At 61.5% G+C, this 230,686-nt stretch carries 199 protein-coding genes, 1 pseudogene and 2 riboswitches (2 of these 202 running past the window's edge); of the genes and pseudogenes, 119 read left to right on the forward strand and 81 right to left on the reverse strand.

All coding sequences use genetic code 11. The features are described from left to right. The 3 genes in view from HMPREF9695_RS04150 to HMPREF9695_RS04160 are tightly spaced (at most 14 nt apart) and all read left to right on the forward strand, a layout consistent with a single transcriptional unit that may run on beyond the window. Nucleotides 1-400 carry the end of an AtzE family amidohydrolase gene (locus HMPREF9695_RS04150; protein WP_006019546.1) on the forward strand. The gene continues 1,016 nt to the left of window position 1, outside the view, so the window shows 400 of its 1,416 coding nt (coding positions 1,017-1,416); the start codon falls outside the window, past its left edge; its stop codon occupies nt 398-400. Nucleotides 401-402: 2 nt separating this feature from the next. Beyond that, nucleotides 403-804 carry an oxalurate catabolism protein HpxZ gene (gene hpxZ / locus HMPREF9695_RS04155; protein WP_006019547.1) on the forward strand — a complete coding sequence of 134 codons (402 nt, stop codon included), beginning with the start codon at nt 403-405 and terminating at the stop codon, nt 802-804. Between the two features lie 14 nt (nt 805-818). Next, nucleotides 819-1,505 carry a GntR family transcriptional regulator gene (locus tag HMPREF9695_RS04160; RefSeq protein WP_051054993.1) on the forward strand — a complete coding sequence of 229 codons (687 nt, stop codon included), beginning with the start codon at nt 819-821 and terminating at the stop codon, nt 1,503-1,505. Nucleotides 1,506-1,533: 28 nt separating this feature from the next. Here the strand turns inward: HMPREF9695_RS04160 and HMPREF9695_RS04165 are convergent, their stop codons facing one another. The 4 genes from HMPREF9695_RS04165 to HMPREF9695_RS04180 form a co-directional block, all read right to left on the reverse strand. Next, nucleotides 1,534-1,773 carry a DUF6489 family protein gene (locus HMPREF9695_RS04165; RefSeq protein WP_006019549.1) on the reverse strand — a complete coding sequence of 80 codons (240 nt, stop codon included), beginning with the start codon at nt 1,771-1,773 and terminating at the stop codon, nt 1,534-1,536. Between the two features lie 101 nt (nt 1,774-1,874). Next, entirely contained in the window at nt 1,875-3,179 is a 1,305-nt protein-coding gene (pncB, locus tag HMPREF9695_RS04170) for a nicotinate phosphoribosyltransferase (RefSeq protein WP_006019550.1), read from the reverse strand. 51 nt (nt 3,180-3,230) lie between these two features. Beyond that, the gene (locus tag HMPREF9695_RS04175; RefSeq protein ID WP_006019551.1) at nt 3,231-6,803 is read right to left on the reverse strand and encodes a molybdopterin cofactor-binding domain-containing protein; all 3,573 of its coding nucleotides are present in this window, start codon (nt 6,801-6,803) and stop codon (nt 3,231-3,233) included. Continuing rightward, nucleotides 6,803-7,291 carry a (2Fe-2S)-binding protein gene (locus HMPREF9695_RS04180; RefSeq protein WP_006019552.1) on the reverse strand — a complete coding sequence of 163 codons (489 nt, stop codon included), beginning with the start codon at nt 7,289-7,291 and terminating at the stop codon, nt 6,803-6,805. The genes HMPREF9695_RS04175 and HMPREF9695_RS04180 overlap by 1 nt, the downstream gene beginning before the upstream one ends. Nucleotides 7,292-7,622: 331 nt before the next feature. Here HMPREF9695_RS04180 and HMPREF9695_RS04185 point away from each other — a divergent pair, with 331 nt between their 5' ends. The 9 genes from HMPREF9695_RS04185 to HMPREF9695_RS04225 all read left to right on the forward strand — a co-directional run bounded on the left by HMPREF9695_RS04185 (nt 7,623) and on the right by HMPREF9695_RS04225 (nt 16,478). Next, entirely contained in the window at nt 7,623-9,089 is a 1,467-nt protein-coding gene (locus tag HMPREF9695_RS04185; protein ID WP_006019553.1) for a hypothetical protein, read from the forward strand. Further along, the gene (locus HMPREF9695_RS04190) at nt 9,086-10,006 is read left to right on the forward strand and encodes a UPF0280 family protein (RefSeq protein ID WP_006019554.1); all 921 of its coding nucleotides are present in this window, start codon (nt 9,086-9,088) and stop codon (nt 10,004-10,006) included. The genes HMPREF9695_RS04185 and HMPREF9695_RS04190 overlap by 4 nt, the downstream gene beginning before the upstream one ends. Further along, nucleotides 9,999-10,583, forward strand: coding sequence for an amino acid synthesis family protein (locus tag HMPREF9695_RS04195; RefSeq protein ID WP_006019555.1), 585 nt, complete (start codon nt 9,999-10,001; stop codon nt 10,581-10,583). The genes HMPREF9695_RS04190 and HMPREF9695_RS04195 overlap by 8 nt, the downstream gene beginning before the upstream one ends. Then, nucleotides 10,580-11,164, forward strand: a complete 585-nt coding sequence (locus HMPREF9695_RS04200; protein ID WP_006019556.1) for an amino acid synthesis family protein — start codon at nt 10,580-10,582, stop codon at nt 11,162-11,164. The genes HMPREF9695_RS04195 and HMPREF9695_RS04200 overlap by 4 nt, the downstream gene beginning before the upstream one ends. A 109-nt stretch (nt 11,165-11,273) precedes the next feature. Then, nucleotides 11,274-12,506 carry an ABC transporter substrate-binding protein gene (locus tag HMPREF9695_RS04205; protein ID WP_006019557.1) on the forward strand — a complete coding sequence of 411 codons (1,233 nt, stop codon included), beginning with the start codon at nt 11,274-11,276 and terminating at the stop codon, nt 12,504-12,506. A gap of 57 nt (nt 12,507-12,563) precedes the next feature. Next, nucleotides 12,564-14,450, forward strand: a complete 1,887-nt coding sequence (locus HMPREF9695_RS04210; protein ID WP_006019558.1) for an ABC transporter permease — start codon at nt 12,564-12,566, stop codon at nt 14,448-14,450. Beyond that, a complete protein-coding gene (locus tag HMPREF9695_RS04215) occupies nt 14,447-15,238 on the forward strand; it encodes an ABC transporter ATP-binding protein (RefSeq protein ID WP_006019559.1) in 792 nt (263 codons plus the stop codon). The genes HMPREF9695_RS04210 and HMPREF9695_RS04215 overlap by 4 nt, the downstream gene beginning before the upstream one ends. Then, nucleotides 15,235-15,939, forward strand: coding sequence for an ABC transporter ATP-binding protein (locus HMPREF9695_RS04220; RefSeq protein ID WP_006019560.1), 705 nt, complete (start codon nt 15,235-15,237; stop codon nt 15,937-15,939). Before HMPREF9695_RS04215 ends, HMPREF9695_RS04220 begins: the two co-directional genes overlap by 4 nt. Nucleotides 15,940-15,995: 56 nt before the next feature. Beyond that, on the forward strand, nt 15,996-16,478 hold the full coding sequence (locus HMPREF9695_RS04225) for a MarR family winged helix-turn-helix transcriptional regulator (RefSeq protein WP_006019561.1): 483 nt from the start codon (nt 15,996-15,998) through the stop codon (nt 16,476-16,478). Between the two features lie 11 nt (nt 16,479-16,489). Here HMPREF9695_RS04225 and HMPREF9695_RS04230 read toward each other — a convergent pair whose 3' ends face one another. Continuing rightward, on the reverse strand, nt 16,490-17,689 hold the full coding sequence (locus tag HMPREF9695_RS04230) for an amidohydrolase family protein (RefSeq protein ID WP_006019562.1): 1,200 nt from the start codon (nt 17,687-17,689) through the stop codon (nt 16,490-16,492). A gap of 171 nt (nt 17,690-17,860) precedes the next feature. Between HMPREF9695_RS04230 and HMPREF9695_RS04235 the strand changes: the two genes are divergently transcribed. The 3 genes from HMPREF9695_RS04235 to HMPREF9695_RS04245 all read left to right on the forward strand — a co-directional run bounded on the left by HMPREF9695_RS04235 (nt 17,861) and on the right by HMPREF9695_RS04245 (nt 21,954). Further along, nucleotides 17,861-18,634 (forward strand): ferredoxin--NADP reductase, encoded by a 774-nt coding sequence (locus HMPREF9695_RS04235; RefSeq protein ID WP_006019563.1) that lies wholly within the window; start codon nt 17,861-17,863, stop codon nt 18,632-18,634. Nucleotides 18,635-18,737: 103 nt separating this feature from the next. Next, a complete protein-coding gene (locus tag HMPREF9695_RS04240) occupies nt 18,738-20,126 on the forward strand; it encodes a GumC family protein (protein ID WP_006019564.1) in 1,389 nt (462 codons plus the stop codon). A gap of 199 nt (nt 20,127-20,325) precedes the next feature. Further along, nucleotides 20,326-21,954, forward strand: coding sequence for an inorganic phosphate transporter (locus tag HMPREF9695_RS04245; protein ID WP_006019565.1), 1,629 nt, complete (start codon nt 20,326-20,328; stop codon nt 21,952-21,954). Between the two features lie 106 nt (nt 21,955-22,060). On the opposite strand, the gene HMPREF9695_RS04250 is transcribed toward HMPREF9695_RS04245, so the two are convergent. Beyond that, the gene (locus HMPREF9695_RS04250; RefSeq protein ID WP_006019566.1) at nt 22,061-23,221 is read right to left on the reverse strand and encodes a patatin-like phospholipase family protein; all 1,161 of its coding nucleotides are present in this window, start codon (nt 23,219-23,221) and stop codon (nt 22,061-22,063) included. A gap of 279 nt (nt 23,222-23,500) precedes the next feature. Here HMPREF9695_RS04250 and HMPREF9695_RS04255 point away from each other — a divergent pair, with 279 nt between their 5' ends. From HMPREF9695_RS04255 to HMPREF9695_RS04270, 4 genes are all read left to right on the forward strand, one after another. Then, a complete protein-coding gene (locus tag HMPREF9695_RS04255; RefSeq protein WP_041711250.1) occupies nt 23,501-24,283 on the forward strand; it encodes a 3-hydroxybutyrate dehydrogenase in 783 nt (260 codons plus the stop codon). Between the two features lie 14 nt (nt 24,284-24,297). Continuing rightward, on the forward strand, nt 24,298-25,071 hold the full coding sequence (locus HMPREF9695_RS04260; protein WP_006019568.1) for an acetoacetate decarboxylase: 774 nt from the start codon (nt 24,298-24,300) through the stop codon (nt 25,069-25,071). A 127-nt stretch (nt 25,072-25,198) separates the two neighbouring features. Beyond that, complete coding sequence (locus HMPREF9695_RS04265; RefSeq protein WP_041711866.1) at nt 25,199-26,218, forward strand: CorA family divalent cation transporter; 1,020 nt, start codon at nt 25,199-25,201, stop codon at nt 26,216-26,218. Between the two features lie 66 nt (nt 26,219-26,284). Beyond that, entirely contained in the window at nt 26,285-27,589 is a 1,305-nt protein-coding gene (locus HMPREF9695_RS04270) for a carbohydrate porin (RefSeq protein ID WP_245258713.1), read from the forward strand. Here HMPREF9695_RS04270 and HMPREF9695_RS04275 read toward each other — a convergent pair whose 3' ends face one another. From HMPREF9695_RS04275 to HMPREF9695_RS04285, 3 genes are read right to left on the reverse strand one after another with little or no spacing between them, the layout of a single operon-like run. Continuing rightward, entirely contained in the window at nt 27,590-28,375 is a 786-nt protein-coding gene (locus tag HMPREF9695_RS04275; protein WP_006019571.1) for an enoyl-CoA hydratase/isomerase family protein, read from the reverse strand. A 26-nt stretch (nt 28,376-28,401) separates the two neighbouring features. Next, nucleotides 28,402-29,562, reverse strand: a complete 1,161-nt coding sequence (locus HMPREF9695_RS04280) for an acyl-CoA dehydrogenase family protein (RefSeq protein ID WP_006019572.1) — start codon at nt 29,560-29,562, stop codon at nt 28,402-28,404. 14 nt (nt 29,563-29,576) lie between these two features. Next, a complete protein-coding gene (locus HMPREF9695_RS04285; RefSeq protein WP_006019573.1) occupies nt 29,577-30,635 on the reverse strand; it encodes an acyl-CoA dehydrogenase family protein in 1,059 nt (352 codons plus the stop codon). 442 nt (nt 30,636-31,077) lie between these two features. Between HMPREF9695_RS04285 and HMPREF9695_RS04290 the strand changes: the two genes are divergently transcribed. Together HMPREF9695_RS04290 and HMPREF9695_RS04295 are read left to right on the forward strand one after the other, a co-directional pair. Then, entirely contained in the window at nt 31,078-32,508 is a 1,431-nt protein-coding gene (locus tag HMPREF9695_RS04290) for an aldehyde dehydrogenase family protein (protein ID WP_006019574.1), read from the forward strand. Nucleotides 32,509-32,591: 83 nt separating this feature from the next. Next, a complete protein-coding gene (locus HMPREF9695_RS04295; RefSeq protein ID WP_006019575.1) occupies nt 32,592-33,482 on the forward strand; it encodes an NAD(P)-dependent oxidoreductase in 891 nt (296 codons plus the stop codon). 15 nt (nt 33,483-33,497) lie between these two features. Here HMPREF9695_RS04295 and HMPREF9695_RS04300 read toward each other — a convergent pair whose 3' ends face one another. Continuing rightward, nucleotides 33,498-36,332 (reverse strand): bifunctional transaldolase/phosoglucose isomerase, encoded by a 2,835-nt coding sequence (locus HMPREF9695_RS04300; RefSeq protein ID WP_006019576.1) that lies wholly within the window; start codon nt 36,330-36,332, stop codon nt 33,498-33,500. A gap of 327 nt (nt 36,333-36,659) precedes the next feature. On the opposite strand from HMPREF9695_RS04300, the gene HMPREF9695_RS04305 reads away from it, so the two are divergent. Both HMPREF9695_RS04305 and HMPREF9695_RS04310 read left to right on the forward strand, forming a co-directional pair. Further along, a complete protein-coding gene (locus HMPREF9695_RS04305; protein ID WP_006019577.1) occupies nt 36,660-37,709 on the forward strand; it encodes a YeeE/YedE family protein in 1,050 nt (349 codons plus the stop codon). A gap of 93 nt (nt 37,710-37,802) precedes the next feature. Next, nucleotides 37,803-38,267 carry a DsrE family protein gene (locus HMPREF9695_RS04310; protein ID WP_006019578.1) on the forward strand — a complete coding sequence of 155 codons (465 nt, stop codon included), beginning with the start codon at nt 37,803-37,805 and terminating at the stop codon, nt 38,265-38,267. Nucleotides 38,268-38,270: 3 nt separating this feature from the next. Here the strand turns inward: HMPREF9695_RS04310 and HMPREF9695_RS04315 are convergent, their stop codons facing one another. From HMPREF9695_RS04315 to HMPREF9695_RS04325, 3 genes are all read right to left on the reverse strand, one after another. Next, nucleotides 38,271-39,380, reverse strand: coding sequence for a YeeE/YedE family protein (locus HMPREF9695_RS04315; RefSeq protein ID WP_006019579.1), 1,110 nt, complete (start codon nt 39,378-39,380; stop codon nt 38,271-38,273). A gap of 72 nt (nt 39,381-39,452) precedes the next feature. After that, nucleotides 39,453-39,830, reverse strand: a complete 378-nt coding sequence (locus HMPREF9695_RS04320; protein ID WP_006019580.1) for an ArsR/SmtB family transcription factor — start codon at nt 39,828-39,830, stop codon at nt 39,453-39,455. A gap of 23 nt (nt 39,831-39,853) precedes the next feature. Then, nucleotides 39,854-40,309 (reverse strand): thioredoxin fold domain-containing protein, encoded by a 456-nt coding sequence (locus HMPREF9695_RS04325; RefSeq protein ID WP_041711259.1) that lies wholly within the window; start codon nt 40,307-40,309, stop codon nt 39,854-39,856. Between HMPREF9695_RS04325 and HMPREF9695_RS04330 the strand changes: the two genes are divergently transcribed. Continuing rightward, nucleotides 40,296-41,036, forward strand: a complete 741-nt coding sequence (locus HMPREF9695_RS04330; protein WP_006019582.1) for a cytochrome c biogenesis CcdA family protein — start codon at nt 40,296-40,298, stop codon at nt 41,034-41,036. The genes HMPREF9695_RS04325 and HMPREF9695_RS04330 overlap by 14 nt on opposite strands. 20 nt (nt 41,037-41,056) lie before the next feature. Then, nucleotides 41,057-41,644, forward strand: coding sequence for a SoxW family protein (locus HMPREF9695_RS04335; RefSeq protein ID WP_006019583.1), 588 nt, complete (start codon nt 41,057-41,059; stop codon nt 41,642-41,644). Nucleotides 41,645-41,667: 23 nt separating this feature from the next. Here HMPREF9695_RS04335 and HMPREF9695_RS26270 read toward each other — a convergent pair whose 3' ends face one another. The 4 genes from HMPREF9695_RS26270 to soxA form a co-directional block, all read right to left on the reverse strand. Next, nucleotides 41,668-41,838: a hypothetical protein gene (locus HMPREF9695_RS26270; protein WP_157223906.1), complete on the reverse strand. Its 171-nt coding sequence runs from the start codon at nt 41,836-41,838 to the stop codon at nt 41,668-41,670. A gap of 729 nt (nt 41,839-42,567) precedes the next feature. Further along, nucleotides 42,568-43,065: a GlcG/HbpS family heme-binding protein gene (locus HMPREF9695_RS04340; protein WP_006019584.1), complete on the reverse strand. Its 498-nt coding sequence runs from the start codon at nt 43,063-43,065 to the stop codon at nt 42,568-42,570. Nucleotides 43,066-43,095: 30 nt separating this feature from the next. Then, complete coding sequence (soxX, locus tag HMPREF9695_RS04345; RefSeq protein WP_006019585.1) at nt 43,096-43,740, reverse strand: sulfur oxidation c-type cytochrome SoxX; 645 nt, start codon at nt 43,738-43,740, stop codon at nt 43,096-43,098. Between the two features lie 14 nt (nt 43,741-43,754). Continuing rightward, nucleotides 43,755-44,579, reverse strand: a complete 825-nt coding sequence (soxA, locus tag HMPREF9695_RS04350; RefSeq protein WP_006019586.1) for a sulfur oxidation c-type cytochrome SoxA — start codon at nt 44,577-44,579, stop codon at nt 43,755-43,757. 222 nt (nt 44,580-44,801) lie between these two features. Between soxA and soxY the strand changes: the two genes are divergently transcribed. The 9 genes from soxY to HMPREF9695_RS04395 all read left to right on the forward strand — a co-directional run bounded on the left by soxY (nt 44,802) and on the right by HMPREF9695_RS04395 (nt 52,137). After that, nucleotides 44,802-45,266 carry a thiosulfate oxidation carrier protein SoxY gene (gene soxY, locus HMPREF9695_RS04355; protein WP_006019587.1) on the forward strand — a complete coding sequence of 155 codons (465 nt, stop codon included), beginning with the start codon at nt 44,802-44,804 and terminating at the stop codon, nt 45,264-45,266. Between the two features lie 39 nt (nt 45,267-45,305). Then, entirely contained in the window at nt 45,306-45,635 is a 330-nt protein-coding gene (gene soxZ, locus HMPREF9695_RS04360; protein ID WP_006019588.1) for a thiosulfate oxidation carrier complex protein SoxZ, read from the forward strand. A gap of 109 nt (nt 45,636-45,744) precedes the next feature. Further along, nucleotides 45,745-47,442 (forward strand): thiosulfohydrolase SoxB, encoded by a 1,698-nt coding sequence (gene soxB / locus HMPREF9695_RS04365; RefSeq protein WP_006019589.1) that lies wholly within the window; start codon nt 45,745-45,747, stop codon nt 47,440-47,442. Between the two features lie 69 nt (nt 47,443-47,511). Continuing rightward, the gene (gene soxC / locus HMPREF9695_RS04370) at nt 47,512-48,789 is read left to right on the forward strand and encodes a sulfite dehydrogenase (RefSeq protein WP_006019590.1); all 1,278 of its coding nucleotides are present in this window, start codon (nt 47,512-47,514) and stop codon (nt 48,787-48,789) included. Beyond that, a complete protein-coding gene (locus tag HMPREF9695_RS04375; protein WP_006019591.1) occupies nt 48,773-49,477 on the forward strand; it encodes a c-type cytochrome in 705 nt (234 codons plus the stop codon). The genes soxC and HMPREF9695_RS04375 overlap by 17 nt, the downstream gene beginning before the upstream one ends. Continuing rightward, nucleotides 49,477-49,782 carry a c-type cytochrome gene (locus HMPREF9695_RS04380; RefSeq protein WP_006019592.1) on the forward strand — a complete coding sequence of 102 codons (306 nt, stop codon included), beginning with the start codon at nt 49,477-49,479 and terminating at the stop codon, nt 49,780-49,782. The genes HMPREF9695_RS04375 and HMPREF9695_RS04380 overlap by 1 nt, the downstream gene beginning before the upstream one ends. Before the next feature lie 27 nt (nt 49,783-49,809). After that, complete coding sequence (locus HMPREF9695_RS04385; protein WP_006019593.1) at nt 49,810-50,331, forward strand: DsrE family protein; 522 nt, start codon at nt 49,810-49,812, stop codon at nt 50,329-50,331. A 49-nt stretch (nt 50,332-50,380) separates the two neighbouring features. After that, nucleotides 50,381-51,655, forward strand: coding sequence for an NAD(P)/FAD-dependent oxidoreductase (locus HMPREF9695_RS04390; RefSeq protein WP_006019594.1), 1,275 nt, complete (start codon nt 50,381-50,383; stop codon nt 51,653-51,655). An 86-nt stretch (nt 51,656-51,741) separates the two neighbouring features. Further along, nucleotides 51,742-52,137 (forward strand): c-type cytochrome, encoded by a 396-nt coding sequence (locus HMPREF9695_RS04395; RefSeq protein WP_006019595.1) that lies wholly within the window; start codon nt 51,742-51,744, stop codon nt 52,135-52,137. A gap of 111 nt (nt 52,138-52,248) precedes the next feature. Here the strand turns inward: HMPREF9695_RS04395 and metE are convergent, their stop codons facing one another. After that, nucleotides 52,249-54,600 carry a 5-methyltetrahydropteroyltriglutamate--homocysteine S-methyltransferase gene (gene metE, locus HMPREF9695_RS04400; protein ID WP_041711270.1) on the reverse strand — a complete coding sequence of 784 codons (2,352 nt, stop codon included), beginning with the start codon at nt 54,598-54,600 and terminating at the stop codon, nt 52,249-52,251. A 100-nt stretch (nt 54,601-54,700) separates the two neighbouring features. After that, a riboswitch (cobalamin riboswitch) is annotated at nt 54,701-54,914 on the reverse strand. A gap of 258 nt (nt 54,915-55,172) precedes the next feature. After that, nucleotides 55,173-55,391: riboswitch (cobalamin riboswitch) on the forward strand. Between the two features lie 108 nt (nt 55,392-55,499). On the opposite strand from metE, the gene HMPREF9695_RS04405 reads away from it, so the two are divergent. The 3 genes from HMPREF9695_RS04405 (at nt 55,500) to HMPREF9695_RS04415 (ending at nt 61,955) form a co-directional block, all read left to right on the forward strand. Continuing rightward, a complete protein-coding gene (locus tag HMPREF9695_RS04405; RefSeq protein ID WP_006019597.1) occupies nt 55,500-58,418 on the forward strand; it encodes a ribonucleoside-diphosphate reductase subunit alpha in 2,919 nt (972 codons plus the stop codon). 131 nt (nt 58,419-58,549) lie between these two features. Further along, a complete protein-coding gene (locus HMPREF9695_RS04410) occupies nt 58,550-59,692 on the forward strand; it encodes a ribonucleotide-diphosphate reductase subunit beta (protein ID WP_006019598.1) in 1,143 nt (380 codons plus the stop codon). Nucleotides 59,693-59,906: 214 nt separating this feature from the next. Next, nucleotides 59,907-61,955, forward strand: coding sequence for a methyl-accepting chemotaxis protein (locus HMPREF9695_RS04415; protein ID WP_006019599.1), 2,049 nt, complete (start codon nt 59,907-59,909; stop codon nt 61,953-61,955). A gap of 116 nt (nt 61,956-62,071) precedes the next feature. Here the strand turns inward: HMPREF9695_RS04415 and HMPREF9695_RS04420 are convergent, their stop codons facing one another. Next, entirely contained in the window at nt 62,072-62,551 is a 480-nt protein-coding gene (locus tag HMPREF9695_RS04420; protein ID WP_006019600.1) for a MarR family winged helix-turn-helix transcriptional regulator, read from the reverse strand. Between the two features lie 162 nt (nt 62,552-62,713). Between HMPREF9695_RS04420 and HMPREF9695_RS04425 the strand changes: the two genes are divergently transcribed. The 6 genes from HMPREF9695_RS04425 (at nt 62,714) to fahA (ending at nt 69,126) form a co-directional block, all read left to right on the forward strand. Continuing rightward, nucleotides 62,714-64,324, forward strand: coding sequence for an FAD-dependent oxidoreductase (locus tag HMPREF9695_RS04425; protein WP_006019601.1), 1,611 nt, complete (start codon nt 62,714-62,716; stop codon nt 64,322-64,324). Nucleotides 64,325-64,331: 7 nt separating this feature from the next. Further along, a complete protein-coding gene (locus HMPREF9695_RS04430; protein ID WP_006019602.1) occupies nt 64,332-64,562 on the forward strand; it encodes a DUF2783 domain-containing protein in 231 nt (76 codons plus the stop codon). Further along, nucleotides 64,559-65,512 (forward strand): MBL fold metallo-hydrolase, encoded by a 954-nt coding sequence (locus tag HMPREF9695_RS04435; RefSeq protein WP_006019603.1) that lies wholly within the window; start codon nt 64,559-64,561, stop codon nt 65,510-65,512. The genes HMPREF9695_RS04430 and HMPREF9695_RS04435 overlap by 4 nt, the downstream gene beginning before the upstream one ends. Nucleotides 65,513-65,665: 153 nt before the next feature. Then, nucleotides 65,666-67,012 carry a homogentisate 1,2-dioxygenase gene (gene hmgA / locus HMPREF9695_RS04440; RefSeq protein ID WP_006019604.1) on the forward strand — a complete coding sequence of 449 codons (1,347 nt, stop codon included), beginning with the start codon at nt 65,666-65,668 and terminating at the stop codon, nt 67,010-67,012. A 191-nt stretch (nt 67,013-67,203) separates the two neighbouring features. Further along, nucleotides 67,204-67,842 (forward strand): maleylacetoacetate isomerase, encoded by a 639-nt coding sequence (gene maiA / locus HMPREF9695_RS04445; protein WP_006019605.1) that lies wholly within the window; start codon nt 67,204-67,206, stop codon nt 67,840-67,842. A gap of 12 nt (nt 67,843-67,854) precedes the next feature. After that, nucleotides 67,855-69,126: a fumarylacetoacetase gene (gene fahA / locus HMPREF9695_RS04450; protein WP_006019606.1), complete on the forward strand. Its 1,272-nt coding sequence runs from the start codon at nt 67,855-67,857 to the stop codon at nt 69,124-69,126. Between the two features lie 179 nt (nt 69,127-69,305). On the opposite strand, the gene HMPREF9695_RS04455 is transcribed toward fahA, so the two are convergent. Then, nucleotides 69,306-69,779: an Lrp/AsnC family transcriptional regulator gene (locus HMPREF9695_RS04455; RefSeq protein WP_006019607.1), complete on the reverse strand. Its 474-nt coding sequence runs from the start codon at nt 69,777-69,779 to the stop codon at nt 69,306-69,308. A gap of 126 nt (nt 69,780-69,905) precedes the next feature. Between HMPREF9695_RS04455 and hppD the strand changes: the two genes are divergently transcribed. Next, the gene (gene hppD, locus HMPREF9695_RS04460; protein WP_006019608.1) at nt 69,906-71,030 is read left to right on the forward strand and encodes a 4-hydroxyphenylpyruvate dioxygenase; all 1,125 of its coding nucleotides are present in this window, start codon (nt 69,906-69,908) and stop codon (nt 71,028-71,030) included. A gap of 94 nt (nt 71,031-71,124) precedes the next feature. Here hppD and HMPREF9695_RS04465 read toward each other — a convergent pair whose 3' ends face one another. Further along, nucleotides 71,125-72,003, reverse strand: a complete 879-nt coding sequence (locus HMPREF9695_RS04465) for a DMT family transporter (RefSeq protein ID WP_006019609.1) — start codon at nt 72,001-72,003, stop codon at nt 71,125-71,127. Nucleotides 72,004-72,205: 202 nt separating this feature from the next. Here HMPREF9695_RS04465 and HMPREF9695_RS04470 point away from each other — a divergent pair, with 202 nt between their 5' ends. Both HMPREF9695_RS04470 and HMPREF9695_RS04475 read left to right on the forward strand, forming a co-directional pair. Then, the gene (locus tag HMPREF9695_RS04470; protein WP_041711868.1) at nt 72,206-73,336 is read left to right on the forward strand and encodes a M20/M25/M40 family metallo-hydrolase; all 1,131 of its coding nucleotides are present in this window, start codon (nt 72,206-72,208) and stop codon (nt 73,334-73,336) included. A 66-nt stretch (nt 73,337-73,402) separates the two neighbouring features. Then, nucleotides 73,403-74,564, forward strand: a pseudogene (locus tag HMPREF9695_RS04475) (M20 aminoacylase family protein). Nucleotides 74,565-74,568: 4 nt separating this feature from the next. On the opposite strand, the gene HMPREF9695_RS04480 reads toward HMPREF9695_RS04475, so the two are convergent. The 3 genes from HMPREF9695_RS04480 to HMPREF9695_RS04490 form a co-directional block, all read right to left on the reverse strand. Beyond that, nucleotides 74,569-75,411 carry an alpha/beta hydrolase gene (locus tag HMPREF9695_RS04480; RefSeq protein ID WP_006019614.1) on the reverse strand — a complete coding sequence of 281 codons (843 nt, stop codon included), beginning with the start codon at nt 75,409-75,411 and terminating at the stop codon, nt 74,569-74,571. Nucleotides 75,412-75,471: 60 nt separating this feature from the next. Then, nucleotides 75,472-76,698 (reverse strand): MFS transporter, encoded by a 1,227-nt coding sequence (locus HMPREF9695_RS04485; RefSeq protein ID WP_006019616.1) that lies wholly within the window; start codon nt 76,696-76,698, stop codon nt 75,472-75,474. 107 nt (nt 76,699-76,805) lie between these two features. Further along, nucleotides 76,806-77,510, reverse strand: a complete 705-nt coding sequence (locus HMPREF9695_RS04490) for a GntR family transcriptional regulator (protein ID WP_006019617.1) — start codon at nt 77,508-77,510, stop codon at nt 76,806-76,808. Between the two features lie 193 nt (nt 77,511-77,703). Here HMPREF9695_RS04490 and HMPREF9695_RS04495 point away from each other — a divergent pair, with 193 nt between their 5' ends. The 3 genes from HMPREF9695_RS04495 (at nt 77,704) to HMPREF9695_RS04505 (ending at nt 80,374) form a co-directional block, all read left to right on the forward strand. Then, complete coding sequence (locus HMPREF9695_RS04495; RefSeq protein ID WP_041711276.1) at nt 77,704-78,786, forward strand: tartrate dehydrogenase; 1,083 nt, start codon at nt 77,704-77,706, stop codon at nt 78,784-78,786. A gap of 86 nt (nt 78,787-78,872) precedes the next feature. Further along, on the forward strand, nt 78,873-79,862 hold the full coding sequence (locus tag HMPREF9695_RS04500) for a tripartite tricarboxylate transporter substrate-binding protein (RefSeq protein WP_006019619.1): 990 nt from the start codon (nt 78,873-78,875) through the stop codon (nt 79,860-79,862). 116 nt (nt 79,863-79,978) lie between these two features. After that, the gene (locus tag HMPREF9695_RS04505; protein WP_006019621.1) at nt 79,979-80,374 is read left to right on the forward strand and encodes a carboxymuconolactone decarboxylase family protein; all 396 of its coding nucleotides are present in this window, start codon (nt 79,979-79,981) and stop codon (nt 80,372-80,374) included. A gap of 96 nt (nt 80,375-80,470) precedes the next feature. Here HMPREF9695_RS04505 and HMPREF9695_RS04510 read toward each other — a convergent pair whose 3' ends face one another. The 6 genes from HMPREF9695_RS04510 to HMPREF9695_RS04535 all read right to left on the reverse strand — a co-directional run bounded on the left by HMPREF9695_RS04510 (nt 80,471) and on the right by HMPREF9695_RS04535 (nt 86,654). After that, nucleotides 80,471-81,178: an ABC transporter ATP-binding protein gene (locus HMPREF9695_RS04510; protein WP_006019622.1), complete on the reverse strand. Its 708-nt coding sequence runs from the start codon at nt 81,176-81,178 to the stop codon at nt 80,471-80,473. Next, on the reverse strand, nt 81,165-81,908 hold the full coding sequence (locus tag HMPREF9695_RS04515; protein ID WP_006019623.1) for an ABC transporter ATP-binding protein: 744 nt from the start codon (nt 81,906-81,908) through the stop codon (nt 81,165-81,167). Before HMPREF9695_RS04515 ends, HMPREF9695_RS04510 begins: the two co-directional genes overlap by 14 nt. Then, the gene (locus HMPREF9695_RS04520) at nt 81,905-82,834 is read right to left on the reverse strand and encodes a branched-chain amino acid ABC transporter permease (protein WP_006019624.1); all 930 of its coding nucleotides are present in this window, start codon (nt 82,832-82,834) and stop codon (nt 81,905-81,907) included. Before HMPREF9695_RS04520 ends, HMPREF9695_RS04515 begins: the two co-directional genes overlap by 4 nt. Nucleotide 82,835: 1 nt before the next feature. Further along, nucleotides 82,836-83,690 carry a branched-chain amino acid ABC transporter permease gene (locus HMPREF9695_RS04525; RefSeq protein ID WP_006019625.1) on the reverse strand — a complete coding sequence of 285 codons (855 nt, stop codon included), beginning with the start codon at nt 83,688-83,690 and terminating at the stop codon, nt 82,836-82,838. Nucleotides 83,691-83,790: 100 nt separating this feature from the next. Beyond that, a complete protein-coding gene (locus HMPREF9695_RS04530) occupies nt 83,791-85,002 on the reverse strand; it encodes an ABC transporter substrate-binding protein (RefSeq protein WP_006019626.1) in 1,212 nt (403 codons plus the stop codon). 248 nt (nt 85,003-85,250) lie between these two features. Next, entirely contained in the window at nt 85,251-86,654 is a 1,404-nt protein-coding gene (locus HMPREF9695_RS04535) for an aminotransferase-like domain-containing protein (protein ID WP_051054957.1), read from the reverse strand. Nucleotides 86,655-86,776: 122 nt separating this feature from the next. Here HMPREF9695_RS04535 and HMPREF9695_RS04540 point away from each other — a divergent pair, with 122 nt between their 5' ends. The 3 genes from HMPREF9695_RS04540 (at nt 86,777) to HMPREF9695_RS04550 (ending at nt 90,453) form a co-directional block, all read left to right on the forward strand. Further along, a complete protein-coding gene (locus HMPREF9695_RS04540; RefSeq protein WP_006019629.1) occupies nt 86,777-88,060 on the forward strand; it encodes a hydroxymethylglutaryl-CoA reductase, degradative in 1,284 nt (427 codons plus the stop codon). A gap of 56 nt (nt 88,061-88,116) precedes the next feature. Beyond that, nucleotides 88,117-89,337, forward strand: a complete 1,221-nt coding sequence (locus HMPREF9695_RS04545) for an ABC transporter substrate-binding protein (protein ID WP_006019630.1) — start codon at nt 88,117-88,119, stop codon at nt 89,335-89,337. 342 nt (nt 89,338-89,679) lie between these two features. Beyond that, nucleotides 89,680-90,453 (forward strand): ferredoxin--NADP reductase, encoded by a 774-nt coding sequence (locus HMPREF9695_RS04550; protein WP_041711871.1) that lies wholly within the window; start codon nt 89,680-89,682, stop codon nt 90,451-90,453. A 150-nt stretch (nt 90,454-90,603) separates the two neighbouring features. Here the strand turns inward: HMPREF9695_RS04550 and HMPREF9695_RS04555 are convergent, their stop codons facing one another. Together HMPREF9695_RS04555 and HMPREF9695_RS04560 are read right to left on the reverse strand one after the other, a co-directional pair. Beyond that, nucleotides 90,604-93,747, reverse strand: a complete 3,144-nt coding sequence (locus HMPREF9695_RS04555; RefSeq protein WP_006019632.1) for a multidrug efflux RND transporter permease subunit — start codon at nt 93,745-93,747, stop codon at nt 90,604-90,606. 1 nt (nt 93,748) lies between these two features. Then, the gene (locus HMPREF9695_RS04560; RefSeq protein WP_041711281.1) at nt 93,749-94,900 is read right to left on the reverse strand and encodes an efflux RND transporter periplasmic adaptor subunit; all 1,152 of its coding nucleotides are present in this window, start codon (nt 94,898-94,900) and stop codon (nt 93,749-93,751) included. 98 nt (nt 94,901-94,998) lie between these two features. Between HMPREF9695_RS04560 and HMPREF9695_RS04565 the strand changes: the two genes are divergently transcribed. Further along, complete coding sequence (locus HMPREF9695_RS04565) at nt 94,999-95,502, forward strand: MarR family winged helix-turn-helix transcriptional regulator (protein WP_006019634.1); 504 nt, start codon at nt 94,999-95,001, stop codon at nt 95,500-95,502. A 66-nt stretch (nt 95,503-95,568) separates the two neighbouring features. Here HMPREF9695_RS04565 and HMPREF9695_RS04570 read toward each other — a convergent pair whose 3' ends face one another. From HMPREF9695_RS04570 to HMPREF9695_RS04620, 11 genes are all read right to left on the reverse strand, one after another. Then, nucleotides 95,569-97,164 carry a class I adenylate-forming enzyme family protein gene (locus tag HMPREF9695_RS04570; protein ID WP_006019635.1) on the reverse strand — a complete coding sequence of 532 codons (1,596 nt, stop codon included), beginning with the start codon at nt 97,162-97,164 and terminating at the stop codon, nt 95,569-95,571. A 30-nt stretch (nt 97,165-97,194) separates the two neighbouring features. Further along, complete coding sequence (locus HMPREF9695_RS04575) at nt 97,195-97,857, reverse strand: ATP-binding cassette domain-containing protein (protein ID WP_006019636.1); 663 nt, start codon at nt 97,855-97,857, stop codon at nt 97,195-97,197. Then, nucleotides 97,854-98,603, reverse strand: a complete 750-nt coding sequence (locus tag HMPREF9695_RS04580; RefSeq protein WP_006019637.1) for an ABC transporter ATP-binding protein — start codon at nt 98,601-98,603, stop codon at nt 97,854-97,856. Before HMPREF9695_RS04580 ends, HMPREF9695_RS04575 begins: the two co-directional genes overlap by 4 nt. Further along, nucleotides 98,600-99,589, reverse strand: a complete 990-nt coding sequence (locus HMPREF9695_RS04585) for a branched-chain amino acid ABC transporter permease (protein ID WP_006019638.1) — start codon at nt 99,587-99,589, stop codon at nt 98,600-98,602. The genes HMPREF9695_RS04580 and HMPREF9695_RS04585 overlap by 4 nt, the downstream gene beginning before the upstream one ends. Beyond that, nucleotides 99,589-100,485, reverse strand: coding sequence for a branched-chain amino acid ABC transporter permease (locus HMPREF9695_RS04590; protein ID WP_006019639.1), 897 nt, complete (start codon nt 100,483-100,485; stop codon nt 99,589-99,591). Before HMPREF9695_RS04590 ends, HMPREF9695_RS04585 begins: the two co-directional genes overlap by 1 nt. 90 nt (nt 100,486-100,575) lie before the next feature. Continuing rightward, nucleotides 100,576-101,877: an ABC transporter substrate-binding protein gene (locus HMPREF9695_RS04595; RefSeq protein WP_006019640.1), complete on the reverse strand. Its 1,302-nt coding sequence runs from the start codon at nt 101,875-101,877 to the stop codon at nt 100,576-100,578. A 292-nt stretch (nt 101,878-102,169) separates the two neighbouring features. Continuing rightward, nucleotides 102,170-102,976: a FadR/GntR family transcriptional regulator gene (locus HMPREF9695_RS04600; RefSeq protein WP_006019641.1), complete on the reverse strand. Its 807-nt coding sequence runs from the start codon at nt 102,974-102,976 to the stop codon at nt 102,170-102,172. A 220-nt stretch (nt 102,977-103,196) separates the two neighbouring features. Further along, entirely contained in the window at nt 103,197-103,991 is a 795-nt protein-coding gene (locus HMPREF9695_RS04605; protein WP_006019642.1) for a heme ABC transporter ATP-binding protein, read from the reverse strand. Beyond that, nucleotides 103,988-105,082 (reverse strand): FecCD family ABC transporter permease, encoded by a 1,095-nt coding sequence (locus HMPREF9695_RS04610; RefSeq protein ID WP_006019643.1) that lies wholly within the window; start codon nt 105,080-105,082, stop codon nt 103,988-103,990. The genes HMPREF9695_RS04605 and HMPREF9695_RS04610 overlap by 4 nt, the downstream gene beginning before the upstream one ends. Then, nucleotides 105,079-106,071 carry a heme/hemin ABC transporter substrate-binding protein gene (locus tag HMPREF9695_RS04615; RefSeq protein WP_006019644.1) on the reverse strand — a complete coding sequence of 331 codons (993 nt, stop codon included), beginning with the start codon at nt 106,069-106,071 and terminating at the stop codon, nt 105,079-105,081. The genes HMPREF9695_RS04610 and HMPREF9695_RS04615 overlap by 4 nt, the downstream gene beginning before the upstream one ends. Beyond that, a complete protein-coding gene (locus HMPREF9695_RS04620; protein ID WP_006019645.1) occupies nt 106,068-106,286 on the reverse strand; it encodes a hemin uptake protein HemP in 219 nt (72 codons plus the stop codon). The genes HMPREF9695_RS04615 and HMPREF9695_RS04620 overlap by 4 nt, the downstream gene beginning before the upstream one ends. Before the next feature lie 244 nt (nt 106,287-106,530). Between HMPREF9695_RS04620 and HMPREF9695_RS04625 the strand changes: the two genes are divergently transcribed. The 3 genes from HMPREF9695_RS04625 to hutX all read left to right on the forward strand — a co-directional run bounded on the left by HMPREF9695_RS04625 (nt 106,531) and on the right by hutX (nt 109,896). Beyond that, a complete protein-coding gene (locus HMPREF9695_RS04625) occupies nt 106,531-108,900 on the forward strand; it encodes a TonB-dependent hemoglobin/transferrin/lactoferrin family receptor (protein ID WP_006019646.1) in 2,370 nt (789 codons plus the stop codon). 156 nt (nt 108,901-109,056) lie between these two features. Beyond that, nucleotides 109,057-109,392, forward strand: coding sequence for a heme-degrading protein HmuQ (gene hmuQ, locus HMPREF9695_RS04630; RefSeq protein ID WP_006019647.1), 336 nt, complete (start codon nt 109,057-109,059; stop codon nt 109,390-109,392). 3 nt (nt 109,393-109,395) lie between these two features. After that, nucleotides 109,396-109,896, forward strand: a complete 501-nt coding sequence (hutX, locus tag HMPREF9695_RS04635) for a heme utilization cystosolic carrier protein HutX (protein ID WP_006019648.1) — start codon at nt 109,396-109,398, stop codon at nt 109,894-109,896. 228 nt (nt 109,897-110,124) lie between these two features. Here hutX and HMPREF9695_RS04640 read toward each other — a convergent pair whose 3' ends face one another. Continuing rightward, complete coding sequence (locus HMPREF9695_RS04640; protein WP_006019650.1) at nt 110,125-113,340, reverse strand: efflux RND transporter permease subunit; 3,216 nt, start codon at nt 113,338-113,340, stop codon at nt 110,125-110,127. A 151-nt stretch (nt 113,341-113,491) separates the two neighbouring features. After that, a complete protein-coding gene (locus HMPREF9695_RS04645; RefSeq protein WP_006019651.1) occupies nt 113,492-114,667 on the reverse strand; it encodes an efflux RND transporter periplasmic adaptor subunit in 1,176 nt (391 codons plus the stop codon). Nucleotides 114,668-114,891: 224 nt separating this feature from the next. On the opposite strand from HMPREF9695_RS04645, the gene HMPREF9695_RS04650 reads away from it, so the two are divergent. Next, nucleotides 114,892-115,488 (forward strand): TetR/AcrR family transcriptional regulator, encoded by a 597-nt coding sequence (locus HMPREF9695_RS04650; RefSeq protein WP_006019652.1) that lies wholly within the window; start codon nt 114,892-114,894, stop codon nt 115,486-115,488. Nucleotides 115,489-115,506: 18 nt separating this feature from the next. On the opposite strand, the gene HMPREF9695_RS04655 is transcribed toward HMPREF9695_RS04650, so the two are convergent. Beyond that, a complete protein-coding gene (locus HMPREF9695_RS04655) occupies nt 115,507-116,322 on the reverse strand; it encodes an HpcH/HpaI aldolase/citrate lyase family protein (RefSeq protein WP_006019653.1) in 816 nt (271 codons plus the stop codon). A 58-nt stretch (nt 116,323-116,380) separates the two neighbouring features. After that, nucleotides 116,381-117,880, reverse strand: a complete 1,500-nt coding sequence (locus HMPREF9695_RS04660; RefSeq protein WP_006019654.1) for an FAD/NAD(P)-binding protein — start codon at nt 117,878-117,880, stop codon at nt 116,381-116,383. Between the two features lie 152 nt (nt 117,881-118,032). Here HMPREF9695_RS04660 and hemC point away from each other — a divergent pair, with 152 nt between their 5' ends. Further along, the gene (gene hemC, locus HMPREF9695_RS04665) at nt 118,033-119,001 is read left to right on the forward strand and encodes a hydroxymethylbilane synthase (RefSeq protein WP_041711288.1); all 969 of its coding nucleotides are present in this window, start codon (nt 118,033-118,035) and stop codon (nt 118,999-119,001) included. Here the strand turns inward: hemC and hemE are convergent. Further along, nucleotides 118,998-120,044, reverse strand: coding sequence for a uroporphyrinogen decarboxylase (hemE, locus tag HMPREF9695_RS04670; protein ID WP_041711292.1), 1,047 nt, complete (start codon nt 120,042-120,044; stop codon nt 118,998-119,000). The genes hemC and hemE overlap by 4 nt on opposite strands. Before the next feature lie 246 nt (nt 120,045-120,290). Here hemE and HMPREF9695_RS04675 point away from each other — a divergent pair, with 246 nt between their 5' ends. Beyond that, a complete protein-coding gene (locus HMPREF9695_RS04675) occupies nt 120,291-121,304 on the forward strand; it encodes an NAD(P)H-dependent flavin oxidoreductase (RefSeq protein WP_006019657.1) in 1,014 nt (337 codons plus the stop codon). A gap of 127 nt (nt 121,305-121,431) precedes the next feature. Here the strand turns inward: HMPREF9695_RS04675 and HMPREF9695_RS04680 are convergent, their stop codons facing one another. Beyond that, on the reverse strand, nt 121,432-122,850 hold the full coding sequence (locus HMPREF9695_RS04680) for a protein adenylyltransferase SelO (protein ID WP_006019658.1): 1,419 nt from the start codon (nt 122,848-122,850) through the stop codon (nt 121,432-121,434). Between the two features lie 81 nt (nt 122,851-122,931). Between HMPREF9695_RS04680 and HMPREF9695_RS04685 the strand changes: the two genes are divergently transcribed. Beyond that, entirely contained in the window at nt 122,932-123,264 is a 333-nt protein-coding gene (locus tag HMPREF9695_RS04685) for a hypothetical protein (protein ID WP_006019659.1), read from the forward strand. Between the two features lie 153 nt (nt 123,265-123,417). Here HMPREF9695_RS04685 and HMPREF9695_RS04690 read toward each other — a convergent pair whose 3' ends face one another. Further along, a complete protein-coding gene (locus tag HMPREF9695_RS04690) occupies nt 123,418-124,131 on the reverse strand; it encodes an RraA family protein (protein ID WP_006019660.1) in 714 nt (237 codons plus the stop codon). Between the two features lie 186 nt (nt 124,132-124,317). Between HMPREF9695_RS04690 and HMPREF9695_RS04695 the strand changes: the two genes are divergently transcribed. Further along, the gene (locus HMPREF9695_RS04695; RefSeq protein ID WP_006019661.1) at nt 124,318-125,307 is read left to right on the forward strand and encodes a hydroxyacid dehydrogenase; all 990 of its coding nucleotides are present in this window, start codon (nt 124,318-124,320) and stop codon (nt 125,305-125,307) included. A 149-nt stretch (nt 125,308-125,456) separates the two neighbouring features. Then, nucleotides 125,457-126,062 (forward strand): hypothetical protein, encoded by a 606-nt coding sequence (locus HMPREF9695_RS04700; protein ID WP_006019662.1) that lies wholly within the window; start codon nt 125,457-125,459, stop codon nt 126,060-126,062. Here HMPREF9695_RS04700 and HMPREF9695_RS04705 read toward each other — a convergent pair. The 4 genes from HMPREF9695_RS04705 to nikR form a co-directional block, all read right to left on the reverse strand. Further along, on the reverse strand, nt 126,059-127,354 hold the full coding sequence (locus HMPREF9695_RS04705; protein ID WP_006019663.1) for an MFS transporter: 1,296 nt from the start codon (nt 127,352-127,354) through the stop codon (nt 126,059-126,061). The genes HMPREF9695_RS04700 and HMPREF9695_RS04705 overlap by 4 nt on opposite strands. 146 nt (nt 127,355-127,500) lie before the next feature. Then, the gene (locus HMPREF9695_RS04710) at nt 127,501-129,603 is read right to left on the reverse strand and encodes a S9 family peptidase (RefSeq protein ID WP_006019664.1); all 2,103 of its coding nucleotides are present in this window, start codon (nt 129,601-129,603) and stop codon (nt 127,501-127,503) included. Nucleotides 129,604-129,778: 175 nt separating this feature from the next. Then, nucleotides 129,779-131,047: a Zn-dependent hydrolase gene (locus tag HMPREF9695_RS04715; protein WP_006019665.1), complete on the reverse strand. Its 1,269-nt coding sequence runs from the start codon at nt 131,045-131,047 to the stop codon at nt 129,779-129,781. A gap of 51 nt (nt 131,048-131,098) precedes the next feature. Next, a complete protein-coding gene (nikR, locus tag HMPREF9695_RS04720; RefSeq protein WP_006019666.1) occupies nt 131,099-131,554 on the reverse strand; it encodes a nickel-responsive transcriptional regulator NikR in 456 nt (151 codons plus the stop codon). A 343-nt stretch (nt 131,555-131,897) separates the two neighbouring features. On the opposite strand from nikR, the gene HMPREF9695_RS04725 reads away from it, so the two are divergent. The 4 genes from HMPREF9695_RS04725 to HMPREF9695_RS04740 all read left to right on the forward strand — a co-directional run bounded on the left by HMPREF9695_RS04725 (nt 131,898) and on the right by HMPREF9695_RS04740 (nt 136,366). Beyond that, nucleotides 131,898-132,872 carry a tripartite tricarboxylate transporter substrate binding protein gene (locus HMPREF9695_RS04725; RefSeq protein ID WP_006019667.1) on the forward strand — a complete coding sequence of 325 codons (975 nt, stop codon included), beginning with the start codon at nt 131,898-131,900 and terminating at the stop codon, nt 132,870-132,872. A gap of 161 nt (nt 132,873-133,033) precedes the next feature. Continuing rightward, complete coding sequence (locus HMPREF9695_RS04730; RefSeq protein ID WP_041711884.1) at nt 133,034-133,519, forward strand: tripartite tricarboxylate transporter TctB family protein; 486 nt, start codon at nt 133,034-133,036, stop codon at nt 133,517-133,519. 12 nt (nt 133,520-133,531) lie between these two features. Beyond that, nucleotides 133,532-135,040: a tripartite tricarboxylate transporter permease gene (locus HMPREF9695_RS04735; RefSeq protein WP_006019669.1), complete on the forward strand. Its 1,509-nt coding sequence runs from the start codon at nt 133,532-133,534 to the stop codon at nt 135,038-135,040. Between the two features lie 78 nt (nt 135,041-135,118). After that, nucleotides 135,119-136,366, forward strand: a complete 1,248-nt coding sequence (locus tag HMPREF9695_RS04740; protein ID WP_041711886.1) for an NAD(P)/FAD-dependent oxidoreductase — start codon at nt 135,119-135,121, stop codon at nt 136,364-136,366. Between the two features lie 57 nt (nt 136,367-136,423). Here the strand turns inward: HMPREF9695_RS04740 and HMPREF9695_RS04745 are convergent, their stop codons facing one another. After that, entirely contained in the window at nt 136,424-137,389 is a 966-nt protein-coding gene (locus HMPREF9695_RS04745; RefSeq protein WP_006019671.1) for a TAXI family TRAP transporter solute-binding subunit, read from the reverse strand. A gap of 25 nt (nt 137,390-137,414) precedes the next feature. Next, a complete protein-coding gene (locus HMPREF9695_RS04750; protein WP_006019672.1) occupies nt 137,415-139,430 on the reverse strand; it encodes a TRAP transporter permease in 2,016 nt (671 codons plus the stop codon). A gap of 145 nt (nt 139,431-139,575) precedes the next feature. Between HMPREF9695_RS04750 and HMPREF9695_RS04755 the strand changes: the two genes are divergently transcribed. The 8 genes from HMPREF9695_RS04755 to HMPREF9695_RS04790 all read left to right on the forward strand — a co-directional run bounded on the left by HMPREF9695_RS04755 (nt 139,576) and on the right by HMPREF9695_RS04790 (nt 149,923). Further along, nucleotides 139,576-139,788: a hypothetical protein gene (locus tag HMPREF9695_RS04755; protein ID WP_041711300.1), complete on the forward strand. Its 213-nt coding sequence runs from the start codon at nt 139,576-139,578 to the stop codon at nt 139,786-139,788. A gap of 21 nt (nt 139,789-139,809) precedes the next feature. Further along, entirely contained in the window at nt 139,810-140,511 is a 702-nt protein-coding gene (locus HMPREF9695_RS04760; RefSeq protein ID WP_006019673.1) for a TetR/AcrR family transcriptional regulator, read from the forward strand. A gap of 74 nt (nt 140,512-140,585) precedes the next feature. Beyond that, a complete protein-coding gene (locus HMPREF9695_RS04765; protein WP_006019674.1) occupies nt 140,586-141,707 on the forward strand; it encodes an efflux RND transporter periplasmic adaptor subunit in 1,122 nt (373 codons plus the stop codon). A gap of 21 nt (nt 141,708-141,728) precedes the next feature. After that, a complete protein-coding gene (locus HMPREF9695_RS04770; RefSeq protein ID WP_006019675.1) occupies nt 141,729-144,812 on the forward strand; it encodes a MexW/MexI family multidrug efflux RND transporter permease subunit in 3,084 nt (1,027 codons plus the stop codon). Nucleotides 144,813-144,879: 67 nt separating this feature from the next. Then, the gene (locus HMPREF9695_RS04775; protein ID WP_208856391.1) at nt 144,880-145,533 is read left to right on the forward strand and encodes an ABC transporter ATP-binding protein; all 654 of its coding nucleotides are present in this window, start codon (nt 144,880-144,882) and stop codon (nt 145,531-145,533) included. Continuing rightward, entirely contained in the window at nt 145,530-147,992 is a 2,463-nt protein-coding gene (locus tag HMPREF9695_RS04780) for an ABC transporter permease (RefSeq protein ID WP_006019677.1), read from the forward strand. Before HMPREF9695_RS04775 ends, HMPREF9695_RS04780 begins: the two co-directional genes overlap by 4 nt. After that, nucleotides 147,982-149,070 (forward strand): lipocalin-like domain-containing protein, encoded by a 1,089-nt coding sequence (locus HMPREF9695_RS04785; protein WP_006019678.1) that lies wholly within the window; start codon nt 147,982-147,984, stop codon nt 149,068-149,070. Before HMPREF9695_RS04780 ends, HMPREF9695_RS04785 begins: the two co-directional genes overlap by 11 nt. A gap of 13 nt (nt 149,071-149,083) precedes the next feature. Further along, complete coding sequence (locus HMPREF9695_RS04790; RefSeq protein WP_006019679.1) at nt 149,084-149,923, forward strand: aldo/keto reductase; 840 nt, start codon at nt 149,084-149,086, stop codon at nt 149,921-149,923. A gap of 4 nt (nt 149,924-149,927) precedes the next feature. On the opposite strand, the gene HMPREF9695_RS04795 is transcribed toward HMPREF9695_RS04790, so the two are convergent. Beyond that, nucleotides 149,928-150,686: a sulfite exporter TauE/SafE family protein gene (locus HMPREF9695_RS04795; protein WP_006019680.1), complete on the reverse strand. Its 759-nt coding sequence runs from the start codon at nt 150,684-150,686 to the stop codon at nt 149,928-149,930. Nucleotides 150,687-150,809: 123 nt separating this feature from the next. On the opposite strand from HMPREF9695_RS04795, the gene HMPREF9695_RS04800 reads away from it, so the two are divergent. Further along, nucleotides 150,810-151,064, forward strand: a complete 255-nt coding sequence (locus tag HMPREF9695_RS04800; protein WP_024573833.1) for a DUF6894 family protein — start codon at nt 150,810-150,812, stop codon at nt 151,062-151,064. Here the strand turns inward: HMPREF9695_RS04800 and HMPREF9695_RS04805 are convergent. Continuing rightward, nucleotides 151,018-151,974, reverse strand: a complete 957-nt coding sequence (locus HMPREF9695_RS04805; protein ID WP_006019682.1) for a LysR family transcriptional regulator — start codon at nt 151,972-151,974, stop codon at nt 151,018-151,020. The two genes, HMPREF9695_RS04800 and HMPREF9695_RS04805, sit on opposite strands and share 47 nt — an antisense overlap. A gap of 114 nt (nt 151,975-152,088) precedes the next feature. Between HMPREF9695_RS04805 and HMPREF9695_RS04810 the strand changes: the two genes are divergently transcribed. The 6 genes from HMPREF9695_RS04810 (at nt 152,089) to HMPREF9695_RS04835 (ending at nt 157,650) form a co-directional block, all read left to right on the forward strand. Continuing rightward, entirely contained in the window at nt 152,089-152,913 is an 825-nt protein-coding gene (locus tag HMPREF9695_RS04810; protein WP_006019683.1) for a putative hydro-lyase, read from the forward strand. Nucleotides 152,914-152,974: 61 nt separating this feature from the next. Further along, entirely contained in the window at nt 152,975-154,228 is a 1,254-nt protein-coding gene (locus tag HMPREF9695_RS04815) for an ABC transporter substrate-binding protein (RefSeq protein WP_041711312.1), read from the forward strand. Nucleotides 154,229-154,336: 108 nt separating this feature from the next. Continuing rightward, a complete protein-coding gene (locus HMPREF9695_RS04820) occupies nt 154,337-155,215 on the forward strand; it encodes a branched-chain amino acid ABC transporter permease (protein WP_024920640.1) in 879 nt (292 codons plus the stop codon). Further along, nucleotides 155,215-156,222, forward strand: coding sequence for a branched-chain amino acid ABC transporter permease (locus tag HMPREF9695_RS04825; protein WP_006019686.1), 1,008 nt, complete (start codon nt 155,215-155,217; stop codon nt 156,220-156,222). The genes HMPREF9695_RS04820 and HMPREF9695_RS04825 overlap by 1 nt, the downstream gene beginning before the upstream one ends. Next, nucleotides 156,219-156,953 (forward strand): ABC transporter ATP-binding protein, encoded by a 735-nt coding sequence (locus HMPREF9695_RS04830; RefSeq protein WP_006019687.1) that lies wholly within the window; start codon nt 156,219-156,221, stop codon nt 156,951-156,953. The genes HMPREF9695_RS04825 and HMPREF9695_RS04830 overlap by 4 nt, the downstream gene beginning before the upstream one ends. Continuing rightward, complete coding sequence (locus HMPREF9695_RS04835; protein WP_006019688.1) at nt 156,943-157,650, forward strand: ABC transporter ATP-binding protein; 708 nt, start codon at nt 156,943-156,945, stop codon at nt 157,648-157,650. Before HMPREF9695_RS04830 ends, HMPREF9695_RS04835 begins: the two co-directional genes overlap by 11 nt. Here HMPREF9695_RS04835 and HMPREF9695_RS04840 read toward each other — a convergent pair. The 5 genes from HMPREF9695_RS04840 to HMPREF9695_RS04860 form a co-directional block, all read right to left on the reverse strand. Beyond that, nucleotides 157,639-158,430 carry an alpha/beta fold hydrolase gene (locus tag HMPREF9695_RS04840; RefSeq protein ID WP_006019689.1) on the reverse strand — a complete coding sequence of 264 codons (792 nt, stop codon included), beginning with the start codon at nt 158,428-158,430 and terminating at the stop codon, nt 157,639-157,641. The two genes, HMPREF9695_RS04835 and HMPREF9695_RS04840, sit on opposite strands and share 12 nt — an antisense overlap. A gap of 3 nt (nt 158,431-158,433) precedes the next feature. Then, a complete protein-coding gene (locus HMPREF9695_RS04845; protein ID WP_006019690.1) occupies nt 158,434-159,729 on the reverse strand; it encodes an O-acetylhomoserine aminocarboxypropyltransferase in 1,296 nt (431 codons plus the stop codon). 68 nt (nt 159,730-159,797) lie between these two features. Continuing rightward, a complete protein-coding gene (locus HMPREF9695_RS04850; RefSeq protein ID WP_006019691.1) occupies nt 159,798-161,222 on the reverse strand; it encodes an amidase in 1,425 nt (474 codons plus the stop codon). Between the two features lie 121 nt (nt 161,223-161,343). Further along, nucleotides 161,344-162,573: an ABC transporter substrate-binding protein gene (locus HMPREF9695_RS04855; RefSeq protein WP_006019692.1), complete on the reverse strand. Its 1,230-nt coding sequence runs from the start codon at nt 162,571-162,573 to the stop codon at nt 161,344-161,346. A gap of 44 nt (nt 162,574-162,617) precedes the next feature. After that, nucleotides 162,618-163,490, reverse strand: coding sequence for an SDR family oxidoreductase (locus HMPREF9695_RS04860; protein WP_006019693.1), 873 nt, complete (start codon nt 163,488-163,490; stop codon nt 162,618-162,620). Between the two features lie 107 nt (nt 163,491-163,597). Between HMPREF9695_RS04860 and HMPREF9695_RS04865 the strand changes: the two genes are divergently transcribed. The 4 genes from HMPREF9695_RS04865 to HMPREF9695_RS04880 all read left to right on the forward strand — a co-directional run bounded on the left by HMPREF9695_RS04865 (nt 163,598) and on the right by HMPREF9695_RS04880 (nt 169,757). Then, nucleotides 163,598-164,407 carry a crotonase/enoyl-CoA hydratase family protein gene (locus tag HMPREF9695_RS04865; RefSeq protein ID WP_006019694.1) on the forward strand — a complete coding sequence of 270 codons (810 nt, stop codon included), beginning with the start codon at nt 163,598-163,600 and terminating at the stop codon, nt 164,405-164,407. 11 nt (nt 164,408-164,418) lie between these two features. Further along, nucleotides 164,419-165,963, forward strand: coding sequence for an acyl-CoA synthetase (locus HMPREF9695_RS04870; RefSeq protein WP_006019695.1), 1,545 nt, complete (start codon nt 164,419-164,421; stop codon nt 165,961-165,963). Between the two features lie 167 nt (nt 165,964-166,130). Further along, a complete protein-coding gene (ppc, locus tag HMPREF9695_RS04875) occupies nt 166,131-168,944 on the forward strand; it encodes a phosphoenolpyruvate carboxylase (RefSeq protein WP_006019696.1) in 2,814 nt (937 codons plus the stop codon). Between the two features lie 24 nt (nt 168,945-168,968). Continuing rightward, complete coding sequence (locus tag HMPREF9695_RS04880; protein ID WP_006019697.1) at nt 168,969-169,757, forward strand: crotonase/enoyl-CoA hydratase family protein; 789 nt, start codon at nt 168,969-168,971, stop codon at nt 169,755-169,757. A gap of 18 nt (nt 169,758-169,775) precedes the next feature. Here HMPREF9695_RS04880 and HMPREF9695_RS04885 read toward each other — a convergent pair whose 3' ends face one another. The 4 genes from HMPREF9695_RS04885 to HMPREF9695_RS04900 form a co-directional block, all read right to left on the reverse strand. Further along, complete coding sequence (locus tag HMPREF9695_RS04885; protein WP_006019698.1) at nt 169,776-170,696, reverse strand: SDR family NAD(P)-dependent oxidoreductase; 921 nt, start codon at nt 170,694-170,696, stop codon at nt 169,776-169,778. Nucleotides 170,697-170,719: 23 nt separating this feature from the next. After that, on the reverse strand, nt 170,720-171,859 hold the full coding sequence (locus HMPREF9695_RS04890) for a thiolase C-terminal domain-containing protein (protein ID WP_006019699.1): 1,140 nt from the start codon (nt 171,857-171,859) through the stop codon (nt 170,720-170,722). A 4-nt stretch (nt 171,860-171,863) separates the two neighbouring features. Next, entirely contained in the window at nt 171,864-172,277 is a 414-nt protein-coding gene (locus tag HMPREF9695_RS04895) for a Zn-ribbon domain-containing OB-fold protein (protein WP_006019700.1), read from the reverse strand. A 130-nt stretch (nt 172,278-172,407) separates the two neighbouring features. Beyond that, entirely contained in the window at nt 172,408-173,577 is a 1,170-nt protein-coding gene (locus HMPREF9695_RS04900; protein WP_006019701.1) for a glycosyltransferase, read from the reverse strand. 232 nt (nt 173,578-173,809) lie between these two features. On the opposite strand from HMPREF9695_RS04900, the gene HMPREF9695_RS04905 reads away from it, so the two are divergent. The 3 genes from HMPREF9695_RS04905 (at nt 173,810) to HMPREF9695_RS04915 (ending at nt 177,860) form a co-directional block, all read left to right on the forward strand. Further along, on the forward strand, nt 173,810-175,447 hold the full coding sequence (locus tag HMPREF9695_RS04905) for a glycosyltransferase (RefSeq protein WP_245258714.1): 1,638 nt from the start codon (nt 173,810-173,812) through the stop codon (nt 175,445-175,447). 166 nt (nt 175,448-175,613) lie between these two features. Continuing rightward, on the forward strand, nt 175,614-176,936 hold the full coding sequence (locus HMPREF9695_RS04910; RefSeq protein ID WP_034460695.1) for a tetratricopeptide repeat protein: 1,323 nt from the start codon (nt 175,614-175,616) through the stop codon (nt 176,934-176,936). Nucleotides 176,937-176,948: 12 nt separating this feature from the next. Continuing rightward, the gene (locus HMPREF9695_RS04915; RefSeq protein WP_006019704.1) at nt 176,949-177,860 is read left to right on the forward strand and encodes a FecR family protein; all 912 of its coding nucleotides are present in this window, start codon (nt 176,949-176,951) and stop codon (nt 177,858-177,860) included. Nucleotides 177,861-177,884: 24 nt separating this feature from the next. Here HMPREF9695_RS04915 and HMPREF9695_RS04920 read toward each other — a convergent pair whose 3' ends face one another. Then, on the reverse strand, nt 177,885-178,793 hold the full coding sequence (locus HMPREF9695_RS04920; protein WP_006019705.1) for a LysR family transcriptional regulator: 909 nt from the start codon (nt 178,791-178,793) through the stop codon (nt 177,885-177,887). Between the two features lie 209 nt (nt 178,794-179,002). Between HMPREF9695_RS04920 and HMPREF9695_RS04925 the strand changes: the two genes are divergently transcribed. Then, on the forward strand, nt 179,003-180,058 hold the full coding sequence (locus HMPREF9695_RS04925) for an alcohol dehydrogenase (RefSeq protein WP_006019706.1): 1,056 nt from the start codon (nt 179,003-179,005) through the stop codon (nt 180,056-180,058). A gap of 6 nt (nt 180,059-180,064) precedes the next feature. On the opposite strand, the gene HMPREF9695_RS04930 is transcribed toward HMPREF9695_RS04925, so the two are convergent. After that, nucleotides 180,065-182,767, reverse strand: coding sequence for a bifunctional acetate--CoA ligase family protein/GNAT family N-acetyltransferase (locus HMPREF9695_RS04930; protein ID WP_006019707.1), 2,703 nt, complete (start codon nt 182,765-182,767; stop codon nt 180,065-180,067). A 280-nt stretch (nt 182,768-183,047) separates the two neighbouring features. Between HMPREF9695_RS04930 and HMPREF9695_RS04935 the strand changes: the two genes are divergently transcribed. The 4 genes from HMPREF9695_RS04935 to HMPREF9695_RS04950 all read left to right on the forward strand — a co-directional run bounded on the left by HMPREF9695_RS04935 (nt 183,048) and on the right by HMPREF9695_RS04950 (nt 189,881). Continuing rightward, entirely contained in the window at nt 183,048-183,854 is an 807-nt protein-coding gene (locus tag HMPREF9695_RS04935; RefSeq protein WP_006019708.1) for an esterase/lipase family protein, read from the forward strand. Between the two features lie 99 nt (nt 183,855-183,953). Further along, nucleotides 183,954-185,492 carry a WS/DGAT/MGAT family O-acyltransferase gene (locus tag HMPREF9695_RS04940; RefSeq protein ID WP_006019709.1) on the forward strand — a complete coding sequence of 513 codons (1,539 nt, stop codon included), beginning with the start codon at nt 183,954-183,956 and terminating at the stop codon, nt 185,490-185,492. 15 nt (nt 185,493-185,507) lie between these two features. After that, nucleotides 185,508-186,509, forward strand: coding sequence for an alpha/beta fold hydrolase (locus tag HMPREF9695_RS04945; protein WP_006019710.1), 1,002 nt, complete (start codon nt 185,508-185,510; stop codon nt 186,507-186,509). 132 nt (nt 186,510-186,641) lie between these two features. Further along, complete coding sequence (locus HMPREF9695_RS04950; protein ID WP_006019711.1) at nt 186,642-189,881, forward strand: bifunctional cytochrome P450/NADPH--P450 reductase; 3,240 nt, start codon at nt 186,642-186,644, stop codon at nt 189,879-189,881. Nucleotides 189,882-189,929: 48 nt separating this feature from the next. Here the strand turns inward: HMPREF9695_RS04950 and HMPREF9695_RS04955 are convergent, their stop codons facing one another. After that, nucleotides 189,930-190,844: an alpha/beta fold hydrolase gene (locus tag HMPREF9695_RS04955; protein ID WP_006019712.1), complete on the reverse strand. Its 915-nt coding sequence runs from the start codon at nt 190,842-190,844 to the stop codon at nt 189,930-189,932. A 188-nt stretch (nt 190,845-191,032) separates the two neighbouring features. On the opposite strand from HMPREF9695_RS04955, the gene HMPREF9695_RS04960 reads away from it, so the two are divergent. The 7 genes from HMPREF9695_RS04960 to HMPREF9695_RS04990 all read left to right on the forward strand — a co-directional run bounded on the left by HMPREF9695_RS04960 (nt 191,033) and on the right by HMPREF9695_RS04990 (nt 196,799). Further along, nucleotides 191,033-191,419: a hypothetical protein gene (locus tag HMPREF9695_RS04960; RefSeq protein WP_006019713.1), complete on the forward strand. Its 387-nt coding sequence runs from the start codon at nt 191,033-191,035 to the stop codon at nt 191,417-191,419. Beyond that, entirely contained in the window at nt 191,416-192,510 is a 1,095-nt protein-coding gene (locus tag HMPREF9695_RS04965; protein WP_006019714.1) for a PHA/PHB synthase family protein, read from the forward strand. Before HMPREF9695_RS04960 ends, HMPREF9695_RS04965 begins: the two co-directional genes overlap by 4 nt. Beyond that, entirely contained in the window at nt 192,507-193,103 is a 597-nt protein-coding gene (locus HMPREF9695_RS04970; protein ID WP_006019715.1) for a GNAT family N-acetyltransferase, read from the forward strand. The genes HMPREF9695_RS04965 and HMPREF9695_RS04970 overlap by 4 nt, the downstream gene beginning before the upstream one ends. A 162-nt stretch (nt 193,104-193,265) precedes the next feature. Further along, on the forward strand, nt 193,266-193,754 hold the full coding sequence (locus tag HMPREF9695_RS04975; protein WP_006019716.1) for a phasin: 489 nt from the start codon (nt 193,266-193,268) through the stop codon (nt 193,752-193,754). A gap of 130 nt (nt 193,755-193,884) precedes the next feature. After that, entirely contained in the window at nt 193,885-195,174 is a 1,290-nt protein-coding gene (locus HMPREF9695_RS04980; protein WP_006019717.1) for a DUF445 domain-containing protein, read from the forward strand. 201 nt (nt 195,175-195,375) lie between these two features. Next, on the forward strand, nt 195,376-196,149 hold the full coding sequence (locus HMPREF9695_RS04985) for an esterase/lipase family protein (protein WP_006019718.1): 774 nt from the start codon (nt 195,376-195,378) through the stop codon (nt 196,147-196,149). A 182-nt stretch (nt 196,150-196,331) separates the two neighbouring features. Beyond that, complete coding sequence (locus tag HMPREF9695_RS04990) at nt 196,332-196,799, forward strand: cupin domain-containing protein (RefSeq protein WP_006019719.1); 468 nt, start codon at nt 196,332-196,334, stop codon at nt 196,797-196,799. A 123-nt stretch (nt 196,800-196,922) separates the two neighbouring features. Here HMPREF9695_RS04990 and HMPREF9695_RS04995 read toward each other — a convergent pair whose 3' ends face one another. The 7 genes from HMPREF9695_RS04995 to trhO all read right to left on the reverse strand — a co-directional run bounded on the left by HMPREF9695_RS04995 (nt 196,923) and on the right by trhO (nt 203,086). Next, nucleotides 196,923-197,978 carry a branched-chain amino acid ABC transporter permease gene (locus HMPREF9695_RS04995; protein ID WP_006019720.1) on the reverse strand — a complete coding sequence of 352 codons (1,056 nt, stop codon included), beginning with the start codon at nt 197,976-197,978 and terminating at the stop codon, nt 196,923-196,925. After that, nucleotides 197,975-198,997, reverse strand: a complete 1,023-nt coding sequence (locus tag HMPREF9695_RS05000) for a branched-chain amino acid ABC transporter permease (RefSeq protein ID WP_006019721.1) — start codon at nt 198,995-198,997, stop codon at nt 197,975-197,977. Before HMPREF9695_RS05000 ends, HMPREF9695_RS04995 begins: the two co-directional genes overlap by 4 nt. After that, nucleotides 198,994-199,716 (reverse strand): ABC transporter ATP-binding protein, encoded by a 723-nt coding sequence (locus HMPREF9695_RS05005; RefSeq protein ID WP_006019722.1) that lies wholly within the window; start codon nt 199,714-199,716, stop codon nt 198,994-198,996. The genes HMPREF9695_RS05000 and HMPREF9695_RS05005 overlap by 4 nt, the downstream gene beginning before the upstream one ends. 181 nt (nt 199,717-199,897) lie before the next feature. Further along, a complete protein-coding gene (locus HMPREF9695_RS05010; protein WP_006019723.1) occupies nt 199,898-200,665 on the reverse strand; it encodes an ABC transporter ATP-binding protein in 768 nt (255 codons plus the stop codon). A gap of 103 nt (nt 200,666-200,768) precedes the next feature. Then, nucleotides 200,769-201,950, reverse strand: a complete 1,182-nt coding sequence (locus HMPREF9695_RS05015) for a substrate-binding domain-containing protein (RefSeq protein WP_006019724.1) — start codon at nt 201,948-201,950, stop codon at nt 200,769-200,771. A 124-nt stretch (nt 201,951-202,074) separates the two neighbouring features. Next, nucleotides 202,075-202,293 (reverse strand): SlyX family protein, encoded by a 219-nt coding sequence (locus tag HMPREF9695_RS05020; RefSeq protein ID WP_006019725.1) that lies wholly within the window; start codon nt 202,291-202,293, stop codon nt 202,075-202,077. Next, nucleotides 202,286-203,086 (reverse strand): oxygen-dependent tRNA uridine(34) hydroxylase TrhO, encoded by an 801-nt coding sequence (gene trhO, locus HMPREF9695_RS05025; RefSeq protein WP_006019726.1) that lies wholly within the window; start codon nt 203,084-203,086, stop codon nt 202,286-202,288. The genes HMPREF9695_RS05020 and trhO overlap by 8 nt, the downstream gene beginning before the upstream one ends. Before the next feature lie 260 nt (nt 203,087-203,346). Between trhO and HMPREF9695_RS05030 the strand changes: the two genes are divergently transcribed. After that, on the forward strand, nt 203,347-205,701 hold the full coding sequence (locus tag HMPREF9695_RS05030) for an efflux RND transporter permease subunit (protein WP_006019727.1): 2,355 nt from the start codon (nt 203,347-203,349) through the stop codon (nt 205,699-205,701). Nucleotides 205,702-205,777: 76 nt separating this feature from the next. Here HMPREF9695_RS05030 and HMPREF9695_RS05035 read toward each other — a convergent pair whose 3' ends face one another. After that, the gene (locus HMPREF9695_RS05035; RefSeq protein WP_006019728.1) at nt 205,778-206,281 is read right to left on the reverse strand and encodes a hypothetical protein; all 504 of its coding nucleotides are present in this window, start codon (nt 206,279-206,281) and stop codon (nt 205,778-205,780) included. Nucleotides 206,282-206,579: 298 nt separating this feature from the next. On the opposite strand from HMPREF9695_RS05035, the gene HMPREF9695_RS05040 reads away from it, so the two are divergent. From HMPREF9695_RS05040 to HMPREF9695_RS05090, 11 genes are all read left to right on the forward strand, one after another. Beyond that, nucleotides 206,580-207,725, forward strand: coding sequence for an ABC transporter substrate-binding protein (locus HMPREF9695_RS05040; protein ID WP_006019729.1), 1,146 nt, complete (start codon nt 206,580-206,582; stop codon nt 207,723-207,725). A gap of 131 nt (nt 207,726-207,856) precedes the next feature. Further along, nucleotides 207,857-208,732: a branched-chain amino acid ABC transporter permease gene (locus tag HMPREF9695_RS05045; RefSeq protein ID WP_006019730.1), complete on the forward strand. Its 876-nt coding sequence runs from the start codon at nt 207,857-207,859 to the stop codon at nt 208,730-208,732. Beyond that, nucleotides 208,729-210,507 (forward strand): branched-chain amino acid ABC transporter ATP-binding protein/permease, encoded by a 1,779-nt coding sequence (locus tag HMPREF9695_RS05050; protein WP_006019731.1) that lies wholly within the window; start codon nt 208,729-208,731, stop codon nt 210,505-210,507. The genes HMPREF9695_RS05045 and HMPREF9695_RS05050 overlap by 4 nt, the downstream gene beginning before the upstream one ends. A gap of 3 nt (nt 210,508-210,510) precedes the next feature. Then, nucleotides 210,511-211,239, forward strand: a complete 729-nt coding sequence (locus HMPREF9695_RS05055) for an ABC transporter ATP-binding protein (protein WP_006019732.1) — start codon at nt 210,511-210,513, stop codon at nt 211,237-211,239. Further along, a complete protein-coding gene (locus HMPREF9695_RS05060; protein ID WP_006019733.1) occupies nt 211,240-212,325 on the forward strand; it encodes a malate/lactate/ureidoglycolate dehydrogenase in 1,086 nt (361 codons plus the stop codon). Between the two features lie 92 nt (nt 212,326-212,417). Then, the gene (locus HMPREF9695_RS05065; RefSeq protein ID WP_041711320.1) at nt 212,418-213,194 is read left to right on the forward strand and encodes an HpcH/HpaI aldolase family protein; all 777 of its coding nucleotides are present in this window, start codon (nt 212,418-212,420) and stop codon (nt 213,192-213,194) included. Nucleotides 213,195-213,347: 153 nt separating this feature from the next. After that, nucleotides 213,348-214,871 (forward strand): UxaA family hydrolase, encoded by a 1,524-nt coding sequence (locus HMPREF9695_RS05070; RefSeq protein ID WP_006019735.1) that lies wholly within the window; start codon nt 213,348-213,350, stop codon nt 214,869-214,871. A gap of 24 nt (nt 214,872-214,895) precedes the next feature. Then, complete coding sequence (locus tag HMPREF9695_RS05075) at nt 214,896-215,876, forward strand: fatty acid desaturase family protein (protein ID WP_006019736.1); 981 nt, start codon at nt 214,896-214,898, stop codon at nt 215,874-215,876. Then, the gene (locus HMPREF9695_RS05080) at nt 215,873-216,838 is read left to right on the forward strand and encodes a Bug family tripartite tricarboxylate transporter substrate binding protein (protein ID WP_006019737.1); all 966 of its coding nucleotides are present in this window, start codon (nt 215,873-215,875) and stop codon (nt 216,836-216,838) included. Before HMPREF9695_RS05075 ends, HMPREF9695_RS05080 begins: the two co-directional genes overlap by 4 nt. Before the next feature lie 65 nt (nt 216,839-216,903). Next, on the forward strand, nt 216,904-218,616 hold the full coding sequence (locus HMPREF9695_RS05085) for an IlvD/Edd family dehydratase (protein WP_006019738.1): 1,713 nt from the start codon (nt 216,904-216,906) through the stop codon (nt 218,614-218,616). Between the two features lie 44 nt (nt 218,617-218,660). Then, nucleotides 218,661-219,977: an MFS family transporter gene (locus tag HMPREF9695_RS05090; RefSeq protein WP_006019739.1), complete on the forward strand. Its 1,317-nt coding sequence runs from the start codon at nt 218,661-218,663 to the stop codon at nt 219,975-219,977. Nucleotides 219,978-220,104: 127 nt separating this feature from the next. On the opposite strand, the gene HMPREF9695_RS05095 is transcribed toward HMPREF9695_RS05090, so the two are convergent. The 3 genes from HMPREF9695_RS05095 to HMPREF9695_RS05105 all read right to left on the reverse strand — a co-directional run bounded on the left by HMPREF9695_RS05095 (nt 220,105) and on the right by HMPREF9695_RS05105 (nt 223,684). After that, a complete protein-coding gene (locus HMPREF9695_RS05095) occupies nt 220,105-220,851 on the reverse strand; it encodes an SDR family NAD(P)-dependent oxidoreductase (protein ID WP_006019740.1) in 747 nt (248 codons plus the stop codon). 205 nt (nt 220,852-221,056) lie between these two features. Beyond that, nucleotides 221,057-221,791 carry an SDR family oxidoreductase gene (locus HMPREF9695_RS05100; RefSeq protein WP_006019741.1) on the reverse strand — a complete coding sequence of 245 codons (735 nt, stop codon included), beginning with the start codon at nt 221,789-221,791 and terminating at the stop codon, nt 221,057-221,059. Between the two features lie 15 nt (nt 221,792-221,806). Then, entirely contained in the window at nt 221,807-223,684 is a 1,878-nt protein-coding gene (locus HMPREF9695_RS05105; protein WP_245258715.1) for an IlvD/Edd family dehydratase, read from the reverse strand. Between the two features lie 206 nt (nt 223,685-223,890). Between HMPREF9695_RS05105 and HMPREF9695_RS05110 the strand changes: the two genes are divergently transcribed. The 7 genes from HMPREF9695_RS05110 to eda form a co-directional block, all read left to right on the forward strand. Continuing rightward, nucleotides 223,891-224,958 (forward strand): ABC transporter ATP-binding protein, encoded by a 1,068-nt coding sequence (locus HMPREF9695_RS05110; RefSeq protein WP_006019743.1) that lies wholly within the window; start codon nt 223,891-223,893, stop codon nt 224,956-224,958. A gap of 76 nt (nt 224,959-225,034) precedes the next feature. Further along, entirely contained in the window at nt 225,035-226,360 is a 1,326-nt protein-coding gene (locus HMPREF9695_RS05115) for an ABC transporter substrate-binding protein (protein ID WP_006019744.1), read from the forward strand. A 120-nt stretch (nt 226,361-226,480) separates the two neighbouring features. Then, nucleotides 226,481-227,437 (forward strand): carbohydrate ABC transporter permease, encoded by a 957-nt coding sequence (locus HMPREF9695_RS05120; RefSeq protein WP_006019745.1) that lies wholly within the window; start codon nt 226,481-226,483, stop codon nt 227,435-227,437. An 87-nt stretch (nt 227,438-227,524) separates the two neighbouring features. Next, nucleotides 227,525-228,436, forward strand: a complete 912-nt coding sequence (locus HMPREF9695_RS05125) for a carbohydrate ABC transporter permease (RefSeq protein ID WP_006019746.1) — start codon at nt 227,525-227,527, stop codon at nt 228,434-228,436. A gap of 41 nt (nt 228,437-228,477) precedes the next feature. Further along, the gene (gene denD, locus HMPREF9695_RS05130; RefSeq protein ID WP_006019747.1) at nt 228,478-229,461 is read left to right on the forward strand and encodes a D-erythronate dehydrogenase; all 984 of its coding nucleotides are present in this window, start codon (nt 228,478-228,480) and stop codon (nt 229,459-229,461) included. An 18-nt stretch (nt 229,462-229,479) separates the two neighbouring features. After that, nucleotides 229,480-230,418, forward strand: a complete 939-nt coding sequence (locus tag HMPREF9695_RS05135; protein ID WP_006019748.1) for a sugar kinase — start codon at nt 229,480-229,482, stop codon at nt 230,416-230,418. Next, nucleotides 230,415-230,686, forward strand: the start of a protein-coding gene (eda, locus tag HMPREF9695_RS05140; RefSeq protein ID WP_006019750.1) for a bifunctional 4-hydroxy-2-oxoglutarate aldolase/2-dehydro-3-deoxy-phosphogluconate aldolase. It continues 388 nt past the right edge of the window; the window shows 272 of its 660 coding nt (coding positions 1-272); the start codon lies at nt 230,415-230,417; its stop codon lies beyond the right edge, outside the window. The genes HMPREF9695_RS05135 and eda overlap by 4 nt, the downstream gene beginning before the upstream one ends.

The following is a 230,686-nucleotide window of genomic DNA, read 5'->3' on the forward strand; positions in this document are numbered from 1 at the left end:
AGCGGTCCGGGACAGGCTTTTCGCGGGGGCAATGATTCCGTCAGCATACGTGGATCGCGCGCAGAAATTTCGCCGTTGGTACCGGACAAAAGTCATGGAATTGTTCGAGATGGTCGATGTGATTCTGGCGCCGTCGACGCCGTGCGTTGCGCCAAAGCTTGGTCAAACGACTTTCGTTCTGGATGGAGTCGAGATGCTGGTTCGGCCTAACATTGGCATTCACACCCAGCCAATTTCGTTCATCGGGCTCCCGGTCGCCGCCGTGCCGGTCCCACTCAACCCGATGCCGATCGGTGTCCAGATCATTGCTGCGCCCTGGCGAGAGGATGTGGTCCTGCGCGTATCATATGCCCTCGAACAGGCCGGGGTGGTCCGTGCGCCACGTCCAAAGGAATTTTGAGAATGGCAATCGAGGTCAACTTGCCGGACGTCGTTGCCGAGGTGACAGAGGCCTTCGCGCGCTACGAGAAAGCGCTGACGTCCAACGATGTTACAACGCTCGACGCGCTATTCCGCAAGGACCCAAATACCATTCGCTACGGCATTGGCGAGAATCTCTACGGCTATGAGGCAATTGCCGCATTTCGTGCGGCACGCAATCCGGCAGGTCTGATGCGAGAGCTGTCGAAAACAGTCATCACCGCCTATGGCCGCGATACTGCGGTCGCTTCCACGCTATTCAGTCGGACATCTGCGCCTGGCAGAGTGGGGCGGCAGATGCAGACATGGGTGCGTTTCGCGGACGGCTGGCGGATCGTGGCTGCCCATGTAAGCCTGATCGACACACCGAATGAAAAGCCATGATCATTGAACCGGAAATGTCGGCAGGTGAAGCACGGGCAGCACGCGGAACTGCGGCTACAGGCAAGCGCACGCTCGCGGAAGAATTACGGTTGCAACTGGCCGACGATATTGTCCGCGGGGCACTGGAGCCGGGATCCTCGCTTGACGAATCCGAGATTGCGAGGCGTTTCAATGTTTCGCGCACACCGGTTCGTGAAGCGCTTCGGCAGTTGGTGGCTAGTGGTCTGGTAAATTCGCGCGCCCACCGCGGCGCGGTGGTGGCGAGACCGACCATCGAGCAGCTCAACAGCATGTTCGAGGCGATGGCTGAACTTGAAGCTTTATGTGCGGGCCTTGCCGCCGAACGGATGCCAATTGTTCAACGGAGCGAACTGGAGGTGCTCCATGAGCGGCTGCGGTTCTTGAGTTATGATGGCAATCCGCAGTTATTTCATGAAGCCAACGAGGCATTCCATAACGCAATCTATGCTGGCTCCCAGAATGGGTATGTCGCTGAAATGGCTTTAGCGACACGGGTTCGTGTGCAGCCGTTCAGGCGAGCGCAGTTCCGTAATCTCGGCCGTCTTGCGAAATCCTACGTTGAGCACGACAGGGTCGTTGTGGCCATCATGCGCGGCGACAAGACGGGAGCTGCGAACGCCATGCGCGATCACATTGAAACCGTTCGCGAGGAATACGAAGTTTACGCGGTGTCGCTGTAGAGTTCGAATCTGCGGATCGCGGTACGTTCTACTTTTTGGTCCCTGCGCCGGCCAGTCCGCCGAACATCTTGAACATGTCGCCGATCTGTTCGGGGTTGAACGACATCCAGTTGCGCAGGATCGCGTCGGGCGACATGCTGGCAACACCGGCAAGAAGCCTTTCCTCGATCTGTTTCATGGCTTTTTCCTGCATCGGCTGGATGTTCGGAAGACCAAGGAACTCGCGGGCTTCCTGCGGTGTGCAGTCAATGTTGACCGTTATTTTCATGAGTTCGCCCCTCAACGGTGACCACGTGTCATAGGATCGTGGCCTTGTGCGTAAACTATACGCGATGAATCTCAAATGGAAATTGGTCCCGAACCGCGCAGCTACACGTGAACCGCGCTTCGGACGCGGCCTGCGTTGCCGAACACGCGCAAATAGCGGGCAATCTCGGAAGGATTGCCGGTCGCCTTTTCAGGATTGTCAGAAAGCTTGACGGCCGGCCGTCCGTTGACGGCAGTCACCTTGCAAACCAGCGAAATCGGATCGAGATCGGCAGTGCCGTCCGGCGCGCATCCGACGAAGTCGTTGGTGAGGTTTGTGCCCCAGCCAAAGCTCGTTCTGACGCGCCCCGCAAAATATCGATGCGTTTCCTCGATCGATCCGACATCCATCCCGTCGGAGAAGATCAGAAGTTTTTCTTTCGGATCGCGGCCCTTCTCCTTCCACCATTTGATGATTTCTTCGCCCGCCGCGATCGGCGGCGCGCTGTCGGGCCGAAAGCCGGTCCAGTCCGCCACCCAATCCGGAGCGTCGCGCAGAAATGCTTTTGTGCCGAACGCATCGGGCAAGGCGATAAGAAGGTTTCCATCGTAGGTGTGGCGCCATTGATCGAGGATGAGGTAGGGCGCCCAGCGAAGTTCGTCGTCGTCCTTCGCCAGGGCAGCCGCTACCATCGGTAGTTCATGTGCGTTCGTGCCGATAGCTTCGAGGTCATTGTCCATCGCGAGCAATACATTCGATGTGCCGGTGAACGCCGGCCCCAATCCTTCCTTGACGGCTTCCACACACCAGCGCTGCCAGAGAAAGCCGTGCCGCCGCCGCGTTCCGAAATCCGAGAGCCGCAAGCCTTCCAGTTTGCGCAGCCGCTCGACCTTGGACCAGAGTTTCGCCTTGGCGCGTGCATAGAGCACGTCGAGAACGAAGCGCCCCTGGCCCTTCATCGCTTGCCGCGACCGCAGTTCATTGATGATTGCAAGAGCGGGAATTTCCCACATCGTGGTGTGGGTCCACGGTCCGTGGAAATGCAGTTCGTATTGGCCGTCGACTGTATGGAGCTCGTATTCCGGAAGCTGGAAGGTCGCGAGCCAGTTGATGAAATCCGGCGAGAACATCTGGGTCTTGCCGTAGAAGGTGTTACCCGCGAGCCAGATCAGTTCTTTCTTGGCGAAGCGTACTGTACGGGCATGATCCAACTGCGCGCGAAGTTCTCCCTCGTCGATCACCTCGCCAAGGCGGACGTGATGGGTGCGGTTGATCACCGAAAACGTCACATGCTCGTCCGGATAGAATTCCCGGATCATCTGAAGCATCAGGAGCTTGTAGAAATCGGTGTCGAGCAGGCTGCGGACGATCGGATCCAGCCGCCAGCCGTGATTGTAGGTTCGTGAAGCGATATCTGTAATAGCCATGCGGGGATCATATCCGGCTCCCTTGCGGGCAGCCAGTCACCGGGGGCTATTTTATGGCCTGCCTGCACGGCGTGCCCGGCCTATCGCCGCGGCCACGTCGACCCACGGCGCCTTATCGGGGGCGAACTGCTGTCTCAGGTATGAGACGAGCTCCATGATCTGCTGGTCATTAAGACTGTTTTTGAATGCGGGCATGTAGCCGAGATCGCTGGAGACCGGCTGTTCGATGCCGTGCAGAATGACCTGAACGAGGTTGTCAGGGGAGGCACTGTGAACGTTGCTGTTCAGCGCCAGTGAGGGTTTGCTGCCGAACAGCACGGGACCACCCACTTGATGGCACACGGCGCAGGCGCCGTCATAGATGCGCGCGCCAGCTGACGATGCGGAAGCTGATTTCACGCCTGTCGACGCTTCCAGCCGTGCTGCCAAGGCTTCCTGAGCCGACGGGGTGAGCGCCGTGTCGTTGAAGGAGGCAAGATAGACCGCCATGGCGCGGATATCGCTGTCGGGCACGGATGCAAGATCCCTGACGATCGGCGCCATCGGCCCGGCAGCAACGCCATGGAAACGGGATATCCCTGTTCGCAAATAGGCAAAGAGCTCGTCCTCGCTCCAGGGGATCGGCGCATGCGACAGGCCGGTGAGCGGTGGCGCTTCCCAGCCTTCCGCCATTCCACCGGCCAGATAGGCCTTGGCGGTTCTCTCTGCGCCCAATGCGTTGCGCGGGGTATGGCAGGCGCCGCAATGACCCAGGCTTTCGACCAGATAGGCTCCGCGATTCCAGACCGGCGATTCCTTCGGGTCGGGCTCGAAGACGACTGGCTTGTGAAACAGTGCATTCCAGCCCGCCAGCAGAGGGCGGAGGTTAAAGGGGAACGTCAGCGCGTTTTCCCGGTTGGTCGCGCGCACTGGCGTCTGCGCCATCAGATAGGCGTAGAGCGCTTGCAAATCGGCATCAGTGGTTTTGGCAAAGTGATTGTAGGGAAACGCGGGATAGAGCTGCCGGCCATCGCGATGGATGCCTTCGCGCATCGACCGTTCGAAGGCTGGATAAGACCATGCGCCGATTCCGGTTTCGGGATCGGGGGTGATGTTGGTGCTGTAGATGACGCCGAATGGCGTCTCGAGCGCGCGGCCCCCTGCATTGACGACGCCGTTGGCCTCGGTGTGGCATACCGCGCAATTGCCGAGTGCGGCGAGCTGCCGTCCCCGAGCGATGGTCGCCACCGAATAGGTCGATGCGTCCGGCCGTGCAATTGGTGCGATTGAACGCCACGGCAGCACCGTAGCGGCGACGCCGACAACAGCGGTGCATGCTGCGAGGGCACCTGCAAATACGGTGCGGCGTTTGAGAAACGGGTCTCTTTGACGTCGCGTCGGCCGTTCTTGCTGCTTCAGCCGGGGTTCAGGCAAAGCACTTGGTTGTGCAGGCCCTTGACCGCGCAATCCGGCGAGGATGCGATCGGGAGTGAACGGCGGTTCGCGAAACCGAACGCCGGTTGCGTCGAAGATGGCGTTGGCAATGGCTGCTGCACTGGGGACGGAGGCCGACTCACCGACACCAAGAGGGGGCTGGTCTTGACGCGGCAGCATCAGCACGTCGATCTTCGGGACATCCGGGAACTTGATGATCGGATAGGCGCCCCATTCCCGGCTCGCCACCGTGGTCCGGTCAAACGAGACCTCCTCCATTAGCGCGCGGCTGGTGGACTGAATAACGTTGCCGTGGATTTGGTGGCGCACACCGTCCGGATTGATCATCAGCCCGGAATCCTGCCCCGCAACCACCCGCGTCACACTCACGTCGCCGGTCGATTTGTTGACCGCCACATCGGCGACCCAGGCCGACCATGCCGCGCCATATCCAGGGAACTTGCTGTGGACGTAAAGAGCATAGGCAAAGCCGCGTCCGCGGACCACGTCGCCTTCGGACTCGGGTTCTTTCCAGATCGGGCGGGGAGTCCAGCCGGCGCGTTCCGCGACGGCATGAACCAGATCGACTGCGCGCGGGTCCTTCAGATAGCGCAGCCGGTATTCGATCGGATCGACACCGGCTTCGGTGGCAAGTTCGTCAATGTAGGATTCGTGCGCGAAAGTATTAGGCAATGCCGATACGCCGCGAAACCATGATGCACGCACGATTGGCGGCATGTCGTGCGCGACAACGCGGATGGCATCGTAATCGTAGGGCGGGATCGCGGTCCTGTCGCCCATCTCAAAGACAGCGGGCACCGGAGCAACTGTCCCGGTCAGCAACAGCGCCAGCGTCGGCGCGCCGTTCGATGGATAACGCGTGGTAAAGTCGTAGGCCGCAACGCTCCCGTCCGCACGAAGGCCGCCGTTGACGTCCATCAGCTGCGCGGTGCCCTTCGGCTCCCAGGCATGCTCTTGCTCGCGTGTCAGTTGCACGCGCACCGGGCGGCCCACGGCCCGCGACAGCAGGACGGCGTCAGCGGACACGTCATCTGCGCAGTTGCGGCCATAACAACCCGCAGCTTCCATCCGGATCACATCGATCTGCGATTCGGGCAGCGACAGGAGCAATGCGAGATCGGACCGGAGAATGTGAGGATTCTGCGTGCCGGACCACACACGCACCATGCCGTCCTGTACGTCTGCGACCGAGCAGGACGGCCCGATCGACCCGTGCATCTGGTACGGCCAGACATAGGTTCGTTTGATAGGTTTTTCAGCGGATGCAATGGCGACATCGACGTCGCCTTTATCGAGCAACGTGCGCGGCGTGCCGGGATTGGCACGGAGCGCGGTTTCAATGTCCTGAAGATCGGGCAGCGTTGGTGTCGGCTTCCAGGTGACTTTGAGCTGGGCTGCCGCCTTGATTGCATTTTCTTCGCGCTCGGCAACGACCCCCACGAAATCACCGATCTGCACCACCGACACCATTCCGGGGATATCGCGGACTGACGATTCATCGATGGCGATGAGGCTGGTGCCGACAAAGCTTCCTGCATCGACCCCGGCATAGGGCGGGCGGACCACACGGCCATGCAGCATTCCCGGCACGCGCACGTCATGCACATAGACCAGTTCACCGGTTGCCTTGGCCGGGAGGTCTACTCGCGGTGTCGATTGCCCGACAATCCTGTAGGCATCCACCGGCTTGACCGAGACATCGTCGGCGAGTTCAAGCCGGATGCTTTCGTCCGCGATGAGTTCACCGTAGCTGACACTGCGGTTGTCGTGACCGCGAACCAAGCCGTCCTCTATCGACAAATCGCTGACCGGAAGATCGAGTTTCTCCGCAGCCCGCGCCATTAGAAAGTGACGTGCCTGCGCGGCCGCTTTGCGCAGCGGGACGGCCGTGATCTGAATGGTTTCGCTGGCGATGGTGGCGCCCTGATTGGGCACAACCGAGGTATCGCCCAGCACAACGACCACGCGCGCAAAAGAGACGTCGAGTTCTTCCGCGACGATTTGACCAAGGGCAGTCCGGATGCCGGTTCCGAGATCGACGTGGCCGTTGAAGGCCGTAACAGTCCCATTCGCCGCGATCTTGATAAAAGTCTCGAAGGCCGGTTCATCCGCACCCGAAGAAGCCGGGCGAACAACGGACAGCGTTCCCGAAAGCAGGGGCTGGCGGTCCATCTCCGAATCGACCGCCATTACTTGTGTCCCTCAGCGACTTGGCCGGCAGCGCGCATCACCGCGCGCAGGATTTCGACGTGCGCACCGCAACGGCAAAGGTTGTACTGCAATGTACTGAGCACTTCAGATTCGGAAGGATGTGGATTCTGCATCAGCAGCGCCTTCGTCGTCATGATCATGCCGTTGAGGCAGTAGCCGCATTGCGCGGCCTGCTCCTCGATGAACGCCTGTTGTACCGGATCGAGGTGATCGCGCGATCCAAGACCTTCGAGCGTGATGACGTCTCGGTGCACGCAGGCGCTGATTGGAATGACGCATGAACGCGCCGCCACACCGTCGATGATGACTGTGCACGCGCCGCATTCTCCAAGTCCGCAGCCGAACTTCGGCCCGTTCAATTCGAGATTGTTGCGCAGCACGTAGAGCAGGGCGGTGTCCGGCGCGGCATCGACATCATGAATTCTGCCGTTGACGGTCAGGCGGATCGTTGTTTGCGTTGTGCTCATCGTCGCGGCCCGCTCTGCTGCGCTGCAAACACCAGCAACGCGTTGTCCGACGATACCGTTTGTATACAAACGTGCAAGCCAAGCGATGGAACGGAAACGCTGCACTCCCTGCGGCATGATGCATTGCACGATTTGTGAACACGAACGGTAGGCAATTGAGTTTTTATTCGGCAGTCCAGAATTTCGCGCGCGGCGGCGCTTGACAGGTTTCGGGTCTGCGCGCAACATCGTTCGTGTACGAACAAAATGCCGGATGTGGACGGACGGAATTTTATCCTCGCGGCATTGGTGCCGCTCGTCAGTTCAGTTTGGCTCGGACTCGAGTTTGGTCATGCTGACTGAAACAAATGTCGCCACTGCCGGCAGCTCGGACAAGATCCGCTGCGATGCATGTCCGGTGATGTGTTACATCAAGCCGGGCGCCGCGGGCGCTTGTGACCGCTACGCCAACAACAATGGTGAACTTGTCCGTGTCGATCCGCATGTCGTGCTGGAGCGTACGGTCTCCCATGGCGGGCGACTCGTTCCGTTTCAGGCCGATGGCGATTGGGACGGCAAGATTGTCCACGAGCCGAGCGTCTTCGTGACCGCTATCGGCGCCGGCACGACCTATCCAGATTACAAGCCAGCGCCATTTATCGTTTCTTCCGAGGTCGACGGTGTCGATATGGTCACAGTGGTGACCGAGGGCATCTTCAGCTATTGCGGCGTCAAGGTGAAGATCGACACCGACCGCTATCTCGGTCCTGAAACCGCGACTGTACGTGTGCAGGGTGAGGCTGTGGGTCATGTCACCACCGGCGAGTATGGCTCGCAGATGCTGTCGCTCGGCGGCGTTCACCACCTGACGGGCGGCTCCAAGAAGGAGGGCCGTGTCACGTGCGACGCGCTGATGGATCTGTCCAACGGCAAGCCTGTTGAAATGACGGTCGACGGCGGGGTGACGGTCGTTGTGCAGGCTGGTCATCCGCCCATCGTCAACGGCGTGCTTGAAGAGCGGATGCGTGTCGGCTGCGGTTCGGCCACTATCGGTATGTTCGCCAAGCAATGGCATGGCAAGATAGATGAAGTCGTGGTGGTAGACGATCACATCACGGGTGTTCTCTCCGAACATCAGGCAGGCAAGCTGCTCGATATTCCGGACACCGGCATCAAGCTGAAGGGTCGGCGCTCAACACCTGGCCGATACTTTCAGGTCGCCGAACCTGGCATTGGCTGGGGCGGCACGAATATCTCCGATCCGTTGTCGGTGCTTGGTCCGTTCGATCCTAAAACAGCGCGGCCCGGTCTGCGGATGATGATGGTGAGTACGACCGGCGAGCATGCAGCGTATTTCGAGCTCGACGAGGCGCTGAAGCCGGTCGAGAAGGAAATGCCGGCCGATCTTAGGAAATCCGTCGAACGCATTCAGGAGAATTGCGAGCCCGCGCTCTGCACCGTGCTGTTTATGGGCGGCGCAGGCGGATCGCTTCGAGCTGGCGTCACCGATAATCCGGTGCGATTGACACGTTCGGTCAAGGAGGCATTGACGTCTGTAACCTGCGGTGGTGCGCCGGTTTATGTATGGCCGGGTGGTGGCATCACCTTCATGGTCGACGTGACCCAGGTGCCGGAAGGAGCCTTTGGTTATGTGCCGACGCCGGCGCTGGTCGCGCCAATCGAGTTTACCTTGCGGCTATCGGACTATGCAGCGCTGGGCGGGCACATGGATCACGTGCGTCCATTGGCGTCATTGAAGAACAACACAGAAATCCGTCAGTTGCCGAAACAACTTTTCGAGCCGAGATCGCGCAAATGAAACGCCTCCCGCAAATCGGATGGCTCGCGGACGGCAGGCGGATTCACCTGCATGACGGTCCGATCGATCTGATTGTGGAGGCGCGTGGATCTGCAGCGAATGTCCGTGCGGCATACGCTGCTGCCGTGGAGCGTTTCACCGGTCTACTCGATGAACTCTGCGTCGAATTGCCGGAACTGCGCAAACCGGCGCGGCCTGCCGTCTGTGTTCTGCAGGGGGGTGTCGCCCGCCGGATGCATGATGCGGTCGCTCCATTTGCCGCAAATCATTTCATCACACCGATGGCGGCCGTCGCCGGTGCCGTTGCCGAAGAAATTCTCGGCACGATGGTGCGGGCGGCCGATCTCAGGCGTGCTTACGTGAACAACGGTGGTGATATCGCCCTGCATCTTGCCGATGGTGAGTGTTTTACCGTGGGCCTGGTCGATCGTCCCGACAGGCCTGAGCTGATCGGAAAGACCGTGGTCGAATCGAACGATCTCACCCGCGGCATCGCAACCAGCGGATGGCGTGGCCGCAGCTTTTCGCTCGGGATAGCTGACGCAGTGACGGTTCTGGCGCGAACCGCCGCGCAGGCTGACGCCGCGGCGACCATTATCGCCAATGCGGTCGATTTGCCGGATCATCCTTCGGTAGTTCGCCGCCCGGCAAACGAAATTCAGCCGGATAACGATCTTGGCGCACGCCTGGTAACGCGCGAGGTCCGCGAATTGCCATTGAGCGACATCAAAATCGCGCTTGATTCAGGGGCTGACGTGGCGCGTTTGCTTCTTAGGTTCGGCTTGATCGACGGCGCAGCATTGCATCTGCAAGGCGAAACCCGCGTTGTCGCGTTGAAGAGCATCGATAGTGTTATGCTGCGGCCCCTGCCGCACGTCGTCGCCAGAATCGGTACCGAAAGTCTGTCGCATGTCTGAAATCGTGATCCGGAAACGCGTCACCCTGATTGAGGAGATTTTTCACGAAGGTGGAAAGCCGGCAGCGCAGCCGCTGCGCCGTGGCGCGATCCTGTGCGCGATCCGCAATCCATTCGCCGGACGTTATGTCGAGGATATTGCGGGATTCATGGACGATCTGAAGCCGCTCGGAGTGGCCATGGCGGGCGCGTTGCTGAAGGCTCTTGGCGGCGATCCGGGAGCAATACAGGGTTATGGCAAAGGCGCCGTGATCGGCGCGTCCGGTGAACTCGAGCACGGTGCGTTGTGGCATGTGCCCGGCGGCTACGCGATGCGCGAAATTCTCGGCGAGGCCAAAGCCATTGTGCCGTCCGCCAAAAAGGTCGGCGGACCGGGCGCGCGGCTGGATGTTCCAGTGACGCATATCAACGCGTCGTATGTACGGTCACATTTCGATGCCATGGAAGTCGGTATCCCCGACGCGCCACGTGCCGACGAGTTGCTTCTCGCGCTAGTCATGACCACGGGTTCGCGGATTCACGCCCGGGTTGGCGGCCTGAAGGCCAGCGAGATCAAGGGGGAGGATGGATTGCGATGAGTGCGGTCATTCGCAAGATCGTAGTGGTCGTCGAGGAGACGCTCATGGAGGGCGGGCGGAATGTTTCACCGCCGACCCGCCGCGCGGCGGCCATCGCTGTGATCGACAATCCGTTTGCCGGCAGGTTCGTCGACGATCTGTCGCCGCTGATTGCAATTGGCGAGGAGCTCGGTGAACTGCTTGCTTCGAAGGCGATTGCGGCGCTCGGCATCGAAGGCAGCAAGGCGCAGAGTTACGGGAAGGCGGCGGCGGTCGGTGAGAACGGCGAACTCGAGCACGCGGCAGCAATCCTGCATCCGAAAATGGGTGCGCCGGTGCGCAAGGTGCTGAGCAAGGGCGCGGCGCTGATCCCGTCTTCAAAAAAGCGCGGCGGATTGGGAACCGTGCTCGATATTCCGCTTGGCCACAAGGATGCGGCATTCGTGCGGAGTCATTTCGACGGAATGGAAGTGCAGATCAATGACGCACCGCGCGCGAACGAAATCATGGTAGCTGTTGCCGTGACTGACAGCGGGCGGCCACTCCCGCGCGTCGGCGGTCTGACAGTTGACGAGATCAAAGGAGAGGACGGACTGCGCTAGCGATCCGTTTGCGCTTGATGCGAAAGAAGAGCCGAACCGCTCCACCGGGATAAGGAACGGACGGGAATTGAACGGGGACGTGGGTCTCCCGATACAAATGGAGGTTGGGATGCAACGAAGGATACATCTTTTCGGCAGTCTATCCGGGCTTGCGCTTGCCGCGGGTTTTAGTCTGGCTGGCGCGGCCCTGGCGACAACTGCCACAGCGCAGGGTGGCGAAATCAAGATTGGTGAGATCAACAGCTATTCGTTGTTGCCGGCATTCACCGAGCCATATCGCAAGGGATGGCAACTGGCGGTCGAAGAGATCAACGCCGCAGGCGGCATCAACGGCAAGAAGCTGGTTGTTGTATCCAAGGACGACAGCGGCAAGCCTGCCGACGCGCAGACCGCGGCGAATGAATTGGTATCGAACGAGAACGTGGTCATGCTGACCGGCACGTTCCTGTCGAACATCGGTCTCGCGGTGAGCGACTTCGCAAAACAGAAAAAGGTGTTCTTCCTCGCGGCGGAGCCCCTGACCGACGCGATTACCTGGTCGAAGGGCAATCGCTACACATTCCGCCTGCGCCCGTCGAACTACATGCAGGCTGCGATGCTGGTGGAAGAAGCAGCGAAGCTGCCCGCCAAGCGCTGGGCGACCATCGCACCGAACTACGAGTATGGCCAGTCGGCGGTCGCGGTTTTCAAGAAGCTGCTGTCCGAGAAGCGGCCCGACATCCAGTGGGTGGATGAGCAATGGCCGCCGCAGGGCAAGATCGATGCAGGCCCGATCGTGCAGGCGCTCGCGAATTCCAATCCGGAAGCCATCCTCAATGTGACCTTCGGCGCGGATCTCGTGAAGTTCGTGCGTGAGGGTAACACACGCGGCCTGTTCAAGGATCGTGCGGTGGTGAGCTTCCTCACCGGTGAGCCAGAGTATCTCGATCCCCTGAAGGAAGAAACACCGTCGGGCTGGATCGTCACCGGCTATCCCTGGTACAGCATCAAGACACCCGAGCACGATGCGTTCCTGAAAGCCTATCAGGGCAAGTTCAATGACTATCCGCGGCTGGGCTCCATCGTTGGCTATCAGACGATCAAGGCGGCGGCCGAAATTCTCAAGAAGGCCAATTCCACCGATCCGGAAAAGATGATTGTCGCGGCGGAGGGCTTGTCGATGTCGTCTCCGTTCGGGCAGATCACGTTCCGCAAGAACGATCATCAATCGACGCTGGGCGCATTCGTCGGCAAGACCGCGCTCAAGGACGGCAAGGGCGTGATGGTCGACTCCGCCTATCGCAAGGGTGAGGACTTCCTTCCAAGCGATGCGGAAGTCGAGAAACTGCGTCCGAAAGACTGAGTTTGACGACCGCGGGCGCGCCATGCGCCCGCGGCATTCTCAAGCCGTGGATCGCATATGAGCTTCTACTTTGTTCAGTTCCTGACCGGTCTTGCGAGCGCGGCGTCGCTGTTTCTGGTTGCCTCGGGTTTGTCGATTATCTTTGGCGTCACCCGGATTGTGAATTTTGCGCACGGCGCGTTCTACATGCTGGGCGCTTACGTTGCGTTCACGCTGACAGAGCGCCTGTCCGGCGCGCTTGGCTTCTGGGGCGGCATTGTCGCTGCGGCGCTTATTGTTGCCGTTCTTGGCGTGCTGGTCGAAATGGTGTTGCTGCGGCGGATCTATAAGTCGCCGGAACTGTTTCAGCTCTTGGCCACCTTCGGCCTGGCGCTGATGGTTGAAGATCTCGTCGTCTTGATCTGGGGTCCGGACGATTTGGTCGGCCGGCGCGCTCCAGGATTTCGCGGCGCGGTCGACTTCTTCGGCCAGAATATTCCGTCCTATGATCTTTTTCTGATCGTGCTCGGTCCTGCGGTGCTCGGAGCGCTGTGGTTGCTGTTCCGCCGCACCCGTTGGGGCGTTCTGGTTCGCGCAGCGACGCAGGACCGGGATATGGTCGCGGCGCTGGGCGTCAATCAGAAGTGGCTTTTCACCAGTGTGTTCGCGGTCGGCGTGTTTCTCGCCGCGCTCGGCGGCGCGCTGCAAATTCCGCGTGATGCCGTTCATCACGCGATGGACCTTCGCATCATCGTCGACGTCTTTGTCGTGGTCGTGATTGGCGGTCTCGGCAGCATCACCGGCGCATTCGTCGCTGCCGTGCTGGTCTCCGAACTCAACGCATTCGGCATTCTGATATTTCCGAAAATCTCGATCATTCTTGTATTCCTCGTCATGGCCGCCGTGCTGATCGTTCGCCCGTGGGGGCTGTTCGGAAAGCCGGAGGCGGTCGCGCGGAAGACGCCAGGGCTGACCGTCCGTCCGTGGCGGCCGCTGACCCTGAACGAGCGCTTCGCGATGCTCGCTGTCGTGATCGTGGCGTCGACGCTACCGCTGTTCGGCGGCAATTACGCGCTTACCGTCGGTGCGGAGATCGCGATCTTCGTAATCTTCGCGGCAAGCCTGCACTTCCTGATGTCGGTCGGCGGGCTCGCATCATTCGGGCATGCAGCTTATTTCGGTCTCGGCGCCTATGGAGTCGCATTCTTCGCCAAGGCTGCGGGCCTGCCGATGATTGCGTGCCTGTTGCTGGGGCCGCTGCTTGGTTTGGTCGGCGCGGCCATTTTCGGATTTTTCGCTGTTCAGCTATCAGGCGTCTACTTCGCCATGCTGACGCTGGCTTTCGCCCAGATCGTCTGGTCGATCGCATTCCAGTGGGTCGGCGTGACAGGTGGCGATAACGGCATTCTTGGCGTATGGCCCGACGCGTGGGCAGCGGGGCCGGCTCATTTTTACTGGCTATCGCTCGGTATCGCGACGATCGCGGTGCTGCTGCTTCGCGTTATTGTGTTCTCGCCGTTCGGCTACGCGTTGCGCGCGACACGAGATTCTGCATTGCGAAGCGAAGCGATCGGCATTGACGGCAAGTGGATTCAATGGACCGCATTCGTGATCGCGGGCACCGTTGCGGGTGTGGCCGGGGCGCTGTTTGCGTATCTGAAGGGCAGTGTGTTTCCCGATAGCCTGGGCATCTCGCTGTCCGTCGATGCGCTGGTGATGGTGCTGCTGGGCGGTGTCGAGACGGTATCCGGCGCTGTTGTCGGTGCGATTGTCTTCAAGGCACTGAATATCTGGCTGGTCAGTCAGACGGATTGGTCCAAGCTGGTGCTCGGCGCGGTTATCGTACTGATCGTGGTCGCGTTTCCGAAGGGCATCGTCGGCATGCTGGAAACAATTCGTACCCGGCGTCATCCGGATACATCGAAACCTGCCATGCTGGCGTCACGGATCGAGAGCGCGGAATGAGTAGCGCACCCACACTTCTTTCAGTCGAAGGCTTGACCAAATCCTATGGCGGCGTCCACGCCGTGCGCGGCGTATCGTTCTCCCTGGTGGCCGGTGAAATTCTTGCGCTGATCGGTCCAAACGGCGCCGGCAAGAGCACATGTTTTGACATGCTCAATGGCCAGAATGTCCCGGACAGTGGCAGTATCAACCTGCTGGGCAAAGACACCGCCGGAAAGAAACCGCGCGCGATCTGGCGGCTCGGCGTCGGCCGCACATTCCAGATCACTGCGACATTTCCCACAATGACTGTGCGCGAGAACGTGCAGGTTCCATTGATTTCCTATAACGCGCAGCTTTTCAACATGTGGCGCTCGACACCAGGATTCGAGCGGGACGAAGCGAACCGGCTGCTCGATCTTGTCGGCATGAGCGGTTATGCCGAGCGCCCATGCGGCGAGCTTGCCTATGGCGATCTCAAGCGCCTCGAACTTGCGATAGCGCTGGCCAATCAGCCAAAACTTCTTTTGATGGATGAGCCGACCGCGGGCATGGCGCCGCGCGAGCGTGTCGAACTGATGCGCCTGACCGCGCGCATTGCCCGGGAAAAATCCATAGGTGTTCTTTTCACCGAACACGACATGGACGTAGTGTTCGAGCATGCTGATCGTATCCTCGTGCTCAATCGCGGCACGCTGATCGCTGAAGGAACACCCGATGAGGTTCGGCGAAATCCCCAGGTCCGCGCGATCTATCTCGGCGAAGGACTGGTTTATGATGCGCGTCACCGCGACGGAGCCCCGGCATGAAGCTCTCGGTTCAGGGACTCAACAGCTACTATGGTCCGGCTCACATCCTGTTCGATGTCGCACTTGAGGTCGGTGATGGAGAAGTCGTTGCGCTTCTCGGCCGTAACGGGGCGGGCAAGTCGACCACGTTCCGATCGATCGTGGGCCTGGTCGAACAGCGGGAAGGCCAGATCATATTCGAGGGGAAGGACGTTTCCGCTCAGCCGACCCATGCCATTGTGCGCGGTGGGCTCGGTTACGTGCCGGAGGAGCGGCGCATCTTTACCGATCTCACGGTGGAAGAGAATCTCGAAGTCGGCCGTCAGCCGCCGCGCCAAAACGCTCCGCAGTGGACACGCGAGAAGCTGTTCACCCTGTTTCCGAATCTCGGCGAAATGCGTGGCCGCATGGGCGGGCGCATGAGCGGTGGAGAGCAGCAGATGCTGACCATCGCCCGGACCTTGATGGGCAATCCCTCTCTGGTCTTGCTCGACGAACCCTCGGAAGGACTGTCGCCGAAAATTGTCGAGCAGATGGTGGGTGCCATTCTGGCGATGAAGAAGGAAGGCGTCAGCATCGTTGTGTCCGAGCAGAATCTTCACTTCGCGAATCTGATTTCGGACCGGGCCTATATCATCGAGCGCGGCCGCATCTGTTTCAGCGGCACGATGAGCGAGCTTGAGGCGCGTCCCGACATTCGCGACGCTCATCTGGCGGTGTGACGATCGCATCGATTACGAAGTCCACCAGATGAAGGCAAGATATTAGGGGATTGGGAATGGCCAAGGTCGCTCAGAACAAGATCGCCGCGCTGACCAAGGGTGCTCCTCCGAGGAGAAGTCCAAAAAAGCAGCCCTATGTGCTTGAGGACCAGATCGGTTTCGTGTTGCGTCAGGTCTGGCAGCGTCACGCGGCGATCTTCGCAAGGGAAATCGGCATCAACCTTACGCCGACGCAATGGGCGGCTTTGGCGAAGCTGACCGAGACCGGGCCGTGCTCGCAGAACCAGCTCGGCCGCCTTACCGCAATGGACGTTGCAACCATCAAGGGTGTGATCGATCGGCTGACTGCCCGGGGGCTAACGGAAACCAGCTCTGACCCGCAGGATGGCCGCCGGCTTCTTGTCAGCCTGACGCGGGCGGGACAGGCGATGGCGGAGAAAGCTGCTCCAAGCGCACTGGCGATCTCGAAAGAAACGCTCGCGCCGCTCGATGCCAAGGAGCGCGAAATCTTTGTCACGTTGCTGAACAAGCTGCGCTGATGTCCCGCTGACTAGTGCGCAACGATCTCCGGCACTTTTGTTGCAGGCGGTGTGTTGCGGCTGCGATGCGTGCGGACAATGCCGTCAATGATCGTCATGCCGATGCCGGGCAGATCGCCGAGCTGGACGCTGTCCAGAATGTTCTTGCCAGCCGAATGCTGCGCCTTGTCCATAATTACGAAGTCCGCGGCGCGCCCCACTTCAATCAGGCCGCAGTCGAGCGCGCGCATCCTTGCGGTGTTTCCGGTAGCGAAGCAGAACGCGATTTCCGCCGGAACATCTCCGAGCGACGACAGCAGCGATACCATTCGCAGAATGCCGAGCGGCTGAACGCCTGAGCCTGCCGGCGCATCAGTGCCGAGAATGACGCGGTTCAGCTCTTTCATCTCGCGGGCTATCCGCAGCGTATAGAGCGCCGAGCGTTCGTTACCGTTGTGAACCAGCTCCAGGCCGCGCTTGCAGCCTTCGCAAATGCAGCGGATCTGTCCATCGGGCAGGGCGGTATGGCCACCGTTGATGTGGCCGATGACGTCGGTGTCGGCTTCAAGCACCACGTCCGCGTCAATCAGGCCGGATCCGGGGATCGACGGACCACCGGTGTGGATCGTGCTTTGAATGCCGTATTTGCGTGCCCATGCCACCATCTTGCGCGCGGTCGGGCCATCCTTGACGCCACCAAGACCTACCTCGCCAAGCAGCCTGACGCCGGCTGCCGCCAGTTCCTTGAAATCCTCTTCTGTCATCCCGGGTTCGATCACCGGTGCCCCGGCATGAACCTTGACGCCGCCGGGGCGCAGATTGTCGAACGCTCGCTGGGCGAAAATCGCCATTGCCTTGACGCCGACTACGTCGCGCGGACGGCCGGGCATGTGAACCTCGCCGGCGGAAATCATGGTGGTGACGCCACCATTCAGAAAGCTGTCGATCCACCCGATCTGGTTCTGCCGCGGGGTCCAGTCGCCGGCAACCGGGTGAACGTGGCTGTCGATCAGGCCGGGGGTGACCGTCGTTCCGTTGGCGTCGATGACCGTGGTCGCGCCCTCGGCGTCGATGTCCTTGACCCGCCCGATAGCGGTGATCTTGCCGTTCTCCGCGACAATGGTGTCAGCATCCAGGATCGGCTGCTCCATGGCCCCGCTCAGGATCAGACCGATATTCCGGATCACCAGCTTGGTCGGACCGGTGGTGCCCTGGGGCGCATCGTGGGCCATGGATTTTTCCTTCCGTGCAATGCCTTTTCAGCGGGTCGGCTCCAACTTGAGCGCGGGTTGACCGCCGTATCAAGCTGGATTATTCATTAGTACACAAATGAATTGGCGAGGCAATCTGTCTCCGCGTTTCTGATTTTGCCCCGCGTTGGCCCTGCACACGGATCGAGCGAAATGAGCAATTTCAATCAGGAGAGCGTCCTCAGCGTTCATCACTGGACCGACACCCTGTTCAGTTTCACGACCACGCGCGATCCGTCATTCCGCTTCCGCAACGGCGAATTTACAATGATCGGCCTGAAGGTCGGCGAGAAGCCGCTGCTGCGCGCCTACAGCGTCGCGAGCGCCAATTACGAAGACCGGCTTGAATTCTTCTCTATCAAGGTGCCGGACGGTCCACTGACCTCCCGGCTTCAGCATTTGAAGGAAGGCGACGAGATTATCGTCGGGCGCAAGGCCACCGGCACTCTTGTCATCGACAATCTGAAGAACGGCCGGAATCTTTATCTGATCGGCACCGGGACCGGACTCGCGCCGTTCCTCAGCGTGATCAAGGACCCGGAAACCTATGACCGCTTCGAAAAGGTGGTGCTGCTGCACGGCTGCCGGCATGTCGCCGAACTCGCCTATGGCGAGATGATCAACGATCGCCTTCCGAAGGATGACCTGATCGGCGAATTGGTCCGCAACCAGTTGATCTACTATCCCACAGTGACGCGCGATCCGTTCCGCAATCGCGGCCGGATCACCGACCTCATGACGTCGGGCAAGCTGTTCAGCGATACGGATCTCGCTCCGCTGGAGGCTGCACACGACCGCGTCATGATCTGTGGTAGTCCGGCGTTGCTTCAGGACACGCGGACGCTGCTGCTCGACAAGGGATTTACCGAAGGTAACCACGGCGAACCAGGCGAGTTTGTCGTCGAAAAGGCGTTCGTCGAACGCTAGCAAATGGCCATTTTTTGCGCCGTTTAGACGAGCATTGGCCTCGCCACGGATGCCGATTTGTCGGATTATCCGGTCCCAGGACGCGCAGCGTAGGGACGTTGGCATGGCGATTTCCGACAACGACAGGCACGATGCGTACCTGTCCCGGATTCAGGCACCTGCCCTGGATGTGGAAGGTGTTGCAGCGGTATTGCGCCGCCGGGCGAGATTTATTGCTGCGGTCACCGTTATTTGCGTCGCGCTCAGCCTTGTCTGGATATTGTTGTGGGCTCCCAAGCATGTTGCATCCGGCCAGATTGTGCTCGATCTGCCCGCCCAGGCCGCAACCGATGCCGGCAAATCCGCCAATTCGGAAACAGTAGCGGTTGGCATCGACAACCAGATCAACGCCCTGACATCGCGCAGTGTCCTCGACAAGGTGATCGCAAGAGAAAAGCTCGGTACCGATCCGCTTTTTGGCGGCAAGTCGAAGGGGCTCCTCTTCACGCTTCTTGCAGGTGTCGGGCTTGTTCCGGCGTCCGAGCCACATGCCATGGCGTTGCGGCAACTGAACCGTGCGATCAGCATCGTTGGCAATCCCGGCTCCGACACCGTGAACGTCAATGTCGTCACGCCCGACAGAGAAACGTCGGTGCGCGTCGCCAACGCGGTGATGGACAGCTACGTGGAGGAGCAGAGGCTCGCTGGCGCTGACGCGGCACCTGGGGCTGCGGCGCCTCTCGGCGAACGGCTGGGAACACTCCAGACGCGCTTGCGGGAAGCCGAACAGCGATATGAGAAATATCGCACTGACAGCCTGGCGATGATGGCTGGTGGTCAATCCAGTGCCGAGAAACAAGCCAGTGAGATCTCCGAACAGATCGCCGCGGCCGAGGCCAGAGCCGGCGGCTTGCGTTCGACGCTGAATCAACTCCAGCGTGCCCGGAAAATCCTGGATGGCGGCGGAATTCCGGACCCTGTCCGGGGAGGAGCAATCGGGACATTCAGAAGCCGTTACGCCGCCGCACGGGAACTGGAAATTGATCTTTCCGAAACGCTCGGACCGCGTCACCCCGACCTCGTGATCGCCAGGATGCGGGCGACCGAAGCCAGACGGCTGCTGGAACAGGCGATTCAGGATGGGGTTCAGTCGGCTGCAGCCGATCTGGAACGTACCCGCGCAGTGGTGACTCAACTCAAGAACCGCCTTGAAGCGTCAAGGCAAAATTCCGTCAAAACCAGCGAAGCGAGTGCGCGGCTCAAGGAATTGGAGCGGGACGTCGAAGCCCACCGTGCTGCATACCAAGCTGTCCTCGCGCGATCTCAGCAACAGCGGCCGGACAACCCGGGCGCGCGGGTCTTGAGCCGTGCAGTGGTCCAGCCGGAAACCGGCCGAACGTTCCCCATCGGGACCTTGTTCATCAGCTTGTTGCTCGGTCTTGGTCTGGGTGTCAGCCTGGCCTGGCTGCTTCAATTGATGGATGAGAAAGAAAGAGCGGAAGTACTGCGTTAGGTCGCCGTGTTTCTCGAACCATTCCAAGATCTTGTCCCGGCGTTTTATCCGCAGGCTTCAAAAGCTGCGGAACCCATGAATATTCGCGGACACTGCTCATCTGAAACCGAAGCGCGTCGTCGGGCCGATGTGAAAGGTGTCATCCAACCTTCAAGTTAAACGGTCAAAAAGAACCCCTGAGTTTCATAAGGGGTGTGAGATGAGCGACATTACATTGAATTCCGGGGTTGCCGACGGGCAAACCATCGAGCCGGCTTCAAGGCCCAATCTCGATAAAGGTTTTAACCCACTGACCATGATCCTGTTTTTTGGCATCCTCGCCGCGGGTGCAATATTTGTTGCCTACAGCATTTACGTCGATATCGACGCCACCGGCACCAAGGTCACGACCTATCTTCCCTACATCCTGCTGTTTGTTGCGCTGCTGATTGCGCTCGGCTTCGAATTCGTCAACGGCTTCCACGACACCGCAAACGCCGTTGCGACGGTGATCTACACCCATTCGCTTCCGGCGGAATTTGCCGTGATGTGGTCGGGCTTCTTCAACTTTCTTGGCGTGTTGCTGTCGAGCGGCGCGGTTGCTTTCGGCATCGTCTCGCTGCTGCCGGTTGAGCTCATTCTTCAGGTCGGAAGCAGCGCCGGTTTCGCCATGGTGTTCGCGCTCTTGATCGCAGCCATCGTCTGGAATCTCGGCACCTGGTACTTCGGTCTTCCGGCGTCCAGCTCCCACACGCTGATCGGCTCGATCATCGGCGTCGGCATCGCCAACGCGGTCATGCGCGGACGCGATGGTACCTCGGGCGTTGACTGGACCAAGGCCACGGAAATCGGCTACGCGTTGTTGCTCTCGCCGTTGTTCGGCTTCTGCATGGCGGCACTTCTGTTGCTGGTGTTGAAGTTCGTTGTTCGCAATCCGGCGCTTTACGCTGCTCCGGAAGGCAACAAGCCACCGCCGCTGTGGATTCGCGGTATCCTGATCGCGACCTGCACCGGCGTCAGCTTCGCGCACGGATCAAACGACGGCCAGAAGGGCATGGGCCTGATCATGCTGATCCTGATCGGCACTGTGCCGACTGCCTACGCGCTGAACCGCGCCTTGCCGGAATCGCAGGTCATCAAGTTCCAGCAGACGTCAGAAGCGGCGTCAAAGGTGATCGCTGCGAAGGGCGCCGGCCATAGCATCATCGGCGATCCCCGTCCGGCAGTGACTCAGTATGTCTCGCTGCACAAGATCAACGAAGGCACTTATCCGTCGCTGGCGGTTCTCGTGAAGGACGTCGGCGATCAGGTGCAGAAGTATGGCACGCTGAGCAAGGTTCCTGCCGAAGCGGTGGGTAACACCCGCAACGATATGTACCTGACTTCGGAGGCGATCCGCTTCCTGATGAAGGACAAGGAAAACGACCTCAGTAAGGAAGATGTCGCGACGCTCAACGCTTACAAGGGTTCGCTCGACAGTGCCACGAAGTTCATCCCGACCTGGGTGAAAATCGCGGTCGCGATCGCGCTGGGTCTTGGCACCATGATCGGCTGGAAGCGCATTGTCATCACCGTCGGCGAGAAGATCGGAAAAACACACCTGACCTACGCGCAGGGTGCATCCGCTGAACTCGTGGCAGCAGGGACGATCGGAGCGGCTGACATCTTCGGCCTTCCAGTCTCGACCACCCACGTGCTGTCGTCCGGCGTCGCCGGGACCATGGCAGCCAACGGCTCGGGATTGCAGATGGCCACCATCCGCAACCTGCTGATGGCCTGGGTGCTGACCTTGCCGGCAGCGATCTGCCTCTCCGCGGGCCTCTACGTGCTGTTCTCGCACCTGTTCTGATCGACTGCCGCTACAGCGGCAATGACAACGAAGGTCCCGCGTTAAGAGCGCGGGCCCTTTCTGTTTCAACGCATCCGACCAACAGAGCGAGACGGGACCGAGAGGCTCAGTAATCCTTCTCGCGGTGCACGTCATGAACGACGATGCCCATACCGGCTTCCGGCATGGCCAGCCATTCCCGCCGCTTCAGCGTGCGGCGGGTGTCCTCAAGGCCGCTCAGCCAGTGCTCGCGCATCGAGGTGGCGGAGAACTCGTGGTCCTTGGAATCGCCCTCATAGGCCTTTTGCTGATAGATCATCTGCAGGATGGTGATTTCGGGCAGGTCCGCGAAGCGGTCGCGCAGCGCGCGCTCGTGATCGGTCAGCTTGTCTTCCGGAACCTTCAGCAGCGCCTTGTAGAAGTCGGTCTTCAGGTTGTTCATACGCTTGTAGACGTCGGTGTTGTAGCGCGTACGTGACGAATACATGATGTCCTTATGCCGGGCCATCACCTCCTGGATGTCACGCGGCAGGACACCCCGCGCGTTGAACAGGTCGACCTGGAACACCAGCGAGTTCATCTTGTCTTCCTGATCAAGCAGATGTTGTAGCGGCGTATTGGAAACGATGCCCCCGTCCCAGAAATGGTCGGTGCCGATCTTCACCATGGGCAGGGCAGGCGGCAGAGCGCCGCTGGCCATGACATGCTCGGGCTCGATGACTTCCTTCTTGTTGTCGAAATACAAGAAATTGCCGGTGAGGACGTTCACCGCGCCGACGGCGAAATGCATCTTGCGGGAATTGATCAAATCGAAATCGACAAGTTCCAGAAGCGACGCGCGCAGCGGTGCGGTGTCATAATAGCTGGTTGCCGTTCTGGCACCGGCCGGGCTGAACCATGGATTGATGTCATGCGGCTTGAAGAAGCCCGGCTGACCCATGGTGGTCGTCAGGAATGAACTCGTCAGGTTGCGGGCCTTGCGGTAAATGTCGCCGTCCGGCGTGTAGTGCCAGACCTTGCGGCTGGTGATGCGGTCCCAAAAGGTCCGCAGCCGTTCGAGCCGCCGCTCCGGCGGGTTACCCGCGATGATGGCAGAATTGATCGCGCCGATCGAAACGCCGCAAACCCAGTCGGGCTCCATACCGCTTTCGTGCAGGGCCTGATAGACGCCTGCCTGATAGGCACCCAGCGCCCCGCCGCCCTGGAGAACCAGCGCCACGCGGTCGCAGCGATCGGGCCGCCAGTGTTGAGACCCAACCGTTTCGGATTTCGGCGTACGCGCATCCATGACTTTGCCCCGTTGATTTTCTTGCCTCGAAAGTCCGGTGTGCAGATTTCAGATGAGCGGTGACGCTGTCGTGACAGGCTGCTCGTCTGATTGCGGAATCTGCTTCGTGGTTAGCAGATCGAAGCGGGCAAAGACGGGTGTCACCGGACTGAAGAAATTTCCTCACATCGATGTCAAGGACCGCCGTTAGCTATTGTGCATTGCAATTCCTACCGCACTTTAACCGTACTGCCGGTAACGACGCGGGCCTTTGTTTCGGCAGTTCAGATTGGCCACAGCATGCTGTCCGGAAAATCCGCCATCGTAACAGGCTCCACCAGCGGCATCGGCCTCGGCATCGCACGCGGTCTAGCCGCCAGCGGCGCCAACATCATGCTCAACGGCTTTGGCGATCCCGGCGAAATTGAAGCCATTCGTCAGGACATCGCAGGCGAACACAACATCAAGGTGTTGTTCAGTCCGGCGAACATGACGATCCCTCAGGAAATCGAGGAAATGATCGCGTTCGCCGAGGAAGAGTTCGGCAGCGTCGACATCATCGTTAACAATGCGGGCATTCAGCACGTCGCGCCGGTCGAGGACTTTCCGATCGAGAAGTGGGACGCCATCCTGGCGATCAATCTATCCAGCGCTTTCCACACAACGCGGCTGGCGGTTCCGGCGATGAAGAAGCAGTCGTGGGGCCGGATCGTCAACATCGCATCTGCACATGCGCTGGTGGCTTCTCCGTTCAAGTCGGCTTACGTCTCCGCCAAGCACGGCATTGCCGGTCTTACCAAGACGGTTGCACTCGAGGTTGCGGAGCACGGCATTACCGTGAATGCCGTCTGCCCCGGCTACGTCATGACGCCGCTGGTCGAAAAACAAATCCCCAAACAGGCCAAGGCGCGCGGCATCACTGAACAGCAAGTTATTTCCGACGTGCTGCTGGCCGCACAGCCAACCAAGCGCTTCGTCACGGTGGAAGAGCTAGCCGCGCTGGTGACATTTCTCTGCACCGACAATGCGAAATCGATCACCGGAACGACATTGCCTGTTGATGGCGGCTGGACCGCGCACTGAAAAGGAACGCTTCCATGCGCAGAGCGGATATTCTTAGATTGCCTTCGATGCCTGCCGCTGGTCCGAGTTATCCGGCCGGCCCATATCGCTTCATCGATCGCGAATTTCTCGTCATCACCTATGAAACCGATCCCGCTCTGATCCGTGCCGGGCTTCCTGAGCCACTGGAGCCGATCGACACTCCAGTCGTCCACTATGAGTGGATCAAAATGCCGGATTCTTCCGGCTTCGGCAGCTATACCGAGTCAGGGCTGGTCATTCCTGCGCGCCTGAACGGTGAAGAGGTCAACTTCGTCTCGCAGATGTATCTCGATGACGATCCGCCGATTGCAGCGGGGCGCGAGATCTGGGGATTTCCAAAGAAGTATGCGCACCCCAAGCTCGAGGTCGTGAAGGATACACTGACCGGCACGCTGGAATATTCCGGTCAGCAGGTGGCCATGGGCACCATGGGCTACAAGCACGAATCCATGACCGGCAACGGCGAAATCACGCGCGCGACGCTGTCCAAGACCCAGATCAATCTCAAACTGATCCCCGGGGTCGATGGCCGCGCCGAGGTCTGCCAGCTTGTTGCGATCAACCTGATCGACATCAATGTCAAAGGTTCATGGATTGGACCCGGACGGCTGCATCTCATTCCGCACGTCAATGCACCGGTAGCCGATTTCCCGGTCAGGCGCGTGATCGGGGCGCATCATTTTCTGGCCGATCTGACGCTGCCGTATGGTCGCGTCGTGCACGACTACAACAAGGAAGCGGACGATCTGGCGGAGGCGGCGGAGTAAACGGCGCTGCCATGCGCTTGTAACAAACCTGTCGTCATATCGGATCGGTATCCAGGTGGCTCGCTTTGGAGCCTCCGGTAGTGTTGTGAGCTTTGGGCGGTTGGGGCTTATCGTGCAAGCAGAAGCGTTGACGGCTGAGGGTATCGCGGCCAGGCATTCACCGCATGCGGCGCAGATTCCGGGTCTGGTATGGGCGTTCCGGATTCATGCCAATGGAAGTGCCGAACCGCTGAACGTAGATGAGCCGGTCGACCTGCGCGGTGACGGGTTGCTCTGGCTGCATTTCAACCTTGGCGATTTGCGCGCCGATCAATGGCTCGCATCGGCCGACCTCGACATTCCGGAGGCAGGCAAGGCGCTGCTGCTGTCACGAGATAATTTCCAGCAGATCCACGCTGCTGACGACAGTATCTATGGCGTCTTTTCCGATCTGGTGCGCGCCATTGACCGTGTCACCGAAGAAACCGGCTACCTTCATTTTGTCATGACCGAACGGTTGCTGGTCAGCGGCCGTCATCACGCACTATGTGCCGTCGATGCGACGCGGCGCGTTCTCGAAAGCGGCCAGCAGCGCATCAGCAGCGGAGCTGCTCTGCTCGAAACCATCGTCGAATACGTGGCGGAGACGATGGAGCGCGTTGCCGAGGAGGTCGGAGCAAAACTCGACAGCATCGAGGAGAAGATCCTGTCCGACGACTCGACCGATCTTCGCAGGGATCTGGGCCGGCTGCGTCGTACCTGTGTCCGCCTGCATCGCCAGTTGTCGGGCCTTCTGCTGATGTTCCGCCGCCTTGATCAGCAAGGGCCGGAGGCGCTCAAGCCGGCATTGCGGCTGCGCGCAGGCAAGCTCGCGCAGAGATTGGATGCGCTCGACCACGTGGTCGTGGAAATGCGCGAGCGGAGCCGGCTGCTTCAGGAAGAGCTGCACCTCAAGATCGAGGAGCAGACAAACAAAAGTATCCATCTGCTGTCGGTTCTGACGGCGCTGCTGCTGCCGCCGACGCTGGTGACCGGCGTTTTCGGCATGAACACCAAGGGATTGCCGCTGACCGACGTGGAGACCGGATTTCTGACGGCCAGCGTTCTGATCGTCTCGTCATCCGCGCTCGCCTATTTCATCATGAAGCGCTTCGGCATCCTGAGATAACTCGAGATCGCCGTGCAACATTCGTTGAAAACGCTGCGGACCGTCGCGACCGCGAGCATCATATGTGTGCTTTCACTTCATGGTGCCTGGGCGGCGGATGCAAAGGCGCCAGACAAATCCATAACGAAAAGCCCACGCGAGCTTCTGGCCGATTGGGGCATCCAGTTCAATGCGACGTATATATCGGAGGTGTTCGGCAATGCGTCGGGCGGCATGCGGCGCGGCTCGATCTATACAGGACGTCTCGATCTCGGCACGGACATTGATCTCGAAAAAGTCGTCGGCTGGACCGGCGCCAAGTTCCACGCCAACATGTTCCAGATTCACGGTCAGGGTCTGTCGCGCGATTATGTCGGCAACCTCATGCTGGTCAGCGGTGTCGAAGCGCTCAACGCGACGCGTTTGTATGAATTGTGGATTGAGCAATCGCTGTTCGGCGGCGCATTGCTGGTTCGTGTTGGACAGCAGGCATCCGATGTCGAATTTATCGACAGCAAGTATGACGACATTTTCACCAACTCGGCGCTTGGGTGGCCGGGTATCACCGGCATCAATCTGCTGAGCGGCGGCCCATCACCACCGCTGGCCGTACCGGGCGTTCGCATCAAGGCGCAACTGGCCGAAAATATCACGGCCTATGCCGCGATTTTCGACGGCGATGCCGCGCCGCCGGACAGGCTGGTTGATCCACAGATCGCAAATCCGCACGGATTGCTGTTTCGCGTCAATGATCCGGCATGGATCATCGGGCAGCTCAAATACGGCTTTGAACTTGGTGAAAGCAATTTGCCGGGCACGCTGACCGGCGGCGCCTGGAAGCATCTCGGCGATTTCGGCGACATGCGATACGCGGCGGATGGCCTTCTGCAGGCGGACCCTCTGAGCTCGGGTGTCCCGCTGAAACGCCGAGGGAATCAGGGGATCTTCGGGGTGTACGAGCAGATGCTGTCGCGCGCGACGCCGGGTTCTGACAAGGGGGTCGGCTTTTTCATCCGGACATCCATCAGTCCGTCGGATCGCAACCTTATCAGCTTTTACATCGACGGCGGTTTCCAGTTCTCAGGCTTCAGTGACGCGCGTCCCAACGACAAGTTCGGTGTTGCGATGACCTATGCGCGCATTTCCGATGCGGCGCGCGCAGCCGATCGCGACGCTCAGACGTTTACGGGGACACCGTATCCGGTGCGCGATTTTGAAGCTGTGTTCGAGATGACTTATCTGGCGGAGATTCAAACCGGCTGGACCGTTCAGCCGGTTTTCCAGTATGTCTTTCATCCGGGAGGGGGCGTGGTCGATCCCAACGACCCGACCCAGACAAGGCGCATCAAGGACGCTGCGGTGTTCGGTCTACGCAGTACCTTCAACTACTGATCATCGTCCCTTGAAATTTCCGGCGCGCCGCTCTGCGGTCGCCTTGATGCCTTCCTGAAAATCCTCGGTTTCGCGCAGCCAGGTCTGCTCAGCGAGTTCGTGGTCGGTTTGTGCCTTGACCCGATCCGCAAGGCCCGCCCGCATTGTCGCACGTGTCGACATCAATCCCAATGGCGAGTTTTCGGCAATCTCATGAGCGAGCTTGAATGCTTCGGCACGCACCTGATCCTGCGGGACCAGGATGTTGGCGAGGCCCATCTTGAATGCTTCCTCACCGGTCACGCGGCGGCTGGTGTAGAACATCAAGGCCGCGTTGTTTTTCCCGATCACCTCAGGCAGCGTCACGGTCAGCCCGAAGCCGGGATGGAATCCAAGCTTGGTAAAGTTTGCAGCGAAGCGTGCCTCGGGGCAGGCGACGCGGAAATCAGCCGATACCGCAAGTCCCAGGCCGCCGCCGATGGCTGCGCCCTGAACCGCGGCAACGATCGGCTTCTTGTTGCTGAAGATGCGGACGGCTTCGCGGTAAAGGTCGCCAGTGGTTCCGTCGCCTGACGCGGCATCGCCGTCAAAATCGGCCGGCCGATTGAAGTTTGCGCCGGCGCAAAAAGCTTTGCCCTGTGAGGCAAGCACCACGGCGCGGGCGTCCATATCGTTGTCAATCTGCCCGAGCGCGTCGGCGATCTGGCGGATCAGGGACAGATCGAAGAAATTCAGCGGCGGCCGGCGAATCTCGATCAGCGTGACGTGTCCGTGCTTTTCCACGCCGATGTCGGTAAAGCCGCTCATTGAGAAACCTCTCTCTTATTGTTGGTTTAGCGCAACCCAAGTCCACGCGCGATGATCCCGCGCAGCACTTCCGTCGTACCGCCCTGAATGGTCAGCTTCGGGGCAATCTTGGTGGCGAATGCCAGTTGATCTTCAAGCGTGCTGTGATTGGAGGCGTCGGTGTCGATAAAGGCTGCCAGATCGCGCACGCGATGCGGAAGCTGCTGTTCCCATATAGTGCCGATATCCTTGACAATCGATGCTTCCACGACCGGTTCTTTGCCGGCCTGGAGCATGCCTGCAACAGAGACAGACATGCGACGCATGGTGTGAAGCTGAGCTACCAGCCGGCCGATGCCTTCTGCACCGCGCGTATCGGGTTTCGATCCAAGCGCACGCACCAGTTCGGTCAGCACGTAATAGGTTTCCAGAAACCGCTCTGGCCCGCTGCGTTCATAGGCCAGTTCGCTGGTCGCCTGCTTCCATGCGCCGTCGATTTCGCCGAGGACATGATCGTCCGGCATGAAGGCGTCCTGAAACACGACTTCATTGAATTCCTTCAGACCGCTGATCTGCTCGATCGGATTGACGGTGATGCCGGGCGTCTTCATGTCGACCAGAAACTGCGTCAGGCCGTGGCGCCGGTTCTCCTTGGTCGGCGGAGAGGTGCGGAATATCGCCAGCATGTAGTCGGCCATATGCGCCGAGGTGGTCCAGATCTTGGTACCGTTGATCAGCCAGCCGCCGTCGGTTTTGGTTGCCTTGGTCTTGGCGGCGAACAGGTCGGAGCCGGAGTTCGGCTCGCTCATGCCAATGGCGAAACAGACTTCGCCGCGGCAGATGCGCGGCACGATGTCCATCTTGATCCGCTCGTTGGCGTATTTGAGCAGCACCGGGCCGCTCTGGCGATCGGCAACGAAGAAGCGGCGGGTGGGCGCGTTGGCGATACGCATTTCCTCGGTGACGACGTAACGCTCCAGGAACGTGCGCTCGTGTCCGCCATATTTCTTCGGCCAGGTCATGCCGATCCAGCCGCGTTCGCCCACCCGGCGGCTGAATTCCGGAACGTCGGTGTCTTCGCGCTGCGGCTCATGCGGATTGAAGGTACCGGCGGCGATTTCCTCGGCGAGAAAAGCGCGCACCTCATGCCGCAGTCTTTCGCATTCTTCCGGCAGACGAATTTGGTCAAAACGCAGCGCTGAGGTCATGATCAATTCCTTTGTCAGCGCGAAGCGACCAATGGCCACAGTTCATCCGCGCCCCGCGCGGCAACGAATTTACCGAGCTCGGTTGCCCAGTAACTTTCATGGCCGAAATCGTCGCGCCATCCCAGCGCACGAAGTGTGTAGCGGTGCAGAATGTGCTCCATCGAAAAGCCGATAGCGCCATGCACCTGATGCGCAATGGCCGTGCCTTTCTCGGCGGCTTCCGCGCAGCGGATCTTTGCCGAGGCCGCTTCCAGAAAAACCGCATCATCGAACGACGAACTGTTCGCGATAGCGTCGGCGGCGGAGCCAGCCGCGGCCACAGCGGCAGCGACTTCGCCAGCGAGTCGCGCGAGATTGTGCTGCACCGCCTGGAATTTCGAGATCTGCTTTTCGAATGCAACACGTTCGTTCGAATAGCGCACCGTCATGTCGAGCATGGTCTCGAGCGCGCCTGCGATCTGCAGGCTGCGCACAGTCGCGCCCATCAGCATCAGCGACGCCGGCGTCATGTCGGATGATGCCGGCTTGGACGAAAGAGGTTTAACGTTATCGAATGTCACGGTGTTTGACGCGTCGCTGCCGAGACTCTCGCCGGCCTCGATCCGGCAGGCGGAGGCTTCCACCAGCGCGATGGAATACCCCTTTGCGTCTTGTGCGATTACTGCGATATGCGCGGCATCCGACGCAAACGGCACACCGCGAACCCGTCCGCTGAGAGAGCCATCCGCGCTGATCGCGACGCGGTCCTGCGGCCGCGCCGGAGCTACTGTCATTTTACCGGCGGGCGAGGGAAGTCCTGCCTGCGACAGCAGCCAGCCTGCGAGCATTGTTTCGACTAGCGGAACAGGGACTGCAAATCGGCCCACCGAACTCGCAACGCTGAAGCCGTCTGCGAGACTGGCTCCCGAGCCATCGCAGTCCTCCGGCACCCATGTGAGCGGTAACCCCGCATCGGTGAGCGCAGCCCAGAGTGGTGTTTTCCAGCCGTCTTTTGTGGCGTTGTTGAGGTTCTGAGCGTCGGCGAGGTCGGAAAAGATCCGTTCGGCGGTTTCCGCAACGATGTTCTCGGTCACACTAGGATGCCCTTGCTGCCCGTTCTGAAGACCCGCGCAATTGACTGTCAGTCATCAAAGTCCCGCACTTTTTTGGTCCAGCCGTTGAGGCGGGACCGATTTTTTTTGCAACGCAACGAGCGTCGGATTGGAGTGCCAGCCAGCGGCTGAAAGCAATGAAATGGCACTGTCAGGAACGGTATCCTTTCGCTCCGAACGGTGTCAAATCAGATTGGGTTCTCGCAAATGCCACAGCCGGACAGGCTGGTCTTCATGGCGATATCCGCATGCCCCGCATGCACCAACCCCGCATCTCGGGTGATCGGGAAATGCGCCCTTTCGCTGCTGCCACAACAAAGATACGATTGAGGGATATCGGCGATAGCCGGTAGATGAATTCACCGATCGTATGATCGATTCCATCCATCCTTACGCAAGAACGCGGCAGTACAAGGGAAACGTCATGACCAATCGTATGCAGTTTTATATCGACGGAAGCTGGGTCGATCCCGCCGTCAAGAAGTCCATTCCCGTCGTCAATCCGGCGACGGAAGAAGCGATGTATGAAATTGCCGTTGGATCGAAAGCCGACGTCGACAAGGCTGTCGCTGCTGCCCGCCGCGCGTTCGAGACCTTCTCGCAGACCAGCCGCGAAGAGCGCGTCGCGCTGCTTGAAAAGATTATTGCGGTCTACAAGACCCGCATGAAGGACATCGGCGCTGCGGTGTCCGACGAAATGGGCGCGCCGCTGCCGATGGCCGAGAAGATGCAGGCCGGTGCCGGGCTCGGCCACCTCGCTTCGACGCTCGAAGTTCTGAAGAATTATCAGTTCGAGGAGCCGATCGGCTCAGCCGTCGTGGTTCGCGAACCGGTCGGTGTGATCGGCATGATCACGCCATGGAACTGGCCGCTCAACCAGATCGCCTGCAAGGTCGCGCCTGCGATCGCAGCCGGCTGCACCATGATCCTGAAGCCGTCGGAATATACGCCGTCGTCGGCGTTGATCTTCGCTGAAATCCTGCACGAAGCGGGTGTGCCGAAGGGTGTGTTCAATCTGATCAACGGCCTTGGTCCGGATGTCGGCGTTGCCATGAGCGAACATCCCGGGATCGACATGATCTCGTTCACGGGTTCAACCCGCGCCGGCATCGACGTCGCCAAGCGTGCAGCCAACACCGTGAAGCGCGTCAGCCAGGAACTGGGCGGCAAGTCGCCGAACATCATTCTCGACGACGCCGATTTCACCAAGGCTGTGACCGGCGGCGTGGCGCATATGTTCAACAACTCCGGCCAGTCCTGCAACGCGCCGTCGCGCATGATCGTGCCGCAGGCGAAGATCAAGGAGATCGCAGCGATCGCCAAGGCCGTCGCGGACAAGACCAAGGCGGGCGACCCGCGCGCCGAGGGCACCACGATCGGCCCCGTCGTCAACCGCATCCAGTGGGACAAGATTCAGGGTTTGATCCAGAAGGGCATCGACGAGGGTGCCACGCTGGTCGCCGGTGGTCCCGGTCTGCCGGAAGGCGTCAACAAGGGCTTCTACGTTCGCCCGACAATCTTCTCCGATGTCACCAGCGACATGACGATTGCCAACGAGGAAATCTTCGGGCCGGTTCTGGTGATCATGGGCGCGAAGGACGAGGCGGAGGCGGTGAAGATCGCCAACGATACGCCCTATGGTCTTGCAGGTTATGTCTCGGCGGGTACCGTCGAGCGCGCGCGCAAGGTCGGACGTCAGATTCGCGCCGGCAACGTCAACCTCAACGGCGTGCCGAATGAGCGCACCGCGCCATTTGGCGGCTACAAGCAGTCGGGCAACGGCCGCGAGTGGGGCAAGTTCGGCCTCGAGGAGTATCTCGAAGCCAAGGCGATCGCAGGCTTCAACGCAGCCTGAGATTGTCCGCTATGATTTTGCCGGCGCGGGATCGCTCGCGCCGGCATATTTTATTCTAAGGCCAATCTGGATCGGTAAGCACCATGGCGACACCCGACACCGTTGTCTTTGTAGGTCTGGGTCAGATGGGCCTGCCCATGGCGAAGCGCTGCATCGCTGCCGGTTTCAAGGTTCGTGGTGCCGATCCGTCAGGGCCTGCGCGCGATGCGCTTGCCGCGGCGGGCGGAGAAGTCTTTGCGGGCGGACGCGAAGCCGCCAAAGATGCGTCGATCCTGATTACCATGCTGCCGGACAGCCGAATCGTGCGCGAGGCTGTGCTCGGCGAGCAGGGCGTCGCCGATGTCCTTGCAAAGAATGCGCTGATCATCGACATGAGTTCATCGGTGCCTGTCGATACGCAGTCGCTTGGCAAGGATCTTGCCGCACGCGGGATTGCGCTGATCGATGCGCCGGTGTCCGGCGGCGTCAAGCGCGCCATCGACGGCACCCTGTCGATCATGGCTGGCGGTGATGCTGCGCTCGTGGAGCGGGCGAAGCCTGTGCTGCAAGCCATGGCGAAATCTGTCTTCGCGACCGGCCCGCTTGGCTCGGGCCACGCGATGAAGGCGCTGAACAACTACGTCTCTGCCGCAGGACTCGTCGCAGCCTGCGAAGCGCTGCTGGTCGGCCGACGCTTCGGCTTGCAACCGGACACGGTCATTGACGTCCTCAATGCATCGACCGGCAAGAACAACTCCACCGACGTCAAGATGAAGCAGTTCGTGATCTCGGAGACGTTCGCGTCAGGCTTCTCCCTGGCCTTGATGACCAAGGATCTGCGCATCGCCGCCGATCTGTCGAAGCTTGTCGGGCTGGATAACTCGAATGCGGAAACCATCGCCGCGTTTTGGGAGAACGCCAAGTCGTCGCTCGACAAGAACGCCGACCACACCGACATCTATCGATTCATTGCGTCAGCGATTCAGGACCGCTGACGCGCAGACCGATGCTTATTTCAAGGCGCTTTGAACCGCCGCATCGATGGCTGCAAGTCCTTTCGCCACATCGCCCGTGATGTGAAGCCGCAGCGCGCGCCGCCCGCGTTCCGCCAGCACACCGAAATCGCCGCGTGCCTGCGCTGCCTCGATGACACCGAAGCTGATCTTCTGGCCGGGTACGTCCAGATCGTCCGCGTTATCCGAAGTGATCTGCAAAAATATGCCGTTGTTCGGGCCGCCTTTGTAGGCCTGTCCGGTGGAATGCAGAAAGCGCGGCCCAAAGCCGACACAGGTTGCGGCCTGTTTACTGTCGCGGATCGTCTTGCGGATATTCTGTATCGCAGCGATGTTGGCGTCGTTGCGGTCGAGATAGGCGAGGGCGGCGATATAATCACCCGCCTTGATGCGTGCGAGGTGGGCCTTGAGCCACGATGCCAGATCGCCATCGGCCCCGGACTTTCGCAATGCGTCTGCATTCGCGGTATCAGTAAAGATTGCAATCGCGCCGTCGGTTGCGACAGCCGTCTCGGCCGGCAACGCGCCTGACGCCTCGAACGCGGACGTCAGCTCTCGCGTCTTCGCTTTTGCGGCTTCCACATCCGGCTGGTCGAACGGATTGACACCCATCACCGCCCCGGCCACTGCGGTGGCGATCTCGAAGCGGAAGAATTCCTGTCCGATATGCGCGGGGCTCGTCACGGTAATGCGGACGACGGGATTGCCGGCGGATTCCAGCGCAGCCAGCGCTGTTTCACGAGCGCTGTCGCTGTCGTCCTTCAGCCGCAGATCGATGAACACGCGATCCTTGCCGTAAATCTCTGGCTTACCGAGAGGCTCGCCTTCGAGCGGGATCAGCGCCTTGCCGTTCTTGCCGGTGGATTCGGCGATCAGTTGCTCGGCCCATGCGCCGAAATCCGCAATGCGCTTCGATCCTGTGAGCGTGAGCTTGTCGCGGCCGTGCTTGGCGGAGGCGGCGAGTGCGAGGCCAAGCTGAACGCCCGGGTTTTCCGCAGGTGGCACGTCGGGACCGCAGGAGCGCACCATCGCGCTCGCGAGACCGAGAAGCTCAGAAATATCGATTCCAGCCGCAGCCGCCGGAACAAGCCCGAACGGCGAGAGCACTGAATAACGGCCGCCGATTGTCGGCTCGCCGTGGAAGATCTGCGCAAAGCCGCGCGCGGTCGCCACCTTTTCAAGCGATGAACCGGGATCGGTCACCGCGACAAAACGCTCTGCGGCCTTTGCACCGGCGCGAACGAAGAAATACTCCATCAGCGCGTTGGGCTCTGTGGTGCCGCCGGATTTGCTCGACACGATGAACAGCGTCTTGTCGAGATTGATCGCGGCTTCGGTTCGGCGAACCTGTGCAGGGTCCGTCGAGTCCAGAATGCGCAGCTTCGGAAAGCCGTCGATCTGGCCATAAGTTTCGGCAAGCACTTCCGGCCCGAGACTGGAGCCGCCCATGCCGAGCACGACGATGTCGGTGAAATTCTTGCTCTTTACCCAGCCGGAGAATGCGACATAGCGTTCGACTTCGTTCTGCTCGCGCGCGACGACATCGAGCCAGCCGAGCCATTTGGCTTCGTCACCACCGGTCCACACCCTGGCATCGCGCTGCCACAGCGCGCGAATGGTGCCGTTTGCACGCCAGCGTTCCGACAGTGCCCTGGCGTCCTTCTCGATCTCTGCCGGCAACTTGATGGTCTGCGCGTCGATACGCGAAGCGAGGATTGCTGCCCGCTTCTGCGCGACGGCACCCAGCAGCTTGTCGAAGGCTTCGGCGAACAACTGAACGCCATCGTCGACCAGTGTGTCGGTAATGGCATCAAGCGAAATGCCGCTTTTCGCAAGGCCTGCCAGAACACGCTCGGCGTCAGGAATGTTCTGCTCAAGGCTGTCGCGCGGCTTGCCGTGATCGCGGAAGGCATCGAGGGTCGCGGGCGGCACGGTGTTCACCGTATCGCGTCCAATCAGCTCCTCGACATACAGCACGTCGCTGTAAGCCTTGTTCTTGGTGCCGGTCGAGGCCCAGAGCAGACGCTGAACCTGCGCGCCTTTCGCCGCAAGCTTCTTCCAGCGATCGCTACCGATCACTTTCAGGTAATGCTGATACGCCAGCTTGGCGTTGGCGATGGCAACCTTGCCCTTGAGCGCTTGGAGCCGGGCTTTTTCATCCCCGCTCGCCGCGGCGATCTTGCCATCGAGCTGATTGTCGACGGCGGTGTCGATGCGGCTGACGAAGAAGCTGGCCACGCTGGCGATGCGCCTGGGATCGCCGCCGCCAGCGACGAATTCCTCTAGGCCGGAGATATAGGCTTCGAGAACTTCCGCGTACATTTTCTGCGAGAACAGCAGCGTGACGTTGATGCTGATGCCTTGCGAGATCAGCGCACGGATCGCCGGAACGCCCTCCGGGGTGCCGGGCACCTTCACCATCAGATTGTCGCGGCCGACGCTGGTCCAGAGCCGCTGCGCCTCGGCGACGGTGCCTTCGGTATCGCGCGCGAGATATGGCGAGACTTCGAGACTGACGTAGCCGTCCGCGCCTTTCAGATCGTCATAGACCGAATGCAGCGCATCCGCCGCGCGCTGGATGTCTTCCACTGCGAGCGTTTCATAGAGATCACTCGCCGAACGGTCGCGCTCGCTCAGGAGGGCGGAAACCGCCTCGTCATATTCATTGCTGCCGCCGATCGCTTTCTCGAAGATCGAGGGATTGGACGTGACGCCGCGCACTCCGTCGCTGTCGACCAGCGCCTTGAGTTCGCCGTTGGCGATGAAACCGCGCGCGAGGAAATCGAGCCAGATCGCCTGGCCATGGGTCGTGAGAGCTTTAACTGGGTTCATACCGTCTCTGGGAATTGGCGGAGGGGAGGATGTTGTCGGCTGCAAGGCTTGCTGTTGTCAAAGAATCTCGCGTGCCGATGGTTTCATTCGTCGAGAATAGACCGCTCGTGCGGCGGTATTATAGAGAGTGCCGCTGACGGACCGATTTTTTACCCGGCCGCCGGAGAAGAATTTCCGCCTGCCGCTTCGAGGAGGGGAAGGACTCTCTCCATTTTCTGCCGTCAAGGCAACAATATCCTTAGTTTTTCAGCGATATGGACCATTTCGAGGGGTGCGAATAGATATTTATTCTACAAACGTCACCCTTGTGGTCAAGGAAGTTCCATCATGCCCGGTATCCCGGTCTCCGCTGGTTTTGCGATTGGTCTCGCGTTCGGCGTCGTCGGCCTTCTCAGCGGGTTCTGCCTGATGAGCAGCCTTCGCGACTGGTGGACCGCGAACGATGGCCGCAAGGTCCGCAGCTACGCGCTGGCGCTGGCTATTGCGATCCTGGGAACCCAGCTCGTCGCAGGCGTAGGCCTCGTCGATATCGCCAAGTCGATCTATCTGCAGCCGTCATTCTCCGCACCGCTGATTTTCGCGGGCGGCCTGCTGTTCGGCTTCGGCATGGTTCTGTCCAACGGTTGCGCTTCGCGTGCGCTCGTGCTCCTCGGCAAGGGCAATCTCCGTTCGCTGGTTGTGATTGCTATCATCGGTATTGCCGCGCAGATGACCCTGAAGGGGCTGATCGCGCCTGCGCGTCTCGCCTTGCTCCAGGCAACCCAGATCACGCCGGCCGCCGTTTCGGCGCCGGCGCTGCTTGCCACCGTGGGCATTGATGAATTTGTGGCCCGTATCGCCGTGACACTGATTGTGGTCGGCGGGCTGCTGATCTTCGCATTTTCCGACCGCCAGTTCCGCCGTGCTTATGGCCAGATCGCCGCCGGTCTTGCGGTGGGTCTTCTGGTCACCGCCGGATGGCTCGCGACCGGCTGGCTTGGTGCCGATGATTTCAATCCAATTCCGGTGACGTCGCTCTCGTTCGTCTCACCGATTGCCGACACCTTGCAGTACACGATGCTGTCGACCGGCCTGACGCTGAGCTTCGGCGTCGCGCTGGTGGTTGGCGTGCTCTCCGGCAGCGTCCTGACGGCAGTTCTGACCGGGCGCTTCAAGCTTGAGGGCTATACCTCTCCGAGCCACATGGTGCGTTCGATTTCCGGCGCAGCATTGATGGGCATCGGCGGTGCGATGGCTTACGGCTGCTCGATCGGCCAAGGTCTGACCGGCCTGTCGACGCTCGGCATGCCGTCGTTTATCGCGGTTGCGGGAATCGTGTCGGGCGCAGCGCTCGGCATTCGCGGTGCGGTCGTCATTCCGGCCCTTGCTACGCGCTAAGGAACGCACGTTCACCGGAACGTTCACGGCGAACAGCTTGTTCTCCCGGCATCGCTCCGGCATTCTCCGGTGCGTTGTCGCACGAGGCTCGTCATGAATCGCCGCAAACTGATCTACTCCGCTGCATGTGCCGCGCTGGCTTTGGCCATCTCGCATCCAGCCATTGCGCAGACGAAGGCCAAGCCTCCCGAGGACAAGCCCTTCGCGGAACATTTCATTGCGCTGCAACTGTCCGATTCCGATCCGAAAAAGCAGCGGCTGGTGCTGAGCGTCGCCAGCAATCTTCAGAAAGCCTACGGGCAGGACAAGATCGCGATCGAGGTCGTGGCGTTCGGCCCCGGCATCGATCTATTGCGCGACACCAGCGAGAACCGGCAACTGGTGGACAGCCTTGTCACGCAGGGCATTCGCTTCGATGTCTGCGGCAATACGCTCGACACCATCGAGCACGAGACCGGACAGCGCCCGAAAATCAATCCGCATGCGATTGAAGTGAAGGTCGGCGTTGGGCAATTGCTGACCTTGAGCGAGGGTGGCTACACCGTCATTCGTCCCTGATCTTTATTCCGCCGGATCGCTTTTGCCGAGCAGGCTGGCCCAGCGGCGCTGAATGATGTGGCGGGGCGAGCCGTCGACCAGAATGGCGATGCCAAGCCGCGCACCGACAATCATGCCACCAATGGCAAGTGGCGCGGACAGCGCGAGCATCGATCCTGCCGTCAGGCCCTGACCGATGGTGCAGCCGCCGGCAAGAATTCCGCCGACGCCCATCAGCACACCGCCACCGAGATGACGGCGCATTTCGTGATCGTCGTCGAATGCTTCCCAGCGCAGTTCGGCTGAACGCCATGCGGCGAACCAAGATCCGGCGACGACGCCGAACACGCTTCCAACACCGAAATCTGCGAAGTTCGTGACGCTCTGCAAGCCGGCGTAAAGCGCCTTGCCGACGGTGGAGACGAACGTCAGGCTCTGCGGCTTCGCCGGACCTGCGAATTCATCCACGACGCTTGTCGTCACTAACCACCCGGCCACGATCAGGATGCCGAGCACGATTCCTGCGGATAAAAGACGCGGCGCGCGGCGCAGCCGAGGATCGCGCAGCGCGAGCCAGCACAGGGCAGCTCCTGCGATCACGGCGAGACCTGCGCGGATATCGATCCCGAGAACCTGCGACGACAGCGATGCAATGTCGGCGCGGGCGCCATCAGGCATCGGCAGCGACAGCGATTCCAGAAACTCGATGCGGAAGCCGGCAAGGAGTCCGCGCAGCGTGGCGTAGGCCGCAGCGCCCAGGATCAGCACCACAACAAGACTGCGCAGATCGCCGGTGCCGAGCCGCACCAGCGAGCCGAAGCCGCAGGTGCCGACCATCGCCATGCCGACACCGAACATCACGCTGCCGATCAGGATTGCGACCAGCGGCAAGGCTGCGGGCGTGTAGGTCACAAGGGCAGGATCGAGCACGCCCCCAAGAACAAGCGCCTGGGTGCCGAGAATGGCGATGCCAAGCGCCAGCCCGAAAATGCGCAGCCGCCGGCTGTCACCGCCCATCAGCGCATCTTCGATCGCACCGAAGGTGCACAGCCGCGCATGGCGCACGGCAAAGCCTGCGGTCGCGCCGATGGCGAAGCCGCCGAGTGCTTGCATCCAGGCAGATATGTTCTGCATGGCGTTTCTCCCGGACCGGCGCGACGTGAAGCATTGCGGGCTGCGTCGCGTCCGCCTGCCATTGCGGCAGGTTTATTTCTTGTCTGCGGCCTCCACCGGCGCACAGAAAATATCGTAGACCACCGAGATAACCCGGCGGACATCCTCGTTGGCGAGGCTGTAGTAGATCGTCTTGCCGTCGCGGCGGGTATCGACCATACCGTCGTAGCGCAGCCGCGCGAGTTGCTGCGAGACTGCCGATTGGCGCAGCGACAGAATGTTCTCAAGCTCGGTGACCGACCGTTCGCGTTCGGCCAGCAGGCAGAGCAGCAGCAGCCGGTTCTCATGCGACAAGGCTTTGAGAAAGTTGCTGGCCTTGCGTGCCTTGCGCATCAACTGGTCGAGTTCGGGCGAATATTCCGCGCCGTCGCGAAGCTCGGTTTCCAGTTCGGATGAAAGGATCGATGTCATAGGCGTGGCTTTCAAGCGGTGGATCAGATTCGGTTCAGTTCGCGCGCCGCGGTCTGCAGCTTCGCCGCAAGCGCGTCGAGCAATCCCCAGAACGCATTGTCATTGCTGTAGCCGGTGATGCGGCCGATCTCACGGCCGTTGTCCACCACGATGAAGGTCGGCGTGAAGCGGACCGGCGAGGCGAGGGCGATGCCGCTCATCTTCTGTTGCTGGATATCGACGCGGCGGAGCGGAAGCGCTTTGGCTTCGTCAGTCTTTTCATAGAGCGCGCCGACATCGCGTTCCCAGCGCTGGCAATAGACGCAGCCAGCCTGCTCGAACATCACGAGTTCGGCGGCCTGCGCCATGCCACACCACAGCACCGTTGTTGAAAGTGCAGCGGCGGCGACGGTTTTTGCGAGCGTTTGTCCCGGCATATGATACATATACACGAATTCGCATGTATCTACCAGAGCCGGAAAATCCGTGGTTTCTTCCATTTCTATTGCCGGGGCGCTGGGGGCGGGGGTGCTGTCGTTCCTCTCTCCGTGCGTTTTGCCGCTGGTGCCGCCGTATCTGTGTTTTCTGGCGGGCATCAGCATCGATGACCTGACGCGCGAGGACAAACGTGGCTGGCGGCCGGACTGGCGCGTGGTCGCGCTGTCCTTCGCCTTCGTGCTCGGCTTCGCCACCGTGTTCGTCGCGCTCGGCGCATCGGCCTCGGCGCTCGGCAAAACCGTCACCGCCTACTTCGACACCCTCGCGATCGTCGCCGGTGTGATCATCATCATCCTCGGTTTGCATTTCCTCGGGCTGTTCAGAATCGGGCTTCTGTTCCGCGAAGCGCGCTTTCAGACCGTGGCCAGGCCGGCGGGATTTGTCGGCGCCTATATCGTCGGCCTTGCCTTCGCGTTCGGCTGGACCCCATGTGTGGGGCCGGTACTGGCTGCGATCCTTGTGGTCGCCGGTGTCGAGGGATCGGCGGCGCGTGGCGCATTGTTGCTCGGGGCCTACGCGCTCGGGATCGGCATTCCGTTCATGCTGGCGTCGCTGTTCTCGGGGCCGTTCATGCGGATGATGGCGCGGCTGCGCGGCCACATGGGGACTATCGAAAAGGTGATCGGCGGCGCTCTTGTGCTGACCGGCGTGCTGTTTTTGACTGGCGGCATGCCGCGCATCGCCGGTTGGCTGCTGGAAACATTTCCGGTGTTTGGATCGGTCGGTTGACGCGACAGAGGGAGGCTTACTTGCCCAATAACAAGACTCATCTCACCCGGCGCCGCGCCATCGCCGCGCTCGGCATCGGTGCCTTGAGCCTGCGTGCTGCGCCAGCCTTCGCAAAGGCGACGCTCGGCGACGATGGCATCTATCATATGGACTGGTATCTCGAGAGCTTCCTCGACGTGTCCGAAGATCTCACCGGCGCGACGGCGAAGGGCAAACGCTTTGCGATCATGTGGGGCCTCAAGGGCTGCCCGGCCTGCAAGCGGATGCATGAGGTGCATATGGTGGACCCGAAGATCGAGGGTTACATCCGCGACAATTTCGAGATCCTTCATCTCAATCATATCGGCGCGCGCGAAGTGACTGACTTCGACGGCCGCAAGCGCAGCGAGAAGGCGTTCGGCGAGGCCTACGGCATCCGCTTCACGCCGACCATCCAGTTTTTCCCCGAGAAGGCTGATGGACTCGCTGCGTTGAAGGGGCAGGCGCGGGAAGTGGCGCGTATGCCGGGCCTGTTGGAGCCCACCGAATTCCTCGCCATGTTTCGTTACGTGCGTGAAAAGGGTTACGAGTCGTCGCCGTTCCCGGAATGGCTCAAGCGCCAGGCGTGACTTTTTTCCATCGCACTCGATGTTCAGCGGACATCCCGCACCATTCTCAATTCGTCATGGCCGGGCTTGACCCGGCCATCCACGACTATCTCAAGGTTGGCAAGCAAGGCGTGGATCACCGGGTCAAGCCCGGTGATGACAATCGTAGGTGTTGCACTTGCGTACGTCACATCGCATTCCGATTCAATTTTCAAACAGCCACTTCTAAACAGCCACGCGTGATTACTCTCGCGCACCGCGCGAGTTGATCTGTGAAACTCGCCCCACAAACAACGAGGGGCATGGAGCGCCGCAAGGCGCACCTTTGTATCGTTTCGCTCCCGGCATCGCGTGCGAGGCGATGGTTTTCCGGAAGCGCATCGCCTTGCGGCGCTCCATTGCGGGACTTTGGGCGAGGGGACCGTACTTCCGGGTGCGGACGGGGGAGGTTACTCGACCCCTGATCCGGACGGCTTTCGCCGCCTTCGTCCGCTCCGCGTCCAGCCGGCGAACGGCAGAGCCACATAGTTGGCCCGGACGGTGACCCCAGCCTCCCGGACGCGTGTGTGCGAGACACGCGCGCAGGCGCCGCATCCTGCTCCGCTTCAAAGCGCCCTCGAGAAGCGCCCCTCACGAACAGGACACAGTGAACTTAAGCGCGCTTCAGAACACGGGGATGCGTATCCCCATCACGAAATGTTTCGAGCCGCGCGCCAGCAATACTCTCCGCCGTCATTCCGGGGCGCGCGTTTGCGCGAGCCCGGAATCCATCGCGGTGTTGGAGAAATGGATTCCGGGTTCGCGCGAAGAGGCGCGCCCCGGAATGACAGAAACAACAGCTGTATCGCTCTGCTTGATCGTGTCCCTGCATCACCACGATATGCGGTGGTTATGGGTCCCCGCTTTCGCGGGGACGACATCGAATGTTTGGTGAGTGCGTCGCCTTAAAAATCCAGCTTGTCGCTGATCGCCGCGATGCCGGCCTTGGCGCAGGCCTCGTCGGCATCGCCGCCCGGTGCACCCGACACGCCGATGCCGCCGAGCATCGTGCCGCCGGCTTCGATCACCACGCCGCCGCCGATCAGCACCACATTGGGAAGTTGGCGCAGGCCCTGCATCGCGGGCGCCTGTGTTGCGGCGACAAGATCGGTGGTGTTGCTCTTGAAGCTGACCGCGGTCCACGCCTTGCCGGTTGCCGTGGGCGGCGTGTGCGCACCCGCGAAGCGATCGCGCAGCATCACCTGCGGCGTGCCGGAACGATCGACCACCGCAACCGACACCTGGTAGCCGCGCTTGCGGCAATCGTTGAGCGCCGCCTTCGCCGCGTCGAGCGCGATCTCGGGGTTGAGCGACTTGGTGGCGACGGTCGCGTCCTGCGCACGCGACGGAGCCGAGGCGAGGGCGCAGACAGCCGCCATCGCCAGCAGAGTGTGTATCTTCATCCCGTTATCTCCGCCTGGCTTGCAGCCGGCCTACTTGTTGACCGGCGATTCCGGATCGAACAGCAGCGCGACAAGATCCTTGATCTGCTGCTCGCTCAGCACCTTGTTCGCGCCGAAGCGCGGCATGTTGGAGCATGCGAGCACGGCCTGCGAATCGTAGATCTTGGTGAAAGCGTTTTTGATCTCGTCCGGTGCGTATTTGCGGTCCTTGCCGTAGTTGGTCAGGCTTGGCCCGAGCGTGCCGAAGGAGACTTCGGACTTTTCCAGCTGATGGCAGGCGTAGCAGTTGCCGCCCGCGACCGTGTCCGGTGGATCGGAGAACTGCCCGCCCCGGCCGTTGTTGGCGACCTTGCGGCCTTCCTTCCAGTCGCCGAGGAATTTTCCGTCGGCGGGATAGACCACCTTGGCAAGCTCACGCTGCACGATCTTGTCGGCTTCCGCCGAGGGCACGTTGTTGTGATAGGCGTTGCAGGTCTTCAGCGTCTCGTCCGGAACGATGCGCTCCTGCCATTCCGGCGGCGCCTTGCCGAAGGTTGCCTTCACATAGGCATCGACGATGGCGGGATCGATGGTCTTAGGTGCGTCCTTGGGCGCGGTCTGCGCGGATGCGGAGAACGGCAGGGCGATAAAACCAGCGGCGAGAACCAGCGCGGTGATCTTGATTGTCTTTGTCATGATGCGCTCCTCTCTCAACGCTTGATCGACGGGACGTTGATTTCGCCGCCCGCGGCCTGTTTCTGCAGGAACACGGTCAGCGCGGTGAGGGCGTCGGAGGCATATTCAGGCACCGGCCAGCGCTGCTGCCGGTAACAGTCCCACAGCCGGTGCTGCATGGTGCGCAGCGCGCCCTGCGACACGCGATATGTCGGCCAGCTCGCCATGGTTTCCTGCGGCAGCTTGCCGGGCTTCGACAGGTCCGGCAGACCCTGAAGCCGGATGCGCTTGCCTTCCTCCGCATGGCAAGTCGAGCAGGAGAAATCGTTCACGCCGCCGCGCCGATAGAACAGCGCTTCGCCGACCGCAGCCATTTCCTGCTCTTTCGGATGGCTGAGCGGAATGTCGATCTTCATGCCGTTCGATTTGTTGGCGATGTAGGCGACGAGGTCTTCCATGTCGGAGGGCTTGCCCGGGCCGGAAAAGCGGCGCGCGATCACGTCCTTGGTGTCCAGACCCTGGATGTTGGTCATGCACCACAGCAGGCGCTGCTCAAGGTCCATCACCTTGTCGGCATCCTTGAAGTAGCGCGGCATCTTGGCGAAGGCGCCTTCCAGCTTGCCTGGGCCCTGACCGAGATCGCAGGTCTCAAGCGAGACGTCCTTGGTGCCGCGCTTCTGGCTCCAGAGCACTTCGCCGCGATCGACCGCGAGATAACCGGGGTTGGACATTGGATCGGAAATCATCGCGCGATAGCGCTCGATTTCCTTTTCGCTGGCGTCCTGCGCCAGAGCAGGGGCGCTCGATGCGCACATCAAAATCGCAAAGGCGATTGCCGACCGAATCGTGGTCCGTCTCATTCTGTGTCCCTCCCTCCGTCAGACCGTCTGCGCGGTCTTGTCGGTTCCCGGATTGCTCTGATGCACCAAGCCGATGCTGCTTTCGGATTGCCACACTAGAACATCTTTACATTCAAGAAAAAGAATATAATGATGTGAGCGGATCATGATAGATTAGGCTTGGCATCGTCAAGCGATACTATCGTCAAGGGATGCACAAGACTCCCGCAGGAGGAATCATTGATGAATTTGAAGTTCACTGAACCAACGCGCCGTGACGCGCTGACGCTCGCAGCGATCGCGGGTTTGACCGCTGTGCTCGCGCCGAAGATGGTGTTCGCGGATGAAGCGGCCGTCGCCGCCGAAATCAAGAAACTGTACGGCGACAAGAAACTCGACAGCGGCAAGATCAAGCTCGATGTGCCGGAGATCGCCGAGAACGGTCTCGTGGTACCGGTCAATGTCGAGGTCGAAAGCCCGATGACAGATTCGGATTACGTGAAGGCGGTGCATGTGTTCGCCGACGGCAATCCGCTGCCGGGCGTCGTGACCTACAAGTTCACGCCGGCCTGCGGCAAGGCTTCAGCCTCGACCCGCATGCGCCTCGCGCAGACGCAGAATATCGTGTGCGTCGCCGAGATGTCGAACGGCGCGCTCTACACCACAAAAGCCAATGTGAAAGTGACCATCGGCGGCTGCGGCGGCTAATCGGATCACTCAAGAAAAAATTCAGGCGAGGACATTTCCATGGCCAATGCACCCACACCGCGCGTTCGCGTTCCTGCCACTGCGAAGGCGGGCGAACTGATCGAAATCAAAACCCTCATTTCGCACGAAATGGAATCGGGCCAGCGCAAGGATTCGGCCGGCAAGGTCGTGCCGCGCAAGATCATCAACAAGTTCACCGCGACCTTCAACGGCAAGCCGGTATTCGAGGCGGACTGGAATCCGGCGATCTCGGCCAATCCGTATCAGTCGTTCTTCTACAAGGCGTCCGAGACCGGCGAGTTCACCTTCACCTGGAAGGATGACGACGGCTCGGAATACACCGCCAAGAACAAGCTGACGGTCGCCTGAGGCGGGACCGTCATTGCGAGGAGCGTGAGCGACGAAGCAATCCAGCTTCTCTCTCAAGAGTGGATTGCTTCGCTTCGCTCGCAATGACAGCTTTATTGTAGGTGGTCTGATGATATCGAGGCGGGAATTCCTGCAGGCGAGCGCGGCTGCGTCCGCGCTCACGATCGGCGGCGGACTGGGTCCGCTCGGGCGCGTCGCCGCGCAGCAGAAGCTGACGCAGGCGGACATTCTCAAGTTCGATCCGCTCGGCACGGTGACCATCCTCTATGTCGCGGACAATCACGCGCAGCTGATGCCGCTGTATTTCCGCGAGCCGTCGGTCAATCTCGGCGTCGGCGCGGACAAGGGCCTGCCGCCGCATCTCACCGACGAAGCGTTCCGCAAATACTTCAACATTGCTGCCGGCTCCGCCGATGCCTATGCGCTCACCGCGGATGATTTCGTATCGCTGGCGCGCAACTACGGCCGCATGGGCGGCATGGATCGTGTTGCGACCCTCATCAATGCGGTGCGCGCCGAGCGCGGCGAGGACAAGGTGCTGCTGTTAGACGGCGGCGACACCTGGCAAGGAAGCTGGACCTCGCTGCAGACCAAGGCGCAGGACATGATCGATGTCATGTCGGCGCTGAAAGTCGATGCCATGGTCGGCCACTGGGAATTCACCTATGGCGCAGAGCGCGTCAAAGAAATCGCCGACAAGGCGCCGTTCGCATTCCTTGCGCAGAACATCCGCGACAACGAATGGCAGGAGCCGGTGTTCGAGCCGCGCAAGATGTTCGAGAAGGGCGGTGCGAAGATCGCCGTGATCGGACAGGCATTGCCGCGCACGGCGGTGGCCAATCCGCGCTGGATGTTCCCGAAATGGGAGTTCGGCATCCGCGAAGAGGATATGCAGAAGCAGGTCGACGAGGCCCGCGCCGATGGCGCGCAGATCGTCGTGCTGCTCTCGCATAACGGCTTCGACGTCGACCGCAAGCTCGCAGGCCGCGTCAAGGGCCTCGACGTGATCCTGACCGCGCATACGCATGATGCGATGCCGGGTCTTTTGCGTGTCGGCGACACGGCGCTGGTCGCGACCGGGTCGCACGGCAAGTTCGTCTCGCGCCTCGACATTGAGGTGAAGGACAGGAAGGTCGCGGGCGTCCGCTTCAAGCTGATGCCGGTGTTCACCGATGCGATCAAACCGGATGCCGCGATGAGCGCGCTGGTGGAAAAGGTGAGGGCGCCGTTCGCCAAGGACCTGGCGAAGGTGATCGGCAAGACGGATTCGCTGCTCTATCGCCGCGGCAACTTCAACGGCACGTTCGACGATCTGATCTGCGATGCGATGCTGTCCGAGCGCGACGCCGAGATCGCGCTGTCGCCGGGCTTCCGCTGGGGCGGGACGCTGATCCCTGACAGCCCGATCACATGGGAAGACGTCACCAACGCCACCGCGATTACCTATCCGAACTGCTATCGCAACCAGATGACCGGCGCGCAGCTCAAGGAAATCCTTGAAGACGTCGCCGACAACATCTTCCACCCCGATCCCTATTTCCAGGGCGGCGGCGACATGGTCCGCATCGGCGGCATGGGTTACTCCATCGATGTGTCCAAGCCGATGGGCTCGCGCATTTCCGATCTCACGCATCTGAAATCCGGCAAGCCGATCGATGCGGCGAAGAGCTACAGCGTCGCGGGCTGGGCCAGCGTCAACGAAGGCACGCAGGGCCCGCCGATCTGGGATGTGGTGTCGGCGCATGTTTCGAAGCGCGGCACCGTGAAGGTCGAGCCGAACACCGCTGTCAAAGTCTCAGGCGCGTAAGTGAAGGCGCTCACATGCACGCTCGCGATCAACATATTCACGTATCGAGATAAATAGAAAGGATGCCGCATGAGTGACACATCATCTGCGGATATTCTCAGCCGCCGGAAATTCCTCGGTGCTGCAGGCGTCGTCGGCGCAGGCGCTGCGCTCGGCGCGAAGTCCGCGCTGGCGCAAGAGGCAAAACCCGATCCGCTGATCACCGAGATCCAGGACTGGAACCGCTATCTCGGCGATGGCGTGCAGAAGACGCCGTACGGCATGCCCTCGAAGTTCGAGAAGAATGTGATTCGCCGCGATGTGTCGTGGCTGACCGCGTCGCCGGAATCCTCGGTGAACTTCACGCCGCTGCACGAACTCGACGGCATCATCACGCCATCGGGCCTCTGTTTCGAGCGGCATCACTCGGGCGTCGCGGAGATCAATCCCGCCGATCATCGCCTGATGGTCAACGGCCTTGTGGACAAGCCGCTGGTGTTCACGATGGACGACATCAGGCGCATGCCGCGCGTGAATAAGATCTATTTCCTCGAATGCGCGGCGAATTCCGGCATGGAGTGGCGCGGCGCGCAGCTCAACGGCTGCCAGTTCACTCACGGCATGGTTCACAACGTCATGTACACCGGCGTTTCATTGAAGACCGTGCTGGATGAAGCGGGCCTCAAACCGAACGCGAAGTGGCTGATGCTGGAAGGCGCGGATGCCGCCGCCATGAACCGCTCGCTCCCCATTGAGAAGGCGCTGAACGATTGCCTGCTCGCCTTCGGCATGAACGGCGAGGCATTGCGGCCCGAACAAGGCTATCCGCTGCGCGCGGTGATCCCCGGCTGGGAAGGCAATCTCTGGGTGAAATGGATTCGCCGCATCGAGGCTGGCGACCAGCCGTGGCAGACCCGCGAGGAGACGTCGAAATACACGGACCTTTTGGCGGACGGACGTTCGCGCAAACATACTTTCGTCATGGATGCAAAGTCGGTGGTGACCAATCCGTCGCCGCAGGCACCGCTGAAATACAAGGGCCGCAATGTGCTGAGCGGCTTTGCCTGGTCCGGCCGCGGTACGGTCAAGCGCGTCGATGTGACCATGGACGGCGGACGCAACTGGCAGACCGCCCGCATCGACGGGCCGGTGTTCGACAAGTCGCTGGTGCGTTTCTATGTCGACTTCGACTGGAACGGGCAGGAGCTGATGATCCAGTCCCGCGCGATGGATTCGACGGGCTATGTGCAGCCGACCAAGGACGAACTGCGCAAGGTGCGCGGCGTCAATTCGATCTACCACAACAACGGCATTCAGACCTGGCTGGTGCGTTCAGGCGGGGAGACTGAAAATGTCGAGATCGGCTAAGGCCACGGCGTTCGCGTTGCTTGCTGGCGTGGCGCTCGTCGCCGCCACGCCGCAGGGCCATGCGCAGCAAATTGCCACACAGGCGACAACGAAGACCTCGTCTAAGCTTGGACTCGGACGTCCCGCGCTGCCGGAAGAAATCAAGGCGTGGGATACGGATGTGCGGCCGGACGGCAAGGGATTGCCACCGGGCAAGGGCACGGTGAAGCAGGGGGATGCGTTGTTTCAGGAGCGCTGCGCTTCGTGTCATGGCGAATTCGGCGAAGGCGCGGGCCGCTGGCCGGTCTTGGCAGGTGGCGCGGGAACGCTGAAGGCGGACCGTCCCGACAAGACCATCGGCTCGTTCTGGCCGGACCTGTCGACCGCGTTCGACTACATCAAGCGCGCGATGCCATACGGCAATGCACGTTCGCTGACCGACGATGACGTTTATGCCCTGACGGCGTACCTTCTCAGCATGAATGATATCGTCAAGGACGAGAATTTCGAACTCAGCGACAAGAACTTCACGTCGATCAAGATGCCGAATGCCGCGGCCTTCTATGACGACGACCGCGAGACAGCCGAAAAGCAGTTCTGGAAGAAGGACCCGTGCATGAAAGACTGCCGTGCTGCACCGAAAGTCACCGGCCGGGCGATCTCGGTGGACGTGACGCCCGACAGCAAGGCAGGACCGAAAGTCGATTGATGAAACGCCCGCCGGCACGTGCGATGCTTTTTGTTCTGGCGGCGGGGGCGGCGCTGGAAAATGCTGCTGCCGGAGACCGGGAACTTGGAGAGTATTTATCGACGGAATGTGTAACCTGTCACCGTGCTTCGGGCGCTGCTCAGGGCATTCCGAAAATCACGGGATGGCCGGAAGACCAGTTCATCGCCGTGATGAATGCCTACAAGGACAAGCAGCGCGACAATCCCGTGATGCAAACCATCGCAGGACGGCTCGAGGCAGGTGACATTGCGGCTCTGGCGGCTTATTTCAGAACCCAGAAGTAAATGGTTTCAAAAATTCCGGAGGGTGTCATGACAGACCAGAATGGCTCGGCAACGCGGCGCAGTCTCATTATCGGAGCTGCTGCGGGCGGTTTGGCCGCGGCAACGGCGCAGGCGGCACCGCAGTCCGTCGCCATGGCGGACCTGAAGAAGGAAGGCGATGTCGCGTGTCTTTATCACTGCGACTACGGCGACAACGCGCGCTTCGCCCAGACGCTGAACAACATCTCGAACCATTATTCGGCTTACGGCTCCGATCCGTTCGGCCTGCAACTGGTGATCGTCGCCCACAGCGTGTCGGTGAAGTATTTCCTGAGCACGCTGGAAGGAACGCCCTGGAAGGATGAGACCATCGATCCGGCGCTGTTCGAGCGTGTCACCGCGCTCGCCAAGAACGGCCTCAAGGTTCTTCTGTGCGAGATCACGTTCCAGCGGCTGAAGCTCGACAAGGCCAAGGTGAAGGACGCGCCGTTCATCAGTTTCGTGCCGTCGGGTGTTGCCACCGTCGCGGCGCTGCAATCGAAAGGCTTTGCCTATCTCAAGGTCGGCTGATCGGACCGGCCGGCTGAATCCGGTTTTTCAATAGAACATTGGGGGCATGATGAGCATCAATCGTCGGCAGTTGATTTCAGGATCGGCATCGTTCGCGGGCGTGATGTTGTTCGGCGGGCCCGCTGTGCTCGGGCAAGGCAAGCCGCGCGTGGTGGTGATCGGCGGCGGCGCGGGCGGCGCGACAGCCGCCAAATACCTCGCCAAGGACAGCGCGGGCGCGATTGCCGTCACGCTGGTCGAGCCGCTGGCCAAGTATCAGACCTGCTTCCACAGCAATCTCTATCTCGGGGGTTTCAGGGATTATCCCTCGATCACCCACGGCTACGGCGGATTGAAGAAACTCGGCGTCACGGTGGTCGCCGACCGCGCCGCCAAGATCGACCGTGACAAGAAGGAGGTCATTCTCGCGAACGGCAAGAAGCTGCCCTATGACCGGCTGGTCGTCTCGCCTGGCATCGACCTGAAATACGATTCCGTTCCGGGCTGGTCGCAGGCGGCGGAGGAAGCCATGCCGCACGCCTGGAAGCCGGGCGCGCAGACGCTGCTGCTCAAGAAAAAGCTCGATGCGGTGCCGAACGGCGGCGTCATCGTGATGATCGCGCCGCCCAATCCCTATCGATGCCCGCCCGGTCCTTATGAGCGCGTGTCGATGATGGCGCATGCGCTGAAAAAGGCGCGCAAGGATCGCTCCAAGATTTTTGTGATTGATCCCAAGGAAAGTTTCTCGAAACAGGCGCTTTTCCAGGAAGGCTGGGAAAAACACTACAAGGGCCTGGTCGAATGGCTCGGGCCCAAGGTGCATGACGGGTTGAAATCGGTCGATCCCAAGACGGGCACCGTTGTCACCGGGTTCGAGACCTACAAGAACGCAGCGCTGGTCAACGTCATCCCGGCGCAGATGGCGGGCGCCATCGCGCGGGATGCCGGCCTTGCCAACACGACCGGTTACTGCGCCATCGATCCGGCAAGCATGAAGTCGTTGGCCGATCCCAACATCTACGTGCTCGGCGATGCCTGCATCGCCGGCGACATGCCGAAATCCGCGTTCTCCGCCAACAGCCAGGCCAAGGTCGCGGCCATGATGATCCGGGGCGAACTGGTGTCGGCGCGCACGTTCCCCGCGCGCTACACCAACACCTGCTGGAGCCTGATCGACACCGACGACTGCGTGAAGATCGGCGGGGCCTATGAGCCGAAGGACGGTAAGATCGCGGCGTCATCCACCTTCGTGTCCAAGACTGGCGAGGATGCCGAACTGCGCAAACAAACCCAAGCCGAAAACATGGGCTGGTACGCCGGAATTACAGCCGATATGTTTGCGTGATATGTCCATCGCCGACGGAACCCGCCGCGACGCGGCGGGTTTCGGTGACGTCTCCTCCCGCCAGCCCGCTTCAAAGGTCAAAACATATGATTGCTCGTTCGTTTGCCGCTGCCCTCGCTTTTGCCGCCGCCGTCAGTTTCGCCGGCACCGCCAACGCTCAGGACGTCGCCGCGGGTGAGAAGTCCTTCAACAAGTGCCGCGCCTGCCATCAGGTTGGTGAAACGGCGAAAAACAGCGTCGGCCCCGAGTTGAACGGCCTGTTCGGCCGCAAGTCGGGCAGCGTCGCGGGTTACAACTATTCCGAAGCCAACAAGAATTCCGGCATCACCTGGGACGAGGCGGTGTTCGCCGAATACATCAAGGACCCGAAGGCGAAGATCCCCGGGACCAAGATGGCCTTCGCGGGCATCAAGAAGGACGACGAGATCAAGGATCTCACCGCCTATCTCAAGCAGTTCGGCGCCGACGGGAAGAAGAAGTAAGAGCCCGTCATTCCGGGGCGCGCTTTCGCGCGAGCCCGGAATCTTCATCAGTTGTCATCATGTCTGGATTACGGATCAGCCCGCAAAACGGGCTGTCCGGAATGACAGCTTCTAAGCCGCTCCACGCGCCTGCCGGGCCGCTTCGACCATGTTGGTCAGCGCCGACCTGACCTCCGGCCAGCCGCGGGTCTTGAGGCCGCAATCCGGATTGATCCAGATCTGGTCCGCCGTCAAATGGCTGCGGGCCTTCTCGATCAGACCGGTCATCTCCTCGACATCGGGCACGCGCGGCGAATGGATGTCGTAGACGCCCGGTCCGATTTCGTTCGGATACTTGTAGGTCACGAAGGCGTCGAGCAGTTCCATCTTCGACCGTGAGGTCTCGATCGAGATCACGTCGGCATCCATCGCGCCGATGGCGTCGATGATGTCGTTGAACTCCGAATAGCACATGTGGGTGTGGATCTGCGTTTCATCCGCGACGCCCGAGGCCGTGATGCGGAAGCTGCCCACCGCCCAGTCGAGATAGGTTTTCCACTCGGACCGCCGCAGCGGAAGACCTTCGCGAAGCGCCGCCTCGTCGATCTGGATCATGGTCGCGCCGGCCTTTTCGAGATCGGTCACCTCGTCGCGGATCGCGAGCGCGATCTGGCGGCATGACTTGCTGCGCGGAATGTCGTCGCGCACGAACGACCAGTTGAGGATGGTCACAGGACCTGTGAGCATGCCCTTCATCGGACGCTTTGTCAGCGACTGGGCATATTTCCACCATTCGACCGTCATCGGCTTCGGCCGCGAGACATCACCGAACAGGATCGGCGGGCGCACGCAGCGCGAGCCGTAGCTCTGCACCCACGCGCTCTTGGTGAAGGCGAAGCCTGAAAGCTGCTCGCCGAAATACTGCACCATGTCGTTGCGTTCGAATTCGCCGTGTACCAGCACGTCGAGACCGATCGTTTCCTGCCATTCCACGGTGCGTCTGGTTTCCTCGCGCAGAAACTCGTCGTATTGAGCCATAGTGATCGTGCCCTTGGCGAAGGCGGCGCGCGCCTTGCGCACGTCGCTGGTCTGCGGGAACGAGCCGATGGTCGTGGTCGGAAAGACCGGCAGCTTGAACCTCGCGCGCTGAATCTGCGCGCGCCGGGCAAAGGCACTGCGGCGGTTGGCCATGTCCGCCGTGATCGCGGCGACACGTTCGGCAACCGCCTTGTTGTGCACTTTCGGCGAGGCCTTGCGCGCGGCGGCGGCTGCGGCCGAGGCCGCAAGTTCGTCTTTCACCGTGTTGCGTCCGACGGCGAGCGCCCGTCCGAGCGCAGAAAGCTCGCTCATCTTCTGCAACGAGAAGGCGAGCCAGCTCTTGAGATCCGCATCGAGCGCGGTTTCCTGATCGAGGTCGATCGGCACATGCAGCAGCGAGCATGACGGGGCGATTTCGATCAAATGCGCGCCGCGCCCGGTAACGACTGGCTCGATGCGATCGAGAATGGCCGGCAGGTTCGCGCGCCAGATGTTGCGTCCGTCGATGACGCCGAGCGAAATCACGCGATCCGCAGGCATCTTGCTCAAGACCGTATCGATCTCACCCTTGCCGCGCACCAGATCGAGATGCACGCCCGCGACGGGCAGCTTGGCGACGAGATCGGCGTTGTCGCCGAGTTCACCGAAGTAGGTGGCCAGCATGATCTTGGTGCCGGGCACCTTGAGCGCGAGTTCGCTGTAGGCCGTCTTCAACGCAGCCTTTTCGTTCGCATCGAGATCGAGTACGAGGCACGGTTCGTCAAGCTGCACCCAGTCCGCGCCTTCTGTTGCGAGCTTGTTGAGCACTTCGATATAAACCGGCAACAGCCTGTCCAGCAGCGACAGGTTGCTGAACGAGGCGTCATGGCTCTTGCCGAGCTTGAGGAATGTCACCGGGCCGACCAGCACCGGCCGCGTCCGATAGCCGAGCGCCCTGGCTTCCCTGTATTCGTCGATCGGCTTGGTCGAGGACAGTGCGAAGGTCTGTTCCTTCGAGAATTCCGGCACCATGTAGTGATAGTTGGTGTCGAACCACTTGGTCATTTCCTGCGCGGGCGCGCCATGACCGTGGTGATGATGCACATGGCCGTGTTCACATGCAGCGTCTTCGCCCTGGGAGCCGCGCGCCATCGCAAAATAAGTTGCGAGCGAAACCTCGCCGCCTGTCCAGTTGTAGACATCCGGAATGGCGCCGACCATCACACTGGTGTCGAGCACCTGATCGTAGAAAGAGAAGTCGTTCGAGGGAATGACGGTCACGCCGCGCGCTTTCTGGCGCGCCCAGTTGTCGGCGCGAAGCTGCGCCGCCGTTTTGAGGAGCGAAGCCTCGTCGATCCTGCCGGACCAGTAGTTCTCCAGCGCGGTTTTCAGCTCGCGGCGCGGACCGATCCGTGGCGTGCCCAGCGTGGCGACGGGAATGGAAGTAACGGAAGACGAATTCGACATCGGAAACCCCGTGATGTTGGGGCAGGGGCCGGACATGCGCGAACAACAGAGACGGCGGCGCCGTTCTCTCGCAAGCGACACACCGGGGCACCCCGCCCGTGGACGTAATGTGATCGCGGCAGGTCTCCTGGCTCACGGTTCAACGCCTTACGTCCGGCCTTCCCGAGGCTTTCGCCTCAGTGGCATCGATGGACAGGCTCACCGTCTACAGTTGCGGGGGCAGCTCCGGACTTGCGCGATCCAAAACCGCGCGCACCGCATTCCCTCTTGGCTCCGGGCAACGTGCCCGCAGAACCGCGATGGTCACGTTATGTGAAGCGGCTCGCGCCGGGTCAAAGGGAAAGCTTCCCACTGCGGCGGCGTGGACCGCGTCCCCGTGGCCAGTGGGCAGCGATCCGGCGAGAATCGTGGAAGCAGATTTCCGTCGGCGCGATCTGCTGACCGGATTCCCGGCCGCTTTTTCCTCGCGCGCCGAAAAAAACTTTGGCGGTTTTCCTTGGGTATTTTGAGCAATCGCGATCTTTTGTCCCGCTATCCACATCCGCCTCGCTTGACTTGGCATCGCGAAGCACACCAGATGTGGGTGTCACGGTTCCGCCCGGTCGCAAGACTTGGTGGCGAAGATGGGAAGCCGGTGAGTTGCACTCCGACGCGACAAATCCGGCGCTGCCCCCGCAACTGTAAGCAGTGAGTTGAATCCGACCGATGTCACTGATGCGTTTTCGCATCGGGAAGACCGGATTCAGCGCCGAACTGCGAGCCAGGAGACCTGCCGCGACACCAAAGAACGTCCACGGGCGGGGTGTCCGGCGGTCGCGTGCTTCGGTGCGTTCGCGCGCCGTGACCATGCGCCTTCGGCCCAAGCCCCCAGAAAATTGCAACACGCACGGGGTCTGCCGATGTCACTCTCGATCGAACGCGAAGCCGCCAAATCCGCTCCTCTCATTCAGTTGCGTTCCGAGTCACTGGCTGTCCCTGCGGCGGAGCCGCCGCTCCAGATCATCCGGCGCAACGGCACGGTCTCGCCGTTCGATGCCAGCAAGATCTCGATCGCGATGACCAAGGCGTTCCTCGCCGTCGAGGGGCACACCGCGGCGGCGTCGCGCCGCATTCACGAGGTGATCGAGCAACTGACCAACGAAGTCGTCAGCGCGCTGACCCGCCGGATCGGCGAGGGCCGCACTTTCCACATCGAGGATGTTCAGGATCAGGTCGAACTGGCGCTGATGCGCAGCGAGCACCACAAGGTTGCCCGTGCCTACGTGCTCTATCGCGACGAACGTCAGCGTCAGCGCGCCGAAGCCGCCGCCGCCAAGCCAGTGAAGGCATCCTCCGAGCCGCAGTTGCATGTCACGCTCGGCAACGGCACGCGCGTGCCGCTCGATGTCGAGCGCCTGACCCTGATTATTCAGGAAGCGTGCGCCAATCTCGACGGCGTCGATGCCGCGCCAGTGCTCGCTGAAACAAAGCGCAATCTTTACGACGGCATCAGCCAGGACGAGCTTGCGCTGGCCGGCATCATGGCCGCGCGCACGCTGGTGGAGCAGGAACCGAACTACGCGTACGTCAGCGCGCGTCTGCTGCTCGACAAGCTGCGCACCGAGGTTCTCTCGTTCGTACATGCCGCGCAGATCAGCGCCACGCAGGCGGACATGGCGGCGCGCTACGTCGAGTACTTCCCGGTCTATGTCAAGAAAGGCATCGAAGCCGAACTGCTCGATCCTGAACTGGCGCGCTATGACCTGAAGCGGATCGCGGCGGCGCTGAAGCCGGAGCGCGATCTGTCGTTCCAGTTCCTCGGCTTGCAGACGCTGTACGATCGCTACTTCCTGCATCAGGACGGCAACCGCATCGAACTGCCGCAGGCGTTCTTCATGCGCGTGGCGATGGGCCTTGCGATTCGCGAGATCGACCGCGAGGCGCGCGCCATCGAGTTCTACAACCTGCTGTCGTCGTTCGACTTCATGGCGTCGACGCCGACGCTGTTCAACTCCGGTACGCTGCGGCCGCAGCTCTCGTCCTGCTTCCTGACCACGGTGGCCGACGATCTCGACGGCATCTTCAAGTCGGTGAAGGACAACGCGCTGCTGGCGAAATATTCCGGCGGTCTCGGCAACGACTGGACCCGCGTGCGCGGCCTCGGCGCGCACATCAAGGGCACCAACGGCGAAAGCCAGGGCGTGGTGCCGTTCCTGAAAGTCGCCAACGACACCGCGATCGCGGTCAATCAGGGCGGCAAGCGCAAGGGCGCGGTCTGCGCCTATCTCGAGACATGGCATGTCGACATCGAGGAATTCCTCGACCTGCGCAAGAACACTGGTGACGACCGCCGCCGCACCCACGACATGAACACCGCGAACTGGGTGCCGGATCTGTTCATGCAGCGCGTCGAGGCCGATGGCGAATGGACGCTGTTCTCGCCGGACGAGGCGCCGGACCTGCACGATCTTTACGGCAAGGCGTTCGCCGAGCGTTACGCTTTCTATGAAGCGAAGGCTGCGCGCGGCGAGATGCGCGTGTTCAAGACGCTGCGCGCCACGGATCTGTGGCGCCGCATGCTGACCATGCTGTTCGAGACCGGACATCCCTGGATCACCTTCAAGGACCCGTGCAATCTTCGTTCGCCGCAGCAGCATGTCGGCGTCATCCACTCGTCGAATCTCTGCACCGAAATCACGCTGAACACGTCGGACGACGAGGTGGCGGTGTGCAATCTCGGTTCGGTCAATCTGCTCAATCACGTGGGTGAGGGCGGCATCGATCACGCGCGGCTGAAGCGGACGATCTCGACCGCGATGCGGATGCTGGACAATGTCATCGACATCAATTTCTACACCATCCCGGAAGCGCGCCGCTCCAACCTGCAACATCGGCCGGTCGGTCTCGGCCTGATGGGCTTTCAGGATGCATTGCACGCGCTGCGAATCCCGATGGCGTCGGATGCGGCTGTCGCATTTGCGGACACCAGCATGGAAGCGATCTCCTTCCATGCGATCTCGGCGTCGGTCGATCTTGCCGCCGAACGCGGTCAGTATCCGTCGTTCAAGGGATCGCTGTGGAGCAGGGGCATCCTGCCGATCGATTCGATCGAGATTCTGGCCGATGCGCGCGGTGGTCTTGATGCTGACTGGTCGGCAACGCTGGACTGGACTGCGCTGCGGGCGCGGGTGCAGTCGGTCGGCATGCGCAACTCCAATGTGATGGCGATTGCGCCGACGGCGACCATTTCCAACATCTGCGGCGTGGCGCAGTCGATCGAGCCCGCCTACCAGAACCTCTATGTCAAATCGAACATGTCCGGCGATTTCACCGAAGTGAACGAGTTTCTGGTTCGCGATCTGAAAGCCCGCGGCCTTTGGGACGAGGTGATGGTGTCGGACCTCAAGTACTTCGACGGCAGTGTCGGCTCCATCGACCGTGTGCCGGACGATCTGAAACTGCTCTACGCAACGGCGTTCGAGATCGACAGCGCGTGGCTGATCGAGGCTGCGGCACGGCGGCAGAAATGGATCGATCAGGCGCAGTCGCTGAACCTCTACATCGCCAATCCGTCGGGCAAAAAACTGGACCAGCTTTATCGCCTCGCATGGACGCGCGGATTGAAGACCACCTACTACCTGCGCTCGCGCAGCGCCACGCATGTGGAGAAATCCACGCTCAAGGGCACCGACGGCAAGCTCAACGCGGTCTCGTCAACGCCTCTCGCGTCACTGCCGGTGAACAAGCCCATCGTCATATCGCAGGCCTCGACCGCGCCGGATCTGTCCGATGCGGTGGCGTGTTCGATCGACAATCCCGATTGCGAGGCGTGCCAGTAAGCAGCCTCGCCGTCATTGCGAGCGAAGCGAAGCAATCCACCTTTGAAAAGTCACGGATTGCTTCGTCGGCTTCGCCTCCTCGCAATGACGAAATTGGCAACATCCGACGTTAGACAAGAAAGACGATCTTCATGCTCGACTGGTCCGAACCCGCACCTGCTAAACCTGCTACCAACCTGCCGCCCATCCTGACCGGTAAGCCTGTCGTATCGGAGCAAGCCGATCCAACCGGCCTCGGCACCATCGACCGCAAGGGTGGCCGCGTCTCGGTCGACGACAAGGCGATGATCAACTGCCGCGCCGACGTCAATCAATTGCTGCCGCTCAAGTACAAATGGGCATGGGAGAAATATCTCGCCGGCTGCAACAATCACTGGATGCCGACGGAAGTGTCGATGCAGGCCGACATCGCGCTGTGGAAATCGCGCGACGGCCTCACCGACGACGAGCGCCGCGCCATCAAGCGCAACCTCGGATTCTTCGCGGCCTCCGAAAGCCTCGTCGCCAACAACATCGTGCTGGCGATCTATCGCCACCTGACCAATCCCGAGTGTCGCCAGTACCTGCTGCGTCAGGCCTTCGAGGAAGCGATCCACACCCACACCTTCCAGTACATCGTGGAAAGCCTCGGCCTCGATGAGGGCGAGCTGTTCAACATGTATCGCGAGGTGCCTTCGATCACCGACAAGGCGGCGTGGGCGCTCAAGCACACCCAGAATCTGGAAGACCCGGACTTCAAGACCGGCACGCCGGAAGCCGACCGGGCGCTGCTGCGCGACCTGATCACCTTCTATGTCTGCTTCGAGGGGATGTGGTTCTACACCGGCTTCGCGCAGATCCTGTCGCTCGGCCGCCGCAACAAGATGGTCGGCATCGCCGAGCAGTATCAGTACATCCTGCGCGACGAGAGCATCCATCTGAACTTCGGTATCGACGTGATCAACCAGATCAAGATCGAGAATCCGCATCTGTGGACCGGCGAATTCCAGGAGGAGGTCCGCGGAATGATCCGCGAAGCGGCCGAACTGGAAGCAGCCTATGGCCGCGATACCATGCCGCGCGGGTTCCTCGGCCTGAACGCAGCGCTGTGCGAGCAGTACATGCACTTCATCGCCAACCGCCGCTGCGCCCAGCTTGGACTGACCCGCGTGTTCGACGAGACCGACAATCCCTTCCCGTGGATGTCGGAGGCGATGGACCTGAAAAAGGAGAAGAACTTCTTCGAGACCCGCGTGATCGAGTACCAGAACGGCGGCGCGCTGAGCTGGGAATAAGGCGTTAATCTTTGGCGCCTCGCGGTGCCGGGATACGGTGCAAATCCCGCGATTGCACACGAACGTTGCAAGAAACGCCCGCTGAGCGGGCGTTTTTTGCTGCGTGAGGTAGCAATTTACGGGGTGTTATTCAATTTTGTTTACCTTGAGGCACTTTGCGCCGGTTGGCTGTCCGGCGGGTTTGGCATGCAAAAAGAATTTTTGGGGGTTGGGAATGGGCTGGTTCAAGAGCACTCCGGCAAAGCAGAAGGTCAACGTCAGCTTTCTTTCCAACCTGCGATTCCGAACCAAGATCATGCTCGGTTTCATCACCGTGCTGGGCATCTCCGCCATCAATATGGGTGTCGCCTATTTCGGCTTTGAGCGGATCGCCGAGGGCGTCCAGTCCTATCAGGGCATTGTCGCCGAGACCGACAGCGCGCGTGACATCGACCGCGAACTCGCGGCATATCAGCTTCTCGCGCGTTATTATGTGACGACCGGCCTTCCAGCCGACGAGGAGGCTGCACGCGCTGCGGAGACTGCCCTTGGTGCCGCCATCGAACGCGCTGCCCGGGTCGCCACCGCCGGCAACCGGAAGAGCGTTCTCAATCTTTCGGCCAGCTACAGCGAGTTCGCCGGACTATTCGGCGAGGTCATCAAGCTCAAGACCGATAACGCCGCGATCGCGTCGAACCAGTTGCTCCGGATGGGCAACGTCATCCGCTACAAGTTCGACGATCTGGCGGATACCGCGATCCTAGCGGGTCTGACGTCGATCCAGCAGAACGCCAAGGAACTGGCGACCCACTCCGCGTCCATTACCTCCAACATCAGCAACTACGTGCTGCGCCCCGACGCCGCCGTCGCCAACAGCGTCAATGCCCGCATGCAGCTTCTGAAGAACAGTTTCGGCACACTGACCGCCGACGATGCGAAACTCACATCGAAGATTGCGGAGATCACCCAGGAGCTCGATGCCTACAAGGCGGCATTCACCAAGTTTGTCGAGAACACCGCGAAGATCGCAGCGCTGTCCACAAAGATGAACGAGGCGGCGGCGAGCGTGACGCAGGAAGCGAAGACCATCAAGGACGGCTTGCTTGCACAGCAGACCCGGCTCGCGAAGGAATCCGCCGAGGCCGCGCACAGCACCGGCAAGTTCGTGACCATTCTCGGCGGCGGCGGCATCGCGTTTGGCGCGTTGCTCGCCTGGATGCTGGGCCGGGGAATTTCACGCCCGATGATCGGCATGTGCGATGCGATGCGTCAGCTTGCCAGTGGCAATTTCGATGTCGTCCTGCCGGGCCTTGGCCGCAAGGATGAAATCGGCGAGATGGCCGGCGCGGTTGAAGAGTTCAAGATGCGGGCTGTCGCCAAGGCGCAGAGCGAGGCGGCGGAACGCGAAGAGCAAGGCAAGTCCGCCAGCGCCGCGCGCAGCGCCGAGCTTCATCGTTTCGCGGACAATTTTGAAACCGCGGTCGGCGGGATCGTGTCGAGCGTATCGGCCTCGGCCAGCCAGCTTGAAGCGTCCGCGACGACCCTGACGCGAACCGTCGAGGCGACCCAGATGCTGTCGGGCAAGGTGGCCGGCGCATCCGAGGAAGCATCCTCCAACGTGCAATCGGTGGCGGCGGCGACGGAAGAGCTCTCGGCGTCGGTTGTCGAGATCGGCCGCCAGGTCCAGGAATCGAGCCGCATCGCCGCGGCGGCGGTGTCGCAGGCCGAAGCGACTGACGCACGCATCGCCAAGCTGTCGCGCGCGGCACAGGAAATCGGCGACGTGGTCAAGCTGATTACGGCGATTGCCGAGCAGACCAATCTGCTGGCGCTCAACGCCACCATCGAGGCGGCACGGGCGGGCGAGGCGGGACGCGGCTTTGCCGTTGTGGCGTCCGAGGTGAAATCGCTGGCGAGCCAGACCGCGAAGGCGACCGACGAGATTTCGTCGCACATCGCCGGGATGCAGAGCGCGACGCAGGAATCGGTTTTCGCCATCAAGGAAATCGGCCAGACCATCGGCCAGATCTCGAAGATCGCCGGCAACATTGCCGCTGCCATCGAGCAGCAGAGCAATGCGACCACCGAGATCGCCCGCAACGTTCAGAGCGCCGCCGGCGGCACGCAGGAGATCGCGGAAGGCATCTCCGAGGTCAACCGCGGCGCGAGCGAAACCGGCACGGCGTCGGGCGAGGTGCTGAATTCGGCCCAGACGCTGGCGGTCGAAAGCACGCGGCTGCGTCAGGAGCTCGATCGCTTCATGGCGAACATCCGCGCGGCGTGATGGCTTGCTGCAACCTCGCCCCGTTCTGACGTGGGAGAGGGAGCAGGTTTTGCTCCCTCTGCCGTTGCGTGTTGATGAACCGTCAAGCCCGGCGCTGACGGCTGTGTGAGTTACTCCTAGTACGCATCCTTTTTGGCGCGTGCGTCTTTCGCGGTCTGCACGAGATTGAGCTGCTGCTCGATCTTGCCGAGCGCGTTTGCGAATTCCTTTCGCTCCGCCGCCGTGAGGCATGACAGGATGTCCTGTTCCTTGCGGAGCAGGCGGGGAATAAGCTCCTCATAGAGCGCGTGTCCCTTGCGGGTGAGCTGCAACGCCAGCTCGCGGCGGTCATCCACGTTCTCGACGCGTTCGATCAACTGCTTATCCAGCAGATGGGCGACGGCCCGGCTGATGGTCGATTTATGCGTCCGCGTGCAATAGGCGATGTATTGCGCCGTGCAGGCGTCATCGCGGAAACCGAGCGTCGCCAGCACCCGCCATTCGGGAATATCGAGGCCGTAGCGCTCGCTATACTCGCTGGAGAGTTCCGCGCTGACCTCGGCGGCCAGCCGATTCAGCCGGAACGGCACGAATTTGAAAAGATCGAGCTTCGTCAAGGAAAACGTCCATTTTGGCCAGGGGCCAGCCCGGTCCAGTTGGTTGCAGTTGCAACGATCATAGCCTTGGTCTATCCTGATGGCCAGCGTCAAATGCAGACGTGCAAACCACCGCGTCAGAGGCCTCGATCAAGAGGCCCGTCAGTCAAGCAGGGACGAAACGTGCCGGTATCACGGATTATTCAGTTCGGCTATCGTCGCCATCCCGATCAGGACCGGACGGCGGCGGATGCCGCGCGCCACCGGGTCGTGGTGGTGGGCGCGGGCCCCGTCGGCCTGACGCTGGCGATCGATCTTGCGCAGCGCGGGCACAGCGTCGTCCTGCTGGATGACGCCGACCGGATCGGCGACGGCTCGCGGGCGATCTGTTTCTCCAAACGTTCGCTGGAACTGTGGGACCGTCTCGGGGTCGGCGAACGCATGGTGGAGAAGGGCGTCGTGTGGAAGGTCGGCAAGATCTTCCTGAACGATGACATGCTCTACCGCTTCGACCTGCTGCCGGAAGACGGCCACAAGATGCCGGCCTTCATCAATCTCCAGCAGTATTACGCCGAGGCCTTTCTCGTCGATCGCGCCAGCGAACTGCCGCAGGTCGATCTGCGCTGGCGCAACAAGGTCGTCGGCCTCGACCAGCGCAACGATCATGTTGTGCTCGCGATCGACACGCCGGATGGACGCTATCACCTCAAGGCGGATTACGTTGTCGCCTGCGACGGCGCGCGCTCGATGCTGCGCGGCTTTGTCGGTGCGGAATTTTCCGGAGAAGTGTTCGAGGATCAGTTCCTGATCGCGGACGTCAAGATGACCGCTGAGTTTCCGACCGAGCGCTGGTTCTGGTTCGATCCGCCGTTCCATTCAGGCCAGTCCGCGCTGCTGCATCGTCAGCCCGACGATGTCTGGCGTATCGACCTGCAACTTGGACCGGATGCCTATCCCGCCGTCGAGCGGTTGCCGGAAAATGTCCGGCCGCGGATCGAGCGCATGCTGGGTCATGCCAATTTCGATTTCGAATGGATTTCGATCTACAAGTTCCAGTGCCGCCGCATGCAGCGCTTTGTGCATGAGCGCGTGATCTTCGCCGGCGACTCGGCACATCAGGTCTCGCCGTTCGGTGCGCGGGGTGCGAATTCCGGACTTGAGGATGCAGAAAACGTTGCGTGGAAGCTGTCGCTGATCTTGCGCGGCGATGCGCCGGCCACGTTGCTCGACAGTTACGAGATCGAGCGCAGCGCGGCCGCGGATGAGAACATCCGTGCGTCGACCCGCTCGACTGATTTCATCGCGCCGCATTCGGCGCAGGAGCGGCGGATGCGGCAAGCGATACTGCGGCTTGCGAAGGAAGCCGAATTCGCCAAGCGCATGGTCAACGGCGGGCGGCTCTCGACGCCGTCGGTGTATGAGACGCCGCTGTCGACGCCGGACACCGACGTCTGGGCGGCGGGCCCGCGCCCCGGCGCGCAGATGATCGACGCACCGCTGGCGGCGGCGAACGGCGAGCCGGTCTATCTCACCGAGGCCTTCCGACAAGGCGGGGGCGGCTTCGTCCTGCTGCAAGCGGGGGCCAACGGCGGGGATCAACCGGGCTGTCATTCCATCCATATCGGCGAAACAGCTCCGCTGCGCGATGCCGCAGGACTGTTTGCGAAGCGGTACGATGTCTCCGAAGGCGCGGCTTATCTGCTGCGCCCTGACGGTTATGTCGCGGCGCGCTTCAGGAAGCCGACGCGCAAGACCGTCGAGGCCGCCATCGCCCGCGCAAGTGCACAAACGTGAGCTACGCATGACACTCTCGACACAATCGAATTTCGCCGATCCCGACGCCGCCTATCGGCTGGTGGTGGAAGCCCATCGCGGCCTGCGCGACGAGGACAGTGTATCGCTGGACACGGCGCTGGTTTTGATTCTGGCCAACCATATCGGCGATGTCGAGGTGCTGCGCGAAGCGATTGCGCTGGCGAAGCGGCAACTTGGCCAAAGCGGAAAGACCAATTCAGAAAAGGACGCAAAATGAGCGCAAAGGGTTTCGCATCGACCGGCGACATGACGGAAAAGAAGATCACCTTCTCCGAGATCGGCCCGGACATTTACGCTTTCACCGCGGAGGGCGATCCCAATACGGCGGTGATTGTCGGTGACGACGGCTGCATCGTGTTCGATGCGCAGGCAACGCCGGCGATGGCCAACAACGTAATCGAGCGCGTCAAGACCGTGACCGACAAGCCCATCAAGTATGTGGTGCTGTCGCATTATCACGCGGTACGTGTGCTCGGCGCGTCGGCCTACAAGGCACAGGGCATCGTTGCCTCGTCCGAAACCCAGCGGCTGATCGTGGAGCGCGGCAAGCAGGACTGGGATTCCGAATATGGCCGGTTTCCGCGCCTGTTCCGCGACGCCGAAAGCATTCCCGGCCTGACCTGGCCGACCATCACCTTCGACACCGGCATGACGCTTTATCTCGGCAAGCGCGAGGTGCAACTGATGCATCTCGGCGCGGGCCATACCTCCGGCGACATTGTCGCCTGGGTGCCCGATGCGCAGGTGATGTGTTCCGGCGATCTGATCGAATATCACTCGGCCTGCTATTGCGGCGACGCGTTGCTGCGCGAATGGCCGCTGACCCTGAACGAAATCCGCGAGTTTAATCCAAAGGCGGTCGCGCCGGGCCGTGGCGATGCCCTGAAGGGCGCTGCGACCGTGAACGAAGCTATCGCCATGACGCGCGACTTCGTCGGCTCGCTGTACGGCGCGGCGGAACTGTCGGTGGCGAAAGGGCGTTCGCTGAAGGAAACCATGGCCGCCACCCGCGAGGTGATGGACCCGAAGTTCTCCTCCTTCGCGATCTATGAGCATTGTCTGCCGTTCAACGTGTCCCGCGCATTCGATGAAGCATCCGGGATCGACGATCCGGTGATCTGGACCGACAAGCGCGACCGCGAAATGTGGGCTGCTTTGCAAGGATGAAGCAGGGCGAATGTATCTAGAGAAGTAGGTCCGTCATTGCGAGGAGCGAGAGCGACGAAGCAATCCATAGAGCGATTTAGAAAGAGTGGATTGCTTCGCTTCGCTCGCAATGACGTTTTCAGGAACTTGAATCTCGCGCTGATGGAGAGTGAGATGAACATCAACACTGCACCCAAGGTTATGAGTCATGGCTCGCATGGCGTCACGCCGGGTTATATGTCTGGTTTCGGCAACAGCTTCGAGACCGAAGCGCTGCCCGGCGCGCTGCCGATCGGGCGTAACTCGCCGCAGAATTGCGCCTACGGACTTTATGCCGAGCAGCTTTCAGGATCGCCATTCACTGCGCCGCGCGGCACCAATGAGCGCTCCTGGCTGTATCGCATCCGCCCGTCGGTGAAGCACTCGGGCCGCTTCACCAAGGTCGACGCGAAATACTGGCGCACCGCGCCGTGCACTGAATACGACATGCCGATCGCGCAGTTGCGCTGGGATCCGCTGCCGATGCCGAAGGAGGAGCAGACCTTTCTCCAAAGTGTCTACACCATGACCACGGCGGGCGATGCCAATACCCAGGCGGGCATGGCGGCGCACATCTACCTCATCACCAAATCGATGGTGGACCAGAATTTCTACAATGCCGACGGCGAACTGATGTTCGTTCCGCAGGACGGCAACATTCACCTCGTCACCGAGTTCGGCATCATCGACATCGAACCCGGCGAGATCGCGGTGATCCCGCGCGGCGTCAAGTTCCGCGTTGAAATTCCGGGCGGTCCGGCGCGCGGCTATCTCTGCGAGAATTACGGGGGCGCATTCACGCTGCCGGAGCGCGGGCCGATCGGCGCGAACTGTCTCGCCAACTCGCGCGATTTCCTGACCCCGGTGGCCGCCTATGAGGACAAGGAAACGCCGACCGAGCTTTATGTAAAGTGGGGCGGTTCGTTGTTCGTGACCAGGCTGCCGTATTCGCCCATCGATGTGGTGGCGTGGCACGGCAACTACGCGCCGTATAAATACGACCTGCGCACGTTCTCGCCGATCGGCGCCATCGGCTTCGATCATCCCGATCCTTCGATCTTCACCGTACTGACCTCGCCGTCGGAAACGGCGGGCACCGCGAATATCGACTTCGTGATCTTCCCGGAGCGCTGGATGGTGGCCGAGAACACCTTCCGTCCGCCGTGGTACCACATGAACATCATGTCGGAATTCATGGGACTGCTGTATGGCGCCTATGACGCCAAGCCGCATGGCTTCGTGCCAGGCGGCATCAGCCTGCACAACATGATGCTGCCGCATGGCCCGGACCGCGAGGCGTTCGATCACGCCAGCAATGGCGAACTGAAGCCCGTGAAGCTGACCGGCACCATGGCCTTCATGTTCGAGACGCGGTTTCCGCAGCGGGTCACGCAGTTTGCTGCGACCACGAGCGCGCTGCAGGATGATTACGCCGATTGCTGGCAGGGACTGGAGCGCCGCTTCGACCCGTCGAAGCCTTAACGTCGTTGAATTGATGAGCGGTATTGAAACGGCAGCAATGTCACTCCCTCTCCCCTGTGGGGAGAGGGTTGGGGTGAGGGGTTCTAGATTCATCGAGAGATTCTACGCCCTCACCCGGATCGCTTGCGCGATCCGACCTCTCCCCACGGGAGAGGTGGGCAGATCGCTGAAATCGAATTCGGAACACCAATATGACTGACGCTGTTCTCTACGGTTACTTTCGCTCGACCGCGGCCTATCGCGTGCGCATCGCGCTCAACCTGAAAGGACTGAGCGCGGATCATCGCTTCGTGCATCTGCGCAAGGGCGAGCAGACGCAGCCGGCCTACCGCAAGATCAATCCGGCGGGCCTCGTGCCGTACTGGATCGATGACGATCTCGAACTGGCGCAGTCGATTGCGATCATCGAATATCTCGACGAGACGCATCCGCAGCCGCCGCTGCTGCCGCCGGATGCGAAGGGAAGGGCGATCGCGCGCGAGATCGCGCTGGTGGTCGCCGCCGATATTCATCCCATCGGCAATCTGCGCGTGCTGAACCGGCTGATCGACATGGGTGTCGATGAGGCGACGCGCGGGGCGTGGTCGAAGCACTGGATCGAGACCGGCTTTGATGCCGTGGAAGCGCGGCTGGCGCATCTGCCGGGACCGTTTGCGCTCGGTGACAAGCCGACGCTGGCGGATATCTGCCTCGTGCCGCAGGTGTTCAACGCGCGGCGCTTCGGCGTGGACCTTGCGCCCTACAAGCGTATCGTGGCGCTGGATGCCGCCGCCGCGAAACTCGATGCCTTCGCCGCCGCCGAGCCGGGCCGCCAGCCCGACGCAGAATAACGGATGGATACGATGCACCCGAACGATCCCAAGCTGCGCTCTTTCATTGATGTCGATCCGTTGTCGGATTTTCCGATCCAGAACCTGCCGTATGGTGTGTTTTTCACGCCGGAACAGCCGGACCTTCGGGTCGGCGTGGCGATCGGCCATTTTGTTCTCGACCTGGCGGTGCTGGAAGCGGCGGGCTTGCTGCGCATTGATGGCGCAGCGAATGTTTTCGCCAAGCCATCGCTCAATGCCTTCATGGCGCTCGGCCCGAAGGTCTGGCGCAGGACCCGCGCGCGGATCAGCGAACTGCTGCGGCATGACAATCCGGAACTGCGCGACAATGCGGATCTGTGCAAGCGTGCGCTGGTTCCGCAGAATTTCGCGGACATGCACATGCCGATCGCCGTGCAGGGTTTCACCGATTTCTATTCGTCGAAGGAACACGCCACCAATGTGGGCATCATGTTCCGCGGCAAGGACAACGCCCTGATGCCGAACTGGCTGTCGATGCCCATCGGCTACAACGGCCGCGCATCGACCGTGGTGGTCAGCGGCACGCCGATCCGCCGCCCGCGCGGACAGCTCAAGCCGCCGACGGCGGACGCGCCGACCTTCGGCCCCTGCAAGCGGCTCGACTTCGAACTCGAAATGGGTGTCGTGATCGGGCAGGCGTCCGCCATGGGCGAGATGCTGACCGAGCAGGAGGCCGAGGAGATGATCTTCGGCTTCACGCTGCTCAACGACTGGAGCGCGCGCGACATACAGGCATGGGAATATGTGCCGCTCGGTCCGTTTCAGGCCAAGGCGTTCGGCACCTCGATCAGCCCGTGGGTGGTGACGCGCGAGGCGCTGGAGCCGTTCCGTATCAAGGGTCCGGCGCAGGACCCGGCACCGCTGCCGTATCTGCAGCAGAAGGGCGCGCAGAATTACGACGTTCAGCTTGCCGTCGATCTCAAGACCGAGACGATGAAGGACGCGGCGGGTATCTGCCGCACCAACTTCAAATACATGTACTGGTCCTCGGTGCAGCAGCTTGTGCATCATGCGTCAAGCGGCTGCGCGATGAATGTCGGCGACCTGCTAGGCTCCGGCACGATCAGCGGCCCTGAGAAAAGCGAACGGGGCAGCATGCTGGAGCTGAGCTGGGGCGGCACCGAGCCGCTCGATCTTGGCAACGGCGTGCAGCGCTCGTTCCTCGAGGACGGCGACTCGCTCACGATGCGCGGCTGGTGTCAGGGCGACGGCTATCGCATCGGTTTTGGCGAGGTTGAGGGGACGATTTTGCCGTCGGTTTGATACAGGGGTGTTTGCAAGGGCGTTATCGGCAGCGTGTCTATACCTCTCCCATGGGGAGAGGTCGACGCGCGAAGCGCGGCGGGTGAAGGGGTACGCTCTCTCGATGGATTCTACGCCCTCACCCCAACCCTCTCCCCACGGGAGAGGGGGCCGATCGCAGATGTGGAACGTCCTGCCTTTTAACCCAGTTTCTTCAACGGCAGCTTCCGCGTGGTTTTGAGCCGGTCCAGCACGATGGACGAGCGCACATGCGCAACGCTCTCGTGCGGCATCAGCACATTGTTGACGATGTCGGACAGGCTCTTGAGATCGCTCAGCACCACCTTCAGCAGATAATCCGCATCGCCGGTCAGCGAATAGGCTTCCTGAATTTCATCGACCCGCCGCATCAGGTCGCGAAACCGCTTGGCGTTGTTCGGTGAATGCGTCGCCAGCGTGATCTGGATGAAGGCCAGCACGTTGAAGCCGAGCGCCTCGCTGGCAAGGTCGGCGTGATAACCGGCGATCACTTTCTCGTCTTCCAGCCGCGTGCGGCGGCGCGAGCATTGCGACGCCGACAGGCCCGCGAGGTCGGCGAGTTGCTGATTGGTCAGGCGGCCGTCGTCCTGGAGCGCGGCGAGGATTTTGAGGTCGAAACCGTCCAGCGAAGTCATGCGCAAAAACCTTCTCGGATGCACGATATGTGCATGATATTGGCATATGGTGCCCTATTTTGCACGCCTGTTGCATCAAAAGCGGCGCACGATGCACTCCTGACAGAAGAATCAAGGGAGATCGCCATGGGTCCGTTTCCACACGATGCGCCGGCCGCCGTCATTTCCGAGCAGAACCCGATGGGTACCGACGGCTTCGAGTTCGTCGAGTATGCGCATCCCGAGCCGGAAAAGCTGCACGCGTTGTTCCGCCTGATGGGCTTCACCGCGGTCGCCCGTCACAAGACCAAGGCGATCACAGTCTATCGCCAGGGCGACGTGAACTATCTCGTCAACGAGCAGCCCGGCACTCATGGCCATGATTTCGTCGCGGCTCATGGCCCGTGTGCGCCGTCGATGGCGTTCCGCGTGGTCGATGCGAAGCATGCCTATGAACGCGCGCTGGCGCTCGGTGCGGAACCGGCGGAGGCGACGGCTGCGCAGAAAACACTCGACGTTCCCGCGATCAAGGGCATCGGCAGCAGCCTTCTTTATTTCGTCGATCGTTACGGCAAGAAGGGTTCGGCCTATGACGTCGAGTTCGATTGGCTCGGGCTAAAGGACATCCATCCCGAGGGCGCGGGGCTGTTCTACATCGACCACCTGACCCACAACGTGCATCGCGGCCGCATGGATGTGTGGACCGGCTTCTACGAGAAGCTGTTCAACTTCCGCCAGATCCGCTTCTTCGACATCGAGGGCAGGGCTTCAGGTCTCTTTTCGCGCGCACTGACCAGTCCCGACGGCAAGATCCGGATTCCGATCAACGAAGATGCGGGCGATTCCGGCCAGATCTCGGAATATCTCAACATTTATCGCGGCGAGGGCATCCAGCACATCGCCTGCGGCGTGAAGGACATCTATCACACCATCGAAAAGCTGCGCGCGGACGGCCTTCCTTTCATGCCGCCGCCGCCGGATACCTATTTCGAGAAGATCGACACGCGCCTGCCGAAGCATGTCGAGGACGTTGCGCGCCTTCGGAAGAACGGCATCCTGATCGACGGCGAGGGCGTGGTCGATGGCGGCCACACCAAGGTGCTGCTGCAAATCTTCTCGGCCAACGCGATCGGCCCGATCTTCTTCGAGTTTATCCAGCGCAAGGGCGACGACGGTTTCGGCGAAGGCAACTTCAAGGCACTGTTCGAGTCGATTGAAGAAGACCAGATCAGGCGCGGCGTGCTGTCGGTGGACAAGAAGAGCGCGGCTTAAACATTTTCGACGTCATTGCGAGCGAAGCGAAGCAATCCATTGAAGAGTGGATTGCTTCGTCGCTTTCGCTCCTCGCAATGACAAGAGGGCTCGTCTACGACCGCTTCAGGTTCAGCAAATTGCCGGTCAGGATCAGCGCCGCGCCGATAACGGTCGCGGCGTCGAGCCGCTCGGAATAGAGCAGCCAGCCGAGCGTCGCCGAAAGCGGCACGCGCAGAAAGTCCATCGGCACGACGACCGTGGCGTCGGCATAACGCATCGCCTGCGCGAAGCAGTAGTGCGAATACGTTCCGCAGAATGCGATCACGAGGATCCAAGGCCAGATGTGAGCCGATGGCCAGTGCCAGGTGTAGACCGCCGGGACCAGCCCGATGGCTGACTGGATCACCAGCATCCAGAAGATAATCACGAGGACCGTATCGGTGCGGGTAAGGGACTTCACCATGACGATGGCAGCGCCGAAACCCATCGCGGCCAGCACCATGATCAACTGACCCGGACTGATCTGCGCGACGCCGGGCTGCACGATGACGATCACGCCGATCAGCCCCAACACGATCGCCAGCACTTTCCAGACATTCAGGCGCTCACCGATGAAACTCACGGCGAGCAGCGCGGTCCAGATCGGCATGGTGAATTCGATGGCGACCACCTGCGCCAGCGGGATCAGCGTCAGCGCCAGAAACCAGCCATACTGCGCGGCGTAGTGGACGATGTTGCGGACGATATGCGTAAGCGGCCGCAAGGTTTTCATGCGCGCGAAGCCGCCGTTGGCGTGGATCAGCGGATAGAGCATCACGAGGCCGATGACCGACCGCATTTCCATGATCTGGAACACGTCGAGTTCACGGGTGGCTTCGCGCCCGGCGACCAGCAGCACCAGCATCAGGGTCAGCCAGCCGGCCATCCAGCCGGCGGCCTTCGCGTTGGAGGGCTGCATCGCAATGACCGATTGCGTCACTTGCGCCCCCATGCTGCACCGCAAATCATTGTTGCTAGCTCCCCACTTGATCGACGGCCTGCTTACGCAATCTGTTTTCAGCCTGCAATATCGCGAAACTCGCAGCAGGCCCGTCAAGTTTGCATTGTGAATCGGGTACCGAACCTGCGAGCATCGGAGCGAGCGGGGCGCCAGTTCCTGCCGTAAAACAAGCAAAACGAGAGGACACGCCTTGATCGATCCCGCCTCATTGCCGTTCGATACCGAGACCATGCTGACGGGCCTGCGCCCGTGGATTGAATGCGAGAGCCCGACCTGGGATGCTGAAGCGGTCAACCGCATGCTTGAACTTGCGGCGCGCGACATGGCGATCGGCGGCGCCACGATCGAGTACATAGCCGGACGGCAGGGCTTTGGCGGCTGCATCCGTGCGCGGTTTCCCCATCGCCAGCAAGGGCAGCCAGGCATTCTGATTGCGGGACATATGGACACCGTGCATCCGGTCGGCACGTTGCAAAAGCTGCCGTGGCGGCGCGAGGGAAGCAAATGCTACGGCCCGGGCATTCTCGACATGAAGGGCGGCAACTACGCCGCGCTGGAGGCGATCCGGCAGCTCGCCAAGGCGTCGGTTACGACGCCATTGCCGGTGACGGTGCTGTTCACGCCGGACGAGGAAGTCGGAACGCCGTCCACGCGCGACATCATCGAGGCGGAAGCCGCGCGCAACAAGTACGTGCTGGTGCCGGAGCCGGCGTTCAAGAATGCCGGCGTCATCACCGGCCGCTACGCGATTGCCCGGTTCAATCTGGAAGCGGAAGGCAAGCCGAGCCACGCGGGCGCGACGCTCGCCGCCGGGCGATCCGCGATCCGTGAGATGGCGCGGCAGATCATCGCCATAGACGGCATGACCGGCGACGACTGCACCTTCAGCGTCGGCGTCGTTCATGGCGGGCAGTGGGTGAACTGCGTGGCCTCATCCTGCCGCGGCGAAGCGCTCAGCATGGCGAAACGTCAGGCCGATCTCGACCGCGGTGTTGAGCGGATGCTGGCGCTGAACGGCACGGCGAACGACGTCACATTCAAGGTCACGCGCGGCGTGACGCGGCCGGTCTGGGAACCGAGTGCCGGCACCATGGCGCTGTATGAACAGGCACGTGCGGTCGGTGCGAAAATCGGCCTCGATCTGATCCAGGGCAGTTCGGGCGGAGGCTCGGATGGAAACTTCACCGGGGCGATGGGTCTGCCCACCCTTGACGGTCTCGGATTGCGCGGTGGCGACTACCACACGCTGAACGAGCATATCGAAGTCGATAGCCTGGTTGAGCGCGGAAGGTTGATGGCCGGTCTCTTGGCCAGCCTGCAATGATTTGCCAAGATGAGGCCGCGCGATCGGGCCTTGTCATAGTCACCATACGAAACGGGATAACGCCGCATGCCCAATATTGAGCTGATCGAAAGCTATACTGACGAACTCATTGCCATCCGCCGCGACCTTCATGCCCATCCCGAAATTGGTTTCGAGGAACATCGCACATCCGGCATCGTTGCGGAAAAGCTCGCCGGCTGGGGCATCGAGGTGCATCGAGGCCTCGGCGGCACCGGCGTCGTCGGTCTCCTGAAAGGCAAGGGCAACGGCACGAAGCGGATCGGCCTGCGCGCGGACATGGACGCGCTGCCGATGGAAGAGAAGACCAACCTGAGCTGGCGCTCGACGATTCCCGATCGCTTCCATGGCTGCGGCCATGACGGCCACACCACCATTCTGCTCGGCACCGCGCGCTATCTCGCCGAGACGCGCAATTTCGACGGCACGGTGGCTTTCATCTTTCAGCCCGCTGAGGAAGGGCTTGGCGGCGCGCGCGCGATGATCAAGGACGGCCTGTTCGAGAAATTTCCGCTCGATGAGGTCTATGGGCAACGCGCCGCAGCTCAATCCAGGTCAGGTCGCGATCTTTCCGGGGCCGAGCATGGCCTGCGCGGATTTCTTCGATATCACCATCACCGGCTACGGCAGCCACGGCGCGATGCCGGAAATGTCACGCGATCCTGTGGTGATTGCCATGACGCTGGGGCAGGCGCTGCAGACCATCGTCAGCCGCAATGTCGATCCGCTCAAATCCGCGGTGCTGTCGATCACGCAGATTCATTCCGGTTCGGCCTATAACGTCATCCCGGGCGAGGCGACGCTGGCCGGCACCGTGCGCACGTTTTCCGAAAAGGTGCGCGAACAGATCCGCGACCGGATGCGCACGATTGCGGCCGGCATGGCGACGGCGTTTCAGGTCGAGATCAAGGTCGAGATCCGCGATATCTTCTCGGTGCTAATCAACCACGAGGAGCAGGCGCATTTCGTCGCCGACGTGGCGCGGGACGTTGTCGGCAACAACAACGTGCTGACGACGCCGACGCCGAAAATGGGCAGCGAGGATTTCGCCGACATGCTGCTCAAGGTACCGGGCGCCTATTTCTGGCTCGGCCACGAGGGATCGGTGCCGCTGCACAATCCGGGCTTTATTCTGGACGACGGCATCCTGCCTGTCGGCGCGAGCCTGTTCTCGCGCATCATCGAGCAGCGGATGCCGCTGGTGGCGTGAGCAGCTACCGGGCGAACAACTGCCGCACCAGTGTCGTCAGCCGACCCGTGGGGGAAGCCAGTTCATCCATCATGGTGAAATGATTCGCTTTCGGGATTTCTTCGTAGATCACCGGCAATCCATGAGCCGCGCGGTGCGCGGCGTAGTCGGCGGACTGCTTGCGCAGCAACGGCAGTTCGCCGCTGCCCGCGACGATGACGAGCGGCTTGTTCACGCCGCCGGGATTGCGCATCGGCGAATTGCGCTGGATCGTTGCGTCGTCGAGATTGAGCTTGGCGTTCAGATAGCTGTGACTGATCGGTTCGAGATCGTAGATGCCGCTGATCAGAAGCCCGGCCTTGATGTGCGGATGACCGAGCGACATCGATGACAGATGTCCGCCGGCGGACCAGCCCGAGACGATCATCCTGTCCGGATCACCGCCCAGCGCGGGCAACTCGGTCACCAGATAGTCGATGCCGGTACGGACTTCGTCGACGATCTGGCCGAGGGTGGCATCGGGCGCGAGCGTATAGCCGATCAGCGCGACATTGATGCCGTGGGCCATCGGACCCGCAGCGCAGAAAGTGAAATTCTCCTTGGCGCGCGTCTGCCAGTAGCCACCGTGAATGAAGACCAGTGTCGGGCCGTCATCCCCGGCTTTCAGGAAATCGATCCGGTTGCGCTCGCGCGGCCCGTAGCGAAGATCGAGGGACTGGGGATGCCTGGCGCGCATCTCGGCGGAGAGGCGATCCCATTCCGCGACGATGGAGGGCGTCTCGGGCACATGGAGCGTGTTGTTGAAGCCGAGATCGAGCTGCTCCTGTGTCAGCTTGCGCCAATCCGGTGCATCGACAGGCGCGCTCATGAGATCATCTCCGGTTTCATTCGGGCAATGATCGCAATTGGATCGCGGTCACGCAACCCGTCATTGCCGCAGCGCAGGGACGACGAGAAACGGAATCATGCCGAGGATCACGCTGATGAGGGCAAACAGCAGCAGCGCGTCGTAACTTCCGGTCATGTCGTGGATCAGGCCGCCTGCCCAGGAGCCGAACGCGGAGCCGAGCCCGCTGCCGATGGTGATCGTCCCGTAAATCGTGCCGACCCGTTCGCCGCGAAAGATTTTCATCGCGGTCGCGGTGATCAGCGGACCGCGCGAGCCGATCATGCTGCCGAATGTCACGACGAACGCGGTGAGCAGCCAGACATTGGGATATGATTTCAGCAGCCAGAGCAGGCCAATGCCGATGATCGACATCGCGTAGCTGAACAGCACCGAGCGGCGGCGGCCGATCACGCCGTCGAGCCAGGTGACGCCGAGCATGCCGAACAGCAGCACAACGCCACTGAATCCCCACGCGGTGGCGGCCTGCAGCGGGGGAAAGCCGGCATCGACCAGATAGGCGACGATCTGTGCCGAGAGCGCGAACATGCCGACCGCGGTGAAGAAGAATGTCGAGAACAGCGCCCAGAAGGCATGATGACGCATGGCGCTGACCAGCGTCCAGCCTTCGTCGATCAGGCCGGTTGCCGCGCTCCGGGCGAGGGTCGCCGATCCCGACGCGAACAGCTTCCACGGCAGCAGCACCAGCGGCAGCAGCAGGACCAGCGCTGTGCCGCCGAAGATCTGATACGCGCCGCGCCAGCCGACACGGTCGATCAGGACCTGCGACAACGGCAGCAGGATGAGCACGCCGGCCCCGGCGGCGGAATAAACCACCGACATCGCGGCCGGCAGTTTCGGGCCGAACCACCGTCCCAGCATGATCGAGTTCGGAACATTGCCGATGCAGGCGATGCCGAATCCGGCGCAAAGGCCGAGGGTGAGCTGAAATTGCCAGAGCTGCTGCGCGAAGGCCGCGGCGAGGAAGGCTCCGCCCAGCAGCGCGAGCCCCAGCGTGTAGACCATGCGAGGGCCGGAGTGATCGAACAGGCGGCCGATCAGCGGAGCGGCGAGGCCGCCCGCCAGCGCGGCCAGCGAATAGATCGAGATGACCTCGGCGCGGTCCCAGCCAAAGCTCTGCGAGATCGGCAGCAGGAAGACGGTGAAGCTCTCACCGAGCCCGCGCCCGAGCACCGACAGGGCGAAACACAGCGCCAGCACATTGAGTGCGATATGCACCGGCTTCATGCCGGTTTTTACAGGCTTCATCGGGCAGGCCCGGAGAGCGGATCACTGTTCATGTCTCTATGAACCGCAATTCGGCGATCGGGAGCAGGTGCAGTTTCCGAATACGCCTATGCAATCGCGCCCGGCGGTCAGAGATGCTTCATTCCGAACTGGTCCAGCAGCGGCAGGAGTTCGCTGCGCGCGCGCCGCCGGTGGTTCTGGGCTTCGCTGCACGACAGCATCGCATCGCCGCTCTTGAGCGCAGCGATAAGCGCCTGATGCTCCTTGAGCGATTTTGTCGGCTTGGCCCGCAGGCGCAGCGTCATCATCCGGGCGCGGTGCGACTGGTCCATGATGGTGTTGGCGAGGCGGGCGAGGCGGGTATTGCCGCTGCCGTCGATCAGGGCGCGATGAAAGCGATCGTCCGCACGGGCCCAGGCGTCGAGTTCATCGCGCTGCAAGGCGGCTTTCATCTCGGCGTTGATGCTCTCCAGAGCCGTCACGATCGGGCGGCGGTCTTTCGGGCTCATGGCGGCGATCAGTTCGGCAGCCATGCCCTCAAGGGCGATGATCACGTCATAGACCTCGCGCATGTCGTCCGGCGACAGCGCCAGAACGGTGACACCGCGCTTGGGCAGAACCCGCACCAGGCCTTCTTCCTGAAGCCGGATCAGGGCCTCATGAACCGGGGTCCGGCTCATGCCGAGCCGGAGCGCGATTTCCTGCTCCGAGCCCTGGTAGCCGGGCGCGAAGGCGTTGTCGCGAATGGCGTTCTTCAGCGCCTGATAGGCGTCGGCGACGAGCGAGGGCGCCTTGGCAAGCGGCTCTGCGGCGGGCGTTTTGAGGCGACTCATGTCCGTTCCTGACTTCGAGTTCCTTATAGCGGCAAGCCGGCGGCCGGCGCGAGGTGTCTTGACATCCATACCATCTTCCATGGAAGGTAGCATCCACAGTGCGCTGCCGAGAGACAGGCGGCTGGTGGGCCAGCCCGCCCGCCCAGCCAAGGCGGCTCGCGCCCTGACGGTTCAACCAACAAGCGGATTCAGCGTGAAAACCTATCGAATTGCAGCCATCCCCGGCGACGGCATCGGCTCCGAAGTGATCTCCGCCGGTGTGGAAGCGTTGAATGCCTGCGCCAAGCGCGACGGCGGTTTCGCCTTCGCATTCGATCATTTCGACTGGGGATCGGAGCGCTTTAAGAAGACCGGCGCGTTCATGCCGGACAACGGACTGGACCTGATCAGGAAGCACGATGCGATCCTGTTCGGCTCTGCCGGTGCGCCTGATGTGCCCGATCACATCACGCTGTGGGGGCTGCGGCTCGCTATCTGTCAGCCGTTCGATCAATACGCCAATGTCCGTCCGACGCGCATCCTGCCGGGCATCGTCAGCCCTCTGCGCAATGTATCCGGCCCGGAACTCGACTGGGTGATCGTGCGCGAGAATTCCGAGGGCGAATATGCCGGCGTCGGCGGCCGCGTGCATCGCGGGCTGCCGGAGGAGGCCGCCACCGACGTTTCGATGTTCACGCGCGCGGGCGTTGCCCGCATCATGCGCTTTGCCTTCGCGCTGGCGCGTTCGCGGCCCCGGAAATTCCTGACGGTGGTCACGAAGTCCAACGCGCAGCGCCACGCCATGGTGATGTGGGACGAGATCGCCGCCGAGGTCGCGCGCGAATTCCCGGACGTGACATGGGACAAGATGCTGGTCGACGCCATGACCATGCGGATGACGCTCAAGCCGGAAACGCTGGACACCATTGTCGCCACCAACCTGCACGCCGACATTCTGTCGGATCTCGCCGCAGCGCTGGCGGGCTCGCTCGGCATCGCGCCGACGGCCAATCTCAATCCCGAGCGCACCTTCCCGTCGATGTTCGAGCCGATTCACGGCTCCGCTTTCGATATCATCGGCAAGGGAATCGCGAACCCGGTCGGCACGTTCTGGTCCAGCGTGATGATGCTGGAGCATCTCGGTGAACCGTCCGCCGCGGCGCGGCTGATGCGGGCGATTGAGAAGGTAACAGCCGACAAATCGCTGCACACGCCGGATCTCGGCGGAAAGGCAAGAACCGCCGATATCACCAGGGCGGTGTGCGATGCATTGGCCGGCGACAATCAGGCTAACTAGACAAGACTCAAACCTTGGCCGTAGAGCCGGGGACCACACCAAAATAAAAACAGAAGACAAGGAAACAAAGTCAGGGAGAGGCCGCCATGCGGAAGCTGTTTGTTGGGGTTGCAGGCCCGGTTGCCGTGATCCTGTTATCGATATCGGCGATGGGATCGGCCGCAGCACAAAGCTTTCCGTCGCGTCCGATCACCCTGATCGTTCCGGCCGCTGCGGGCGGGCCGACCGACGCGGTCTCCCGCCTTGTCGCGGAGTCGATGGGACGAACGCTGGGTCAGCAGATCGTGGTGGAGAATGTCGGCGGGGCCGGTGGCACCATCGGCATGACCCGCGTCGCGAAATCCCCCGCCGACGGCTACATGGTGACGGTCTGGCACATCGCGCAGGCGACCGCGCCGTCGCTCTACGACAACCTCCGCTATAACGTGATCGACGATTTCGATTCCATCGGCCGCATCGCGGACGTGCCGATGACGATCGTCGGCAAGAGCGGCCTTGAGCCGAAGACCGCCAAGGACCTGATCGACTGGATCAAGCAGAAGAAGGCCGCCGTGACCTATGCCCATGCCGGGATCGGTTCGGCATCGCATCTGTGCGCGATCATGTTCATGAGCGCGATCGACACCCAGATGACGGCCTTGTCCTATCGCGGAACGGGGCCCGCGATGTCGGATCTGCTCGGCGGCCATTTCGACATGATGTGCGACCAGACCACGACCACCACCGCGCAGATCAAGGACGCCAAGATCAAGGGCTATGCCGCAACGACAAAAGAGCGGCTGAAAATTCTTCCCGATCTTCCGACGCTCGACGAAGCCGGGCTGAAGAATTTCGAGGTCGCCGCATGGCATGCGATGTGGGCGCCGAAGGGATTACCGGCTGACGTCCAGAAGAAGCTGAGCGATGCTTTGCAGACCGCGCTGAAAGATCCAAAGGTCATCGAGCGTCTGGCGGCACTCGGCATCGAGCCGGTGAAGCCGGAGCAGGCGACGCCGGAGGCGCTGTCCGCCCACCTCAAGGCCGAAGTGGCGAAATGGTCGCCGGTCATCCAGGCGTCGGGCGCGAAAGCGAACTAGCTGACATCATCGCGTGGGTCATACCGGCGCGGCAGAACCGGCGATTGTCGGATCATTGCCCAACCGCTAAAGGCAGTTGGATTATCCCATCATCAATCGAAGTTTTGGAGAGCGTCATGAGCGGTGAAAGCGAACAATTCAAAAAAGGTCTGGCCGTCCGTCGCGACGTTCTGGGCAAGGATTATGTCGACGGCAGCATCGCCAAGGCCGATGACTTCATGATGGCTTTTCAGGAGATCACCACCGAATGGTGCTGGGGTTACGCCTGGACCCGGCCGGGCCTCGACCGCAAGACCCGCAGCATGCTCAACCTCGCCATGCTGACGGCGCTGAAGGCGCCGAACGAGATCAAGCTCCATGTCAAAGGCGCGCTGACCAACGGCGTGACCGTGGATGAGATCAAGGAAGTGCTGCTGCACGCCACCGTCTACAGCGGCATTCCGGCGGGCCTCGAGGCGTTCAAGGCGGCGCATGAAGTGCTGAAGGCCGAAGGCGCGCTGGAGAAGAAATAGTTCCTCTCGTCATTGCGAGCGAAGCGAAGCAATCCACAGCAGCAGGCAAAAGCTGGATTGCTTCGTCGCTGCGCTCCTCGCAATGACGGTAGTGCCTCACACGCCCAGATAAACCTGCTGGATGTACTTGTCGCCAGCGATTTCCTTGGCCGTGCCCTCGCGGATTGTGCGGCCGTGTTCGAGCACATAGACGCGGTCCGTGATCTTCAGCGTCGAGGTCGCGTCCTGCTCCACGATCAGGATGGCGGTGCCGTCTTTCCTGATCTGCTGGATCGAATCGAAGATCAGGCCTTTCAGCCGCGGTGCGATGCCGACCGACGGCTCATCGAGCAGCAGCAGTTCCGGCCGCCCCATCAGTGCGCGGCCGATGGCCACCATCTGCTGTTCGCCGCCGGAGAGCGTGCTGGATTGCTGCCACTGCCGCTCGCGCAGCACCGGAAACAGCGTGAAGACGCGTTCGAGGTCGGCGTTGATCTCGGCCTTGTTGCTTCGGAGATAGGCGCCGAGCTGAAGGTTCTTCAGCACCGACAGTTCCGAGAACAGCTTGCGGCCTTCGGGACAATGGCAGATGCCGCGCGCGACCACATCGTAAGGCGCGACGCCGTCGAGCGTCTGGTCCTTGAACTTCAGCGTACCTTGCGAGCCGATGGAGCGCGAGATCGCTTTCAGCAGCGTGGTCTTGCCGGCGCCGTTGGGGCCGAGCACGCCGACCAGTTCGCCCTTTTCGACCTTGATCGAGACGGATTCGATGGCAAGCGCCTTGCCGTAGCTGACGCGCAGGTCGGAGACTTCAAGCAGAGGCATGTGCGTCCTCCGTCTTGCCGATATACGCCTCGATGACTTTCGGGTTCTTCACGATGTCCTCGGGCGGCCCGACGGCGATGATCTCGCCGAAATTCATCGCGATGACGCGCGACACCAGCGCCATGAATTCGCGCAGCTTGTGCTCGATCAGCAGGATGGTCAGGTTCTCCTCGCGATGCAGACGCTTGATGAGTTGTGCCAGTGGCTCGATCTCGCTGGAGCCGAGGCCGGCGAACGGCTCGTCGAGCAGCAGCAGGTCCGGCCGGGTCGCCAGCGCGCGGGCGATTTCGAGCCGCCGCAGATCGCCGTAGGGAAGCGTCTCGACCGGCTCGAAGCCACGGCCGCCGAGACCGACCTGTTCGAGCAGGTGGCGCGCGCGCTCTTCCTTGTCATGGTCCTGATGCGCGCGCGGCGACATGCAGGCGACGAGAACATTCTCCAGCAGGTTCATGCCGACGAACGGACGGCAGAGCTGGAAGGTGCGCGCCATGCCGCTGTTGACCACCTTGTAGGGCGCAAGGCCACGCAGCGGTGCGCCGTTGAATGTCACGCTCCCGGAGGTCGGCGCCATAAAACCGGTGAGCATATTGAACAGCGTGGTCTTGCCCGCGCCATTCGGGCCGAGGATGCCGGTGAGTTCGCCCTTTTGCAGGGTGAAGGTCGCGCCCTTCACGGCGGTGAGGCCGCCGAACCGCTTGGTGACGTCGTTGACTTCGAGCAGCGCCGTCATCGGAAGCGCTCCGTCATCCGGCGCCACAGCGGCGCGACCAGGCCATTGGGGAGGAAGAACAGGATCAGCATCAGCGTGAGGGTATAGATCCACAGGCGATACTCGCCGAAGCCGCGCAGCATCTCGGTGAGCAGCGTGAGCAGGATCGCCGCCACCGCCGCGCCATAGATCGAGCCGATGCCGCCGACGTAACACATGATGATGACGGTGATCGACACCACGACCGAAAACAGGGGCGGGGAGACCTGAAGCTGGTAGTGCGCATAGAGCGCGCCGCCGAGCCCGGCAAAGGCGGCGCTGATGGCGAGCGACGCGATCTTGTAGAACGTCACATTGATGCCCGCCGCCTGACAGGTCGCTTCGTCGCCCCGAATGGCGCGGAGCAACAGGCCCCAGTGCGATTGCGCCAGCAGCACCAGCACGATCACGGTGACCACAAGGATCGCCAGCACGAGCCAGTAGTAGTGAAGCGGATTGCGCATCAGCGGTTCGAGGCCGTAAAGGCCTTCCTCGCCGCCGGTCTGCTCCCAGAAGATCAGACACAGGCGTTGCAGGATGGCGGAGGCCGACAGCATCGCCAGCGCGAAGTAGGGGCCGCGCAGGCGCAATGTCGGAAAGCCGACGATCAGGCTGAATGCGACCGCGATGACGACCGCCGCCGGCAGGCTGTACCATGGATTCGCAAACCAGATCGTCGCGAGGAAGCCCGCGGTATAGGCACCCGCGCCGATAAAGAGTGAGTGGCCGAAGTTCTCACGGCCGGTGAGGCCCGACATGAAATCCCAGCTCGAAGCCCAGATGCCGTAGATGACGCAGACGGTGAGCACGCCGGTGAGATAGTTGCTTGCCGCGAACACCGGGGCCAGCGCCAGAATGGCGACGACCACGATGCCGCCGGCGATATCGATCAGTGAAACCTGCCGCATGTCAGAACGCCGCCCGCCGTCCGAGAATGCCGGACGGTCTGATCATGAGGGTGATGACGACTGCGACCAGCGAGACCAGTTCGGTCCAGGATGTCGAAATCAGATAGGCCACGATAGTCTCCGAATAACCGAGGATCAGCGAGGCGATGATGCTGCCGGGGATCGAGCCGAGGCCGCCGACGATGACGATGGCGAAGGCTTTCACCATCGGCAGCAGGCCCATGGTCGGCTGCACCGTAAGGAACGGTGAGACCAGCACGCCGGCAAATGCGGCGGTGCCTGCGGAGATGGCCATCACGATGGAGAAGATGCGATTCGTGGGGATGCCCATGTATTGCGCGGCTTCCGGATCCTGCGACACCGCCAGAATGGCCGCGCCGAGCCGCGTGCGCTGAATGAACAGCCAGAGCAGCAGCAGCACCAGAACGCTCATGACCAGCGCGAGAAGCCGTTGTCCGCCGATGTCGACGCCGCCGATCGAAATCTTGTCGGCCACGAACGAGGGGACGTTGCGGTATTCGGATCCGAAGGTGATGAACAGCGCCTGTTCGACGGCCAGCGAGACCGCCAGCGTGATCATCAGCACGGCGAGCTGCGATGCGCGCAGCGGCCGGACCAGGAAGCGCTCCATCAGCACGCCGAAGCCTGCCACCAGCAGAACGGCCAGTGGCGCCGCGATGATCAGCGGGAAGTTCAGCAGCGATGTGAAGACGTAGGCTGCATAGGCGCCGAGCGCGTAAAACGAGCCGTGGGCCAGATTGAGGATGCGGGCGACGCCGAAGATGAGCGTGAAGCCCACCGCGAGCAGCGCATAGATTGCGCTGGACACAGCGCCGTAGATCAGGATTTCGAGCATAACCGCCTGCTGGTCTTATTCGTCAGAAGAAGGCAAACCTTCGGGGACAGCGGCCGGTAATATCGTTACCGGCTGCTGTTCTCACGACGTCAAGTGCAGTTCAGTTCATCCAGGGCGGCGGGATCATCTTTCCCGTTTCGGACGCCTTCGGCCACACGACGATGCGTGCGCCGTCCTTCTGCCATTGCGCGAACAGCAGGTTCTGCAGGCCGGGTCCGGTCTTCACATCATGGACCTCGTCGAACTGGATTTTGCCGGCGATGCCGACATAGTCCGTCTTTTCGAGTTCCTTGATCACCGCATTCGGCTCGACCGAGTTGGCGCGCTTTACCGCTTCCGCATAGACATAAATCGCGTCGTAAGCGCCGACGCCGGTATAGACCGGGGCGGTGCCGAAGCGTTTGACGAACTCATCCCAGAACGGGATCGTCTTCTCGGTCAGCGGGGCGCGGGTTGCGAACAGGCCGACGGTTTCGGACAGGGCCTTGCCGCTCACGCGGGTAAAGAAGTCCGCATCCTGGCTCTTCACATCGATGCCGCCGATCGGAATCGGCACCTGCGCGTCATGCCACTGCTTGACGAAGATGTCCGAGGAGGCGTGCGACAGAATTACAATCAGATACTGCGCACCGCTCGACTTGACCTTGGCAAACAGCGGCGAGAAGTCCGAGGTCGATGTGTCGAAGAATTCGGCCATCGGCACTTCGGTGCCGCCCTCGACCGCGCCCTTCTTCAGGATCGGCACGAGGTCCTGCACCCATTTGGCGTTCTCTCCGACGATGGCGACCTTCTTCAGGCCCATCTCGCCCTTGAGCTTGCCGTTGATGAAGTCAACCAGCGCGCGGGCCTGATGGCCGGCGTGGATCGGGGAGACACGGAAAATGTACTTGTAGTTCTCGTAATCGGTTTTCACCTTTGCCGTGATTGCAGGCGAGGCCGCACCGACGCCGAGATAGATCGTCTTTGCGTTCGAGATGTGAGGCAACTGGGCCAGCGTCACGCCGCTGGTGTAGCCGCCGATCAGCACGTCGACCTTTTCATCGGCGGTGAGCTTCTTGATCGCGGCAATGCCCTGTTCGGGGTTTTCGGTTTCGTCTGCGGCAACCATTTCAAGCTTGCGCCCGACGAGTCCGCCTTTGCTGTTGATATCCTCGATCGCCATCTTGATGGCGTTCTGTGTGTCGCGGCCGACCTGAAGCTGGACCGAAGTCGGGACGCCGATCTTGATGGTCTGCTGGGCCGAGGCCGGCGTGAGAAGGGCGCCGGTGCCGAGAATGCTCGCAGTTGCGAGCAGGCTGAGAAATGACTTCATGCGTTTCTCCCAAATGCATCTGAATTCGCGTTCGATGCTTTTTCTTTGCGGCGCTAGACTGCTGGCCGGACAAGTTCAAGTCAAGCAAAGATCGGATGTTTGCAGCGTGGGTCTGTTTGAAACGGATTTCGCTTCAGCGGCAGGAACATTGTTTGCCACGCGTTAATGTTGCGATGCCGAAATCGCGAGATGCCCACGAATTCATCGTGGCCTGTTTGATTTTTACGAGGCGGTTCGGCGGTAGATCGTTATGGATTGCGATGCTCGGCCATGAAGCTTTCAAACCGCGGATCGCCGACATGCGCGATATTGACGCGCATCGCGGGGGTGGCTGGGGTGGCGTCCGGATTGAAGGCCGAACCGGGCGCCAGCAGAATACTGCGTTCAGCGGCAACGCGTGACAACTGCGTGTCGTCGATATGCGGCGGCAGTTCGCACCACATGTAAAACCCGCCGCGCGGCTGTCCGAACACCGGCAGGCCGAGCCGCGCCAGGCTATCGTTCGCCTGACGGGTGGCGGCTTCGATGCGCCCACTGAGCCGTTTGAGATGTCCGCGATAGCGCCCGCTGGTGATCAGGTCGTAGATGATCTGCTCGATGTAACCTGAACTGTTCGCGCGCGTGATCATCTTGAGATCGGCCAGCCGCGCAACGGTATCGGCATTGGCGGCGATGTACCCCGACCGCAGGCTCGCAGAGAGCGTCTTGGCGAAGGTGCCGACATAGATCACGCGGTCGAGCTGATCGAGCGCGGCGAGACGGGGACTGTTGTTCGAGAGCACATCGGCGAAAGGATCGGAATCGACAACGCGCAGATTGTGGTCGGTCGCGGTGCGCAGCAGACGATAGGCGACCGGCAGCGTTATCGAGCAGCCCGTTGGGTTGTGCGCGAGCGACTGGGTGAAGAATATCCGTGCGCCGGTGCTGGCGGCCTTGGCGGCGAGATCGTCCGGGTCCGGCCCGTCCACGGTTCGCCGCACGCCGATCAGCCGCGCCTTCGCAAGCCGCAGTTTTCCGAACAGCGGATAGTAGCCGGGACTGTCGACAAGGACCGGATCGCCGGGTTCGACATACTGGCGCACGATCATGTCGAGGGCGTCGTTCGCGCCCTGTGTCAGCAAGACCTGCGTCGGCTCGGCGCCGATGGATCGCTCTGCGAGAAGACCGGCGATGCGCTGGCGCAGCGGCAGCAGGCCGTAGGGGCTGCCGTAACTCTCAGGGAGATTGCGTTGTCCGGGCCGGCTGACCGGCCGCAGATACGGACCGACTTCCGATCCTTCCATCCAGGCCGCAGGCGGACGGCCGTCACCGACACGGACCTCGTAACGCTTTTCCAGTTGCTCGCGCAGCAGCCAGACGCTGTCGACCGCTTCGACCTTCGCGGGCCCGGCGGTCTCCGCGCGCTTCGGGCGATGCAGCGAGACATAAAAGCCTGAGCCCGGTTTGCTCTCGATCTGGCCTGACGCCACGAGCCGCTCATACGCGTCGACAATGGTATTCTTGGACGCCCCGAACAGCTCCGATGCGCCGCGGATCGACGGCAGCCGTTCGCCGGGCCGGATTGCGCCGCGTTCGATCCGCGCAACGATTTCATTGGCGATGGTCTCGATACGGGATCGCGTAGCGCCACTGTTGGACTGAACTGTACCCATGGTTTGAATGGTACGGACCTTCCCGAAATTGTGCAAAGTGTTCCTTGTGGTGTACCCCCATCACCATACAGTTTCCGTAGCCGAAAATCCCCTCAAGAGGACCTCGGTTCGGGAGACGCTGAATGACTGTTGCAAGGCACGGGGCAAACCGCAGTTCGCGGATCGCCGGGTTTCACCGCAAGCCGCCGCAGGAGCGGCTTGATCTCGTCGCTTCGTTCGCCGGCCTCGATGCAGCGACCGCGGCCCATCTCGCCGACATGGGCAACCTGCCGCCGCAGCTCGCGGACAAGATGATCGAGAACGTCATCGCCACGATGAATGTGCCGATCGGCATCGCGACCAATATGAAGGTCGACGGCGAGGACGTGCTGATCCCGATGGCGACGGAAGAGTCGTCGGTGGTCGCCGCGGTGTGCAACGCGGCGCGCCAGACTTACGATGCGGGTTTCACCACATCTGTCTCCGGCACGCTGATGATCGCGCAGGTGCAGGCCGTCGAGGTGCCTGACCCTTATGCCGCGCGGCTTCGGCTTCTGGAGAAGCGCGACGAGATCAAGGCAATCTGTGATGCGTGCGATCCGCTGCTGGTCAAGCTCGGCGGCGGCTTCCGCGACGTCGAGGTACGCATTCTCGATACACTCGGCGGACCGATGGTCATCACGCATCTGATCGTCGATACACGCGATGCGATGGGTGCCAACGCCGTCAACACCATGGCCGAGAAGATCGCGCCGCATATCGCCACATGGAGTGGTGGGCGCGTGTTCCTGCGCATTCTCTCCAACCTTGCAGACCGGCGGCTGGCCCGGGCCCATGCGGTGTGGAGGCTGGAAGATATCGGCGGGGAGAGCGTGCGCGATGGCATCATCAGCGCCTATCAGTTCGCCGAGGCCGATCCATATCGCGCGGCCACCCACAACAAGGGCATCATGAACGGCATCAGCGCCGTCATTCTCGCCACCGGCAACGACACGCGCGCGGTGGAAGCCGGTGCCCATGCTTTCGCGGCACGTAGCGGACGTTACACCAGCCTGACGCGCTACGAGATCACCAAGGACGGTCATCTCTCCGGATCCATCGAACTGCCGCTCGCAGTCGGCCTGATCGGCGGTGCGACCAAGATTCATCCAACCGCGCAGGCGTGCCTGAAGATTCTCGGCGTCACCACGGCGGAGCGGCTGGCGCGCATCATTGCGGCGGTGGGGCTGGCGCAGAATTTCTCGGCGCTGAAGGCGCTCGCCACGGTGGGCATCCAGTCCGGGCACATGGCGCTTCATGCGCAGAACATCGCGATCATGGCTGGCGCTGTCGGCGACGAAGTCGAGGCTGTAGCGAAGGTGCTGGTCGAGCGTGCGACGGTGCGCATCGATATTGCGCAGGAGGTACTGGACATCATTCGGCGCTAGGACATTCCGGCGAAGGCCGGACAAGTTCATAAGAATCAAAACGGGAGAAAACAAGAATGCAAAGATCAAAATCGGCTCTTCTTGCTGGCGCGGCGATGCTGCTGGCTCTCATCGCTCCGGCACACGCGCAGATCGCCAACAACACCATCAAGCTCGGCGTGCTCACCGATCTCACCGGCATCGCCACCGACTCGACGGGCGTCGGATCGGTTGCGGCGGCGAAGCTTGCCATCGAGGACTTCAAGCTTGAGAAGCCCGACATCAAGGTCGAACTGCTTCAGGCCGACCACCAGAACAAGCCGGATATCGGCGGCGCGATTACGCGCCGCTGGATGGATCTCGACAAGGTCGATGCCGTGCTCGACGTGCCGTTCTCCTCGGTGGCATTGGCCGTGCAGGAAGCCACGCGCGGATCGAAAACCGCGTTCATCGCGTCCGGCCCCGGCTCGTCGCTGCTGACCGGCGAGAAGTGCTCGCCCAACACCGTGCACTGGACCTATGACACCTGGGCGCTGGCGCACGGCACCGCATTGGCGCTGTTGAAGGCGAAGAAGGACACATGGTTCTTCGTGACGGCGGACTACGCCTTCGGCCATTCGCTTGAGAAGGATGCGTCGGACGTTGTGAAGGAACAGAACGGCAAGATCCTCGGCAGCGTGCGGCATCCGCCGGGCGCATCGGACTTTTCGTCCTTCCTGCTGCAGGCGCAGGCCAGCAAGGCCAAGATCGTTGCGCTTGCCAACGCGGTGAACGACACCGTCAATTCCGTGAAGCAGGCGACCGAGTTTGGCATTCAGGCCGGCGGGCAAGAACTGGCGGCGCTGCTGATGCAGGTCACCGACGTCAATGCGATCGGACTTCAGGGCGCGAAGGGCCTCTATCTGACCGAAGGCTTCTATTGGGACTCTAACGACGGCACGCGCAAGTTTTCTGACCGCTTCACTGCGGCGGTTGGCGGCGGAAAGCGTCCGACCGCTATTCAGGCGGGCGTCTATGCCGGTACGCTGCACTATCTGCGCGCGGCGGCCGCGGCGAACACGACCGATGGACAGAAGGTTGTCGCCAAGATGAAGGAGATGCCGTCGAAGGATCCGTTGTTCGGTGAAGGCACGATCCGCGAGGACGGCCGTCACATCCACAACATGTATCTGTTCCAGGTGAAGACTCCCGCCGAGTCCAAGGCGCCATGGGACTTCTACAAGCTGGTGGAGACGATCCCGGCGAAGGACGCTTTCCGGCCGATCGCCGAGGGCAACTGCCCGATGGTGACGAAGTAAGGCCGGTTTCCAACGCCGCGCAGGTGCGCCGTGGTCATCGGGGCGTTTAGATCGAGTGTAAATTTCCTCCCGGCGGGCTCCGTACGGGAGGAAATTTCTCTCTTCGAACATGATCTTAGAATGCAACGCCGGTCTGCCCTCGGGGCATGACGCAGGCGCGGTATGTAATTGACCAAAAACGGAAATTCGGCTATTTCACCGGCGTCGTGAATGCTGCCGCCGTCTTCGCCTGCAAGGCAGGCCATCCAGCAAAATTCATCGGCGAGAAGTTCTGCGTGAGGCGTGACCGCCCGCAAGTCCGGCGATTGTGCGCTCACCGATTGCAAGAGCATGGGTCCGGTTATGAGCAACTTCAATCAGGAAACGGTTCTCAGCGTCCATCACTGGACCGACAACCTTTTCAGCTTCACGACCACGCGTGATTCCTCGTTCCGTTTCCGGAATGGCGAGTTCACCATGATCGGATTGAAGGTGAACGAGAAGCCGCTGCTGCGCGCGTACAGTGTCGCGAGCGCGAACTACGAAGAGAACCTCGAATTCTTCTCGATCAAGGTGGCTGACGGGCCGCTGACCTCGCGCCTCCAGCATCTGAAGGAGGGCGACCAGATCATCGTCAGCCGCAAGGCGACCGGAACGCTGGTGATCGACAACCTGACCGCCGGCCGCAATCTCTATCTGATCGGCACCGGCACTGGCCTCGCGCCGTTCCTCAGCGTCATCAAGGACCCCGAGACCTATGAGCGTTTCGAGAAGGTCGTGCTGCTGCACGGCTGCCGCCATGTCCGCGAACTGGCTTACGGCGAACTGATCACCGAGAAGCTGCCGCAGGACGAGATGATCGGCGAGATGGTGAGCAACCAGCTCATCTATTATCCGACCGTGACGCGCGATCCGTTCCGCAACCGCGGCCGTATCACCGACCTGATTACCTCCGGCAAGCTGTTTGAAGATATTTCACTGCCTGCGCTCGATGCGGCGAAGGATCGCGTCATGATGTGCGGCAGCCCGGCGCTGCTGGTCGACACCAAGAAGCTGCTCGAAGAGCGCGGGTTTGTCGAAGGCAACCATGGCGAGCCGGCGGACTTCGTGGTCGAGAAGGCGTTCGCCGAGCGCTGATCACACGGACCGCTTCAAATCAAAAAGCCGCTGGCTATGCCGGCGGCTTTTTTGTTTAGGAAGACTCGTTATTGCGAGGAGCTCTCGCGACGAAGCAATCCATTCTTCTCAAAAATGGATTGCTTCGCTTCGCTCGCAATGACGGAGGGATTACTCCGCAGCTTCTGAAACTTCGTCGGGTATACGCGGTGGCGAGGGTTGCTGTTTCGAGCGGCCGACCTGCGAGAACAGGTGCGCGAGCTTGTCGAGGTAGAGATAGACGATCGGCGTCGTGAACAGCGTCAGCGCCTGGCTGACCACCAGACCGCCGACCATGGCATAACCCAGCGGCTGTCTGATTTCGGAGCCCGTTCCGGTGCCGAGCATCAGCGGCACGCCTCCGAGCAGCGCCGCCATTGTGGTCATCATGATCGGGCGGAAGCGGATCAGGGCGGCCTTGCGGATCGCGTCTTCCGGCGACAGGCCCTCATCGCGCTCTGCGACGATGGCAAAGTCCACCAGCATGATGCCGTTCTTCTTCACGATGCCGATCAGCAGCACGATGCCGATCAGGCCGATCAGGCTGAAGTCAAACCCGAACAGCATCAGCATCGCCAGCGCGCCGACGCCGGCCGAGGGCAGGGTGGAGATGATCGTGAGAGGATGGATGTAGCTTTCGTAAAGAATGCCGAGGATCAGATAGACGACGATGAGCGCCGCAATGATCAGCAGCGGAACGGTGCCGAGCGATTGCTGGAACGCCTGCGCGGTGCCCTGGAAGCTGCCGTTGACGGTGGGCGGCACGCCAAGTTCCGCGACGGCGTTCTGGATTGCGTCGGTGGCCTGACCCAGCGCTGCGCCTTGTGCGAGGTTGAAGCTGATGGTGGTCGCCGGGAATTGCCCCTGGTGGCTGATCGAGAGCGGACGGACCGGGACTGTCGTCCATTTGACGAAAGCCGACAGCGGCACCTGGTCGCCCGTGGTCGGCGACTTGATGTAGATCTTGTCGAGCGTGTCCACCTTGCCTTGCAGTTCCGGCAGGATTTCCAGAATAACGTGGTAGCTGTTCACCTGCGTGAAGTATTGCGCGACCTGACGCTGACCGAAGGCATCGTTCAATGTGTCGTCGATCAGTTGCGGCTGGATGCCGTAGCGCGAGGCGGTGTCGCGGTCGATGGTCAGGGTCAGAGTGGTGCCGTTGGTCTGCTGATCCGTGGCGACGTCACGCAGTTGGGGGAGGGTCTTCAGTTTCTCGAGGATCTTGGGCGCCCAGGTATTCAGCTCGGCAAGATTGGGGTCCTGCAAGGTGTATTCGAACTGGGTGCGGGTGGCGCGGCCGCCAAGGCGGACGTCCTGCGCGGCCTGAAGAAAGACGCGAGCGCCTTCGAGTTTTTCAAATTGCGGCCGCAGCCGCGCGATGATCTGTTGCGCGCTCACGTCGCGCTCGTTGCGCGGCTTGAGCGTAATGAACATGCGTCCGTTGTTGAGGGCGCTGCCGCCGCCACCGACTGCCATGGCGATCGAGGCGACTGCGGGATCTTTCTGGACGATCCCGCCGATCTGGGCCTGAAGGCGGGACATTTCGGCGAAGGAGATGTCCTGGCCGCCTTCGGTGATGCCGGTGATCAGGCCAGTGTCCTGCTGCGGAAAAAAGCCCTTCGGAATGATGACGAACAGATAGACGGACAGGCCGACAGTCGCGAAGAACACACACAGCGTGGTGAAGCGCCAGCGCATCACGAGGTCGAGGCCCCATTCATATCCCCGGAGCATGGTGTCGAAAAAGCGCTCGCTGAGCTGGTAGAGCCTGCCGTGCTCGGTCTCGCGGCTATGCGGTTTGAGGAAGCGCGACGCCATCATCGGCGTCAGCGTCAACGAGACGACCAGCGACACGAAAATGGCCATCGCCAGCGTGACGGCGAATTCGCGGAACAGGCGACCAATGATGCCGCCCATCAGGAGCAGGGGTATCAGCACCGCGACCAGCGAGATGCTGATCGAAACGATCGTAAATCCGATTTCGCTGGCGCCTTTCAGGGCGGCGGCAAACGGGTCTTCACCCTGTTCGATATAGCGGCTGATGTTCTCGAGCATGACGATGGCGTCATCGACCACGAATCCGACCGAAATCGTAAGCGCCATCAGCGAGAGGTTGTCGAGCGAATAGCCGAACACCCACATCAGGGCGCAGGCGCCCAGCAAGGCAAGGGGAACCGTGATGCTCGGAATGACGGTCGCCCAGACATTTCGCAGGAAAACGAAGATCACCATCACAACAAGGGCGATCGTGAGCAGAAGGGTGAACTGCACATCCTCGACGGCGGCACGAATGGTTTGCGTGCGGTCGCTCAGGACCTCGACCTTGACCGTCGGCGGAATGGCCGCGATCAGCCGCGGCAACTGCGCCTTGATCTTGTCCACCGTGTCGATGACGTTGGCGCCGGGTTGCTTGAACACGACGAGGAAAACGCCGCGTTGGCCGTTCGCCCATGCGGCCTGTTTGGCGTCTTCGGGCCCGGACACGGCCTGGCCGATGTCGCGAATGCGCAACGGCCCGCCATTGCGGTAGGCGATGATGACGTCGTTCCAGTCCTTGGATTTCGGCAACTGGTCGTTGGCGTAGATGGTGTAGCTGCGCGTCTTTCCGTCGATATTGCCCTTCGGATTATCGACGGTTGTGATCGCGATCTGGCTGCGGACGTCCTCCAGTTGCACGCCCTTTGCGACCAGCTTTGCGGGATCGATCTGGATACGAATGGCCGGCTTCTGCTGACCGCCGATGGTGACCTGTGCGACGCCGGAAATCTGGCTCATCTGCTGGGCCAGTTGCGTATCGGCATAGTCGTTGACGTCGATCAGCGGCAGCGTCTCGGATGTTACCGACAGGATCATGATCGGCGAATCCGCCGGGTTTACCTTGCGATAGGTCGGCGGGCTCGGGAGCGTTTTCGGCAACTGGCCGCCAGCCGCGTTGATGGCGCCCTGAACGTCGTTGGCTGCGCCGTCGATGCTGCGGTTGAGATCGAACTGGATGGTGATGGACGTTGAACCCAGCGAACTGGTCGATGTCATCTGCGCGACGCCGGGAATCTGGGCGAACTGCCGTTCCAGCGGCTGCGCAACCGAGGATGCCATGGTTTCCGGGCTGGCGCCGGGCAGGCTCGCCGAAATCTGGATGGTCGGAAAGTCGACCTGCGGCAGCGGCGCGACCGGCAACAGCGGGTAAGCAACCAGACCGACAAAAAGAATGCCGGCCATCAGCAACGATGTTGCGATCGGATAGCGGATAAACGGACCGGAGATGCCGTCGCTCATGTCAATCCGCCTTCGCCGAAGTTTGGCCCGAGCTTGCGACGTTCACCGTCAAGGCCGAGCCCGGCTGGACGCGATACTGTCCGGCTGTGACGACCTGTTCGCCGGCTGTGACGCCGCTATCGACGAGCGTTTTGCCGTCAGTGGATGGCCCTATTTTGATCTTGCGCAGGCCGGCCTTGTTGCCGTCGGTCACGACATAAACGTAAAGGCCATCGTTGCCATGCTGAACGGCATCGTCCGGCATCACCGTCGCATCCTTGATCGTATTGACGAGAAGGCGTGTCGATACCGAAAGGCCGGGCCACAACGCATGATCCTTGTTATCGAACGTCGCCTTGAGCCGGATGGTGCCGCTGGTGCTGTCCACCTGGTTGTTCATCAGCGAGAGAACGCCTTGTGACAGAACCTTGCGTCCGTCGGTGGTCAGCGCGGTGACTTTCGTTTCGCCACGGCGAAGCGCACTTGCGATATCGGGAAGCTGTTCTTCTGGCGCGGTGAAGATCACCGAGATCGGCTCGACCTGCGCGATGGTGACGATGCCGGTCTGTGTCGCGGCGTTGACGATATTGCCGACATCGACCTGACGGATGCCGGTGATGCCGGAAATCGGTGCGCGGATGCTGGCGTAATCAAGCTGTGTCTGGGCGTTGAAGATCGCGGCCTGATCTGCGGCGATCTGCGCCTTGAGCTGTTCGACATTCGCGGTCTGCGTATCGACCGTTTGCTTGGTGGCGAATTCGCCCAGCTTGGTGGAGCGGGCAAGATCGCGCTGCGCGTTGGCGAGGTTGGCCTCGTCCTGGGTTTTCTTCGCGTTGGCCTGATCGAGCGCGGCCTGGAACGGACGGGGATCGATCTGTGCGATCAGATCGCCTTCCTTGACGAACTGTCCTTCCTTGAAGGCGATCTGATTGATCTGGCCATCGACGCGCGTCCGCACCGTCACGGTGTTGAAGCCCTGCACCGTTCCGAGCCCGGTAAGATAGACCGGAAAGTCTACTTTCGTGACGCTGGCGACGGTGACCGGAACCGATGGAGGCGCGGCGGGTTTTGCAACATTCACATTCTGCTGACGAGGCCAGCCGAACCAGACGCCTCCCATCAGCAGCAATGCTGCGAGAACATACGCCCACACAGGAATGCGACGCCTTGTCATATCAGATCCCGATTGCTTTTTGCGCCAGCCTGCCTCTATCATAACTAATAAGCCTGCACTTAGTATGCACGCGCATCATTAATTATTGGCAAGGTTCGATGTCGCGCTCCGTCCAGTGGCTCGATCTGAAGCGGCAACTGGTCTCGCAACTGATCGAGACCTCGCGCCTCCTGCGCAACCACATCGATCAGCGGGCGAAGGACCGTGGAACCACCCGTGCGCAGTGGATTGTGCTGTTCCGATTGCGGCAGCAGGAAGGACTGATGCAGGTCGATCTCGCAGATGTGCTTGAGCTTCAGCCGATTTCGCTTGTGCGGCTGCTGGACCGGCTGGTTGAGCAAAAATTGCTTGAACGCAGGGCCGATCCGAATGACCGCCGCGCCAACCGGCTGTTTTTGACTGCCAAGGGACGGCGGCTGGTGGACGATCTCGACAGCCTGCGGGACGACATCGCCACCGATGTGCTTCACGACATTCCGAAAACTGCCATTGAATCAACGCTGGAAACGCTGGTCGAGATGAAGGCGCGGATCAAGGAGACAGCCGGGGACACGGAGGCCACCGAGCCACCCAGGGCGAAGGGCGCCCGCGCAAGGTCCTAATTCCGCAAAAGGCGAAACGGCGGCAAACCCGGATACAAAAGGCGAAACCGTGTCTGGCGTTTTCGCTCAGGACTCAACCAGCGCGTCGCGCAGATTTTTCTTCATCACCTTGCCGTTGGCGTTACGTGGCAGCGGATCGGTGCTGATCGCGATAGTCTCGGGGACTTTGTAGTCAGACAGACGCTCGGCGCACCACGCACGCAGGGTCGGCTGGTCGATGTTCGAGCGCACGACCACGACGGCGTGAACGCGCTCGCCGAGCACCGGACACGGCCGCGCGACGATGGCGCTTTCCACCACGTCGGGATGACTGGCGAGAACCGACTCGACCTCGGCGGAATAGATCTTCAGGCCACCGCGGTTGATCATGTCTTTCTGCCGGTCGAACACGCGAACGAAATTCTCCTCGTCGATCGATCCGAGATCGCCCGAATGCCAGTAGCCGGCGGTGAAACTCTCCGCCGTTGCACGCGGGTTATTCCAGTAGCCCTTGATGACCGAGCCGCTATGAATCCAGATTTCGCCGATCTCGCCGCGCGGCAGTTCGCGTCCGGTCGCGTCGACAACGATAATGTGCGCGCCGGGACAGGGCAGGCCGACGCTGTCGCTGTGGCTCGCGGTGAATGCCGGCGGCATGATCGTCGACGGCGATGACGTTTCGGTCGAGCCGTAGGCGTTGACGAGGTTCAGTCCGGGAAGCTTTTGCGCCAGCTTCTCGATGGTCGCGACCGGCATCGGCGCGCCGCCATAGCCGCCGATGCGCCACGCGGAAAGGTCGTAGCTATCGAAGTCCGCCTGCAACAGGCAGAGATTGTACATCGCAGGCACCATCACGGTCTGCGTAACGCGCTCGCGCGCTGCGATCTTGAGGTACTCCGCCGCCTTGAACTCCGCGACGATGATGAGCGCACCCGCGCAGCGGGCCATGGCCATGATGTTGGCAGCAATGCCGGTGACATGCGCCAGCGGAACGGCGGCAATCGAACGGTCGGCGTGCGTCAGTTCGAGGCAGGCCTCGTAGATCATCGCCGAATGGATCAGATTGCAGTGGGCGAGCATCGCGCCCTTCGGCTTGCCCGTGGTGCCCGACGTATAGAGAATCATCGCGGTGTCTTGTTCGCCGACAGCCACCGGTACTTGCGACGTCTCGGTCGCGATCAGATCCTGAAACGCCAGCGAGCCGTCGGTTACGCCGATCGACACGCGGTGAAGCAGGGTCGGAATCTCGTTGGGATCGGGCAGCCGGTCCGCCATTCCGTCTTCATGGATAATCAGCGCCGCGCCGCAGTCTGCCAGAACATAGGCAATCTCGGGCTTCTGCTGCCGCGTGCTCAGCATCACACTGACGAGACCCAGATGCGCCGCGCCATAAAGCGCGAGCACGAACTCGATGCGGTTGCCGAGCAGGAGAGCGATACGGTCACCGGGCTTCAACCCCATCTCCTTGAAGCCGGCTGCGACCTGCGCGGATTTCTGCGCGACCTCGCGCCATGTCATCCGTTCATCGCCGCAGACCAGCGCTTCGCCATCCGGATTGCGCGCTGCGGCTTCAGCGACCATGTCCCAGATGTTCGCCGGGCGGCTCTCGAAGGCGGGCACGATACGGTCGCCGAAGCGGGTTTCCAGCCGCATTGCCGGAATCGGGTATTTCGACCAGTCCATGGATTTAAGCTACCTGTCCTGATCGGCGCGTCAGGTTGAAAAATTAGCCCCGCGCTCGATCACAAATTCTGCATCGAACAAACTATGCGAATGATTCAAATCGGATTGCGACATCAATACAGTTAAACCCTTGCCCTTGAGCGAGGCAAGCACGTCGGAGATTCTCTCGGACAGGGCAGGTGCGATTCCTTCGAATGGCTCGTCGAGCAGCAGGCACCTGGTTCCAATGCCCAGCGCGCGGCCCAGCGCGACCAGCTTCTGCTGCCCGCCGCTGAGCAGCAGCGCCTTGCGATCGCGCATGGCGACGAGCTCGCCGATCACCTCGTAGACGAAATCCAGCCGCGCCTTGCGGTCGACATCCTTCGCGACCCACAGCGGCAGAAGAATATTCTCCTCCACCGTCAGTTGCGGCACCAGACCGCGGTCTTCCGGCATGTAGCCGATGCCGAGACCGGCGCGGGCATGACGCGGCAGGGCCGCCAGATCCTCGCCGCCGAAACGGATCGTGCCGCGCTTCGGTGTGAGATGACCCATGATCGAGCGCATCAGGGTGGTCTTGCCGGCGCCGTTGCGGCCGACCAGGCTGACCATGCCGCCCTCGGTGAGATGCATGGTGAAGCCGCGCAGCGCCGGCATCGACTGGATTTCGACCGCGAGATTGTCGATCTCGAGCAGGGAGCGGGATACGGTCATTTTGCGCCTCCCGTCACATAACGGCGGACTTCATTGTCTTTCAGCACCGTTGACGGCTCGCCGTCGGCCAGGATGCGGCCGTTGTAGAAGGCGACGACCCGGTCGGCATATTTGCTGACGATATCCATGTCATGTTCGACGAAGACGATGGTGGCGGCCTCTTCCGAGACGGCGTTGATGACACGGTCCATGGTGGCGAATTTCTCTTCGGCCGAAACGCCGGAGGTCGGCTCGTCCAGCAGCAGCAGTTTCGGACGACGGGCCAGCGCCATGGCGATGTCGACCAGCTTGCGGACGCCCCCGGCCAGTTCGGACACCGGCCGATCGGCGTGACCCTTCAGACCGAAGCGATCGAGCAACGCCAGCGCTTTGTCATGCCGATCGCCGGCTTCCGCCGGAACCGTCAACGACAGCCGTCCGCCTGCGGCGCTGGAGACCGCGACAGTGAGGTTTTCGGCAGCAGTCAGTTCGATGAAAAGCTGCGGGATCTGGAACGAGCGCGAGATTCCGAGCCTGGCGACATCGCGCGGCGAACGCCGGCCGATCGGCGAGCCGTCGAGTTCGATCGCCCCGCTGTCGGGCTTCATGTAGCCCGTCACCATGTTGACGAAGGTGGTCTTGCCGGCGCCGTTCGCGCCGATCAGGCAGAGCTTTTGACCGGCGGGGATATCGATGCTGACATTGTCGGCGGCGACCACTGCGCCGAAACGCTTCTGGAGTCCGCGCACGGAGAGGACGGGCTTCATGACGCCGATCCTTTCTCGGCGATGGCCGCGTCCGGTCGCGGTTCGGAGGCTTTACGTTTTTTCCCGCTCCAGAGCGAGCCGATGCCCCGCGGCAGGAACAGGATGACCGCCAGCAGGAACACGCCAAGCACGAGCTGCCACGTGTTCGGAAGGTAGAGGTTCGAGAACGAGCGCACCAGTTCGAGGGCGAGCGCCGACACGAACACCGCCGCCACGCTCTGCGTTCCGGCAAGGACGGCGACGAAGACGAATTCGCCGGACGTGGTCCAGTAGGCAAACTCTGGATCGATGTGCCGCTGCGCCATCAGAGCGAGCGCGCCGCTGGCGCCTGCAAAGGTCGCGGCGATCACGAAGTTGATGGTGACGATGCGGTTCGCCGAGGTGCCGAGATACTCGACGCGAAGGTTGTTTTCGCGCACCGCAAGGCTTGTCAGCCCGAACTGCGAGCGGAACAGGATAGTCGCGAAGATGCCCGCAAGGCCGGTGGCGACGATCGACACCGCATAAAGCATGAAGTCTGCCTCGCGCGGATCGTTGAACACCGCGCCGAACAGGGTGGGGCGGCCGACATTGAAGCCGTCCGACCCGCCGAGAACGGTTGTCTTGACCAGCGCGCCGTAGAGCACCATCGACAGCGCCAGTGTCAGCATGCCGAAGAAGATGCCGGTGTAACGCGCAATCAGCGGGCCGATGATCAGGCCAAGCAGGCCCCCGAACACCGCGCCGATCAGCACCTGCGCGACGGCGTCTGTGACGCCGAAGGTGATGGCGATCAGCGCGACGCCATAGCCGCCGCCGGCATAGAACAGGCCCTGTCCGAACGAGACGTTGCCTGTCCGCGCAAGCACCACGATGCCGAGTGCGACAAGCGCCTTGGAGGCAGCGACGGTCGCGAGCGACAGCGTCCATGCCGGAATGATGCGGCCGAACAGCACGGCGAGAACGACAACGCCCAGAAGAGCGAGAGGGTGCGTGGCGTACTTCATCAGATGCGCCTCGCGACTTCACGGCGGAACAGACCTTCCGGCCTGAACATCAGCACGGCGGCCATGATAAGATAGATCATGAACAGCTCGGCCTGCGGCAGCAGGTGGACCGAGGCGGCCCGCGCCATGCCGACGAGGATGGCGCCGACGGCGGCGCCTTCGATGCTGCCGAGGCCGCCGATCACCACGATGGCGAAACTCAGGATGATGATCTCGGAGCTGAGGCCGGGCTGCACGGAAATTTTCGGCGCAGTCAGGCCGCCAGCCAGCGCCGCGAGCATGACGCCAAAGGCAAAGGCCAGCGCGTAGACGCGATTGATCTTCACGCCCATGCTCGCGCTCATTTCGGCGTTATGGATCACGGCGGTGACGATCTTTCCGGTGGTGGTGCGGTTGAGGGCGAACCACACCGCGAACCCGATCACAGCCGAAAACGGGATCAGCATGAGATCGTAGCCGACGTAGAACAACCCTGCGAACTCGGCATTGCCGAACAGTTCATAGGGCTGGTTCGCATAGATCGGATTGACGCCCCAGATCAGTTTGGTCGCGTCCTCAAAAATCAGAAATACCGCGTAGGTCACCAGCAGCAGCACGACTTCATCGCGGCCATAGAAGAGTTTGATCAGCCCGCGCTCCATCAGGAGGCCGATGACTGCGGCGATAGCGGCCACCGACACCAGCATCAGGACAAAGCCGAGCCCCGGCGGCACGTTGTGCGCCGCGGCCATCGTGACGACGGTCGCGGCGAGATAGGCGCCGAGCGCGTAGAAGCCGCCATGCGCGATGTTGAGAATCTTGAGCACGCCGAAAACGAGGGTCAGGCCCAGCGCCACAATAAAGAGCCATGATGCCTGGATCAGGCCGTCGAGGATGACCGTAAGAAACGTATTCATGAACGTGATTCAGGCCGGAGTTGCAGCGAAGAGATAGACGGCGCGAGATTCACATCGTCGCGCCGCCCGGTGGCCATCAAGCGCAGGAGATTACTTGCACTTGTCGTTCTTCATTCCGCCCTTGATCCAGTCGATCGCCTTCACACCCGGAGGCGGGTTGACGCATTCGGCTTCGAAGTTGACGATATCGACCAGATCGACGCGCTTCTTTTCGGCGTTGTACTTGGTGCGGCTGAACGAGATCGGCTGGATGGCCTGATGGCCGTCGCCGTTCTTCATCTGGATCAGGCCGCCTGGGCTCTCCCACTCGGAGCCGGTCATCGCAGCGACCAGTTCATCAGCGCTCGGCTTCTTGCCGCCGTTCTTCGCCATCGCCTTCTCGACCGCACTCTTCACGCCGAGGATCGACTGCGTGACGCGATAGGACGCTTGCACGGGATAGGTGCCGTGGGCCTTCTCATAGCCGTTGAAGAACCACTCGTTGAGCGGGGTCTTCGGCGACATCAGACCATAGGAACCGCGTGCGCCGATAATGACGCCATCTGGCATCTTGTCGCCGAGCGGCGGCAGGACGTGGTCGGCCGCGCTGAGGACGAGCTGGCTGCGCTTGGCGAGGCCGCGTGGCACCGACTGCAGAATGAAGGCCTGCAGGTCGCCGCCCCAAAGGCTGGAATAGACGACATCAGAGCCGGCGGACACCAGCGCCGAGATTTCGGTGCCGTACTGGCCGGCGCCGAACTTCGGCAGCAGATCGGCATTGAGCTTCGCATTTGGATAAAGCTGGGCCGCAGCCGCGACGAAGTCGGCCCGGCTGTCCTGGCCCCAGGCGTAATCCTGGTTGATGGCCGAGAACGTATCCATCTTGATGTTCTTCTGCTTCATGTAGCGGATCAGCCCGACGTTATCCTGGGTGGCGTGGGCAGCCGTGCGGAAGACGTAGTTGTATTTCGCTTCCTCGAAGATGCGCGGCGTTCCGCAGTCGAACAGGAACAGCGGCTTCTTCAGTTCTTCCGCGATGGGGGCCACCGCGAGGCAGTCGCCGGAGCCGATATAGCCGATGACGGCATCGACATTGTCGCGCTGATAGAGGTTGCGCAGTTCCTGCACCTGCTTGGTCGCGCCGCCGTTCTCGTCGATGACGACGGGCTCGATCTTCATGCCGCCGAAGCCGACTTTATTATAGGGGGCCGGCCCGGCGCCCTTGTTCAGTTCGCCGATGACGAATTCGGCAGCCTTGCCGGCCGGGACGCCGAAGCTCTCGGCTGCGGGACCCGACAGGAATGTGACGATGCCGACCTTGAAGGTCTCCTGTGCCGATGACGGGCCGGTGAAAGCCAAAGCAGCGGCGGAGCAGGCCGTCAGCAACCCAAGTGTTCGCGTGAAGCGCTTCATATTGTTCCTCCCGAATTGTCCGGTCGTGCCGGTTCTTTGTGTCCGCATCCGTTTGCCGGATGTCAGTGGTTCGATGCCAGCTTAAGCGGGCTTTTGGCGCGCGTCTACGATTCCGGTTGTCCAAGCGTGCGACGAAAGCGTGCACGGGAGTTGATGCGAACAGGCGTTGCAGAATTTGCACAAAGGATTTGCATCAATGCCAACCGCGCGTTGAGCATGCCCTCGCAGGCGCGCCGCGGCGTGCCGGTTCGTACGGCGAACCGGGTGTCACGGGCGCTAGTCTGCGGTCGCATCATGCGACGCGCTTCTTCCTGAGCTTGCCGTTGACCGTCTGTTGGCGCGGCGAGATTTTCGCGTTGCGTCCGTATTTCCTCTTTGTCGACAGCTTGAACTGCGTGTAGCCGAGCACCTGCTGCATCGCTGCGCGGGCTTTCTCGGCATTGCCCTCATCAATGGCGCGCGCGGCGATGGCGTGGTTCGGCAGATTCTCGTTGAACCAGCCCGGGCTGCCGGTGGCGACCATGAACACGGCGCTCAGGATGGTGTCGATGGCGCCGCGAAACCCTTGAAGCACCGGATTGTGCGTGGCGTCGATGATCGCGAGATGAAAGGCCTTGTCCGCGATGATGGCGGTCGGCACGTCGTGCGAGGCTTCCATCGCGGCGAGCGCGGTCATGATGCGACGGCGGTCTTTGGCCGTTGCGCGTTCGGCGGCGAGAGCGGCCGCTGCCGGCTCTATGATCAGGCGCACTTCCTGAAGCGCAAGCAGCAGATCGCGATTGGGCTCGTCCTTGCTGATCAGCCAGCTCAGCACGTCGCGGTCGAGCAGGCTCCAGTCGCCGCGCGGCCGCACATGGGTGCCGTGGCGGGGGCGGACGCTGACCAGTCCCTTGGCGGCGAGCGTCTTGATCGCCTCGCGCACCACGCCGCGTCCGACGCCGAAGCGGCTTTCAAGATCGTGCTCTGGCGGCAGCGTCGAGCCGACCGGAATCAGATCCTGTGCGATCTCGCTGCCGAGCGTGCGCAGCACGGCCTGGATGCGGCCGGGCTTCACGAGCTTGCTGGCGGTTTTCGGGCGAGGCTTGACCGGCGACTTCATGCAGGGACGCTAGCACACCGGCGTTCATGGCTACAATCATCCGATGTTAAACATCCGATGTTGCGCGTGCTGCAATGCAGGAGGCCGGAGGTGAATCTCGATCAGACATAACGGATGCGAGCCGAAACGGCAATCGGCCGCGCGTGCGGCGCAGTATCCAGCGTGTTGAATTCGATGTGCGGAATATGAAAACGCCCGGTGAGCGGTCGCCGTAAAGGCGTTACTGCATGCGCTGAAGCAGCACGTAGGGCTGGCCGTCTTCGGAGCCGATGCTGGTCTCGACATCAAACACGTCGCGGATCATTTCGTTGGTGATCGTCTCGGCAGGGCTGCCGTCGGCGGCGACCGTTCCCTTGCGCAGAACGATGATGCGGTCCGCAAAGCGTACCGCGAGATTGAGGTCGTGCAGCACCGCGACCACCGCGGTGCCGGTGCGCGCCCGGCGCTTTGCGGTCTCGACGAGATTGATCTGATGGCGCAGATCGAGGCTGGAGGTCGGCTCGTCCAGCAGCAGAACGCCCGGGCCCTGTTCGGCTTCGCCGCAGGCAAGCTGCACCAGGACGCGAGCGAAATGCGCGCGCTGCTGTTCGCCGCCCGACAGTGTCGGCAATTCACGGTGGCGGAACGGTGTCAGGTCCAGTTCGGCAATGGCGGCATCGACCAGCGGCGCTGCGATGGAGCGTGGGCGATCGCCGGCGCCCATGGCGACGATCTCCTCGACCGTGAACGGGAAAGAGACATTGACATGCTGGGACAGCATGACGCGGTTGTTCGCGAGATCGCGCGAGGAGAACGACGCGAGGTCGCGGCCCTTGAGACGGACACCGCCGCCTGTGCAGCGAAGATCGCCGGACAACAGCCGCAGCAATGTCGACTTTCCCGCGCCGTTCGGCCCGACGATGGCGACGGTTTCGCCGCCATGCACCCGTGCGCTCACGCGATCGAGCAGCGTCGCCTGCCGGACTTTCATGCAGACCGCATCGGCTTCGATCAGCGCGGGGCGAGAGAATGTCACGACGCGATCAGCTTTCGTTGCCGCAGCAGGATAAATAGGAAGAACGGTGCGCCAAGCGCAGCGGTGAGAATTCCGATCGGCACCTCGGCGGGCGCGGCCAGTACGCGCGCGATGGTATCGGCCAGAATGAGGAGAATGGCTCCGAGGAAAACCGAGGCGGGCAGCAGCAGCCGGTGGCCGGGGCCGATGACGATGCGCAACAGATGCGGCACCACGATGCCGACGAAGCCGACCACTCCGCAGATCGACACCGCGACGCCGGTCATTGCGGAAATCAGCACAATCGAGATTTTCTTCAGCCGCTCGACATCGACGCCGGTGTGAAAGGCTTCCGCTTCGCCCAGCACCAGCACATCGAGACCGCGCGCGATCAGCGGGATCGCCAGCACCGCAAGCAATGCGACGGGTGCGACCATTCCGGCTTTCGGCCAGGTCGCGCCACTCAACGAACCAAGCAGCCAGAAGGTGATGTCGCGCAACTGGCGGTCGTCGGCGACAAACACCAGAAGCCCGATGCCGGCGTTGGCGATGGCCGCGATGGCGAGCCCTGCGAGCAGGAAAATCGCAACCGAGGTGCGGCCCTCGCGGCTGGCGATCTTGTAGAGGATGGTGGTGGTCAGCAGCGACCCTGCGAACGCTGCGACCGGCAACAACTCCAGTTGCATGAAGCGGAAGCTCGCGCCCCACGCACTGTCCGAGATCACGATGGCTGATGCCGCGGCAAACGCGCCGCCGCTCGAGACGCCGACCAGCGCCGGATCGGCAAGAGGATTGCGGAACAGGCCCTGCATGATGGCGCCGGACAGTGCGAGCAGGCCTCCGATCATGCCGGCAATCGCGATGCGCGGAATCCGGATCGACCACAGCACGAGTTCGTCACGTGCGAGCAACGCGGGATCAGCGCCGGCGATGTTCAGTCCGAGCGCAGCAGCAAGACGGGGCAGCGGAATGCCGGCCGCGCCGACGGTGGTCGCCAGCAGCGCAACTGCGAGTACACCCGCGGTCAGAACGGCATACACCGCAATTGCGGAGGGGCGCATGGACCCACCGGGCGTGGCGGCAGCCAACGGCGTCGTTTCTGTCACCGTCATTTATGGCAGTCGACGGAAAGCGTCGCCGGCTTCCACGTCGCAGCCTTCTCGTTGAGGCCGGGATAAAGCGACAGCGCGAGATCGCGGGCTGCGGCGGCGGTGCGCGGTCCGAAACCGAGCAGGTACAGCCCGTCCATCGCGACGAATGATTTCTTCGCGGCGGCAGGCGTCAGCGCGAATGACGGATTGGCGAACACAGCCTCCGCATCGAGTTGTTCGCGGCCGCGCTGCATGGTGAGGATGACGTCCGGCCTGGCCGCAACGATGGCTTCGTCGTTGACCGGCTTGTAGCCGTCGAAGCCGTCGACCGCATTGACGCCGCCGGCGAGCTTGATGATCTCGTTCGCCGCTGTCTTGTGTCCCGCCACCATGGCGCGGCCGTTGAGGAACGACATGACGAACATCACGCGCGCGGGCTGCTTGACGCCGTCGCGCAATTTCTTCAGTTCGGCGAGGTCGCTGCTGACTGCGGCAGCGAGACAGGCACCGCGTGCATCCGCATCCATCGCATGCGCAACCAGCTTGATTTTGTCGATCAGCCCTTGCTCCGTATAAGTCTCGGGGAACGACACAAACGGAATCTTTGCTGCCTCGATAACGTCGAGGGTTTCCTTCGGACCGGAGCCTTCGATCGCAAGGATCAATTGCGGGTTAAGGCCGAGCACGCCTTCTGCGCTCAATTGCCGCATGTATCCGACGTTTGGCTTTTCGCCGAGCGCCTTCGGCGGATAAAGACTCGTGCTGTCGATGCCGACGATTTTGTCCTGAAGATCGAGCGCATACAGAATCTCGGTGATCGCACCGCCGATCGAGACGATGCGCGATGTGTTGCCGATGGTCACGTCGCGGCCGCGTGCGTCGTGGATGATGATACCTTCGGCGCGCGCCGCCGCAAACGAGACGACGCTGACGCAAAGGCCCGCAGTGAGGGCGAGCGTGACGCTAAACGTCGCGCCAATCGTTCGGGAAGCCGGCGTTCTGCTTTTCATTTGGTCAGGATCAGCTTGTTTTGCGCAGTCAACCGCAGACGATACGTGTCCTCGCCATGCACGATCATGATCTCGCGCGAGGCGAGGAACAGGTCGCGGCTGTTGATATGGTTATCCGTCAAAGGGATCGAACGCTCAATTAGAGTCGTTCTAGATTTATCGCCGGCATCTTTGCCCGAGGAGCCGTCGGGATCGTGAGGAGAGCCAGCATTCATACGTTTTGCGCGTCCAGTTTTTGAAGTCCTGTTGTTCTTAGGTTTGTCGGCGCGCGAATTCCAACACTCAAGTTTACAATAGGTTTAAACTGATCGTTCGTCGGCTTGACCCAGCCCGATCATTTTACGAAAAGTGGCAACGCGTTGGCGCAGACCAACGGGATTCTACGACAGCCAGCCAGCCGCCTTTGGGCGATGCCCGCCAGCCGCATCACGCAAAACAAAGTTGAGATTTGGGGCTGTCATGCTGGGGCTGAATGCGCGCGCGTGCGCGCTGCTATTATCCGTGTCTGTTGTTGCGCTGGGGGGAGTGGTCGCGGCCACGCCGGTGCATGCGCAATCTGCCGATGCTTCTGTGCAACCTGCCAAGCCGAAACCGATCAAGCGCAAACGCGCGGGCGCGCCGATGGCGGAAGTGCCGGTGCCGAGCAATCCAATGAATGCCAACGCGCAGATCGGCCAGCCGGTCTATCAGTCGCTCGACGAAATCACGGTTGCCGCATCCAAAACCCAGGAGCGCGCGATCGATGCGCTGGCGCCGGTCAGCGTCATGACGCTGGAGCAGATTCAGGGACGTCAGGCCACGCGCATCGGCGATCTCGTCTACACCATGCCAGGTGTCTGGATACAGGATCGCGGCGACGATCCATCGACATCGATCAACATTCGCGGCTTGCAGGACTTCGGCCGCGTTGCGGTCGTCGTCGATGGCGCGCGCCAGAACTATCAGCGCACCGGCCACAACTCGAACGGTTCGTTCTTCCTCAATCCAGAACTGATCGGCGGCATCGACATCGTGCGCGGCCCGACAGCCAACATCTACGGCTCGGGCGCGATCGGCGGCGTGGCGTCGTTCCGGACCAAGGACATCCAGGATGTGGTGCGTCCCGGCGAGCGCTGGGGCGTCGATACCAATACGATCTTCGGCACCAACCATGGCCGGGCGCTCGGCTCGATCTTCGGCGGCGTCCACGTCAATCCGAATGTCGACGTGTTCGCGGGCGGCACTTACTCGACGCAGGACAACTACAAGGACGGTCTTGGCATTCCGGTCGAGAACACCGCGCAGCGGCTGTCGAGCGGTATCGCCAAGCTGACCGTTCGTCCTGCCGACGGTCATGAAATCAAGTTCGGCGGAATCTTCCAGGAAGACATCTACAATGTCGGCCAGCCGCGCCGCCCGCTGGGACAGCCTTTCGCGCAGCCGGGCTCTGCGGGCAACGGCACCTCGGTGTATGCGACCAACCTGAAGAACTACACGACAACGCTGGGCTGGAAATACTCGCGGCCTGACGATCAGATCTTCGACTGGGATGCGAAGATCTACTGGAATCGTACCGACAGCCAGCAGGTCAAGACCCTGCACAACTCCGCACTGGCCACCGGAAACTGCACCGGCGGTCAACCGGGCAACAGCATCACCGGCTGTATCGGCGACCAGCGCGGCTATCTGATCGACACCTTCGGTTTCGATGTTCACAACACGTCCCGCTTTGAAACCGGCGACTGGCGTCATGCCGTGACTTACGGCGGTGACGGTTTCCGCGACGACGTTTCAACCTTCGACAAGAGCGGCAACTCCAACAAGACCACGCCCGGCGGTGAACGCACGGTCACCGGCGCGTTCGTTCAGTGGAAGACCAACTACACCTCGCTGCTCGAGATGGTGGGGGCGGTCCGCTACGATAACTATCAACTGAACTCCTCGGCGGGCTCCGCCAGCGGCGACCGCTTCTCGCCGAAAATCACTGTCGGGCTGATGCCCGCTGCCGTCATGACGCCCTACATCAGCTACGCCGAGGGATATCGCGCCCCTTCGATCACCGAGACGCTCGTGAACGGTGCTCACGTCGCGACCGGCGCCGGGCAAGGCGACTTTTCGATCTGCCCCGATGGCACGCGCGGTTTCTTCTGCTTCCTGCCGAATCCCAATCTGCGTCCTGAGGTCGGCAAGACCAAGGAGGTCGGCGTCAACATCAAGCAGAACGGTCTGTTCAGAGCCGGCGACAGCTTCCGCGGCAAGTTCAACGTGTTCCGCAACGATGTCGACGACTATATCGACAGTGTCCAGTTCACCGGACCTCCGTTCAATTCCTTCCCGCCGATTCCGGGCGTGTTTCCGACCACGTATCTTCAGTATCAGAACATCGCGCATGCCCGGATCCAGGGCTTCGAAGCTGAAACGATGTACGATGCCAACGACTTCTTCGTCGGCGTGTCGGTGACGCTGCAGGAAGGCAAGAACACCCAGACCAACATCGGCCTGTACAGCATCCAGCCGCAGAAGGTGACGACGACCGCGGGCCTGCGCTTCCTCGACGATCAGGTCGTACTGTCGGCGATGTGGACGTCGGTGAAGAGCAATACCGACATCCCGGTCACGTATCTGCCCGGCACGTCCTACGATCTGGTCAACCTCTACCTGCAAGTGAAGCCGACCAAGGATTTCGCGCTGAACTTCTCGGTCGAGAATCTTCTGAACCAGTACTACCGGCCTTATGCCATTCCGCGCGCCGCCGACTTCACGTCTCCGCAGAACGACGTGCTGTGGGCCAGCGCCGGCGCGGGCATCGTCTACAAGGCCGGGCTCAAGTATCACTTCGGAGGAAGCTGAACGCAGAACGATCAGTCACTGCTTTTTGAAAAGCAAAAAGAGGTTGCCGCGCAGAGCTTTTCTGCGCGGCTCGCTGCGTTTCAGCGCAGGCTCTCATGAACGACACTTTGATAACCGGCCATTCGGCCTTACAATGAGACAAACAGGAGAAGACCAATGTTTATTGCGATGAACCGTTTTCAGGTGAAGACCGGCTCCGAGCAGGCGTTCGAGACCGTGTGGTCGACGCGCGAGTCCTATCTCAGCGAGCTTGCGGGTTTCATCGAATTCAATCTGCTGCGCGGGCCGAAGGCTGACGATCACACGCTGTACTCGACTCATACGTTGTGGGCGGACAAGGCGGCGTTCGAGGCCTGGACCAAATCTGAGCAATTCCGCAAGGCGCATGCCCGCGCCGACAACCAGACCGGCGAGAGCCTTTATCTCGGCCATCCGAAGTTCGAGGGCTTCGAGGTGATCCAGACCGAGCGCAAGTCCAGTGCGGCGGCCTGATCCATGCTGAGCACTGATCTGGCCGATCTGAAAAAGCACATGGCGGAAAATCCGGGCGGCGTCATCGAAGACGTCGCACGGGAGAAGAACGTCACGGCGCGCGCCGTGATAGAGGCGCTGCCGGACGAGATGCGCAGCTTTGCGCCGGGCTCGGCCTTTGTGCCCGCGATGCAGGATATCGCGACATGGGGCGAGGTGACGCTGATCATCCACACCGAGGACGGCATCTTCGAGGTCACCGAGCCGGTGGGCGGCGGCGAGATCGGGCGTGGCTACTACAACATCATGAAGCCGAAGGGGATGCACGGCCATCTGCGTCATGAGCGCTGCGGCGGCATTGCCTTCGTCGAACGCCCGTTCATGGGCAAGCCGTCCGCCTTTGCGGCGTTTCTTAACGTCGATGGCGGCGTGATGTTCAAGGTGTTCGTCGGCCGCGACGAGAATCGCGCGCTGAAGACAGGCCAGCTCGAGAAGTTTCGCGCTTTGGCGAAGACGCTGGGCTGACCTTTTTATCTTTCCAGCGGATAGGGGCGCACCCCACTTGCGATGAGATCGTTTCTCGTCGTGTGAATAAAAATGGCCGGGGTCATCCCCGGCCATTTTCTTTTGCAGAAGGTGCGACTGAAGCGATCCGGCTTGGAGGGGCAAGGACCGGATCGCTTCGTCGCGGGCACATCGCTGTCACGGGCAATGCAGCTTTGCGCCATCGTGTGGCCTGCCGGGCATGGCAGGCTATTCAGCCGCGTCCTTCAGCGCATGAGGTGCGGTATGAGCGGCCTGGACTGGCTCAATCGAGCTGTCGCCGTGCTGAACCAGCGGCTTGTTACCGGTGAGGCCCCGCAGCAGCACGTAGAACACCGGCGTGAAGAAGATGCCGAACGCCGTGACGCCGATCATGCCGGAGAACACCGCGATGCCCATGGCGTGACGCATCTCCGCGCCTGCGCCGACAGACGTCACCAGCGGCACCACACCCATGATGAAGGCGATGGACGTCATCAGGATCGGCCGCAACCGCAGACGGCTGGCCTCGATCGCCGCGGCGATCGGAGAGCGCCCGGCGAACTCAAGTTCGCGCGCGAACTCCACGATCAGAATCGCGTTCTTCGCCGACAACCCGACCAGAACGAACAGGCCGATCTGGGTGAAGATGTTGTTGTCGTTGCCGGTGATCCAGACCCCGAACATTGCGGCCAGCAGTGACATCGGAACGATCATGATGATCGCCAGCGGCAGCATCAGGCTTTCATACTGCGCAGCGAGCACCAGGAACACCAGCAGCATCACGATCGGGAAGATGTAGAGCGAGGTGTTGCCGGCGATGATCTCCTGATAGGTGAGGTCGGTCCACTCGAAGCCGATGCCCTTGGGCAGCGTCTCGTTGGCGATGCGTGCGACCGCGGCTTGGGCCTGGCCGGTGGAATAGCCCGGCGCGTTGTTGCCGTTGATGTCCGCCGCGAGGAAGCCGTTATAGCGCATCGCGCTTTCAGGACCGGCGGCGGATTGCAGCTTCAACAGCACCGACAGCGGAATCATTTCGCCGGTGGTCGAGCGGACCTTCAGCTGGCCGACATCTTCCGGCCTTGCGCGGAACTTGCCGTCGGCCTGCACGCGCACCGAGTAGACGCGGCCGAATTTGTTGAAGTCGTTGACGTAGTACGAGCCGAGGTAAACCTGCAGCGTCTCGAAGATGCTGGTGATCGGCACGTTGAGCTGACGCGCGCGGGTGCGGTCGATGTCCGCGTAAAGCTGCGGGACGTCGACCTTGTAGCTCGAGAACAACCCGGTCAGCTCCGGCGCCTGCATCGCTTTTGCGAGGAAGGCCTTTTTGGCTTCGTCCAGCGCCTCGTAGCCGAGGCCGACCTGATCTTCGAGCTGGAGCTTGAAGCCGCCGGTGGTGCCGAGGCCGTCGACCGGCGGCGGCGGCAGCATGGCCACGAAGGCATCCTGAATGACCGTGTACTTCTTGTTCAGTTCCGCAGCGATGGCGTTGGCGCTGAGCGACGGGTCCTTGCGTTCCCCGAAGGGCTTCAGCGTCGAGAACACGATGCCTGCGCTGGACGAGTTGGTGAAGCCGTTGATCGACAGGCCCGGGAAGGCTACGGCGCTTTCAACGCCGGGCTGCTGCATGGCGATCTCGGACATTCGCCGCATCACCTCTTCGGTGCGGTCGAGCGTCGCGCCTTCCTGCAACTGGGCGAAGCCGATCAGATACTGCTTGTCCTGCAACGGCACGAAACCGCCGGGGACGACCCTGAACAGGACCGCGGTAACGCCGATGAGCACCAGATAGACGACCATGACGGCAGCCTTGCGAGAGATCACCCGCTTGACGCCGCCGCTGTAGGAATCCGAAGCTTTCTGAAAGACGTTGTTGAACCGCCGGAAGAAACCGCCGAGGACCTTGTCCATGCCGCGGCTGAGCGCATCCTTCGGCTGATCGTGGCCCTTCAACAGAAGGGCTGCGAGTGCCGGCGACAGCGTCAGCGAGTTGATCGCGGAGATCACCGTCGAGATCGCGATGGTCATGGCGAACTGCTTGTAGAACTGGCCGGTGAGGCCGCTGATGAAGCCGAGCGGCACGAACACCGCCACCAGCACGAGCGCAATCGCGATGATCGGCCCCGACACCTCGTTCATGGCGCGATAGGTCGCATCGCGCGGCGACAATCCTTCCTCGATGTTGCGTTCGACGTTCTCGACCACGACGATGGCGTCGTCGACCACGATGCCGATGGCGAGCACCAGCCCGAACAGGCTCAGCGCGTTGATCGAATAGCCGAACAGCAGCAGCACCGCGAAGGTGCCGATGATCGAGACCGGCACCGAGATCAGGGGAATGATCGACGCGCGCCAGGTCTGCAGGAACAGGATGACGACCAGCACCACCAGCGCGATGGCTTCCAGCAGGGTGTGGATCACGGCTTCGATCGACGCGCGGATGAACCGCGTCGGATCGTAAGCGATGCGATAATCGACGCCCTCCGGCATGTTCTGCTTGATCTGCTTCATGACCGAGTGGACTTCGTCGGCGATCGCGAGCGCGTTGGCGCCGGGTGCCTGGAAGATGCCGATGCCGACTGCGGATTTGTTGTCGATCTGCGAACGCAGCGCATATTCGGACGCGCCAAGCTCGATCCGTGCGACGTCGCGCAGACGGGTGATTTCACCGTTCTGTCCGGTCTTGATGACGATATCGCCGAATTCCTGCTCGTCCTTGAGGCGGCCCTGCGCGTTGAGCGGCATCTGCAACGTGACGTCCGCGGAGTTCGGCGCGCCGCCGACGGTGCCGGCCGCGGCCTCGACGTTCTGGGCCTGGATTTCGCGGGTGATGTCACCGGGTGACAGACCGAGCTCGGCGACCTTTTGCGGGTCGAGCCAGACACGCATGGCGTAATCGCCCGCCCCCCAAATCTGGACCTGACCGACGCCGCGGATACGGGCGAGGCGGTCCTTCACATTGAGCACGCCGAAGTTGCGCAGGTAGGTGGTGTCGTAGCGGTCGTTCGGCGACAGCAGATGCACCACCAGCGTGATGTTCGGCGAGCTCTTCACCGTGGTGATGCCGAGCTGGCGCGTGACCGCCGGCAGTCGTGACTCCGCCTGCGAGACGCGGTTCTGAACCATCTGTTGCGCAAGGTCGGGATTGGTGCCGAGACGGAAGGTGACGTTGAGGGTCAGCACGCCGTCGGTGGTCGCCTGGCTGTTCATATAGAGCATGTTCTCGACGCCGTTGATCTGCTCTTCGAGCGGCGTCGCGACCGATTCAATGATGACCTTGGGGTTGGCGCCGGGATAGAGCGCGCGCACCGTCACGATGGGCGGCGCAACTTCCGGATATTCGGAGATCGGCAGCGCAGGCAGCGACAGCAAACCCGCAAGCAGGATCAGCGCCGACAGCACGCCGGCGAAAATCGGCCGGTCGATAAAAAATCTCGAGATATTCATGACGTCATCTCATTATTGGTTTTGTTGCAGTCGACTGTCTGATGCCGTCATTGCGAGGAGCGTAGCGACGTAGCAATCCAGCTTTTCTTTTCTCAGCGACGGATTGCTTCGCCTCGCTCGCAATGACGTTGTTGATGGGGAACGCTCTGCGTCAGTTCGCGTCCATCGCAATCACTTCGGGTGCGACAGGCGCGCCGGGGCGAATGCGCTGCATTCCCTTGACGACGATCTGCTCGCCCGGCTTCAGGCCGGCGGTGACCACGCGCAGGCCATCGACAGCGACGCCGAGCGAGACTTCGCGATACTCGGCCTTGTTCTCCTTGTTCACGACCATCACGTACTTCTTGTTCTGGTCGGTGCCGACGGCGCGCTCGTTGATCATCATGGCGCGTTCGGTCTTGGGCTGACCCATCTGCAGGCGGACGAATTGTCCCGGGATCAGGCGGCCATCCTTGTTGTCGAAGATGGCGCGGACCCGCACCGTGCCGCTGCGTGCATCGACCTGGTTGTCGATCAGCTGCATCTGGCCCTCGAACGGCAGGCCATTGCTGGTCGCGGTCCCCATCTTGACGGGGATGCGGCCGGTCTTCGATGCCGCATCGTCCTTGCCGAGCGCGTCGAGCGCACGCAGGACGACCTGCTCGTCGGCGTTGAAGCTGGCATAGATCGGCGAGGTCGAGACGATGGTGGTCAGCAGCGGCGAACCTGGACCGGCGGCGATCAGATTGCCGACGGTGATCTCGCGCTTGCCGACCCGGCCCGTGACGGGCGCGCGGACTTCGGTGTAGCCGAGGTTAAGCTGCGCGGTTTTGAGGGTGGCCTGTGCGGCCTTGAGGTTGGCTTCCGCCTCGCGATAGGCGTTGATGCGGTTATCCTGATCGCGCTGCGAAATGGTGTTGGAGCCGGTCAGTTGCTGTCCGCGCTCGTAATCGCTCTTGGTGAAGACGAGACGCGACTGCGCGGCGGCGACCTGAGCTTCCGCGCGGGCAACCTCGGCGGCATAGAGCGCCGGATCGATCACGACGAGAATGTCGTCCTTTTGAACCAGCGCGCCTTCGCGGAAACGGATTTCCTGGATGGCGCCCGCGACGCGCGAGCGGACTTCAACCTGCTCGACGGCTTCGAGGCGTCCGGAGAACTCGTCCCAGATCGCCGTTTCCCGTTCCTTGACGTCCGCGACCGAAACCGGAGTCGCCGGCGGTGGGGCCGCAGCATCCGCCTTGGCTCGGTTGTTCGAGGTGGTTGAGATCAGGGCTCCAGCGGCTGCCAGAATGACCAGACCAACGCTGGCTCCAATCAGGCTCGTTCTTTTTGAAAGGCTTTTCATTATCGACCCCACTTTTGCGCTTCGCGCCACAAGCGCAAATCGCTGTTATTTCAATGCGTTGCGGGGGATCGTCATGTGACGAGAGAATAAAGTTCCGATTTGCCCCGAGGTTGCAGTGCTTTATTGCTGCGCTGCAACTGTAACGCTCGATATAAATGGGCCTTGGACTTTCGCCGTCAAGGGACATATCTAACGAAAGGTACAAAATCAGAAAGGTTCTTATTGTGGCGATCGGACGACCCCGCGAATTCGACCTCGACCAGGCTCTGGAAAACGCGTTGCACGTGTTTTGGGAGAAGGGATACGAGGGCGCGTCGATGGCGGACCTGACCGAAGCTATGGGTATTACCAAACCGTCGCTCTATGCCGCATTCGGCAACAAGGAAGAACTTTTCCGCAAAGCGTTCGATTCTTATATCGATGGCCCGGCGGGCTACACCAAGCGTGCGCTGCTGCTGCCGACCGCGCGCGCAGTTGTGGAGAACTTGCTCTACAGCGAAGTGGATGCCGTGACCGATCCCGAATGTCCCGCAGGATGTCTCTCTATCAATGGCGCGTTGACCGGTGGTGATGCGGCTGAATCGATCAAGCAGGAGTTGCGCGTGCGCCGCAGCCAGTTCGAAAGCGATTTGCGCGCGCGATTCGAGCGCGCCAAATCCGAAGGCGATCTCCCCCACGCGGCGGACCCCGCGGCGCTGGCGCGCTACATCGCGACGATTTCGCAGGGGCTTGCGGTGCAGGCCGTCGGCGGAGCCAAACGCGACGAACTCAAGAAGATCGTCGAGATGGTTCTGATGACCTGGCCGCCGGTCGCGGCCTGAGCCTACCTAGATGAAAGCCTAGCCCCCGGCGGCGTCGCTTGCCTTCGCTGCCGCGAGGATGCGTTGTGCGCGAAGGCGCACCGGCGCATCGACCATCATGCCGTCGACCGACACTGCGCCATCTCCCGAATTCGCGATCTTCGTTGCCCAGTCGATGTCTTTTTGCGACGGCCGGAATCCCGCTAGCGTCGGCGCAATCTGCTTGGGATGAATGCAGAGCTTGCCGCCGAAACCCATCGATGCCGCATAACGCGCGTCGTCTTCCACCAGCGCCGGATCGTCGAACGACGGCGTCACGCCCTCGAGGGGCGGCAGCAATCCGGCTAGCCTCGAGGCCAGTACGATCTCCGCACGGGCCATCAGCAGTGCATCGCGCTCCATGCTGCAACCGACATCGGCGCTGAAGTCGATATAGCCGAACGCGAGCCGATCGGAATGCGCGGCGACCTCGCGGACGCCCGCGACGCCGTGCGCGGATTCGATCAGTGAAATCACCGGCAGATCGCCCAGCACGGCGCGCACGCTCTCCAGATGTCCGTCGGTTTCCGCTTTCGGCAGCATGATCCCGGCGATGCCGAGACCTTTCATCGCCACGACGTCCGCATTGTGCCAGCGGGTCCCGAACGCATTGACGCGGACAATGGAATTGGGCGGCAGGGACGCAGCAACCAGAGTCGCGCGCGCGGCGTCCTTCTCGTTTGCAGCGACAGCATCCTCAAGATCGATGATGATGCCGTCGGCGCCGGACGCGGCGGCCTTGAAATACCGGTCGGGCCGGGTGGCAGGAACGAACAAGGGCGCAAGAAAACCGATGCGCGCGAGGGCGGACGTCATTGCATCTCCGGCAGGCTGATGCGCGGCGCGGAGCGCGCCTGCGCATGATGAGCCTGTTTTAAGCTTGGACGGGATGCGGAGGCAACCGCGCTGCGCGGATATCCGCGTGCGCGATGGTTTCGGCGATGTTGTGGGCATGCCGCGCCAGATCCGGCGCGCCCATGAGTTCGCCGAAGGTACCGCGCGCCAGCGGACCTGCTACATACAGGTGCTCGGCGATCTCTCCGTCTCGTCCCATGGCGCGGCCCTGAAGATCGACATCGATGCCGAGACCAAGCGGATCGGGGCGGGCGAGGCCGTTGCTGCCGAGATGTTGGAGCAGCGGATTGCTCTCGAACACCGTGCCATGGGCCGGGCCGGTTGCGATCACGACGGCGTCGAACGATGCCGGCTCCCACGTCTGGCTGCGCCGCGCGCGTAGATCGACGGCGATGTCGTGCCCCGCGCTTTTGCCCGCACGCACCGACGCGGCCTGAATTGTCAGGGTGCCGTCCGCGATCCGCCGCACGATCACATCATCCACTTGAGGCGCGATCCGAAACCGAGAGGTGTCCCAGAACGGACGTAGATGGCGGATCAGCCGGGCACGTTCGCGCAGCGGCAGCGCATGCCAGATGTCGAAGCCTTGCAGCCGCAACTGATCGAGCACCGGATGCCATGACAATCCTTCGCGCGCGGCCTGCGCAATGGCGCGGCGGACATGCCGCAGCAACGAGAGCGTGGTGCGCGAAGGTTCGCTGGCGAAATCGCCGAACGGGTCGGTGAACTGTGCCGCGTGGGTTTGCGAGCGAAGGCCGCGCCGCGAGACTGCGGTGATCTTGCCGCGATGGCCCTGGCGATCGAGCGAGGCGACGATATCGGCCATGGTCAGTCCGGTGCCGACAATCAGCACGCGATCATTCGGCGCGATGCTGCGCAGCGCGTCCGTCTGCCACGGGTTGGCGACAAATCGCGGATAATGGCGCAGCGACGCGATCGACGACGGCACTTGGGGCGGCGTGTGACACACGGCGAGCACCACGGCATCGGCGTGAATGTCATTGCCGTTCTCGCACGGGACACGGTAGCCACTCTCAAGTTGAACGACAGCGCGGGCTTTTGTCTTGTGGTGCGTGACCGCGTCGCCGAGTTCACGGATATGGGCGTTGACATAATCGCCAAAGGCCGCGCGTGTCGGGAACAGGTGCACATCGGCGATTACCGACTTGGGATCGCGCGCGGGATATCCCGCTGCGATCAGCCATTGTTCGAAATGGCCTTCCTCATCGAAGTCGAGGTTCATTTTCAGCGCCGGCACATTGATCCGGTGCGCCGGATCGCTGCTGTCGTAGGCGAGGCCGCGGCCGATCTCATCGCGCGGCTCGATGATGATGATGTCGTGGCGGTGGGGCGCGGTGCGGTGCAGATGCCACGCCAGCACAGCGCCGGAAAACCCGCCGCCGATAATGACGACACGCGGCTTCTCGCCGGTGGATGACGGGGCACGCTGGATCATACCCGCATCAAGACCGAATGATGCGCCCGGCGTCCAGAGCCTGAAAGCATCGCTGCCCGTCATTTTCGATGCCCATGCGTTGCATTCGGGGGACCGCTCGCCGTATTGTGCGCCATCCTGTATATGACCATGATCCGGCCGGAAACGGTTTCCGTTTTTCCGGATCGTGCTCGAATAATTCGCCCCCAGATGGAGCAGACGTGGCAGCAATTTCCATGCGTATCGGAACGCGCAAAAGTACCATGGCGCTTGCGCAGACCGAGGAAATCGCACGCCAGCTCACCGCTGCTGCGCGGGATCTGGACGTCGAGATTGTCAAGTTCGAGACGCGCGGCGATCAGGATCAGACCGGTTTGCTGCTGCCGCACGGAGGCAAGGGCGGCGCATTCGTCGCCGAAATTCGCGAGGCCGTGATCGCCGGAAAGCTGCACGCGGCGATGCATTCGCTCAAGGACATGCCGGGCAACGAAGATACGCCGGGCCTTGTGATCGGCGCGACGCTGTCGCGCGATCCGCCGACCGATGCGTTGGTGCTGCGCGCGGGCGTCACGTTCGACGAGCTGAAGCGTACCAAAGGCAAGGGCTTCAAGCTCGGCACCAATGCCGTGCGGCGTGCGGCCTACGCGCGGCGGCTGTTTCCCGAGATCGAAGTGATTCATTTCCGCGGCGCGGCCGATACGCGGGTGCGAAAGCTCGACAACGGCGAAATGCAAAAGCTCGCGGACGGCGGCGAAGTCGGCCCGGCCGATGCGCTGATCATGGCGCGTTCCGGACTGGAACGTGTCGGGCTTGCAGGCCGCATCGCGCACGAATTCACCGCGCTTGAAATGCTGCCGGCCGCAGGGCAGGGCATCGTTGCAGTCGAATGTGCAGCGAACGACTGGCGGACGCGGCAATATCTCGCGCTGATCGACGATCCCGCCGCGCATCTGTCCGCCGATGCCGAGCGCGAAGTGCTCTGGGTGCTCAACGGCCACTGCAATTCGCCGATCGCCGGTTTCTCAACGATCAACGGCCGCGAGATGTCGCTGACTGCGTCGGTGCTCGATTTGGAGGGCGATCAGTTGCTTGAGGCAACCCGCACCGGACCTGCGGACAAACCGCGCGAGCTTGGCCGCGCGGTGGCATTCGATCTGCTGGCGCAGGGCGCGGCGGCGATCATCGAGCGATCGCGGCCTGTCTAGCCTTTATAATCCCGCACGCGCTTGAGCATCTGCTCGACATGCGCGATGGGCGTTTCCGGCTGGATGCCGTGGCCAAGATTGAAGATGTATCGGCCGCTGGCGTAATTCGCCAGCGCATCGTCGACCGCGCGGTCAAGGGCCGCGCCGCCTGCGATCAAGACCAGCGGATCGAGATTGCCCTGCACGGCGACGTGGTTCTGCACCCGCTCGCGGATCAGCGACGGGTCCGCCGTCCAGTCGATGCTGACGCCGTCGACAGCGGTGCGCCCGACATACATCGGCAGTTGCGCGCCTGCGCCGCGCGGAAAGCCGATGATCTTCGCATTCGGCGCCTTTGCGCGCACGCCTTCGACGATCCGCCGCGTCGGCTCAACCGACCAGCGCTGGAATTCGCGCGGCGGCAGCACGCCGGCCCATGTGTCGAAGATCTGCAGCGCGTCGGCACCGGCTTTGAGCTGTCCCAGCAGATACTGGATTGAGTTTTCCACCAGCACGTCGATGATTTTCGCAAACGCATCGGGCGCGCGATAGGCCAGCATCCGCGCAGGGGCCTGATCCGGCGTCCCTTGGCCCGCGACCATGTAGGTCGCGACCGTCCACGGCGCGCCGCAGAAACCGATCAGCGCGATTTTCGGATCGAGTTCGGCGCGGACCCGGCGCAGCGCCTCATAGACGGGTTCGAGCTTGGTGAAGTCGGCGGTTGTCGCCAGCGTCGAGATCTTCTCCGGCGTGTCGAGCGGGTCGAGGCGGGGGCCTTCGCCGGCCTCAAAGCGCACCGAGCGTCCCAGCGCATGCGGGATCACCAGAATGTCGGAGAAGATGATCGCGGCATCGAAACCGAAGCGCCGGATCGGCTGCAGCGTCACCTCGGCGGCCCATTCGGGATTGAAGCAGAGGTCGAGAAAACTGCCAGCCGTGGCGCGCAGTTCGCGATACTCGGGCAGGTAACGGCCGGCCTGCCGCATCATCCAGACCGGCGGCACGGCCCGGCGGCTTCCGGCGAGAACGTCGAGGAATGGTTTAGCGGGCTGCGGCTTGTTCAAGCGGAAATTCCGTTGCGGGATAATGGAGTTATCGCCGCCCTGATACACGCTGTCTCAGCGTTTGACCACCAGTTGACGGTCCGGTTCATCCTGATACGTTCCTTTTCAGAACGGAAGACATGGCAGCCTTGCCCGCCCGAACCATTGTCGTGCCGCGCGCACCTAATGTAACGGTGTAAACTGATCAGCCCGCTTGCAGAAGCGATGCAATGAACGTCGGATTGAAGACACCAGGAGAGGGAACACATGAAAACGGCAATTACGGAACTGTTCGGCATCCAGCATCCGATCATTCAGGGCGGCATGCACTACGTTGGCTTCGCGGAGCTCGCGGCGGCGGTGTCCAACGCCGGCGGCCTTGGCATTATCACCGGCCTGACGCAGAAGACGCCGGAGTTGCTGGCGAAGGAAATCGCCAAGTGCAAGGACATGACCGACAAGCCGTTCGGCGTGAACCTCACCTTCCTGCCGACGTTTTCGGCCCCTCCGTATCCCGAATATATCGCGGCCATCAAGGAAGCCGGCATCAAGGCGGTCGAGACTGCCGGCCGTAGCCCCGAGCAGTACATGCCCGCACTGAAGGCTGCCGGCATCAAGGTGATCCACAAGTGCACTTCGGTCCGTCACTCGCTGAAGGCTGAAGCGATTGGCTGTGACGCGGTGAGCGTCGACGGTTTCGAATGCGGCGGTCATCCCGGCGAAGACGACATGCCGAACATGATCCTGCTGCCGCGCGCGGAAGAAGAACTGACGATTCCGTTCGTCGCCTCCGGCGGCATGGCCGACGCGCGCAGCCTTGTCGCGGCGCTGGCGATGGGCGCGCAGGGCATGAACATGGGCACCCGCTTCATCGCCACCAAGGAAGCCCCGGTGCATGACAACGTGAAGCAGGCGCTGCTCAAGGCGACCGAATTCGACACCCGGCTTGTGATGCGCAACCTGCGCAATACCGAGCGCGTTCTCACCAACAAGGGCGTCGAAAAGCTGATCCAGATCGAGCAGGAAAAGGGCAAGAGCATCAAGATCGAGGATATTCTCGAGGAAGTCGCGGGCGTTTATCCGAAGGTCATGATCGACGGGAACATGGACGCCGGTGCATGGAGCTGCGGCATGATGGTCGGACTGATCCACGACATCCCGACGGTCAAGGAACTGATCGATCGCATCATGGCGGATGCCGAATACCTCATCCGCAAGCGCCTCGTCGGATTCCTCGATGGCAATTACGTTGCCGCTACGCCGCGCAAGAAGGTGGCGTAAAGGAGCACGTCATTCCGGGGCGCGAGCAGTTGCGAGCGAGCCCGGAATCTCGAAGTGATTTCCGATGAACCTCTGGATTCCGGATCAGCCCGCTGCGTGGGCTGTCCGGAATGACATCGGATAGACCCTATCCCAGCCCATACGCCTCGCGCATCTCGTCGATGGCTTGAAGCTTGGCGTGAAACACCGACCAGTCGTCATTGTCTGCGATCGGCTTCCAGATCGCTTCGACTTCTTCGATCAGCATGGAACATGCGACCGGCCTGCTGAAGAAGGCCTGATTGAGATCGACGCCCTCGCGCGGAACGAAGTCTTTCAATGCGTCGCGGACGGCAGCGAACGCCGGATTTACATAGTGATCCTTCGACGGGCTATTCGCCGCGCGCTCGGCCCTCTTGAGGCCGCCAAACCAGTCGAAGAAGGTCTGCTCGAATGGGGCTTTCGTCTCCGACAGGAATATCCAGAGTGCGCGCACCAGTTCATTGTCGCTCACGGCATCGCGCGGCTGGACGCCGAGCCGTCTTAGCATCGCATCGGTGAACTCCTGGCGGATGGCCGGTTCAAACACCCCCAGCGCTTTTTCAAGACTTGGCTGATCCGCAAGGCCCAGCAGGCATTCCGCCAGCCGCGTGACGTTCCAGAACAGCGCATCGGGCTGTCGGCCGTAGGCATAAAGCCCGGTCTCGTCGAAATACGCAGCGGTGAATGCAGGTTCCAGAAATGGAAGAAACCGCCACGGACCGTAGTCGAAACTCTCGCCGGTGACATTGATGTTGTCGGTGTTGAGCACGCCGTGGACGAATCCGGCGGCCATCCATTGCGCGCCGACCCGCGCGACGCGGCGGCAGACCTCTTCGAGAAATGCGATGGCGCGCGCCGCTACATCGTCGCGCCACACCTCGGGCATGTAAGTCCTGATCGTGTAGTCCAGCAGCTTCTGGATATTTTCTGTGCTGCGGAGAAACGCCTGGCGCTGGAATGAGCCGATCCGGATGTGCGAGTGGCTCAGCCGCACCATCACGGAGGATCGCGTCGGCGATGGCTCGTCGCCGCGCACCAGCGCCTCGCCGGTCTCGATCAGGCTGAAGGTTTTCGAGGTATCGACGCCGAGCGCTTCCAGCATCGCGGTCGCCAGCACCTCGCGCACGCCGCCCTTGAGTGTCAGGCGCCCGTCTGCGGTGCGCGACCACGGCGTCTTGCCGCTGCCCTTGGTGGCGAGATCGAGCAGGCGGCCCCTGTCGTCGTACAGTTGCGCGAACAGGAAGCCACGCCCGTCACCGAGTTCCGGATTGTAGGTTCGGAATTGGTGGCCGTGGTAGCGCAGCGCCAGCGGCTCCTTGAAATTTTCCGCCAATGGCTGGAATCGCCCGAAATGCGCGATCCATTCCTCGTCGCTGAGCATGTCGAGCCCGACGGTTTTCGCCGCGCGCTGATTACGATAGCGCAGGATGTGATCGGGAAATTCAGCCGCCGCGACGACATCGTAGAACTCGGGACCGAGCGCGGCATGGCTGGTCGATGCGCGGTAATGGGGTGAGACAGGCATTCAGGACTCGGGTAATTTATTCGGCGGGAAGATACAGCATAACGGACCACGCAGCGTTCGGGTTCAAAAAGAAAGTCGAACATGACCGACCGGCAGCAGAAAGATCCGCGCGCGAGCAAGGAGCTCTCCCGTCACATTCTGCCCACCTCCGCGACGATGATCGGCGTTTGCGTGACGCTGGTCGGCCTTGTCAAGGTCGTGGAAAGCAGAAGCGGACCGAGCCATGTCGACGAGTATGCCGCGCTCGCCGCGATTCTGTTTCTCGTCAGCGCGGCGGCGTCCTATCTTTCCATCCGCTATGCGGGTCGGAGCGGCGCAAGCGAGCGTTATGAGCGCATCGCGGACGTCCTGTTCCTGGCCGGCCTGCTCGGCATCACCGTTATCGCAGTGTTGTTCGCTTACGAAGCGGTCTGAGGACGAACGGCTAGAACGGCAGATGACCGGTCTTGAACCAGGTCATGGCGAGGAATCCGATCACCAGTCCGACGATGACTCCGAGCGCGACTTTCATGGCACAAACCTTCCTTTGATTGCGTGTTGCGAGGAGGCTTGCGCCATCGTCTCGCGTTAATGAATCTCCGCGGCCTTGGCCAGCGCTTCCTTGAGTTTCTCCACGGTGAAACCGGGATCGCGGGCGATGCCGAGGATCGGCTCCTCGCGGCGTTCGCACAATCTCGCCGCATCCGGAAGTTTCGCTGCAACATTGGCCGGAATCACGACCGCACCATGACGATCTGCATGAATGAGATCGTCCGAGCTCACCGTCATGCCAGCGACGGACACTGTTTCACCGAAGCTTGCGAGATGAACGAAAGCATGTGAAGGGCCGATGCTGCCGGCCAGTGCCTGGAATCCCGGCGCCCACGCCGGAATGTCGCGGATCGATCCATCGGTGACAACGCCGAGGCAGCCGAGCGCCTTGTGGACCGAGCTATTGACCTCGCCCCAGAACGCGCCGAAGCCGATATTCGCGCCGTCGAGATCCTGAATGACGCTGATGCGCGGGCCATGACCGGTCCCGCAGTATTCGTAATAGGCGACGCGCTGGGCGCGCTGATCCGCGGCCGACAGCTTTGACGCCGAAGTAGCCCGGATTGTTGCGGTGCGGGCATAGCCGACCATCGGCGGCAGGTCCGGGAACGGGCAAACCAGCGGCTTGGTGGTGAAACCGATCAGGCGGCGTTCGGGCGCGACGACCTCAAGCGCGTTGCAGATCGTGGGCGTGTCCCAGCGCGCCAGCGTTTCGAGAAGGGATGCGGGGTGGGGCGCTGACTGGGTCACGGGTTGATCTCCTGTTGTTATTTCTGCTGATCCGAACGATGCGGCGCGGCGCGAGTTTGCCTGCGCAAATTGCAGGCGGCAAGTGCGCGGCTCGCGGCCTTCCCGGCTTGCGGGAAGCGGCGAAACAAGGCGATGATGGGCGGCTTGCCTCGCGCTGAACGAAAATCAACAAACTCAGGGGATGAAATGGCGACCAACAAGAAGAAGCTGCTGATCGTGGAAACCATGTCGCCCGGGGGCTGGGCCCTGTTTCGGGAACGCAGCGACATTGAGGCCATCGAGTTTCCAAACACGATCTCCGCGCCGGATTTCAATGAAATGCTGCGGCAGCATGCGCCGGTCAACGGCGTGGCGCTCGGCGGCACCGGTTTCGGCGCCAACGAGATCGCGTCTTCCGGGGAGATGATGGTGGTGGCGCGGATCGGCGTCGGCTACGACGCGGTGGATGTGAAAGCTCTGAGCGGCAAGAAAATTCCCCTGATGACCACCGGCATCGCGAATTCGCCGTCGGTCGCCGAATGCGCGCTGTTCATGATGCTGTGGCTGGCGAAGCGTTCCACCGAACTCGACCACATCGTCAAGAGCGGCAACTGGACCAAGCGCCTCGGCGCGATCCCGTATGACCTGCTCGGCAAGACCGCGCTGGTGGTCGGTTTCGGCCGCATCGGGACGCGGACGGTCAAACGGCTGGTGGCGATGGAGATGAACGTCCTGGTCTACGACCCGTTCAAGTCCGCAGCCGAAGTCGAGGCGGCGGGCGCGGAATATGTGACCGATCTCAACACGGCGCTGCCGCGCGCCGATTTTGTCTCGATCCACTGTCCGAAATCGCCGGAAACCGTCAATATGTTCGGCACGGCGCAGTTGCAATTGATGAAGCCGACGGCCTATCTCATCAACACTGCGCGCGGCGGCATCGTGGATGAGGACGCGCTTCATGCGGCGCTCACCTCGGGCAAGATCGCAGGCGCAGGCATTGACGTGTTCGCGCAGGAGCCGCCGCGACCGGATCATCCGCTGTTCAAGCTCGACAACGTCATCACCGCTCCGCATCTGGCGGGCGTGACCCGCGAAGCGCTCGATCGCATGGGCCTGCAAACTGCGAAGAACATTCTCAGCGCGCTCGACGGCAAACCGATCCGCGAGAATGTCATCAATCAGGACGTGCTGAGCTAGGGAACTGATCGCTTCCAGCGGTTCATCGGTTTCCGGGTGGCTTGATATTCCGTGGTTCGTCATTGCGATGTGCGCCAGCGACGAAGCAATCCATTCTTCTCACGGTGGATTGCTTCGCTTCGCCCGCAATGACGGAAAGGGATGAGCCTATGCCGCTGCAAAACCGCGTGTCGCCGTTCGGTGATATCGTTGCGACCGCGCATCGGGGCCGCTTCACCGGCAATCGCGGCATCATCCACGATCCGGCGACCAGGACGCTGCTGAACCGGCGCTGGTCGTCAAAGGCATGGATCACCTGCGTCTGCGACTTTCGCGGACGCCGGCGCAAGGTGATGGGCGGACGAAGCTGGACCGAGCTGTTCTTTCTCGATGAAGCGACATCTTTCGCCGCGGGGCATCGCCCATGCTTCTACTGCCGCCGGGATGACGCGACGGCGTTTCGTGACGCGTGGGCCAAGGGCAATGGCCGCGCAAAACCATATGCGACCGAGATGGACGCCGTGCTTCATGGCGAGCGGCTCGATGGCCGTCAGAAACGGCTGCATCCGTTGCACATCGCCGCGCTCAAGCTGCCGAGCGGAACGACGGTGACGAGCGGCGGCGAGAGCTACATGATCGTAAACGGCGAGGCATGGCGCTGGTCGTTTGCGGGCTACAGCCGCGCGTCGGCAAGTCTCGCCGATGCCAGGCTCCTGACACCGCCGTCGATCGTCAATGCGCTGCGCGAGGGTTATCCTGTGCAGATCGGGCTTTAGGCTGCTTTCGCGATCCGGTCCATGCGGCCCGCGACGGCGCGAATCTTTCCGGGAGATGCGAGCCAGATCGCGGCGGAAGACAAAGCGCTCACGGCGATGCCGATGACGAAGGCCAGCGTGTAATCGCCGTAGATGTCGTGCAGGATTCCGGTCACCCATGGGCCTGCTGCACCGCCGGCCAGCGCGGTGAAGCCGATGGTGCCGAAGATCGTTCCAAAGTGCTTGCCCTGGAAGATCTCGGCGACCACCGCGCCCATGATCGAGGTGAAGCCGTAGCCGAGCGCGCCCTGCGCCACGACCATGACGTAAACCAGCAGCAGCGTCGGCGTGTATTGCAGCGCGATCAGCATCGCGAAACAGATCGCAAAGCCGAACGACGAAATCGTCCAGATCCATTCGCGGCCGATGCGGTCGGAGAGATAGCCGAGCGCGATCTGCCCCGGAATGCCGATCAGGCTGACCATGCCCAGCGCCCATGCGGCTGAGGTGGAGCTGAATCCGATTTCGACCAGATATTTGGTCTGATGAACCTGAACGGCGTACCAGACATAGAGACCGCAAAAGTAACCAAGCGAAATCCACCAGAAGCGCGCGGTGCGCACAGCGAGGCCGAGCGTCCAGTCCGTCGCGGCCCATGCCGGATCGACGATGTTCGATGGAGGTGCGACGGTCGTGGCGGTCGGCGCTGCGTCTCCGTCCGGCCGAAGTCCGATATCCTCGGGGCGCTTGTGCAACAGCAGATTGAGCGGGATCAGCGCGACCAGCACCAGAATGCCCATCGCCCAGCTCGCCGCGCGCCAGCCGCTCCTGTCGATCAGGAACTGCACCCACGGCAGGATAATGATCGAGCCGATGCCGACGCCTGCGAAGGCGAGGCCCACCGCGAGGCCGCGGCGCTTGACGAACCAGTTCGGCAGAAACAGCGACTGGCCAGAGTAACCAAGGCAAATGCTGCCCGCGCCGACGAGACATCCGATGGTGATATAAAGATGCCAGGGCTGTGTCGTCAGCGGTGCGAGAAGCAGCCCGGCTCCCATCAGCACGACGCCAAGCTCCATCACCGTGCGCGGGCCGGAGCGGTCCATCAGCTTGCCCATCAAGGGGCTGAGCAGCGCGGAGACCAGAAAGCCAACAGAGAAGGCGCCCGCCGTGATGCCGCGATCCCAGCCGAACTCGTCGACGATCGGCGAGAAGAACAGCGAGAACGAGGTGCGGGCGTTCACGCCGATGCCCATGGTGATGAAGGTTACGGCGACAATGATCCAGCCGTAATAGAAGGGCAGGCGGCGCATGCAGGACTTCCGGGCACAGGCGAGTCAGAGACATTGGAGTATGAGCGGAGAACGGCGGCGCGTCATGACGCGCTGCAACGGAATCGAACTGCATGATGCCCGGCTGACGGCCGCGATCAAATTACCTGTAAGGTAAGAGGAAAGCTTCAGCTTTCGCCGCCAACCAGTCCCACCGCCCACAACGCAAACGCGTAAACAATTGCGATTTCATCGAGCCGGTTGAAGCGGCCGGACGCGCCGCCGTGACCTGCGCCCATGTTGGTGCGCAACAGCACCGGCCCGCCGCCCGTCATCACGGGGCGGAGCCGCGCGATCCATTTCGCCGGCTCCCAGTAAGTGACGCGCGGATCGGCGAGGCCGCCCATCGCCAGAATCGCGGGGTACTCTTTCGCCGCGACGTTATCATACGGCGAATACGACAGGATGGTCTTGAAATCAGCCGCACTTTCAATCGGGTTGCCCCACTCGGGCCATTCCGGCGGCGTCAGGGGCAGCGTGTCGTCGAGCATGGTGTTCAGTACATCCACAAACGGGACTTCTGCGACGATGCCCGCGAACAGTTCGCCCGAACGGTTCGCGACCGCGCCCATCAGCATGCCGCCGGCGCTGCCGCCGTGGCCGACGATCTTTTTCGCCGAGGTGTATTTCGCGTCGATCAGCGCGCAGGCTGCGGCGGCGAAATCGTCGAAGGTGTTGGTCTTCTTCTCGCGCTTGCCGTCGAGATACCAGCCCCAGCCCTTGTCCGCGCCGCCGCGGATATGCGCGATGGCGTACACAAAGCCGCGGTCGACCAATGACAGCCGGTTGGCCGAGAACGATGCCGGCATCGAGCTGCCGTAGGAGCCGTAGCCATACAGCAGCAGCGGCGCAATGCCGTCGCGCTTGAGGTCCTTGCGATGAACGATCGAGACCGGCACCTGCGCGCCATCATGGGACGTCGCCATGATGCGGGTGGTGACGTAGTCGGCTGGGTTGTGGCCGGAGGGAATTTCCTGGCGCTTGCGCAGGGTGCGCGCGCGGCTGACCATATCGTAGTCGAACACTTCCGACGGCGTGGTCATCGACGAATAGGAGAACCGGATCTGCGTAGTGTCGAACTCGTAGCCGCCGATGGTGCCGAGCGAATAGGCCGCCTCGTCGAAGGCGATGGCATGTTCCTGCAAGGTCGCGAGATCCCGGATGACGATGGAGGGCAGCGCATTGGTTCGCTCGATCCGCACCAGATGGCCGGAATACAGTTCGACATCGATGATGTAGGTGCCGGGACGATGCGGGATCAGGTCGCGCCAGTTCTTGCGCGCGGGCGATGCCAGCGGCGCGGTGACGATCTTGAAGTCGATGGCCTCATCCGCATTGGTCAGGATGAAAAGCTGATCGCCGCGGTCGGCAATCGAATACTGCACGCCTTCCTCGCGCTTCGCGATCAGGCGCGGCGGGGCCTCGGGTGCGCTCAGATCGATCAGCCGCTGTTCGGACGTTTCATGATCGCCGCCCGCGATCACGCAGAAACGGCCGCTAGCGCTTTCATGGATATGCGTGAACCAGCCGGAATCCTGTTCCTCATAAACCAGGGTGTCCTCCGCCTGCGAGGTGCCGAGAACATGACGATAGACCTGCATCGGGCGGTGGTTGTCGTCGAGCTTGACATAGAAGAACGACTTCGAGTCCGCCGCCCAGACCATGCCGCCGTCGGTTTCCTCGACAACGTCGGCGGAATCCGTGGCCGTTTCCCAGTCGCGCACGCGGATAGTGAAGTATTCCGAGCCGCGAACGTCCGCGCTCCATGCTTCCAGCTTGTGATCGGGCGAGTGACGCGCGCCGCCGAACCGGAAATATTCGGTCTGCTTGGCCAGTTCATCGCCGTCGATGATGAAACGGGCTTCGCCGCTGCCATCGCGCGCGGTTCGGCCGATCTGCTCGTGTTGACCGCCTTCATTGTACTTCTGGAAATAGGCGAACGGCCCGTCGGGCGAGGGAACGCTGGAATCGTCCTCCTTGATGCGGCCGCGCATTTCCGCGACCAGCTTCTTCTGCAACGGTTCGGTGTGGCCCATCACCGTGTCGGCGTAGGCATTCTCGGCTTCGAGATAGGCGCGGATGTCCGGCTTGAGCACCGACGGATCGCGCAGGACTTCCTGCCAGTTGTCGTCCTTCAGCCACGCATAGTCGTCGGTCACGGTGATGCCGTGATGCGTGAAACTGTGGGGGCGGCGCGGCGCGACGGGAGGAGCGGCAACTTTTGAAGTCATGCGGTACGGGCTTTCAATCGACGGAAAATTCCGGGTCGTCCCCGCGAAAGCGAGGACCCATACTCCCTGTCGCGGAATATTATGCGGGATGTATGACGTGTCTTCTTGAGGGTCTAGGGGTTATGGGTCCCCGCTTTCGCGGGGACGACGATAAATCATGCAATGTGAGGCATTATCAGGAGTCTGCCCTCGACTCCGTCGCAACGCCTGCCAGCAAGAGCACGGTATGCAGCAGCACGTTTGCGCCAGCAGTGCAGTCGGCCTGCGTCGCATCCTCCAGTTCGTTGTGGCTGACACCGTCCTTGCAGGGCACGAAGATCATCGCTGCCGGAACCACGGCTGCGAGGTTGCAGGCGTCGTGTCCCGCGCCGGACGTGATGCGGCGGTGGCTGTAGCCCATCTCTTTGGTTGCGGTTTCGACAGCATCGACCAGTTTTGTGTCGAACACCGTCGGCTCCTTGCGCCAGATCTGCTCGACCGTGATCTTGACGTTGCGGCGTGCGATGATTTCCGCGACCGCGCGTTGCAACGCGTCGTGCAACTGGTCCAGCGTGGCTGACTCTGAACTGCGAATATCCACGGTGAAGGTGAGGTCGCCGGGAATGACATTGCGCGAGGGATTGTCAATCCTGATTTCGCCGATGGTGCCGACCGCATTCGGCCCGAGATCGCGCGCGATCCTTTCCACCGCAAGCACGACTTCGGAGAACGCTGCAAGTGCATCCTTGCGCAGCGGCATCGGGGTGGTCCCGGCGTGGCTGGCGAAACCGGCGATCGAACCATTGTACCACATGATGCCCTGGCCGCGATCGACCACGCCGATGGTCTTGTTCTCGGCTTCCAGCAGCGGGCCCTGCTCGATGTGCAGTTCGACGAAGGCGCTGAACTTCTGCTTTCCGACCGCATCTGCGCCGCGATAGCCGATGGTGTCGAGTGCTTCCGCCACCGTGATGCCGTCGGCGTCCTTGCGGCCCAGAATATCGTCGGTGGTGTAGTCGCCGGCGTAAGCCGCGGACGCCATCATCGCCGGCGCGTAGCGCGAGCCTTCTTCGTTGGTCCAGTTGCACACGCAGACGGGATACTCGGTTTCGATCCCGGCGTCGTTTATGGCGCGGACGACTTCGAGCGCGGCGAGGGTGCCGAGGATGCCGTCGTACTTGCCGCCGGTGGGCTGGGTGTCGAGATGGGAGCCGATGCCGATCGGCGGCTTCGACATGTCGCGGCCGGGCCGGATCGCAAACATGGTGCCGAGTGCATCGACACTGACTTCGCAGCCGGCGGCTTCGCAGGCGGTGCGGAACCAGTCGCGCACCTGCTTGTCCTCGGGCCCGAGCGTCAGCCGCTTGACGCCGCCCTTGGGCGTTGCGCCGAATTTCGCGGTTTCGTGAATGTCGCCCCAAAGGCGCGCGGAATCTATCTGAAGATTGGATCTGGCTTTTGTCATGATGGACCGATACCGCAGGTTCGCGCCGGAAACATCTCCTGAAAAGGAGGGTCAGGTGTGCCGATGGACGTGCTTTTTGCGCGCGCCCGAAGTCTTGACGCCGGCTTCGGTGGGGATCATCACCACGCGGCCGTAGCGCACGCCGCGCTCGGCGATGACATGGTCCGCCAGATGCTGCACATCTGCTGTCCGGCCCTTGAGCGCGGTAATCTCCATGCAGTTATCGTTATCCAGATGCACGTGAAGCGTCGCCAGCGACAGGTCGTGATGGTCATGGAAATTGTTGACAAGGCGGCTGGAGAGATCGCGCGCGGCATGATCGTAGACATAGACCAGCGCGGCGACGCAATCGCCGCCGCTTTTTCCGGCATCCTGCGCCGCCTGCTGCATGCCGGCGCGGGCGAAATCCCGGATCGCCTCGGAGCGGTTCTGGTAGCCGTGCTCCTCGATCATGCGATCCAGTTCGGCCATGAGATCGTCGTCGAGGGTGATGGTCACGCGCTGCATTGAGAGGGCTCCGTTCCGGCCGCGGCTGATGGTTCCCTGAGCATAACCGATCCATCCGGACTGTTGGGCTGATTTGATGCGTTCAAAACCGGCAGATTTCCCGATGGGTACGGGCAGGGCTTGTTCATTCACAACTCGCCGTTTCGCAGGGCGAACGCAAGGCCGCCGTGAGACGGGAATATTTGGGACCTAATGACGCATCTGCCGGATGCGTCGCAATAACTGCGTCCCGCACGCGTCTCCTTGCTTTTCTTTCGCGCCGATTTCAGGGATCATCGTGTCATAAAAATAGAACAAGACAGGTTCGGACATCGTCACGAACCGCCAAGGGGAGAGATGTTCAATGGCCTATCGATCCGGATTCAAAAGCGTTTTCGCGGCGGCTGCGCTGGCCGTGCTGTCCAGTGTTGCAGTGGCGCAGGATTATCCCACCAAACCGATTACGCTGATCGTGCCGTGGCCCGCAGGCGGCTCGACCGATATCTCGATGCGCGCGATCGCCGAAAGCGCGTCCAAGGTGCTCGGCCAGCCGATCGTCGTGGACAACAAGGCGGGCGGCGGCGGCACCGTCGGGCCGGCAACCATGGCGGCGACGGCGAAGCCCGACGGCTACACGATTTCGCAGATACCGATCACGGTGTTTCGTCTGCCGCTGATGCAGGACGTGTCCTGGAACGCCGACAAGGATTTCACCTACATTGTACACCTGACGGGGTACACCTTCGGCGTGACCACGAACGCGGACTCGCAGTTCAAGACCTGGAAGGACGTGGTCGACTTCGCCAAGGCAAATCCCGGCAAGGTGACCTATGCGACGCCGGGCGCGGGCACCTCGCTGCATATCGGCATGGAGCAGATCGCGGCCAGGGCCGGCATCAAGCTCACGCAGGTGCCGTTCAAGGGCGGCGCCGAAACCAACGCCGCCGTGCTCGGCAATCACACCATGCTTCAGGCGGACTCCACCGGATGGCGGCCGCTGGTCGATGCCGGCAAGCTGCGCCTGCTGATGGTGTGGACCTCGAAGCGCTCGCCGAACTTCCCGGACGCGCCGACCCTCAACGAACTCGGCTATTCGATGGTGTATGACTCGCCGTTTGGCATCGCCGGCCCGAAAGGCATGGACCCCAAGATCGTTGCCAAACTTCACGACGCCTTCAAGAAGGCGATCGAGGACCCGGCGGTGATCGCGACGCTGGCGAAGTTCGACATGGTGGCGAACTACAAGAACACCGAGGACTACAAGAAATTCGTCGCCGAGGTCACCGAGTCTGAGCGCAAGGTCATCGATACCCTGGGGCTGGCGAAGAAAACCAACTGAGTGGGCTTTTCGCAAAGAACGTCATCCTGAGGTGCGAGCCGCGTTTGCGGCGAGCCTCGAAGGATGAGTGCGATATCCGCCGTCGCCCTTCGAGGGTTACGCTTCGCTCCGCCACCTCAGGGTGACGGCGAGATCACATCAGGGACATGAAAGAACAGTCCATGAGCAATGATGCTAGCGCGAAATTCAGACTGAACAATTCCGAACTGTGGGGCGGGCTCGTCGGCCTTGCCCTCGGCATCTTCGTGATCTGGGCCGGCCAGAAGCTCAAGATCGGTAGCATCAATGATCCGGGCTCAGGTTTCGTGCTGTTCTACACGGGCATCCTGATGTGCCTGTTCGCAGGCACGATCATCCTCGCGGCGATCACTGAAGGCGGCCCGAGTGTTGCGTCGCTTTGGGCCGGAACGCGCTGGACCAAGCCGGTGGTCGTCATTGCGTGCCTCGCGGGATTTTCCTTCCTGCTTCAGCCGCTCGGCTTTCTGCTGGCGTCGATTCCGCTGCTGTTGCTGCTGCTGCGGGTGATTGATCCGGTGCGCTGGACGCTGGCGATCCCGCTTGCGGTGCTGGCGCCGATCGGCGTCTGGTGGGTGCTGAAACGTGCGCTGCTCATCCAGTTGCCTGCGGGCATGTTCAACATCGGCTGATCGGGCAGGCTCATGGATGTTCTCGTCAACGTCTCGCACGGTCTCGGCGTCGCTCTTCAGCCGGTCAACCTGCTGTACTGTTTCATCGGCGTGTTCATCGGCACGCTGGTCGGCGTGCTGCCGGGCATCGGCCCGATCTCGGCGATGTCGCTGCTGCTGCCGGTGACACTGTCGGGCACCCCGGAGTCCGGCATCATCATGATGGCGGGCATCTACTACGGATCGATGTATGGCGGCTCGACCACGTCGATCCTTGTCAACATTCCGGGCGAGGCGGCATCGGTCGTCACCTGTCTCGACGGTCATCAGATGGCGAAGCAGGGGCGTGCAGGACCTGCACTCGGCATCTCCGCCCTCGGTTCGTTCATTGCAGGCACCTTCTCGCTGATCGCGCTGATGCTGATCGCTCCGTCGCTGGCGAACGTGGCGGTTGCGTTCGGGCCGGCGGAATATTTCAGCCTGATGGTGCTCGGCCTCGTGGTGCTGACGTTCCTGACCCAGGGCTCGATGGCAAAGGCGCTGCTGATGGCCTGCATCGGCGTCGTGCTCGGACTGATCGGCCTCGACAGCATCACCGCGCAGCCGCGGCTGACATTCGGCCGTCTCGAACTGATCGACGGCATCGGCCTGGTGCCGGTGGTGATGGGCCTGTTTGGCGTCGCCGAAGTGCTCATCAACATCGAGCAGGTGATCAAGCGCGATGTAATCGAAGCCAAGATCACGCAGCTTCTGCCCAACAAGGACGACTGGAAGGCCAGCGCCGGCCCCGTCGGACGCGGCACCTTGCTCGGATTCTTTCTCGGCATTCTGCCGGGCGGCGGCGCGGTGGTGGCGTCCTTTGCGTCCTATGCATTGGAGAAGCGGCTGTCGAAGACGCCGGAACGTTTCGGCAAGGGCGCCATCGAAGGTGTCGCGGGGCCGGAAGCGGCCAACAACGCAGCCGCGGGCGGTGCCTTCATTCCGTTGATGACGCTCGGCATTCCGCCGAATGTCGTGATGGCGTTGCTGCTCGGTGCGTTCGTCATTCACGGCCTTCAGCCGGGGCCGCTGATGATCACGCAGAATCCCGGATTGTTCTGGGGCATCATCGCCAGCATGTATATCGGCAACATCATGTTGCTGATTTTGAACCTGCCGCTGATCGGCATGTGGGTACAGCTCTTGAAGCTGCCCTACAACGTGCTGTTCCCGCTGATCCTGCTCTTCACCATCGTCGGCGTCTACTGCAGCAGCAACAATGTCTTCGATGTCTACGTCATGGTCGGGTTCGGCGTGATCGGCTACCTGATGCGCAAGTTCGGCTACGAGCCGGCGCCGCTGGTGCTCGCCTTCGTGCTCGGGCCGCTGCTCGAGAACAATCTGCGCAAGTCGCTGATTTTGTCGCAGGGCGACTTGATGACTTTCGTGCAGCGCCCGATCTCCGCGATCTGTCTCGTGATCGCCGCGATCCTGCTGATCGGGCCGCTGCTGCCGTCCCTGCGCAAAAAGCGTGAGCTGGTCGCGTTGGACGAGGGGGCCTGACAAGGGAACTTTTGCGACGTTTGGGCGTCATCATGGTTGCGGTACGGGGACCGTTTCCAGCCATGATTGAAGCCAATGATGTTCGATCCTGAAAGAGTCCGGCAAAACGACTTGCGCGGAGGCACGTCACCGTGGAGCCAGCGGCTCGTGCGGCCCGGACGGTCGTCAGTCGATCAGGATTTCCGCTGCGAGATTCTGGTGGTCGGTGCGGGCGTCACCGGTTCGCTGGTGGCCGAACATCTCGCCGCCGAGGGCCATGACGTTTGCGTTATCGACCGGCAGCGTCCCGGCTTCGGCAGCACGGCGGCGAGTACCGCGATGCTGCTCTGGGAGATCGACCGCTCGCTGAACGATCTCACCGCGATGTACGGATTCGATCGCGCCGCCAGCATCTATCGGCGCAGTTTCGGCGCGGTCAGCGGATTGGCGGAGCTTGTGAACACGCGCGGGCTGGCATGCGGCATGCGCCACAAACGCTCGCTGTATCTGGCGGCGGGGAACATGGGTGCGCGCGAATTGAAAGCGGAGCACGATCTCCGTATGCGCGCCGGGCTGCCCGGCGAGTATCTGGATCATCTGACATTGCTGGAGGAATTTGGTCTCTACCGCGAGGCCGCGCTCCATTCGATCGGTTCGGCTGACGCCGATCCGCTGTTGTTGTGTCAGGCGTTATTGGCGGCAGCGGCAATGCAGGGCGTCAGGATATTCGATGCGAGCGCTGAAAACTACGACAACAGCGGGCAGGCCGTGATTGTCGAACTCGACAATGGTCATATCATTGAGGCCAAGCAGGTCGTTCTTGCGACCGGTTATGTGATCCCGGATTTTGTCTCCTCCAGCCTTCACAAGATTTCGTCGAGCTGGGCCATTGCGACACCTCCGCAGCCGGCGGGCGGGTTGTGGCGCGACGGCGCGCTGATCTGGGAAGCCTCGGAGAATTACAGCTACGCGCGCACGACGACCGACAACCGGATCCTCATGGGCGGGGAGGACGACGATCAGGTGATCGAACCCGAAGCACGCGACCGGCTGATGCCGGCGAAGTCGGAAGCTCTCTTGCATCGGCTCAATGGGCTGTGGTCGCATGCGGAGCCTGTCGCGGAGTTCGTCTGGTCGGGCGCGTTCGGAACCACGACCGACGGTCTGCCGCTGATCGGGCGCGTGCCCGGTCATCCGCGCATTCACGCCGCCTACGGTTACGGCGGTAACGGCATCACCTACAGTTATCTGGCGTCCCGGATCATCGCGGCGTCGATTGCCGGCAACTACCAGCCGTGGTTCGACGATTTCGCCATCGATCGCGACGCACCGAAGGCAACTCCATAACCGGAACGAAAAACCCCGGCGCGAGGCCGGGGTTCGTCCAGGTTATTCGGCTTGGGCCTAGCCGCCCTTGCCCTTTTCCTTGAAGTACTTCATCGCGCCGGGATGGAACGGCACCGGGGAGCGATCCTGCACCTGGTTATCCAGCGAGAAACTCTCTGCTTCCTTGTGCACGGCGACGATGTCGGCCTTCTTCTCCACCAGCGTTTTGACGATGTTGTAGGCTTCGTCGTCGGTCATCTTGTTGCCGGTCACGATGATGTTCCAGACTTCAGCCATCTTGTTGTCGACGTCATAGCCCGGATAAGATCCGGCCTTGATGACGCCCGCGCTGTAGAGCTTTCCATACTTGGCGTTCATTTTCTCGACGACGTCGGCGTGGTCGATCAGCCTGAGCTTGACGCCGGGTGTGGCGGCGAGGTCCGTAACCGATGCGGTCGGAATGCCGCCGACCCAGAAGAATGCGTCGATCTTGCCGTCCTTGATAGCGTTGACCGACTCGGCGACGCCGAGGCGCTCGCGCTTCATGTCCTTGTCCTTGTCGAGACCGGCAGCCTCGATCACACGGAACGCCATGACTTCGGTCGCGCCGCCGGGCGAGCCGGTGGAGACGCGCTTGCTCTTGAGATCGGCCATGGTCTTGATGCCGGTGCTCTCAACGGTCACGACATGCATCCGGTTCGGATAGACCACGAGCAGTGCTTGTAGCGGGATCTTTCCGCTCTTGAACTTGTCCTCGCCCTTGTAGGCATCGAGCGCGGCGTCGGCCATGGTGAAGCCCATCTCGCTCTGGCCCGTGCCGATCAGCTTGAGGTTGTCGACCGAGCCGCCGGTGACTTCGGCGGTGGCTTGCACGTTCGGCAGGTTCTTCGACAGCACGTTCGCGATGGCGCCGCCAAGCGGATAATACACGCCTCCGGTGCCGCCCGTTCCGATCGCCATGGTCTTCTGCTGGGCGTGCGCCGTTATCAATCCGGCGGACAGTGCGAGAGCCAGCACCGCAGTCATTTTCGTGATTTTCTTCATTATCGATGTCCTCCCATTTGAGTTCTCAGGCCGGTCGTTGAAGCGCCGGTCCTTTTGCCTGCCATAACACTACCCCCAATCCGATCAGGACGCCGGGTACATAGGTATAAGAAATGTCGCGACCAATCGCCGCTTCGATCACCGCCTCGATCAGGCTCGGAAACACCAGCAGGAGACCGGACAGCACCAGCAGTCCGCGCTCGATCAGCGTGGTAGCCCGCAGTGCCCAGCCCTGTGCCGCCGCCGCCAGCGCCATCAATCCGAGCGTCGTCTTGAGGGTGATTTCAAAGATATCCACCCATGAGCCGCCCTTCGGAATGTTGAGCAGCAGGCCGACACCTTGCGGGTCGAGCACGAACACGAACGGCACCAGGAAGGCGGGCAGGGTGTATTTCCAAGATTGCAGCGTGGTCTTGTAGGGATCGCCGCCGGTGATGGCGGCTGCCGCGAACGGCGAGAGCGCAGTCGGCGGCGAGACTTCCGACAGCACCGCGTAATAGAAGATGAACATGTGCGCGGCGTAGTCCGGCACCCCGAGCTTGATCAGGGCAGGGGCCGCGATCACCGCGCAGATGATGTAGGACGCGGTGACGGGGACGGCGAGGCCGATGATCCAGACGATCAATGACGTGTAGATCGCCGTCAGCAGCAGGCTGCCGCCGGCGTAAGAGATCACAATCGACGAGAACTTCAGGCCAAGGCCGGTGAGGGTCACAATGCCGACGACGATGCCCGCGCATGCGCAGGTGGTCGCAGCATTCAACGCGCCGATCGAACCGTCAGCCAACGCGCGCTTCAGCTTCGGCGGCATCAACGCGGTGTCCTTGCGCAGGAAGCTGAGCAGGAACGTCGTGATGATCGCATAGAACACCGACAAGGCCGGCGAATAGCCGATCACCATGAAGATGACGACGGCGACCAGCGAGATAAAGTGTAAGCCGTAGCGCCTGGTCATCGTGCCGAGCGACATCTCCGGCTTGAAGTTGACGTCGCGCGCATGGAAGCGCTTGGCGTCGAGTTCGACCATGATCAGCAACGAGAGATAATAAAGACAGGTCGGGATGGTGGCCATCCAGATCACGTCGAGATAGCTGATCTTGAGAAACTCCGCGATCAGGAATGCCGCCGCGCCCAGCACTGGCGGCGACAGGATCGCGCCAAGGCCGCCAGCGGCGAGAAGGCCGCCGGCCGCGTTCTTCTCGAAGCCGGCCTTCTTCATCATCGGGTAGGCGACGGTGCCGATCATCACGGTCGTGGCGACGCCAGATCCTGACGGGCCGCCGAGCAGGAACGACGACAGCACCACGGTGCGTCCGGCGCTGTTCGGCTTGCCGCCCATCAGTGCTAGCGAGAAGTCGATGAAGAATTTTCCGGCGCCTGATTGCTGAAGGAACGCGCCGAAAATCGTGAACAGGATGATCAGCGTCGCTGATACATCGACCGCGACACCGAAGATGCCCTCGAGCGTAATGAAGAGGTGACCGACCAGCCGTGACAGATCATAGCCCCGGTGGGTCCAGGGAGCAGGGAGGTGCGGACCGAGCATCGCATAGGCGATGAAGAAGACGGCGACCACTGGCATGATCGCGCCGGTGGTGCGGCGCGTTGCTTCAAGCACGAGAACAATGAAGATCACGCCGACGATGACGTCCCAGCGATCGGGCGTCGTGGCGCGGTCGGTAAAATCGTCGCCGCCCGACAGCGCGTAAGCAATAGTCGCGACTGCGAGAATGCCGGGAATGATATCCCACCAGCGCACGCGGTTGCGAAAACGCGCGGCGAGCGGAAACAGCAGGAAGCTCAGGACCAGCGTAAAGGCGACGTGGGTGTAGCGAAGCTCCTGCGTCGGAACGATCGCGTAGGCTGCATAAAGATGAAACAGGCTCATCGCGATGGCGATGGTGGTGACGGCCTGGCCTGCCAGCCCACCCAGCCTGTTGGCCGCGCCTTCATCGGCTTCGATGAATTCCTCGGCTTTGCGCAAAGCCTCGTCGGAAATGACCGTCGGGTCATTGCCCGGCGGTGTATTTACCGTCGTCATGCTGCCTCCCCCTGGTCCCGATTTATTCCGGGCCTTAGCGGTCTTCCCGCCTGAGGCGGGGACCATTCGTTGATGCGCATTGAGGCGGGTTTGCCCGATTTAGGCAAGACTTCGTTCTGGGCGCGACGAGAGATCAACAACCGGAATGAACGCCGGCTTTGGCGCGCGGATGATGCACGACGTGAAACCGTTCGCCTCGCGCGAGGCGATGATGCGATCCTCGCGCGACCGGCTTGCGTTCGCCGCCTTGATAAGGGCGTGGCATGATCCTCGGACTGAGAGGAAGGGCGCGCTCATGCCGCGATTGTGGCCGAAATGCGCGCTGCGCCGCAGCAAATCCCAGTTGACTTTGGGCTAAGTGAGTGCTTACTCACGTTTCATGAGCACCCTCAGACTCACGGGCGATCTCCGCCGGGAGCAGATCCTGGAGGCGGCCAAACGTTGCTTCGCCCTGTACGGTTTTGCGGGGACGACGACGCGAAGTGTCGCGCGGGCTGCGGGCATCTCGGAGGGACTGCTGTTCAAGCATTTCCCTACTAAAGCCGCACTCTATGCAGAAATACTCGCGGAGGCCTGCGAGGCTGATCCGGAATTGCTTCGGCTGCGCGAACTGAAGCCATCGACGGAGACGCTGGTCATTCTGATCCGCGAGATGGTCGCACACTTCATGCGTGCGACCGAAGAACCGGATCAGGAAGATGCGCAGCGGGTCAGGCTTTTGATCTCCAGCCAATTGACTGACGGCGAATTCGCAAGGGTGCTCTATGACAAAATCGGAGACCTGATCGGTCCCATCTTCAGCGCATCGCTTGAAAGCGCCATCGCTACAGGTGACGCGGAGCGCGTGGAAGGTGAACCGCTCAATCTTTTCTGGTTCGCGCATCAAGTCGTTCACATGATCGCCCTGACAAGGCTTCCCGCGACTCCATCGCTGGACTATCCAAACGCGCCGGACTTCGAACGGCAGATTTGCCAGTTCATTCTTCGGGGTATCGGAATGAACGGCCGGGCTATCGCTTCTTATTTGGATACCGTTCCATCGCTCTCTGAAGCGTCGGTCCGGATTGCTGAAAGTGCATAAACATGGACGCCAAGAGCTCACCTCAGCCTCAGCACACTCCTTCACCGGCCGAAAAGCCTCGTCCGCCGGTACGCATGCGCCGCTGGATGATCATCATCGGCGGGGTTCTCGTGCTGCTCGTCGGTATCATCTGGGGCTTCAACGCCTTCCGCAGTCACATGATTGCGGAGTTCTTCAAGAACAATAAGCCGCCTCCAACCGTGGTGGCTGTGGCAGAAGCCAAGTCGGAAGTGCTGCCGAATCTCCTGACTGCTGTCGGCGATCTCGCCGCGATCAATCAGGTCAACGTCACCACCGACGTCAACGGCCGAGTCACCGAGATTCTCTTCCAGCCAGGCTCGGAAGTGAAGGCAGGCGATCCGCTGCTCCAGATCTATGACGCGCCGGAGCAGAGTGATCTTGCCAGCTTCAAGGCGCAGACGCTGGCGGCGCAGCTCGCGCTCGACCGCGCAAAGACGCTGCTTGCCAAGTCGTTCGGCCCGCAGGCGACGGTCGATCAGGCTCAGGCAGCTTACGATCAGGGCGCTGCTGCGGTGGCGAAGACCGAAGCCATCATTTCACAGAAGCGCATCACCGCGCCGTTCAGCGGTGTGCTCGGTGTGCGTCTGGTCCAGCTTGGTCAGTATCTCAGCGCCGGAACGCAGATCGTCTCGCTGACCGATCTTTCTCGCCTGTATCTCAACTTCACGGTGACCGAAAAGGACCGCGCCGTTCTGAACGTCGGCCAGACCGTTCGCATCAAGGTGGACGCCTATCCGGATCGCACCTTCGAAGGCAAGATCACCACCATCGAACCGCAGATCAGCGCCGACACCCGAAACGTGCGGGTCCAGGCGACGCTGGATAATCCGAACCGTATCCTGCAGCCGGGCATGTTCGCATCGACCACGGTCGAACTGCCGCCGAAGCCTGCGGTGATTACCGTGCCGGAGACTGCCGTGGACTATACCCTCTATGGCGATTCCGTCTGGCTCATCACCGAGACCAAGGGCACGGACGGCAAGGAGTCGCTGAAAACCGACCGGACCTTCGTGAAGACCGGACAGCGCGTCAACGGACGGGTCGTCATCGCCAGCGGCATAAAGCCGGGGGATCGCGTGGTTGCTGTCGGACAGCTCAAGCTGCAATCCGGCTCGGCTGTTACGATCTCGCCTGACCAGCCACCGCAGATTCCCGCGCAGCCGCCGCGCTACTGATTTTTTAACGGAGCGCCGCTCATGGCCTTCACTGATATCTTCATCAAGCGGCCCGTGCTGTCGCTTGTCGTCAGCCTGCTGATCCTGCTGATCGGTTTTCAGGCGGCGACGCATCTTGGAATTCGTCAGTATCCCAAGCTGTCGAACACCGTGGTCACCGTCACGACGTCGTATCCCGGCGCGTCGCCCGACCTGATGCAAGGCTTCATCACCCAGCCGATCGAGCAGGCGGTGGCGTCGGCGGAAGGCGTCGACTACATCACGTCGTCGTCGGTGCAGGGCACCAGCACGATCTCGGTCTACATCAAGCTCAATGTCGATCCGAACTCCGCGCTGACCGAAGTCAGTTCGAAAGTCAGTTCGGTCAGATACCTGATCCCGCGAGAATCGAACGACCCGGTCATCACCAAATCGACCGGCCAGACCACGGCCGTGATGTATCTCGGTTTCGCCAGCGACGAGCTGAGCGGGCCGCAGATTTCGGACTACCTGGCCCGCGTGGTGCAGCCGATCCTTTCGACGGTGGATGGCGTCGCATCGGCCGATATTCTCGGTGCGCAGACGCTGGCAACCCGCATCTGGCTGGACCCGGTGCGCATGGCCGGCCGCAACGTGTCGCCCGACGACATCGCCGCGGCGATCAGGGCGAACAACTTCCAGGCCGCCGCAGGTCAGTCGAAGGGATACTTCACCGTATCGAACGTGACGACCAATACCGACCTGACCAGCATCGAGCAGTTCAAGCGGATGACGGTGAAGGCCAAGGATGGCGGCTTCGTCAGGCTTGAAGACGTCGCGACGGTCGAACTCGGCGCCCAGAGCACGGACTCGAGCGTTGCGATGAGCGGGCAGCAGGCCATCTTCATCGGCGTTCAGTCGACCCCGCAGGGCAATCCCCTGAACATCGTCAAGGGTGTGCGCGGTCTGTTCCCGGAAATCGAGCGCAATCTGCCGCCGTCGCTGAAAATGCGCGTGGCTTACGATTCAACCAAGTTCATTCAGTCGTCGATCAACGAAGTGCGGGACACCCTGCTTGAAGCGGTGGTGATCGTGGTCGTCGTGATCTTCCTGTTCCTGGCGTCGTTCCGTTCGGTGATTATTCCTGTCGTCACCATTCCGCTGTCGCTGGTCGGCGCCTGCATTCTCATGCTGGCGATGGGCTTTACGCTCAACCTGCTGACGCTGCTGGCGATGGTGCTTGCGATCGGACTCGTGGTCGACGACGCCATTGTCGTGGTCGAAAACATCCATCGGCATCTGGAGGAGGGCAAATCGCCCGTTGAAGCGTCGCTGATCGGCGCGCGCGAAATTGTCGGTCCGGTCATTTCCATGACCATCACGCTGGCCGCGGTGTATGCGCCGATCGGATTCCTCGGCGGTCTGACAGGCGCCCTGTTCCGTGAATTCGCATTCACGCTGGCAGGCTCGGTGATCATCTCGGGTATCGTCGCGCTGACGCTATCCCCGATGATGTGCTCCGTGCTGCTCAAGGGTGGGCACGATCAGGGCCGTTTCGCCAAGCTGGTCGATCGCGTGTTTACCCGCGTGACCGACTGGTACGGCCGCAAGCTGGATCGCTCGCTCGACTATCGCCCCATTACGGGTCTCTTCGCTCTGACGATTCTGTTTCTGGTTGGCTTCATGTTCGTCAACACCAACAAGGAACTGGCGCCCGAGGAAGACCAGGGCATTCTGTTCTCGGTGACCAAGGCGCCGCAATACGCCAACATCGACTACAGCAAGTTCTACGGCGAGAAGCTCGACAAGGTCTTTGCGAGTTTCCCGGAAACCGATCTGCGTTTCATCATCAACGGCACCAATGGCCCCGCCAACGGTATTGCCGGTATGATCCTGAAGCCATGGGATGAGCGCAAGCGGTCCTCGCTGGCACTGAAGCCCCTGGTGCAGAACGAACTGAGCAAGGTCGAAGGCGTCAATGCGTTTGCCTTCAATCTGCCGGCGCTGCCGGGCGGCCCGGGCGGTCTGCCGATCCAGATGGTCATCAGCAGCACGAGCGGCTTCCAGGCCGTGTTCGAGCAGATGGAAAACCTGAAGAAGGCCGCGCGTGCCAGCGGACTCTTCATTGTGGCGGACAGCGACCTTGCATTCAATCAGCCTGTGGTCCGCGTCGTTGTCGATCGTTCCAAGGCGAACGACCTCGGCATCAACATGGCTGCGCTGGGCAATACGCTATCGACGCTGCTCGGTGGCAACTACGTCAACCGGTTCAATCTGGAAGGACGTTCGTATCAGGTGATTCCGCAGGTGCCGCGTGACCTTCGCCTGACGCCGGAATCGATCGGCAACTATTACGTTGCGACGAATACCGGCCGGCAGGTGCCGCTCTCGACCGTCGTTACGATCGAGACGATGACCAATCCGAACGCACTGACCCATTTCAACCAGCTCAACTCCGCAACATTCCAGGCCGTGGCCATGCCGGGCGTGACGATGGGCAAGGCGGTGGAGTTCCTCGAGACGCAGGCGAAGCAATTGCCTGCGGGCTTCACGCGCGACTATCTCGCGGACTCGCGTCAGTATGTGCAGGAAGGCAATCAGCTCACCGTGACTTTCATATTCGCGCTCATCATCATCTACCTGGTGCTGGCCGCGCAGTTTGAAAGTCTGCGCGATCCGCTGGTCATCCTGATCTCGGTGCCGATGGCGATTTCGGGTGCATTGATCCCGCTGTTCTTCGGCCTCGCGACCATCAATATCTATACGCAGGTGGGTCTGGTGACGCTGGTCGGCCTGATCAGCAAGCACGGCATCCTGATGGTGGAGTTCGCCAACGAGATGCAGGTCAACGAGGGTGTGGACCGGCGCACCGCCATCGAGCACTCGGCGCGCGTCCGCCTGCGGCCCATCCTGATGACGACCGCGGCGATGGTCGCCGGCCTGCTGCCGCTGCTCACCGCGAGCGGCGCCGGCGCAGCGAGCCGGTTCTCCATCGGCATCGTGGTGGTTGCGGGCATGTCGGTTGGCACGCTGTTTACGCTGTTCGTGCTGCCGGCGGTTTACACCTGGCTCGCGACCGATCACAGGGCGGCGGCGCAGAATCAGCGTGCCAAGGACATCGAGAAATACGAACTCAGTATGACCTGACAGGGTCAATAGGGTTTGGTGTAGCGATTGTACGCCCGGTTCGCCGGAGTGTATGATCGCCACAATGATGTTGACCGTTCGCAATCTCACCAAATCCTATCGGGCGTCGGAAGAGCAGCTTGCGGTTTTGCGCGGCGTCGATCTTGCGCTGGCCGCAGGCGAGAGCGTGGCGCTCACCGGTGAATCCGGCAGCGGCAAGAGCACCCTTCTTCATCTGATCGCAGGCCTCGACAAGGCGGATAGCGGCGAGGTCTGGCTCGACGGCGCGCTGGTGTCCGACCTCTCCGATAGCGACCGCGCCGCCATGCGGCGCGACCGGCTGGGCCTCGTGTTCCAGCAGTTCAATCTCATTCCGAGCCTTCAGGTCGGTGACAATCTCGCGTTTCAGGCGCGCATCGCCGGCCGGCACGACCCGGCATGGCAGGACGAACTTGTGAAGCGGCTTGGCCTGCGTACGCTGCTCGACCGCTATCCCGAGCAATTGTCCGGCGGGCAGCAACAGCGCGTCGCGATCGGACGCGCGCTGGCGATCAAGCCGCTTGTGCTGCTGGCTGACGAGCCGACGGGAAATCTTGACGAAGCTACCGCCGACGATGTGTTGGCGCTGGCGCGCGATCTGGTCGCGCGGACAGGCTGCGGCTTCCTGATGGTGACGCACAGCGAGCGGCTTGCCGCGACGCTCGACCGGCGGGTGCATCTCAGCGCGGGGCGGATCACATGACGCGTCCGTTCTGGATTCTCGTGGGTCTGTTGAGCCACTGGAAACGGCACCGGATGCAGCTTGCGACCTTGCTGGTCGGATTGATCTCCGCCACGGCGCTGTGGAGCGGAGTGCAGGCGCTCAATCAGCAGGCGCGCAATAGCTACGATCGGGCGGCCGCGACATTCGGCGGCGGCAACACCGCGATGTTGGTCGGGCGCGACAGCCCGGTATTCCCGCAACAGCTCTTTGTCGATCTGCGCCGTGCCAACTGGCCGGTGTCTCCTGTCGTCGAGGGCCGTGTTCTTATCGGCGGCCGCTCGTTCCGGCTGCTCGGGATCGAGCCTCTCTCGCTGCCCGCGGGTGCGGGATCGGCGCCGGAGCTCGGGCAGGCGGACTTGCAGAAATTTATCGCCCCACCTGGGCAAACGCTGGTCGCGCCGGAAACGCTTGCGGACCTGAAGCTGTCCGAGGGCGCATCGCCGCAGATGAGCGGCATCTCGCTGCCGCCACTTGCAGTCCAGGACAATCTCGCGCCGGGTGTGCTGGTGGTCGATATCGGTGTCGCACAGCGCAGTCTCAAAATGCCGGATCAGATTTCGCGGCTCCTGGTCGGCGACATGCGCAGTAGCAAACGTCCCCCGCTTGAGCAGGTCACCGGCAATAAACTGTTGCTGGTCGAAGCAGGCGCGCCGAGCGACCTCGAACGCCTCACCAGCAGCTTCCATCTCAATCTGACGGCGTTCGGCTTGCTGTCGTTCGTGGTCGGTCTCTTCATCGTTCATTCCGCAATCGGGCTCGCGTTCGAGCAGCGGCTGCCGATGCTGCGCACGATGCGCGCCTGCGGCGTCTCGGCAAGGGCGCTGACCATTGTGCTCATAACCGAACTGGTGTCGCTTGCGCTGCTGTCCGGCGTTATCGGATTGATCTGCGGATATGTCGTCGCGGCGTTTCTGCTGCCGGATGTCGCGGTCAGTTTGCGCGGACTTTATGGCGCGCAAATTCCCGGCCACCTGTCGCTGCGGCCAAGCTGGTGGCTGTCGGGCCTCGGCATGAGCGTGCTCGGTGCGCTGCTTGCGGCAGCGGCGGGGCTCTATCGTGTTTATCGTCTGCCGGTTCTCGCCGCGGCGCAGCCTTATGCCTGGCAACAGGCGCAGCACCGATGGCTGACGCGGCAGGGCGCAATGGCCGTGGCGGTCGCTTTCGTCGCTGCAGCCTGTCTTTATTTCGGTGACTCGCTCACGTCGGGATTTCTGGTGCTTGCGGGGATGCTGCTCTCGGCGGCGCTGGTGCTGCCGGTGTTGCTTGGCGCGGTGCTGAGTTTGGGTCAGCGCGGCACCATTCAGCCTGTCGTGAAATGGTTCTGGGCCGACAGCCGGCAGCAACTGCCCGGACTGTCTCTGGCGCTGATGGCTTTGCTGCTCGCGCTCGCGGTGAATGTCGGCGTCGGCACCATGGTGCAGAGCTTCTCGCGAACCTTCACCACCTGGCTCGATGACCGGCTTGCGGCGGAGGTCTATCTGAACGCAAACAATGACGCGCAGGCTGCAGAGATCGTAACGTGGCTGCGGCAGCGGCCCGAGGTTGAGGCGATCCTCCCGGCCTGGCGTACCGATGTGACGCTGGACACGCTGCCGGTCGAGGTTCTTGGCTTCGCTGATCACGCGACCTATCGCGAACGCTGGCCATTGCTGGAGTCCGTGCCGGGGGTTTGGGATAAGGTGCGTGCAGGCAAGGGCCTGCTGGTCAGCGAACAACTCGCGCGGCGGCTGAAAGCCGGTCTCGGCGATCACATCGTGCTGCCATCGGCGACAGGACAATGGTCCGTCGCGGTCGCGGGAATTTATCCCGACTATGGTAACCCCAAGGGGCAGATCGGCATCGACATCGATGCGCTCGCCGCGCACTGGCCGGAGATTGCGCGGACGCGGTTCGGCCTGCGCGTGATGCCGGCAAGCGTGCCTGAACTCGTCGCGGCGATGCGCGCAAAATTCGGTCTCGATACCAGCCGCCTGCTGGATCAGGCGACACTCAAGGCCGAGTCGACGCGCATCTTCAACCGCACGTTCTCGGTCACGACCGCGCTGAACGCATTCACCCTCGGTGTGGCCGGCGTAGCGCTGCTGACCAGCCTGCTGACGCTGAGCAACAGCCGGCTTCCTCAGTTGGCGCCGCTGTGGGCGCTCGGGCTGACGCGGCGGCGGCTCGCAGCGATCGAACTTTTGAAAACCATGTCGGTCGCGTTCATCACGGCACTGCTGGCGCTGCCGCTCGGTTTGCTGGTGGCGTGGTGTCTGGTGGCGGTGGTGAACGTCAAGGCGTTCGGATGGCGATTGCCGTTCCATGTCTTCCCGGCGCAACTGGCGCAACTGCTTGTCATCGCCATGCTGGCCGCACTGCTTGCGACGTGTTTGCCGATCCTGCGTCTGATGCGCCTGCAACCTGCAACTCTTGCGAAGATATTCGCCAATGAGCGCTGATCTCCGCACCAGCCGCCGGGCATTCCTCGGCGGCGGCCTGCTCGCCACCCTTGGTGGCTCGCTCGCGCGTGCGCAGGGCTTTGCGGGACTGGGCGGTGAGAGCGAAGGCTTTGCAGGCGTCGTGCCCGGCAAGGTGCTAGAGTTTCCGCGCGAACACGGTCCGCATCCGGATTACCGGATCGAGTGGTGGTATCTTACGGCGAATCTGAAGGACACAAACGGCGCGCAGTGGGGCGCGCAATGGACACTGTTCCGGCAGGCAACGGCGCCGGGCGCACAGCGAGATGGCTGGGCCAATCAGCAGATCTGGATGGGTCACGCGGCGATCACCAGCGCGGAGGTCCACCGCTACACCGAGAAATTCGCGCGTGGCGGCGTTGGGCAGGCGGGCGCCGACGCATCGCCGTTTCATGCCTGGATCGATTCATGGGAGATGCGCGGGCTCGATGGTTTCAACGCGCGGACTGTTGCGCCGCTCGCGGTCTCGGCATCCGGTGCGGATTTCAGTTACGCCCTGAATCTGGCGGCGGATCGTCCGCTGGTGCTGCAAGGCGAGGGCGGCTACAGCAAGAAATCAGAGCGCGGTCAGGCCTCGTATTATTTCAGCCAGCCATATTTCAATGTATCCGGCGCAATCACGCTTGGCGGGAAACAGATCGCCGTCACCGGTGGCGCGTGGATGGACCGTGAATGGAGCAGTCAGCCGCTGGCGTCCGATCAGACCGGCTGGGACTGGTTCTCGCTGCATCTCGATTCAGGCGAGAAAGTCATGCTGTTTCGTCTGCGTCAGAAAGACGGACGGAACTATTTCGCCGGCAACTGGATTGAACGTGAGGGACGGTCGGTGCCGCTGGCGCCGGATTCGATCATCATGACACCGGCCGGATTTACCACCATCGAGAGCCGCAAGCTGCCGACGTCATGGACTGTTGCGATTGCGGATCGCGGGCTGAAGATCGAGGGCGTCCCGCTCAATGCCAAAAGCTGGATGGGAACGCGCTTCGCCTATTGGGAAGGCCCGATCAATTTCAAAGGCAGCCATGCAGGTGTCGGCTATCTTGAAATGACGGGTTACTGAGAAAGAACACAGAATGAAGCAGAAGCCATTCGGCCAGACGGGACAGCAAACCTCAGTCATCGGGCAGGGCACCTGGTACATCGATCATGGTGACCGCAAATCGGCGGTGACGGCGCTGCGCTGCGGCCTCGATCTCGGCATGACCCATATCGACACCGCAGAGATGTACGGCGATGCCGAACTTGTGGTCGCGGAGGCGATCGACGGCCGGCGCGACGAGGTGTTTCTAGTCTCAAAAGTGTTGCCCAGCAATGCTTCGCGCAAGGGGACGATCCAGGCGTGCGACCGTTCGCTGAAGCGGCTCAAGACCGACCGTCTGGATTGCTATCTGCTGCATTGGCGCGGATCGTATCCGCTGGAAGACACGGTCGCTGCCTTCGAAGAACTGGTCAGTGCGGGAAAGATCGGCTCATGGGGTGTCAGCAATTTCGATGCGGGCGACCTTGCGGAACTGGCCGATGTCGCGGGCGAGGGACGTATCGCCTGCAATCAGGTGCTCTATCATCTGAACGAACGCGCCATCGAACATTCGGTGATCCCGTGGTGCGAGGCGCATGGCGTGGCCGTGGTGGCGTATTCGCCGTTCGGACACGATGATTTTCCGGCTCCGCAGTCGGCCGGCGGCAAGGTCCTGCAACAGATCGCTGCAAGGTACAATGCAACGCCGCGTCAGGTGGCGCTGAGTTTCCTGACGCGGCAGCCGCCGATGTTCGCGATCCCCAAGGCGTCGTCGTCAAGCCATGCGGCCGAGAATGCCGGCGCGGGGAGCATCACCTTGACGGAAAGCGATATCGCGGCGCTCGACAAGGCGTTTCCCCTGGGTCGTGAACCGCGCAACCTGCCGATGCTCTAATGCTCTAGATCACTGCCGCGACGCCCTGCCAGAGCAGCAGGAGCGAGATGATGAACAGCAGCAAATAGGCGATGTTGTAGAACAGTCCGGTCGGCGTCTTGCGGACCAGCCAGATGCCCGCGAAATTCGCGAGAACCGCAATCGGCAGCAGCAACAGCGACGTCGCGAAGTTCTTCGTGGTGAACTGGTCGAGCATGAAATAGGGGCCGATCTTCAGGACATTGACGACCGCGAAAAAGATCGTGGTCGTGCCCACCAGCGTCAGCTTTGGGAGACGCTGGGGCAGAACGTGCACCTGAAATGGCGGGCCGCCGCCCTGCGTCATGAATGAGGTGAATCCCGAGACCCCGCCCCAGAAAACGCCGCTGACCGCCGTTGCCGGATGCGGTTCGATCCGGCCGCGGCGCAGCCAGGTGTTGGCAACAAAGGCGAGCCCGATGAGACCGATGATGATGCGGACAAGGGCGTCGGACAAATGTGAGGCCAGCAACCAGCCGAGCGCCATGCCGGCGATCGCGCCAGGCAGCATGACTTTCAGATTCCATCCATCCCAATCGCGCCGGTAGACGTAAATCGAGATCACGTCCTGCGTGATCAAAATCGGCAGGATCAGCGCAGCGGCTTCCAGCGGCGGAAGATAAAGAGCCAGCAGCGGCGTCGACGCGATGCCGAGCCCCGAGAAACCGCCTTTGGCCAGCCCCAGCAGGATCACCGCCGGAACCGCCACGAAATAGAACAACGGCTCGGTGATGATGGTATGCACGTCATGATTCCGTCAGATAGCTTTCACTTAGGCCTCAAAAAGCCCGTCCAGATCAACTGCTATCGCCGCGCAGAAATGCAGGACGCCCTTGTGGGTTTGCCATGGCGACAATACATCTCGGCCATGCCCCGCTACTTCTTCAACACCCGTATTGGCGAGACGCTTATTCCGGACCCCGAGGGCGAGGAGCTGCGCGACCCGGATCACGCCTGGGAGGTCGCGCGTGCGACCATCCGGCAGATCCTTCAGGAAGAGGGCAAGGAACCGGGCCTGCTGTCGGCGTCACTCGAAGTCACCGACGAAGCCGGCGAAATCGTGCTCGAGTTTCCGTTCAGCGAAGCGCTTGAGATTCCGGACGAGCCACAGTCGCGGCACTGATACCGCGTTGGGACGCCGCAGGGTCGTCTTCGCCCTGCGCCAGCTTGGCGGCAACATCGGCGACCAGCTCAGCCGCAAGTGTGTCCGGTGAAGCCAGCCAGCTTGCCGTAAATGTCAGCGTCGGTACATGCAGATCGGTGGACAGGAGACGAAGCTGGCCTTCCGCCAGTTCACGCTCGACGATCGCTGTCGGGATCACTGCGACTCCCAGACCATCGGTCGCCATGCGGATCACTGTTCCCAGTGAGGCGCTGGCGTGCAGCCTTGTGTGCGGCAGATCGGGCCGATTGAACAGGGATCTCACGATTTCATATGGCTGCGTCTTGCGTGCGAATGTGATGATCGCGAACCGCGCCAGATCATGCACCGTCAGCACGCGGTCGCCGAGACCAAGCATGGGGCTGGCGACAAACGAAATCGGATAATCGCAAAGCACGCGGTTGCGCACGTTCGAGAACGACAACGGCCCGAGACAAAACGCGAGATCGATCTCCTGCGCCAGCAGCCGCGCGCGAAGATTCGGCGTGATGTCGACTTCGACTTCGAGCGACAGATTTGGATGTGTGCTTGCGACGCGTTCGATCAGTTGCGGCAGCCAGGTGTGAACGATCGTCTCGGAAACGCCGAGACGCAGGATGCCGCGCATCGCGGATCGATCCATCACCGCGGCCAGCATCTCGGAGCGCAGCGCGATCAGCTTCTCGGCATACTGCATCATCTGCCGTCCGCTCGGCGTCGGCATCACGGTGCGGCTGTCGCGTTGCAGAAGCTTCACGCCGATCTCGGTTTCAAGCTGGGCGATGCGCTGAGAGATTGCGGGCTGGGTGGTGTTGAGCTTTCGCGCTGCGCCGCCGAAGCTTCCAAGCGTCACCACCCAGAGAAACGTCTCGATTGACTTGAAATCGATCATGCCCGTTTATCTCGCTACCTATTAGTTCAGCTTATCGTTTCTTATAAGAAAACACGACTAGACTTTATCGAACGGCAATGATCCACTCTTTTCTGCGATAAATGGAGTGGTCTTATGCTTTCGGCAGCCCAGCAGATGTCTCCAACCGGTCAGCGCTCGGGCGCTGATCTCCCGAGCCGGGACGCGCGGCTGGCCTATCGGTCCGGCAAGGTGGGGGTGACGGCCGGCGTTGCGCCGGGCTTCGTTCAGGGCAATCTCGCCATCCTCCCGGAAAAACTCGCTTCGTCGTTCCACCGGTTCTGCCAGCTCAATCCCAAGCCATGCCCGATCATCGGTATGTCCGAAGTCGGCGATCCCCGCATTCCGGCGCTCGGCGTCGACCTTGATCTGCGCACCGATCTGCCGCGTTACCGGATCTGGCGCGACGGGAAGCTGGTTGAAGAGCCGACTGACATCATGGCGCACTGGCGCGATGATCTCGTCGCCTTCGTTCTCGGCTGCTCATTTTCGTTCGAGGAAGCGCTGATCGCCGACGGGCTGAAGATCCGCCATATCGAGGAGAAGCGGAACGTCCCGATGTATCGCACCAACGTTCCCTGCGCCTCCGCGGGTCCGTTCGCGGGACAACTGGTCGTCTCGATGCGGCCGTTCAAGCCTGCGGAAGCGATCCGCGCGATTCAGATCACCACGCGTTTCCCGGCTGTGCACGGTGCGCCGGTGCATTTCGACAAGCCGGAGATGATCGGCATCAAGGATATTTCCAAGCCTGACTATGGCGACGCAGTGAGCATTCAGCCCGACGAGGTGCCGGTATTTTGGGCGTGCGGAGTGACGCCGCAATCGGTCATTCTGCAATCGCGGCCTGATTTCGCGATTACTCACGCACCGGGCCATATGCTGGTGACGGACGTCCGCAATTCGGAATTTTCGATTCAGTGAAATTTGCCCAACCAGCCACAAAGTCTTTGCCTGAAATAAGGCGTCGTCACACACAGGAGTAATGTCGATGAATCGTCGCGAAGTATTGTTGTCCGGTGTTGCCCTGTCTCTGGCCGGTACCGTCGGAACGCGCGCCTTCGCGCAGGGCGGCGAAGTCCTGATCGGCTGCATCTGGCCGCTCACGGGGCCGACAGCGCAGATCGGCGCCGATGCGCGCCATGCACTGGAAACCGCGGTGGACATCGTCAACGGATCGCACGATCTCGACCTGCCGACGGCGAAGAATGCGGGCCTTGCCGGCCTCGGCAACGCCAAGATCAAGCTTGTTTTCGCCGACCATCAGGGGGATCCGCAGAAGGGCCGCGCCGAGGCCGAGCGCCTGATCACCCAGGACAAAGTGGTTGCCATCTGCGGCGCTTTCCATTCATCGGTGTCGGCGACGGTCAGCGCATCCTGCGAGCGCTACGGCATTCCCTATCTAGCGGCCGACTCGTCGTCGCCCAGCCTGCATCGCCGCGGCCTCAAGTTTTTCTTCCGGGCTGCCGCGCATGACGAGATGTTCTCGCTTGCGATGTTCCAGTTCATGGATGCGCTGAAGAAGAAGGGCAAGAAGATCGACAGCGTGGGGTTGTTCTACGAAGATACCATCTTCGGAACCGACTCCTCGAATGTGCAGCGCAAGCTCGCCGCCGACCGTGGCTACAAGGTCGCCGTCGACATCAAGTATCGCGCTTCTTCGCCATCGCTGACCGCCGAGGTGCAACAGATCAAGAGCGCCAATCCGGATGTGCTGCTGCCGTCGAGCTACACCACCGACACGATTCTCCTGATGAAGACCATGGACGAACTCGGCTACAAGCCGAACAACATTCTCGCGCAGGCGGCGGGCTTCTCGGACAAGGCGACCTTCGACGCGGTGGGCGACAAGCTCAACGGCATGATCTCGCGCGCCAGCTTCTCGCTGGACCTCGCGGCCAAGCGCCCGTCGGTCGGCAAGGTCAACGAAATGTTCAAGGCGCGCGCCAACCGCGATCTCAACGACAATACCTCGCGGCAGTTGACCGCAATTCTCGTTCTGGCCGACGCCATCGATCGTGCAAAGTCCACCGACGGCGAAAAGATCCGCGCGGCGCTGGCGGCCACCGATACGCCCGGCGAGAAGACGATCATGCCGTGGAAGCGCATCAAGTTCACCGCCGAAGGCCAGAACGACGATGCCGATCCGGTGCTGCTGCAATATCTCGGCGGCAAGTTCGTCACCGTGTTTCCGGAACAGGCCGCGATCGCCGAGCCGAAATGGCCGATGAACGGCTAAGGTGCGACAAGGCGCTGGCTTCATGCCGGCGCCTCTTTCATGAATGCTGCGACCGTAGTTCCCGGCGGCGGGGCCGCCTTGCACCTTTCCCGTGATGGATTGCTTCCGGTGACAACACAGGCCTTTCTTCAGGTAATCGCGAGCGGCCTTCTGATGGGGCTGATCTACGCGTTGATTGCGGTTGGCCTGTCGCTGATCTTCGGTCTGATGGACGTGGTCAACTTCGCCCACGGCGAATTCCTGATGCTCGCGATGTACGCGACCTTCGGGCTGGTCTTCATGACGGCACTCGATCCCGTCGTGCTGGCGCCATTGGTGGTGGCGCTGATGTTCGTGCTGGGTGTGTCGGTCTATGCCGGCATCATTCGCTATGCGATGCGCGCCAAGGCCAATCCCGGCATGGTGCAGATTTTCGCGACCTTCGGTCTCGCGCTGCTGATCCAGGGTCTGGCGCAGTACTTCTTCACGCCAGACTATCGCAACATCGCCAACACCTGGCTCGGCGGAAAGACCCTCAACGTGGGCGGAGTGTTTCTGCCGTGGCCGCAGATTTTCGGCGGGGCGGTCTCATTGGCAGTGTTCGCCGGACTGTACTGGCTGATTACCCGCACCGACTTTGGCAAAGCGCTGGAAGCGACGCGCGAAGACCAGGGGGCGGTGGCGCTGGTCGGCATCGATCGCAACCGCGTGTTCGCGCTTGGCTGGGGGCTTGGCGCCGCGCTGGTCGGAATTGCGGGCGCGGTGCTGGCGATCTTTTATTACATCCATCCGCAGGTCGGCGGCACCTTTGCGCTGATCGCTTATGTCACCGTTGCGCTCGGCGGCTTCGGAAGTATCTTCGGCGCGCTGGTCGCGGGCGTGATCGTCGGGCTGGTCGAGGCGCTGACGACTCTGATCCTGCCGGCATCGCTGAAGTCGGTCGGCGTCTATTCACTCTACCTGCTGGTCCTGTTCGTCAGGCCGAGCGGCCTGTTCGGGAGGCTGTGATGACCCAGAACACCATCACCACATCCTCAATGTCCTCGTTCATCGGGGGCCGGCGGCGGCAGCTTCTGACAGCGCTCGCCGTATTTGTGGTCATCGCGCTGGTGCCGCGTCTGGTCACCGACGTTTATATGATGAATGTGCTGATCCTGACGCTCCTGTTCGCGGCGCTGTCGCAGAGCTGGAACCTGCTCGGTGGTTATTGCGGACAGGTGTCGCTGGGACACGCGTTGTATTTCGGGATCGGCGCTTACGCGACCAGCATCCTCTATGTGAAGTTTGGCATCACGCCATGGGGCGGGCTTCTCACGGGCGGGATCATCGCCGCGCTGATCGCGCTGGCGCTCGGCTATCCGTGTTTCCGGCTCAAGGGGCACTATTTCTCGATCGCGACCATCGTCATCGCCGAAATTGGCCTGCTGCTGTTTCATAACTGGGACTATGCCGGCGCCGCGCTCGGCATCCAGTGGCCATTTACTCCGGACTCATGGTGGACGTTGCAGTTCGCGCGGGACAAGGCGCCTTACTTCTATTTCGCGCTCGCACTGTTCGCGGTCACCTGGCTGGTGACATTCGCCATCGTCGAGTCGAAGTGGGGTTACTGGTGGCGCGCCGTGAAAGACAACGCGGAGGCGGCGGAAAGCCTCGGCGTTACGATCTTCCACTCCAAGATGGCGGCCGCCGCGATCTCGGCATTTTTTACCGCAGTCGGCGGCGGCTTCTATGCCGCGTTCGTCTCCTATATCGATCCGGACAGCGTGATGCATTTCCGTTTCTCGCTGCTCATGGCGCTGCCTGCCGTGCTCGGCGGTGTCGGATCGCTGTGGGGGCCGGCGATCGGCGCGCTGATCCTGATACCGCTGGCCGAGCTGACGCGCTCCTATCTTGGCGGTTCGGGTTCCGGTCTTGACCTCGTGATCTATGGCGGGCTGGTCATGATCGTGTCGCTCACGCGGCCTGAGGGCATTCTCAGCATCATCAAGCCTGCAAAGCGCGGGGCGACAGCATGACCGAAAAGCCGCTTGTCACTTGCCGTAGCGTGACACGCCGCTTCGACGGATTGGTGGCCAATGATTCCATCGATCTCGATGTCAGGCGCGGCGAAATCCTCGGGCTGATCGGTCCGAACGGCGCGGGCAAGTCGACGCTGTTCAACCTGATCGCGGGGGCGTTTCCGGTGTCCTTCGGCGTGATCGAATTTGACGGGCGGGACATTACACCGCTGCCTGCGGCCGACCGCTGCGATCTCGGCATTGCGCGCACCTATCAGGTGCCGCGCTCGTTCGATTCCATGTCGGTGGTCGAGAATGTCACTGTCGGTGCGTTCGTGCGCTATCCGGGCGTGTTGCAGGCTCGCGCCAAGGCGCTCGATGTCCTGGATTACGTCGGCCTTGCAGCGCATGCCGACGCGTCCGCAGGAGACCTGACCCCGCCGCAGAAGCGTCGGCTTGAAGTCGCGCGTGCGCTGGCGACCGAACCAAAGCTGTTGCTGCTCGATGAAGTGCTGACCGGTCTCACGCCCAGCGAAGCTGCGGCGGGCGTCGACCTGATCCGCAAGGTGAGGGACACCGGGGTCACCGTCGTGATGGTCGAGCACGTCATGGAGGTTGTGATGCCGCTGGTGGACCGCGCCGTGGTGCTGCATCTCGGCAAGGTGCTGGCGGAGGGATTGCCGAAAGAAGTCGTGCGCGACGAGAAGGTGATCGCGGCCTATCTGGGGGATCGTCACCGTGTTGCTTGATGTCGCGAACCTCACCACGGCTTATCGCGGCCTGATCGCGATCTCCGACATCTCGATCAATGTCGATTCCGGCGAGATTGTCACCGTCGCGGGGGCGAACGGCGCGGGTAAATCGACCTTGCTGAAATCCATCGCCGGGATGGAAAAGCCGAAGTCAGGATCGGTGAATTTCGTCGGCGAACGGATCGATACCATTCCGGCGCATCTGATCACCGCGCGGGGGCTGGCCTTCGTGCCGGAGAACAAACGGCTGTTCCCGCGCCTCAGCGTCGCCGACAATCTGCGGCTCGGCAGCTATCTGCATCGCGGCAGCCCGGATCGCGACAGTCCGCTCGAGTTTGTGTTCAAGCTGTTTCCGCGTCTCGAAGAGCGCCTGTCGCAGCGAGCGGCGACGCTGTCCGGCGGCGAGCAGCAGATGCTGGCGATCGCCCGTGCGCTGATGACGCGGCCGCGCCTGCTGATGCTCGATGAGCCGTCGCAGGGTATCATGCCGAAACTGGTCGATGAGATTTTCCAGGCGGTGCAGCAGATCCGCAATAACGGCGTCACCGTTCTGCTGGTCGAGCAGCGGCTGTCGGAGAGTCTTGAAATCTCCGACCGCGCTTATGTGCTGCAAACCGGCAAGGTGGTGATGAGCGGCCCCGCGGCCGACATCAAGTCCAATCCGGAAGTGCGGCGCATCTATCTAGGCATGTGACGCGATCAACGCCTTGAGCACATCGTCAGGCCGCTCCGCCGTCATCATGTGACCTGCGCGGGGCAGCACGACCGGGTTCGATCCCGCAATCGCGGCAGCGAGTTGCTTGCCCGATTTGAGCGGCGTCATCATATCGCGCTCGCCGAGAATGAGCGTGGTGGCGGCGGTGACCTTTGCGGCTGCCTCCATCGCGGTCTTGTAATCGTTGCAGGCCGCAAGATCGTTGTGAAGCACGCCGGGCGCATCGCGCTCCAGCACGCGCATGCCGCCGCCAAGCATCCACAGGCCGGGAGCCTGCGAGCCGCCGAGGCCCGCGGCGAAACCGAAACCCCAGATCGACACCATGTCGATGGCGTCGTGGTTGTTATCCTTCGCCGCGTTGAGCAGGTCAGGGGACACCGGCATCGCGCCGCCGACTCCGATCAGCGAGAGAGAGGAGACCTTGTCCGGGTAGCGCGCCGCGGCATCGAGCGCGATCAGCGACCCCATCGAATGACCGACAAGACCGGCCTTCTTCGCACCGGCCGCTTCGATCAGCTTGATCGTCCAGTCCGCCATTCCGCCGATAGACGAAATGAGCTGTCCCTCTGAGCGTCCATGTCCCGGAAGATCCGGCGCCAGCACACTGTAACCATGATGGGAAAACCACCGGCTGAACAGCGCCCACATCGAATGATCGAAACCGGCGCCGTGCAGGAAAACCACCAGCGGCAGTTCCGGATTGAAGGGCTTGCCGCCCGTTGTCGCGAAAACCTTGGCGCCGTCCACCGTCAGAATCATGTCTCAAGCTTTCTGCGAAAAGCGAAGCGCCTGGCTGAGATCGCCAATGATGTCCTCGGCGGCTTCGATGCCGATGGACAGGCGGATCAGTTCTTCGCCGATGCCCGCGACTTTCAACTGTTCGGCGTTCATCTGCTGATGCGTGGTGCTGGCGGGATGAATGACCAGCGTCTTGGCGTCGCCGACGTTTGCCAGATGGCTGGCGAGTTTCAGCGCTTCGATGAACTTGCGGCCCGCATCGCGCCCGCCCTTGATGCCGAAGGTGATGATCGAGCCCGCGCCGCGCGGCAGCAGTTTTTTGGCAAGCTCATGATCAGGATGATTGTCGAGCGACGGATGCAGCACCCACTCGACGGCCTTGTTCGATTTCAGGAATTCCAGAACGGCGACGGCATTCTCCACATGGCGCTGCATGCGGACGTGAAGGGTCTCGACGCCTTGCAAAATCTGGAACGCATTGGTCGGCGACAGGCACGCGCCGAAATCGCGCAAACCTTCGGCGCGGGCGCGCATGATGAACGCCTGCGGTCCGAATTCCTCGCTGAAGACAATGCCATGATAACCGGCATAGGGCGTCGTCAGGGTCGGGAACTTGCCGGACTTCTCCCAGTCGAAGTGTCCGCCGTCGACGATCACGCCGCCGATGGCGATGCCATGACCACCGATCCACTTGGTGATCGAGTTCATGACAATGTCTGCACCAAGCTCGATCGGGCGGGAGAGGTAAGGCGTCGCGAATGTATTGTCGATCAGCAGCGGAATGCCAGCGTTATGCGCGATCTTCGCGACGGCGGGAATATCCAGCACTTCGAGGCCGGGATTGCCGATGGTCTCGCCGATCACAAGCTTGGTGTTCGGCTTGATCGCGGCCTTAATGCCGTCGAGGTCGCGTGGCTTGACGAAGGTCGTGGTAATGCCGAAGCGCGGCAACGTATGGGTCAACAGGTTGATCGTTCCGCCATAGAGCGATGCGGACGCGACGATATGATCGCCGGCGTTGAGAAGCGTGGCGATGGCCAGATGCAGCGCCGCCATGCCGCTGGCGGTGCAGACCGCGCCGACGCCGTTTTCCAGCGCCGCGAGCCGTTCCTCAAGCACCGCGATGGTGGGGTTGGAAATGCGGGTATAGATGTGGCCCGCGCGCTCCAGATTGAAAAGCGCAGCGGCATGATCGGCGTCCTGAAACACATAGGATGTGGTCTGATAGATCGGCACGGCGCGCGAGCCGGTGACGGGATCGGGATGCTGGCCCGCATGCAGGCTGAGCGTGTCGAACGCAGGAGGTTTGGGCGCTGCCATTTATCTTCTCTGGTTGCCGGGTGCCGTATCTTTCACGCAGAGCCGTTGATTGCAAGGCCGCTTCGGAATCACTTGCCCGGCCGCGGATCGATCGGGGTGATGGCGCCTAATCCGAGGATATTCTCCAGAATCTTGCCGCCAGCAAGTGCGCGGGCCTCGCCGCGCGGCGGCGCGACGATCTGCAATCCCACCGGCAGATTCTCGCGGGTGAAACCGCAGGGGATCGAGAGACCTGGGCAGCAGGCAATCGTGATCGCGGATACAATGGCGAGCCAGCCGACATAGTTGTCGAACTTTACGCCGTTGCATTCGGCGAGATAGCGCTGCTCGACCGGGAATGGTGCGACGATGGTGGTCGGGCAGAGCAGCAGGTCGTAGGTTTCAAAGAAGGCGATGGCGCGGTTCATCAGGGTGACGCGCTGTGCTTCGGCCCGCTCGATGTCTGCGAGAGTGAGTTTTAGACCTTCCTCGATGTTCCAGATCACTTCCGGCTTCAGCTGGTCGCGATGCGACTTGAGCAATTTGCCTTTGGTCAGCACATAATCATATGCGCGCAGCACATGGGCGCATTCCACGGCTTCCCTGAAATCAGGATGCGCTTCCTCGACGATCACGCCAGCTTCGGCAAAACGGTGCGCGGCCTTTCGCGTGATCTCGGCGACCTCCGGGTCAACGGGCGAGATGCCGAGTGTGGCGGAGTAGGCGATGCGTTTCGGTTTCGCGCCCGAACGTGCGGCAGAGAGAAAGGAGGTCGGCAAGCGTGGCAATGACAACGCGTCGCCGATGTGTTCGCCGGACATGGCATCCAACAGCAGCGCCAGATCTTCGACATTGCGGGCCATCGGCCCGTCGGCGCTGAGCGTGCGGTCGACTTTCGCCGCTTGCGAATGCGCAACCCGGCCGATGCTGGGACGCATGCCGACCACGCCGCAGAAGCTGGCGGGATTGCGCAGCGAGCCGCCGACGTCGGTGCCGTGCGCCAGCCATGCCGTGCCGCTGGCGAGCGCGGCCGCCGCGCCGCCTGATGAGCCGGAGGCCGAGCGGGAGAGATTCCACGGGTTTCGCGTCGCGCCGAACACTTCATTGAAGGTTTGGGCACCGGCGCCGAATTCCGGTGTATTGGATTTGGCGTAAACGATCGCGCCGTTGGTCTCGAGGTTTTCGACCACGATGTTGGATTTGCTGGCGACGACGTCCTTGAAGATCGGCGAACCCTGCGTAGTCCGCACGCCGGCAACGTCGGTGAGGTCCTTGATCGGGACGGGCATACCGGCAAGCAGGCCGCGTTCGGCGACCGGCTTTTTCATCAGCTCGTCGGCGTGGTCGCGGGCGCGATCGAAAGAGAGAATGGGGAGGGCATTGACCTCGCCGTCTACTTTCCGAATTCTGGTTTCCAGCGCGTCGAGCAGGTCGTGGGGTGTAATCTCGTTCTTGCGCAGCCGCTCGACGATATCGCAGGCCGTTGCCTGCACGAGTTCTTCACTGGACCCCACGAAATTGCCTCCCGTTTGTTGGCTGCTTTGATGCCAATATAACGGGAGGCGTTTGAATGGCGAGGCGAAATTAAACGGATTCCGCCTCGCCTGATCAGATCACGTCAGCGCGGAGCGCAGATCAGCGCTTGACGCTGGAGGCTTCGCCGTCCTGAACCTCACCGAACAGTTCCCAGCGCTCGCCCTTGAAGCGCATCAGTTGCAATTGCTCGATGGGGGCAAAATCGGCCTCGCCGGTCTTGATCAGGACGCCCGGCAGCAAGCCGCCTTGCTGGATGCCGCCGATGCTGGCCGCCTGCTTCATGACGTTCTCGCGGGTGAGATTGTCGCCGCACTGCTTCAGCACAACGGCCATGGTCTGCGCCATGTTATAGCCGGTGAGGGCCGAACTGTCCGCGACGTTGGCTTCGGGGACATACTTGGCGAGGAAAGCCTTGTATTCCTTCATGCCGGGATCGTTGTCCCACTGCGGATCTGACGTATCCTTGGCGTAGGCGGCGGAAATCACGCCCTGCGCGTTATCGAATCCGGCTGGCTTCATCACCGTCGCGGTCGAAGCGCTGACGTTGGAAATGATCATCACCGGCTTCCAGGCAAGCTCGCCGACCTTCTTGATGGTCTGCGCGCCGAATTTCGGCGTGGTGAAGATCAGCAGAACGTCCGGATTCAGGGTCTTGAGTTTCACGATATGCGAATCGATCGTCGGCTCGGATAGTTCGTAGCTTTCCTCGGCGATGATCATGGACTTCTTGTCGCCAAGGCCGTCCTGCACGCCCTTGAGGTAATCCTTGCCGAAGTCGTCGTTCTGATAGAGCACGGCGACCTTTGCGTTCGGCTTCTCCTTCAGGAGATACTTCGCGTAGATGCGCGCTTCGCTCTGGTAGCTTGGCAGCCAGCCCATGGTCCACGGGAACGATTTCGGATCGTTCCACTTGGTGGCGCCGGTGGCGAGGAACAGATGCGGCGTCTTCTTTGCGTTCATGTATTTGTGGATCGCCGAGTTCGACGGCGTTCCGAGCGCACCGAACACCAGCAGCACTTCGTCGCTTTCGACCAGCTTGCGCGTTTGCTCGACAGCCTTGGGCGGGCTGTAGGCGTCGTCATAGGAAATGAATTTGACCTTGCGGCCATTAATACCGCCGTCATCATTGACCTTCTTGAAGTAGCCTTCCATCGCCTTGCCAACGACGCCGTAAGCCGAGGCCGGGCCGCTATAGGGAATGATGTTGCCGATCTTGATTTCCGTATCGGTCGCGCCGGTATCGTATTTTTTCTGCGCCATGGCGCTTCCGGTCGCGGCAACCAGAAATCCTGCGGTAACAACAGCGCATAGCGGTTTCGTCAAACGCATTCGGTGTCTCCCTGTTTCTATTATTTTTGTAGACGCGGCGAAGCTTAAGCGCGCTTCGCCTTGTCCTTTTCGTTTTGCGCCATGATGGCGTCACGTGCGGCTTTCCAGTCCGCATCACTCCAGTCGCGCAACTGGTAGAAGTTGCCACCCATGGCCAGCGCCTGGGCGCCGTCCATGGCGATGGTTTCGCCGTTGATCCAGTCGCAGCCCCCGGAAATCAGGAAAGTCGCGAGGTTTTGCAGTTCTTCCATGGAGCCGACACGGCCCATCGGATTCATGGCGATGGTGCGCGCGCCGGCTTCGTCGCCGGGCTTGATGCGCTTGCTCATGCCTTCGGTCGGGATTTCACCCGGCGCGATGGTGTTGAGACGAATGCCGTAGCGGCCCCATTCGGCGGCAAGCGACATGGTCATGGCGTGGATCGCGGACTTGCTCATGGCCGAGGGAACCACATAGGGGCTGCCGTTGCGCACCCATGTCACTGTAATCGACACGACATTGCCGCGGTGACCGCCAGCGATCCATCGCTTGCCCACCGCGTGAGTGACATAGAATGTTCCGTGCATCACGATATTGGCGACCGCGTCGAAGCCGCGCGGTGTGAGATCCTGCGTGCGCGAGATGAAATTGCCGGCGGCATTGTTGATCAGGTCGGTGAGGGGGCCGTCCTTGAACGCCTCCTCGATCATCGCGTCGACGGCGGCGGCGTCGCGGATATCGACGCCATGGGCCGTAACCTTGCCGCCATGCAGCTTCATCAGTTCGGCGGCGGTTTCCTCGCAGACGCCCTTGCGGCGACCGCAAATGTGGATTTCAGCGCCAAGGCTGAGGAATTTGGCCGCCATGGCCTTGCCGAGACCCGTGCCGCCGCCGGTCACTAGAATCTTGCGGCCCGCAAGAAGACGATCTGTGAACATGGTGCAATCCTGCCCTGAATGATATTGTTTGATTAGTTAGTTGATTAATTAAAACAGGGTGGGCTAACCCTGTAAAGAGAAGAGATCAAAAACTGAGGGAGAACGCTATGACAGCCACCAGCGAGCGCATCACGGTTTCGATGTCGGAGGGGGTTGCCGATGTCCGGCTGGTCCGCGTGGACAAGATGAATGCGCTGGATGCGCCGATGTTCAATGCGTTGGTGGACACGGCCGAACGGCTCAGGACCGAAAAGGGTCTGCGTGCTGTGGTGCTGTCCGGCGAGGGGCGCGCGTTCTGCGCCGGCCTCGATATGGGGCGTTTTGCCGCAATGAACGACGGCACCAGCGATCTGCGCGATCTTGCCAAGCGGACGCACGGTCTGGCCAATCACTCGCAGCAGGCGGTGTGGGGCTGGCGGCAGTTGCCCGTGCCGGTGATCGCGGCCGTGCACGGCGTTGCATTCGGTGGCGGTTTCCAGTTGGCGATCGGCGCAGATATGCGTTTCCTCGCGCCTGACACCCGAATGTCTGTGACGGAAATCAAATGGGGCCTGGTGCCTGATATGGCGGGAACGCCGATCCTCGCCCGTCTCGTGCGCGACGACATCCTGCGCGACCTTGCCTTCACCGGCCGGATTTTCTCTGCGCAAGAGGCAATGAGTTATGGCCTTGCGACACGGATTTGCGACGACCCGCGCACGGAGGCTCTGGCAGCCGCGCGCGAGATCGCCGGCAAAAATCCGGACGCCATTCGCGGCATCAAGCGGATGCTCAATGGTCTTGGCGGCGATCCCGGTCCGGCATTGCTGGCGGAATCCGTTGAGCAGATGAAGGTGATGGGAACGCCTAACCAGATCGAGGCGGTGCGCGCCAATATCGAGAAGCGTGCGCCGAAATTTGCCGATGGCTCGAACTGAACGGACGCGGCATGTCAGCGCCGGCGTTAGCGACGGGGATCGTCAGCGGCGATCGCCGCAAGTCCCGTGATGAGGTCAATGAGCGCGCCCGCCTGATCGCGGGCGGGCTTGAGCGGCTCGGCATCAGGCAAGGCGACAGCGTCGGCATCCTGATGCGGAACGATATCGTGTTCCTTGAAGCGGCTTATGCGGTGATGACGCTCGGGGCGTATGCCGTACCGATCAACTGGCACTTCAAAGCGGACGAGATCGCTTATGTCATGGACGATTCCGGTGCGCGCGTTCTGATCGGTCACAGCGATCTGTTGCATGGGCTCGATGGTGTGGTTCCTGCGGGTGTCACGATGCTCAGCGTGCCGCCGCCGCCGGAAATCGTTGCCACCTACCGGATCGATCCTGCGCTCCGTGCATCGGCGCGCGGAGCGGTCGGTTTCGATACGTGGCTCGCGCAGCAAACGCCTTACGACGGTCCCGCGCTGCCCCAGCCGCAGAACATGATCTACACGTCCGGCACCACCGGGCACCCCAAGGGCGTGAAGCGCGATGCGCCGACGCCAGAGCAGAGCGCATCGATGGAAGCGATGCGCGCGTTGATCTACGGATTGAAGCCGGGCGTGCGGGCACTGCTGCCCGGGCCGCTGTATCATTCGGCGCCGAACGCATTCGGCCTGCGCGCCGGGCGGCTCGGTGATGTGACGATCCTGATGCCGCGCTTCGAGGCCGAGGAGTTTCTGCGGATCATCGACCAGCAGAAGATCGACAACGTCTTCATGGTGCCGACGATGTTCACCCGGCTTCTGAAGCTGCCCGAGCAGGTCCGCAAATCCTATGACGTCTCGTCGCTGCGCCACGTCATCCATGCAGCAGCGCCATGCCCCGCGGACGTCAAACGGGCCATGATTGAATGGTTCGGTCCGGTGATCTACGAATTCTACGGCAGCACCGAATCCGGCGCGGTAACGTTCGCGAGTTCGGAAGACGCGCTGAAGAAGCCGGGCACGGTGGGCAGGATTTCCCCGGGCGCTGAATTGCGCTTCCTCGGCGAGGATGGCCGGATTCTGCCGCAGGGCGAGATCGGCGAGATCTACTCGCGCATTGCTGCGAACCCGGACTTCACCTATCACAACCGGCCCGAGAAGCGGTCCGAGATCGAGCGCGACGGTTTCATCACCAGCGGCGATGTTGGCTATATCGACGCCGACGGCTACGTTTTTATCTGTGACCGCAAGCGCGACATGGTGATTTCCGGCGGCGTCAATATCTATCCGGCGGAGATCGAAGCGGTGCTGCACGGAATTTCCGGCGTTCACGACTGCGCCGTGTTCGGGATTCCCGATGAGGAATTCGGCGAGGCGCCGATGGCGGTGGTCGAGCCGCAACCGGGTGCCACGCTCGACGTCGCGGCGATCCGTGAGCAACTCAAGGTTTCGCTGGCGGGTTACAAGGTGCCCAAGCACATCGAAGTTCAGGCCAGCCTGCCGCGCGAGGACTCCGGCAAGATCTTCAAACGGCGGCTACGCGATCCGTATTGGGAGCGGGCGGGGCGCAAAATCTAGGCCGTTTCAGGCGGGTCTTGGGCGGCGTGAAGAAAACACGACAAAATCAAAAGCCGGGCGCAAAATCGTTGCGCGGAATGCACCCGACATGAGCATTCCGGCGCTTGCGCCCGCGAGGAAAAATTGCGACTTGAGAAGGATCGGAACACCTCTCACGGGATGGCGTCATGTCGTACGAAGCGAAACAGTCCGATCTCCGGGACGCAAAGTTTCGCGGCGGCGATCCGGCCGCTTCCGACGACGACGCGCTGCTGCGCGCGGACATCCGGCGGCTGGGGCGCATTCTTGGCGACACCGTCCGAGACCAGGAAGGGGCGGACGTTTTCGATCTGGTCGAGCGCATCCGGCAGACCTCGATCCGTTTCCACCGCGACGACGACAAGCCGGCCCGCCGCGAGCTTGAGGCCATTCTCGACGGCATGTCGATCGCCGACACCGTCCGTATCGTTCGCGCGTTCAGCTATTTCTCGCATCTGGCCAATATCGCGGAAGACCAGAACAACATCCGTCAGCGCCGCGCACAGGACATGGCGGGCACTGCCGCGCGCCCGGGCACCCTGACGCGGGCGCTCATGCGCGCGCAAGATGCGGGCATCGATGCCGATGCATTGCGGGGGTTCTTTGCCAAGGCGCAGGTCAGCCCGGTTCTCACCGCGCATCCGACCGAAGTCCGCCGCAAGAGCACGATCGACCGCGAAATGGAGATCGCGTCCGTCCTCAATATCCGCGACCGGACCCAGATGACTGCGGACGAGATCGCAGCCAGCGACGAGCAGTTGCGCCGCGCCGTGGTGACGCTGTGGCAGACCAATCTTTTGAGGCGCACCAAGCTGACGGTGCTGGACGAGGTTTCCAACGGTCTTTCGTTCTATGACTACACGTTCCTGCGTGAGGTGCCTCGGCTGCACTGTTCGCTGGAGGATCGTCTGGCCGAAGAGGGCGGCACGGCCGTCGATGCGCACGATGTCCCGGAGCTTGCGACATTCCTGAAAATGGGAAGCTGGATCGGCGGCGACCGGGACGGCAATCCGTTCGTAACGGCGGAGGTCATGCGCGGTGCGCTGAATCTGCATGCCACGCGCATCCTTCGCTTCTATCTTGCGGAACTGCACGAACTCGGCGCGGAACTGTCGCTCGCGGCCCATCTTGCCGACGTGTCGCCCGAACTGCGTGCCCTTGCGGGGCAATCCCCGGACCCGTCGCCCCATCGCAGCGGCGAGCCTTATCGGCTCGCGGTCTCCGGCATCTACGCGCGGCTGGCGGCAACGGCGCTGAAACTGAAGATCGAAACCAGCCGGCCGCCGGTTGGTGCCGCGATGGCCTATGCCGGTCCGGATGAACTTGCGCGCGATCTCGACGTGCTGCATGCGTCGCTGGTCGCCAACAACTCGCTGGTGATCGCGCGCGGACGTCTGCGGCATCTGCGCCGGGCGGTGGACTGTTTCGGCTTTCACCTTGCCACGCTCGACATGCGGCAAAATTCTGCCGTACACGAGCGGACCATCGCCGAATTGTTTGAGGCCGCAGCACCGGGCACCAGCTACGGAGAGATGCCGGAAGACGCGCGCATCGCGTTGCTGGCGCGCGAGTTGAACACCGCGCGTCCGCTGGCTTCGCCGTTCGTTGCTTACGGTGAGGAAACGATCAAGGAACTCGCTGTGCTGCGCGCGGCGGCGGAAGCGCATGCGACATTCGGCAGCGGGGTCATTCCCCAATGCATCATCTCGATGACGGAGGGCGTGTCGGACCTGCTTGAGGTCGCGGTTCTCCTGAAGGAAGCGGGATTGGTCGCGCCGGACGGCACCAGCCGTCTCAACATCGTGCCGCTGTTCGAAACCATCGACGATCTGCGGCAGTGCGCGCAGATCATGGACAGCCTTTTCTCGCTGCCGGAATATCGCCGTCTCGTTGACAGTCGCGGCGGCCTTCAGGAGGTCATGCTCGGCTATTCCGACAGCAACAAGGATGGCGGCTTCGTCACCTCGGGCTGGGAGCTTTACAAAGCCGAGATCAGCCTTGTCGAGGTGTTCGAGCGTCATGGCGTGCGCCTGCGGCTGTTTCACGGGCGCGGCGGCTCCGTCGGCCGCGGCGGCGGTCCAAGCTACGACGCGATCCTGGCGCAGCCGGGCGGAGCGGTGAACGGGCAGATCCGCATCACCGAGCAGGGCGAAATCATTTCGAGCAAGTACTCGAACGCCGATGTCGGGCGCCACAACCTCGAAATTCTCGCCGCCGCGACGCTGGAAGCGAGCCTTTTGCAACCGAAGCATTCCGCTCCGCGTGACGAATACATCGCCGCGATGGAGGAACTCTCCAATCTCGCTTATGCGGCCTATCGTAATCTCGTCTATGAAACCGAAGGCTTTGAGGATTACTTCTGGGCCTCCACCGTTATCAGCGAGATTTCGACGCTCAATATCGGCAGCCGTCCGGCTTCACGTACCAAAACGCGCAGGATCGAAGACCTGCGCGCGATTCCCTGGGTCTTCAGTTGGGCGCAATGCCGCCTAATGCTGCCGGGCTGGTATGGCTTCGGCAGCGCGGTGGATGCGTGGGTCAAGCAGCATCCCGATAAGGGCATCACGTTCCTTCAAGAACTGTACCGCGAGTGGCCGTTTTTCCAGACGCTGCTATCGAACATGGACATGGTGCTCTCCAAGAGCAGCATCGCCATCGCGTCGCGCTATGCTGACCTGGTGCCGGACGAAAAGCTGCGCACCATGATCTTCGGTCGTATCCGCGCCGAGTGGCATGGTTCGATCGAGACGCTGCTGACCATCATGGGCCACGACCGGCTGTTGCAGGGAAATCCGTTGCTTGAGCGTTCGATCCGCAATCGTTTCCCGTATCTCGATCCGCTGAACCATGTGCAGGTCGAACTGTTACAGGCGCACCGGTCGCAAAGCACCGACGAACAGGTGCTTCGCGGCATCCAGCTGACCATCAACGGAATTTCCGCGGGGCTGCGCAACAGCGGCTAAAATCAATAACAACGGGAGGTATCGATGACCGAAACTGACACCATTCTTGTCGAGCACGAGGGACCCGTTACCATCGTTTCCATCAATCGGCCGGACCGCAAGAATGCTGTCGATGGCGCCACGGCGCGCCGACTGTTCGATGCCTTTCGCGCTTTCGATGCCGATCCGAATTCGTCAGTCGCGGTGTTCACGGGCACTGGCGGCGCGTTCTGCGCCGGAGCGGACCTTAAAGCTGTGGCGATCGGTGATCGCGAGAAGAAGCGGGAGCTCGGCGGCCACGACACCATCGCGCCGATGGGGCCGAGCCGTCTGCGTCTCAGCAAGCCGGTGATTGCGGCGGTCGAGGGTCACGCCGTCGCAGGCGGCATGGAACTGGCGCTGTGGGCCGACATGCGCGTGGTGGGCGAGGGCGCGACTTTCGGTATTTTCTGCCGCCGCTTCGGCGTGCCGCTGATCGATCTCGGCACCATCCGGTTGCCGCGTTTGATCGGCCATTCACGCGCGATGGATTTGATACTCACGGGACGGCCGGTTGACGCAAAGGAAGCGTTCGACATCGGGATCGCCAATCGGCTTGTGCCAAAAGGCGAGGCGCGGGCGCATGCTATCGCTTTGGCGCAGGAACTGGCGCGCTTTCCCCAGGCCTGCTTGCGCAACGACAAGCGTTCGGCGCTGCGTCAATGGGATCTCGAAGAAGAGAATGCGATCAACGACGAGATGCAGGGTGGTCTCGGTGTGATCGGCTCCGGCGAAACGCTGGAAGGCGCCAAACGTTTCGCCAGCGGACAGGGGCGGCACGGGTCCTTCAGTTAAGGCCGGCCGCTCGTTCTCCTAGATCGCGTCCCACGAGAAGATGTCGGCGGAGCGGTCGAGCTTGTAGAACGACGATTTCAGCGCGGGCATGCCGTGTTCGGCAATGGTCTGCGGCGTCCAGCCGCCATCGCGGTGGATCGAGCGCAGCGGGCGTGACTGACCCATCAGGAAGATTTCGTTCATGCGGACCGCGAAAATCTGCCCGGTGACGTCCTTGGCGGCATCGCTGAGCAGGAACACCGACAACGGCGCGATCTTCTCCGGCCCCATCTGCTGCATGCGCGCGACACGGGCCTTTTCCTCCTCGGTTTCGGTCGGAATGGTGCCGATCAGACGGCTCCATGCGAACGGGGACACGCAGTTCGAGCGCACATTGAAGCGCTCCATGTCGAGCGCGATCGACTTCGAGAGGCCGACGATGCCGAGCTTGGCGGCGGAATAGTTCGCCTGGCCGAAATTGCCGATCAGGCCCGATGTCGACGTGAAGTGCACGAACGCGCCGCTCTCCTGCTCGCGGAAAATGCGGGCGGCAGCGTGCGAGGTGTAGAATGAGCCGAGCAGGTGGACCTTGATGACGGATTCGAACGCCTCGACGCTCATGCGATGGAAGATTGCGTCGCGCAGGATGCCGGCGTTGTTCACCACGCCGTCCAGCTTGCCGTAGGTGTCGACAGCCTGCTTGATGATCTTGCTGGCGGGGATCGCTTCGGCAACCGACTCGAAGTTGGCGACGGCGGTACCGCCGCGTTTCTTGATTTCCTCAACGACTTCCTCTGCGGGTGCCGCGTTGGTGCCCGATCCGTCGGCGGCGACGCCGGGATCGTTGACCACGACCTTGGCGCCCTCGGCGGCGGCGAGCAGCGCGATCTCACGGCCGATGCCACGGCCTGCGCCGGTGACGACGATGACCTTGCCGTCCAGCGATTTCTTGTTCGACATGATGTTGGCTCCTGTTTTCGCTGTCAGCGTTCGTTGGTGAAAATGATGGTGCCGCTGGCGGCGAACATGCCGCCGACGCCATGGCAGACCGAAATCTTCGCGCCCGGGACCTGTGCCGGTGCAATGCCGCGCATCTGCCGAACGCTTTCCTGCAAGGCGTACATTCCATACATGCCCGAATGCATGTAGCTGAGGCCGCCGCCATTGGTGTTCATTGGCAGCTTGCCGCCGATGGCGGTGTTGCGGTCGGCGATGAACTTGCCGGTTTCCTCATGCGGCATGAAGCCAAGATCGCCGAGGCCGAACAGCGGCAGATGCGCAAAGGCATCGTAGATCATCAGGTGATCGACGTCCTTGTGGGCGATGCCGGCCTCGCGGAACGCCGTCGGGCCCGCCACCTTGAACGCGCGAGACGAGTTGAACGTTTCCATCTGGCTGACCATCGGCGTCTCGACGCTCTCGCCGGTGCCGAGGATGTAGACCGGCTTTTGCGGGAAATCCTTGGCGCGGTCGGCGCTGGTCAGGATCAGCGCGCCGCCGCCATCGGTGACGAGGCAGCACTGAAGAATGCGGAACGGGTAGGCGATCATCCGCGAGTTGAGTACATCCTCGACCGTGATCGGGTCCTTCATCATCGCGCGCGGGTTCTTCGCGGCCCATTCACGCTGAACCACCGATACCATCGCGATCTGCTCGTGGGTGATGCCGTAGGTATTCATGTAGCGCAACACGGGAATCGGGAACATGCTGGGCGGACCGTAGACGCCGAAGGGGGCTTCGAACTGGCCCTGCAGGCTGTCGGCGGGAATCGAGCGCGGCAGTTTGCCGATCATCGACTTGCCGCTTTCTGCGTGGGTGATGAGGACCGTCTTGCACAGGCCGGCCTCGATCGCCGCCGCGGCGTGGCGGACATGCAGCATGAACGAACAGCCGCCGACCGACGTGCCGTCAACCCATGTCGGCGTGATGCCGAGGTAGTGTGCGAGCTGTTGCGGCGTTTCGACCGCAGTGGCGATACCGTCGATGTCCGACAGCTTCAGTCCGGCATCCGCCAGCGCGTTGAGCGCGGCGTCCGCATGCAACTGGATTTGCGACATGTCCGGGATGACGCCAAGTTTGGTGGTTTCGGCCGCGCCGACGACGGCAACCTGATTTCTGCGCATGGTCTTAACCCTTCGCCGGGCGGAACTGGGGAAGGGTGATCTTGTCACTGACTTTCTCGAATGCGACTTCGAGTCTCATGTCGAGCACGAGCGCTTCGGGCGTCTGCGGGCAATCGAGAATATTGCTCATCATCCGCGGACCTTCATCGAGTTCAACCACGGCGATGGCGTAAGGCGGGGTAAATCCTGGCGCGGCGGGGCGATGATTGATCACGTAGCTGTAGAGCTTGCCTTTGCCGCTGGCCTTGAAGACGCTGACCTTGCGCGACGCACAGGACGGGCAGAACGGGCGGGGCGGGAAATAGACGTTGGAGCAATCGTCGCAGCGCTGCAGACGAAGTTCCCCTGACTGTGTGCCGTCCCAGAAATGCTGGGTTTCGGGCGTTGGCACCGGCAAGGCGCGCGAAGGTGCAGCCATCTGCAGTCTCTCCCTGATCGTTTGCTTTTGTTAATTGGTCGATTAACTTTATGCAGGTATTCCCCGCCGAGGCAAGTGGCCTTCCTGCGCCGGAAAATAGGGGCGGGCATGCAGGGTTGCTGAGCGGCGCTCAGCTATTGCCGAGAAGTCTCAAGGCCGCGGCTTCAAATGTTTCCAGCGGCTTCATTGTTTTCAGCATGTCGCGATGTTCGTGACCGGCCTTCGCTGTCTGCTGTCGGATATGATCGTCAGTAAGGATCGCTTCCAGCGGCTTCGAGATGTCGACCTGCGGCATGAAACTGTCGATGACTTTTCCGAGGCCTGCCTTCTCGAGCTGAAGTCCGTTCAGCAACTGTTCGATATGGGTCGCGACGATCAGCTGAGGAACGCCGGCGGCGATGGCATGCGCCGCCAGTCCGCCCCCACCGAAGTGAATCGCAAGCCGCGCCGATGCCAGTGTCTCGCTGAGCGGCAGGTGCTGCGCGAAGACCCGTGCTCCGCGACGCAACAGATTTTCGGACTGCTCGCTCGCGATGTCTGGAGCGGAAATGACAAGACGTTCGGCAACGGGGAGCAATGCCGAAACAAGATCGAAGGGTAGCGCGGATAACACGGCTCGCGACAGGTAGACGAAGATGTCGTCTGCATTCTTCCGGGGTTCAAGCGGCGGACTGTCGATGATCGGGCCGGCGAGTGGTTCCGATCTTTGCAGATCGTAGGGGTCGAGCACCGGAAACGTCAGAACAATCTGCACGTCGCCGGCGAACATCTGCGGCAGCCGCTCGAGCGGTGGCCGGGCCAGGGATTGCAGCACCCGATTGACCGTTACCAGCGTTTCGTCTTCGCTCCAGCGCGGTGGGTGGACACGATGGAGCGGCGGAAAGCGTTTCATTTCGCCGGGAGGGGCTGTGTATCCGTTTCCGACCACGATCAGCGGAATCCGGCCGCGCGCCATCAGGCTCGCAGCGGGTGCATAGTCCGCGACGACAAGATCGGGAGAGACGGCTTTCAGGATGTTGTCCCACGATTGCAGCAGCGACCGCAGGCCATGCTCATCACTCAAACCGGCCGAGGCCAGTTGATCGTGCATCGTGGCAGTTGAGCGGAATGATTGTGCCGTCGGCCACGGCGGAGCCTGAAGAACCTCTGCGTTTGCATCCAGCAGATATGCTGCTTCCGGATTTTTGAGCGCAAAGACCGCGCGCACATCGGGCCGCTTCAGCAGCGCAGCGAAGCGTCCCAGATTAGCGATATGGCCAAAGCCGCCGCCGTGCTCCCAGGCAAACAGAACGGTCTTCATAGCGGCGCTTTGCTTTCCACTTTGCGTTGACAACGCAGGCCGGAATACTGGCTATAATGACTGAGCATCAAAAGGCAATCTCATGCGGCCATCTTCTCCCGTGAAGCTCCGCCAGGACGTGCATACTTTCTGGACGGGCCCAGATCTCAGCTATTACGAGGATTTGTCATTGCGCAGCGCGGTCTCCGCCGGCGCGCGCGTTCTGCTGTACACTTACAACAAGACGCTCAACGTGCCCGAAGGCGTCGAGCTTGCAGACGCGCGCGAGGTTCTGTCCGGCCCGCTCTATCAATTCCATCACAAGGACGGCGATCTTTCGCTCGCTTTGCATTCCGATCTGTTCAGGTATCTCGCCATCCAGAAATTTGGCGGCTGGTATATGGATCTCGACATCGTGGTGCTGAAAGCAGCATTGCCCGACGACAAGATTTATCTTGCATATCAGGAGGACGGCATCGTCAATGCCGCTGTCATGAAGTTTCCCGCAGGGTCACCGATCATGACGGCTGCGATCGATGAGGCGATGAGGTTGCTGCCGGTGGCAGGTACGGCCGCACCGGGAGCTGATCACGGCATTGTCGGACCGAAGCTCATCACGCGCCTCTCGACCGAGTATGCGATCGATCATCTGATTCGCCCGAAAGTCAGCGCGTACGAGATTCATCCCAACGAAGTCCTGATGTTCTTCGATCCCGCTCAATGCGAGGCGGCTCTGGCACGATTGGCTTCAAGCGACTTCGTGCATCTCTGGAATGATCTGTGGCGTGCGCTGCGCATCCCCAAAAATCTGGGGCCGCCCGAAGACAGTTTCCTGGATTTGCTGTTCAAACGCTTTGGAATCGATGTTCCGCAGGGCGCGCGACTATCATATGAGGCCGTTGAAGGATGGTTTCGCGAGTTCTGGGTGATGAAGGAGCTCAAGCAAAAGCTTTCTACCCAAAGCGTGCCCTATGATGCGCTGGATGAACTGGCCCGATCCATCCAGATCAACGGCTGGCAACCGGGCCAGCGCCCCTTCGGTCATACTCGGATTTCGCAGCAGGCGGATCATCCGTGTGCCGCCGATCCTCAAACGGTCAGAACTTTCTGGCATGGCGACGCGATCGGTCCCTATCAGTTGATGTGTTTGAAGAGCTTTGCGGCGAGTGGACATCGCGTTGAGGTGTTTTCCTACAATCGCGACCTGAACGCCCCAAGCTGGATATCCGTGGAGGATGCGGCGGAAATTCTCCCGCGCGACCTCGTCCTGAGGCCCTTAGGCGATGAGGGCGCCTTCGCCATTCACGCGAATCTCTTCCGGTATGCGCTGCTTCAGAAGATGGGCGGATGGTGGATTGATCCTGATGTTCTTCTTCTCAAGGCAGATCTTCCAGCGGGCGATGTTTTCTTCGCCGGGCCGGATGTTTTCGGGCGCGTGCCGACAGGTGTTCTGAAATTTCCTGCGGGACATGGATTGCTCACCGAAGCGCTCGCGGAAACTGAAAGCCTTTCGAATTCATGGGACGGCTGGGAAGAATCAGGTTCGGCGTTGCTCACGTCGCTCATCGAGCGGCATAAGATGAACGGTAAAATTTTAGGCAGGATGCCTCTCGGTCCCGTCTCGTGGTTCGACGTGCCGGATTTGTTCAATCCGGACAGGGCCGAGAAATTGAGTCGATTGTGCAACGATTTTCAGTTCCTGCATCTTCATGATGACGCATGGCGGCGTGCCGGGATACCGCACGATCTTGCTCCGCCCGAAGACTCTTTCCTCGACAGCCAAATCCGGAAATACGGCCTAGGCGCTGATTTCCCGGCGAAAATTTCTTTCCGCGAATTGAACCGATGGACGGCGCACATGTACCAATGCGTACGTCAGAGGCAGGATTAACCTAGTTCCATACGGCCTGTTTTTCTTTCGGCTGTATCAATTCGGCCACTGGATACGGGCCGTACAGCGTTGATCAAAGACTGCTTTTATGGTTTTTCCGTAGTCATTGACGGCGGGAATTTTTGAGATGTGGTTTCGAGTATTTCCTTTTTTGACAGCTTCGCGGATGCACGCCGTGCCGGCCCGCAGCATCTGGGCTGTATGCGCACTAGTCTTTTTCGCCCATGCAGGAGTTGCACGCGCGCAGGATGCGTCTGAGCAGCAGAACCTGTTTCAGCAGATGGTCCGCAATCCGGGCAACCACGAAATTACGTTTGCCTATGTGAAGGTTGCGACCACGCGCGGGGATTACGAAGCCGCGATCGGCGCGCTCGAGCGGCTGCTATTCTACAATCCCAAATTGACGCGCGTGAAATACGAACTTGGCGCGCTTTATTTCCGGCTCGGCTCCTATGAGATGGCGAAGCGCTATTTCAAGGAAGCTCTCGCGAGCCCGGACATCGATGCGATCACCAAGGAGCGCATCGAAACTTATCTGCCCGACACCGAGAAGCAGCTTCAACCGAGCCGGTTCTCCGGATTTGCGCAGACCGGCATCCGCTCGCAGAGCAATGCGAGCTTCGCGCCTGGCGGCGGTATCCTGCGCCTCGGCGGTCAGGATCTGGCGTTGCTGCCGACCGCGCAGCGGAAGGCCGACATCAACTGGTTCGGGCTGGTCGGCCTGAGCCACGACTATGATTTGCAAAACCAGCGGGGCGACATTCTCGAAACGCGCGCCATTGGGTATCTCACCGAGCAATCGCGCCTGAAGGATCTGAATGTCGGCTTCGTCGATGTCAGCTTCGGTCCGCGGCTCGCGCTCGCGCCGGAACTGCTGCCGGGTGTGACCATCAAGCCTTATGTTGTCGGCGGAAACACCTGGGTTGGCGGGGCCTCGTACTTTTCAACGGCCGGCGCCGGCGTCGGCCTGAAAATTCCGGTGAACGACAAATTCACGTTGGCCCCCGATTTCGAATGGCGCCGTGCCGATTTCAGGACCATTGATCCTGTCGCGGGTTTCAACTCCGGCGACTGGTATACGACCAGCCTTTCGGCGAGCTGGAACATCGCGCAACAGATCAAGCTCGACGCGCGCGGACTCTACCGGCGCGGCGACTCTCTATTGGTGTATCAGTCGTTCGATCAGTGGGCGATTGAAGCGGCCTTGACGCTGGAGTTCGCGCCGCCGTTCGTCTGGATGTCGCGCAACTGGAGCATTGCGCCGTTCGCACGATGGATCGACACACGCTTCGATGCGGCAAATCCATTCATCGATCCGCTGGTCGCGCGCGCCGATCATCAGTGGTCGGTCGGCGCGCTGTTCAACGCGCCAGTGACGAAGAATTTCGGCATCTCGGCCGCGGTTCAGTACGACAAGACCAATTCCTCGCTGCCGAACTATCGCCTGGATAATTTCTCCGTGATGTTCGGTCCGACCGCTCGTTTCTGAGGGTAGCAGCAGATGTTATTTTCCAAAGAGACATATCTGACGTCGTTTCTGACGGTGCTGCTCTCCACGACGGCGCTTATTCCGGCTGCTGACGCACAAAACTCGGGACGGGTCGGTGCCGTCAATCTCGATGCAACCGGGACGCCGCCGGGCGCCGGAACGCGCACGCTCACCATCGGCACCAACATCATCTACAAGGAGCGGGTGCAGACGTCGGCACAGGGATCGACGCAGATCATGTTTCCCGACACCTCGACCCTGAATGTCGGCCGCAACAGCAATATCGTGATCGACGAGTACGTCTACGATCCGGCTGCCGGGACCGGCAAGATGGTGGCGACGGTGTCGAAGGGCGTGATGCGCTTCGTCGGCGGGCAGATCAGCCACACCGCAGGCGTCACGGTGAAGACTCCCGTGGCGACGCTGGGCATCCGCGGCGGCGTGGCGACGGTGGTTTATCCGATTCCGCCGGGGTTCGCTGGCTCCGATCCGAAGCTCGCACAGGCGAAGGGCGAGATCGTCATCGGCCACGTCGGCTCGGTGGTTATCAAGAACAATGTCGGCTCAGTGATCGTTCGCCCCGGATACATGACGTGGGTATCAGGTCCGAACGATCCGATTCCGGAGCCGTTCCCGATTCCGGATTTCCTGCTGCAGAAGATCATGGCTGCGCTGACCAGCGGGCCCGGCCAGACCGGCGGTATCAGCGATCTGCCGACCGACCAGATGGCCGCGCGGCTCGGCTTCGGCAAGACCATCGTCACTGACCCTGCGAAGCCGCCCGGCACGGATCCGCTCGGATATTTCTCGATCTTCGACGGCGGCAGCGCCATCGCGAAGAACAAGTCGCAGTCGAACCAGACCAATCAGGTCAACCCGCCGCCGAATACAAATCCGGGCGGCTGTTACGGATATTGCTATTAGACCGCAGGCCGAACGCCGGCCGGTTTACTTCTGCCCGTTCGGCATGAACAGCGCCTGAGCCTTGCTCGCCTGTTCGGCGATGAAATCCGCGGTAACCCGCACGCGCGCGATATTGCGCAGGTCGCTGTGCAGCAACAGCCAGAATGTCCTGATCAGACGAAAATTGGGCAGCACCCGCACAAGCTCCGGCTCGGTTTGCGCGATGAAGCACGGCAGCACGCACAGGCCTGCGCCGGCGAGGGTGGAGTTGAGCTGTGCGATAAGGTTCGAGCTCTTGATCGCCGGGCGCAAATCCGGCGATACGAAATGCGCGTATTCCAGTTCGGGCGAGAAGATAAGATCGTCGATGTATGAAATGAATCGATGAGTCGGCACGTCTGCCGCCGTCTCCACGGCAGGATGGTTGACCAGATAGTCGTGGGACGCGTAGAGACCGAGTTCGTAATCCGTCAGCTTGCGCCCATGCAGCCGTCCTTCGGTCGGTTGCGTCAGGCTCACTGCGATGTCGGCTTCGCGGCGGGAGAGATTAAATTCGCGCGGCATCGCCACGAGTTCGATGGTGAGATCCGGGTGGCGATCGCTGAGTTCGCCGAGCCGTGGCGCCAGGAATTTGGTTCCGAAGCCATCGGGCGTGCCGATTCGTACCGCGCCGGTGGCTTGCGCTTTCGAGTCGCCGATCGATTGTGCGGCCGAGGTCGCAAGCTGATCCATCTGCTCGGCCATTTCGAGCAGCCGCTCACCGGCCTCGGTCAGCGACGAGCCGCTGGTGCGGCGGTCGAACAATTGCGAGCCCAACGATGTTTCCAGTGCGGCGATACGCCGGCTGAGTGTCGAATAATCGATCTTCAGCCGTTTCGCCGCCGCCGTCATGCTGCCGGTGCGCGTGATGGCCAGAAACGATCGAACAAGATTCCAGTCAAACTGGTCGGTCATTGCAGCTACTCTCGGTCGCCGCCGGCGAGACTAAAGCGTTGTGCCGGCCAGTCTTGGGTAATCCATAAGGAGCCTGCGGCCAAGGTTCATCTGGCAGTGGGACGGGCAGGGTGCCGCGCCATATTGACAGGGTTACCTTGGCTCGCCTCTACTCGCGCCCGAACAGCATCCGCGCCGCAGACGGCTGCATAAGAAAAGGGAGAGACGCGATGAAGAGTTTCAAGGTCACTGAATTCAACGCACCGTTGACGGAAGTGGACATCGCGACCCCGAAGCCTGAAGGCACGCAGGTTCTGCTGAAGGTAAAAGCCGCGGGTGTCTGTCACAGCGACCTGCATATCTGGGAGGGCGGCTATGATCTGGGGCATGGCCGCAAGCCGCTGTCCCTAAAGGATCGCGGAGTATCGCTGCCGTTGACCATGGGACATGAGACGGTCGGCGAAGTTGTTGCGTTTGGGCCCGACGCGAAGGGCGTGGCCGTCGGCGACGTGCGGCTGGTGTATCCCTGGCTCGGCTGCGGCGAATGCGCGACCTGCAAGGCAGGCGATGAAAACATGTGCATCGTCAAGCCGAATTCGATCGGCGTGTATTGCGACGGCGGCTATGCGGATCACATCACGGTGCGCCATCCGCGTTATCTGCTCGATCTCAAGGGGCTCGATCCGGTAACGGCTGCGCCGTATGCCTGCTCAGGCGTGACGACATACAGTGCGATCAGGAAGCTCGAATCGATTCTGGACCAGCCCATCGTGATCTTTGGTGCGGGCGGGCTGGGTCTGATGGCGCTGTCGATCCTGAAAGCCATGGGCGGCAAGGGCGCTATCGTTGTCGATATCGATGAGAGCAAGCGGAAGCCTGCCGAGGACGCCGGTGCGCTCGGATTCGTCAACGGCGCTGCACCGGATGCCTTGCAGCAGATTGCAGCGAAGGCAGGCAGGCCCGTTCTTGGCGCAATCGATCTGGTCGGCAACGCCGCGACGGCTCAGCTTGGTTTCGATTGTCTCAGCAAGGGCGGCAAGCTTGTCATGGTCGGGCTGTTCGGCGGCGGCGCGCCGTGGGCCTTGCCGCTGATTCCGATCAAGGCAATCACGATTCAGGGCAGTTACGTCGGCAACCTGCGTGAGACGCAGGAGCTGATCGATCTGGTGCGAGAGAAGAAGATCGCACCGATTCCGGTTACCAGGATGCCGCTGACGAAGGCCGATGCCGCGCTCAACGACCTGAAGAAGGGCAAGCTTGTCGGCCGCGCCGTACTCGTTCCCTGACGCAAACTACTTGGCCCGTTCCGCCAGCGGCAGAACGACAAGCGAGATGTCCGAGTTTTGCGGATCGGGCCCGATCTGAAACCCGAGCCGCCGGCACATATCGAGCATTCTGGTGTTCCGGCTCAGGACCTGGCCGCGGATCGCGCGCACGCCTTCCGCGTTCCCGTATTCAATAATCATTTTCATGAACAGCAGGCCAAGCCCCACGCCCTTGAGGTCGGACCGGACCAGCACGGCGAACTCGGCGCTGGAAAAGTCGGCCTCGGTGTGAAGCCGCACTACGCCGAGCATCTTGCCGGTGGTTTCTTCGATAGCGATGAAGGCCATTGCGCGAGCGTAGTCGAGCTGCGTCAGGCGCGCGATAAACGGGTGAGAGAGTTCCTTCATCGCGGAGAAGAACCGCAGCCGGATGTCTTCCTGGCTGACATGCGAAAAGAACTCTGGATAAAGATGCTCATCCTCGGGCCGGACCGGACGCACGAAGATGTGCCGGCCATCCTTCAGCGTGGTGTGCCGTTCCCATTCTTTCGGATATGGCCGGATCGCGAAGCGGTAGTGACCCGAGCCGCGGAGCGCTTCGCTAAGCGGCGCGATCGAGACCTGTGCGTCCGCAGCGATGACGCCATCCTTGTCGGCCAGCAGCGGATTGATGTCGAGCTCGCGGATTTCCGGCAGGTCTGCTGCCATTTGCGCGATCTTGACGAGGATCAGCGCGACCGCGCCTTCGTCCGCTGCAGGAACGTCGCGGTAGCTCTTGAGGATCCGCGAGACGCGGGTGCGGGCAATCAGGCTCTTTGCCAGATTGAGGTCCAGCGGCGGAAGCGCCAGCGCCTTGTCGTTGATGACCTCCACCGCCGTACCGCCGCGTCCGAACACGACCACCGGTCCGAAGGTCGGGTCGTCGGCGAGACCCGCGATCAGCTCTCGCGCACGCGGACGCAAGATCATTGGATGGATCGTCACGCCGTCGATGCGGGCTTTCGGCCGCATCTTGCGGGCCCGTTGCAGGATATCGTCGGTTGCGTCGTGAACCGCGCGCTCGCTGGTCAGGTTCAGGCGCACGCCGCCGACATCGGACTTGTTTAAGATGTCCGGCGAGCTGATCTTGACGACAACTGTATTGCCTTCTGCCAAGATAGGTGTCGCGGCACGCGCCGCCTGATCCGGATCCTGCGCGAGTACTGCGGATGCGATGGGGATCGAATAGGCTGCGAACAGGTCATTGATTTCGATCGGATTGAGCCAACTGCGCCGGTCTCGCAACGCGTTCTGAATGATCTCACGCCCCGCCGCCACATCCGGCACGAAGTCCTCCGGCAGGCTGGGCGGCGTCTGCATCGCGACGTCGAGAGCTTCGCGATAGCGCACGATGTGCATGAAGCCGCGCACGGCATCGGCTTCGCTGGGAAAATGCGGAATTCCCGCTTCCCCGAACACTGCGGAGGCGGCCCCGTTGTCACCGACCCAGGCGGCGAAGACCGGTTTGCGGGAATAGGTCTCGGCGCGGAACTTCTTCACGGCGGCGACCACGCCCTTCGCGCACTCAACCGGTGAGGCCAGCGTGTTGGGCGAGTTCATTATCAGGACCGCATTGTTCGCCGTATCCCCAAGCACAAGCTCGCAGGCCTTCGCATAGCGTTCGCCATCCGCATCACCCAGAATGTCGACAGGATTTGCGCCGGACCATCGCTCAGGCAGAACCTTGTCGAGGCTTTTCTTGACGTCTTCGGACAAGCCCGCAAGCTCACCGCCGAGGTCGATCAGCCGATCGACCGCGAGCACGCCAAGGCCTCCACCATTGGTGACGATCGCAAGGCGGTGGCCATGGGACGATTGCAGATGTCCAAGTGTTTCAGCGGCGGAGAAAAGCTCGTCGAGGTCAAGCACGCGCAGCAGGCCAGCGCGGCGAAACGCGGCATCGTAGACGGCATCCGACCCGGCCAGGGCACCGGTATGGGTTGCAGCCGCGCGCGCGCCTTGCGAATGACGCCCCGACTTGATGGCGACCACGGGTTTGACGCGCGCGGCGGCGCGCGCCGCCGACATGAATTTTCGCACGTCGCTGATCGACCCCACGTAGAGCAGGATGGCGCGCGTGTCGGAGTCGAGTGCGAAATAGTCGAGCAGATCGCCAAAATCGACGTCGAGATTTTCACTCGTCGAAACGATGGCGGAGAAACCGACATTACGGTTCGCGGCCCATTCGACCAGTGCGGTCGAAATCGCGCCTGACTGCGAAATCAGAGCGAGATCGCCGTTTTGTGGCAAACGCGATCCAAAACTGGCGTTCAGCTTCACGCGAGGCACCAGAACGCCGAGCGATGGTCCGATCAGGCGCAAGCCGGTTTTTCGCGCCGCCTGTGCGATCGCCTCCGTGTAAGATCCTGTGCCGACGCCGAGGCCGGCGGAGAGCACCATCGCGGCCGGGTGTCCGCGGGCGCCTGCGGTTTTCACGATATCCGGAATGGCGGATGGCGGCGTCGAGATGATCGTGAGATCGGGTATCTCTGGAATGTCCTTGATGTCGCGGAACGTCTTGATGCCTTCGATTTCGGAATGCTTGCGGTTGACGATGTAGATCGGTCCGCTGAAACCGCCAGCGAGCAGGTTGCGCAACGTTGCGCCGCCAACGGACGCGGGCTTCGAGCTTCCGCCGACGATTGCGATCGAACGTGGCGAAAACAGGTGGTCGAGGCGGTACGTGCTCATGGAAGGTCTCGGGCCATCGTCGTCACAGGCTATCGCAATTGGGCGGCAAATGCGCCGGTGCCGGTCCAAGGGCATGAGGTCGCATGCCGCGATTCCTCAGGCCGCCGCCGCGTCCACCTTGTTACGGAACATGGTGCAGAGCAATAAAATTCACCACGCAGCCGTTTTCACCGAAACCCGATTGGCATGAGGCCCGACATGCTTCTAGACTATGCGGACTGCCTCAGTGCGAAGCAGTAAGAGCGTTGTGTGATGAAGCTGTTTGCCCGGGCAGGTCGCAATGACAGTTAACGAGAGCCACCTCGCTACAAAGGGCCGATTACGGCCGCCAAATCTCGGTCTGTTTCTTGCCGAGGGGCGAGGGGTGTTCGAACTGAACGCCACGTTGTTGATGGCGCCCGCGCTTTTGACGGCTCCCCGCGGCGACGGGCATCCCGTGCTGGTCCTGCCAGGCCTGCTGGCAAGCGATGTCTCGACACTCATCCTGCGGCGCTATCTCGATCTGCTCGGGTTCTCGACCCATCCCTGGGGATTCGGCCGGAACACCGGGGGCGTCTACAGCATGCGCGACAAGCTCGGCAAGCTGCTCGCCAGCGTTCACAACGCAACCGGCCGCAAGGTCAGCCTGGTCGGCTGGAGCCTTGGCGGCGTTTATGCGCGTGATCTCGCGCTCCGAATGCCAGAGATGGTTCGTTATGTCGTGACGCTGGGCAGCCCCTTCGCTGGTGACATCTCCGCGACCAATGCCAAGCGCGTCTACGAGATGGTGTCGGGCGAAACCATTGAAGACGCCGACATCAAGGATATTCAGGCGTTGTCCGGCGATTTGCCGGTGCCGACGTCATCGCTCTATACCCGCACCGACGGGATCGTGAACTGGCGGACTTGCCTCGTGCGTGAAGCCGAGACAGCGGAAAACATCGAGATCACACTCGCGAGCCATATCGGCATCGGCGTGAACGCCGCTGCGCTGTGGGCGGTCGCTGATCGTCTCGCGCAGAAAGAAGGGGAATTTCATCCGTTCGATCGCTCGGGGCCGTTCGCGCTGGCCTATGCACGACCGGAGAAAGAGAATACTGCCGGATGAGATCGCCGGAAAGGCGACGGCGGCCGTCGGAGCACGGTGCAGGAGAACGGAAAACGAATTTCCGGGGCGTCGTGATCTCGCCTGAAACGGGAGGGTACTATGAGTCACGCCAGGAAGCTGTCCTCCATGGACGCGTCGTTCCTTTATCTCGAGACGCCCGAGATGCCGATGCATGTCGGAAGCATGGCGATCTTCAAGCTGAAGGACGGTTATCAGGGCGATTTCTTCGAAGACTTCAAGAAGATGATCGCGGACCGGATTCATGTTGCCCCGATCCTCAAGGCGCGGCTGGAGAAAGCTCCGCTAGACATCGACAATCCGAGCTGGGTCGAGGACGACCAGTTCGACATCGACCGTCATATCTTCCGGGCGAGTTTGCCGGCACCGCATAACCGGGCAATGCTGGAACGAACGGTGGGCTGGATACATGCCAAGCTGCTCAACAGGGCGCGTCCGCTCTGGGAGTTTTACGTGTTCGAGGGCATGGAGAACAACGAGATCGGGCTTTATTCCAAGATGCACCATGCCTGCATAGATGGCGGCGCCGGCGCTGCGCTCACCAACATGATCTATGACATCACACCGGTGCCGCGTGAATTTCCGAAGGTCGTTCCGAACAAGCCCGCCAACGAGCCGCGGGACATCGCGGCCAACATGCTGGATTCCTATACCCAGCTCTGGCGTCAGCCGCTCGATGCGTCAAAGGCCAAAAGCTTCGACCTACCACGCAGCGGCAAAAGCGATCTCGGGTCCGTTCTGTTCGACAACGCGATGTTCCAGATCGAGAGCGGCATCAGGATGCTTGGCGGAGTGCCGGAAACCGTCAAGAGCATCCGCGACATGATCGCGAAGGTTTCCGACCCGAAATCGCGGGACAGTCTGGCGAGCATGGTCTCGCCATCGACAATGCTGAACAAGACGATTTCGTCGGAACGCAGCTTCGCCGGCGTCTCGGTCTCGCTGCCTGAAGCCAAGGCGATCGCAAAGCAGGCCGGCGGCAAACTCAATGACGTTGTGATGGCGCTGTCGAGCGGCGTGCTGCGAAGGTATCTGCTCGAGCATGGCGGATTGCCCAGCCGGTCACTGACGGCAGCGGTGCCGATCTCGCTGCGCGAGGAGGGCAACACCGAAGCCAACAATCAGGTGTTCGGGATGATCTGCTCGCTGGCGACCAATATCGAGGACCCGAAGGAGCGCCTTCAGGCGATCATCGCCCAGTCGGCCAAATCGAAGGAAATGTCGCATCCGCTGCGGGCGCTGATGCCCTCGATGTCCAACATTTCGATGTTGGGCGCGCCGATCCTGATTCAGGTGCTGGCCTTGCTCTACAGCCGCTCGAATCTGTCCGATGTGCTTCCGCCGAGTGCAAACGTCACGATCTCGAATGTGCCGGGTCCGCGGCAGACGCTTTATGCGGTGGGCGCGGAATTGCTTCATATTTTCCCGGTCTCGATCGCGACCCATGGCCTCGCATTGAACATTACCGTGCAAAGCTATCGCGACCAGCTCGATTTCGGCTTCATCGCCGGAGCCAACATCATTCCGCATGTGGAAGTGCTGGCAAACATGCTGCCCAAGGAGTTCGAGCTGCTCGCCGCAGCAGTAGCGCCCGGCAATCACGCAAGCGCGGCAAGCTGAGACGTGGCACCTGCAATGATGGAAATGCCGCCGCTTCAGTATGCCGAGGTCAATGGCATACGCATGGGCTTCTATGAAGCCGGTCCCAAGTCAGACAAGCCGCCGCTGGTGCTATGCCATGGATGGCCGGAGATCGCATTTTCCTGGCGCCATCAGATCAAGGCGCTGAGCGAGGCGGGTGTCCGGGTTATTGCGCCAGACCAGCGCGGATATGGCGCGACGGACCGTCCGGAGCAGGTCGAAGCCTACGATATTGAACACCTCACCGGCGATCTGGTCGGCCTGCTGGATCATCTCAACATCGACAAGGCGATCTTTGTCGGCCACGACTGGGGCGGGTTTATTGTCTGGCAGATGCCGCTGCGGCATCCATCCCGTGTCGCAGGCGTGATCGGCGTCAACACGCCGCACACCCCGCGAACGGCAAGCGATCCGATCGGACTTCTGCGCCAGCGGTACGGCGACCATCTCTATATCGCGCAGTTTCAGGACCCTGAACGCCGCGCCGACAAGATATTCGACAGCCGTGTCGAGCAAACCTTCGACTTCTTCATGCGCAAGCCGATGCCGCAAAAGAAAGCGCCGGAAGCCGGCGAAGGGCCGCCAGCGGCGGGTCTCGGCGCGTCACCGAAGCTGAACATGGCGTTCCCGCAGATGGTCGCGGGTTACGATGGCAAGCTCGATCCTCGCGAGAAAATCCTGACGCCCGAGGAAATGCAGGTGTTCGTGGATGCTTTCAAAGGCTCGGGCTTCACTGGAGGGATCAACTGGTATCGCAACATGACCCGAAACTGGGAGCGTTCGGCGCATATCGACCACACCGTGCGCGTGCCCTCGCTGATGATCATGGCGGAGAACGATGCGGTTCTTCCGCCCTCGTCATGCGACGGGATGGAGAATATTGTTCCTGATCTCGAAAAACACCTGATCAGAGACAGCGGCCACTGGACTCAGCAGGAGCAGCCCCGTGAGGTCAGCGCCAAAATCCTCGAGTGGCGAAGGCGGCGTTTCGGGTAACGCCGCCGCGAGCCAGCCAAAGCCCTTGCAGTATAAGTTCTTTGCAAAACATGCGCCGGAACAGTAGCTTCGGAGAAAAGCTCCGGGCCAGCCGGGCATCAATAAGTCACGTGGGCAGGAGATATCCGAGCGATGGCGTCCCAGAATAAGCTGAATCCCATTCCGCATCCGCCGAAGAAACCGGTCGTCGGCAACATGCTGTCGCTGGACTCGACAGCGCCTGTGCAGGATCTGGTACGCAAGACCAAGGAGCTTGGCCCGATCTTCTGGCTCGACATGATGGGCCAGCCGCTGGTGATCGTTTCGGGCTTCGAACTTGTCAACGAGTTGAGCGACGAGAAGCGGTTCGACAAGGCGGTGCGCGGAGCGCTGCGCCGGGTGCGCGCGATCGGCGGCGATGGCCTGTTCACGGCTGACACGACCGAGCCGAACTGGAACAAGGCGCACAACATCCTGCTCTCGCCGTTCGGCGGTCGGGCGATGCAGTCCTACCACCCGATGATGGTGGATATCGCTGAACAGCTCGTCAAGAAATGGGAACGGCTCAACGCCGACGATGAGATCGACGTCGTGCACGACATGACCGCGCTGACGCTCGATACCATCGGGCTGTGCGGTTTCGACTATCGTTTCAATTCATTTTACCGGGAGGATTATCACCCGTTTGTCGGCGCGCTGGTGCGTTCGCTGGAAACGATCATGATGACGCGCGGCCTTCCGCTGGAAGGGCTGTTCATGCGCGCGCGCCGGACCGACATGGCGGCAGACGTTGCGTTCATGAACAACATGGTCGACGAAATCGTCGCCGAACGCCGCAAGAACGCCGAGGCCGCTGCGAGCACTAAAGACATGCTCAATGCGATGCTGACCGGCGTCGACAAGGTGACCGGCGAACAACTCGACGACGTCAACATCCGTTACCAGATCAATACCTTCCTGATTGCGGGCCACGAAACCACGAGCGGCCTTTTATCCTGCGCGATCTATGCCATGCTCAAGCACCCCGAGGTGCTCAAGAAAGCATACGAGGAAGTCGATCGCGTTCTCGGTGCTGACATCGATGCCAAGCCCACGTTCCAGCAGGTCACGCAGCTTCAATACATTTCGCAGATTCTGAAAGAGTCGCTGCGGATGTGGCCGCCGGCGCCGGCGTACGGCGTCACACCGCTCAAGGATGAAACCATTGGCGGCAAGTACAAGCTGCGGAAAGGCACCTTCATTACGATCCTGGTGATGGCGCTGCACCGCGATCCTTCGGTGTGGGGACCTAACCCGGATGTATTCGATCCGGAAAATTTTAGCCGTGAGGCTGAGACCAAGCGTCCGCCGAATGCCTGGAAGCCGTTCGGCAACGGCCAGCGTGCATGTATCGGCCGCGGGTTTGCGATGCATGAGGCCGCGTTGGCGCTCGGCATGATCCTCCAGCGCTTCAAGCTGCTGGACCACACGCGCTATCAGATGCATCTGAAAGAAACGCTGACGATCAAGCCCGACGGCTTCAAGATTAAGGTGCGGGCGCGTTCGGACAAGGACCGCACCATCGTCGCCAACCGTCCCGGGGCTGCGGTCGCAGATGCATCCGGGACTGCCGCACCTGCGCGCGTTCGTCCCGGTCACAACACGCCGCTGCTCATTCTCTATGGCTCCAATCTCGGCACCGCCGAGGAACTGGCCCATCGCGTTGCGGATCTGGCCGAAGTCAACGGGTTTGCCACCAAGCTTGCGCCGCTCGACGACTATGTCGGCAACCTGAAGGATCAAGGCGACGTCATCATTTTCTGCGCGTCCTACAATGGCGCGCCGCCGGACAATGCGACAAAGTTCGTCAACTGGCTCAGCAGCGATCTTCCGAAGGATGCCTTCGAGGGCGTTCGTTATACCGTGTTCGGTTGCGGCAACAGCGACTGGCTGGCGACTTACCAGTCGATCCCGCGCCTGATTGACGAGCAGCTTTCCGCCCATGGCGCGAAGGCTGGATTGCCGCGCGGAGAGGGCGATGCCCGCGACGATCTCGATGGACAATTCGAGAAATGGTTCAAATCAGTGCGGGAGCTTGCCGGGAAGGAAGCCGGTATCGAGACGGGGTTCACGCGTGAAGCCAACGATGAGCCGCTCTACAAGATCGAACCAGTGGCGCATAGCGCGGTCAACACGATCGCAGTCTCCGGCGGCGCCGTGCCGGTCAAGCTTCTCATCAACGACGAATTGCAGAACAAATCCGGCGCCAATCCGTCTACGCGCTCGACGCGGCATATCGAAGTGGAATTGCCTGAAGGCATCAGCTACCGCGTCGGCGATCACCTCAGCGTCATTCCGCGGAACGACCCGGTTCTGGTGGACGCCGTGGCGCGGCGCTTCGGCTTCCTGCCTGCCGATCAGGTGCGGCTGCATGTCGCCGCCGGACGCCGGGCGCAGTTGCCGGTCGACAATGCCGTGTCGGTCGGGCGGCTGCTGACCGAGTTCGTGGAATTGCAGCAGATCGCGACCCGCAAGCAGATCCAGATCATGGCGGAGAATACACGCTGCCCGAGGACCAAACCGAAGCTGGAAGCTTTTATCGGTGACGATCCTGTCTCGACCGAACTCTACCGTTCGGAAATCCTGGGCAAGCGCAGGTCGGTCTACAGCCTGCTGGAGGAATATCCGGCGTGCGAGCTGCCGTTCCACACCTATCTGGAAATGCTCTCGCTGCTGTCGCCGCGCTACTACTCCATCTCGTCGTCGCCGGCGGCGCTCGGTAGCAACAAGTGCAGCGTGACCGTCGGTGTGGTCGATGCGCCCGCGACCTCCGGACGCGGCATCTACAAGGGCGTCTGCTCGAATTATCTCGCCAGCCGGCGTCCGGGCGATGTGGTTCATGCCATCGTTCGCGAAACCAAGGCCGGCTTCCGGCTACCCGAGAATCCCCTGACGCCGATCATCATGATCGGCCCGGGCACCGGTCTCGCGCCGTTCCGCGGCTTCCTGCAGGAACGCGCGGCGATGAAGGAGAAGGGGCAGACGCTCGGCCCCTCGATGCTGTTCTTCGGATGCCGCCATCCCGAGCAGGATTTCCTCTATGCGGATGAACTCAAGGGTTATGCCGAGAAGGGGATCACCGATCTTCACGTCGCCTTCTCGCGCGCGGACACGCCGAAGAGCTATGTGCAGGACTTGATCGCCGACCAGAAGGACAAGGTCTGGAAACTGATCGAGGCAGGCGCGATCATTTACGTGTGCGGTGACGGCAGCAAGATGGAGCCGGACGTCAAGCGCGTGCTCACGACAATCTACCGCGAGCGGACCGGAGCCGACGAGGCCGCCGCCCTGCAATGGATCGACACCATGGGGACGCAGAACCGCTACGTACTCGACGTCTGGGCGGGGAGCTGAGATTTCCAGCGGCCGGATATCTGCCGGCCGCCTCCGCACGCTTTCTTGTTAGTTCCTGGTGATTCCGCGCGCGTGTTCGGCGATCGCATTGATGATTGTCGGCCACATCGGAATCGGCAGTGCATGGCCCATGCCTTCGATCAGCAGCAGCTTCGCGCCGGGAATGGACGCTGCCGTGTCTTTTCCGGCTTCCACCCGCACCAGCGGATCGATGGTGCCGTGAATGACCAGCGTCGGCGCCCTGACCGACCGCAGCCGATCCTTGCGATTGCCCGAGGCGAGAATGGCGCGCAGTTGCCGTCCGACGCCCGCCGGATTGAGGCCGCGCGCATATGTTGCCTCGGCGCGGTGAAGGTCTTTTGCTTCGTCCTGCGGGAATGAACCGCCGCGCAGAACTTTCCACGTCTTGCCGAAACGCTCGATATATTCCTCTTTGGAAGTCGGCGGAGGTGCGAACAGAATGGCCGACGCCTCACGGGTCGGCTGAGGCAGCTTGGGATTGCCCGTCGATGACATGATCGATGTAAGCGACAGTACCCGGTCAGGATGCTGCATCGCAATTTCCTGCGCGATCATGCCGCCCATCGAGGCGCCGACGATATGCGCCTTTTTGATTCCGAGTGTATCGAGCAGGCCTACGACGTCACGGGCCATGTCCCACAGCTTGTAGGGCGCTTCAGGAGCGATCTTGAAAAGCCGGAGCTTGATCAGTTCCATCGGACGCAGCGGCTTTCCGCCCGAAAGCCTGGTCGATTTTCCGATATCGCGGTTGTCGAAACGGATCACGCGAAAGCCGCGCCCGGCGAGCTGCTCGCAGAACTCGTCATCCCAGTGAATCATCTGCGCGCCAAGACCCATGATGAGGACCAGCGGTTCTGCATCCGGCGCACCGAAGATTTCGTAGCAAAGTTCGATTCCGTTGGCCTTCGCCATCTGCGGAGGCTGGTGTGCAATTGCGTCCACGTCGTCCCTCTCGAAATGAAATAAAGTTAAAACCCCTATTACATGCTTTGGGGGCTTGCAGAAGCCGGGAACGGTGTCGCGCCTGTTTTAAACGACGGGTCGGTTGACCGAACCCCCGCAACGGTATGGAATAGCAAAAAAAGCTGGCCCAACGGCTATTCGTTAACGCTTCCGGAGGGGCGCCTTATATGTCCGACAAACCAACCGATCCGGTGCAGGTGTGGCACACCATGCTTGCCGAGATGGAAAAAGGTTTCAACGCCATGGCCAATCAGGTCATGGGTTCGGAGCAGTTCAGTCGGGTCACGCATCAGCTCACCGGCGCTTCGGTCGGTGCGCAAAAAACCGTCGGCGACCTGATGGAGCGCTATCTGGTCAGTATGAACCTGCCCAGCCGTGCGCAGATGACGGATATGGCTGACCGGCTGCAATCGATCGAAGGGCAACTGAGCGAAATCAGGGCGCTTCTCAATCGCGTGCATGGTGATCCTGTCGCCCAGAGCAACGGGATGGCCGCGCCACGGCCTCCGCGCACCAAGCAGCCTCCATCTGCGGCCAAGGGAGGCACGCCATGAACGCGCAGGCCAACGCAAGCGCTCTGCCGGACGTCGCGCAGATCGGAGAGCGCATCCAGACCGAAGTCCAGCGTGCAATTCAGCGCAGCATCAAGGGTGTGGAGTATTTCGCATCGTCCGGGCCTTCGCTCGGATCGACGCCGAAAGATGTACTGATCTCCAGAGGCACGATGAATCTTTATCACTATCGGCCGCTGGCGGGTGAGATCTATCGCATCCCGATCCTGATCGTGATGGCGACGACCAACCGCGGTTACATCCTCGATCTGGTGCCGGGTCAGAGCTTCATCGAATTCCTGCTGAAGCAGGGTTACGATGTCTACATGCTCGACTGGAACGCGCCGCGTCCGGAAGAAAAGTCGCTGCGCATGGAAGACTATGTGCTCGGCTTCATTCCGGAGTGCATTCGGCGCGTGCAGGAGGATTCCGGCGAGACCGATGTCAACGTCATCGGGTATTGTTTCGGCGGTGTGCTGTCCTTGCTTTACGGCTCGATTTTCAACGACGGGCCGATGAAGAACCTCGTATGCTTCACCACGCCGATCGATTTCCGCCAGATGAAATTGTTCCAGAATTTCGCCGACCGGCGTTATTTCGACGTGGATGGACTGATCGACAAAGCCGGCAATGTCTCGCCCGAAATGATCCGGTCGTCGTTTGAAATGCTGCGGCCGGCGTCGCGCGCTGTCGGGCAGATACAGCTCTGGGAAAACATCTGGAATGATGAGTACGTGAAATCCTTCCAGATGTTTGATCGTTGGGGGCAGGATACGCTGCCGCTGGCCGGTGAATATTTCCGGCAGACCACGAAAGATCTCATGTGGGACAATAAGCTCTTCAACGGCACGATGACTGTTGGCGGGCGTCCTGCGGACATCTCAAAGATCAAAGTCCCGTTGCTTCACGCCGTCGCTGAGCACGATCACATCGTGCCTTACGATGCGGCCAAGCATCTGATGCAGATGATCGGATCGACTGACAAGACCGAGATCATTCTCAAGGGCGGTCATGTCAGTCTCGTCGCCGGCGCGAATGCCATCAAGCGCCTTTGGCCCAAACTCGATTCCTGGTTAAGTGAGCGATCAACATGAGCAGCACTGAAATGCGTTCCTATCCGCGTCGCGTCATGACCGAAGGCGGCGAGATCGAATTTCGTCACATGACGGCGGCGGACGAGGCGGCTGTCCTTGCCTTCGCGCAAAAGCTCCCGGTTCATGACCTGCTCTTCATTCCGCGCAACATCAGCGAGCCGAAGGTGCTCTCCGCCTGGATCAAGGAGCTCGAGCGCGGCGGTTTGGTGAGTCTTCTGGCAGTGAAGGGGAGTACGGTGGTGGGCTGCGGCACCATCGTCCGGGATCTTCTGTCGTGGTCGCCGCATGTCGGCGAAATCCGCATGGTGGTGTCCAAGGACGTCCGCGGTCTCGGTGTAGGCCGTGCGCTGTCGCAGGAAACCTTCGCGCTCGCGTTGGGATCAGGGCTGGAAAAGATCGTGGCCCAGATGACGGTCGATCAGACTGGCGCCATCGCCCTGTTCGAGAGCCTCGGCTTCAAGGCGGAGGCCCTGCTGCACGATCAGGTGAGGGACCTGGCCGGGAAAACCCACGATATCGTGGTTCTCGGTCACAATGTCTCCAAGGTCCGTGCCCAGCTCGAGGCCTATGGGGTCTCCGAAGCTGTCGGTTAAGCCATTGAAATAGCTTAAATTTGATATTATCACGAGTTCGTGATGGCGCAGTGCAACATTATTGTTGCGGTGCATCTAAGACTTTGGCATAACCACCTTGCCCCGGGCCATACCGGACGGGGATGAGCCCATAGCTCGCAACCTTGAGGATGGAGACAGACAATGACGAATTCTTTCAACACCGAGTCCGTGCTGAACACCGTGAAGTCCGCTTTCGCGCCCGTCACCGACGCGCTGAAGAATTTCCCGAACGTGGAAGTTCCTGAAGCTGCTCGTGAGTTCGTGAAGAAGGCCGCCGGCACCGCCAAGGACCGTGCTGCTGAAATCCACACCGGTTCGGAGAAGGTGACCTCGGCGATCGAAACCGCTGTTGCCGGTTCGGTCAGCGAGACCGCGAAGATCTCCCGCAGCATCCAGCAGGCCGTTTACGAAGACGCGCAGGCGCTGTTCTCGGGCATCGACAAGCTGGCGTCGGCGAAGTCGCTGAACGAAGCCGTCACGATCCAGGGCGATCTGCTCCGCGCTCAGGGCGAAGTCGTGATGTCGCGCGCCAAGGCCACCACCGAATACTTCGGCAAGCTGATCGCCGACGGTGCGAAGACCGCGCAGGACAACTTCGCGAAGGTCGCGTCCTACAGCAAGTCGGCCTGATAGTCCGGCCTCGACCACCCTACAATTTGACGACCAAAGGCCCGCTTCGAGCGGGCCTTTGTTTGCCGCGCGCCTCCATCCTTTGACGGGAGCGGGTTCGCGATGCAATGTCGGTTGACCGGGATCGATCATGGCTGACAACGGAAAATTCGTGCTGGTCGCGGATACCGGCGACATCGCGCGCGCCGCGGAACTGCGCCGGGTCAAGATGCTCGCCACGCTCGTGCTCGCGGGCTGCGTCGTCGTGCTGATCATCGCCAAGGCGATGGAGCGCGTGCATCCGGGATTTGGATTTCTCGCAGCCTTCGCGGAGGCAGCGACGATCGGCGGTCTGGCGGACTGGTACGCCGTGGTGGCGCTGTTTCGCCGTCCGCTGGGGCTGCCGATCCCGCACACCGCCATCATCCAGCAAAATCAGCACAGAATCGCTGACAAGCTCGGCGAATTCATCGAGGTGCATTTTCTGAGCCCGGCGCCGGTCGACGCGAAGTTGCGTGAGGTCGATTTCGCATCGTTCATTTCAGCCTGGCTGACAGATCCGAAGAAAAGTTCGGATCTGGCGCGTTTCGTTCTGCGTCTGTTGCCAGAGGCGCTTGCGGCCGCGGAAACCTCGGGATTGAAGTCGTACTTCACACGCCGCATCGTGACGCAGCTTCAGTCTGTCGATCTCGCGCCATTGGCCGCGGGAACGCTCCGCGGCTTTATCGCCGAGGGACGCCACAAGGGCATGCTCGACGATCTGCTGCAGGCAATTCACGAGTCCATCAACAAGCCGGAGACGCTTGAACTGATCCGGGAGAAAATCCGCAACGAGCTTCCGACGCTGCTGAAGTTTTATCGCGCCGACAAGTTCCTGTTGAAGAGGGTTGCGGCGTCGGCCACATCGTTCTTTGAAGAAGTGCGCTCTGATCCCCAGCATCCGTTTCGCGGCGAGGTCGATCGCATCCTGCTGACACTTCCCGACAAGCTGGCGAACGACAAGACTTACGCGGATCGCATCGACGGATTGAAGCGCGACCTGCTGGCGCGTCCCGAGCTTGCTGCGCTGACGCGCGACATCTGGGCCAACATCAAGGCATTCATTGACCGAAGCGCGAGCGGCGAGAGCAACGTGCTGCAGCATCATCTCGCCAACGTGTTCCTGGAGGCGGGCCGGCAACTCGCCGCCGACAGCGAAATGCGCGCAGAGATCAACGGTGGCATCGTTGCTGTGCTTCGCAGCTTCATCGCCGATCAGAAGAGCGGCGTGTCGCGTTTTATCGCCGATCAGGTCAAGTCATGGGACATGAAGCAGTTGATCAACCTGATCGAGATCAACATGGGCAAGGATCTGCAATACATCCGATTCAATGGCGCGCTGATCGGAGGACTCGCGGGTGTTGCACTGCACACCGCGGAAGTGGTGATCAAAACGCTCTGATAGTCCACGCGAAAATTCAGCCTGTCGGCAATTTGCAACACTCGTTTCAAACGCGACGAAGGCGGCTTGAAATGCCGGAATTTGACCCATAGCTTAAATCAATGTGCGTTGATTGACGTGTTGTCCTGATTCGTTTCGCATTGGAGTTGATTTTGTCGCGCCGGCCGAAAGCCGGAAACGTACTGACGAAAAGGAAATCGAATGTCCGTTGCTACCCAGACGCTTCGCCCACCATCCAGATTGCTGATGCTGATGGAGGCGCGCGCCATTAACGAATTCGGCGCCTTCCTCGGAGCGCTTCCGTTGCTCAGCCTCGCGCCCAAGGGTGATGGTCATCCCGTGCTGGTGCTGCCGGGATTGATCACCAGCGACAACGCGACGCGTCCGCTGCGCTCGTTCCTGAAGAGCCGCGGCTATGCCGTGAGCGGCTGGGGCCTTGGCCGCAATTTCGGTCCGCGCGCCGGTGTGCAGGACGCCATGATCAATCTCGTGCAGGATCTCAACGAGACGCACGGCCGCAAGGTCAGTCTTGTGGGATGGAGCCTCGGCGGAATCTATGCACGGCAGTTGTCGAAGATGATGCCGGACCGTGTGCGCTCGGTGATCACGCTCGGCAGCCCGTTCGCGGGGAGTCCGCGGGCGACCAATGCGTGGCGCACTTATGAGACTGTCAGCGGCCGCCGCGCCGACCAGCACGATACGACCTTCGGCGGCGAGATGGCGAGGACACCGCCGGTGCCGACCACTGCGATCTTCAGCCGTACCGACGGCATTTGCGCGTGGCAAAGCTGTATCGAGCAGCCGGGCACGTATGCCGAGAACATCGAGGTGCAGGGCGCCAGCCATTGCGGCATGGGTCACCATCCGGCGATCGTTTATGCCGTCGCCGATCGTCTTGCGCAGGCGGAAGGCGAATGGAAGCCGTTCGATCGCAGCGGCTGGCGCAGCCTGGTTTATCCCGATCCGGGCCGCTGAACGGTTGATCTCGGCGGATATTCCCGTCCCGGGAACCGCCTCAGGGCGGTGTCCCGGGAGCATGCTTTTAGTCTCGCATAATCCTATCGGGTGCTGGCATTCATGCCAGGCGCGGATTATGTGCGCCTGGCTGGTGGGGGCCTGCGCACGTTGATGCGCGGCAACACGTCAGGAGGAATGCTATGAAGCGCGTCTCTCTGATCGCCGCCCTGTCGCTGACCATTTTGTTTCCGTTCCCCGCGACGGCTGCCGACAACCACGCTGTTGTGTCCCCTGATCAACTGAAATGGGCCCCGGCACCGCCGGCTTTCCCGAAGGGCGCACAGATGGCCGTGCTGAGCGGTGATCCGTCGAAGGAAGGGCTTTATGTTGTTAGGGTGAAGGTACCTGCCGGATACAAGGTGCCGCCGCATACACATCCTAACGATGAAAATGTCACCGTCATCTCAGGCACGTTCAACATTGGAATGGGTGGCACGTTCAACGATAAGAATGGCAGCGCTCTCAAGGCTGGAGGTTTTGCGCTCGCTCCGAAAGGCATGCAGCATTACGCGTGGTTCACCGAGGACTCCATCATCCAGTTGCACGGGATGGGGCCGCAGGGGATCATTTATGTCAATCCGGCCGATGATCCACGCAAAGGCAATTAGAATTTGAACAGAGCCGAGAGCCTGAATCATGGTCTCGGGTGATGCTTTCATAAATCGTCACGGCCGGGCATAGCCCTTGAAGAACGGCGTTCTAAGAACGCCGATGTTCCGGCCATTTTCTTGTCAGCCTTTCCCGCGCAGTTTGCCGACCACTCCCGTCGGGAAGAAGTACACGCTGGCGATGAACAGCAGACCGAGCCACAGCAGCCAGCGGTCGGGATGCAGCAGGGCAGGCAACACAGGAATGCCCGCACCGGCGGTCGCCTGCGAGGCCGCACCCATCAGCGCCTGAAGGTAGTTTTCAGCGAGAATGAAAATCGCCGCGCCGATGATCGCGCCGTACATCGTCCCCATGCCGCCGATCACCACCATCAGCAGAATGTCGATCATGATCGTGAAGGAGAGCGTCTCCGGTCCGGCATAGCGCAGCCACAACGCATTCAGCACGCCGGCGCAGGCGGCGACCAGAGCGGCAATCACGTTGGCCCAGGTCAGGTGAAACACGGTGCGATAGCCGAGCGCCTCGGCGCGGAAACGGTTTTCGCGCACCGCCTGCAACACGCGGCCGAACGGTGAGTTCACGATGCGCAGCAGCGTGAGGATCAGCGCAGCCGCGATCGCGAAGACGATGTAGTAGGTTAGTATGCGTCCGTTGAATTCGAAGCCGAATACATCTTTCGGAATGATCACGGTGCCGGGACGCAGCAACTCCGGCAGACGGAAGCTGCGGCCATCGTCGCCGCCGGTGAGCCACGACAGTTGCGAGGCCAGCACCTGAAACGCCGACGCAACGGCCAGCGTGATCATGGCAAAGAAGATCGCCTGCACCCGCAGCGAGAACAGTCCGATACAAAGCGCGAGAAGCGCGGCCAGCGGCAGGCCAATGACAATGCCGGTGGCCACCGCCGACCACGTCGGCCCCATCGCGTAGAGCGCAATGGCGATGCCGTAGCTGCCGATGCCATAGAACATTGTATGCGCGAACGACACCGTGCCGGTGTAGCCGAGAAGCAGATCGTAGGACGCCACCAGCAGCGCGAAGATGCAGATCTTGGTGGCAACATTCATCGCCTTGGCGCCGGGAAACAGGAACGGAGCCAGCGCCAGCACCGTCACGATGACGATGAGCAGGAGAGAGAGAACGCGGCTGCGCGGCGGATCGCCGGAAAGGATCATCATCGATTTGTCACCGGATAGAGTCCGCGCGGCCGCCACATCAGGATTGCCACCATCAGCAGGATGTTCGAGATCAGCGCCAGCTTCGGCACCAGGAAGCCTCCATAGTTCGCGACCATGGCGACCAGGATCGCGCCGATGAAACATCCGCCGATAGAGCCGAGGCCGCCGATGATGATCACAATGAATATCAGTACCGTCAGTTCGCCGCCGATAGAGGCGTGAACTTCCTCGCGATAGAGCGCCCACATGATGCCTCCGAGGCCGGCCAGCGCGGAGCCTGTCATGAAGACGCCGAGAAACAGCCGCTTGATGCGATAGCCCAGCGCCTCGACCATCTCGCGATTTTCGACACCGGCGCGGATCAGCAAGCCGATCTTTGTGCGGTTCAAGACCAGAAGCACAAGGCTGAACACTACAAGGCCGACGACCATCGCCAGCACGCGGTATTTGGCGATGGCAATGTCGCCGAGAATGAAGGACCCGCGTAGCGACGCCGGTAGCGGCAGCGGAATGCGCTCCGGGCCCCACAGCGCATAAAGCAACTGTTCAGCGACAATCAACCCGCCCATGGTGATCAGGATCTGCTTGAGATGGTTGCCGTAGACGGGAAGGATCAGCACCCGTTCGAACACGAGGCCGAGCGCGCCTGAGACCGCCATCGACAGCAGCGCGGCTGGGGACAGCGCGAGCAGATTAAGCCACAGCGAGTCGGCCTGGACGTATCCGGCCATCGGCGCCAGCACCAGCGTCGCGACATAGGCGCCGACCGCAATGAATGCGCCATGTCCGAAGTTCAGGACATCCATCAGGCCGAACACTAGCGTCAGCCCGGAGGCCATGATGAAAATCATCATGCCCATGGCGAGGCTTGCGATTGTCAGGGTCACCCAGGTCGAAGGCGAGCCGATCAGCGGGATCATGGCGAGGGCAAGTGCGATTGGCAGCAACAGCGGAATGAAATCGCGATTGGCTTGGGGCAGCGGTTCAACGGCAGCCGGTGGTGTCGTCGTGTCGGTCATTGATGCGCCTCGAGGCTGAGACCCAGCAGCTTTTCCTGCAACGAGGTATCCTTGGCGAGGTCGGCCATCGCGCCGCGATGCACGATCTTGCCGTTGTCCATCACCAGCACATTGTCGCCGACTTCCTGCGCCACGCGGAAATTCTGTTCCACCAGCAGGATGGTCGCGCCGCGCTTCTTCACTTCAGCGAGACATTCGATCAGGTTGACGACGATGGCGGGCGCAAGACCCTTGGTCGGCTCATCAATGAGGAGCAGCTTGCGCGGCTCGACAATGGCGCGCGCAATCGACAGCATCTGCTTCTGCCCGCCGGACAGCGATCCCGCGCGCGACAACCAGAAGCGTTTCAGCGCCGGGAAGAATCCGAAAATCCATTGCAGCCGCGTGTCGTCGAGTGGACCTTCGCGCGCGGCGAGGATCAGGTTTTCCTTCACGGTCAGGTCCGAGAAGACCGCCATGGTTTCCGGCACATAGCCGACGCCGAGGCTGGCGATGTCCGGAGTCGTCTGCTTTTCGATGTTCTGCCCGGCAAGTTTGATCTGGCCGGAGGAGGGCGGTGACAGGCCCATGATGGTGCGCAGTGTGGTTGTTTTGCCCGCGCCGTTGCGGCCGAGCAGCATGGTGATCTGGCCTTCCGGCACATTGAGATCGACGCCATGCAGGATGTGATACTGCGCGATGTGGGTGTGAACGCCGGTGAGAGTCAGCATGTCGCTCATGCCGCGGTCTCTTGTGCATGAATTGCGATGGTTGCGCTTACTGCAACCCTCCCCCTTGCGGGGAGGGGTCGGGGGTGGGGGTTATCACGAAGATTGCGCTTGTGGTTTACCCCCCACCCTAACCCTCCCCCGCAAGGGGGGAGGGAGCTGCGCTGAGTCGGTTGCGGGTGCACTGTGAAAGTCATGCCGCACTCTTTCCGGGCGCGATGCCGAGATAGGCTTCCTGCACGATCGGCGAGGCGATCACCTCGGCTGGCTTGCCGTCGGCGACCAGTTGTCCGTTGTGCAGGACGATGATGCGGTCGGCGAGGGAGCGCACCACGTCCATCTTGTGCTCGACCAGCAGGATGATCTTGCTGGTGTCCTGCTTCAGCCGCGCGATGAGATCCAGCACCACCGGCACTTCGTCCACGCTCATGCCCGCGGTCGGCTCGTCGAACATGAAGACTTTCGGCTCCAGCGCCATCATCAGCGCAACTTCAAGTTTGCGCTGGTCACCATGGGAGAGGGCCGCCGCTGCGACCGCGCGGCGGTTGCCGAGCGCGATGGAATCGAGGATCGCATCGGCGCGTTCGATCAGGTCACGGCGCTTCATCCATGGGCGAAGCATCTCGTAATGCACGCCGCTGGCCGCCTGCACGGCAAGGCGGACATTTTCCTCGACACTCAGGTTCGGAAACAGATTTGTCAGTTGGAACGCACGGCCGAGCCCCTTGCGCGTGCGCAGGGGGGCAGTCAGGCGTGTGATGTTCTCGTCTGCGAGCAGTACTTCGCCGGCGGTCGGCCGTAACTGTCCCGAGATCAGATTGAAGTAGGTGGTCTTGCCGGCGCCGTTCGGTCCGACAATGGCGGTCAGTTCGCCGGGGCGAAATGTGCAACTCACCTTGTTGACGGCAACATGGCCGCCGAAACGGATGGTCAGGTCGCGGGTCTCTAGGGTGAGGGGCATGTTTCGAGTCTCGTCGTTCGTCATTGCTAGGAGCGAAGCGACGAAGCAATCCAGCTTTTGAAGAGTGGATTGCTTCGCTTCGCTCGCAATGACGACGTGCTTGTTACCGCTTGTTCTTGATCGGGATCTGCATGTCCTCGATCTTGAGTTCGCGGACCAGTTCGTTATCCGCCCAAGCGAGGTTCGGATCGACCTTGACGCGGAAGTGATACATGCTCTGCAGCGCCTGATGGTCTTCCTTGCGGAACATCATCTTGCCCTTCGGCGTATCGAATTCCATGCCTTCCATCGCCGCGATCAGTTTCTCGGTGTCGGTCGATTTCGCCTTCTGAACAGCGGTCACCGCAGCCATCGCCGCGGCGAAACCGCCCGCGGTGAAGAAATCCGGCGGCGCGTTGAAGCGCTTCTGATGCTCGGCGACGAGCCAGTCGTTGATCGGGTTCTTCGGGATGGCATAGTAGTAGTAAGTTGCGCCTTCGAGGCCCGGCAGGCGCTTGTAGGCAGCCAGCGCCGGGAGAATGTTGCCGCCGCTCGACAGCTCGATGTTGTAACGCTTCGGGTCCATGTCCTGGATCTTGGTCAGCGGATCGCCGCCGCCGGCCCAGATCACCCAGATAATCTTGCGGCCGGGCTTGTCCTTCAGCGCATCGAACAGGCGCTGGGCTGCCGCGGTGAAGTCGGTCGTAGCTGCCGGAACATATTCTTCCGCTGCCAATGTCGCGCCGGTCTTGCCGAGTGCTTCCTTGAACGCGGCGACGCCGTCCTTGCCGAACGCGTTGTCCTGACCGAGCGTGGCGACAGTGACGCCCTGCTTGCCGATAGCGACCGCGTTCGAGATCGCGTCCTGCGACGAGTTGCGGCCGGTGCGGAAGATGTAGCGATTCCACTTCTCGCCGGTGATGGCGTCGGCCACCGCCGGCTCGACGATCAGCACCTTCTTGTTTTCTTCGGCGATGGGCAGCATGGCCAGCGCCGCGCCAGAGGCGGTGGTGCCGATGGCGAGATCGACCTTGTCGTCCTGATAGGCTTCGGCCAGCGCCGCCTTGGCGAGGTCCGGCTTGCCCTGGTCGTCCTTGGTGATCAGGACGATCTTGCGGCCATCGACCGTCATCGTGTTCTTGGTGGCGTATTCCAGACCCATGCGCAGGCCGTTTTCGGTCTGCTTGGCATAGGCCTCCAGCGGTCCGGTCTTGCCGTAGATCAGCGCGATCTTGAGATCGTCGGCTGACGCCGGTGCTACGGCCAGCGCGGCCGCGACGCCTGCGAGAATTGCAATTTTACGCATTATTGTCCTCCCCGATTTTCCTCAGGGCGGACCATACATACACGGATCGGAATTACCAATTTTTTTGCGAAAATTTCCCTGCGGCCCGTAATCGATCGGCCATGTGTCACAGCCCTGACGCCGCTCAGTAATGGGGCGGCGGCTCGTTCGTGATGGGTGAGCCCGATTTGGCCTCGGCGTCATCAAGCCGCTCGCGCAGGGCCAGCATCTCGCGGCTCAGGGCGTCGATCTGCTTCCATTGCGCGGTAATGGTACTGTTCAGCGTCTCGATGGTTTCGTCGAGATACGCGATGCGGATTTCCAGCGCGTCGATGCGCGTGGCGGGCGAGGTGGGCTCAGTCATCGGCTTGCTCGCTCATGTCGATCTCTGTCGCGTCGGTGTGATCCGCTCCATCCCCACGCAGGGCCTGACGCTCGCTCAGCCCGTGACCGAGCGCGATGCGCTGGTCGAACACGAAGCATTCGCCGCGCCACAGACTTTGCTCTTCGGGGATCTCCTCAAGATACTTCAGGATGCCGCCCTTGAGGTGATAGACCTCCTCGAAGCCTTGCGACAGCAAGTAGGAACTGGCCTTTTCGCAGCGGATGCCGCCGGTGCAGAACATCGCTATTTTCTTGTGCTTGCTGGAGTCGAGTGTGCGGCTGGCGAAATCGGGAAACTCGCCAAAGCGGGTGATCTTCGGATCGACCGCGCCTTCGAACGTGCCCATCTCGACTTCGAAGCCGTTGCGGGTGTCGAGCAGCAGCACGTCGTCCTGCCTGATGAGCGCGTTCCAGTCGGCGGCATCGACGTAGATGCCGACCCGCGCGTTGGGATCCGTTTCCGGGTCGCCGAGCCTGACGATCTCCTTTTTCAGCCGGACCTTCATCCGGTTGAACGGCATCTCGCTCGCGCTCGAGAACTTCAGTTCCAGATTGTCGAGGCGGCCATTGAAAAGCGCGCCATTCTGCAACTGGTTCATCAGGGCATCGATGGAAGCCTCGCGGCCTGCGACGGTCCCGTTGATGCCCTCCGCCGCCAGCAGGATGATGCCCTTGATATCGAGCGCCACGCACATGTTGCGCAAGGGCTCCCTGAGCGCCTCAAAATCCGTGAGCGCGACGAACTGATAAAATGCGGCGACCTTGTACGACATGGCGGGGGTTATATCGCACGGGGCCTAGCCCCAAAACCCGTATTCAACGTCAGGCCGGGCGGGAGCAGACGGCCGGGTTTTGCCGCATTTTGGGGCAAATTCTGGCCGACCGGCAGTGTCGTGTTCCGGCCAGGTTTGCGCCGAACCGGTGAGGTGTGTCGCAAAGGCTACTTAATGCTGCTTTATTTGGCGTGCATGCCCCATGACAGGGAAATCTGCTAGATAAAACGCTGGCTTACCTTCGAATCGGAACCGTCCCGTTGCATCAGATTTCAAAAGAGCCCGTTCACAGCGATTCCGGAAAAAAGAACTTCAGTATCGCGTTCGGCCTGGAACGGATCGGGCTGATTGCGCTGCGCGCGCCGCGCACGGCGGCGGTGGTCCTGATTGCGCTGTGCGTGATCGCAGTGTTCGGCATCCAGCGCATCAAGATCGACGATTCGCTGAGCCAGTTGTTCCGATCCGATACGCCCGAATACAAACAATATGAGGAAGTGACCAAGCGCTTCCCGTCCAGCGAATATGATGTGTTGGTCGTGGTGGAGGGCAAGTCGCTGCTGGAGCGCTCGTCGCTCGAAAAGCTGCGCGACCTGGTCACAGACCTGCAACTTGTGGACGGCACCCGCGGCATTATCTCGCTGTTCTCCGCGCGCCAGCCGCCCGAGGGCGGACGGCTGCCTGCGGCCCTGTTTCCTGAAACCCTGCCGGAAGGCGCGGCTTATGATGCCTTTATCAAGCGCGTAAAAGAAAACGAGGTCATCAAGGGCAAGCTGCTGTCTGAGGACGGCACGCTGGCGCTGATCGTGCTCGCGCTCGACCCGAAGATTGTCGGCAACAAGGGCCTCAACGCGACCATCGGCGAAGTTCGCAAGCTGATGAGCGAAGATCTCGCCGACACCGGTTTGAATAGCCAGTTGTCCGGCGTGCCGGTGATGCAGCTCGAAATCCGCAACGCGGTCGAGCGGGACGGCCTGACCTACAACATCGCGGGCATTCTGGCTGGTTGCATCATAGCGATCATCTTTTTCCGCCGCATCTCGTTCATGATCGTCGCGGCGTTTCCGCCGCTGCTGGCGATCCTGCTGTCGATCGGCACGCTGGGCTGGCTCGGTTTCAGCCTCAACATGTTCCTGAACGTGATGACGCCGCTCATTATGGTCATCAGTTTCGCCGACTCGATGCAGCTTACGTTCGCGGCTCGAGATCGTCTGATCGCGGGCGAGGATAAATACACCGCCTTTCGTAACGCCGTGCTGGTGGTCGGGCCAGCCTGCGTGCTGACCCACGGCACGGCGGCGTTGTCATTCCTTGCCTTGCAGTTTTCCGATTCCGACCTGATCCGCACCTTCGGCGAGGCCGGATTGATGGCGACCGTCATCGCACTGCTCGCGGTGTTGTCGCTGGTGCCCGTGTTTGGCGTTCTGCTGGTGCGCAAGGAGAACCTCCTCGCCACCAAGGTGAAGGGGGCGGACCGTGGCGTCGAAGCCCTGCGTGCGTTCTGCGCGTTTATCGCCAAGCGGATGGTCGGGCACCCCGGACTTTTCAGTCTGATTGCGCTGCTCGTGGTGCTCGGTCTCGGTATTATCTACGCGAGCCTTGAGCCGCGCTATCGTCTGGCCGATCAGGTGCCGGACAAGCAGCAGGCCGTTGAAGCCTCGAGCCGCCTTGATGCCAAGCTGACCGGCGCCAATCCGATCGATGTGCTGATCGAATTCCCGAAGGGCAAGTCGCTCTATGATCAGGATACGCTCGATACCATCGCAGCCGTTCACTCGATCATCGAGAAGCAGGCGGGTGTCGGCAACGTCTGGTCGATCGAGACGCTGCGGCGCTGGCTGGCGGAAAAAGCCGGCCGCTCTGACGTGGCGATCCTGAAAGAATATGTCGACCTGCTGCCGGCCTATCTGGTCAGGCGCTTTATTTCCGAGCAGCAGGACGCGGTCGTGGTGTCGGGACGCGTGCCTGATCTCGACTCCAGCCAGATCCTGCCGACGGTCGAGAAGCTCGATGCAGCGATGGGGACGGTCCGTCAGGCGCATCCAGGCTACAATATTGCGGTGACCGGCCTGTCCGCCATCGCCGCGCGCAACAGCGCCAGCATGATTGGAAAACTCAACCACGGTCTGACCATCGAGTTCATTCTGGTTGCGGCTTTTATCGGTCTGGCGTTCCGCTCGGTGGTGGTGATGTTCGCGAGCATCCTGCCCGGCATCTTCCCGGTTGTGCTGTCGGGCACGGTATTGTGGTTCATGGGCGAGGGGCTGCAGTTTGCAAGCGTGGTCGCGCTGACCGTGTCATTCGGCCTGGGATTGAGTGCGACAATTCATTTCCTCAACCGCTTGCGGCTGGAAGAGAAGCCTGGCGTCGACGAGGCGCAGGCGGTCGAACGCGCCACGGTTCTGGTCGGCCCGGCCTTGATCCTGACCACGGTGGTGCTGGCCTGCGGTCTGGTGGTGACGGTGTTTTCCGATCTGCCGTCGCTGCGCCTGTTCGGATGGCTCAGCGCTTTCGCCATGATCGCGGCGTTGATCGCCGACCTTTTCATTTTGCGGCCGACGGCGATGTGGCTGATCAGCACCTCTCACCGCATCAAGGCGGCGTGGGGCAGGAAATAAACCCCGAGGCGTCTCTCGGCTTCAGTCAGCAAAAAGCCCGCCGATTCATCATCGGCGGGCTTTTGAGTATGAGATCCTAGTTGCTTCTCGACAGGCTGATGGTCACGCCGCGCAACTCGCCCTTCGAACTGATGTTGACCGACTGCTTGTTGCCGCGGGTCACGACGTTGAAGGTCGCTGCATAGCCGTTGGTCTGGACCAGTGCGGTAACCTGGCCATTTACAATGCTTCCCTCGACGGTGCCGTTGACGCCGCGGCTGGCTTCGCTCCAGGAACCGGTAATGTTGCTGCCCCTGGCCAGGATATTGCTAGTGAGTTCGAACTTGTAGCTGTCGCTGGCGCAGCGCAGGACCTGACGAAGGTTGTTGCCGCTGTCGTCGACGGAGTAGGTGCCGCGGCAACGGATGCGCTCGGTACCGCCTTCGGCGATGGTGATCGTGCCGTTGCCGGACCAGTTGCCTGCATAATTGGCAAATGGCGCGGTTTCGGCATGCGCGAGCGCAGGAGCCATCAGGAAGGCTGCAGCCAGGGTAGCGCCGCGAAAACTACGAAAATCAAAACGCGAAGCGGGGAAAGACATCTCTAAACACCATCGTTGGCGGGCGATAAGTATTTGTCGCTCATATCACGCTTTGGTTCATTGGAAAACGTGGCGCAGTGCACCAAAACGAGAAAATCGCGATGACGGACTCCTTGTAAGTCCTGTGACATCGGCTCATTCGGCCATGACTGGACGCTTTCGGCCATTTCGCGCGCTGCAGCGCAATGATCGGATGTTTGGGATAATTCCTCCCCGGAGCGGTAGACAATCCCGTTTTTCGGACTTCTAATCCTCCCCAAGGCCGGCGGAAAAAGCATGGCCATTTGGGAGGACGACGATGAAATTGACGAGACGTGAGTTTTCCGTGGGCGTTGGTGCCGTCCTTGCGGCGCCTGCCGTGATAAAAAGCGCCGGAGCGCAAGGCGCGACCATCAAGATCGGCATGGTGCTTCCCGTTACAGGATCAGCCGCAGAGCAAGGCAAGTTCGCACTGAACGGCGCCAAACTGGCGCTGGAGGCCGTCAACAAGGCCGGCGGCGTTCTCGGCAAGCAGGTCGAACTTGTCACCGAAGACGATCAGACCACCAATCCGGGTGTTGTGCTCGCATTCTCCAAGCTCGCTGCGCAGCAGGACATCGTCGCATTTCTCGGTTCGATCCGTTCGACGCAGGTGCATGCCATGGCGCCGGATGTGCTGAAACTCGGCAAGCCGATGGCGATCGGGGGAACCGATCCGAACCTGACTCACATGGGCAACAAGTGGCTGTTTCGCTTCCGTCCGAACGACAGTTATTCCGGCAGCGTGATCGCCGACTATGGCACCAACACCCTCGGCAAGAAAAAGTGGGCTGTGCTCCATTCCACCGACGCGTTCGGTACGGCCGGCGGCAAGGCGCTGACCGAAGGATTGAGCAAGCTCGGCATTACCCCGGTTCTTGACCAAGGCTATGCCAACCAAAGCCAGGACTTTACCCCGGTGGTGCTGGCGATCAAGCAATCCGGCGCGGATGTTCTCGGCTCCTACTTCACTTTCGAGAACGACCTCGGCATCTTCGCGCGCCAGTTGCGCCAGCTTGGCGTCAACATCCCGTGGGTGGGATCGCCGTCGATCGTCGGCGTGTCATCCACAAGACTAGCGGGCGCCTCGCTCTTTGGAACCTACGGCGTCGCGGATTACGCGGAAGATTCAAGTCCTACAGCCAAGGCTTACGGCAAGGCTTACCGCGATGCCTACAAGCTCGCGCCGGACAATCAGAGCGCATGGACCTATGACGCTGTTACCGTGCTCGCAAAGGCGATGAACACGGCAAAGTCCACCGAGCCGGAGAAGGTTCGCACCGCGATCCTGGCGATCAAGGGATTCGAAGGCGCGGAAGGTCAATACAACTTCGATGAAAACGGGGATGGCCTTCACGGCTACAACATCGTGAAGAACGACAAGGGCAACATCGTCTTCGAGAAGCATATCGAAGCGAAGCGATAGGCCGCCCTTCGTCATTGCGAGGAGCGCAGCGACGAAGCAATCCAGCTTCTTTTGTAGTTCTGGATTGCTTCGCTTCGCTCGCAATGACGAGACCAAGACAATTCACCTCCGTCTCTCGGGTAGAGTGTCTCATGGATCAGATTCTTCAATTGCTCTTTACGGGCATCGGCATCGGCTCCGTCTATGCGCTCGTCGCGCTCGGTTTCGTGCTGATCTTCCGCGCGACCAATGTCGTGAACTTCGCGCAGGGCGAGTTCTCGATGGTGGCGGCGTTTCTGATGGTTGTGTTCGCGGTCGACCTGCAATGGCCTTACTGGCTGTCGTTCCTGATCTCGCTCGCCGGCATGGCGCTGTTCGGCGTGATTTTCAATCTCGGGGTGTATTATCCGCTGCGCCACCGCACCTTTCTACCGGTCATTATCGCCACCATCGGTGCATCGATCTTTCTGGCCAATTCGGTGCTGGCGATCTACGGACCCGCGCCGCAGGTGTTGGAAGGCTGGTTCGAGACGCCGGGCATCCAGTTGGGGCCGGTCTATCTCGACAGCCAGTATCTGCTGATTATCGCGGTCACCATCGCGCTTGTGATTCTGAATTACTGGTTCTTCGAGCACACGATGCTGGGCAAGAAGCTACAGGCGACGTCGCAGGACAAGGAAATGGCGTCGCTGCTCGGTATCTCCGTGTCGAGCATGATCATGATCACCTTCATCTATTCCGCGGTCCTGGGTGGACTGGCCGGCATCCTTGTCGCGCCCATCCTGTTCGTCTCGATCCAGATGGGGGCGACAATCGCGCTGAAGGCTTTCGCAGCCACCATTATCGGCGGCTTTGGCGATGTCACGGGCGCAATCATCGGCGGTGTCGCACTCGGCATCATTGAGACCTTCGGTGCCGCCTATGTGTCGGTTCCCTACAAGGATGCGTTCGCATTCCTCGTGCTGATCGCGTTTCTGGTCTTCCGTCCGCAAGGCATCTTCGGCGAACGCGTGGCGGAAAAAGCATGAGCATGCCGAGCCAGAACATACCTGTCACCGCGACCCTGCGCTCGACGCCGCTTGTGCTCCGACATCTGCCGTACTTCCTCCTCGCTGCGGTTGCCGTGTTCGCCGCGGCGACCATGAACTTCGATGGTTACGTCCTCAATATTCTGATGCAGGCGGCGACGTTTGCCATCGCGGTATTCGGTCTGACGGTCGTGCTCGGGTTGTGCGGACAGATCAATCTGGCACAGGCGGCGTTCTTCGGATTGGGCGCCTATGCCGTCGGATTGGGCACGGCTGATTACCAGATCAATTTCTGGATTTGCCTTGTGGCCGGTTCGCTACTGGCGCTGGCGGCCGGAGCATTGCTCGGCATGAGCACGCTCAAGCTCGGCGGTCATTACCTCGCCATGGTCACGATCTCGTTCCAGCAGATCGTCACGCTGGTCATGATCAATGCGATTTGGCTCACGCGCGGCCCCGACGGCATCTCGAAGATCGGGCGGCCGGCGCTGTTCCAGTCGCAGCAGTCGTTTCTGGCGTTCTGCGTCGCGGCGCTCGCGGTGATTGGTTACATCGTCTGGCATCTGCCGGACACACGGATCGGCCGCGCCATGCGCGCGGTACGTGACAATGAACTTGCTGCTGGCGTTGCGGGCATCGACATCTTCCGCACCAAGGTGGCGGCGTTTGCGCTCTCCGCACTGCTTGGCGGAATCGGCGGCGGACTGTTCGCGGGTGGCTTCTCCTATGTCAGCCCGGACCAGTTCTCGTTCGCAGAGTCGATTGTCTTCCTCACCATGGCGCTGCTGGGCGGTGTCGGATCCCCGATCGGCGCCGTGATCGGCACGGGCTTGCTGATCCTGATTCCGGAATGGCTGCGCTTTCTGAAGAACATCCCGGGGCTGTATCTTGCGATCTACGGGCTGTTCGTCATCCTGATCGTGCGCTTCATGCCGGACGGCATCTGGGGCTTCGTGCAGGACGTCATCACGAGGTGGCGGGCGAAAGCCGCGCCTCATATCGCAAGTCCCGCGCTACAACTCGCGCCGGCCAAGACCGGCGGCGATATGGTGCTTGAGGTTACGGGCCTGTCCAAACACTTCGGGGGTCTCAAGGCCGTCGATAAGGTGGATATTTCCGTGCGCCGTGGCAGCGTCCATGCGCTGATCGGACCGAATGGCTCGGGCAAGACCACCACACTCAACATGCTGTCGGGCCTCTACAAGACGACTGCCGGCAGGATCGTGCTCGACGGTACCGACGTCACCGATATGCCCGCGCACCAGCGTACAGCTGCGGGACTGGGGCGCACCTTCCAGAATATCCGGCTGTTCCGTTCGATGAGCGCGCTGGAGAACGTGGTCATAGGCGCGGAGCGTCCGGGTAATACGCTGATCGGCAAGGGCGATCAGGATGCGTTGACCCAGCGCGCAATGTCTGCGCTGACATTTGTCGGTCTCGGCGGGCGTGCCAATGAGCTGGTGTCCAGTTTCTCCTATGGTCACCAGCGCCTGATCGAAATCGCCCGCGCGCTGGCAGGAAATCCGACACTGTTGTTGCTGGACGAACCGGCGGCAGGCCTGAACTCGAGCGAGAAGGTCGAATTGCATGACCTGCTCAAGCGGATCGCGGCTCAGGGGCTCACCATTCTGATTATCGATCACGACATGACGCTGGTGCGCGAGGCGGCGCAGCACATCACCGTACTCAACTTCGGCAAGCGGATCGCCGATGGCGAGTCGCTGGCGGTGTTGCAGCATCCCGATGTCATCTCTGCTTATCTCGGGACGGAATGAATCATGGCGCTGCTCGAGATCAACGACCTTATAGTGCTCTACGGCGAAATCGAAGCGCTGCGGGGTGTTTCGCTCAAGGTGGAGCAGGGGCAGGTGGTGACGCTGCTCGGCTCTAACGGGGCGGGCAAGTCCACTACGCTGCGTGCGATATCCGGCCTCGCCAAGCCAGCGGCCGGAGAAATCCTGTTCGACGGCAAGTCGATTGTGGGCCTCGGACCGGAAGCCATCGTGCGTCTCGGTATTTCGCACGTTCCGGAGGGGCGGCGGGTGTTTCCCGGCCTCACCGTGAAAGAAAACATCATGCTTGGCGCCTCGAACCGCAAGGTCGCAAAGGCTCAGCTTTCGCGCGAAGCCGATGCGATGTTCGATCTGTTTCCGGATATTCGTGCGTTCTCCGACAAACTCGGCTGGACGCTGTCAGGCGGGCAGTTGCAAATGGTCGCGGTCGCGCGCGGACTGATGGCCAAGCCGCGGCTCCTGCTGCTGGATGAGCCGTCGCTAGGCCTTGCGCCGGTGATCGTGCAGGCGGTGTTTCGCATCATCGCCGAAATCCGCAAGGAAACGACTGTTTTACTTGTCGAGCAAAATGCGCGAATGGGATTGTCCGTCGCCGATCATGGCTACGTGCTGGAAACGGGCCGCCTTGCTCTGGGCGGCAAACCCGACGAACTGTGGAGCAACGAAGCAATCAGAGCCGCTTACCTAGGCGGCCATACCAAGGCAACTGTCTAAATGGTCACTATAAACTCCCAGAAGCTCATCGGCTTCGTCTCCGAGATTTTTTCCCGCGCCGGCTCGTCAAAGGCGGAGGCGGATCGCATCGCCACTTATCTTACGACGGCAAACCTCACGGGCCATGACAGCCACGGCGTCATCCGCGTGCCAAAATATGTCGCCTGGGTGCAGGACGGCTCCATCATCCCTGACCAGAAGATCAAGATCGACGTCGACACGCCATCGCTGGCGGTGATCGACGGCGGCTTCGGCTATGGACAGACGGTCACGCCGCAGGCGGTGAAGATCGGCATCGAGAAGTGCAAGGCGAATGGCGTCGCGGTGATGACGCTGAAAAATTCCGGACATCTCGGCCGGGTCGGCGATTGGGCCGAAATGGCGGCGGCGGAAGGATTGATCTCGATCTTCTTCGTCAACGCCGCGGGATCGGTACTCGTTGCGCCTTATGGCGGCGTCGGCCGCAAACTTTCGACCGCGCCCTATTGCGTCGGCATTCCGCGTCCGGGGCAGGGGCCGGTGGTGCTGGATTTTGCGACCTCCATTGTCGCCGAAGGCAAGGTGATGGTCGCGAGCCGAGGCGGCAAGAAGCTGCCGAAAGGCGCGTTGGTCGATGAAAACGGTGCGCTTACCGAGGACCCGCATGTTCTTTACGGGCCCTATGACGCCGAAGGGCCAAGAAATCATGCCCTTGGGACAGGCGCGATCCGCGCGTTCGGCGAGCACAAGGGTTCAGGTCTCGCGTTGATGTGCGAATTGTTAGGAGGCGCGCTGACCGGGAACGGGGCGACCAAGACAGACCGGCGCTTCTCCAACGGCATGCTTGCGATCTTCATCGACCCCAAGGTCGTCGATCCTGCGCATTTCTTCGACGGCGAGGTCGCCCGCTACATTGCCTACTTCAAGGACAGCAAGCTCGCGCAGGGCCACGAAGCGGTGCTGATTCCGGGCGAGCCGGAAGCGGCGACGCGGGCCGAACGCACAAAGAATGGCGTCCCGCTGACCGACGAGACTTGGAATTCCATCGCGGCTACGGCCCGGTCCCTCGGAATCGGCGAAGACGCCATTGCCAACGCAACCGGGTAGGTCGAGGATCGGGTTTAGCCGGAGGGCAGCTCATGCATGACCCGCGCCCAAACCAAGCGACAACAATCAAAACAGAAACGGAAAACGATCGAATGGCAAACAAGGTCAAGGAAATCTGGGCTGCGGGCAAGGTGGTCGTCAACGGCTGGCTTGCCATCCCCTCAGGCTTTTCAGCCGAGGTGATGGCGCAATGCGGTTTCGACAGCGTCACCGTCGATATGCAGCATGGCGTGCAGGATTATCAGTCAATGATCCAGTGCTTCCAGGCGATGCAGGCGCATCCGGTTACGCCGATGGTGCGCGTGCCGTGGAACGAGCCCGGCATTATCGGTAAGGTGCTGGATGGCGGCGCTTACGGCGTTATCTGTCCGATGATCAACACGAAAGAGGAAGCCGAGCGCTTCGTGCAGTATGCGAAGTATCCGCCACGCGGCACTCGCAGCAACGGTCCGATCCGCGCCATGATGTATGGCTCCGCCGGCACCTATCAGCAGACTGCGAATGAAGAGACGCTCTGCATTCCGATGATCGAGACCAAGACTGCGATCGAAAACCTCGAAGCGATCCTTGATGTGAAGGGCATAGCGGGTGTCTATATCGGTCCGTCAGATCTCGGCTTCTCCTACGGCTTGCATCCGACACTGGATCGGACCGAGCCGGAGATCATCAAGATCTATGAGCGGATCGTGAAGGAATGCGACAAACGCGGCATCTTTCCCGGAATCCATTGCAGCGGTGCGGCGGGCGCGGCACTCGCCATCGAGCGCGGTTTCAAGCTCGTCACGATCATGAACGATAGCGGGCTGCTGGCCATGTCTGCGAAGAGTCACATCGCCGAGACGCGAAAAAATTCCGGCGGCAAGGCTTAACGAGCGCAGGCATGCGTGCGCGTCATTGCGAGGAGCGTAGCGACGAAGCAACCTAGTCTCTTTAAAGAGTGGATTGCTTCGCTTCGCTCGCAATGACGAGACGAGATTTGCGCGAAGTGAACCGAAAGCCAGAGCCAAACAAGGATAACAGCCATGGCCCCGACACCCGTGATCCGCCTGCATTCCGATGACAGCGTGGTGATCGCGCGGACGGCGCTGCTGCCGGGCGCCGAGATCGCGCAGGGTGTTGCGGCGACGGAACGCATTCCCGCAGGTCACAAGGTTGCGGTGAAGCCGATTGCGGTCGGAGAGCCCGTCAAGCGCTACGGCCAGATCATCGGTTTCGCCACCGTTCCGATCACGCCGGGACAGCATGTCCACGTGCAGAACATCGGCATGGGGGAGTTTTCCAAGGACTATGCCTACGGTGTCGACGTCAAGCCGACGCCGAATTTCGATCTGCCCGCGACGTTTCAGGGCATCCGGCGTCCAGATGGACGCGTGGCGACCCGCAACTACATCGGCATTCTCACCTCCGTGAACTGCAGCGCGCATGTCGCTGGCCTTGTGGCCGACGTGTTCAAGAAAAATCCGTTCACCGGTCACGATCCGCTCGCCGATTATCCCAATGTGGATGGCGTCGTCGCGCTGACCCACAAGACCGGCTGCGGCATGACGCAGCTTGAGCCGCTGACGGTTCTACGGCGAACACTCGGCGGTTATGCACGCCATGTGAATTTCTCGCATGTGATCATTCTCGGCCTCGGCTGCGAGATGAACCAGATCGGCGGATTTCTCGAGGAGCAGCGGCTGGCGGGCCGTCTGCGGTCGCTGGACATCCAGGATGTTGGTGGATCGCGCAAGACGGTCGAGAAGGCTGTCGCATTTGTGCGCGAAGTTCTCGCGGAATCGAACAACATCAAGCGCGAACCGTGCCCGGCGAGCGAGTTGATGGTCGCACTTCAATGTGGCGGTTCGGACGGCTACTCCGGCGTGTCAGCTAACCCGGCACTCGGCGCCGCAAGCGATCTGCTGGTGCGCCATGGCGGCTCGGTGATCCTGTCCGAAACGCCGGAGACCTATGGTGCGGAACATCTGCTGACGCGTCGCGCGGTCAGCCCCGAGGTAGGGGAGAAGCTTGTCGCCTTGATGCGGTGGTGGGAGGACTACACCCGGCGCAACGGCGCGGAGATGGATTCCAATCCCAGCCCCGGCAACAAGGCCGGTGGCCTTACGACGATCCTGGAGAAATCGCTTGGCGCGATGGCCAAGGCCGGCAGCACCAATCTTGTCGACGTGGTTGGCTATGCCGAGCCAGTCACCAAGAAGGGCTTCACCTTTATGGATACGCCAGGCTTCGATCCGGTGGCTGCGACCGGGCAGGTCGCGGGCGGTGCCAATCTGGTGTGTTTCACCACGGGGCGCGGCAGCGTGTTCGGCTGCAAACCATCGCCGTCGATCAAGCTCGCGACCAACACGCCGATGTTCCGCCGCATGGAAGAGGACATGGATGTGAACTGCGGAACCATTCTGGACGGCGACGAAACCGTGCAGCAATGCGGCCAGCGTATTTTCGAGCTGATCCTGCGAGTGGCCTCCGGAGAACAGACCAAGAGCGAGGCGTTCGATTTCGGCGCTGCGGAATTTGCGCCGTGGGTATTAGGCGCTACGATGTAGCCATCGACCGCGGGGATTCTGGACATGCCGGCCGTTGAACGCATTGACCCAAAGACGATCTTCTCTGCCGAGGAATGGGCGCGGCTGACCGCGCGCGATTCATGGCGCGGCATGTGGCTGGTCGTGCATTGCTGGGGCACCATCGCCGCTGCCGTCGCCCTCGTGACCCTCTGGCCGAACCCGTTCACCTGGCTGCTCGCGGTGATGATCGTCGGCACGCGGCAGCTTGGGCTGGCGATCCTGATGCACGAGGCCGCACATGGCGGGCTGCACACAAACCAGAAGATCAACGAGTTCGTCGGAAACTGGATTTGTGCCGTGCCGGTCGGCGCGACGCTGGCAGGCTATCGCACTTACCATCTCAAGCATCATCGGTTCACGCAGCAGCCGGAAGATCCCGACCTCGGGCTTTCCGCGCCGTTTCCGATCTCGAAGGACAGCTTCTATCGGAAGGCGTTCCGCGATCTCACAGGGCAAACCTTCATCAAGCAGCGCAGGCCATCGTTCAAGGCGCTGTTCGCGCGGCATGATCCGGTGCTGACGGACGCGATGCGCGATGAGGAGACTGAGAACTTCCTGACCAGCGGCCGGATCGCCATGCAGCGGTTTCTCGCCGTCAACGCGCTGCTGTTCGGCCTGTTCTGGCTTGCCGGCGCAGGCATTTGGTTCTTCGGCGTCTGGATCGTTGCGATGGCGACGTGGTTTCCGCTGGTGACGCGGGTGCGCAACATCGCCGAGCATGCCTGCACTTCGACCGGTCCCGATCCGTTCAGCCATGCGCGCACGACCCATGCGAACATCATCGAGCGCGCACTGATCGCACCTTATTGGGTGAACTATCACGCCGAGCACCATCTGTTCATGTATCTGCCGTGCTATCGGCTGGAAGAAGCGCACCGCTTGCTGACCGAGAAGGGCCTGATCCAGCGGGTTGACGTCGCTGCTGGCTATCTCGACGTCCTGCGCCTTGCGACGTCGCGCGCGCGGCCTGCTTCCGCAGCATGACCGCCGCACGGATCACAATCGCTCTCGTCGCATCGCTGTTTGCCACCACGCTCGCGCAGGCGCAGGAATGGCCGACGCGGCCGATTACGCTGGTGGTTCCGTTCGCGGCGGGTGGTACAGCCGATCTGGTCGCGCGGCCGATCGCGCAAGGGCTGACAGAAAAGCTTGGCCAATCCGTCGTGGTGGAGAACAAGGCCGGTGCGGGAGGCACGCTCGCAGCCGGCATCGTCGCGAAATCGCCGCCCGACGGCTACACGGTATTCTTCTCAACCATCGCGCATACGATCGCGCCGAGCCTTTACAAAGCATTACCGTATGACTTCGAGAAGGATCTTGAGCCAGTTACGATTGCTGCGAAGGTGCCGAACATCCTGATCGTCAATCCCTCGGTGCCAGCGAAAACCGTCAGTGAACTGATTGCCTGGATCAAGGCGAATCCCGGCAAGGTGAATTTCGGCTCGGCGGGACTTGGCAGCACCGAGCATATGTCCGGCGAGATGTTTCGCGCGAGCCTTGGCGTCGACATCGTGCATGTTCCCTATAAGGGCGGCGCGCCGATGATGACCGATTTGATCGCCGGCCAGATCCAGATGGCGATCGAGACCAGCGGATCGGCACGGCCACATATCCAGAGCGGCACCGTCCGGGCACTGGCGGTGAGCACGCTTGCGCGTTCTCCTTACTTCCCGGAGCTTCCGACGCTCGATGAAGCGGGGCTCAAGGGTTATGAGATCACGACCTGGTACGGCGTTTTGTTGCCGAAGGGGACGCCAATCGCCATTCGCGACAAGCTTTACGCGGCCATCGTCGATGTCCTGAAACAGCCGCTGATCGCCGACCGCCTCAAGGATCTGGCGGCTGAGCCGGGCGGGCAGCCGCCTGCGGAGTTTACTAAATTTATTGCCTCCGAGACTGCGAAATGGCGCAAGGTCGCCAAGGATGCAGACCTCAAGGTCGAATGACACTGCCTTTGCCATCCATCCCGAAATGTTCTTAAGTGCCCATCGCATAAGGACGGGAAGGCAGAATGACAAAGGGTCTCAAGAAAGGGCTGACCAGCTACGGCGATCCGGGATTTTCGCTGTTCCTGCGCAAGGCCTTCATCAAGGCGATGGGCTATTCCGACGATGCGCTGGAGCGCCCGATTGTCGGCATCACCAACACCTACAGCGATTACAATCCCTGCCACGGCAACGTCCCCCAGATCATCGAGGCCGTGAAGCGCGGCGTCATGCTGGCCGGCGCGATGCCGATGGTGTTTCCGACCATTTCGATCGCCGAAAGTTTTTCGTTCCCGACCTCGATGTACCTGCGCAACCTGATGGCGATGGACACGGAAGAGATGATCCGCGCGCAGCCGATGGACGCGATCGTTGTCATCGGCGGTTGCGACAAGACGCTGCCGGCGCAAATCATGGCCGCGGTGAGTGCCGACCTGCCGACGGTCGTCATCCCGGTGGGGCCGATGGTGGTGGGTCATCACAAGGGCGAGGTGCTGGGCGCATGCACCGACTGCCGCCGCATGTGGGGAAAATTCCGCGCGGGCGAAATCGATCAGGCCGAAATTGAGGCCGTCAACGGCCGCCTCGCGCCATCGGTGGGAACATGCATGGTCATGGGCACCGCCAGCACCATGGCCTGCATCACCGAGACGCTGGGCCTGTCGTTGCCGATGAGCGCGACAATTCCTGCGCCACATTCCGAGCGGATACGCTCGGCCGAATTGAGCGGCAAGCGCGCCGCTGAAATGGCAGTTACCGGCGGACCTCGTCCCAGTGAATTGCTGACGCCTGCCGCGTTTCGCAATGCGCAGGTGGTGTTGCAGGCGATCGGCGGCTCGACCAACGGGCTGATTCATCTGACGGCGATAGCCAATCGGACGCCGCATCGCATCGATCTCGCCGCGTTCGATCAGCTTGGCCGCGAGGTGCCGGTGCTGATCGACCTGAAGCCGTCTGGTGCTCATTACATGGAGCATTTCCATCACGCGGGCGGTGTGCCGAAGCTGATGAAGCAACTTGGCGACCTGATCGATCTTGATGCGAAGACCATCGCCGGCGGTACGCTGCGCGATGTCGTCGCCAATGCGGAGGAAGTGCCCGGGCAGGACGCTATCCGTCCGCGCGACAATCCGATCAACCGCGAAGGCGCGATGGCGGTCCTCCACGGCAATCTCGCGCCACGCGGCGCGGTCATCAAGCAGTCGGCGGCGACGCCTTCGCTGCTTCAGCACACCGGACGTGCGGTTGTGTTCGAGTCGGTCGAGGACATGACGCTCCGCGTTGACGATCCAGAGCTGGACGTCAAAGCCGATGACGTGCTGGTGTTGCGCAATGCCGGGCCGAAGGGCGCGCCGGGCATGCCGGAGGCCGGCTATCTGCCGATTCCGCAAAAAATCCTGCGCACGGGGGTCAAGGACATGGTGCGCATTTCGGATGCCCGCATGAGCGGCACAGCATTCGGCACCATTGTGTTGCACATCACGCCGGAATCTGCCGTCGGCGGCCCGCTGGCGCTGGTGCAGACCGGCGACATGATCCGGCTCGATGTCGCGAAGCGGCGCATCGATCTTCTGGTGGATGAGGTCGAACTGACCATGCGCCAGAAAGCCTTGCCGAAGCCGTCAACGCCGGACTGGGCGTCTCGCGGCTATGCGCATTTGTTCCATGAGACGATCACGCAGGCCGACGAGGGCTGCGATTTTGATTTCATGCGGCGGGAGGGTCCCGGCGAGGTCTGAACAGCGCACCGTTTCGTTTGAACCGTTTTCACAAGGAGAGAGCGATGAGCACCATGACAATGACGGCGGAACAGTACGCCGACCGCCGCCGCCGGATATGGGCCATCGTCGGAAGCTCATCTGGCAATCTTGTGGAGTGGTACGATTTTTACGCCTACGCGTTCACGGCGCTTTATTTCGCTCACGCGTTTTTTCCCGCGGGCAACCAGACCACGCAATTGCTGCAAACGGCGGCGGTGTTTGCCATCGGCTTCCTGATGCGGCCGATCGGCGGATATATTTTCGGCAGGATTGCCGACAAATACGGCCGCAAGACCTCGATGGTCACCTCCATTTTGATGATGTGCGGCGGCTCGCTGGCCATCGGCCTGCTGCCGACCCACGACACCATTGGTGTTGCAGCGCCGATCCTGCTGCTGCTTGCGCGCATGGTGCAGGGGCTTTCGGTCGGCGGTGAATATGGCACCACCGCGACCTACATGAGCGAGGTTTCGCTGCCCGGCAAGCGCGGTTTCTACGCATCGTTCCAGTACGTCACGCTGATCGGCGGGCAGTTGCTCGCCTCGCTGGTCGTGCTGATCGTCCAGCTTTCACTGACGGACGCGGAACTGCGGGCCTGGGGCTGGCGTATTCCATTCCTGATCGGTGCGCTCTGTGCGATCGTTGCACTTTATCTGCGCATGTCGCTGCACGAAACATCGTCCGAAAAGAGCCGCTCGCAGGAGGGCGCAGGGACCCTGCGCAACATCTTTACGCATCACATGAAGCCGTTTCTGCTGGTGCTCGGCTACACCGCGGGCGGGTCGCTGATCTTCTATACGTTCACGACCTACATGCAGAAGTATCTGGTGAACACGGCGCACATGGACCATCGCACTGTGAACATTGTGATGAGCGCGGTGCTGTTCACCTACATGATCATGCAACCGCCATTCGGCGCGTTGTCGGACCGGATCGGGCGGCGCACGCAAATGCGGCTGTTCGGTGTGCTGACGGTCCTGACTGTCGTTCCGCTTATGCATGCGATCGGCAACGTAAAAAGTCCCTACATGGCCTATCTGCTGATCGTCATCGCGCTGGCGATCGTGTCGCTCTACACATCAATCAGCGGCGTGGTGAAGGCCGAGATGTTTCCGCCGGAGGTGAGGGCGCTCAGCGTCGGTTTTGCTTATGCCATTGCCAATGCGGGATTTGGCGGCACCGCGGAATATGTTGCGTTGTGGTTCAAGGATCACGGAATCGAATCGGACTTCTTCTGGTACGTCACTGTGATGTGCGCTCTTGCGTTGCTCGCGGCGATCCTGATGCCTGACCCCAAGGTCAAGGGCTATCTGCACGGTCACGAGTCGGATCCGGATTAGGTCAGGACACAGCGTGCCGTCACCCTGAGGTGCCGAAGCAAAGCGGAGGCCTCGAAGGGCGACGGCGATAGTTGCGCGTCATCCTTCGAGGCTCGCAAGCGCTCGCACCTCAGGATGACGGACATCCTCAATAGGTCGCGCGGCCACCGGAAATATCGAACACGGCACCGGTGGTGTAGAGACATTCCTCGGATGCCATCCACGCCACAAGCGAAGCCAGCTCTTCCACCTTCAGGAAGCGTCCGCGCGGAATTTTCGACAGCATGAAGTCGATATGCTGCTGCGTCATCTGATCGAAAATCGCTGTCTTCGCGGCAGCGGGAGTCACGGCATTCACTGCGATGTCGGTGCCAGCCAGTTCCTTTCCGAGCGATTTTGTCAGTGCGATCACGCCGGCCTTGGAGGCCGAGTAGTGCGACGCGTTCGGGTTGCCTTCCTTGCCTGCGATGGAGGCAATGTTCACGATCCGCCCGTAGTTCTGCTTCATCATCACGGGCACGATGGCCTTGCAGCAGATGAAGGGGCCATCAAGGTTGATCTTCATCACCTGACGCCATTCGTCATAAGACAGGTCGGCGACGGTCTTGTTCACGCCCGCGATACCCGCATTGTTGACCAGAATGTCGATGCGGCCGAACGCCTTCAGCGTTGCGTCGCGCGCGGCCTCCACGGCGGCCGGATCGGTAACGTCGACCTTCAGAACGGTGACTGCGGAGCCGATCTCTTTCGCGGTTTTGTCCGCCAGCGCCTGGTCGAAATCCCAGATCCCAACCTTGGCGCCCGAGGCCACAAAGCGTTCGGTGATGGCGCGGCCAAAGCCCTGCGCGCCGCCGGTGACGACGGCGAACCGTCCGTTGAGATCGATCTTGTTCACGGTGGCTCTCCCGAGGTTTCTTATGAGGATATTGCGGCGACAACTGCGGACTGCTCCCTCTCCCCGGTGGGGAGAGGGGTGGGGTGAGGGGCACTAAATCTATTGGGAGATTCTACGCCCTCACCCGGATTGCTTCGCAATCCGACCTCTCCCCATGGGAGAGGTGAATAACTCACTCTATTTCGCTTTTGGTGTAGCGTCGAAATCACAGCGTCCAGCCGCCGTCAATGATGTGCGCGACGCCCGTGGTAAAGGCGCTTTCATCGCTGGCAAGGTAGACCGCGAGCGACGCGATTTCGTCCGCGGTGCCGAGGCGGCCCATTGGCTGGCGGCTGACGAACATTTCGCGCCCGCCGGCTCCAAGCGCGGCGGCGCGTCCGAGCATCGATGGCGTTTCGATGGTGCCCGGGCAAATGCTGTTGCATCGGATGCCCTTGGTAATGAAATCGACCGCGACGGCGCGGGTGAGAGCCGCCACAGCAGCTTTCGTCGCGCTGTAAACGTAGCGGTTGGGCGCGGCCTTGAATACGCCAGCGGCGGAGGCGACATTCACGATCGAGCCGCCGCCGCCTTCAAGCATCAGCGGAAGGAAGGCGCGAATCGTCCGGTGCATTGATTTGACATTGAGGTCGAACGAAAAGTCCCAGTCGCTGTCGGCGCAATCCAGCACGGTGCCGTTGTGGACGAAACCGGCGGCATTGAGCAGAACATCGACCCTGCCGACCTTATTCGCCATCGCTTCGACCGCCGCGGTATCGCGCACATCGAGTTTGTGCGTTTCGGCCACGCCATCCCTGGCGAGCGCGGCCAGCCCCTTGTCATCGATGTCGGTCGCAATCACCGTCGCGCCTTCCTTTGTGAAGGCGAGGGCGCAGGCGCGGCCGATGCCGGCTGCGCCCGCGGTGATGAACGCGCGCTTGCCCTTCAGTCGATCAGACATATCAAAGCCCCGACGTTAGTGATTGTCGCGCGCCACGCCGACGGTGCCGGCGATGTTGCGATAGCGGGTTGCCAGTTCAAGACAGGCGCCAGTGGACTGCTGACCGACCGTGTCGCGATAAAGCTCCTGCCACGGCGTCTGGTTCTTCGGGTAGGGGAAACCGCCCTTGGCCAACAGGTCCGCGTGGCGCTGCTTCACCTCGGCGTCCGAGATCAGGATATTCGCTTCGCCCTTGTTGAGGTCGATGCGCACCCGGTCGCCGGTTCGGAGAATCGCAAGTCCGCCATTGGCAGCTGCTTCCGGCGAGGCGTTGAGGATCGAGGGTGAGCCCGACGTGCCGGACTGTCGCCCGTCGCCGATGCACGGCAGGGACGTAATGCCCTTCTTGATCAGCGCCGCGGGCGGCTGCATGTTCACGACCTCCGCGCCGCCGGGATAACCGATCGGCCCGACGCCGCGCACGAAAAGCATGCAGTGTTCGTCGATGTTCAGGGATTCATCGTCGATACGGTGATGATAGTCTTCCGGTCCCTCGAAGACGATGGCGCGGCCTTCGAAGGCTTCGGGGTCTTTCGGGTTGGACAGATAGCGGTCGCGGAATTCCTTCGAAATCACGCTGGTCTTCATGATTGCCGAATCGAACAGGTTGCCGCGCAGGACGATGAAGCCGGCATCTTTCACCAATGGCTTGTCGTAAGTGCGGATCACGTCGCTGTCCGGTGCGGGCGCGGCCTTGCAGTTCTCGCCGATGGTCTTGCCGTTGACAGTGAGCGTATCCTCGTGGATGCGCTTGTGCTTGATCAGTTCGCGCACCACGGAGGGGACGCCGCCGGCGCGGTGATACTCCTCGCCGAGGTAGAAGCCGGCGGGCTGCATGTTGACCAGCAGCGGGACATCGTGGCCGATGGTCTGCCAGTCCTCGATGGTGAGATCGACGCCGATGTGACGGGCCAGCGCATTGATATGAATCGGGGCGTTAGTTGAGCCGCCGATTGCCGAGTTGACCACGATGCAGTTCTCGAATGCTTTCCGGGTCAGGAAGTCGGAGGGCTTGAGGTCCTCCCACACCATCTCGACGGCGCGCTTGCCGGTCTCGTACGCAATCTGGCCGCGTTCGCGGTAGGGCGCCGGAATCGCAGCGCAGCCCGGGAGCGAAAATCCGAGCGCTTCAGCCAGCGAATTCATGGTCGAGGCGGTACCCATGGTGTTGCAATGGCCGACCGATGGCGCGGACGACGCCACGATCTCCATGAACTCGTCATAGTCGATCTTGCCGGCGGCCATTTCCTCGCGCGATTTCCAGACAACGGTGCCGGAACCGGTTCGCTCGCCATTGAACCAGCCGTTCAGCATCGGCCCGCCCGACAGCACGATAGCAGGAATGTTGACGGTCGCCGCCGCCATCATGCAGGCGGGTGTAGTCTTGTCGCAGCCCGTGGTCAGCACCACGCCGTCCAGCGGATAGCCGAACAGGATTTCGACGAGGCCGAGATAGGCAAGGTTGCGGTCCAGCGCCGCCGTCGGCCGCTTGCCTGTTTCCTGAATGGGGTGGGTTGGAAACTCCATCGCAATGCCGCCGGCCTCGCGGATGCCCTCGCGCACGCGCTGCGCGAGCTCGATATGATGGCGGTTGCAGGGCGACAGATCGTTGCCCGTCTGGGCGATGCCGATAATGGGCTTGCCGGATTGCAGTTCGTGCCGCGTCAGCCCGTAATTCAGATACCGCTCGAGATAAAGGGCCGTCATTCCCGGATTATCAGGATTATCGAACCAGAGCTGGGACCGGAGTTTGCGCTTTCCGCCGTTTTTTGTTGCGGCGTTATCGTCGTTTTTTTTCACAAGATTTCTCCCGCACTGCACACATGCTTGTGTCGGCGTTGGTAATGTTTGCATGTCGAAGCGTCATCTGCAACGCTCGCGGCTCAAACATCCGATCTTTGGGACAAAGCCGAAAATCTCTGCTAAGACCTCCGTCTAATAGCAAGAACGGGTAACCCGCAGAGACTATGTTCGGCAAACTTCCGAGCATCGAAGTTCAGAAAAAACAGAGCAGCGACGGCTTCCGCCGGACGACGCCGGGACCACAGGGAGGAGAGTTTATGGCGTCTGTGCATATTCACGACGTGCGAAAATCGTTTGGCGGATTTGAAGTCCTGCACGGCGTGACGGTTCCGATCGAGGACGGACAATTTGTCGTTCTGGTTGGTCCCTCCGGCTGCGGCAAGTCGACCTTGCTGCGGATGCTGGCGGGTCTGGAAAACATCACCTCGGGAACAATCTCGATCGGCGACCGCGTGGTCAACGACGTGCAACCCAAAGAGCGGGACATCGCCATGGTGTTCCAGAACTATGCGCTCTATCCGCACATGACAGTCGCCAAGAACATGGGCTTCTCGCTCAAGCTACGCGACGCGCCGCAGGGTGAGATCGACAAGCTGGTGCACCGCGCCGCCGATATTCTCGCACTTACGCCGCTGCTCGACCGCTATCCGAGGCAGTTGTCCGGCGGTCAGCGCCAGCGCGTCGCCATGGGCCGGGCCATTGTGCGTGATCCCCAGGTATTTTTGTTCGACGAGCCGCTGTCCAATCTGGATGCCAAGCTGCGCGTGGCCATGCGTACCGAGATCAAGGAATTGCATCAACGGCTCAAGACGACCACGGTCTACGTCACGCACGACCAGATCGAGGCCATGACCATGGCCGACAAGATCGTCGTCATGCACGACGGCATTGTCGAGCAGATGGGTTCGCCGCTGGAGCTTTATGATCATCCGGACAACAAGTTCGTCGCAGGGTTCATCGGCTCACCGGCGATGAATTTCCTCGACGGCAAACTGGTCGGCAGTAATACGCCGCATGTCGAGACCGCGAACGGCGCAAAGCTGCCGCTGGTGGCTTCGCGCACCGGTCTCGACGGCAAGCCGGTGACTTACGGCATTCGTCCCGAGCATCTCGAATTCGCCGATGACGGAATCGAAGCCGACGTCATCGTGGTCGAGCCGACCGGATCGGAAACCCAGATCGTGGCACGCATCGGCCAGCAGGATCTGATCGCCGTTATCCGCGATCGCCGCCCGGTGAAGCCGGGCGACAAGGTGAGGCTGCGGCCGAATCCGGCTGCAGCCCATGTCTTCGACAAGGAGACCGGAAAGCGTCTCATCAACTAACAATCGCGCTTCACTAAAATCATAGCCAACAGCCGGCCACGACAACGAAGAGCCGGTACAACAGGGAGATGAAGTAATGGATAAATTTTTGCCAAATCGCCGTGCGCTTCTGAAAGGTGGCGCATCGGTGCTCGCCGGCGCGGCGACGGTTTCAGCCGATCAGCTTCTTGGCTTCGCAAAGGCCTGGGCGCAGACCACGCAGTGGAAGCCTGAGGCCGGCGCCAAGATCAACCTGCTGCGGTGGAAGCGTTTCGTGGAAGCCGAAGACAAGGCCTTCATGGACATCATTGCGGCCTTCACCAAGGCCACCGGTGTCGAGGTCAACGTCTCCAACGAATCGTATGACGACATTCAGCCGAAGGCGTCGGTCGCGGCCAACACCGGGCAGGGCCTCGACATGGTCTGGGGCCTGTATTCGCTGCCGCATCTGTTGCCGACGAAGTGCGTCGACGTGAGCGACGTTGCCGACTATCTCGGCAAGAAGTACGGCGGCTGGGCCGACTCGGCCAATGCCTACGGGAAGGACAAGAACGGCAAGTGGATCGGCATTCCGGTCGCCTGCACCGGTGCGCTGATGAACTATCGTATCAGCTCGATGGAGAAGGCCGGCTTCAAGGAGTTCCCGAAGGACACGGCGGGTTTCCTCGAACTGTGCAAGGCTCTCAACAAGAACGGCACACCGGCGGGCATGGCGCTCGGCCACGCCTCGGGCGACGCCAACACTTGGTTGCACTGGGCGCTGTGGACCCATGGCGGCTATCTCGTCGACAAGAACGACAAGGTCATCATCAACTCGCCCGAGACGATGAAGGCGCTGGAATACGTCAAGGCGCTGTACGACAACTTCATTCCCGGCACCGCGTCGTGGAACGACTCGTCAAACAACAAGGCGTTCCTTGCCGGCCAGTTGCACGCGACCTGCAACGGCATCTCGGTTTATGTCACCGCCAAGCGCGAGGCGAAGAACATCGCCGAAGACATGAATCATGCTTACATGCCGATCGGCCCGGCCGGAAAGCCGACCGAACTGCATCTGCCTTTCACGATGCTGACCTTCAACTTCACGAAGTTCCCGCAGGCGTGCAAGGCGCTGACCGCGTTCATGATGGAGGCCGACCAGTTCAATCCGTGGCTGACGTCTGCGTCCGGCTATCTGTCGCCATTCCTCAACGGCTACGACAACAATCCGGTCTGGACGTCGGATCCGAAGAACACGGTGTACCGCGACGTCGCCAAGCGCACCCTGACGCCGGGTGGTCTCGGTACGCTCGGAGAGAACGCCGCAGCGGCGATCGCGGACTTCCTCGTCGTCGACATGTTCGCGAACTACTGCACCGGTCGTGAAGATGCGAAGGGCTCGATTGCCTTCGCCGAACGTCAGGCCAAGCGGCTTTATCGCTGATAATTGACATCGCCGGCGCGGAACTTCCGCGCCGGCGCTTTATCGATCAACCATCTGCGCGTATTCTCTCCGCAAATCTGGTTTCCACTTTTGCGAAATGCGCGACAAGGGTTCGGAACCATGACCACGATTCCAGCAACCGTCTCTGCCAAGCCGTATGTCAGCTCGCAATCCGCCTGGCAGCGTCTTGTGACGAACCGCAACTGGATCGCACTCTGGTTCATGTTGCCTGCGGCCGGCTTCCTGATCCTGTTTCTGGCTTATCCCCTCGGCCTTGGCGTCTGGATGAGTTTTACCGATGTTCGCATCGGCCGCGCCGGACAGTTCATCGGTATCGAGAACTATGAATGGTTGTGGGAAGACGGCGTCTTCTGGCTGTCGGTGTTCAACACCCTCGTTTACACGATCGTCGCCAGCGCCATCAAATTCGCACTCGGACTTTATCTTGCGCTGCTGCTCAACCGCAGTATGCCGTTCAAGGCGCTGATCCGCGCTGCCGTTCTGATTCCGTTCATCGTGCCCACAGTTTTGTCCGCGATCGCATTCTGGTGGATCTACGACTCGCAATTCTCGATCATTTCCTGGTCGCTCACCAAGATGGGCTTGATCCATCAGAACATCAATTTTCTGGGCGACTCCACCTGGGCGCGTGTGAGCGTCATCATCGCCAATATCTGGCGCGGCGTGCCGTTCGTCGCCATTACGCTGCTCGCAGGTTTGCAGACGGTGTCGCCATCGCTCTATGAGGCCGCGACTCTCGACGGCGCGACCAACTGGCAGCGTTTCCGCTACATCACCTATCCGCTGCTGACGCCGATCATCGCAGTTGTCATGACATTCTCGGTGCTGTTCACCTTCACCGATTTCCAGTTGATCTGGGCGCTGACGCGCGGCGGCCCGGTCAACGCCACACATTTGATGGCGACGTTGAGTTATCAGCGCGGCATTCTCAGCGGCCGGCTCGGCGAGGGCGCGGCGATCGCAACCGCAATGATTCCGTTCCTGCTCGCGGCCATTACCATCTCGTGGTTCGGCATGCAGCGGCGTAAATGGCAGCAGGGGTCCGACAATGACTGATGACGTCGCGCCGCTGAAGTCTTTGGTTTTGCGCGGTCGGGGAAAGGCCCGCGCGCGAATGGCGCAAATGGCAGCAAGGATCTGACAATGACCGATCACGCAGCACATCCGCCAGCCGCGACAGCGCAGTCGTCGACCGATAACAGCGAGGGCATGAGCTATCTCGAGACACTGCCCAGCAAAATCGTGACGCTCTACATTCCGCTGTTCATCATGGTCGTCATCCTGCTGTTTCCGTTTTACTGGATGGCGCTGACCTCGATCAAACCCGATGAACAGTTGATCGATATGGAGACTTACAACCCGTTCTGGGTTGTGAAGCCGACCTTGAAGCATATCCAGAAGCTGCTGTTCGAAACCCAATATCCGCGCTGGCTGTGGAACACGATGTATGTCGCCGCTGCGGCAACGTTTATCTCGATTGTCGCGAGTGTGCTGGCGGCCTATGCCATCGTCCGCCTCCGCTTCAAGGGCGCCAATGTCGTCAGCGCCTCGATTTTCCTGGCCTATCTCATTCCGCCGTCGATCCTGTTCATTCCGCTGGCGTCGGTGATCCATTCCTACGGACTGTTCGATTCCCCGCTGTCGCTGATCCTGGTGTATCCGACACTGCTGATCCCGTTCTCGACCTGGCTGCTGATGGGCTACTTCAAGACCATTCCGTACGAACTTGAAGAATGCGCTCTGATCGACGGCGCCAGCCGCTGGCAGATCCTGACCAAGATCGTGCTGCCGCTTGCGGTGCCCGGGCTGATCTCGGCTTTCATCTTCTCGTTCACGCTCTGCTGGAACGAGTTCATCTACGCGCTGACTTTTCTGTCCTCGACACAGAACAAGACGGTCCCAGTCGCCATTGTCAACGAATTCGTCGACGGCGATATCTATAAATGGGGATCGTTGATGGCAGGCGCGCTGGTCGGCTCACTGCCGCTGGTCGTTCTTTACGCGTTCTTCGTGGAGCACTACGTGTCCGCCATGACCGGCGCGGTCAAGGAATAGACCTCGACATCAAGAAGAAACTCCAAAGAAGGGCGAAGGCTTTGCATATTCTGGTTCTCGGCGCGGCCGGCATGGTGGGGCGCAAACTTGTCGATCGGTTACTCCGCGACGGCAGGCTCGGAAAGTCTGACATCACCCGCATGACGTTGCAGGATGTCGTCGCTCCGGCAAAGCCGAATACCTCCATTCCCGTCGAGACGGTGACGTGCGACGTCGCGGATCAGGCTGCGGTGACCAAACTGGTGGCGGCAAAACCGGATGTGATTTTCCATCTCGCGGCCATTGTCTCGGGTGAGGCTGAAGCGGACTTCGACAAGGGCTACCGCATCAATCTCGACGGCACGCGTTATCTGATCGACGCCATTCGCGCCGTCGGCGGTGACTACAAGCCTCGCATGGTGTTTACATCATCTATTGCAGTGTTCGGCGCGCCGTTCCCGGATAAAATCGGTGACGAGTTCTTCACCACACCGCTGACGAGCTATGGCACGCAGAAGGCGATCGGCGAGCTTCTGGTTTCCGACTACTCCCGTAAGGGCCTGCTCGACGGCGTCAGCATCCGTCTGCCGACCATTTGTGTGCGGCCCGGGCTGCCGAACAAGGCGGCGTCCGGCTTTTTCTCCAACATTATCCGCGAGCCGTTGGCCGGCAAGGAAGCAGTTCTGCCCGTGTCCGAAGATGTGCGCCACTGGCACGCATCGCCGCGCTCCGCAGTCGGCTTCCTGCTGCACGCCGCCACCATGGACACCGGCACCATCGGTCCGCGCCGGGCGCTCAGCATGCCGGGACTCTCGGTGACGGTCGGCGAGCAGATCGCCGCGCTGACACGCGTGGCAGGGCCGAACGTGACGGCACGGATCAAGCGCGAGCCAGACCCGACCATTGTCGGCATTGTGGCCGGCTGGCCGCGCGATTTCGTCACCGATCGCGCGCTCAAACTCGGTTTCACCACGGCCGAAAAGACCTTCGATGACATCATTCGAATTCATATTGAAGACGAACTCGACGGTTCATTCGTGTCCTGACACAACGCCGGTGCAGCGATGACGACTGTCGCCTGCATTGGCGAATGCATGATCGAACTTTCGCAGGGCGCCGGTGGTCAACTGACGCGTAGCTATGGCGGCGATACCCTGAACACGGCGGTGTATCTTGCGCGTCTTGGTGTGAGCGTGGACTACGTGACTGCGCTTGGGATCGATCCATTCAGCGACGAAATGGTTGAAGCCTGGAAGGGCGAGGACGTTGGTACCGCGCGCGTTGCGCGGATCGACGGCAAGCTGCCCGGCCTCTATGTGATACGGACCAGCGAGGCGGGTGAACGGTCATTCTACTACTGGCGCGAGAGCGCGGCGGCGCGGATGCTGCTCGATTTGCCGCAGACCGATGCAATCCTGGCGGCGCTGGCAAGCTATGATCTGATCTATCTCTCAGGCGTTACGCTGTCGCTCTATAGCCCCGATGGCCGTCAGCGGCTGATCGATGCGCTCCGGAAGGCTCGCGAGGGCTCGACGCGCGTGGCGTTCGACACCAATTTCCGCGTTCAAGGCTGGCCGGTGCTGGATACCGCGCGTCAGGTCTATCGCGATATCCTTGCCGTCGCGGATATCGTTCTGGCGTCCGTCGATGACCTCACTCCATTATTCGGAGCGCGCATGCACGGTGAACTGATTGACCGCATGGCCGCCCGCGAGGTCGTGCTCAAACTTGCAACGCCGGGCAGCGTTGTCAGGCATGATGGCGTGGAGCACGCCGTGAAGGCGGACCCGGTTAGCAAAGTGGTGGATACGACAGCGGCGGGTGACAGTTTCGCAGCCGCCTATCTTGCTGCGCGGCTGGACGGAATAGCGCCTGTTGAGGCGGCGCTGGCCGGGCATCGTCTGGCCGGTGTGGTGATCGGTCACCGGGGCGCAATCATTCCGCGCGCCGCGATGCCGTCTAACGGGACGGCCAGCGCGGCCGGGATGGAGCGATCATCATGACGGGCATGTCGGGCTCTGAGAGGCAGGCCGCCCTGGAGAAGATCCTGATTCCTGCACGGATTATTCCGGTATTGACCATCGGCCGCGTCGAGGATGGCGTGCCTCTGGCCCGAGCGCTGGTGGCGGGTGGCGTGAAAACGCTCGAAATCACGTTCCGCACAGAGGCGGCAGCCGATGCCGCCAGAGCGATTATCGCCGAGGTCCCGGAGGCCGTAGTCGGAATCGGCACCGTCCTCAACGCGGACGACCTGCGCCGAGCGCAGGCCCT

Origin of the sequence: Afipia broomeae ATCC 49717 (genome assembly GCF_000314675.2) — a bacterium.
Lineage (GTDB): Bacteria > Pseudomonadota > Alphaproteobacteria > Rhizobiales > Xanthobacteraceae > Afipia > Afipia broomeae.

Coding starts and splice junctions, on each gene's coding strand:
- hpxZ (WP_006019547.1), top strand. CDS start 403: ATGGCAATCGAGGTCAACTTGCCGGACGTCGTTGCCGAGGTGACAGAG.
- HMPREF9695_RS04160 (WP_051054993.1), top strand. CDS start 819: ATGTCGGCAGGTGAAGCACGGGCAGCACGCGGAACTGCGGCTACAGGC.
- HMPREF9695_RS04165 (WP_006019549.1), bottom strand. CDS start 1,773: ATGAAAATAACGGTCAACATTGACTGCACACCGCAGGAAGCCCGCGAG.
- pncB (WP_006019550.1), bottom strand. CDS start 3,179: ATGGCTATTACAGATATCGCTTCACGAACCTACAATCACGGCTGGCGG.
- HMPREF9695_RS04175 (WP_006019551.1), bottom strand. CDS start 6,803: ATGGCGGTCGATTCGGAGATGGACCGCCAGCCCCTGCTTTCGGGAACG.
- HMPREF9695_RS04180 (WP_006019552.1), bottom strand. CDS start 7,291: ATGAGCACAACGCAAACAACGATCCGCCTGACCGTCAACGGCAGAATT.
- HMPREF9695_RS04185 (WP_006019553.1), top strand. CDS start 7,623: ATGCTGACTGAAACAAATGTCGCCACTGCCGGCAGCTCGGACAAGATC.
- HMPREF9695_RS04190 (WP_006019554.1), top strand. CDS start 9,086: ATGAAACGCCTCCCGCAAATCGGATGGCTCGCGGACGGCAGGCGGATT.
- HMPREF9695_RS04195 (WP_006019555.1), top strand. CDS start 9,999: ATGTCTGAAATCGTGATCCGGAAACGCGTCACCCTGATTGAGGAGATT.
- HMPREF9695_RS04200 (WP_006019556.1), top strand. CDS start 10,580: ATGAGTGCGGTCATTCGCAAGATCGTAGTGGTCGTCGAGGAGACGCTC.
- HMPREF9695_RS04205 (WP_006019557.1), top strand. CDS start 11,274: ATGCAACGAAGGATACATCTTTTCGGCAGTCTATCCGGGCTTGCGCTT.
- HMPREF9695_RS04210 (WP_006019558.1), top strand. CDS start 12,564: ATGAGCTTCTACTTTGTTCAGTTCCTGACCGGTCTTGCGAGCGCGGCG.
- HMPREF9695_RS04215 (WP_006019559.1), top strand. CDS start 14,447: ATGAGTAGCGCACCCACACTTCTTTCAGTCGAAGGCTTGACCAAATCC.
- HMPREF9695_RS04220 (WP_006019560.1), top strand. CDS start 15,235: ATGAAGCTCTCGGTTCAGGGACTCAACAGCTACTATGGTCCGGCTCAC.
- HMPREF9695_RS04225 (WP_006019561.1), top strand. CDS start 15,996: ATGGCCAAGGTCGCTCAGAACAAGATCGCCGCGCTGACCAAGGGTGCT.
- HMPREF9695_RS04230 (WP_006019562.1), bottom strand. CDS start 17,689: ATGGCCCACGATGCGCCCCAGGGCACCACCGGTCCGACCAAGCTGGTG.
- HMPREF9695_RS04235 (WP_006019563.1), top strand. CDS start 17,861: ATGAGCAATTTCAATCAGGAGAGCGTCCTCAGCGTTCATCACTGGACC.
- HMPREF9695_RS04240 (WP_006019564.1), top strand. CDS start 18,738: ATGGCGATTTCCGACAACGACAGGCACGATGCGTACCTGTCCCGGATT.
- HMPREF9695_RS04245 (WP_006019565.1), top strand. CDS start 20,326: ATGAGCGACATTACATTGAATTCCGGGGTTGCCGACGGGCAAACCATC.
- HMPREF9695_RS04250 (WP_006019566.1), bottom strand. CDS start 23,221: ATGGATGCGCGTACGCCGAAATCCGAAACGGTTGGGTCTCAACACTGG.
- HMPREF9695_RS04255 (WP_041711250.1), top strand. CDS start 23,501: ATGCTGTCCGGAAAATCCGCCATCGTAACAGGCTCCACCAGCGGCATC.
- HMPREF9695_RS04260 (WP_006019568.1), top strand. CDS start 24,298: ATGCGCAGAGCGGATATTCTTAGATTGCCTTCGATGCCTGCCGCTGGT.
- HMPREF9695_RS04275 (WP_006019571.1), bottom strand. CDS start 28,375: ATGAGCGGCTTTACCGACATCGGCGTGGAAAAGCACGGACACGTCACG.
- HMPREF9695_RS04280 (WP_006019572.1), bottom strand. CDS start 29,562: ATGACCTCAGCGCTGCGTTTTGACCAAATTCGTCTGCCGGAAGAATGC.
- HMPREF9695_RS04290 (WP_006019574.1), top strand. CDS start 31,078: ATGACCAATCGTATGCAGTTTTATATCGACGGAAGCTGGGTCGATCCC.
- HMPREF9695_RS04295 (WP_006019575.1), top strand. CDS start 32,592: ATGGCGACACCCGACACCGTTGTCTTTGTAGGTCTGGGTCAGATGGGC.
- HMPREF9695_RS04300 (WP_006019576.1), bottom strand. CDS start 36,332: ATGAACCCAGTTAAAGCTCTCACGACCCATGGCCAGGCGATCTGGCTC.
- HMPREF9695_RS04305 (WP_006019577.1), top strand. CDS start 36,660: ATGCCCGGTATCCCGGTCTCCGCTGGTTTTGCGATTGGTCTCGCGTTC.
- HMPREF9695_RS04310 (WP_006019578.1), top strand. CDS start 37,803: ATGAATCGCCGCAAACTGATCTACTCCGCTGCATGTGCCGCGCTGGCT.
- HMPREF9695_RS04315 (WP_006019579.1), bottom strand. CDS start 39,380: ATGCAGAACATATCTGCCTGGATGCAAGCACTCGGCGGCTTCGCCATC.
- HMPREF9695_RS04320 (WP_006019580.1), bottom strand. CDS start 39,830: ATGACATCGATCCTTTCATCCGAACTGGAAACCGAGCTTCGCGACGGC.
- HMPREF9695_RS04325 (WP_041711259.1), bottom strand. CDS start 40,309: ATGGAAGAAACCACGGATTTTCCGGCTCTGGTAGATACATGCGAATTC.
- HMPREF9695_RS04340 (WP_006019584.1), bottom strand. CDS start 43,065: ATGAAGATACACACTCTGCTGGCGATGGCGGCTGTCTGCGCCCTCGCC.
- soxX (WP_006019585.1), bottom strand. CDS start 43,740: ATGACAAAGACAATCAAGATCACCGCGCTGGTTCTCGCCGCTGGTTTT.
- soxA (WP_006019586.1), bottom strand. CDS start 44,579: ATGAGACGGACCACGATTCGGTCGGCAATCGCCTTTGCGATTTTGATG.
- soxY (WP_006019587.1), top strand. CDS start 44,802: ATGAATTTGAAGTTCACTGAACCAACGCGCCGTGACGCGCTGACGCTC.
- soxZ (WP_006019588.1), top strand. CDS start 45,306: ATGGCCAATGCACCCACACCGCGCGTTCGCGTTCCTGCCACTGCGAAG.
- soxB (WP_006019589.1), top strand. CDS start 45,745: ATGATATCGAGGCGGGAATTCCTGCAGGCGAGCGCGGCTGCGTCCGCG.
- soxC (WP_006019590.1), top strand. CDS start 47,512: ATGAGTGACACATCATCTGCGGATATTCTCAGCCGCCGGAAATTCCTC.
- HMPREF9695_RS04375 (WP_006019591.1), top strand. CDS start 48,773: ATGTCGAGATCGGCTAAGGCCACGGCGTTCGCGTTGCTTGCTGGCGTG.
- HMPREF9695_RS04380 (WP_006019592.1), top strand. CDS start 49,477: ATGAAACGCCCGCCGGCACGTGCGATGCTTTTTGTTCTGGCGGCGGGG.
- HMPREF9695_RS04385 (WP_006019593.1), top strand. CDS start 49,810: ATGACAGACCAGAATGGCTCGGCAACGCGGCGCAGTCTCATTATCGGA.
- HMPREF9695_RS04390 (WP_006019594.1), top strand. CDS start 50,381: ATGAGCATCAATCGTCGGCAGTTGATTTCAGGATCGGCATCGTTCGCG.
- HMPREF9695_RS04395 (WP_006019595.1), top strand. CDS start 51,742: ATGATTGCTCGTTCGTTTGCCGCTGCCCTCGCTTTTGCCGCCGCCGTC.
- metE (WP_041711270.1), bottom strand. CDS start 54,600: ATGTCGAATTCGTCTTCCGTTACTTCCATTCCCGTCGCCACGCTGGGC.
- HMPREF9695_RS04405 (WP_006019597.1), top strand. CDS start 55,500: ATGTCACTCTCGATCGAACGCGAAGCCGCCAAATCCGCTCCTCTCATT.
- HMPREF9695_RS04410 (WP_006019598.1), top strand. CDS start 58,550: ATGCTCGACTGGTCCGAACCCGCACCTGCTAAACCTGCTACCAACCTG.
- HMPREF9695_RS04415 (WP_006019599.1), top strand. CDS start 59,907: ATGGGCTGGTTCAAGAGCACTCCGGCAAAGCAGAAGGTCAACGTCAGC.
- HMPREF9695_RS04430 (WP_006019602.1), top strand. CDS start 64,332: ATGACACTCTCGACACAATCGAATTTCGCCGATCCCGACGCCGCCTAT.
- HMPREF9695_RS04435 (WP_006019603.1), top strand. CDS start 64,559: ATGAGCGCAAAGGGTTTCGCATCGACCGGCGACATGACGGAAAAGAAG.
- hmgA (WP_006019604.1), top strand. CDS start 65,666: ATGAACATCAACACTGCACCCAAGGTTATGAGTCATGGCTCGCATGGC.
- maiA (WP_006019605.1), top strand. CDS start 67,204: ATGACTGACGCTGTTCTCTACGGTTACTTTCGCTCGACCGCGGCCTAT.
- fahA (WP_006019606.1), top strand. CDS start 67,855: ATGCACCCGAACGATCCCAAGCTGCGCTCTTTCATTGATGTCGATCCG.
- HMPREF9695_RS04455 (WP_006019607.1), bottom strand. CDS start 69,779: ATGACTTCGCTGGACGGTTTCGACCTCAAAATCCTCGCCGCGCTCCAG.
- hppD (WP_006019608.1), top strand. CDS start 69,906: ATGGGTCCGTTTCCACACGATGCGCCGGCCGCCGTCATTTCCGAGCAG.
- HMPREF9695_RS04465 (WP_006019609.1), bottom strand. CDS start 72,003: ATGGGGGCGCAAGTGACGCAATCGGTCATTGCGATGCAGCCCTCCAAC.
- HMPREF9695_RS04480 (WP_006019614.1), bottom strand. CDS start 75,411: ATGAGCGCGCCTGTCGATGCACCGGATTGGCGCAAGCTGACACAGGAG.
- HMPREF9695_RS04485 (WP_006019616.1), bottom strand. CDS start 76,698: ATGAAGCCTGTAAAAACCGGCATGAAGCCGGTGCATATCGCACTCAAT.
- HMPREF9695_RS04490 (WP_006019617.1), bottom strand. CDS start 77,510: ATGAGTCGCCTCAAAACGCCCGCCGCAGAGCCGCTTGCCAAGGCGCCC.
- HMPREF9695_RS04500 (WP_006019619.1), top strand. CDS start 78,873: ATGCGGAAGCTGTTTGTTGGGGTTGCAGGCCCGGTTGCCGTGATCCTG.
- HMPREF9695_RS04505 (WP_006019621.1), top strand. CDS start 79,979: ATGAGCGGTGAAAGCGAACAATTCAAAAAAGGTCTGGCCGTCCGTCGC.
- HMPREF9695_RS04510 (WP_006019622.1), bottom strand. CDS start 81,178: ATGCCTCTGCTTGAAGTCTCCGACCTGCGCGTCAGCTACGGCAAGGCG.
- HMPREF9695_RS04515 (WP_006019623.1), bottom strand. CDS start 81,908: ATGACGGCGCTGCTCGAAGTCAACGACGTCACCAAGCGGTTCGGCGGC.
- HMPREF9695_RS04520 (WP_006019624.1), bottom strand. CDS start 82,834: ATGCGGCAGGTTTCACTGATCGATATCGCCGGCGGCATCGTGGTCGTC.
- HMPREF9695_RS04525 (WP_006019625.1), bottom strand. CDS start 83,690: ATGCTCGAAATCCTGATCTACGGCGCTGTGTCCAGCGCAATCTATGCG.
- HMPREF9695_RS04530 (WP_006019626.1), bottom strand. CDS start 85,002: ATGAAGTCATTTCTCAGCCTGCTCGCAACTGCGAGCATTCTCGGCACC.
- HMPREF9695_RS04535 (WP_051054957.1), bottom strand. CDS start 86,654: ATGGGTACAGTTCAGTCCAACAGTGGCGCTACGCGATCCCGTATCGAG.
- HMPREF9695_RS04540 (WP_006019629.1), top strand. CDS start 86,777: ATGACTGTTGCAAGGCACGGGGCAAACCGCAGTTCGCGGATCGCCGGG.
- HMPREF9695_RS04545 (WP_006019630.1), top strand. CDS start 88,117: ATGCAAAGATCAAAATCGGCTCTTCTTGCTGGCGCGGCGATGCTGCTG.
- HMPREF9695_RS04550 (WP_041711871.1), top strand. CDS start 89,680: ATGAGCAACTTCAATCAGGAAACGGTTCTCAGCGTCCATCACTGGACC.
- HMPREF9695_RS04555 (WP_006019632.1), bottom strand. CDS start 93,747: ATGAGCGACGGCATCTCCGGTCCGTTTATCCGCTATCCGATCGCAACA.
- HMPREF9695_RS04560 (WP_041711281.1), bottom strand. CDS start 94,900: ATGACAAGGCGTCGCATTCCTGTGTGGGCGTATGTTCTCGCAGCATTG.
- HMPREF9695_RS04565 (WP_006019634.1), top strand. CDS start 94,999: ATGTCGCGCTCCGTCCAGTGGCTCGATCTGAAGCGGCAACTGGTCTCG.
- HMPREF9695_RS04570 (WP_006019635.1), bottom strand. CDS start 97,164: ATGGACTGGTCGAAATACCCGATTCCGGCAATGCGGCTGGAAACCCGC.
- HMPREF9695_RS04575 (WP_006019636.1), bottom strand. CDS start 97,857: ATGACCGTATCCCGCTCCCTGCTCGAGATCGACAATCTCGCGGTCGAA.
- HMPREF9695_RS04580 (WP_006019637.1), bottom strand. CDS start 98,603: ATGAAGCCCGTCCTCTCCGTGCGCGGACTCCAGAAGCGTTTCGGCGCA.
- HMPREF9695_RS04585 (WP_006019638.1), bottom strand. CDS start 99,589: ATGAAGTACGCCACGCACCCTCTCGCTCTTCTGGGCGTTGTCGTTCTC.
- HMPREF9695_RS04590 (WP_006019639.1), bottom strand. CDS start 100,485: ATGAATACGTTTCTTACGGTCATCCTCGACGGCCTGATCCAGGCATCA.
- HMPREF9695_RS04595 (WP_006019640.1), bottom strand. CDS start 101,877: ATGAAGCGCTTCACGCGAACACTTGGGTTGCTGACGGCCTGCTCCGCC.
- HMPREF9695_RS04600 (WP_006019641.1), bottom strand. CDS start 102,976: ATGAAGTCGCCGGTCAAGCCTCGCCCGAAAACCGCCAGCAAGCTCGTG.
- HMPREF9695_RS04610 (WP_006019643.1), bottom strand. CDS start 105,082: ATGACGGTGACAGAAACGACGCCGTTGGCTGCCGCCACGCCCGGTGGG.
- HMPREF9695_RS04615 (WP_006019644.1), bottom strand. CDS start 106,071: ATGAAAAGCAGAACGCCGGCTTCCCGAACGATTGGCGCGACGTTTAGC.
- HMPREF9695_RS04620 (WP_006019645.1), bottom strand. CDS start 106,286: ATGAATGCTGGCTCTCCTCACGATCCCGACGGCTCCTCGGGCAAAGAT.
- HMPREF9695_RS04625 (WP_006019646.1), top strand. CDS start 106,531: ATGCTGGGGCTGAATGCGCGCGCGTGCGCGCTGCTATTATCCGTGTCT.
- hmuQ (WP_006019647.1), top strand. CDS start 109,057: ATGTTTATTGCGATGAACCGTTTTCAGGTGAAGACCGGCTCCGAGCAG.
- hutX (WP_006019648.1), top strand. CDS start 109,396: ATGCTGAGCACTGATCTGGCCGATCTGAAAAAGCACATGGCGGAAAAT.
- HMPREF9695_RS04640 (WP_006019650.1), bottom strand. CDS start 113,340: ATGAATATCTCGAGATTTTTTATCGACCGGCCGATTTTCGCCGGCGTG.
- HMPREF9695_RS04645 (WP_006019651.1), bottom strand. CDS start 114,667: ATGAAAAGCCTTTCAAAAAGAACGAGCCTGATTGGAGCCAGCGTTGGT.
- HMPREF9695_RS04655 (WP_006019653.1), bottom strand. CDS start 116,322: ATGACGTCCGCCCTCGCGCGCATCGGTTTTCTTGCGCCCTTGTTCGTT.
- HMPREF9695_RS04660 (WP_006019654.1), bottom strand. CDS start 117,880: ATGACGGGCAGCGATGCTTTCAGGCTCTGGACGCCGGGCGCATCATTC.
- hemC (WP_041711288.1), top strand. CDS start 118,033: ATGCGTATCGGAACGCGCAAAAGTACCATGGCGCTTGCGCAGACCGAG.
- HMPREF9695_RS04675 (WP_006019657.1), top strand. CDS start 120,291: ATGAAAACGGCAATTACGGAACTGTTCGGCATCCAGCATCCGATCATT.
- HMPREF9695_RS04680 (WP_006019658.1), bottom strand. CDS start 122,850: ATGCCTGTCTCACCCCATTACCGCGCATCGACCAGCCATGCCGCGCTC.
- HMPREF9695_RS04685 (WP_006019659.1), top strand. CDS start 122,932: ATGACCGACCGGCAGCAGAAAGATCCGCGCGCGAGCAAGGAGCTCTCC.
- HMPREF9695_RS04695 (WP_006019661.1), top strand. CDS start 124,318: ATGGCGACCAACAAGAAGAAGCTGCTGATCGTGGAAACCATGTCGCCC.
- HMPREF9695_RS04700 (WP_006019662.1), top strand. CDS start 125,457: ATGCCGCTGCAAAACCGCGTGTCGCCGTTCGGTGATATCGTTGCGACC.
- HMPREF9695_RS04705 (WP_006019663.1), bottom strand. CDS start 127,354: ATGCGCCGCCTGCCCTTCTATTACGGCTGGATCATTGTCGCCGTAACC.
- HMPREF9695_RS04710 (WP_006019664.1), bottom strand. CDS start 129,603: ATGACTTCAAAAGTTGCCGCTCCTCCCGTCGCGCCGCGCCGCCCCCAC.
- HMPREF9695_RS04715 (WP_006019665.1), bottom strand. CDS start 131,047: ATGACAAAAGCCAGATCCAATCTTCAGATAGATTCCGCGCGCCTTTGG.
- nikR (WP_006019666.1), bottom strand. CDS start 131,554: ATGCAGCGCGTGACCATCACCCTCGACGACGATCTCATGGCCGAACTG.
- HMPREF9695_RS04725 (WP_006019667.1), top strand. CDS start 131,898: ATGGCCTATCGATCCGGATTCAAAAGCGTTTTCGCGGCGGCTGCGCTG.
- HMPREF9695_RS04730 (WP_041711884.1), top strand. CDS start 133,034: ATGAGCAATGATGCTAGCGCGAAATTCAGACTGAACAATTCCGAACTG.
- HMPREF9695_RS04735 (WP_006019669.1), top strand. CDS start 133,532: ATGGATGTTCTCGTCAACGTCTCGCACGGTCTCGGCGTCGCTCTTCAG.
- HMPREF9695_RS04740 (WP_041711886.1), top strand. CDS start 135,119: ATGTTCGATCCTGAAAGAGTCCGGCAAAACGACTTGCGCGGAGGCACG.
- HMPREF9695_RS04745 (WP_006019671.1), bottom strand. CDS start 137,389: ATGAAGAAAATCACGAAAATGACTGCGGTGCTGGCTCTCGCACTGTCC.
- HMPREF9695_RS04750 (WP_006019672.1), bottom strand. CDS start 139,430: ATGACGACGGTAAATACACCGCCGGGCAATGACCCGACGGTCATTTCC.
- HMPREF9695_RS04755 (WP_041711300.1), top strand. CDS start 139,576: ATGAACGCCGGCTTTGGCGCGCGGATGATGCACGACGTGAAACCGTTC.
- HMPREF9695_RS04760 (WP_006019673.1), top strand. CDS start 139,810: ATGAGCACCCTCAGACTCACGGGCGATCTCCGCCGGGAGCAGATCCTG.
- HMPREF9695_RS04765 (WP_006019674.1), top strand. CDS start 140,586: ATGCGCCGCTGGATGATCATCATCGGCGGGGTTCTCGTGCTGCTCGTC.
- HMPREF9695_RS04770 (WP_006019675.1), top strand. CDS start 141,729: ATGGCCTTCACTGATATCTTCATCAAGCGGCCCGTGCTGTCGCTTGTC.
- HMPREF9695_RS04775 (WP_208856391.1), top strand. CDS start 144,880: ATGTTGACCGTTCGCAATCTCACCAAATCCTATCGGGCGTCGGAAGAG.
- HMPREF9695_RS04780 (WP_006019677.1), top strand. CDS start 145,530: ATGACGCGTCCGTTCTGGATTCTCGTGGGTCTGTTGAGCCACTGGAAA.
- HMPREF9695_RS04785 (WP_006019678.1), top strand. CDS start 147,982: ATGAGCGCTGATCTCCGCACCAGCCGCCGGGCATTCCTCGGCGGCGGC.
- HMPREF9695_RS04790 (WP_006019679.1), top strand. CDS start 149,084: ATGAAGCAGAAGCCATTCGGCCAGACGGGACAGCAAACCTCAGTCATC.
- HMPREF9695_RS04800 (WP_024573833.1), top strand. CDS start 150,810: ATGCCCCGCTACTTCTTCAACACCCGTATTGGCGAGACGCTTATTCCG.
- HMPREF9695_RS04805 (WP_006019682.1), bottom strand. CDS start 151,974: ATGATCGATTTCAAGTCAATCGAGACGTTTCTCTGGGTGGTGACGCTT.
- HMPREF9695_RS04810 (WP_006019683.1), top strand. CDS start 152,089: ATGCTTTCGGCAGCCCAGCAGATGTCTCCAACCGGTCAGCGCTCGGGC.
- HMPREF9695_RS04815 (WP_041711312.1), top strand. CDS start 152,975: ATGTCGATGAATCGTCGCGAAGTATTGTTGTCCGGTGTTGCCCTGTCT.
- HMPREF9695_RS04825 (WP_006019686.1), top strand. CDS start 155,215: ATGACCCAGAACACCATCACCACATCCTCAATGTCCTCGTTCATCGGG.
- HMPREF9695_RS04830 (WP_006019687.1), top strand. CDS start 156,219: ATGACCGAAAAGCCGCTTGTCACTTGCCGTAGCGTGACACGCCGCTTC.
- HMPREF9695_RS04840 (WP_006019689.1), bottom strand. CDS start 158,430: ATGATTCTGACGGTGGACGGCGCCAAGGTTTTCGCGACAACGGGCGGC.
- HMPREF9695_RS04845 (WP_006019690.1), bottom strand. CDS start 159,729: ATGGCAGCGCCCAAACCTCCTGCGTTCGACACGCTCAGCCTGCATGCG.
- HMPREF9695_RS04855 (WP_006019692.1), bottom strand. CDS start 162,573: ATGCGTTTGACGAAACCGCTATGCGCTGTTGTTACCGCAGGATTTCTG.
- HMPREF9695_RS04860 (WP_006019693.1), bottom strand. CDS start 163,490: ATGTTCACAGATCGTCTTCTTGCGGGCCGCAAGATTCTAGTGACCGGC.
- HMPREF9695_RS04865 (WP_006019694.1), top strand. CDS start 163,598: ATGACAGCCACCAGCGAGCGCATCACGGTTTCGATGTCGGAGGGGGTT.
- HMPREF9695_RS04870 (WP_006019695.1), top strand. CDS start 164,419: ATGTCAGCGCCGGCGTTAGCGACGGGGATCGTCAGCGGCGATCGCCGC.
- ppc (WP_006019696.1), top strand. CDS start 166,131: ATGTCGTACGAAGCGAAACAGTCCGATCTCCGGGACGCAAAGTTTCGC.
- HMPREF9695_RS04880 (WP_006019697.1), top strand. CDS start 168,969: ATGACCGAAACTGACACCATTCTTGTCGAGCACGAGGGACCCGTTACC.
- HMPREF9695_RS04885 (WP_006019698.1), bottom strand. CDS start 170,696: ATGTCGAACAAGAAATCGCTGGACGGCAAGGTCATCGTCGTCACCGGC.
- HMPREF9695_RS04890 (WP_006019699.1), bottom strand. CDS start 171,859: ATGCGCAGAAATCAGGTTGCCGTCGTCGGCGCGGCCGAAACCACCAAA.
- HMPREF9695_RS04895 (WP_006019700.1), bottom strand. CDS start 172,277: ATGGCTGCACCTTCGCGCGCCTTGCCGGTGCCAACGCCCGAAACCCAG.
- HMPREF9695_RS04900 (WP_006019701.1), bottom strand. CDS start 173,577: ATGAAGACCGTTCTGTTTGCCTGGGAGCACGGCGGCGGCTTTGGCCAT.
- HMPREF9695_RS04910 (WP_034460695.1), top strand. CDS start 175,614: ATGCACGCCGTGCCGGCCCGCAGCATCTGGGCTGTATGCGCACTAGTC.
- HMPREF9695_RS04915 (WP_006019704.1), top strand. CDS start 176,949: ATGTTATTTTCCAAAGAGACATATCTGACGTCGTTTCTGACGGTGCTG.
- HMPREF9695_RS04920 (WP_006019705.1), bottom strand. CDS start 178,793: ATGACCGACCAGTTTGACTGGAATCTTGTTCGATCGTTTCTGGCCATC.
- HMPREF9695_RS04925 (WP_006019706.1), top strand. CDS start 179,003: ATGAAGAGTTTCAAGGTCACTGAATTCAACGCACCGTTGACGGAAGTG.
- HMPREF9695_RS04930 (WP_006019707.1), bottom strand. CDS start 182,767: ATGAGCACGTACCGCCTCGACCACCTGTTTTCGCCACGTTCGATCGCA.
- HMPREF9695_RS04935 (WP_006019708.1), top strand. CDS start 183,048: ATGACAGTTAACGAGAGCCACCTCGCTACAAAGGGCCGATTACGGCCG.
- HMPREF9695_RS04940 (WP_006019709.1), top strand. CDS start 183,954: ATGAGTCACGCCAGGAAGCTGTCCTCCATGGACGCGTCGTTCCTTTAT.
- HMPREF9695_RS04945 (WP_006019710.1), top strand. CDS start 185,508: ATGATGGAAATGCCGCCGCTTCAGTATGCCGAGGTCAATGGCATACGC.
- HMPREF9695_RS04950 (WP_006019711.1), top strand. CDS start 186,642: ATGGCGTCCCAGAATAAGCTGAATCCCATTCCGCATCCGCCGAAGAAA.
- HMPREF9695_RS04960 (WP_006019713.1), top strand. CDS start 191,033: ATGTCCGACAAACCAACCGATCCGGTGCAGGTGTGGCACACCATGCTT.
- HMPREF9695_RS04965 (WP_006019714.1), top strand. CDS start 191,416: ATGAACGCGCAGGCCAACGCAAGCGCTCTGCCGGACGTCGCGCAGATC.
- HMPREF9695_RS04970 (WP_006019715.1), top strand. CDS start 192,507: ATGAGCAGCACTGAAATGCGTTCCTATCCGCGTCGCGTCATGACCGAA.
- HMPREF9695_RS04975 (WP_006019716.1), top strand. CDS start 193,266: ATGACGAATTCTTTCAACACCGAGTCCGTGCTGAACACCGTGAAGTCC.
- HMPREF9695_RS04980 (WP_006019717.1), top strand. CDS start 193,885: ATGGCTGACAACGGAAAATTCGTGCTGGTCGCGGATACCGGCGACATC.
- HMPREF9695_RS04985 (WP_006019718.1), top strand. CDS start 195,376: ATGTCCGTTGCTACCCAGACGCTTCGCCCACCATCCAGATTGCTGATG.
- HMPREF9695_RS04990 (WP_006019719.1), top strand. CDS start 196,332: ATGAAGCGCGTCTCTCTGATCGCCGCCCTGTCGCTGACCATTTTGTTT.
- HMPREF9695_RS04995 (WP_006019720.1), bottom strand. CDS start 197,978: ATGATGATCCTTTCCGGCGATCCGCCGCGCAGCCGCGTTCTCTCTCTC.
- HMPREF9695_RS05000 (WP_006019721.1), bottom strand. CDS start 198,997: ATGACCGACACGACGACACCACCGGCTGCCGTTGAACCGCTGCCCCAA.
- HMPREF9695_RS05005 (WP_006019722.1), bottom strand. CDS start 199,716: ATGAGCGACATGCTGACTCTCACCGGCGTTCACACCCACATCGCGCAG.
- HMPREF9695_RS05010 (WP_006019723.1), bottom strand. CDS start 200,665: ATGCCCCTCACCCTAGAGACCCGCGACCTGACCATCCGTTTCGGCGGC.
- HMPREF9695_RS05015 (WP_006019724.1), bottom strand. CDS start 201,950: ATGCGTAAAATTGCAATTCTCGCAGGCGTCGCGGCCGCGCTGGCCGTA.
- HMPREF9695_RS05020 (WP_006019725.1), bottom strand. CDS start 202,293: ATGACTGAGCCCACCTCGCCCGCCACGCGCATCGACGCGCTGGAAATC.
- trhO (WP_006019726.1), bottom strand. CDS start 203,086: ATGTCGTACAAGGTCGCCGCATTTTATCAGTTCGTCGCGCTCACGGAT.
- HMPREF9695_RS05035 (WP_006019728.1), bottom strand. CDS start 206,281: ATGTCTTTCCCCGCTTCGCGTTTTGATTTTCGTAGTTTTCGCGGCGCT.
- HMPREF9695_RS05040 (WP_006019729.1), top strand. CDS start 206,580: ATGAAATTGACGAGACGTGAGTTTTCCGTGGGCGTTGGTGCCGTCCTT.
- HMPREF9695_RS05045 (WP_006019730.1), top strand. CDS start 207,857: ATGGATCAGATTCTTCAATTGCTCTTTACGGGCATCGGCATCGGCTCC.
- HMPREF9695_RS05050 (WP_006019731.1), top strand. CDS start 208,729: ATGAGCATGCCGAGCCAGAACATACCTGTCACCGCGACCCTGCGCTCG.
- HMPREF9695_RS05055 (WP_006019732.1), top strand. CDS start 210,511: ATGGCGCTGCTCGAGATCAACGACCTTATAGTGCTCTACGGCGAAATC.
- HMPREF9695_RS05060 (WP_006019733.1), top strand. CDS start 211,240: ATGGTCACTATAAACTCCCAGAAGCTCATCGGCTTCGTCTCCGAGATT.
- HMPREF9695_RS05065 (WP_041711320.1), top strand. CDS start 212,418: ATGGCAAACAAGGTCAAGGAAATCTGGGCTGCGGGCAAGGTGGTCGTC.
- HMPREF9695_RS05070 (WP_006019735.1), top strand. CDS start 213,348: ATGGCCCCGACACCCGTGATCCGCCTGCATTCCGATGACAGCGTGGTG.
- HMPREF9695_RS05075 (WP_006019736.1), top strand. CDS start 214,896: ATGCCGGCCGTTGAACGCATTGACCCAAAGACGATCTTCTCTGCCGAG.
- HMPREF9695_RS05080 (WP_006019737.1), top strand. CDS start 215,873: ATGACCGCCGCACGGATCACAATCGCTCTCGTCGCATCGCTGTTTGCC.
- HMPREF9695_RS05085 (WP_006019738.1), top strand. CDS start 216,904: ATGACAAAGGGTCTCAAGAAAGGGCTGACCAGCTACGGCGATCCGGGA.
- HMPREF9695_RS05090 (WP_006019739.1), top strand. CDS start 218,661: ATGAGCACCATGACAATGACGGCGGAACAGTACGCCGACCGCCGCCGC.
- HMPREF9695_RS05100 (WP_006019741.1), bottom strand. CDS start 221,791: ATGTCTGATCGACTGAAGGGCAAGCGCGCGTTCATCACCGCGGGCGCA.
- HMPREF9695_RS05105 (WP_245258715.1), bottom strand. CDS start 223,684: ATGCAAACATTACCAACGCCGACACAAGCATGTGTGCAGTGCGGGAGA.
- HMPREF9695_RS05110 (WP_006019743.1), top strand. CDS start 223,891: ATGGCGTCTGTGCATATTCACGACGTGCGAAAATCGTTTGGCGGATTT.
- HMPREF9695_RS05115 (WP_006019744.1), top strand. CDS start 225,035: ATGGATAAATTTTTGCCAAATCGCCGTGCGCTTCTGAAAGGTGGCGCA.
- HMPREF9695_RS05120 (WP_006019745.1), top strand. CDS start 226,481: ATGACCACGATTCCAGCAACCGTCTCTGCCAAGCCGTATGTCAGCTCG.
- HMPREF9695_RS05125 (WP_006019746.1), top strand. CDS start 227,525: ATGACCGATCACGCAGCACATCCGCCAGCCGCGACAGCGCAGTCGTCG.
- HMPREF9695_RS05135 (WP_006019748.1), top strand. CDS start 229,480: ATGACGACTGTCGCCTGCATTGGCGAATGCATGATCGAACTTTCGCAG.